The sequence below is a fragment of the Nitrospira sp. Kam-Ns4a genome (assembly GCF_965152595.1).
Window position 1 is genome coordinate 795,098 of record NZ_OZ224218.1, and the last position, 226,388, is coordinate 1,021,485.

209 protein-coding genes, 4 tRNA genes and 2 pseudogenes (2 of these 215 running past the window's edge) are annotated in these 226,388 nt (G+C 65.9%); 102 read left to right on the top strand and 113 right to left on the bottom strand.

The genetic code is table 11. The features are described 5' to 3' along the window. The 4 genes from soxC to ACWHYQ_RS03965 form a co-directional block, all read left to right on the top strand. Positions 1-1,137, top strand: partial view of a sulfite dehydrogenase gene (soxC, locus tag ACWHYQ_RS03950; protein ID WP_447974446.1) — the 3' portion only. 150 nt of this gene lie to the left of the window's left edge; 1,137 of the gene's 1,287 nt are visible here — the last part of the coding sequence; the start codon falls outside the window, past its left edge; its stop codon occupies positions 1,135-1,137. Next, entirely contained in the window at positions 1,109-1,687 is a 579-nt protein-coding gene (locus tag ACWHYQ_RS03955; RefSeq protein WP_447974447.1) for a c-type cytochrome, read from the top strand. Before soxC ends, ACWHYQ_RS03955 begins: the two co-directional genes overlap by 29 nt. 95 nt (positions 1,688-1,782) lie before the next feature. Next, a complete protein-coding gene (locus ACWHYQ_RS03960; RefSeq protein WP_447974448.1) occupies positions 1,783-2,115 on the top strand; it encodes a PilZ domain-containing protein in 333 nt (110 codons plus the stop codon). Between the two features lie 7 nt (positions 2,116-2,122). Next, the gene (locus tag ACWHYQ_RS03965) at positions 2,123-2,905 is read left to right on the top strand and encodes a carbon-nitrogen hydrolase family protein (protein WP_447974449.1); all 783 of its coding nucleotides are present in this window, start codon (positions 2,123-2,125) and stop codon (positions 2,903-2,905) included. A 240-nt stretch (positions 2,906-3,145) separates the two neighbouring features. Here the strand turns inward: ACWHYQ_RS03965 and ACWHYQ_RS03970 are convergent, their stop codons facing one another. Then, on the bottom strand, positions 3,146-4,096 hold the full coding sequence (locus tag ACWHYQ_RS03970; RefSeq protein WP_447974450.1) for an NmrA/HSCARG family protein: 951 nt from the start codon (positions 4,094-4,096) through the stop codon (positions 3,146-3,148). 1,342 nt (positions 4,097-5,438) lie between these two features. Between ACWHYQ_RS03970 and ACWHYQ_RS03975 the strand changes: the two genes are divergently transcribed. Next, positions 5,439-5,738, top strand: coding sequence for a hypothetical protein (locus ACWHYQ_RS03975; RefSeq protein WP_447974451.1), 300 nt, complete (start codon positions 5,439-5,441; stop codon positions 5,736-5,738). A gap of 23 nt (positions 5,739-5,761) precedes the next feature. Here the strand turns inward: ACWHYQ_RS03975 and ACWHYQ_RS03980 are convergent, their stop codons facing one another. From ACWHYQ_RS03980 to ACWHYQ_RS03995, 4 genes are all read right to left on the bottom strand, one after another. Further along, positions 5,762-6,193 (bottom strand): type II toxin-antitoxin system VapC family toxin, encoded by a 432-nt coding sequence (locus ACWHYQ_RS03980; protein WP_447974452.1) that lies wholly within the window; start codon positions 6,191-6,193, stop codon positions 5,762-5,764. Continuing rightward, positions 6,190-6,423 carry a FitA-like ribbon-helix-helix domain-containing protein gene (locus ACWHYQ_RS03985; protein WP_447974453.1) on the bottom strand — a complete coding sequence of 78 codons (234 nt, stop codon included), beginning with the start codon at positions 6,421-6,423 and terminating at the stop codon, positions 6,190-6,192. The genes ACWHYQ_RS03980 and ACWHYQ_RS03985 overlap by 4 nt, the downstream gene beginning before the upstream one ends. A 224-nt stretch (positions 6,424-6,647) precedes the next feature. Beyond that, complete coding sequence (locus ACWHYQ_RS03990; protein ID WP_447974454.1) at positions 6,648-6,956, bottom strand: PIN domain-containing protein; 309 nt, start codon at positions 6,954-6,956, stop codon at positions 6,648-6,650. Between the two features lie 236 nt (positions 6,957-7,192). Next, on the bottom strand, positions 7,193-8,758 hold the full coding sequence (locus ACWHYQ_RS03995; RefSeq protein ID WP_447974455.1) for an ATP-dependent DNA ligase: 1,566 nt from the start codon (positions 8,756-8,758) through the stop codon (positions 7,193-7,195). A gap of 33 nt (positions 8,759-8,791) precedes the next feature. Here ACWHYQ_RS03995 and ACWHYQ_RS04000 point away from each other — a divergent pair, with 33 nt between their 5' ends. The 6 genes from ACWHYQ_RS04000 to ACWHYQ_RS04025 all read left to right on the top strand — a co-directional run bounded on the left by ACWHYQ_RS04000 (position 8,792) and on the right by ACWHYQ_RS04025 (position 12,510). Continuing rightward, positions 8,792-9,103 carry a TetR/AcrR family transcriptional regulator gene (locus ACWHYQ_RS04000; RefSeq protein WP_447974456.1) on the top strand — a complete coding sequence of 104 codons (312 nt, stop codon included), beginning with the start codon at positions 8,792-8,794 and terminating at the stop codon, positions 9,101-9,103. Further along, positions 9,060-9,659, top strand: a complete 600-nt coding sequence (locus ACWHYQ_RS04005; RefSeq protein WP_447974457.1) for a TetR family transcriptional regulator C-terminal domain-containing protein — start codon at positions 9,060-9,062, stop codon at positions 9,657-9,659. Before ACWHYQ_RS04000 ends, ACWHYQ_RS04005 begins: the two co-directional genes overlap by 44 nt. A gap of 124 nt (positions 9,660-9,783) precedes the next feature. Then, positions 9,784-10,893: a glycosyl hydrolase gene (locus tag ACWHYQ_RS04010; protein ID WP_447975517.1), complete on the top strand. Its 1,110-nt coding sequence runs from the start codon at positions 9,784-9,786 to the stop codon at positions 10,891-10,893. Next, entirely contained in the window at positions 10,890-11,150 is a 261-nt protein-coding gene (locus ACWHYQ_RS04015; RefSeq protein ID WP_447974458.1) for a MoaD/ThiS family protein, read from the top strand. The genes ACWHYQ_RS04010 and ACWHYQ_RS04015 overlap by 4 nt, the downstream gene beginning before the upstream one ends. A 308-nt stretch (positions 11,151-11,458) precedes the next feature. Continuing rightward, positions 11,459-12,040 carry a DUF488 domain-containing protein gene (locus ACWHYQ_RS04020; protein ID WP_447975518.1) on the top strand — a complete coding sequence of 194 codons (582 nt, stop codon included), beginning with the start codon at positions 11,459-11,461 and terminating at the stop codon, positions 12,038-12,040. Between the two features lie 32 nt (positions 12,041-12,072). Further along, entirely contained in the window at positions 12,073-12,510 is a 438-nt protein-coding gene (locus ACWHYQ_RS04025) for a hypothetical protein (protein WP_447974459.1), read from the top strand. Positions 12,511-12,545: 35 nt separating this feature from the next. Here the strand turns inward: ACWHYQ_RS04025 and ACWHYQ_RS04030 are convergent, their stop codons facing one another. From ACWHYQ_RS04030 to ACWHYQ_RS04040, 3 genes are all read right to left on the bottom strand, one after another. Beyond that, positions 12,546-13,394, bottom strand: a complete 849-nt coding sequence (locus tag ACWHYQ_RS04030; protein WP_447974460.1) for an SPFH domain-containing protein — start codon at positions 13,392-13,394, stop codon at positions 12,546-12,548. 91 nt (positions 13,395-13,485) lie between these two features. Continuing rightward, positions 13,486-14,556, bottom strand: coding sequence for a HEAT repeat domain-containing protein (locus ACWHYQ_RS04035; protein WP_447974461.1), 1,071 nt, complete (start codon positions 14,554-14,556; stop codon positions 13,486-13,488). Between the two features lie 665 nt (positions 14,557-15,221). Further along, positions 15,222-16,472: an IS256 family transposase gene (locus ACWHYQ_RS04040; protein ID WP_447974462.1), complete on the bottom strand. Its 1,251-nt coding sequence runs from the start codon at positions 16,470-16,472 to the stop codon at positions 15,222-15,224. Between the two features lie 49 nt (positions 16,473-16,521). Here ACWHYQ_RS04040 and ACWHYQ_RS04045 point away from each other — a divergent pair. Continuing rightward, positions 16,522-17,648 (top strand): IS3 family transposase gene (locus ACWHYQ_RS04045; RefSeq protein ID WP_447974463.1). Its coding sequence is split into 2 segments (ribosomal slippage): positions 16,522-16,816 and positions 16,816-17,648, totalling 1,128 coding nucleotides; the frame shifts between segments, so codons are not numbered across the junction. Between the two features lie 319 nt (positions 17,649-17,967). Here the strand turns inward: ACWHYQ_RS04045 and ACWHYQ_RS04050 are convergent. From ACWHYQ_RS04050 to merF, 13 genes are all read right to left on the bottom strand, one after another. Then, a complete protein-coding gene (locus ACWHYQ_RS04050) occupies positions 17,968-18,213 on the bottom strand; it encodes a heavy-metal-associated domain-containing protein (protein WP_447974464.1) in 246 nt (81 codons plus the stop codon). Beyond that, positions 18,206-20,701 (bottom strand): heavy metal translocating P-type ATPase, encoded by a 2,496-nt coding sequence (locus ACWHYQ_RS04055; protein WP_447974465.1) that lies wholly within the window; start codon positions 20,699-20,701, stop codon positions 18,206-18,208. The genes ACWHYQ_RS04050 and ACWHYQ_RS04055 overlap by 8 nt, the downstream gene beginning before the upstream one ends. 12 nt (positions 20,702-20,713) lie before the next feature. Continuing rightward, positions 20,714-21,400, bottom strand: a complete 687-nt coding sequence (locus tag ACWHYQ_RS04060; RefSeq protein ID WP_447974466.1) for a cytochrome c biogenesis CcdA family protein — start codon at positions 21,398-21,400, stop codon at positions 20,714-20,716. Between the two features lie 36 nt (positions 21,401-21,436). Continuing rightward, the gene (locus tag ACWHYQ_RS04065; protein ID WP_447974467.1) at positions 21,437-21,739 is read right to left on the bottom strand and encodes a metal-sensitive transcriptional regulator; all 303 of its coding nucleotides are present in this window, start codon (positions 21,737-21,739) and stop codon (positions 21,437-21,439) included. A gap of 145 nt (positions 21,740-21,884) precedes the next feature. Next, positions 21,885-22,316 (bottom strand): hypothetical protein, encoded by a 432-nt coding sequence (locus ACWHYQ_RS04070; protein WP_447974468.1) that lies wholly within the window; start codon positions 22,314-22,316, stop codon positions 21,885-21,887. A 140-nt stretch (positions 22,317-22,456) separates the two neighbouring features. Beyond that, a complete protein-coding gene (gene merA, locus ACWHYQ_RS04075; RefSeq protein WP_447974469.1) occupies positions 22,457-24,121 on the bottom strand; it encodes a mercury(II) reductase in 1,665 nt (554 codons plus the stop codon). A 58-nt stretch (positions 24,122-24,179) separates the two neighbouring features. Then, complete coding sequence (locus ACWHYQ_RS04080) at positions 24,180-25,829, bottom strand: tetratricopeptide repeat protein (protein WP_447974470.1); 1,650 nt, start codon at positions 25,827-25,829, stop codon at positions 24,180-24,182. Between the two features lie 70 nt (positions 25,830-25,899). Then, the gene (locus tag ACWHYQ_RS04085; protein WP_447973870.1) at positions 25,900-26,277 is read right to left on the bottom strand and encodes a carboxymuconolactone decarboxylase family protein; all 378 of its coding nucleotides are present in this window, start codon (positions 26,275-26,277) and stop codon (positions 25,900-25,902) included. Positions 26,278-26,296: 19 nt separating this feature from the next. Continuing rightward, a complete protein-coding gene (locus tag ACWHYQ_RS04090; protein WP_447973871.1) occupies positions 26,297-26,863 on the bottom strand; it encodes a cupredoxin domain-containing protein in 567 nt (188 codons plus the stop codon). Further along, on the bottom strand, positions 26,833-27,243 hold the full coding sequence (locus ACWHYQ_RS04095) for a heavy-metal-associated domain-containing protein (protein WP_447973872.1): 411 nt from the start codon (positions 27,241-27,243) through the stop codon (positions 26,833-26,835). The genes ACWHYQ_RS04090 and ACWHYQ_RS04095 overlap by 31 nt, the downstream gene beginning before the upstream one ends. 40 nt (positions 27,244-27,283) lie before the next feature. Next, a complete protein-coding gene (locus tag ACWHYQ_RS04100) occupies positions 27,284-28,432 on the bottom strand; it encodes a mercuric transporter MerT family protein (protein ID WP_447974471.1) in 1,149 nt (382 codons plus the stop codon). A gap of 22 nt (positions 28,433-28,454) precedes the next feature. Further along, entirely contained in the window at positions 28,455-28,958 is a 504-nt protein-coding gene (locus ACWHYQ_RS04105; protein ID WP_447974472.1) for a putative iron-sulfur cluster-binding metallochaperone, read from the bottom strand. Positions 28,959-28,979: 21 nt separating this feature from the next. Further along, complete coding sequence (gene merF / locus ACWHYQ_RS04110; protein WP_447973874.1) at positions 28,980-29,240, bottom strand: mercury resistance system transport protein MerF; 261 nt, start codon at positions 29,238-29,240, stop codon at positions 28,980-28,982. Between the two features lie 245 nt (positions 29,241-29,485). Between merF and ACWHYQ_RS04115 the strand changes: the two genes are divergently transcribed. After that, positions 29,486-29,665, top strand: coding sequence for a hypothetical protein (locus tag ACWHYQ_RS04115; protein WP_447973875.1), 180 nt, complete (start codon positions 29,486-29,488; stop codon positions 29,663-29,665). 101 nt (positions 29,666-29,766) lie between these two features. Here the strand turns inward: ACWHYQ_RS04115 and ACWHYQ_RS04120 are convergent, their stop codons facing one another. Then, positions 29,767-30,207: a heavy metal-responsive transcriptional regulator gene (locus ACWHYQ_RS04120; RefSeq protein WP_447974473.1), complete on the bottom strand. Its 441-nt coding sequence runs from the start codon at positions 30,205-30,207 to the stop codon at positions 29,767-29,769. A 706-nt stretch (positions 30,208-30,913) separates the two neighbouring features. Here ACWHYQ_RS04120 and ACWHYQ_RS04125 point away from each other — a divergent pair. The 12 genes from ACWHYQ_RS04125 to ACWHYQ_RS04180 all read left to right on the top strand — a co-directional run bounded on the left by ACWHYQ_RS04125 (position 30,914) and on the right by ACWHYQ_RS04180 (position 46,040). After that, positions 30,914-32,191: a TolC family protein gene (locus ACWHYQ_RS04125; RefSeq protein ID WP_447974474.1), complete on the top strand. Its 1,278-nt coding sequence runs from the start codon at positions 30,914-30,916 to the stop codon at positions 32,189-32,191. A 14-nt stretch (positions 32,192-32,205) separates the two neighbouring features. Beyond that, on the top strand, positions 32,206-33,540 hold the full coding sequence (locus tag ACWHYQ_RS04130) for an efflux RND transporter periplasmic adaptor subunit (protein ID WP_447974475.1): 1,335 nt from the start codon (positions 32,206-32,208) through the stop codon (positions 33,538-33,540). Next, positions 33,537-36,674 carry an efflux RND transporter permease subunit gene (locus ACWHYQ_RS04135; RefSeq protein ID WP_447974476.1) on the top strand — a complete coding sequence of 1,046 codons (3,138 nt, stop codon included), beginning with the start codon at positions 33,537-33,539 and terminating at the stop codon, positions 36,672-36,674. Before ACWHYQ_RS04130 ends, ACWHYQ_RS04135 begins: the two co-directional genes overlap by 4 nt. Positions 36,675-36,875: 201 nt before the next feature. Continuing rightward, positions 36,876-37,442, top strand: a complete 567-nt coding sequence (locus ACWHYQ_RS04140; protein ID WP_447974477.1) for an FKBP-type peptidyl-prolyl cis-trans isomerase — start codon at positions 36,876-36,878, stop codon at positions 37,440-37,442. Positions 37,443-37,588: 146 nt separating this feature from the next. Next, positions 37,589-37,900, top strand: a complete 312-nt coding sequence (locus ACWHYQ_RS04145; RefSeq protein ID WP_447974478.1) for a hypothetical protein — start codon at positions 37,589-37,591, stop codon at positions 37,898-37,900. A gap of 160 nt (positions 37,901-38,060) precedes the next feature. Next, on the top strand, positions 38,061-39,428 hold the full coding sequence (locus ACWHYQ_RS04150) for a hypothetical protein (RefSeq protein ID WP_447974479.1): 1,368 nt from the start codon (positions 38,061-38,063) through the stop codon (positions 39,426-39,428). Between the two features lie 44 nt (positions 39,429-39,472). Next, positions 39,473-39,748, top strand: a complete 276-nt coding sequence (locus ACWHYQ_RS04155) for a hypothetical protein (RefSeq protein WP_447974480.1) — start codon at positions 39,473-39,475, stop codon at positions 39,746-39,748. Positions 39,749-39,768: 20 nt separating this feature from the next. Next, complete coding sequence (locus ACWHYQ_RS04160) at positions 39,769-40,695, top strand: DUF3179 domain-containing protein (RefSeq protein WP_447975519.1); 927 nt, start codon at positions 39,769-39,771, stop codon at positions 40,693-40,695. Positions 40,696-40,713: 18 nt separating this feature from the next. Continuing rightward, entirely contained in the window at positions 40,714-42,063 is a 1,350-nt protein-coding gene (locus tag ACWHYQ_RS04165; RefSeq protein ID WP_447974481.1) for an HD-GYP domain-containing protein, read from the top strand. A 687-nt stretch (positions 42,064-42,750) separates the two neighbouring features. Continuing rightward, positions 42,751-43,980, top strand: a complete 1,230-nt coding sequence (locus ACWHYQ_RS04170) for an IS110 family transposase (protein WP_447974482.1) — start codon at positions 42,751-42,753, stop codon at positions 43,978-43,980. 517 nt (positions 43,981-44,497) lie between these two features. Beyond that, the gene (locus tag ACWHYQ_RS04175; protein WP_447974483.1) at positions 44,498-45,379 is read left to right on the top strand and encodes a VTT domain-containing protein; all 882 of its coding nucleotides are present in this window, start codon (positions 44,498-44,500) and stop codon (positions 45,377-45,379) included. Positions 45,380-45,443: 64 nt separating this feature from the next. Beyond that, positions 45,444-46,040: a carboxymuconolactone decarboxylase family protein gene (locus ACWHYQ_RS04180; protein WP_447974484.1), complete on the top strand. Its 597-nt coding sequence runs from the start codon at positions 45,444-45,446 to the stop codon at positions 46,038-46,040. Here the strand turns inward: ACWHYQ_RS04180 and ACWHYQ_RS04185 are convergent. The 3 genes from ACWHYQ_RS04185 to ACWHYQ_RS04195 all read right to left on the bottom strand — a co-directional run bounded on the left by ACWHYQ_RS04185 (position 46,030) and on the right by ACWHYQ_RS04195 (position 48,132). Further along, positions 46,030-46,731, bottom strand: coding sequence for a Crp/Fnr family transcriptional regulator (locus tag ACWHYQ_RS04185; protein ID WP_447974485.1), 702 nt, complete (start codon positions 46,729-46,731; stop codon positions 46,030-46,032). The two genes, ACWHYQ_RS04180 and ACWHYQ_RS04185, sit on opposite strands and share 11 nt — an antisense overlap. Positions 46,732-47,049: 318 nt before the next feature. Next, positions 47,050-47,439, bottom strand: coding sequence for a hypothetical protein (locus ACWHYQ_RS04190; protein ID WP_447974486.1), 390 nt, complete (start codon positions 47,437-47,439; stop codon positions 47,050-47,052). A 297-nt stretch (positions 47,440-47,736) separates the two neighbouring features. Beyond that, positions 47,737-48,132 (bottom strand): hypothetical protein, encoded by a 396-nt coding sequence (locus tag ACWHYQ_RS04195; RefSeq protein ID WP_447974487.1) that lies wholly within the window; start codon positions 48,130-48,132, stop codon positions 47,737-47,739. 111 nt (positions 48,133-48,243) lie between these two features. On the opposite strand from ACWHYQ_RS04195, the gene ACWHYQ_RS04200 reads away from it, so the two are divergent. Continuing rightward, a complete protein-coding gene (locus ACWHYQ_RS04200; RefSeq protein WP_447974488.1) occupies positions 48,244-48,681 on the top strand; it encodes a POTRA domain-containing protein in 438 nt (145 codons plus the stop codon). Here the strand turns inward: ACWHYQ_RS04200 and ACWHYQ_RS04205 are convergent. The 6 genes from ACWHYQ_RS04205 to ACWHYQ_RS04230 all read right to left on the bottom strand — a co-directional run bounded on the left by ACWHYQ_RS04205 (position 48,630) and on the right by ACWHYQ_RS04230 (position 53,497). Next, positions 48,630-49,136, bottom strand: coding sequence for a DoxX family protein (locus ACWHYQ_RS04205; protein WP_447974489.1), 507 nt, complete (start codon positions 49,134-49,136; stop codon positions 48,630-48,632). The genes ACWHYQ_RS04200 and ACWHYQ_RS04205 overlap by 52 nt on opposite strands. Beyond that, positions 49,133-49,915, bottom strand: coding sequence for an HvfC/BufC N-terminal domain-containing protein (locus ACWHYQ_RS04210; RefSeq protein ID WP_447974490.1), 783 nt, complete (start codon positions 49,913-49,915; stop codon positions 49,133-49,135). Before ACWHYQ_RS04210 ends, ACWHYQ_RS04205 begins: the two co-directional genes overlap by 4 nt. Beyond that, positions 49,890-50,735, bottom strand: coding sequence for an MNIO family bufferin maturase (gene bufB / locus ACWHYQ_RS04215; protein WP_447974491.1), 846 nt, complete (start codon positions 50,733-50,735; stop codon positions 49,890-49,892). Before bufB ends, ACWHYQ_RS04210 begins: the two co-directional genes overlap by 26 nt. Positions 50,736-50,926: 191 nt before the next feature. After that, positions 50,927-52,357 carry an IS1182 family transposase gene (locus tag ACWHYQ_RS04220; protein WP_447973018.1) on the bottom strand — a complete coding sequence of 477 codons (1,431 nt, stop codon included), beginning with the start codon at positions 52,355-52,357 and terminating at the stop codon, positions 50,927-50,929. 57 nt (positions 52,358-52,414) lie between these two features. Beyond that, on the bottom strand, positions 52,415-52,708 hold the full coding sequence (gene bufA1, locus ACWHYQ_RS04225) for a BufA1 family periplasmic bufferin-type metallophore (protein WP_447974492.1): 294 nt from the start codon (positions 52,706-52,708) through the stop codon (positions 52,415-52,417). 324 nt (positions 52,709-53,032) lie between these two features. Continuing rightward, positions 53,033-53,497, bottom strand: a complete 465-nt coding sequence (locus ACWHYQ_RS04230) for a CBS domain-containing protein (protein ID WP_447974493.1) — start codon at positions 53,495-53,497, stop codon at positions 53,033-53,035. A 556-nt stretch (positions 53,498-54,053) separates the two neighbouring features. Between ACWHYQ_RS04230 and ACWHYQ_RS04235 the strand changes: the two genes are divergently transcribed. Continuing rightward, on the top strand, positions 54,054-54,410 hold the full coding sequence (locus tag ACWHYQ_RS04235) for a DsrE family protein (protein ID WP_447974494.1): 357 nt from the start codon (positions 54,054-54,056) through the stop codon (positions 54,408-54,410). Positions 54,411-54,532: 122 nt separating this feature from the next. Here the strand turns inward: ACWHYQ_RS04235 and ACWHYQ_RS04240 are convergent. Together ACWHYQ_RS04240 and ACWHYQ_RS04245 are read right to left on the bottom strand one after the other, a co-directional pair. Beyond that, positions 54,533-55,749 (bottom strand): transposase gene (locus tag ACWHYQ_RS04240; protein WP_447974495.1). Its coding sequence is split into 2 segments (ribosomal slippage): positions 54,533-55,504 and positions 55,507-55,749, totalling 1,215 coding nucleotides; the frame shifts between segments, so codons are not numbered across the junction. Positions 55,750-55,818: 69 nt separating this feature from the next. Then, positions 55,819-56,928: an ISL3 family transposase gene (locus ACWHYQ_RS04245; protein WP_447975520.1), complete on the bottom strand. Its 1,110-nt coding sequence runs from the start codon at positions 56,926-56,928 to the stop codon at positions 55,819-55,821. A 312-nt stretch (positions 56,929-57,240) separates the two neighbouring features. On the opposite strand from ACWHYQ_RS04245, the gene ACWHYQ_RS04250 reads away from it, so the two are divergent. The 9 genes from ACWHYQ_RS04250 (at position 57,241) to hflC (ending at position 65,526) form a co-directional block, all read left to right on the top strand. Further along, on the top strand, positions 57,241-58,428 hold the full coding sequence (locus tag ACWHYQ_RS04250) for a methyltransferase domain-containing protein (RefSeq protein ID WP_447974496.1): 1,188 nt from the start codon (positions 57,241-57,243) through the stop codon (positions 58,426-58,428). 12 nt (positions 58,429-58,440) lie between these two features. Next, positions 58,441-58,833, top strand: coding sequence for an ArsR/SmtB family transcription factor (locus ACWHYQ_RS04255; RefSeq protein WP_447974497.1), 393 nt, complete (start codon positions 58,441-58,443; stop codon positions 58,831-58,833). Further along, positions 58,824-59,864: an arsenosugar biosynthesis radical SAM (seleno)protein ArsS gene (gene arsS, locus ACWHYQ_RS04260; protein ID WP_447974498.1), complete on the top strand. Its 1,041-nt coding sequence runs from the start codon at positions 58,824-58,826 to the stop codon at positions 59,862-59,864. The genes ACWHYQ_RS04255 and arsS overlap by 10 nt, the downstream gene beginning before the upstream one ends. A 12-nt stretch (positions 59,865-59,876) precedes the next feature. Next, positions 59,877-61,010, top strand: a complete 1,134-nt coding sequence (locus ACWHYQ_RS04265) for an anion permease (protein WP_447974499.1) — start codon at positions 59,877-59,879, stop codon at positions 61,008-61,010. Further along, the gene (locus tag ACWHYQ_RS04270; protein WP_447974500.1) at positions 61,007-62,089 is read left to right on the top strand and encodes a hypothetical protein; all 1,083 of its coding nucleotides are present in this window, start codon (positions 61,007-61,009) and stop codon (positions 62,087-62,089) included. Before ACWHYQ_RS04265 ends, ACWHYQ_RS04270 begins: the two co-directional genes overlap by 4 nt. A 608-nt stretch (positions 62,090-62,697) precedes the next feature. Next, positions 62,698-62,886 (top strand): hypothetical protein, encoded by a 189-nt coding sequence (locus tag ACWHYQ_RS04275; protein WP_447974501.1) that lies wholly within the window; start codon positions 62,698-62,700, stop codon positions 62,884-62,886. An 81-nt stretch (positions 62,887-62,967) separates the two neighbouring features. Next, positions 62,968-63,576 (top strand): VOC family protein, encoded by a 609-nt coding sequence (locus ACWHYQ_RS04280; protein ID WP_447974502.1) that lies wholly within the window; start codon positions 62,968-62,970, stop codon positions 63,574-63,576. Positions 63,577-63,625: 49 nt separating this feature from the next. Next, entirely contained in the window at positions 63,626-64,669 is a 1,044-nt protein-coding gene (hflK, locus tag ACWHYQ_RS04285; protein ID WP_447974503.1) for an FtsH protease activity modulator HflK, read from the top strand. After that, complete coding sequence (gene hflC, locus ACWHYQ_RS04290) at positions 64,666-65,526, top strand: protease modulator HflC (RefSeq protein ID WP_447974504.1); 861 nt, start codon at positions 64,666-64,668, stop codon at positions 65,524-65,526. Before hflK ends, hflC begins: the two co-directional genes overlap by 4 nt. Before the next feature lie 71 nt (positions 65,527-65,597). Here hflC and ACWHYQ_RS04295 read toward each other — a convergent pair whose 3' ends face one another. The 3 genes from ACWHYQ_RS04295 to cutA form a co-directional block, all read right to left on the bottom strand. After that, the gene (locus ACWHYQ_RS04295; RefSeq protein ID WP_447974505.1) at positions 65,598-67,283 is read right to left on the bottom strand and encodes a formate--tetrahydrofolate ligase; all 1,686 of its coding nucleotides are present in this window, start codon (positions 67,281-67,283) and stop codon (positions 65,598-65,600) included. A gap of 69 nt (positions 67,284-67,352) precedes the next feature. Then, a complete protein-coding gene (locus ACWHYQ_RS04300) occupies positions 67,353-68,351 on the bottom strand; it encodes a M23 family metallopeptidase (RefSeq protein WP_447974506.1) in 999 nt (332 codons plus the stop codon). A gap of 108 nt (positions 68,352-68,459) precedes the next feature. After that, positions 68,460-68,798 carry a divalent-cation tolerance protein CutA gene (gene cutA / locus ACWHYQ_RS04305; protein ID WP_447974507.1) on the bottom strand — a complete coding sequence of 113 codons (339 nt, stop codon included), beginning with the start codon at positions 68,796-68,798 and terminating at the stop codon, positions 68,460-68,462. Positions 68,799-69,121: 323 nt separating this feature from the next. On the opposite strand from cutA, the gene ACWHYQ_RS04310 reads away from it, so the two are divergent. Further along, positions 69,122-69,445, top strand: coding sequence for a rhodanese-like domain-containing protein (locus ACWHYQ_RS04310; protein ID WP_447974508.1), 324 nt, complete (start codon positions 69,122-69,124; stop codon positions 69,443-69,445). A 43-nt stretch (positions 69,446-69,488) separates the two neighbouring features. On the opposite strand, the gene ACWHYQ_RS04315 is transcribed toward ACWHYQ_RS04310, so the two are convergent. From ACWHYQ_RS04315 to ACWHYQ_RS04355, 9 genes are all read right to left on the bottom strand, one after another. After that, a complete protein-coding gene (locus ACWHYQ_RS04315) occupies positions 69,489-70,412 on the bottom strand; it encodes an NAD-dependent epimerase/dehydratase family protein (RefSeq protein ID WP_447974509.1) in 924 nt (307 codons plus the stop codon). 66 nt (positions 70,413-70,478) lie between these two features. Then, positions 70,479-71,243, bottom strand: a complete 765-nt coding sequence (locus ACWHYQ_RS04320; protein WP_447974510.1) for a TlyA family RNA methyltransferase — start codon at positions 71,241-71,243, stop codon at positions 70,479-70,481. A 70-nt stretch (positions 71,244-71,313) separates the two neighbouring features. Further along, positions 71,314-71,619, bottom strand: a complete 306-nt coding sequence (gene xseB / locus ACWHYQ_RS04325) for an exodeoxyribonuclease VII small subunit (protein ID WP_447974511.1) — start codon at positions 71,617-71,619, stop codon at positions 71,314-71,316. 49 nt (positions 71,620-71,668) lie between these two features. Continuing rightward, positions 71,669-73,021 (bottom strand): exodeoxyribonuclease VII large subunit, encoded by a 1,353-nt coding sequence (gene xseA / locus ACWHYQ_RS04330; RefSeq protein ID WP_447974512.1) that lies wholly within the window; start codon positions 73,019-73,021, stop codon positions 71,669-71,671. 60 nt (positions 73,022-73,081) lie between these two features. Beyond that, positions 73,082-73,861, bottom strand: coding sequence for a TIGR00282 family metallophosphoesterase (locus tag ACWHYQ_RS04335; RefSeq protein WP_447974513.1), 780 nt, complete (start codon positions 73,859-73,861; stop codon positions 73,082-73,084). A gap of 3 nt (positions 73,862-73,864) precedes the next feature. Then, positions 73,865-75,442: a ribonuclease Y gene (gene rny / locus ACWHYQ_RS04340; RefSeq protein WP_447974514.1), complete on the bottom strand. Its 1,578-nt coding sequence runs from the start codon at positions 75,440-75,442 to the stop codon at positions 73,865-73,867. Positions 75,443-75,999: 557 nt separating this feature from the next. Beyond that, positions 76,000-76,296, bottom strand: a complete 297-nt coding sequence (locus tag ACWHYQ_RS04345; protein WP_447974515.1) for a cell division protein ZapA — start codon at positions 76,294-76,296, stop codon at positions 76,000-76,002. After that, the gene (zapB, locus tag ACWHYQ_RS04350; RefSeq protein WP_447974516.1) at positions 76,289-76,543 is read right to left on the bottom strand and encodes a cell division protein ZapB; all 255 of its coding nucleotides are present in this window, start codon (positions 76,541-76,543) and stop codon (positions 76,289-76,291) included. Before zapB ends, ACWHYQ_RS04345 begins: the two co-directional genes overlap by 8 nt. Positions 76,544-76,615: 72 nt before the next feature. Beyond that, a complete protein-coding gene (locus ACWHYQ_RS04355; RefSeq protein ID WP_447975521.1) occupies positions 76,616-78,793 on the bottom strand; it encodes a lytic transglycosylase domain-containing protein in 2,178 nt (725 codons plus the stop codon). A gap of 149 nt (positions 78,794-78,942) precedes the next feature. On the opposite strand from ACWHYQ_RS04355, the gene rlmN reads away from it, so the two are divergent. The 4 genes from rlmN to larE all read left to right on the top strand — a co-directional run bounded on the left by rlmN (position 78,943) and on the right by larE (position 83,813). Continuing rightward, entirely contained in the window at positions 78,943-80,046 is a 1,104-nt protein-coding gene (gene rlmN, locus ACWHYQ_RS04360) for a 23S rRNA (adenine(2503)-C(2))-methyltransferase RlmN (RefSeq protein ID WP_447974517.1), read from the top strand. Between the two features lie 148 nt (positions 80,047-80,194). Further along, positions 80,195-81,571, top strand: a complete 1,377-nt coding sequence (locus tag ACWHYQ_RS04365; RefSeq protein ID WP_447974518.1) for a M16 family metallopeptidase — start codon at positions 80,195-80,197, stop codon at positions 81,569-81,571. Further along, complete coding sequence (locus tag ACWHYQ_RS04370) at positions 81,568-82,920, top strand: M16 family metallopeptidase (RefSeq protein ID WP_447974519.1); 1,353 nt, start codon at positions 81,568-81,570, stop codon at positions 82,918-82,920. Before ACWHYQ_RS04365 ends, ACWHYQ_RS04370 begins: the two co-directional genes overlap by 4 nt. Positions 82,921-83,018: 98 nt before the next feature. Beyond that, the gene (gene larE / locus ACWHYQ_RS04375) at positions 83,019-83,813 is read left to right on the top strand and encodes an ATP-dependent sacrificial sulfur transferase LarE (protein ID WP_447974520.1); all 795 of its coding nucleotides are present in this window, start codon (positions 83,019-83,021) and stop codon (positions 83,811-83,813) included. A 26-nt stretch (positions 83,814-83,839) separates the two neighbouring features. Here larE and atpF read toward each other — a convergent pair whose 3' ends face one another. Genes atpF through ACWHYQ_RS04390 form a run of 3 tightly spaced genes read right to left on the bottom strand, consistent with a single transcriptional unit; the run spans position 83,840 to position 85,364 of the window. After that, entirely contained in the window at positions 83,840-84,364 is a 525-nt protein-coding gene (atpF, locus tag ACWHYQ_RS04380; protein ID WP_447974521.1) for a F0F1 ATP synthase subunit B, read from the bottom strand. A 7-nt stretch (positions 84,365-84,371) separates the two neighbouring features. Further along, a complete protein-coding gene (locus ACWHYQ_RS04385; protein ID WP_447974522.1) occupies positions 84,372-85,121 on the bottom strand; it encodes a F0F1 ATP synthase subunit A in 750 nt (249 codons plus the stop codon). A gap of 21 nt (positions 85,122-85,142) precedes the next feature. Next, positions 85,143-85,364 carry an AtpZ/AtpI family protein gene (locus tag ACWHYQ_RS04390; protein ID WP_447974523.1) on the bottom strand — a complete coding sequence of 74 codons (222 nt, stop codon included), beginning with the start codon at positions 85,362-85,364 and terminating at the stop codon, positions 85,143-85,145. A gap of 392 nt (positions 85,365-85,756) precedes the next feature. Here ACWHYQ_RS04390 and pabB point away from each other — a divergent pair, with 392 nt between their 5' ends. The 3 genes from pabB to ACWHYQ_RS04405 all read left to right on the top strand — a co-directional run bounded on the left by pabB (position 85,757) and on the right by ACWHYQ_RS04405 (position 88,910). Further along, positions 85,757-87,229: an aminodeoxychorismate synthase, component I gene (gene pabB / locus ACWHYQ_RS04395; protein WP_447974524.1), complete on the top strand. Its 1,473-nt coding sequence runs from the start codon at positions 85,757-85,759 to the stop codon at positions 87,227-87,229. 76 nt (positions 87,230-87,305) lie between these two features. Further along, complete coding sequence (locus ACWHYQ_RS04400; RefSeq protein WP_447974525.1) at positions 87,306-88,178, top strand: aminotransferase class IV; 873 nt, start codon at positions 87,306-87,308, stop codon at positions 88,176-88,178. A 42-nt stretch (positions 88,179-88,220) separates the two neighbouring features. Next, positions 88,221-88,910 carry a lytic transglycosylase domain-containing protein gene (locus tag ACWHYQ_RS04405; protein WP_447974526.1) on the top strand — a complete coding sequence of 230 codons (690 nt, stop codon included), beginning with the start codon at positions 88,221-88,223 and terminating at the stop codon, positions 88,908-88,910. Here ACWHYQ_RS04405 and nadB read toward each other — a convergent pair. Beyond that, entirely contained in the window at positions 88,879-90,519 is a 1,641-nt protein-coding gene (gene nadB / locus ACWHYQ_RS04410; RefSeq protein ID WP_447974527.1) for an L-aspartate oxidase, read from the bottom strand. The genes ACWHYQ_RS04405 and nadB overlap by 32 nt on opposite strands. Positions 90,520-90,528: 9 nt before the next feature. Then, on the bottom strand, positions 90,529-91,122 hold the full coding sequence (locus ACWHYQ_RS04415; protein ID WP_447974528.1) for a hypothetical protein: 594 nt from the start codon (positions 91,120-91,122) through the stop codon (positions 90,529-90,531). Positions 91,123-91,210: 88 nt separating this feature from the next. Here ACWHYQ_RS04415 and ACWHYQ_RS04420 point away from each other — a divergent pair, with 88 nt between their 5' ends. Genes ACWHYQ_RS04420 through ACWHYQ_RS04430 form a run of 3 tightly spaced genes read left to right on the top strand, consistent with a single transcriptional unit; the run spans position 91,211 to position 93,328 of the window. After that, on the top strand, positions 91,211-91,306 hold the full coding sequence (locus tag ACWHYQ_RS04420; RefSeq protein ID WP_447974529.1) for an AURKAIP1/COX24 domain-containing protein: 96 nt from the start codon (positions 91,211-91,213) through the stop codon (positions 91,304-91,306). Positions 91,307-91,342: 36 nt separating this feature from the next. Beyond that, complete coding sequence (locus ACWHYQ_RS04425) at positions 91,343-91,561, top strand: DUF6812 domain-containing protein (RefSeq protein WP_447974530.1); 219 nt, start codon at positions 91,343-91,345, stop codon at positions 91,559-91,561. A gap of 27 nt (positions 91,562-91,588) precedes the next feature. Further along, positions 91,589-93,328: an ABC transporter ATP-binding protein gene (locus ACWHYQ_RS04430; RefSeq protein WP_447974531.1), complete on the top strand. Its 1,740-nt coding sequence runs from the start codon at positions 91,589-91,591 to the stop codon at positions 93,326-93,328. A gap of 60 nt (positions 93,329-93,388) precedes the next feature. On the opposite strand, the gene ACWHYQ_RS04435 is transcribed toward ACWHYQ_RS04430, so the two are convergent. The 4 genes from ACWHYQ_RS04435 to ACWHYQ_RS04450 all read right to left on the bottom strand — a co-directional run bounded on the left by ACWHYQ_RS04435 (position 93,389) and on the right by ACWHYQ_RS04450 (position 97,511). After that, complete coding sequence (locus ACWHYQ_RS04435; protein ID WP_447974532.1) at positions 93,389-94,084, bottom strand: hypothetical protein; 696 nt, start codon at positions 94,082-94,084, stop codon at positions 93,389-93,391. A gap of 101 nt (positions 94,085-94,185) precedes the next feature. Next, entirely contained in the window at positions 94,186-94,815 is a 630-nt protein-coding gene (locus tag ACWHYQ_RS04440; protein ID WP_447974533.1) for a Maf family protein, read from the bottom strand. Positions 94,816-94,818: 3 nt separating this feature from the next. Further along, positions 94,819-96,030 carry a tRNA dihydrouridine synthase gene (locus tag ACWHYQ_RS04445; RefSeq protein ID WP_447974534.1) on the bottom strand — a complete coding sequence of 404 codons (1,212 nt, stop codon included), beginning with the start codon at positions 96,028-96,030 and terminating at the stop codon, positions 94,819-94,821. 26 nt (positions 96,031-96,056) lie between these two features. Beyond that, entirely contained in the window at positions 96,057-97,511 is a 1,455-nt protein-coding gene (locus tag ACWHYQ_RS04450) for a multinuclear nonheme iron-dependent oxidase (protein ID WP_447974535.1), read from the bottom strand. 221 nt (positions 97,512-97,732) lie between these two features. Here ACWHYQ_RS04450 and ACWHYQ_RS04455 point away from each other — a divergent pair, with 221 nt between their 5' ends. The 4 genes from ACWHYQ_RS04455 to ACWHYQ_RS04470 all read left to right on the top strand — a co-directional run bounded on the left by ACWHYQ_RS04455 (position 97,733) and on the right by ACWHYQ_RS04470 (position 101,965). Next, positions 97,733-98,773 (top strand): LOG family protein, encoded by a 1,041-nt coding sequence (locus ACWHYQ_RS04455; RefSeq protein WP_447974536.1) that lies wholly within the window; start codon positions 97,733-97,735, stop codon positions 98,771-98,773. 99 nt (positions 98,774-98,872) lie between these two features. Continuing rightward, a complete protein-coding gene (locus tag ACWHYQ_RS04460; RefSeq protein ID WP_447974537.1) occupies positions 98,873-99,730 on the top strand; it encodes a phosphoesterase in 858 nt (285 codons plus the stop codon). Positions 99,731-99,812: 82 nt separating this feature from the next. Next, on the top strand, positions 99,813-100,532 hold the full coding sequence (locus tag ACWHYQ_RS04465; protein WP_447974538.1) for a rhomboid family intramembrane serine protease: 720 nt from the start codon (positions 99,813-99,815) through the stop codon (positions 100,530-100,532). Between the two features lie 668 nt (positions 100,533-101,200). Beyond that, entirely contained in the window at positions 101,201-101,965 is a 765-nt protein-coding gene (locus ACWHYQ_RS04470) for a hypothetical protein (protein ID WP_447974539.1), read from the top strand. 137 nt (positions 101,966-102,102) lie between these two features. On the opposite strand, the gene ACWHYQ_RS04475 is transcribed toward ACWHYQ_RS04470, so the two are convergent. The 14 genes from ACWHYQ_RS04475 to ACWHYQ_RS04540 form a co-directional block, all read right to left on the bottom strand. Continuing rightward, positions 102,103-103,263 (bottom strand): 5-(carboxyamino)imidazole ribonucleotide synthase, encoded by a 1,161-nt coding sequence (locus ACWHYQ_RS04475; protein WP_447974540.1) that lies wholly within the window; start codon positions 103,261-103,263, stop codon positions 102,103-102,105. 2 nt (positions 103,264-103,265) lie between these two features. Further along, on the bottom strand, positions 103,266-103,847 hold the full coding sequence (gene purE / locus ACWHYQ_RS04480) for a 5-(carboxyamino)imidazole ribonucleotide mutase (protein ID WP_447974541.1): 582 nt from the start codon (positions 103,845-103,847) through the stop codon (positions 103,266-103,268). A 113-nt stretch (positions 103,848-103,960) separates the two neighbouring features. Beyond that, a complete protein-coding gene (locus ACWHYQ_RS04485; RefSeq protein ID WP_447974542.1) occupies positions 103,961-105,307 on the bottom strand; it encodes a sodium:proton antiporter in 1,347 nt (448 codons plus the stop codon). Positions 105,308-105,324: 17 nt separating this feature from the next. Continuing rightward, positions 105,325-105,627: a P-II family nitrogen regulator gene (locus ACWHYQ_RS04490; RefSeq protein ID WP_447974543.1), complete on the bottom strand. Its 303-nt coding sequence runs from the start codon at positions 105,625-105,627 to the stop codon at positions 105,325-105,327. A 20-nt stretch (positions 105,628-105,647) separates the two neighbouring features. After that, positions 105,648-107,129, bottom strand: a complete 1,482-nt coding sequence (locus ACWHYQ_RS04495; RefSeq protein ID WP_447974544.1) for a complex I subunit 4 family protein — start codon at positions 107,127-107,129, stop codon at positions 105,648-105,650. Beyond that, the gene (locus tag ACWHYQ_RS04500) at positions 107,129-109,318 is read right to left on the bottom strand and encodes an NADH-quinone oxidoreductase subunit 5 family protein (RefSeq protein WP_447974545.1); all 2,190 of its coding nucleotides are present in this window, start codon (positions 109,316-109,318) and stop codon (positions 107,129-107,131) included. Before ACWHYQ_RS04500 ends, ACWHYQ_RS04495 begins: the two co-directional genes overlap by 1 nt. After that, on the bottom strand, positions 109,315-110,784 hold the full coding sequence (locus ACWHYQ_RS04505) for a complex I subunit 5 family protein (protein ID WP_447974546.1): 1,470 nt from the start codon (positions 110,782-110,784) through the stop codon (positions 109,315-109,317). The genes ACWHYQ_RS04500 and ACWHYQ_RS04505 overlap by 4 nt, the downstream gene beginning before the upstream one ends. After that, positions 110,781-111,152, bottom strand: coding sequence for a sodium:proton antiporter (locus ACWHYQ_RS04510; protein WP_447974547.1), 372 nt, complete (start codon positions 111,150-111,152; stop codon positions 110,781-110,783). The genes ACWHYQ_RS04505 and ACWHYQ_RS04510 overlap by 4 nt, the downstream gene beginning before the upstream one ends. Further along, positions 111,145-111,594, bottom strand: coding sequence for an MnhB domain-containing protein (locus ACWHYQ_RS04515; protein WP_447974548.1), 450 nt, complete (start codon positions 111,592-111,594; stop codon positions 111,145-111,147). The genes ACWHYQ_RS04510 and ACWHYQ_RS04515 overlap by 8 nt, the downstream gene beginning before the upstream one ends. Further along, positions 111,578-112,117 (bottom strand): DUF4040 domain-containing protein, encoded by a 540-nt coding sequence (locus ACWHYQ_RS04520; protein WP_447974549.1) that lies wholly within the window; start codon positions 112,115-112,117, stop codon positions 111,578-111,580. Before ACWHYQ_RS04520 ends, ACWHYQ_RS04515 begins: the two co-directional genes overlap by 17 nt. A gap of 4 nt (positions 112,118-112,121) precedes the next feature. Beyond that, complete coding sequence (mnhG, locus tag ACWHYQ_RS04525; RefSeq protein WP_447974550.1) at positions 112,122-112,421, bottom strand: monovalent cation/H(+) antiporter subunit G; 300 nt, start codon at positions 112,419-112,421, stop codon at positions 112,122-112,124. Next, positions 112,418-112,723 carry a monovalent cation/H+ antiporter complex subunit F gene (locus tag ACWHYQ_RS04530; protein WP_447974551.1) on the bottom strand — a complete coding sequence of 102 codons (306 nt, stop codon included), beginning with the start codon at positions 112,721-112,723 and terminating at the stop codon, positions 112,418-112,420. Before ACWHYQ_RS04530 ends, mnhG begins: the two co-directional genes overlap by 4 nt. 5 nt (positions 112,724-112,728) lie before the next feature. Then, positions 112,729-113,199, bottom strand: coding sequence for a Na+/H+ antiporter subunit E (locus ACWHYQ_RS04535; protein WP_447974552.1), 471 nt, complete (start codon positions 113,197-113,199; stop codon positions 112,729-112,731). Next, positions 113,196-116,042, bottom strand: coding sequence for a DUF2309 domain-containing protein (locus ACWHYQ_RS04540; RefSeq protein WP_447974553.1), 2,847 nt, complete (start codon positions 116,040-116,042; stop codon positions 113,196-113,198). The genes ACWHYQ_RS04535 and ACWHYQ_RS04540 overlap by 4 nt, the downstream gene beginning before the upstream one ends. A gap of 429 nt (positions 116,043-116,471) precedes the next feature. Here ACWHYQ_RS04540 and ACWHYQ_RS04545 point away from each other — a divergent pair, with 429 nt between their 5' ends. The 5 genes from ACWHYQ_RS04545 to ACWHYQ_RS04565 all read left to right on the top strand — a co-directional run bounded on the left by ACWHYQ_RS04545 (position 116,472) and on the right by ACWHYQ_RS04565 (position 124,017). Continuing rightward, complete coding sequence (locus ACWHYQ_RS04545) at positions 116,472-117,908, top strand: HlyD family secretion protein (protein ID WP_447974554.1); 1,437 nt, start codon at positions 116,472-116,474, stop codon at positions 117,906-117,908. A gap of 105 nt (positions 117,909-118,013) precedes the next feature. Next, on the top strand, positions 118,014-119,513 hold the full coding sequence (locus ACWHYQ_RS04550; protein ID WP_447974555.1) for a TolC family protein: 1,500 nt from the start codon (positions 118,014-118,016) through the stop codon (positions 119,511-119,513). A gap of 120 nt (positions 119,514-119,633) precedes the next feature. Continuing rightward, positions 119,634-121,307: an ATP-binding cassette domain-containing protein gene (locus ACWHYQ_RS04555; RefSeq protein ID WP_447974556.1), complete on the top strand. Its 1,674-nt coding sequence runs from the start codon at positions 119,634-119,636 to the stop codon at positions 121,305-121,307. Positions 121,308-121,500: 193 nt separating this feature from the next. Further along, positions 121,501-123,177: an ATP-binding cassette domain-containing protein gene (locus ACWHYQ_RS04560; RefSeq protein WP_447974557.1), complete on the top strand. Its 1,677-nt coding sequence runs from the start codon at positions 121,501-121,503 to the stop codon at positions 123,175-123,177. A 51-nt stretch (positions 123,178-123,228) separates the two neighbouring features. Next, a complete protein-coding gene (locus ACWHYQ_RS04565) occupies positions 123,229-124,017 on the top strand; it encodes an MCP four helix bundle domain-containing protein (RefSeq protein ID WP_447974558.1) in 789 nt (262 codons plus the stop codon). On the opposite strand, the gene speB is transcribed toward ACWHYQ_RS04565, so the two are convergent. The 8 genes from speB to ACWHYQ_RS04605 all read right to left on the bottom strand — a co-directional run bounded on the left by speB (position 124,014) and on the right by ACWHYQ_RS04605 (position 130,499). Then, a complete protein-coding gene (gene speB, locus ACWHYQ_RS04570; protein WP_447974559.1) occupies positions 124,014-125,027 on the bottom strand; it encodes an agmatinase in 1,014 nt (337 codons plus the stop codon). The genes ACWHYQ_RS04565 and speB overlap by 4 nt on opposite strands. Positions 125,028-125,030: 3 nt before the next feature. Next, positions 125,031-125,606, bottom strand: coding sequence for a pyruvoyl-dependent arginine decarboxylase (locus ACWHYQ_RS04575; protein ID WP_447974560.1), 576 nt, complete (start codon positions 125,604-125,606; stop codon positions 125,031-125,033). A gap of 248 nt (positions 125,607-125,854) precedes the next feature. Then, the gene (locus ACWHYQ_RS04580) at positions 125,855-127,294 is read right to left on the bottom strand and encodes an aldehyde dehydrogenase family protein (RefSeq protein WP_447974561.1); all 1,440 of its coding nucleotides are present in this window, start codon (positions 127,292-127,294) and stop codon (positions 125,855-125,857) included. A 12-nt stretch (positions 127,295-127,306) separates the two neighbouring features. Further along, a complete protein-coding gene (locus tag ACWHYQ_RS04585; protein ID WP_447974562.1) occupies positions 127,307-127,603 on the bottom strand; it encodes a hypothetical protein in 297 nt (98 codons plus the stop codon). 69 nt (positions 127,604-127,672) lie between these two features. Continuing rightward, a complete protein-coding gene (locus tag ACWHYQ_RS04590; protein ID WP_447974563.1) occupies positions 127,673-128,314 on the bottom strand; it encodes a DsbA family protein in 642 nt (213 codons plus the stop codon). Between the two features lie 102 nt (positions 128,315-128,416). Beyond that, positions 128,417-128,791, bottom strand: coding sequence for a peptide chain release factor-like protein (locus tag ACWHYQ_RS04595; RefSeq protein ID WP_447974564.1), 375 nt, complete (start codon positions 128,789-128,791; stop codon positions 128,417-128,419). A gap of 32 nt (positions 128,792-128,823) precedes the next feature. Further along, entirely contained in the window at positions 128,824-129,939 is a 1,116-nt protein-coding gene (locus ACWHYQ_RS04600; RefSeq protein WP_447974565.1) for a deoxyhypusine synthase family protein, read from the bottom strand. A 212-nt stretch (positions 129,940-130,151) separates the two neighbouring features. Continuing rightward, positions 130,152-130,499, bottom strand: coding sequence for a PilZ domain-containing protein (locus tag ACWHYQ_RS04605; RefSeq protein WP_447974566.1), 348 nt, complete (start codon positions 130,497-130,499; stop codon positions 130,152-130,154). A gap of 276 nt (positions 130,500-130,775) precedes the next feature. Between ACWHYQ_RS04605 and ACWHYQ_RS04610 the strand changes: the two genes are divergently transcribed. The 11 genes and pseudogenes from ACWHYQ_RS04610 to ACWHYQ_RS04660 form a co-directional block, all read left to right on the top strand. Next, positions 130,776-133,301 (top strand): PAS domain S-box protein, encoded by a 2,526-nt coding sequence (locus tag ACWHYQ_RS04610; protein WP_447974567.1) that lies wholly within the window; start codon positions 130,776-130,778, stop codon positions 133,299-133,301. Positions 133,302-134,331: 1,030 nt separating this feature from the next. Next, entirely contained in the window at positions 134,332-134,559 is a 228-nt protein-coding gene (locus tag ACWHYQ_RS04615; protein WP_447974568.1) for a helix-turn-helix domain-containing protein, read from the top strand. 331 nt (positions 134,560-134,890) lie between these two features. Beyond that, positions 134,891-138,127 carry a helicase-related protein gene (locus tag ACWHYQ_RS04620; RefSeq protein ID WP_447975522.1) on the top strand — a complete coding sequence of 1,079 codons (3,237 nt, stop codon included), beginning with the start codon at positions 134,891-134,893 and terminating at the stop codon, positions 138,125-138,127. After that, positions 138,124-139,485 carry an ATP-binding protein gene (locus ACWHYQ_RS04625; protein ID WP_447974569.1) on the top strand — a complete coding sequence of 454 codons (1,362 nt, stop codon included), beginning with the start codon at positions 138,124-138,126 and terminating at the stop codon, positions 139,483-139,485. Before ACWHYQ_RS04620 ends, ACWHYQ_RS04625 begins: the two co-directional genes overlap by 4 nt. Beyond that, positions 139,478-139,759 (top strand): hypothetical protein, encoded by a 282-nt coding sequence (locus ACWHYQ_RS04630; RefSeq protein ID WP_447974570.1) that lies wholly within the window; start codon positions 139,478-139,480, stop codon positions 139,757-139,759. Before ACWHYQ_RS04625 ends, ACWHYQ_RS04630 begins: the two co-directional genes overlap by 8 nt. After that, complete coding sequence (locus ACWHYQ_RS04635; RefSeq protein ID WP_447974571.1) at positions 139,756-141,681, top strand: ATP-dependent nuclease; 1,926 nt, start codon at positions 139,756-139,758, stop codon at positions 141,679-141,681. The genes ACWHYQ_RS04630 and ACWHYQ_RS04635 overlap by 4 nt, the downstream gene beginning before the upstream one ends. Continuing rightward, on the top strand, positions 141,674-143,695 hold the full coding sequence (locus ACWHYQ_RS04640) for a DUF1156 domain-containing protein (RefSeq protein ID WP_447974572.1): 2,022 nt from the start codon (positions 141,674-141,676) through the stop codon (positions 143,693-143,695). The genes ACWHYQ_RS04635 and ACWHYQ_RS04640 overlap by 8 nt, the downstream gene beginning before the upstream one ends. Further along, a complete protein-coding gene (locus tag ACWHYQ_RS04645; protein WP_447974573.1) occupies positions 143,689-144,621 on the top strand; it encodes a hypothetical protein in 933 nt (310 codons plus the stop codon). Before ACWHYQ_RS04640 ends, ACWHYQ_RS04645 begins: the two co-directional genes overlap by 7 nt. A 41-nt stretch (positions 144,622-144,662) precedes the next feature. Then, positions 144,663-145,040, top strand: a complete 378-nt coding sequence (locus ACWHYQ_RS04650) for a four helix bundle protein (RefSeq protein ID WP_447974574.1) — start codon at positions 144,663-144,665, stop codon at positions 145,038-145,040. After that, a complete protein-coding gene (locus ACWHYQ_RS04655; protein ID WP_447974575.1) occupies positions 145,037-147,874 on the top strand; it encodes an ATP-binding protein in 2,838 nt (945 codons plus the stop codon). The genes ACWHYQ_RS04650 and ACWHYQ_RS04655 overlap by 4 nt, the downstream gene beginning before the upstream one ends. 979 nt (positions 147,875-148,853) lie before the next feature. Further along, positions 148,854-149,798, top strand: a pseudogene (locus ACWHYQ_RS04660) (recombinase family protein); the annotation flags it as partial. A gap of 495 nt (positions 149,799-150,293) precedes the next feature. On the opposite strand, the gene ACWHYQ_RS04665 reads toward ACWHYQ_RS04660, so the two are convergent. Next, positions 150,294-150,371 (bottom strand) — tRNA-Glu (locus tag ACWHYQ_RS04665). A gap of 224 nt (positions 150,372-150,595) precedes the next feature. Between ACWHYQ_RS04665 and ACWHYQ_RS04670 the strand changes: the two genes are divergently transcribed. Beyond that, complete coding sequence (locus ACWHYQ_RS04670) at positions 150,596-150,991, top strand: hypothetical protein (RefSeq protein ID WP_447974576.1); 396 nt, start codon at positions 150,596-150,598, stop codon at positions 150,989-150,991. Positions 150,992-151,043: 52 nt separating this feature from the next. Here the strand turns inward: ACWHYQ_RS04670 and ACWHYQ_RS04675 are convergent. Both ACWHYQ_RS04675 and gltX read right to left on the bottom strand, forming a co-directional pair. Continuing rightward, positions 151,044-151,117 (bottom strand) — tRNA-Gln (locus tag ACWHYQ_RS04675). Between the two features lie 37 nt (positions 151,118-151,154). Beyond that, complete coding sequence (gene gltX, locus ACWHYQ_RS04680) at positions 151,155-152,576, bottom strand: glutamate--tRNA ligase (RefSeq protein WP_447974577.1); 1,422 nt, start codon at positions 152,574-152,576, stop codon at positions 151,155-151,157. Between the two features lie 182 nt (positions 152,577-152,758). Here gltX and ACWHYQ_RS04685 point away from each other — a divergent pair, with 182 nt between their 5' ends. Then, on the top strand, positions 152,759-153,466 hold the full coding sequence (locus ACWHYQ_RS04685) for a ferredoxin--NADP reductase (RefSeq protein WP_447974578.1): 708 nt from the start codon (positions 152,759-152,761) through the stop codon (positions 153,464-153,466). Between the two features lie 81 nt (positions 153,467-153,547). Here the strand turns inward: ACWHYQ_RS04685 and ACWHYQ_RS04690 are convergent, their stop codons facing one another. Continuing rightward, positions 153,548-153,964: a 2Fe-2S iron-sulfur cluster-binding protein gene (locus tag ACWHYQ_RS04690; RefSeq protein WP_447974579.1), complete on the bottom strand. Its 417-nt coding sequence runs from the start codon at positions 153,962-153,964 to the stop codon at positions 153,548-153,550. A 217-nt stretch (positions 153,965-154,181) separates the two neighbouring features. Between ACWHYQ_RS04690 and ACWHYQ_RS04695 the strand changes: the two genes are divergently transcribed. The 7 genes from ACWHYQ_RS04695 (at position 154,182) to iscX (ending at position 159,669) form a co-directional block, all read left to right on the top strand. Next, positions 154,182-154,655: an RrF2 family transcriptional regulator gene (locus ACWHYQ_RS04695; protein WP_447974580.1), complete on the top strand. Its 474-nt coding sequence runs from the start codon at positions 154,182-154,184 to the stop codon at positions 154,653-154,655. Then, a complete protein-coding gene (locus ACWHYQ_RS04700; protein WP_447974581.1) occupies positions 154,655-155,872 on the top strand; it encodes an IscS subfamily cysteine desulfurase in 1,218 nt (405 codons plus the stop codon). Before ACWHYQ_RS04695 ends, ACWHYQ_RS04700 begins: the two co-directional genes overlap by 1 nt. A gap of 46 nt (positions 155,873-155,918) precedes the next feature. Next, positions 155,919-156,323, top strand: a complete 405-nt coding sequence (iscU, locus tag ACWHYQ_RS04705; RefSeq protein ID WP_447974582.1) for a Fe-S cluster assembly scaffold IscU — start codon at positions 155,919-155,921, stop codon at positions 156,321-156,323. A 38-nt stretch (positions 156,324-156,361) separates the two neighbouring features. Further along, the gene (locus tag ACWHYQ_RS04710; protein ID WP_447974583.1) at positions 156,362-156,715 is read left to right on the top strand and encodes a HesB/IscA family protein; all 354 of its coding nucleotides are present in this window, start codon (positions 156,362-156,364) and stop codon (positions 156,713-156,715) included. Between the two features lie 103 nt (positions 156,716-156,818). Further along, a complete protein-coding gene (gene hscB / locus ACWHYQ_RS04715; RefSeq protein WP_447974584.1) occupies positions 156,819-157,532 on the top strand; it encodes a Fe-S protein assembly co-chaperone HscB in 714 nt (237 codons plus the stop codon). Between the two features lie 22 nt (positions 157,533-157,554). Next, positions 157,555-159,375 (top strand): molecular chaperone DnaK, encoded by a 1,821-nt coding sequence (gene dnaK, locus ACWHYQ_RS04720; RefSeq protein ID WP_447974585.1) that lies wholly within the window; start codon positions 157,555-157,557, stop codon positions 159,373-159,375. A gap of 81 nt (positions 159,376-159,456) precedes the next feature. Continuing rightward, positions 159,457-159,669: a Fe-S cluster assembly protein IscX gene (gene iscX / locus ACWHYQ_RS04725; RefSeq protein ID WP_447974586.1), complete on the top strand. Its 213-nt coding sequence runs from the start codon at positions 159,457-159,459 to the stop codon at positions 159,667-159,669. 15 nt (positions 159,670-159,684) lie between these two features. Here the strand turns inward: iscX and ACWHYQ_RS04730 are convergent, their stop codons facing one another. Further along, entirely contained in the window at positions 159,685-162,090 is a 2,406-nt protein-coding gene (locus ACWHYQ_RS04730) for a penicillin-binding protein 1A (RefSeq protein WP_447974587.1), read from the bottom strand. A 206-nt stretch (positions 162,091-162,296) separates the two neighbouring features. On the opposite strand from ACWHYQ_RS04730, the gene typA reads away from it, so the two are divergent. The 4 genes from typA (at position 162,297) to ACWHYQ_RS04750 (ending at position 166,043) form a co-directional block, all read left to right on the top strand. Continuing rightward, positions 162,297-164,183, top strand: a complete 1,887-nt coding sequence (gene typA, locus ACWHYQ_RS04735) for a translational GTPase TypA (protein ID WP_447974588.1) — start codon at positions 162,297-162,299, stop codon at positions 164,181-164,183. Between the two features lie 41 nt (positions 164,184-164,224). Beyond that, positions 164,225-165,010 (top strand): hypothetical protein, encoded by a 786-nt coding sequence (locus tag ACWHYQ_RS04740; protein ID WP_447974589.1) that lies wholly within the window; start codon positions 164,225-164,227, stop codon positions 165,008-165,010. Positions 165,011-165,163: 153 nt separating this feature from the next. Beyond that, positions 165,164-165,637, top strand: a complete 474-nt coding sequence (locus tag ACWHYQ_RS04745; RefSeq protein ID WP_447974590.1) for a peroxiredoxin — start codon at positions 165,164-165,166, stop codon at positions 165,635-165,637. 70 nt (positions 165,638-165,707) lie between these two features. Further along, a complete protein-coding gene (locus ACWHYQ_RS04750) occupies positions 165,708-166,043 on the top strand; it encodes a thioredoxin family protein (protein WP_447974591.1) in 336 nt (111 codons plus the stop codon). On the opposite strand, the gene ACWHYQ_RS04755 is transcribed toward ACWHYQ_RS04750, so the two are convergent. The 7 genes from ACWHYQ_RS04755 to rfbC form a co-directional block, all read right to left on the bottom strand. After that, entirely contained in the window at positions 166,018-166,902 is an 885-nt protein-coding gene (locus ACWHYQ_RS04755; RefSeq protein WP_447974592.1) for a 6-carboxytetrahydropterin synthase, read from the bottom strand. The genes ACWHYQ_RS04750 and ACWHYQ_RS04755 overlap by 26 nt on opposite strands. A gap of 170 nt (positions 166,903-167,072) precedes the next feature. After that, positions 167,073-167,393 (bottom strand): iron-sulfur cluster insertion protein ErpA, encoded by a 321-nt coding sequence (gene erpA / locus ACWHYQ_RS04760; RefSeq protein ID WP_447974593.1) that lies wholly within the window; start codon positions 167,391-167,393, stop codon positions 167,073-167,075. A gap of 83 nt (positions 167,394-167,476) precedes the next feature. Beyond that, positions 167,477-168,082 (bottom strand): DUF3501 family protein, encoded by a 606-nt coding sequence (locus tag ACWHYQ_RS04765; protein WP_447974594.1) that lies wholly within the window; start codon positions 168,080-168,082, stop codon positions 167,477-167,479. Beyond that, positions 168,079-169,353, bottom strand: a complete 1,275-nt coding sequence (locus tag ACWHYQ_RS04770; RefSeq protein ID WP_447974595.1) for a heterodisulfide reductase-related iron-sulfur binding cluster — start codon at positions 169,351-169,353, stop codon at positions 168,079-168,081. Before ACWHYQ_RS04770 ends, ACWHYQ_RS04765 begins: the two co-directional genes overlap by 4 nt. 79 nt (positions 169,354-169,432) lie before the next feature. After that, positions 169,433-169,861, bottom strand: coding sequence for a rubrerythrin family protein (locus tag ACWHYQ_RS04775; protein WP_447974596.1), 429 nt, complete (start codon positions 169,859-169,861; stop codon positions 169,433-169,435). Between the two features lie 20 nt (positions 169,862-169,881). Then, positions 169,882-170,346: a Fur family transcriptional regulator gene (locus ACWHYQ_RS04780; RefSeq protein WP_447974597.1), complete on the bottom strand. Its 465-nt coding sequence runs from the start codon at positions 170,344-170,346 to the stop codon at positions 169,882-169,884. Between the two features lie 69 nt (positions 170,347-170,415). Further along, positions 170,416-170,970 (bottom strand): dTDP-4-dehydrorhamnose 3,5-epimerase, encoded by a 555-nt coding sequence (gene rfbC / locus ACWHYQ_RS04785; protein WP_447974598.1) that lies wholly within the window; start codon positions 170,968-170,970, stop codon positions 170,416-170,418. A 149-nt stretch (positions 170,971-171,119) separates the two neighbouring features. On the opposite strand from rfbC, the gene ACWHYQ_RS04790 reads away from it, so the two are divergent. Beyond that, entirely contained in the window at positions 171,120-171,911 is a 792-nt protein-coding gene (locus tag ACWHYQ_RS04790; RefSeq protein WP_447974599.1) for a cyclase family protein, read from the top strand. Positions 171,912-171,993: 82 nt separating this feature from the next. Then, the gene (locus tag ACWHYQ_RS04795; RefSeq protein ID WP_447974600.1) at positions 171,994-172,260 is read left to right on the top strand and encodes a hypothetical protein; all 267 of its coding nucleotides are present in this window, start codon (positions 171,994-171,996) and stop codon (positions 172,258-172,260) included. A gap of 32 nt (positions 172,261-172,292) precedes the next feature. On the opposite strand, the gene ACWHYQ_RS04800 is transcribed toward ACWHYQ_RS04795, so the two are convergent. Then, entirely contained in the window at positions 172,293-172,703 is a 411-nt protein-coding gene (locus ACWHYQ_RS04800; protein ID WP_447974601.1) for a hypothetical protein, read from the bottom strand. Positions 172,704-172,821: 118 nt separating this feature from the next. Between ACWHYQ_RS04800 and ACWHYQ_RS04805 the strand changes: the two genes are divergently transcribed. Beyond that, a complete protein-coding gene (locus ACWHYQ_RS04805) occupies positions 172,822-173,097 on the top strand; it encodes a MoaD/ThiS family protein (RefSeq protein WP_447974602.1) in 276 nt (91 codons plus the stop codon). 155 nt (positions 173,098-173,252) lie between these two features. Here the strand turns inward: ACWHYQ_RS04805 and ACWHYQ_RS04810 are convergent, their stop codons facing one another. Beyond that, complete coding sequence (locus ACWHYQ_RS04810) at positions 173,253-173,540, bottom strand: HU family DNA-binding protein (protein WP_447974603.1); 288 nt, start codon at positions 173,538-173,540, stop codon at positions 173,253-173,255. Between the two features lie 274 nt (positions 173,541-173,814). Here ACWHYQ_RS04810 and ACWHYQ_RS04815 point away from each other — a divergent pair, with 274 nt between their 5' ends. The 4 genes from ACWHYQ_RS04815 (at position 173,815) to ACWHYQ_RS04830 (ending at position 175,370) form a co-directional block, all read left to right on the top strand. Continuing rightward, on the top strand, positions 173,815-174,387 hold the full coding sequence (locus ACWHYQ_RS04815; RefSeq protein ID WP_447974604.1) for a hypothetical protein: 573 nt from the start codon (positions 173,815-173,817) through the stop codon (positions 174,385-174,387). Positions 174,388-174,401: 14 nt separating this feature from the next. After that, the gene (locus ACWHYQ_RS04820; protein WP_447974605.1) at positions 174,402-175,025 is read left to right on the top strand and encodes a YkgJ family cysteine cluster protein; all 624 of its coding nucleotides are present in this window, start codon (positions 174,402-174,404) and stop codon (positions 175,023-175,025) included. A gap of 81 nt (positions 175,026-175,106) precedes the next feature. After that, positions 175,107-175,182: transfer RNA gene (locus tag ACWHYQ_RS04825), tRNA-Arg, on the top strand. 112 nt (positions 175,183-175,294) lie between these two features. Beyond that, positions 175,295-175,370 (top strand) — tRNA-Lys (locus ACWHYQ_RS04830). A gap of 12 nt (positions 175,371-175,382) precedes the next feature. Here ACWHYQ_RS04830 and ACWHYQ_RS04835 read toward each other — a convergent pair. The 3 genes from ACWHYQ_RS04835 to ACWHYQ_RS04845 all read right to left on the bottom strand — a co-directional run bounded on the left by ACWHYQ_RS04835 (position 175,383) and on the right by ACWHYQ_RS04845 (position 177,615). Continuing rightward, positions 175,383-175,757 (bottom strand): hypothetical protein, encoded by a 375-nt coding sequence (locus ACWHYQ_RS04835; protein ID WP_447974606.1) that lies wholly within the window; start codon positions 175,755-175,757, stop codon positions 175,383-175,385. A 125-nt stretch (positions 175,758-175,882) separates the two neighbouring features. Next, a complete protein-coding gene (locus ACWHYQ_RS04840; RefSeq protein ID WP_447974607.1) occupies positions 175,883-176,218 on the bottom strand; it encodes a hypothetical protein in 336 nt (111 codons plus the stop codon). A gap of 455 nt (positions 176,219-176,673) precedes the next feature. Continuing rightward, complete coding sequence (locus ACWHYQ_RS04845) at positions 176,674-177,615, bottom strand: ArdC family protein (RefSeq protein ID WP_447974608.1); 942 nt, start codon at positions 177,613-177,615, stop codon at positions 176,674-176,676. 959 nt (positions 177,616-178,574) lie between these two features. Here ACWHYQ_RS04845 and ACWHYQ_RS04850 point away from each other — a divergent pair. The 9 genes and pseudogenes from ACWHYQ_RS04850 to ACWHYQ_RS04890 all read left to right on the top strand — a co-directional run bounded on the left by ACWHYQ_RS04850 (position 178,575) and on the right by ACWHYQ_RS04890 (position 196,768). After that, positions 178,575-182,084, top strand: a complete 3,510-nt coding sequence (locus ACWHYQ_RS04850; protein ID WP_447974609.1) for a helicase-related protein — start codon at positions 178,575-178,577, stop codon at positions 182,082-182,084. Beyond that, positions 182,081-183,724 (top strand): ATP-binding protein, encoded by a 1,644-nt coding sequence (locus tag ACWHYQ_RS04855; protein ID WP_447974610.1) that lies wholly within the window; start codon positions 182,081-182,083, stop codon positions 183,722-183,724. Before ACWHYQ_RS04850 ends, ACWHYQ_RS04855 begins: the two co-directional genes overlap by 4 nt. Positions 183,725-184,199: 475 nt before the next feature. Then, entirely contained in the window at positions 184,200-184,487 is a 288-nt protein-coding gene (locus ACWHYQ_RS04860) for a DUF3883 domain-containing protein (protein WP_447974611.1), read from the top strand. Then, on the top strand, positions 184,484-186,358 hold the full coding sequence (locus tag ACWHYQ_RS04865; RefSeq protein ID WP_447974612.1) for an ATP-dependent nuclease: 1,875 nt from the start codon (positions 184,484-184,486) through the stop codon (positions 186,356-186,358). Before ACWHYQ_RS04860 ends, ACWHYQ_RS04865 begins: the two co-directional genes overlap by 4 nt. Beyond that, complete coding sequence (locus ACWHYQ_RS04870; protein ID WP_447974613.1) at positions 186,358-189,264, top strand: DUF1156 domain-containing protein; 2,907 nt, start codon at positions 186,358-186,360, stop codon at positions 189,262-189,264. Before ACWHYQ_RS04865 ends, ACWHYQ_RS04870 begins: the two co-directional genes overlap by 1 nt. After that, a pseudogene (locus ACWHYQ_RS04875) lies at positions 189,261-189,623 on the top strand (four helix bundle protein); the annotation flags it as partial. The gene ACWHYQ_RS04870 and the pseudogene ACWHYQ_RS04875, both read left to right, overlap by 4 nt. 109 nt (positions 189,624-189,732) lie before the next feature. After that, complete coding sequence (locus tag ACWHYQ_RS04880) at positions 189,733-193,041, top strand: Swt1 family HEPN domain-containing protein (RefSeq protein WP_447974614.1); 3,309 nt, start codon at positions 189,733-189,735, stop codon at positions 193,039-193,041. Positions 193,042-193,185: 144 nt separating this feature from the next. After that, positions 193,186-194,163: an AAA family ATPase gene (locus ACWHYQ_RS04885; protein WP_447974615.1), complete on the top strand. Its 978-nt coding sequence runs from the start codon at positions 193,186-193,188 to the stop codon at positions 194,161-194,163. 220 nt (positions 194,164-194,383) lie between these two features. Continuing rightward, entirely contained in the window at positions 194,384-196,768 is a 2,385-nt protein-coding gene (locus ACWHYQ_RS04890; protein WP_447974616.1) for a S8 family peptidase, read from the top strand. A 9-nt stretch (positions 196,769-196,777) separates the two neighbouring features. Here the strand turns inward: ACWHYQ_RS04890 and ACWHYQ_RS04895 are convergent, their stop codons facing one another. The 6 genes from ACWHYQ_RS04895 to ACWHYQ_RS04920 all read right to left on the bottom strand — a co-directional run bounded on the left by ACWHYQ_RS04895 (position 196,778) and on the right by ACWHYQ_RS04920 (position 203,760). Then, positions 196,778-197,017 carry a hypothetical protein gene (locus ACWHYQ_RS04895; protein ID WP_447974617.1) on the bottom strand — a complete coding sequence of 80 codons (240 nt, stop codon included), beginning with the start codon at positions 197,015-197,017 and terminating at the stop codon, positions 196,778-196,780. 227 nt (positions 197,018-197,244) lie between these two features. Beyond that, the gene (locus ACWHYQ_RS04900) at positions 197,245-198,786 is read right to left on the bottom strand and encodes a type IV secretion system DNA-binding domain-containing protein (RefSeq protein WP_447974618.1); all 1,542 of its coding nucleotides are present in this window, start codon (positions 198,784-198,786) and stop codon (positions 197,245-197,247) included. Positions 198,787-199,311: 525 nt separating this feature from the next. Then, on the bottom strand, positions 199,312-199,758 hold the full coding sequence (locus tag ACWHYQ_RS04905; protein WP_447974619.1) for a hypothetical protein: 447 nt from the start codon (positions 199,756-199,758) through the stop codon (positions 199,312-199,314). Between the two features lie 608 nt (positions 199,759-200,366). Next, positions 200,367-201,440 carry a ParM/StbA family protein gene (locus tag ACWHYQ_RS04910; RefSeq protein ID WP_447974620.1) on the bottom strand — a complete coding sequence of 358 codons (1,074 nt, stop codon included), beginning with the start codon at positions 201,438-201,440 and terminating at the stop codon, positions 200,367-200,369. A 321-nt stretch (positions 201,441-201,761) separates the two neighbouring features. Further along, positions 201,762-202,001 (bottom strand): hypothetical protein, encoded by a 240-nt coding sequence (locus ACWHYQ_RS04915; protein ID WP_447974621.1) that lies wholly within the window; start codon positions 201,999-202,001, stop codon positions 201,762-201,764. Positions 202,002-202,020: 19 nt separating this feature from the next. After that, positions 202,021-203,760 (bottom strand): ATP-dependent DNA helicase, encoded by a 1,740-nt coding sequence (locus ACWHYQ_RS04920; RefSeq protein ID WP_447974622.1) that lies wholly within the window; start codon positions 203,758-203,760, stop codon positions 202,021-202,023. Positions 203,761-203,963: 203 nt separating this feature from the next. Here ACWHYQ_RS04920 and ACWHYQ_RS04925 point away from each other — a divergent pair, with 203 nt between their 5' ends. Then, the gene (locus tag ACWHYQ_RS04925) at positions 203,964-205,004 is read left to right on the top strand and encodes an IS630 family transposase (protein WP_447972380.1); all 1,041 of its coding nucleotides are present in this window, start codon (positions 203,964-203,966) and stop codon (positions 205,002-205,004) included. Between the two features lie 6 nt (positions 205,005-205,010). Here ACWHYQ_RS04925 and mobF read toward each other — a convergent pair whose 3' ends face one another. From mobF to ACWHYQ_RS04945, 4 genes are all read right to left on the bottom strand, one after another. Further along, entirely contained in the window at positions 205,011-206,297 is a 1,287-nt protein-coding gene (mobF, locus tag ACWHYQ_RS04930) for a MobF family relaxase (protein WP_447974623.1), read from the bottom strand. A 186-nt stretch (positions 206,298-206,483) separates the two neighbouring features. Next, positions 206,484-206,690 (bottom strand): helix-turn-helix transcriptional regulator, encoded by a 207-nt coding sequence (locus tag ACWHYQ_RS04935; protein WP_447974624.1) that lies wholly within the window; start codon positions 206,688-206,690, stop codon positions 206,484-206,486. 645 nt (positions 206,691-207,335) lie between these two features. Continuing rightward, positions 207,336-207,686 (bottom strand): DUF2442 domain-containing protein, encoded by a 351-nt coding sequence (locus ACWHYQ_RS04940; protein ID WP_447974625.1) that lies wholly within the window; start codon positions 207,684-207,686, stop codon positions 207,336-207,338. Further along, on the bottom strand, positions 207,661-207,903 hold the full coding sequence (locus ACWHYQ_RS04945) for a DUF4160 domain-containing protein (RefSeq protein ID WP_447974626.1): 243 nt from the start codon (positions 207,901-207,903) through the stop codon (positions 207,661-207,663). The genes ACWHYQ_RS04940 and ACWHYQ_RS04945 overlap by 26 nt, the downstream gene beginning before the upstream one ends. Positions 207,904-208,043: 140 nt before the next feature. On the opposite strand from ACWHYQ_RS04945, the gene ACWHYQ_RS04950 reads away from it, so the two are divergent. Then, a complete protein-coding gene (locus tag ACWHYQ_RS04950) occupies positions 208,044-209,294 on the top strand; it encodes an IS256 family transposase (RefSeq protein ID WP_447974627.1) in 1,251 nt (416 codons plus the stop codon). 33 nt (positions 209,295-209,327) lie between these two features. Here ACWHYQ_RS04950 and ACWHYQ_RS04955 read toward each other — a convergent pair whose 3' ends face one another. Next, complete coding sequence (locus ACWHYQ_RS04955) at positions 209,328-210,542, bottom strand: tyrosine-type recombinase/integrase (RefSeq protein ID WP_447974628.1); 1,215 nt, start codon at positions 210,540-210,542, stop codon at positions 209,328-209,330. 345 nt (positions 210,543-210,887) lie between these two features. After that, positions 210,888-211,931, bottom strand: a complete 1,044-nt coding sequence (locus ACWHYQ_RS04960) for an NAD(P)-dependent alcohol dehydrogenase (RefSeq protein WP_447974629.1) — start codon at positions 211,929-211,931, stop codon at positions 210,888-210,890. A 267-nt stretch (positions 211,932-212,198) separates the two neighbouring features. Between ACWHYQ_RS04960 and ACWHYQ_RS04965 the strand changes: the two genes are divergently transcribed. Both ACWHYQ_RS04965 and ACWHYQ_RS04970 read left to right on the top strand, forming a co-directional pair. Next, entirely contained in the window at positions 212,199-212,639 is a 441-nt protein-coding gene (locus ACWHYQ_RS04965; protein WP_447974630.1) for a hypothetical protein, read from the top strand. Positions 212,640-212,808: 169 nt separating this feature from the next. Further along, positions 212,809-213,318: a hypothetical protein gene (locus tag ACWHYQ_RS04970; RefSeq protein ID WP_447974631.1), complete on the top strand. Its 510-nt coding sequence runs from the start codon at positions 212,809-212,811 to the stop codon at positions 213,316-213,318. Positions 213,319-213,604: 286 nt separating this feature from the next. On the opposite strand, the gene ACWHYQ_RS04975 is transcribed toward ACWHYQ_RS04970, so the two are convergent. After that, positions 213,605-215,035, bottom strand: a complete 1,431-nt coding sequence (locus ACWHYQ_RS04975; RefSeq protein ID WP_447973018.1) for an IS1182 family transposase — start codon at positions 215,033-215,035, stop codon at positions 213,605-213,607. A 267-nt stretch (positions 215,036-215,302) separates the two neighbouring features. On the opposite strand from ACWHYQ_RS04975, the gene ACWHYQ_RS04980 reads away from it, so the two are divergent. Further along, positions 215,303-216,619, top strand: a complete 1,317-nt coding sequence (locus ACWHYQ_RS04980) for a c-type heme family protein (RefSeq protein WP_447974632.1) — start codon at positions 215,303-215,305, stop codon at positions 216,617-216,619. Then, positions 216,619-217,470, top strand: a complete 852-nt coding sequence (locus tag ACWHYQ_RS04985; RefSeq protein ID WP_447974633.1) for a S1/P1 nuclease — start codon at positions 216,619-216,621, stop codon at positions 217,468-217,470. Before ACWHYQ_RS04980 ends, ACWHYQ_RS04985 begins: the two co-directional genes overlap by 1 nt. 40 nt (positions 217,471-217,510) lie before the next feature. On the opposite strand, the gene ACWHYQ_RS04990 is transcribed toward ACWHYQ_RS04985, so the two are convergent. The 7 genes from ACWHYQ_RS04990 to pfkB form a co-directional block, all read right to left on the bottom strand. Continuing rightward, positions 217,511-219,421 carry a sigma-54-dependent Fis family transcriptional regulator gene (locus tag ACWHYQ_RS04990; RefSeq protein ID WP_447974634.1) on the bottom strand — a complete coding sequence of 637 codons (1,911 nt, stop codon included), beginning with the start codon at positions 219,419-219,421 and terminating at the stop codon, positions 217,511-217,513. A gap of 130 nt (positions 219,422-219,551) precedes the next feature. Then, positions 219,552-220,061 (bottom strand): hypothetical protein, encoded by a 510-nt coding sequence (locus ACWHYQ_RS04995; protein ID WP_447974635.1) that lies wholly within the window; start codon positions 220,059-220,061, stop codon positions 219,552-219,554. Positions 220,062-220,146: 85 nt separating this feature from the next. Next, positions 220,147-222,858 (bottom strand): cation-translocating P-type ATPase, encoded by a 2,712-nt coding sequence (locus ACWHYQ_RS05000; protein WP_447974636.1) that lies wholly within the window; start codon positions 222,856-222,858, stop codon positions 220,147-220,149. A 102-nt stretch (positions 222,859-222,960) separates the two neighbouring features. Beyond that, positions 222,961-223,968, bottom strand: coding sequence for a sodium:calcium antiporter (locus ACWHYQ_RS05005; RefSeq protein ID WP_447974637.1), 1,008 nt, complete (start codon positions 223,966-223,968; stop codon positions 222,961-222,963). 138 nt (positions 223,969-224,106) lie between these two features. After that, positions 224,107-224,451: a hypothetical protein gene (locus ACWHYQ_RS05010; RefSeq protein WP_447974638.1), complete on the bottom strand. Its 345-nt coding sequence runs from the start codon at positions 224,449-224,451 to the stop codon at positions 224,107-224,109. A gap of 77 nt (positions 224,452-224,528) precedes the next feature. Continuing rightward, positions 224,529-225,389, bottom strand: a complete 861-nt coding sequence (locus ACWHYQ_RS05015; protein WP_447974639.1) for a universal stress protein — start codon at positions 225,387-225,389, stop codon at positions 224,529-224,531. A 106-nt stretch (positions 225,390-225,495) separates the two neighbouring features. Beyond that, positions 225,496-226,388: the 3' portion of a 1-phosphofructokinase gene (pfkB, locus tag ACWHYQ_RS05020; protein WP_447974640.1), read on the bottom strand. Its footprint extends 97 nt past the window's final position; 893 of the gene's 990 nt are visible here — the last part of the coding sequence; the start codon falls outside the window, past its right edge; its stop codon occupies positions 225,496-225,498.

Here is a 226,388-nt window from a genome sequence, read left to right on the forward strand (position 1 = left end):
GTGGTCCCGCGCGCTCGGGCCGACGAGCCGCCGGTCCCCGAGGACCCGACGCGCGTCCCCGGCTCGCTTCCCACCGAATACGGACGCCGGGCCCGGTTCGAGCGGGCCCAGCGGCTCACAAGCTTCAGCCACTCGCTCACGCCGCTGGAGGCCCTTGACGGAATCGTGACCCCGTCCGGCCTGCACTTCGAACGGCACCACAACGGCGTCCCGCTCATTGATCCCGCCCGGCACCGGCTGCTGGTCCACGGGCTCGTGGCGCGGCCGCTCATCTTCACGATGGACGACCTGCGGCGCTTCCCCTCGGTGTCCCGGCTCGCCTTCATCGAATGCTCGGGCAACAGCGCGAGCGAATGGGGCGAGCCGGGCGCCCGCACGGTGCAGCAGTCCCACGGGCTCATGAGCACCAGCGAATGGACCGGGGTACCCCTGGCCGTGCTCCTGCGCGAGGTCGGCGTCAAGCCCGAGGCGACCTGGATGCTGGCAGAAGGTGCGGACGCCGCCGCGATGACCCGGAGCATCCCCCTGGCCCCGATCCTGGACGAAGCGCTGCTCTGCTACGCGCAGAACGGCGAGGCGCTCCGCCCGGAGCAAGGCTATCCCCTGCGGCTGCTCCTACCCGGGTGGGAAGGGAACGCCTGCATCAAGTGGCTGCGCCGGTTGAAGCTGGGCACCGCCCCCTGGATGACGCGGGAGGAGACCTCGCACTACACGGACCTGATGCCAGACGGCACGGCCCGGCAGTTCACGTTTGTGATGGAGGCCAAGTCCGTGATCACGAGCCCCTCCGGCGGCCAGCGCCTGTCCAAGGGGTTCGTCGAGATCCGAGGCCTGGCCTGGAGCGGCCGCGGCCGCATCGCCTCGGTGGAGGTCAGCACGGACGGCGGGCGCACCTGGCAGCCAGCGGCGCTGCAGGAGCCGGTCCTCCCCAAATGCCACACACGCTTCCGGTTGCCCTGGCGCTGGCACGGCCAGGAGGCGATCCTACAGTCCCGGTGCACCGACGAGACGGGCTACGTGCAGCCGACACGCGCGGCGTTGCTCGCGGTGCGCGGCCAGCACTCGATCTATCACTTCAACGGCATCCACTCTTGGAGGGTCGCCCGCGATGGGACGGTGGAGAACATCCACGTGTAGGTCACCGCTGACAGGGCTTGCCGGGCTGGCGCTGCTGGCCCTGTGGGAATGGACCGCCGCGGCGCCGCCGGAGGCCCAGCCCCCGCTCGGGCTGGGCCGGCCGGCGACCGGCGCGGAGGTCCGGGCCTGGGACATTGACATCGCGCCGACGGGCGAGGGCCTGCCGCCGGGGCGCGGGACGGTCCACGCGGGCGCACGGATCTTCGCGGCGCGCTGCGCCGCCTGCCACGGCCCCACGGGAACCGAGGGCCCGCGGGACCGCCTCGTTGGCGGGCAGGGCACCCTGGCCTCCGAAGCGCCGCTCAAGACCATCGGGAGCTACTGGCCCTACGCGACGACCCTGTTCGACTACATCCGCCGCGCGATGCCCTACAATGCCCCACAGTCGCTGACGCCCGACGAGGTCTATGCGCTCGTCGCCTGGATCCTCCACCGCAACGGCATCATCCCCGAGGACGCCGTCATGGATCCCACAACGCTCCCCGCCGTCCGCATGCCCAACCGGGACGGCTTCGTCCCGGACCCGAGACCGGATGTCCATCCCCGCTAGCAGGACTTCCGATCGCGGGCGCGGCAGTTGCCTTGCATGACGGTACTGGAGTACAGTGCGGGCCACCCTGCTGCCTCTCCTCCATGAAGAGCGACATGGATCGGCGCGAGACTCCACGGACTGCGGTCGAGCTGACCGTGCTCTTTGCCACGCCGGAGGGCCGTGGCATTGGCTTGAAAACCGGCAAGCTGTTCAACCTGTCGGTCAGCGGCTGCGCCATGTCGAGCGCTACCCCGCTGGGGCTCGGCACCGACCTCGCCCTCTTCATCAAGCTGCCGAACGAGGTCAACACGATCAAGGTGGACCACGCCGCGGTGCGGTGGGTGCGCGAGGGCGACACCGGGCTGGCGTTCGGCCTGGAGTTTGTCCGCCACCGTCATGAGGAGCGGCAGCGGCTCCTGGACCTCGTGGCCCGGGCAGGCGGGTGAAACAGCCATGGCGCCAGCGGCCTTGCGCATCGCCTTGCTCCACCTCGCGCCGCGGCCCGGCGACCTTGCGCACAACCGGCGGCTCATCGAGCGGGCGATCACCACAGCGGCCCGGCTGAAGGCGGTCTGGATCGTGACGCACGAGCTCTGCGTCTCCGGGTACGCCTTTGCCGATCAGATCAGGACGGACTGGATCCTGCCGCAACCCGATCCGTGGATGGCGGTGGTCGCCCGGCTGGCCGCCCGGTTGCGGGTTACCCTGTTCCTCTCTCATCCGGAGCGGGATCCGCGCTCCCAGAAGCTGTACAACAGCCTGTTCGTGATCGGGCCGACCGGCGCCATCGCCGGCAGGCATCGGAAAATCAACGCGCTGCGCGCCGCGTCGGAGGCCTGGTCCACTCCCGGCGACCGAGTCGCGCCCATCTTCGTGAATCCCGTCGGCTGGATCGGGCTCCTGATCTGCGCGGATGCCCATTCGCCGGGGATCTGTCGAAGTCTCCAAGCCCAGGGCGCGCAGATGCTGATCTCGGCGGCCGCCTGGGCGCCAGGGCTGCACGGCCCGAACGGCCAATGGGAACGCTGCACGCGGGACACCGGAGCCCCGCTCCTGGTCTGCAACCGGACGGGGCCGGACCGGACCCTCACCTTCACCGCCGCCGAGAGCGTGGTGGCCAAGGACGGGACTAGGCTCCTGTCCCTGCGGTCCGACCGCTCGGCGATCTTTACCGTGGACTGGAATCTCCAGGCCGGCACCCTGGCGACAACAGACTACCAGCAGATCCTGCTGTAGCACACCTCCTCGCCGCTTGCCCGACCCAATCCCTCCAAAGTGCCGGGAAGCACGGCAGCCGTCGTGGTGCGAGGCACACGTGGGATCTGTCCGTGCACATGCCATTCACTAACACGAAGGAGTGATGCTGGAACGGCCAGAGCTCGGGCCAGGGTGAGCGTAGGAGCCACCCGGGACACGCTAAGCGCCCCGTGGCCGGCGAACCGATACGGGATCCCCGACGGGCCGGCGTCGCCTCTCTTACTCGATGGGGATGCGAGCCTTGTTGCGCGCCAGCCACTGCTCGAACGTCTGAAGCGAGGGGTTAAGACTGCGGGCGACCGCGGGGTCGCGCGCCCCGCAGAAAATCTCATTGAAGTCGCGCTTGAACTGGAACATGTTGCCGAGGTCCTCGGCGCCAGGAAACCCGAAGCTGCGGTACACCTCCGGGGGCACGGCGTTGTAGCGCACCGTCCGCCCTAACGCCCGGCTGAGCTTGGCGGCCATCTCCGCCCCTGTCAGATGCTCGCCGGCGACGCCGACGATCCTGCCGATCAGCTCGCGCCCCTTCTTGAAGATGCCGAGGGCACACCGGCCGATGTCTTCAACCGCGATCCCCGGCAGTTTCTTGTCGTCCATGGGCAGCGTGATCGCGAGCGTGCCGTCCGGGCCCTTCTTCGGCCCCATACCGAAATGAATGAAGTTCTCCCAGTAGAACGACGTGAGCAGGAACGTCGTTGGCACGCCGAGGTCGGTGAACAGGCGGTCGGCCTCCCCCTTGGCGTCGAAGTGCGGGACCTTGTACTTGCCCATGAGCGTCGGCATCCGCTCGTCTGAGAGCGGGACCCAGCGGCGCGTATCCTCCAGCGTGGACCAGACGACGTGCTGGAGGCCGGCCTCCTTCGCCGCCCGCGCCATGTTGTTGGCCTGAGCAAATTCCTTCTCCGGCGAGCAATGCTCCCAAAAGTTGGTCAGGCAGAAGGTGCCATAGGCCCCCGCAAAGGCTCGCGTGAGACTGGCGGCATCGTCCAGATCGGCAACGACCACCTCCGCGCCGAGCCTGGCCAGCTCCCGCGCCTTGTCCGAGTTCACGTTGCGCGTGAGCGCCCGCGCAACGAAGCCGCTCACCTTGTCCTCCAAGATGGCGCGCACCAGACCGCCGCCCTGCATCCCGGTCGCGCCCACCACCGCGATGACCTGCTTGTCCGCCATGGCGTGTCCCTCCCCTGGTCCCCACAGACCTTCGGCCCGCGTCTCGCTCGACCACTGTAGCCACGGCCGAGGCACGGCCGCAAGGGGAAAACCCTCCAACCGGTGGAGGAATGCGGCCGCACGGGAGCACGGCGCGGCGTCGCAGCGCGTGCCCCCGCTTGCCCCGCCGAGGCTGACGAGCTGTGCCCTGCGGGACAGGTTGGGCTTGAGCCTTCAACTCCGCCGTGATCCTGGGTGCAGGCGCGAACGCCGCCGAGAAATCCGGCCACCCTGCAGCGGCCTCGGCTCGATCGCGATCAAGGCTTGTCTACATCTTGAAGGTGATGCGTGACAGAAGGCTCCCCATTGGGGTAGGCTGAAGCCGGAACCCCCGGGGTGACAGCCATGACGGACCGAAAATACCGCCAGCAGGGGTATCGGGAATCCGAACGTGCGGGACAGGGAAGACCCGAGGGCCCGTCGGCCCCGAGGAAGCCGGCGATGGTTCCCAGTCGAACCGTCTCCCGCTGCGCAGACTGCGGGACGCTCCTCCCGCCGATGACCGATGGGTCCGGCCAGTGTCCCAAGTGTCGCGCAGAGCTACACGCCTGCCAGCAGTGCACTCACTTCGCGCCGGGCCAACGGTTCGAGTGCACCCAGCCGGTCCCGGAGCGTATCCCCGACAAGCGCGCGCGCAACGCATGCACGTTCTTCGCGCTGCGCGTCACCGTGGAGCGCGTAGCCTCCTCGGCATCGGGGTCCCCCCAAGACCCTCGGCGCGCCTTCCACGATCTGTTCAAGAAATAGCTGCCGAGATGGAGTGGCCGCCGTTCGTCAGGCACGGTTAAGCGTTGATTTTGTCAGGCAAGCTGATGAGGGGGATACTGACGCGCGCTTTCCCGATTTTTCCTCCAGCCACTACCGGTCCATCAGCTCAAGTACGGCGGGCTTCAAGAACGTTTCACCGCACTGACTACAGACCTCGGCCCTGGCCCCAGAGAAGGCCTGCTCGATTTCGCCGATGGTAATCTGGTCCGCATCACGTTCCTGTTCCGCGTGCAGAGTGAGTCGGTATCGGCGCGCTTTGATGAGCGCACGCAATCGCTCAAGCACGTGCCGAGATTATTGAAACGCGTCAGGAAGTGCAACCATCAGCAGCCTCACGCCGCTTTATGGCGGCCCGGCCCTTCCCACATCTTCAACCGCAATGATCCCATGCCCATGAACCCTGGGACCAGCCAGATTGACAAGATCCTGGACGAATTGACAGTCGCCTCAACCGGGAGGCCGCCATGGCGATCTCACCAAAGACATCGTTCCGCTCTCCAAAGCCCGCGCCGCCCTCACGGAGATGTGCGACGGAGTGGCCACGAAGGGTCAGGAGGAAATCATCACGAAGAACGGCGAAAGCTGCGTCGCCTTGATCGACGCGAAACGACTCGACCACCACCATCGCTTGGAGCGGGAACACATCCATCTCACCCTTCTGGAGGAAACCGTTCGCGGCCGCGACGACCTAAAGGCCGGCAAGACCCTGACGCTGGCCCGGCTGAAATCGAGCATGGCCGGTAACAGGAACCCTAGCCCGCGCCCGGAGCAAGGGCACGGCACGCGTCCGCTCCCCTCCCCTCACTCCTGCCTCGTCAGCCGCGGCAGTGTTTGAGGAGGCTCGACATGCGGGCCTGGTCATGTCCCCGATGGTATATCCTCGACCCAGAGGAGCCGCCGCCCCTGTTCCTCCTTCGTCACGGCCGAGTAAAACTTTCGGTCCGCGGTCACCAGGCTGCCGTCCAGGGCTTCTGCCAGGGCAAGGTAGAGGCAATCGTAGAGGCTGCGTCGAGTTTGAAGCGCGAGCGCGTAGGCCGGGCGCAAGAGTCGCTCATCGGCGTGGCGCTGAAGCGGCAGATGGCGGAGCTCCTTCAGGATGTAGTCGCCTTCTTCACGGGCGAGCTCGCCCCGGCGGATTTTTTTGACCAGCACATTCCCGATTTCCAGCCAAAAGAAGGCCGGCACCGACAACCGAAGACCCGGCTGACGCAGTCGCTGGGCGGCCTCAGAGAATCGCTCAGGAATGAACCATTTGATCGCGACGCTCGCATCGACCACGAACCGGATCACCGGTCACGATCCTCACGGATCAGTTCGGCGCTGTCGGTGAACCGGCGACCGGGCGCCTTCAGCCGCTTCTGAAAGCGTTCAATCCGCTTCCAGGCTGCCTCATAGTCCGGTGCGGCCTCTTCGAGAATCGCCTTGACCTCGGACTGCAAGGAGCGGCCATGCTCCTTGGCCCTGCGCTTCAACCGCTCCACCACCTTGTCGTCAAGCTGCCGAACCAGAACTTGGGCCATGCCGCACCCTCCCGCCTGAGTTGATAGCAAAATGCTATCATCAGCCGGAGCTGGCGTCAACCTGTCGCGCAGGAAAGCCGCCGGGCACGCAGGGGTATTCTGCGGCCCGACGCGTTCTCATTCTCCCTACTCCCGTTGCTTCTGGAACAGCGCCGTGATGGTCCGTGCGGTGGAAACGGCCCGGGGCCAGATCTTGAATTTGATAAGTTGGGCCTGCTTCCTGTCTATCGCTCCTCGTTGGCCGCGTAACGCCAGAAGTCTCCTGGAGCGATGATGTCAACGGTTTTGTACCGCTTGAGCGCCAGTACCTCTTTGTCTCCGGTGACCAGACAGCGGCAGCCGCCCGCCAAGGCAGTGCCCACAATCTTGTCGTCGTCAGGACCCGAACAAGCAGGGCTATCGAGTGGCTGAGGAGTGACCAGGACGAGTTGTGGTCGCAGGAGGGCGACGACTTCGTTCGCTTCCTGCCGGCTGTAGCCGAATTTTCTGGTCAGGACTCGGTGGAGTTCCTCGAAGAGGAAGGATGAAGCCACAAGCTCGTGCTCATCACGCACGCCTCCAGGATCTCATGGCACGTGCCGTGGGCGATCAAGGCGGCTACCAGGACGTTGGTGTCGAGCACCACCCTCATGAAACGTGCTCGAACACATCCTCGTCCTTAATACTCCCCTGGGCTTCCGCTTTCACCCGAAGCCGTGCCCTGAGCCGCCGGAAGTTGCGCACGAAGAGAAAGTCCCGCCCCGACCGCATCCTTCGCCAGCCGCACTTCCTACTCCCGCTGCTTTTGGAACAGAGCCAGAACCGTCTGGATCGTGTCGGCTTCGCCGACGGGCTTGTCGGGCCGGTAGCGTTTCACGCGCGCGAAGCGCAATGCCAGCCCAGCGGGGTAGCGGGGCGATTCCTGGATCTCGCTGAACGCGATCTCGGCCACCAACTCGGGCCGCACATAGACCGTATTGGCGTCCCGCTCCAGCTCCAGCGACAGGAGCTTGTCGGTCTGCCATTTGAGCATCTCGTCCGTCAGCCCCTTGAAGGTCTTCCCCAGCATGACGAACTGCCCGCTCTCGGGATCGCGCGCGCCCAGATGCAGGTTGGAGAGCCACCCTTCCCGCCGGCCGTTGCCCCACTCCGCGGCCAGAATGACGAGATCGAGCGTTTTCGCCGCCTTGAGCTTAAGCCAGTGGGAGCCGCGCTGGCCGGCCACGTAGGGGACGTCGAGCGCCTTGGCCATGAGGCCCTCGTGGCCCGCCTCGAAGGCGCGCGCGAGGAACCGCTCCGCCTCGCCGGGATCGCGCGTCACGATCCGCGGCATGACGGAAGCCGCGGGAAGCGTCCCAGTCAGTCGCTCCACCCGCTCCCGGTACGGCCGCGCGAGCAACGGCCCTTCGCCTTCGAGGTAGAGACAGTCGAAAAAGAAGGACGTTAGGGGGATCTCCCGCCGGACCGCCTCCACGTCTTTGGTCCGGCCCAGCCGGCGCATCGTCACCTGGAAGGGCTGGGGCCTCCCGTCCGCCCGGAGCGCGATGGCCTCCCCTTCCAGGATCAGCTCGCGCGCGGGCAGGCTGCGTGCCCAGTCCACCACTTCCGGCAGACGTTCCGTGACGTCCTGAAGCTGCCTGGTGAAAATCCTGATCTGGTCGCCCGCCCGGTGGAGCTGGATGCGCGCCCCGTCCAGCTTGAACTCGAAGGCCGCCTCACCGAGCCGCTCCAGCGCCTCTCCGACGTCCTCTGCGCTGTTCGCCAACATCGGCGCGATCGGCGTCAGGAGCCGCGGGGCGAACCGAGCCAGGCCGGCCGCCCCCTCCAGCAATGCTACCCGGGCGACTTCGCCCAGATTCCCCGAGAACATCATCGCCTGGCGCACATCCGATGCGGGGAGGCCAGCGGCCTTGGCGATCGCGTCGAGCAGCAGCCCTTCGAGCGCGCCCTGCCGCACCTCTCCGATCAGCAACTGGACGAGAAAGCGGCGCTCTTCGGCGTCGGCCCGCGCGAGGAGGCGCCGCAACGCATCGACCCGCCGCTCTTGCGACCCGGAGCCCTGGTCCGCAACGATCCGCTCAAACGTCTCGTCCAGCTCCGCGAGCGTCAGCGGGTCCCCGTCCGCCCGCCCGTCGGGCATGGCCGCCTCGATCAGCCGCCACCCGACGCCGATCTTTCCCTGACGGAGCACCCCGGTGAGATAGAGGGCAGCCAGCTCCATCTCCCGACCCTCGGCCTGCCCTGAGCCAGGCCGAAGGGTCCGCCGGAGCCCCTCCGCCAATAGGGCCGTCTTTTCCGTCTTCTTGGTTGCCGCCCGGACCCGGGCGACCAGCTTAACGAGCTCCGCCAGCCGCATGGCCGTATTATACGCAGCGGCACCCACCGCAGGGTGGCGAACTGGAGGCGCTTAACCGGGCCGTTGGATTCGTTTATACGCATACCAACCGGTCGGTATCTTACGGCGGCATGCGCTATCCCCAGAAGGATTCTCCCGCGAAAGAGAAACTGCTCGCGGCAGCCGAGCGGCTCATGCTGGCCAAGGGGGTTCGTCGCCACCACCGTGGACGAGATCTGCGAGACGGCGGGCTTGACCAAAGGCAGCTTCTTCCACTACTTCGCGAGCAAGGAAGATCTAGCCAGGGTGGCGCTGGATCGGTTTGTCCAGGGCAAGGCGAAGCTCTTCCAGCAAGGACCTTTGTAAAAGAGCGCGATCCGCTGCGGCGCGTCTACGGCTATCTGGACTTCATGATTCAGATGTCGCAACCTCCGAACCTTTCTGCGGCTGCCTGTTGGGGAGCTTCGCGCAGGAGCTGTCAGACAGCTACCCGAAGATCCGGTCACAGTGCGCCGCCCATTTCGCCCAATGGACGGCGACGTTCAAGCGGGACCTCGATGCAGCAAAAGCGAAGTATGTGCCCCGCGCTGCCTTTGACACGCAGAGCCTGGCGGAGCACTTCATCGCCGTGTTCGAGGGGGCCTTGATCCTCGCCAAGGCGAAGCAGGACCGGCAACCGGTTGAGGTGCATCTCCGGCATTTCAGGCGGTACGTGCAAAGCCTGTTCGAGGGCGCCCGCGCACGGAGGCCACGGCGGCACAGTAGGCTGCTACGGGACGAACCAGAAGGGGGAAGCGATGGCATCACCGGTCAAGCCCATTCCCACAGGCTATCAGGCTATCACCCCGATGTTGACGGTTCGGGAGGTGAAGAAAGCCTTCAACCGGGCCATCTCGGCCGGCGCCGTGGTGCTGGCCGGTAGCCGACATGTTCTGGGGCAATCGCTGCGGGCAAGTGCTCGATCCGCTCTTGACGGCACGACCCGTCGTCCGACGAGGAACCCGTTCACCCCTGCCCCCAGACCGGCCACGGGCCCCGTGCTCGTCATGATCGGCACCCGCAAAGGGGCGTTTCTCCTGCAGTCCGATCGGGCCCGCCAAATCTGGAAACTCTCAGAGCCGATCTTCCTCGGCCATATCGTCCACCACCTGGTCCTTGACCCGCGGGATGGGCGCACGATGCTGATGGCCGCCCGCACCGGTCACCTGGGCCCGACCGTGTTTCGCTCGACCGATCTCGGGAGGACCTGGAAGGAAGCCAGGAAGCTGCCGGCGTTTCCCAAAGCCCCCGAGGGGCAACAGGGGCGGGTCGTGGACCACGTCTTCTGGTTGACGCCGGGCCACGCCAGCGAGCCGAACACCTGGTACGCAGGCACCTCCCCGCAGGGGCTCTTCCGGTCCGACGACGGCGGCGCCACCTGGGAGCCGTTTTCCTCCATCAACGACGATCCGCGATACCGCGAGTGGATGGGCACCGTGCAGGACGGGACGCCGGACGGGCCGAAGCTCCACTCCATCATCGTGGACCCGCGCGACCCCAGGCACCTGTACTTCGCGATGTCCGGCGGCGGCGTGCACGAGTCCGTGGACGGCGGGAAGACGTTCACGCCTCTTCTAGGGCTCGAGGTGGTCGAGGGGTTCGACCCGGCCGTCCCGACCTTCCACGACCCCCATTGTGTCCGCCTCTGTCCCGGCAACCCGGACCGGCTCTATCAGCAGAACCACTGCGGCATTTACCGGATTGACCGGCCGTCGAACCGATGGGTGCGCGTCGGGAAGGCCATGCCGAAGGCCGTCGGCGACATCGGGTTTCCCATGGTGGTCCACCCGCGCGACCCCGAGACCGTCTGGGTGTCCCCGATGGACGGCTCGACCGTGTGGCCGCGCGTGAGCCCCGGGGGGAAACCGGCGGCGTATGTCACCAGAAACGGCGGGAAGACCTGGATGAGACTAGACCAGGGCTTCCCCGGGTCGCAGGCCTGGTGGACGGTGAAGCGCCAGGCCATGACGGCGGATGCCCACGAGCCGGTCGGCCTCTATCTCGGCACGACCAGCGGCGAGGTGTGGGCGAGCCGCACCGCCGGCGCGAGCTGGACCTGCGTGGCGCGGCACCTGCCGGAAATCTATTCCGTGGAAGCAGCCAGCGTGACCCGATGACTGTCTTCATCCCGAGCTCGCTGCGCTCCTATACCGGACGGCGGAGCCACGTCGCGATTGAGGGCGCCACGCTCGCGGAGGCCCTGTCAGCGCTCGACCGGCAGTTCCCGGGCCTCCGCTTTCGCATCATCACGGAGCAGGACACGATTCGGGAGCATATCCGGATCTTCGTCAACGAGCGGCAGACCCAGGACCTGACGACACCGCTGCAGCCGACGGATCAAGTCCACATCGTCTGCGCGCTGAGCGGCGGCTAGCAGAATGAGGACGCCGATGAAAGCCGACGGCGTTAGGGATTTTGTTCTGGACCGATTGATGGGCGGGCTCCGCGGTATGACCTACCGAGCCATGTTCGGCGGGCACGGGCTGTGCGGCATGACGCCGTTCCGGCCAAATCCCCGCCAGCCCCTCAGAACCCACGAGGAAGTCCCGGTTGACATTTTCGAAGATCGGGAGCAGCGTACAGCCTGGGCGGGGCGGGCCGTCCGCGGCCGCTCCCCATCCGTCCTGGGACCAGCGCCCGGACGGATCGGCGAACGATCCGGGAACATTGGTGCAGGCTGCCATGCCCAGCGACCAGATTCGGACCCTCTGGACGATCGGCCACTCGACGCGCACGAGCGAGGAGTTCCTTGCACTCCTGAAATCGCACGGCATCCAGCGGCTCGTGGACGTGCGAACCGTGCCCTCCTCGCGGCGCAATCCTCAGTTCAACACCACCACGCTCGCGCGGACCCTAGCGGAGGCGGGCCTCGAGTACCGGCATCTCCCGCAGCTCGGCGGACGACGGCCGGCGCGCCCCGACTCCGTGAATCGCGGCTGGCGAAACGCCGGGTTCCGGGGGTATGCTGACTATATGCAGACCGCGTTGTTTGGGGAAGGGTTGGTGAGCTTGTTGCGGCTCGCCGAGGAAGTCCCGACGGCCATCCTGTGCGCGGAGGCGGTGCCCTGGCGCTGCCACCGGGCGCTGATCGCGGACGCGGCGGTAAGCCGCGGCTGGGCTGTGCGGCACATCGTGTCGCCGCAAGAGGCTCAGCCGCATCACCTGACCATCTTCGCCCGCGTGGAAGACGGGAGGCTCGTCTATCCGGAGCCGCCCGAAGCGCGGAAGCCAGGCGAGCTGGACCCGGCGCCGTGCCTCTTCTAGCCGGCAAGCTTCGGCGCTCAGGAGGATCCGTCATGACAAGGAGCAGAGCCGTCGGCGTCGCGCTCACCTTGCTCGTAGGGTTTGTCCCAAGCGGTTGCGCCAGCCTCTGGTCCTTCGAGCAGGCGAAGAAGGAGGCCGAGGCCGCGCGGCAGGCCTACGAGCAGGAGGTGCGGCGGTCTGAAGAGCTGACCGTGCAGACCAGGAAGCTCAAGGAGGAGCTGGACCTCTTGGAGCTCAAGCTGAAGGCCGCGCAGGCCGATGCCGCACGGCGGACCCGGGAGTACCAGGAAGTCCGCGAGGCGCTGGCGCAGTTCAAGGGCTTCCTGGAGGGGCGGGGGCAGCCGGGCCCTGCCGGGCCGGCCGCGGCTCCGACTCAGCCCGCGAAGCCGGCGCAGGCGCCGCCCCTCGAGGAGACGAAGGCCCGCCTCCGAGACCTCCTACGGGAGCTGCAAACGATCCTGGAGCGGTAACGGGACCCCGGAGCCCGACCGGGCCGGGCGGCGGGTTACGGCTCGGTCGTAGTGCTCACCGGCGGCTTGTGAATCCCGACCTTCTCCATCCCCATGATGATATTGAGCTGATCGGGGGCGTGCTCGACCATTTCCTTCTGCACCTCGATCCGGCGCAGATCCACGAACTCGGCGGCGGACAGGCCCAGGTGCTCGCGGTAGGCCCGGTCGGCGATCCCCCGTTGGCGCTCGGCCTTCTCCCGGGCCTCTTCGGCTTCCCGGGCTTTCTCCATCGTGATGCGGCGTTGCTGCTGGATGATTGTCTGCGCCGTCTGGTCGAGCACGCCTTTCGGCGGCATGATGCTGCCGACGACGACGCGGATCACCTTGACGGGGATGCGGCTCGCCTCAATCAGCTTGGTCTGGACCTCCCGCTCGATCGCGGCTTCGAGCTTCGGCCGCGTTCCGGGGTCGGTCGTCAGCTCGAACAGCTTGTATTTCTGGACCTCCTCGCGCACGAAAGTGCGGAAGGCTTCCTTGACGTTGTTGACGTACCAGTTGGGCCCGAATCGTTTGATCAGCTCGGGGGAGCGCCCCGGGATGACCTGCGTGATCAGAAACGCGTTGAACGAGACCGGCGCATTCTCCGCCGAGATGATGTCGAAATGCTCCGAGTACTGGACCGGTCTGATGTCCACCGGGATCAGCTCGGTGGTCAGCGCGACCGTCACGCGGCCGGTCGTCACGGGCTCGGGGTCCACGCCACCGTGCCCGAAGAAGAACGGCTTTTCCACCAGCACCCCTTCGTGCCCCGCGTCAATGGCCGGCATGATGCAGCCGGCCGGAAGCCACGCGAGGGTGAGCACCCACCCCATCACAACCAGCCGATCCAGCAGGCCCCCCATGACATGATTCTCCTTCCACCGGAACCGTGACGGCGTCCGACTGACCGATGGGCTATTATCCCATAAATCACCCCGGCAGGGCACCGGTCGTTCAGTTCGGCTCCTCCAGAGCGGCAAGCTGCTTAAAGCTCCAGGCCACCGCCTCCCGCAGCCGCCGCAGCTTCGGGTCATCCGAGCGCATGTCCTGCAAGGATTTGGACAAGGCGGCCAGCGGCTCGTAGGCCCGTCTGTCCGGGACCTTCCCGAGGGCCCAGGCCGCTTCCGCCTGCAGCACGGGATCCTGCGACTGCAGCGCCTCGATGAGCGCCGGGACGACCGAGGACTCCCCGTGCAGCGCCGCCACCTTGCCCAGCCCCTTCGCCGCAGCGGCACGGACTTCCAGTCGGCCGGCGGTGAGCACCTCAAGCAAGACCGGGATGCTCTCCTTCCGGCCAATCGTCCCGATCGCCACTGCAGCCGCGCCAGCGATCCCGACATCCGGATCCTTGAGGGCGGTCACCAGCCGAGGCAACGCCTCTTCGGCAGACATCTCCCCCAGCAGCGACACGATCTTGACCTTCCGCGCCGGGGCCGTCTTGGGGTCGTCCAGCAGGCGGAGGAGCCGCCTGGCCTGCCCCCATTCCGCCGCGACCAGGATCGGAAAATCGTAGTCCTCCAGCCGCTCCCGGAGCTTGGCCATCGCATAGGCCCCCGGATCGCCGGCTTTCGCGACCTCGGCCGCCGCCTTCGCATCCTGGAAGTCGGTGCGCACCTCTTTGATCCAGCCGGTCCGCTTGCCCTCGATCTGGTACGTGAGCAGGCAAGCCGGCCCCTTCCAGGAGCGGGACGGCGAGTCGGGAAGATCCGCGTCTCCACCGGACGCGGTCGCCGTCACCGTTAGCTTCCGCTGCTCGCAGGTCACGCTGAACACGACGTCGTGCGGCTGGGCCCGATCGGTGACCGTCGAGTAGCCGACCTCTTGCAGCTTGCGGACCACGACCTCGGTCAGCGGGCCGGGCTCAATCGGGCCTTTGTCGGTGAGCGCACTGACATCCACGAACACGTGCTCGCCCTTTTCAAGCTTGGCCTTCAGCTCCGAAGGCAGCAGATCCAGGCGGGCGGCGCTGTGCGTCCCTCCGAGAACGAGGAGCACCAACAGGCAAAGTACAACCATCGGCTTCATCGGAGCCTCCTTGGGCGGGAGGATGGCCGAGATGTCGTTGGGAACCTTGCACCGCTCTCACGAAGGGCCTTCCTGCAGACTCAGGTCCGGGGTGGGTCGAATCGGCCCGGAGACGCTTTCAGCCTACCCGGGTTGCGGGTCGGCTTGCAACCGGACGGAGTGGGACACCCTCCGCTGGAGGAGTTCGACCGGCACCCGAGCTTCAGACGACTCGTGGCCGGCGGCTATCAGGGCATCACGTTCTGAGAAAAAGGGCGCCGTGGTAACCCTCGATGCCCCAACGCCCCCCTCCTTCAAAAGCTCCAGAGAGTGGTTCGCGGCCCTCCCATGGGTTGGCATCATTGACTTGAACCTGAATCCTGCGCCGAGATTGGCATCGGACACGTTTTAGGCCACAGCTACTGCGTGTGTGTGGCATCTTGACGTGACGGAATGAATGCTACCTATAGGTAGGGTTCATTCCGATGCCAAAAGGGCCCCGAAGACTGGCAATCGCCTTTGGCTATGTGAAGTTACCCCCTTTTTTGGGACAGGTCGTGAAGCCAAGATTGTGGTAGAACGACGGTCGAAAAAACGGGGAGAGGTCCATGGCGCAGAAACGGAAGACGCATGCGGAGGAATTCAAAGCCCGGGTGGAGGTCTTGTCAAGAGGTGTGTAAATGGAATCAGGCGGCGACCTCCTGTTGGGTCACTCTGGTTGATGCCTTCACGCCATCGACAAACTGGACGCCCGCGTAGACCAGGGGCAGCAGCTCCGGGGCATTCAGGCGCCGGAAGTGGCCCTCCGCCACCTGGAGCACCTTCCAGATCAGCGCCGTGGCGGAGTCGATCCGCTTGTAGCGCTTGCCCGCCGTGGTCCGCAGCCGCACGGCGGCGAACGGGGACTCGATCATGTTCGTGGTCCGCAAGTGGCGCCAATGCTCACGAGGAAACCGATAGAACGTGACCAGGCGCTCCCAGTCAGCGTGTAAGCGCTCGACGGCCTTCGGGGCTAGCCCTCGATACCGGCGGCTGAACTGGTCCCGGAGGCGCTCGCACTCGGCCTGCGTCTCGGCATACGGCATCGCCTTCAGCAAGGCCTTCGCTTCAGCCTGGTGCGTCTTCGGCATGGCGTCCAGCACGTTGAGAATCTTATGGTTCCAGCACCGCTGCTCGGCGGCCGTCGGCTGCTGCTCGGCCAACGCCGCCCAGATCCCGAGGTGGCCATCGGCCACCGTGCAGCGCCAAGGCTTCAGCCCCCGCGCCCCCAGATCCCGCAGCACCGCCCCCCAGGACTCCTTGGATTCGCGTTGGCCGCTCTCCACCGCCAGGACGACCTTGCGGCCATCTGTGAGTGCCCCCACCAGCACGAGCAGCGCCGCCTTGCTGTCCTCGAGGCCGGCCTTCACGTATAGCCCGTCCGCCCAGACATACACGACTTCCAGGTCGTCGAGGCGCCGCCGTTTCCAGGCCTCGTACTCCTGCTGCCACTGGGCCTTCAGCCGTTGGAGGGAGGCCGCTGACAGCGGCGCCCCCTCACCCAGCAGGCCTCGCAGGGCCAGCTCGAAGTCCCCGTGCGCGAGGCCATGCAAGTACAAGCGGGGCAGGAGCTCGCCCACCTCCTTCGTCCGCCGCTGGAACAGCGGCAGGATCCGACTGACGAAGCGCTCGGCCAGCCCGCGCACCCGCGGCCGCCGCACCGTGATCGTCCCGCAGCTCAAGGCCAGCCGCCGGGGCTTGCCATACCCATTGCGGTACCCCTCTGGAGCATCGACGGCGGCCCGGCGCTCCGATTTCTTCCGCCCCAACCGCGCGGTGACTTCCTCCTCCAACAGCGCCTGCAACCACTGCTGGATGTGGCCCCGCGCCCATTCCTCCAGATGGTCCCACCACTCCTGGCTTGACGACGACGTGGCTCCTGTGTTCTGCTCCTGCATGGCGGTGCCTCCTTTCATGTCATGGCCGGACTCGCTCCGGCCGGGTTGCATGACCCGAAAGGTTGCCACCGCCTTGTTCCTATTTCCACACCTTTTGATCATACCTCCCCGGGTGGCGCTCGAGGCGATCAAGGGCGTACGGACGCTGAGTGAGCTGAGCGCCGCCCACGGCGTCCATCCGACGGTCATTGCCCATTGGAAGCGGCAGTTGCTGGAGGGGGCGCCGGAGGTGTTCCGGCGGGGCCCTGTGGGCGGGGGACGCAGCGAGGAGGCGGTGACCGCCCCGCTGTACCAGGAGATCGGCCGGCTGAAGATGGAGCTCGAGTGGCTTAAAAAAAAGCTCTGAGCGTGCCCCGGGAAACCCGATGTGGATGGATCCAGGCCGAGCCCCACGGAGTGTCGATCGTGCAGCAGTGTGCCTTGGTGGGCCTGGCGCGCTCGACCTACTACGACGAGCCGGTGCCGGAGCGCGAGGAGAATCTGGCGTTGATGCGGCTGATCGACGAACTGTACCTGCAGCGGCCGTTTTATGGGGTGCCGCGGATGACCGACTGGCTCCAGACCTTGGGGCACGCGGTGAACCACAAGCGGGTCGCCCGCTTGATGGGCCTGATGGGCCTCCAGGCGGTCCTGCCGGGCCCGCACACGAGCCGCCGGCAGCCCGCGCATCCGACATATCCCTATCTGCTGCAGGATCTGGCGGTGGCGCGACCAAACCACGTGTGGTGTGCGGACATCACGTACGTCCCGATGCGGCGCGGGTTCCTGTACCTGGTCGCGGTGCTGGACTGGTACAGCCGCTACGTGCTGGCCTGGGCCTTGTCCAACACGCTGGACGCGCTGTTCTGCCTGGAGGCCTTGGAGGACGCGTTGGGGAACGGGCAGCCGGAGATCTTCAACACGGATCAAGGGGCGCAGTTTACGAGCGACGAGTTCACGGGACGGCTGGAGGGCGCGGGGATCCGCATCAGTATGGACGGCCGCGGCCGGGCGCTGGACAACATCTTCATCGAGCGGCTGTGGCGGAGCGTGAAATACGAGGAGATTTACCTGCGGGACTATGCCGACGGGGCGGAAGCCTGGAGCGGGTTGCAGCGGTATTTTACGTTCTACAACACCGAACGCCGGCACCAGAGCCTGGGCCGACGGACCCCGGCTGAGGTGCATTTCGGGTGAAACGGGGGGGCTACTCAGGTATGGACCAGCTGGCGATCGCCCCGTATAACCGATCCTGGCGCGAAGTTGTGAGGTGCCCCCGAGCCCACACCATGTACCCTGGCACCCAGGCGGCTTCGGAGGAGGAAACCCGCAGCAGGAGAATCCCGAACGAAAGGAGGAGACTGGACAAAGATCCATTAGCTTATTGTCGGTTAAATCCTGTCCAAACAATGGGGGGAAGCTCAATGCCCACCAGTGGCCCCAGGGAGGTCGCCTGGAAATACGCTCTGCAGAAGATCGAGAGAATCAAGCCCTGAGTACACTTTTCACGCCGGATTTAGGTTGAACCTGACGTTGAGCTGGCGACCCTGGTCTGGTACCCGGCCGCACCTAAGCGTGCGGCGATCGCGTGGGCCCCCAGCAAGGCCGCGTCATACAGCACCTCGATCTGTTGGCTGCGCGCCTGCGCGCGAATCTGCCGCACTCCCTCCAGCGTTTTGAGGAGACGCTCGACGCGCTGTTCGCACCCCTCGCAGGTGAGCCGCTGATTCCCGACGACTTCGAATGTGATGGACTTAAGCAAACGTAACCCCTCTCTTTGATGCCTGCGCTCTGGACGGGATCTCTGACGCACGCCCGACCGTCTTGATCGCCTCGAAGAAATAGGCGCCACGACCCCACAGGGAATTGATGAAAATGGCGGTCACGCTCGCCGCCATGGCCACCATCCCCCAGATTGGATAGACCAATCCCGTCGCCGCCGCCGGAATGCCCAACCCGTTGAACGTGAATGCCAAGATGACGTTTTGCACCATCTTTCGATAGCTGTACCGGCTGATCGCGTAGGCGTCGAGCACGGCGGCCACCCGCTTGTTGAGGATGATGACATCGGCGGACTCGATTGCGATATCCGCTCCGCTGCCGAAGGCGATGCCGACCTCGGCTTGCATCAGCGCCGGTGCGTCGTTGATGCCGTCGCCGACCATGGCCACACGCGCGCGCCCCTGGAGCTTGCGGATTATCGCGGCTTTCTCGGCTGGCAAAACGCGCGCATGGACTTCTTCGATTCCGGCGGCACGGGCGACATGCAGCGCCGCTCGCTCGGAATCGCCGGTGATCAGGCTCGTGCGGATGCCGAGCGCGTGCAGTCGGCGAACCGTCTCCGCCGCGTCGGGCCGAAGTGCATCGCCAAGCGCCAGCCACCCGAGCAGCTCGCCGTCTCGTGTAGCCGCGATGACCGTCAGGCCCTGCGCTTCGAGTTCATTGATTCGTGCGTGCTGAGGCGCGAGGTTCACACCCGCGCTCACGAGAAACGACGGGCTGCCGACCATCAACCTGATCCCGCCGAGACGCGCGGTGACGCCTCTGCCCGGGATGGCCTCGAATCCCTGGACCTCCGGCAGCGCGATGTTGCGCTTGAACGCCTCTTCGACCACGGCACGCGCGAGCGGATGCTCGGACCCAGCCTCGACGGCCGCTGTGAGCGCGAGCAGTTCGTGTTCGGAGGCTGCGACCGGAACGATGTGGCGCACCGCGGGACGGCCCTCGGTCAGCGCGCCGGTCTTGTCGAAGACGACGCGCTGTACGCACCTGAGCGCCTGAAAGGCCTCGCCGGTACGCATCAGCACTCCGCGTTCGGCCGCTTCGCCCGCCCCACGAACAATCGACAGCGGCGCGGAGATCCCCACTGCACAGGGATACCCCATCACCAGCACGCTCAGACCGGCGAACATCGCACGCTGTAGATCGGATGTGGCGCCGACCAACAGCGGACCGAGCAGCCAGAAGAGGGTCGAGCCGGCCGCGGTGAGCAGCACGACCGGTGTGTACACGCGCAGCACGCGGTCCACCAGGTGCAACAGGCCCGGTTTCAGGGCTCGGGCGTCTTCGACGCTTCGGATGACTTGTCGGAGGAAGCTCTCTTCGCCGACCACAGTCACGCGCACGAGGAGTGTGCCGTGACCGTTTAAGGCACCGCTCAGCGTCCGGTCTCCCGGGCGCTTCTCGACGGGGATCGGCTCGCCGGTAATGAGCGATTCATCAACGTCCGACTCTCCCGCTTCAACCAGGCCGTCTACCGCGACCCGCTCACCAGGACGGATGCGCACCAAGTCGCCGACGCGCACGTCTTCAAGCGGCACATCAACTTCGTTGCCATCCCTGACAACATGCGCCACGTCCGGTTGCAGATCGAGAAGCTTTTTCACCGCCTGCGAACTGCGAGTCTTGACGATGAGCGACAGCCATTCGGAAAAAATGTGATAGGTCAGCACCATCACGCCCACCGAGAAAAACGCGGTTGTGGGATAATCTGGCGGGTCAAATGCCAGGCCGATGATCCCGCCGGCTAGCCCCGCGAAAGCCCCGACCTCAACCAGCACGTGCTGGTTGAGGATGCCCCGCCGCAGGGCTGCTGCTGCCATGTGAAGAATGTGCCTGCCCACGCCGAAGATGAGGGACACGGCGAGGCCCCCGGCCAACCAGGGCGTCGTGGCGCCGAACGCACCGCTTAATTGCAGCGCGTAGATGCTGGTCCCCGACGCGCCGAGCAAGGCCGAGCCGGCCAACGCCCGACCCACACCAGAGCCGCGCAACACGACGAAGGAGAAGACGACGAGGCTCGCGATGGAAAACACGCACAGCCAAAACCAGCCGCTGCTGATCGGGTATCCGGCTAACCCCATCGCAGCAATGCTCATGGTCAGTGCCGTCAGGAACCGGCCACGCTCACGCACCAGGGCACGTTCTTCTTCCTCAAACGGACGCACCTTGCGCGGATCGGAGACGGTGTAGCCGATGTCCTTGAGCGTTTGCAGCAGCTCCTCGGCCCGCGTCACGCCCGGGTCGTACTCGATCAGCGCCTGTTCATGGGTCAAGCTCACCGCCACCTTGTCGACGCCGGGGCGACGGCCCAGCGCCTGTTCAATCGTGCCAGTGCACAACGAGCAATGGAGCCCCCCGATACGGGCACGGATGCGGCACCGCCCCGGCCGGTTGGACGGTTCTTCGCTCCAGAAGCGTGGAGAAGATTCAACGGTCGTCTTCGATGGTTGCGATCGGATGTTGCCCATAAGAGCCTCCGTTTAGCTTAGTTTGATAAAGATCCAGAGGTAATAGCCCGTGATCACCAGCAAAAGGCTGCCGGTGGTAACTCGAATCGCGCGGGACCACGAAGGCCGACAGCGCAGCCGCGTCGCCACGCCGGAACACAGCCCAAGCAGCAGAAAGGGCAGGCCTCGCCCCACGCCATACCCCAACGCCAACAGCGCGCCATAGGCCGGTCGGTGCTTGGCGGCAGCAACGGTCAGCACGAGGAGCAAAGAGGTGGCCGGCGTGCCGAGACTGAACACAAGCCCATAGAGGAAGGCCCCGAGGACTCCTGGCCGTCGTAACGCTATGACATCGGGTAGCCTAAGGGACGGCCCTGAGAGCACCGCCAGCGCGGCAAAGAAGGCCAATCCCGCCATGATGAGCATCCACCACTGGCCAACCACCTGGCTGGCGACGAGGCCCAAGGCTCCCGCGACTGCGCCGAGCACGGTCAGACTGAGGACGAGGCCGGCAAAAAAGGCCACAGCGATCGGGAAGCCAGTACCACGGTCTCGACTCTCCGCGGTGCCGACGACTCCGGCCACGCCGAGGCCCACGGGCAGTGTGAAGGGGCAAATGGCGCTGCTGAGCAGGCCAGCCACCAAGGCGATGCCGAGGACCAGCCAAGAGCCATGAAAGAGTAGGTCGGCATTGGCTCGGAGGAATTCTTCGACGATCATCTGACGCTTCGCGATGCCCTGGGTTCAACAATGGGCTTATCGGGCAAGCTTAAAGATGACATCCATCAGCTCGTCATAGATTTCGTCACTCGCCTTGGAGCGAATCGCCTCGGTCGCGCAGTTCTCCAGATAGTTGCGCATCATCAATTTCGTGAGCCCTCGAAGCGCTTCTTGGGTCGAGGCCAACTGCGTCAGAATCTCCACACACGGCCGACCTTCCGCAACCATCCTCTTGAGGCCTTTGATCTGCCCCTCGATGCGATTCAAACGGACCGTCGCGGCGGCCTTTCGTTCCTCACTTATGATCTGTGTCTTCTCTCCAAGGAATGGGACCTTCATCGGAGCCCTCCTTTCAGGGACATCGGGCATGCTGGCATTATAGGGGTAGGGGGTATACCAGTCAAGGGGGATTGAGGGGTTTTGCGGGACCAGAAGGGCGAGAGGGCCGGGGCGCGCCCCAGCCCTGCGAGCGCCTGCGGCTGGCTCAGTACACAATAATCCGGTCGGCTGACGCGAACAGGTCCACCATCTTGGCCAGCGGGATCGGCGTCACGGCGGAGGCGACCCGGGCCGGATCAATCTTATAGAGCAGCATCATCGTCCGGTTGCCGTAGATCTCCACCCCCAGCGTCTTGAGGAAGTCGAGGTACTCGCCGTAGTTGTGCGGAATCTGCTCCAACGGCACCCCCATTTGCTCCGACAGGCTCTGTCGCTCGCGCTCTGGCAAGGCCGCGCGATCCAGGGCTGTGGTGTCGGACCCAAGCAGGCGCCTGACCCAGCCGAAGCCCTTCGTCACCGAGGTGACCGCACTGGCGTCCACCAGAATCGTCACCTGGTGCCCAGCCTTCACCGCGGCCCAGGCGACGTTGGGGACGGCGCAGATTTGTGCGTCGTCTTCCGCCAACGAGGTCTTCATATGGATCAAAATCCGCGACGCGGCCGCTTGCTCCGCGCGCGCTTCAGCGGGCCAAAGGTGTACTCCCGCAACGATGCACGCCATAAAGAACCAACAGAGTGTCTTCATCACCTGCACTCCTTTCGATTCATCACCATGAATCAGGCCGCGCAGCACGAGAGCTTGCTGACATCCTTCTTGAACGTGAGGGCCGCCAGCTTGAGGCCCTCCACCATGGTCAGGTAGGGATGGAAGGTCTCGGTCAGATCCTGGACGGTGAGCCCGAAGCGAATGGCGAGTGTCGCTTCCTGGATCACTTCGCCGGCTTCGGCAGCGAGCACGTGTGCGCCGAGCAATCGGCCGGTGCCTTCCTCCGCCACGAGTTTGATGAGACCCTTGGTATTTCGGGCGGCCAAGGCGCGCGGGACGTGATCGAGCGTGAGGACTGCGGTTCGCACGCGTAGTCCCTGTTGTGTGGCTTTCTCCTCCGTCAGTCCGACGCTCGCGATCTGCGGGTCGGTGAACGTGACGTGCGGCAAGGCCGTGAGATCAAAGACCCGGCCCGCCCCGGTCACCGCATTCTCGGCCGCCAGGCCGCCAGCATACGCGGCCACATAGACGTACATGGGATCGCCGAGGCAGTCGCCGGCCGCATAGATATCCGGGTTGGTGGTCCGCAGGTGTTCGTTCACCACGATTTCACCTCTTGATCCCAATCTCACCCCGGCCGCCTCCAGCCCGAACCCGCTCGTGTTGGGCCGCCGGCCTGTGGCAACCAGCAATTGCTGCGCTCGGCAGATCTCCGGTTTCCCGTTTGTCTCAGTGTGCACGAAGTAGTCGCCGTCCCGGCGTTCAACCCGGCTGATGGTGACGTTGGTACAGATCCGGACTCTCTCGTCCTCCAGGTAGCGGACGAGCGCTTGGCCGATCTCCGGTTCCTCCGCTCTCGCCACGTGCGGCCCGCTTTCGAGCACCATCACCTGGACCCCAAATCGCGTGAAGAGCTGCGCAAACTCCAAACCGATGCTCCCGCCGCCGATGATGATCAGCGACACCGGAAGCGCCTCCAAGCTGAGCGCTTGCTCACTGTCGAGAAAACCCGCTTCGTGAAGGCCCGGGATGGGAGGAGCCCAGGGCCGGGAGCCGGTGGCGACCACGATCTTGTCCGGCTCATACGTCGTCCCGTTCACGCGCACCAGGCGCCCGCCTAACAGGTGGGCCTCTCCCTTGAGGATCGTGAGGGTGGGATACACCGACGCCACGTCCACATACTTTCCCTGGCGCAACGCGGCAACCAGCTCATCCTTCTGTTGCACCACCCGCTGCCAATCCGATGGAGGCGGGCAGGCCGTCAGGCCTTCGAATTGCGGGTAGGCCGAGTGATAGCAAAGCTCCGCCGCTTTGATCAGCGTCTTCGATGGCACGCACCCGATGTTCACGCAGGTCCCGCCAATCGTGCCCTTCTCGACGATGGCCACCCTGGCGCCCAGTTCGGCGGCTTTGATGGCCGCGGCAAACGCGGCCGAGCCACCGCCAATCGTCATCAAGTCGTAGTCCCTCCCTCCAGAGGCAGGGACTTTGCGAGACGGTACCAGGTTGCGACGTTCAGCCAGGACGGCGTGGTAGCCTGCCCTACGGATCGCGTCCAGCAGGGCTGTGGTGTCCACCTCGATGCTCGCGACCACCGTCGCCTGTCCCGCCCGCCATGAGCCGACTTGTGCCTCCTCCACTCCAGGGACCGATTGCAACGCTTCAACGACATGGCGGGCGCAGCCCTCACAGGTCATTCCCTCTATCCGCAACGTCAGAGCGACTCGGTCGTTCATGCGGGGACTCCTTCCGCGCCTCGCTGGGGCCTCGCGCGGGATTTCTGTAATGTGCGGCCTATCGTGGACGAGGATCCGCGACGATCCGGAATCGCAGATCCGCGATGTGCGTATAGGCGGAGACCTGCGGCCCTAGATACAGGTCGACGCGATAGAGGCCGGGGGACCAGCCACCTTGGGGCCGGACTAACCGGAAATACCCGGATCGCTCGTTCAGGCCCAGCAGAATCGTGTCGGTGCCAACCAGGGTGCCCGGCGCCAGCCCTCTCACCTGTTCGGCGACCCACCGGCTGGTGACCTTGACCTCGAGGTCCTCTTGGTTGCTCGTCAGGGTAAAGACCAGGTAGACCTCCGGGTCCTGCTGCTGAAAGGTATCCGTCGGGTTGACGGGGATGAACTCATGGAGCCCGGTTTGAACATCGTCCTGGATCACCGTGCGCGCCGTGATGAGCTGCCGGAACGCGCCATGCACCGTGTCCGTGCCGATCGGGGTGAGTTCGTCCAGGGTCGGCAACGGCTCGACATATTTGTGACCGTTGCGCAACGGGGGCAGCGGATATTCATAGGGCTCGGGTCCCAAGCGCTCACCCTGGACCACCACCTCAGACGCCTCATGGGTGCCGAGATCAGCCTGGATATGGAGGCGCGCTTCCTCAAGCGCCGCCTGCACCTTCGCCAGGTCCGGAAAATTCAGGGCATAGAAGTCCTCGTGCCGCCAATCCCGGATTGCCAGAACCCGCTCATACCGTGCGATGGCCTCGCGCCAGCGGCCCAGCTTCGCCAAGCACCGGCCGATTTGAAACACGGAATCCGGATAGAACTCCGCAAACTTCGTCAGCTTGATCCCCGTTTCGAACGCCTCGATGGCCGCCTCATAGCGACCCAGTTCCATGCGGGTGAGGCCAAGGTCGTACCACGCCCGATGGTCTTCGGGGTTCAGCGTCAGCGCCTTTTGGAGGACGGGTTCGGCCTCGCGGTAGCGACCTTGCTCGATCAGCCGCCACGCCTGGCCCCGGGTCAACACTGCCTCCTTCAGATTTCGCGAAGAGTACCACGGGAGCTTGCGGAGGGTCTGCGATTGATCCCACCGCCGGCCCCTGTCATAGCTTTCCCCTCGCAGGAGAGCAAGCAAGTCCTGCGCCGCGGCCCACTCGGGCTCGCCTTGGCGGGTGCGGGTCAACACCCTGTCCACCTCGCGACGACTCCCCGGATAATCCAGGATGTCAAACAGCGCGCGGGCCAACTGCAACCGCAGCGCGGGATGATCCGGCTCAAGCTCAACGGCGCGCCGATAGCTCAGGGCGGCGTCTTCCAGGCGATCCGCTTGGCTGAGCGCTCTGGCCAGCCGGAGATGCGCTAAGGGATTGTCGGGATCCAGCCTCACAATTTCCTGCAGGCTTTCGATGGCCTGGCGCTGCGCCCCCATGCGATCCAGCAGCGCCCACAGGGCCCACTGCACGTCCAGCGCATCCGGCGCGCGGGCCGCGGCTTCACGGTAGGCCGCCACCGCCTCCTCATTGCGCCGGAAGGACATCAGCACATCGCCCCGTACCTTATAGAGTCGGTAATCACCCGGGGCGAGCCGTGCGGCCTCTCGCAGCCGCTCGAGCGCCAGGTACAAGGTGCCCTGGTGAAGAAAGGCTTCGGCCTCCGCAAGGATTGGGCCGATCCCCTCATCCGCTGCCGGATCGAGAGGCCCCCCTAACACACTCGCCAGCAGGACTGGCAGAAGAACGCGGCGTCCACGGACGCGCCGGCGCCCCAGGGTCAGACCAGGCTCAGTGGCCACAACAGTCCTCTCGCTGCACCGGCCCGGTGCCGGCAAGGCATTCCTTGTACGCTGCCCACGCCTTGCCCGCCCACTCCTCCCCCGGGCACCCTTGCATGGTCATCGCGACCTCGAGAAACTCGATGAACTCCTCTCGTGTGATCCCTTTGTCGCAGGCCATCTGCACATAGGCCCGGATACAGGGTTCGCAGCGGATGGCCACCGAGATCGCCATGGCCGTAAGCAGCTTGTATTTCGCGGCTACCGTCGCATCGCGATAGGCCTCCTGCCGCATGCGCAGTAAGCCTCCGGTGACTTTCGGACTGAGTCGGCGAAGCTCTTCAAACTCCGTGACCCGTCCGGTCGGGACCGCCGTATGATCTGGCATTCCTCTCCCTCCTCTCCTGTTATCGTTGTCCCTGAGCCTGGGGGGCCGCTTCCACGACGGCGCGGGGCCCGGCTGGCTGCTGCTCCACCACGATCTTCCCGACCATTTGGTGCCCTGGCAAATCGCAGCGATACTCAAACGTGCCGACCGCGGTCGGCACAAACTGAATCTCTTCCCGCCCGCCCGACGGAATGAGCACCCGTTCCAACCCTTTCTCCCCAAACTGCGTCGCGCCGTTGCCGTCCACATGAAGCGGCACCCCCTCCAGCAAGCGCTTCGGCACAACCGCGTGCAGCTCGGCATCCTGGTTGTGGAAGACCAGCTCCACCCGTCGCCCCACCGGCACCGTGACCGGAGAAGGCCGGAATTCCCTCGCCTTGATGGTAATGAGCAGGCGAACCACCTGGCCGGGCAGTTCAGGCTCTCCTGCCTGAACCTGCCCCCAGCCAGCGTGCAGCCCCGCCGCCAGCATGGACAGCGCGACAAACGCGCTCCCGAGAGACCGGCCCCCACACACGACGGCCCTCCGCACCTGTGCATTGGTCCGCAGAACGATTACTTGAAGCGGTCCCAGACCCAGCTCCATGGCCCCTCCTGCTCGGCAGACCGGGCCATCAGCGTTCCGTTCGGCACCACGCTGGCCCGATAGGAAGACAGGATCGTGCCGGCGCTCGCGACCGCCTGGATCAATTGCTCGTGGCTGACGCGACCGGGGGCGACTTCGACGACAGCCCCACCGCGCGCGTAGCTCACGTCGGCGCGCTTGACGCCCGGCACCGCGAGCAGCGCCCGCCGAATCCCCTTTTCGCAGCTCGCGCAAGTCCAGCCGTCAATCTTGAGCGTGATGATCTCGTCAGCCGGGCCAGCCAGCGGGGCATCCTGTGACGGAGCGGCGTCCACCACGGCTTGCCCCCAGAACATCACTCCGGCGACGATCCACAGAACTCCAAGCAAGGCCCTTCTCATTCGGATGCACCTCCTTCCAGCTCGACAAGGCTTTGATTGCTCAGGAGCCCGTCACCCATTCCAACCAATATGGCGCCAGGATCAAGACGACCGCCAGGATAGCCATCAGCCAAAGCACCGTCCGATTCACACGAGATGCCGCACAGGGAACGCACACAGCCTCAGGAACACACACGGCTCTCGGCTTCCGATAGGCCAGATACAAGCTGACGCCCAGCAAGACCGCGGTCAGCCCCATGAACAGCGGGCGATAGGGCACCAGCGCCTTGAGGAACCCAGCCGTGCTCGCGAGGAACCCCGTCGCTCCCACGCCCACGCCGAGGGCGGCAAACACCACCGACCCGATGCAGCACACCGACGCCAGAAAGGCGGTGACGAGACTCCCGATCGAGCTGGCGGCGATCGCCGTGTTTCCCCTTCCAGGCGGAGAGACTGCTGTGATGTTGGACGACGATAGGTCAGGTTGCCGTTTGAGCAGATCCACAAAAATCTCTCTGCTCAGATAGAGGGCCTCCCCTAAGCTCAGCACGTACCCCGACTCGTGCGGCCGCGCTTGCCACCAGGCTGTGGCGTGTGCCGACGAACAGAAGAAATCGATCGTTGGGCAGACCGACGTGCAGGCGCGGCCCGAGTATGCGGTTTCCATCCACACCACCGTCTCGATCGGGGTGTGACTCGCGATTCTCCCGTCTCGCACGTCGATCGCGATGGGCATCCCGCAGGTGCCGCATGCGGACCGGAGCGAAAGATCGCGGTTCAGCAGAAAGGTGATGCCCAGCGCATCGACGGCACAGGGAGCATAGACCGGCTTCGCCGCAGCCCAGTCGCAGAATTGCACGCGATGCTTGGTCGGGACCGTGGAAAAGGGATAGGCGAGCCGGATCTCACCGGACCCCGGGTCCAGATCAAGCAGGTCCAGCGCATGCAATCGCTCAAGCGTCGCCCGCACGCGATCCGGCTCGTCAAGACCCAGCGCAGCCGCCATCTCCTGGCAAGTGGGCGCACGGCCCAGCAACGGGTACTGCGTGAGCACATACCGCCGGACCGCTTCCTCTCGCGGTTCAAGCCCGGCCTGTCTGCGCCTCCATCCCAGCATGGATTCAACTAGGCCGAGCAGCCGTCTGGCTGTCTCGGTCGCAAGCGGCTCGATCGGCGCGACTCGACCCAGGGTCTCTACAGGTGGGCGCACATTCGCCCCCCTCTCCCCTCTCTTACGGATGCACGAAGGCTGCATCCCTCCCGCTGCGCTCACTCGCTGCCCGCTTCTCCGCCCGGATGACCTCCCCCAAGCAGCACCGCCCTGACGGATTCTCCACCTCGCATCGGCAGTTCCCTGCTTTGACCGCGGCCCGAATGCGGGCGGACGCCGTAGATCGCCCCCTCCGTTCAATCTCCTCGCGGATCATACGCTCTGTCACCTTCAAGCAATAACAGACCGGGACCGGATCCTGTTTCTCCTTTAGCCCGACCCGCACCCGAATCTGATCCTTGCTGAACTGGGTCCCATCCCCACCGTAGTACACCACAGGACAGTCCTGGGTCTCGCAAAATAGGTACTGGTCCCCGGTCACCGCGCCTCGCGCCTCGGGCTTGAGGAGCGCTTGAATTGTGATCCTGTCAACCGGGCGGCCTTCTTGGCCGCATTGATGACACAGGGGGAGAGCTCCCCGTCCCTTGCTCGTGCCGCTCGCAGGCATCTGGCAACAGTCAGTCATTCGTCTCTCCGTGCATTTCCTTCATCGCTTCGGACTATCGCTTTCATGAGCGGCGCAACATGCGGCTCCCGTTGCCTGTCGGTTTCGCGCCACTGCATAAACGGTGATCGCCAAAAACACGGCGAGAGCCGGAAGGAGGACAGCGTCCAGGTACCCTGTGACGGCTCCTAGTCCGATGACGCCCAAGAGAACGGCCAGAGCGGGCGTGAAGCAGCACAGCGCGACAATCCCTGAGCCGACCAGCCCTGTCCATAGCAACGCCTTCGTCGTTTTGGCTTTCATCGTCTCCCTCCCACGAAGGCTGACCAGCCCAGGCCCTTCTCGACCGATCGGTCGTGGTCGGCGCGTGCCGACAGCCGTCCAGCGGCCCAGATCTTCCTATGCCGACGGGACGGCAATAACCTTACACCTTTGATCTAGGTATAGAGTCAAGCAGTTTCGTGGGACACGGAAAGCTGCCCGGGGCTGTTGGCCAGAAAAGTCTGAACGGTCTTGGTCTCTGCTAAGGTCGGTCGGTGGGGGAGTGGATGGCTGAGTCGGTCCGGGCAGAGGACGCGCCAGCGGCGCACAGCCCGGCTGAGCGGAGCTGCGCCACAGGGATCGGTTGGTGCCGCGACCAATCCAGCCGCGTCCCGTTCACCACGATGGCCGGAACGCGGTTGACGCCGTACCGGCTTGCCTTGGCCAACCAGTCGGCCCGGTTCTAGCCGGTGCGCAGGTCATAGAGTGCGAGGCGCACGCGGTGGTCGAGCGCGGCGCGGATCTGGTCAACAGCCTCTTGGCAGATGGGACAGCCTCGGTGAAGACTTCAACAGCCGGTCGGTTGAACGGCACGGGAGCCCCTCCTTTCCTGTTCCAGGCTCTTGAGGATCGGGCAGCGGGCGGTCGGCAGGCCGGCCTCGCAGGTGCGCGCGAGGTCGCGAAGCGCCCGGGCGAGCGCCTGCAGATCGCGAATCTTGGTCTCCACCTCGGCCAGCTTGGCCAGCGCCTTCCGCTGCACGTCCCCGCAACGCGCCTTGGAGCTCACCTGGAGGTTGAGCAACTCGGTGATCTCCCGGAGGGTGAAGCCCATGCGCTGCCCGTTCTTGATGAAGCGGAGCCGCCGGACTTCCTCGTCTCCGTAGAGGCGGTAGCCGGACGGCTTGCGGGTCGCGGGCGCCAGCAACCGCCGCCGTTCGTAATACCGGACGGTCTGGATGTTCACGCCGACCGCCTTGGCAAGTTGCCCGATCGTGAGCGCCGCAGCCATGTCCCCACCCCCCGCGCGCCGTGCAAGATGCTACAACTTACACTATCGTACTGGGTCAAAGTCTGGAACTGATTGTGCCGCAAACTCACTCGCAGGCATACCCTAAAAATGAAGGAGGGGCAGCCCCCACCCAGAAATTGACAGAGGCGGAGGTCTGGGGGTATGGTGCTGAGCCACGAGGTCGGTTCGATGGAGCGGATGCCCCCTGTGCTTGCGTGGACCCTGGTCCTGCTTTTCCTAGGCCTGAGCTTCAACGCTTACGCCTGCCTCGTTCCTCTGTTCACCGCCTCGGCCGGCCCGATGGAAGCAGGCTGCCCCGCGCCTGAAGAGCAGCCTACCCGGCAATTTTGCGACGCCTTCACGACTCTTGGCGTTCAGGGCGCTTCGGAGTCCCCTCTGCAGAAGGACGCCCCATTCACCGTTCCGTATGGACTGACCGCGTCCCTGCCGGCTGCTCCCCTCCCCGCCTTGGACAGCACCCCGTGCGACCGACCGCTCGCCTGCCACGCCCGCGATTGCCTCCTAAAGACCACCGTGCTTCGCCTCTGATCCTCTCGCCCCCGCGTTTTCGTCATCCATTCTCAGGGTCCTCGCTCCCGCTCGTCTCCTGAGCATCGGCCGCTGCCCGTCTCTTGGCCGATTCAGGGGCGACAAGCCAGACAGACCGGCAGCCCGGGGACCGACTCTCTTTAAGGAGGCGATTGTCATGAGACGGCACAGAAGACTCTCCCACCTTACCGTGGTGGCGGCGATGTTGGCGCTCTCAAGCGGTCCGCCACAACATGCCTGCGGGGCCGAGCCGTCCCCGCAGGAGACGTTAGCCCTGTCCGAGCTGATCCAGGAGGCCTTAGCGAAGAATCCCGAGATCCAGGCCTTGAGACAACAGTGGGAGGCAGCGACGCATCGGGTGGTCCAAGCCAGTTCGCTAGATGCCCCCACGGTGCAGGTGCAGCTCTGGAACGTCCCCCAGAGTTTTAACGTGACCCAGACGCAGAACAGCATCTTCGGTGTCTCGCAGACCTTTCCATTCCCCGGCAAGCTGGCCCTCAGAGGAGAGGTGGCCAGCCGGTCAGCAGACATGACCGAGCAGGCGCTTCGGGCCAAGGAGCGAGACCTGATCGCTAGGGTCAAGCAGGCTTACTACGACCTGTTCCTGGCCCATAAGGCGATCGAGATCCACCATGAGCAGGTGGCGCTGCTGCAACAGTTCGTGGAGAGCGCGATCGCCCGGTTCCGGACCGGAAAAGGCAGCCAGGTGGACGTGCTCAAAGCCCAGGTCGAGCTGTCCACGCTCTATCAGCAGCTCCCCGGGCTGGAGCAGCGCCGGGACACTGCCCAGGCCAAGGTGAACACGCTGCTTGATCGAGACCCTCGGGTTCCCTTGGCGTCCCCGCAGGCGCCGCGGGACCAGCGGTTCGACCGGGACCTTGAAGAGCTCTTCCAGATCGCGGTCGAGGCCAGACCCGAGCTCAAGGCCGGCAAGCTAGCCATCCAGCGGAACGAACGCGCCCGCGCGCTCGCGCAACGCCAGTACTACCCGGACCTGCAACTGGCTTTCCAGCGCTTCCAGAACTTCAATGCGCCCGACGGGTTCGGCGCCGTGGCGTCCATCACGGTACCGCTCGCGTTCTGGACCAAGCCGAAATACGACGCGGCCGTCCGGGAGGCGACGGCGGCCGTCGCCGCCGCCCGGGCAGAGCTCCATATCCTGGAAAACCTGACGCGGTTCCAGATTCGGGACCTCCTCGCCAAGGTCCGTGCCAGTTGGGAGATGGCGGTGCTGTATCGAACGACCCTGCTGCCCCAGGCCGAGCAGAGCGTGGAGGCGGCCCGGGCCGGCTATCGGACCGGCAAGACGTCCCTTCTGGAGCTGATCGAGGCCGACCGGGGCTTCCGGGAGGCCCGGCTCGCCTACTACCGGACGCTTGTGGACCGGGAAGCCAGCCTGGCCGAGTTGGAGCAGGTGGTGGGCGCAGACTTGTAAGGAGGAAGGGGCCGATGGAGACGCGTGCAATCGTTCGAGGGCGAGCCTTGCGGCTCGCGATCGGAGCCGGGGTCGTCCTGCTGGCGCTCGGCCTCTGGCTCCTGGCAGACCGAGAGGGACCGCACCGCGCGGCGCCGACCCAACCGACGGCCGGGACAGCCGTCCCGGCAGGTCCGGAAAGGCTCGGGCCCCAGGCGAGCCCGTCGGCTCCCGCCCAAGCCAGTGGTCCGGGGCAGGCCTTCGCTATGCTGTCGCCCTGGCAACAGCAGTTGATCGGGGTGAAGACCATGGTGGTGGAGCGACGTCCACTGGAGACCCTCGTGCGAGCGGTCGGCAGAGTGGACTACGACGAGCAGCGCGTGGCCCACGTCAACCTGCGGCTCTCTGGTTGGGTCGAGGACCTGTTCGTGGACTACACCGGACAGGTAGTCCACGAGGGGCACCCCCTGTTGACCTTGTACAGCCCGGATCTCGTGGCGACCCAGGAGGAGTTCCTACTGGCCCTGGGGGCACAGGCCAAGGTGAAAGACAGTCCGATTCCGGAAGTGCGGCAGCAGGCTGATGAGTTGGTGGAAGCCGCCCGGGACCGGCTGCGGCTGTGGACTCTCACCGACGCCCAGATCAACGACCTGGCCCAGCGCGGCAAGCCGCTCACGTACGTCCCGATTTATTCGCCGATCCGGGGACACGTGGTCGCCAAGAACGTGTTCAAGGGCATGTTCGTCCGGCCGGAGATGACCCTCTACACGATCGCGGACCTCGCCACGGTCTGGGTCAACGCCGAGATCTACGAGCACGAGGCGTCGTTCGTGAAAACGGGACAGCCGGCGACGGTGACGTTCGCCGCTTACCCGGGGGAAACGTTCCACGGCCACGTGTCGTACATCTACCCCTACCTGAACCGGGAGACCAGGACCGTCAAGGTCCGGCTGGAATTCTCCAATCCCGACCTGCGACTCAAGCCGGACATGTACGGGGATGTGGTCATCCCGGTGAACCGGGGGAGCAAAGTGGCGATTCCAGAGCAGGCCGTGCTCGATTCCGGCACGCGGACCCTTGTCTTTGTCGCACGGGGAGAAGGGATGTTCGAGCCGCGTACGGTTACGCTCGGCCCAAAGGTCGGCGCCTACTACGAAGTCCGGGAGGGGATCGTGGAGGGCGAGCGAGTGGTCACCTCGGGCAATTTCCTGATTGACTCGGAGAGCAAGCTGATGGCCGCCACGAACCTGATGGGTGCCCTGGGCATGGGCGGGATCCGGATGGAGCAGGCCCAGATGGGCAAGATGGAGATGGGTGGCATGCGCATGGGCGGCGGGACAGCGCCGCCTTCCGAGAGCGAGTCGCGATGATCTCGCGCGTGATTGACTGGAGCGCCCGGAATGCCTTCCTGGTGGTCCTGGCGACACTCTTGTTGACGGGCTGGGGATTCTGGGCGGTCGTACATATTCCGCTGGATGCGATCCCCGATCTCTCGGATGTCCAGGTCATTGTCTTCACCGAATGGCCGGGGCGCAGCCCGGACCTGGTCGAGGATCAGATCACCTATCCCATTGTGACCTCTATGCTGGGCGCGCCGCGGATCAAGTCCGTCCGCGGGCAGTCCTTCCTGGGCCTCTCGTTTGTCTACATCATCTTCGAGGACGGCACCGATCTGTACTGGGCCAGGAGCCGGGTGGTGGAGTACCTGCAGGGAATCACCGGCAAGCTGCCCGACGGCGTCTCGCCCACCTTGGGTCCCGATGCGACCGGGGTCGGCTGGGTCTTCCAGTACGCATTGGTGGACCCATCCGGCCAGCACGACCTCGCCGAGCTGCGAAGCTTTCAAGATTGGCACTTGCGTTACTGGCTCCAGAGCGTCCCAGGAGTCGCCGAGGTGGCTTCGATCGGCGGCATCGTCAAGCAATACCAGGTGCAGGTGGACCCGACCAAGCTCCTGGGTTATCACATCCCGCTGAAGACCGTGATCGAGGCCATCCGGCGCAGCAACAACGACGTCGGGGGGCGGGTGATTGAGGCCAGCGAGCGGGAATACATGGTGCGGGGGAGGGGCTATATCCGGTCACTGGACGATATCCGACACGTTCCGTTGGGGACCGACCGGCAGGGCACCCCGATCATGGTCCAGAATGTGGCCCAGGTCACGGTCGGGCCGGACATGCGTCGTGGCCTCGCCGAGCTGGACGGTCAAGGGGAGACGGTCGGCGGTATCGTGGTCATGCGCTATGGCGAGAATGCGCTCGCGGTGATCGACCGCGTAAAGGACAAACTCCAGGAGATCGCACCGTCTCTGCCGAAAGGAATTCAGATCGTCCCGGTGTACGACCGCTCCGAACTGATCCTCCGCGCCATCGCCACGCTGAAAGAGAAGCTGATTGAAATCAGCCTCGTAGTGAGTGTCATCAGCCTGGTGTTTCTGTTTCATTTTCGCTCCGCTCTGGTCGCCATCCTGACGCTGCCAATCGCGATCCTGCTCTCGTTTCTCGCGATGTACTACCTGGGCATCACCTCGAACATCATGTCGCTGGCCGGCATCGCCATCGCCATCGGAGCCATGGTCGACGCGGTCATCGTGATGGTCGAGAACGCCCATAAGCGCTTGGAACAATGGGAGAGCGCCGGACGCCCCGGTTCCCGCACCGACGTGATTATCCGGGCGGCCCAGGAGGTGGGCAAGCCGCTCTTCTTTTCACTGCTCATCATCACGGTCTCATTTCTACCGGTCCTGACGTTGGAAGCCCAAGAAGGGCGGCTGTTCCGGCCCTTGGCCTTGACCAAAACCGCCGCGATGTTCTTTGCCGCGCTGGTCTCGATCACCCTGGCGCCGCTCCTCATGGTCTGGCTGATTAGAGGACGGATCGCGCCGGAGGAGCGAAACCCGATCAACCGAGCCTTGATCGGGCTCTACCGGCCGCTGGTGTCCGGGGCCCTGCGGGCGCGCTGGCTGGTCGTCGCTCTGGCCATCCTGGCGGTGGCGGCTTCGGTTCCTCTGTACGGGACGCTCGGATCCGAGTTCATGCCGCCGCTGAACGAAGGCACGATCCTGTACATGCCGACGGCCTTGCCTGGCATCTCGATCACCGAGGCCGGCCGGCTGCTGCAGCGGCAAGACCAGTTGCTCAAGCAATTTCCTGAAGTGGAGCATGTCTTCGGCAAAATCGGCCGCGCGAGGACGCCGACCGATCCGGCCCATTTGAGCATGGCGGAGACTGTGGTGACGCTCAAACCGGACGAGCAGTGGCGGCCAGGGATGACCTGGGACTCGCTGATTGCGGAGATGGACCGGGTCGTGAGATTCCCCGGAATGCCGAACATCTGGTGGATGCCCATTCAGACCAGAACGGAGATGCTGGCGACCGGGATCCGCAGCAATCTGGGCATCAAGATCCTCGGCCCGGACCTGGCGGAGATCGAGCGGATCGGTCTGGCGATCGAAGGGCTTCTGCAAGGCGTTCCAGGCACTCGCAGCGCCTACGCGGAACGCATCACCGGTGGCTATTACCTCGACGTTCACGTCAACCGGGAGGAGGCCGCCCGGTATGGGTTGACCGTGGAGGATGTCGAAGACACCATCGAAACGGCCATCGGCGGGAAGACCATCACCCAGACGGTCGAGGGTCGGGAACGGTACCCCATCAACGTTCGCTACCTGCGCGAGTTGCGGGACAATCCGGAGGCGCTGCGACGGGTGCTGGTCGCGACGCCGACCGGGGCCCAGATCCCGATCGCCCAGCTCGCTCGAATCACCATGACGAGCGGCCCCCCGGCGATTCGGGATGAGAACGGCTCGCTGGCCGGGATCGTGTTCGTGGACGTCGCGGGGCGCGATCTGGGCGGGTATGTCGCGGAGGTGCAACGCCTGGTCCACGAGCGAGTGCCCCTGCCTCCCGGCTACTCGCTCGCCTGGGGCGGGCAATTCCACTATCTGGAACGGGCGCAGGCCCGGCTCACGATTGTGGTGCCGGTGACGCTCGTCCTGATTTTCGTGCTGCTCTATGTGAATTTCCGATCGGTGGTCCGGAGCCTGATCGTGCTGCTGTCCGTGCCGTTCGCCGTCGTGGGCGCGGTCGTGTTCCTCCACCTCCTCCAGTATCATCTGAGCGTGGCGGTGTGGGTCGGCATCATCGCCCTAGCCGGCGTCGCGGCCGAAACGGGCGTCATCATGATCCTCTTTCTGGACGAGGCCTATGAGCGCTGGCAGCAGGAGGGGCGTTTGCGCTCGCCGGCTGATCTTCGAGAGGCGATCATCGAGGGAGCGGTCCAGCGAGTCAGGCCGAAGATGATGACCGCCTCGGCGATCCTGATCGGGCTCCTGCCGATCATGTGGAGCCATGGGACCGGCGCCGACGTGATGAAGCGCATCGCGGCGCCGATGATCGGCGGGGTGGTCACCTCCACGCTCCTCACCCTCCTGGTCATCCCGACCCTCTATTTCATCTGGAGGCGCAGATATGGGGGACCCTCGGCGCCGGGGTGGTCACGTTGAACCTCTGGATTTACTGGCAGGTCGGGCGGCCGCAAGTCCGATGAGGCGGCGGTAGCGCGAGGAGCCCGAACCGTGTTAGCATAATCGTCGAGCTTTCACCCATAGTCTGGAACTGATCGCCCTTCCCGCGGCCCAGCGCGCGACCCGCGAGCTCTTCCAGCCTATCGTTCCTGTTTACCCTTCACCCGGAGGTCCATCACAATGACGTCGTTTCAGGTCACAGAGAGGCTCACGGCCGCCTTCGTCCTCTCCGTGTCGCTCGGCGCCGCCGGGGCGCAAGCTGAGCCCCTGAAAGGAGACAAGATGACGGTCTCATCAGGGAAAGAAATCTCCATCGAGTACACACTGCGGCTGGAGGACAAGTCCGTTCTCGACACCAATGTCGGCAAGGAACCTCTCACCTATACCCAGGGGGCGCACCAGATCATCCCGGGGCTTGAGAAGGCGCTGGAGGGCATGAAGAAGGGCGAGAGCAAACACGTGACCGTCGCGCCGAAGGACGGGTACGGCGAGCACGACCCGAAAGCCTTCCAGGAGGTGAGCAAGGAGATGATCCCGCCCGACGCCCTGAAGGTGGGGACCAAGCTGACCGGTCGGCGCCCCGACGGCCGGACCGTCGTGGTCGAGGTCAAAGAAGTTAAGGACAAGACGGTCGTGCTGGACTTCAACCATCCGCTGGCCGGGAAGACCCTCTATTTCGACGTGAAGATCCTCGACATCAAGGACGGACAGCCCAAGGACGCGCCGGCGCCGGGCCCGAAGAAATAACCGAGGCCGCCCGTTGCAGGATCCCCCACCGGTCCTGCAACGGGAGCGTTCCGGCCGGCCCCGGCAGCCTACGACGGACGCAGCCAGCCTCTTTCCCGAGCCCCTCCGATTGACAGAACCTCTCTCCGAGCGTAGGGTAGCACCCTATGAGCGCGACTCGACACGCGCCGTTCCGCATCCTGTCCTGGACCATGAGCCTGGCCTACCTGTCGCTCGCGGTCTGGATGCATCTCTGGGCGCTGGAAGCCGGCCTGCCCCAGCCCGGCGAATCCGCTTCCCCTCATCATCAGGTCTGCACCTGGATCGGCACCAGCGGCGAAGCGGGCCTCGCCGACGGCCTGTTACACCCGGTCCCTCGACCGGGCGTCTCGCGCTGTCAGCCGGCGCCACTTCTGCTCCCGGTCCTGTCCGTTTCCCCTTCTTCGATCCTGGCCCGCGCCCCTCCCCGGTCCTTCTAACCCCGCATCAGTTGACGCTCCCTGGATATTGCTGCTGAGGACGCAACTGTCTCCGCATGAGGGGTCTCCTCGGCCCGCGCCCGGTCTTGCCGTGCGCCTGCTTGAGGTGTGTGTGACCTTTCCGGCGACGCATCTGCCTTCTGAGAGGGAGGGCTTGACTATGGCGCCCACTGTCCTGAAACGCTCGTCATTGTTCATTGCGGTCCTGCTGGGGTTCGCTGCACTCATCTTCCTGGGAAGCATCTTGTGGTTCGATGTGCGCTACGACGACGCGCCAGAGCAAACCGTCGTCCTGACCGCCTTCAGTAACGCGGAGTACCCGGAGGACCCCGAAGACCGGAGCCTTGCCTTCGGGAACTATCCGCACCGGTCGTTGCGAATCCAGTGGCTCGGCGAGACCCGGTTTCGGTTTCTGATCGAGCCGGGATCGGACCATGCCACGACGATCGAGCTTCCCGAGGTGGACCTAGCCCACTTCGTAGCCGCCGTGCCGCCGTGGGTCCAGACCGATCCAGACCTGACCCGGGTCGGGCTCATTGATCGCGAATGGAACCGCCAGCAGGTGCGCTTCCCGCGGGAGTCGCCCTTCGTGCGGGTCCGCGAGGGGGGTGACGGCTTCGAGCAGCACCAGCTGAGCCGCGTGGACCTCGCCCGGAACTGCCTGAACGCAGGACTCTGGGAAGTCCTGCTCTTCACCGTCGAGGACGGACAGGAGCGCGTGTACGAGCATCTCTGGTTCACGTTTCCACTGGGACTCTACAAGGCGCTGTTCGAGCAGGTGACCGGCCTGTCCTACTGGGACTACTGGTGGTCGCTCGAGCATTGGGTGGACCCCACCGGGACGCCGATCCGGCTAGACCGGTTGCGGACGGTCGAGCGGGAATGGACCGTTGAGGCCGACCCACGCTGGGAGGAAGCCCCGCTCTGGCGGGGCGAGCAACGGGCGAAACGGCGGAATATTCTGACCCCGCCGGTCTACGCCTATCGGGACTGGTACAGCCAGCCGGTCCAGTTCGCGAGTTTCATCCCGCCCGGCCGCTATTCAGTCGCGCACCCCCGCGACACCCAACTCGCATACCTGGCCGACTTCATGGGCGCCACGCTCCGGCAGGTTCGGACGCCGGCCGGGCCCGACCCGCTGTTCGAGCTGGAGCTGGCGTTCCGGCACAGCCGGACAGCGGAACCGACCCGGCTGATTGTCGGCGGTCTCGATCTTCGCTCGCTCCCCGTCGTGTCCCCGGAAGAGGCATGGCGCGGGTGGCAGGCTCCCCTGGGGATCGGCAATCCCGGCTTTTTCGAATCCTACGAGGAGGTGTTGGCCAAGCCACCGCTCCGGCGTCCGTTTTACGGGGTTCATTTGGATGCGCAGGACCGCTGGATCGACCACCACGCGGTGGGCGTGGACGGCCCTCTCCTCCATCGGGATGCCCACGATCCGTCCAAGGTCCACTTGTACCTGCTGTCCTACGAGCGCCACGCGCTGTTGAACCACTTTATCCTGACTTGTCCGGCCGAGGTCTATCTGTAAGGCGGCTCACAGACCTTTTACCAGAGAGACCGTAGGATAGCGACATGCCACTGGTCGAAGTCTTTGTCCATGCCGGGTGCAAGTCCGAACGCACAGCTTTGGCCTTGGCGGACGAGATTCGTCGGGAATTTCCTTCCTGGCAGGTCCTCATCCGTGACTGCGAGGAGGACCGGGCACGGGTGTTGGGGATTCTGATCGCCCCGTCCTTCGTCTTAAACGGCGAGCTCATCGCCGTGGGCATACCTCGCAAGGAGTGGTTGATCCGTGCCCTGTGTGAGGCCAGGACGGCGCAGAACCCTATGGTAAGGAAGCTGCCGTGAAGCCACTTCGGCCTTCATTCGTGATGGGGCTCACAGGAACCTCTCTGCTGGCCCTGGCCTGGTGGAGCTTGGCCGTGCCACCTTCAGACCAATTCGATCTCTCACGGCACAGTGTCCCCCTGGACCAGATTGTGTCCGGCGGGCCCGGGAAGGACGGGATCCCGGCAATCCTCAAGCCTCTCTTCGTGCGGGCCCCACAAGCGACCTTTCTCGCTGACGAGGACCGTGTCCTCGGACTTACCCGAGGTCTCGAAGCGAAAGCCTATCCGGTCAAGATCCTCAACTGGCACGAGATCGTCAACGACACAAGCGGCGACCAGCCGGTCGTGATCACCTACTGCCCGCTCTGCGGGACCGGCATCGGGTTCGAGGCGGTCATTCAAGGCCAACCGCACACCTTCGGCGTCTCCGGGCTTCTGTACCAGAGCGATCTCCTGATGTACGACCACCAGACCGAAAGCCTCTGGTCCCAGATCGCGATGGTGGCGGTGGCGGGGCCCATGACGGGCACGAAGCTCACCCCGTTGTTCTTGGAGCATACAACCTGGGGGGAATGGCAGCGGAGCCATCCGGACACGTTGGTTCTCTCTACGAAGACCGGGCATCTCCGGGACTACGACCGGGATCCCTATCTCGGCTATGCCCAGCGCCCCGACTTGATGTTCGCCGTCACCCACACGGACCGACGGTATCACCCCAAAGCATGGGTGCTCGGCGTCGAGGTGAACGGCCTCTTCAAAGCCTACCCGTTCACCGAGTTGAAGAAGGCAAACAGCCCCCTGCAGGACCGGGTCAACGGACGCCCGATTCGGATCCATTTCAACCCGCGCGCCCTGAGCGTCTCGGTCACCGACTCGGACGGTCGGCCGTTGCCGTCAGTGATGGCGTTCTGGTTTGCCTGGACGGCGTTCCATCCGGACACGCTCGTGTTCACCGCTGCCAAGTGACGCCGTACGAGAGGGCCGATGCCCAGGTGGGTGAGAAAAATCCGGCAGCGGTTTGAGGAAGGTCGGCGCTGCACAATGGCGGCCAACCAGATCCAACTGCTGACCGACTACAGCGAGCGGCTGCTCCGCCAAACCGACTCGGCTCAGTGTGCTCCGGAGACCGCGACCCATGAATTGCTGCGAACGCTCTTGAAGGCTCCCGGACAGTGGTCACGAGGGCCTTCACACGCGTTTGTGGGACACGAAGAGGGGGAGTGGATCTCAGGCTTTCTCTACCGAGCAAGCATGGGCGACCTGATCAGGGATGAGGAGCTGCTTCAGATCAGCAGTCGCTCCCACTACGCGGTCACCAGGGGGAGGGAGCACGCAGTGTACGCCAACGCGCCTTCCGATCCCAACGGCCTCGACCGATTCCAGCAGCAGTTTCACCCGTCTGTCCGAGCCCAGATCGGGTGTATCCGCAACTATGCCACCTACCGCTTTGGGCCCCTCGCGCTGATCCTGTTCAATTATCCAGGGAGAGCGGATGCCTATGATGCCCAAGTGCTCAAGGTCCTGACTTCCTACGCTTCCACCCTTCAAACCATCATGGTCCAGCGGGATGAGATTGATCACGCATTCCGCTACACCGTCACGGCGCTGGCTAGGGCCAGCGAAGTAAATGACGAGGATACCGGCAACCACATTTTGCGGGTGGGGCGGTATGCGGAATGCTTAGCGGCGGTGCTGGGCCAACCGGAGACTTTCGTCCAGACCATCGGCTATTCGGCCCAGTTGCACGACGTCGGAAAGATCCACCTGGACCGGCACGTCCTGCAGAAGACGGGCCCCCTGACGAAGGAGGAACTGGCCCAGATGAGAGAGCATCCAATCGCCGGCGCCCTCATTATCGGTGAGGCTCCGCGGCTCGCCATGGCTCGGGAGATCGCGCTCAGCCATCATGAGCGCTGGGATGGCTCAGGATATCCACTCCGGCTCGAAGGGGAGCAGATCCCGCTGTCCGGACGGATCACCGCCCTGGCCGATGTGTATGATGCCCTGCGCAACCCTCGGTGCTACAAACCTGCCTTCTCACACCGGCACGCGATGCAGATCATCCTGGAGGGGGATGGCCGGGTCCAGCCGTGTCATTTTGACCCGCGTGTCCTGGAAGCGTTCCGGACCACAGCCGAGAAGTTTGAAGCGATCTACGAGAGCCTCCTGGATGAACCAGATCGGAAGACTTCCGGCTGGAGATTGCGACATAAGGCCGCACTTCAAAGCACTCTTGGCCCGCCTCCGACACCGGAGCCCAATCAAAGCAATTCCCCAACCAAAGGGAGGCGGGAGCTAAAGCGCCGCTCCTCATCGCCTGACTCGCGGCGTTGAACCTACAGAGACGTTAAGCGGATCATCGCCACCTGTAAGCTACCTTACGGCACGCACACACAAACTCTGTGACAATGACGTTGACTGCTGTCCCGAGTGATCGCGACTAGGCTACCAGAGCTCTCAAAGGTGGAATCACTCCGACGGACTGGTGCTGAAGCGATTGTTGGCAGTCCCGGTGTCCTAGGAGCGCCCACGAAGGAATGGTGAGCGGCCACTGGAAGGTACCGGGAGGAGGACCTCAACTAGGGTAGGGCTTGGCTGGGCGCCTTGGTGCCGGGCGATGCTGGTTGTGTTTCGCCCATCACGGCGCTGGATCTCCAGCGCCGCCGCTACTGGGGCCCAGTGGCCAGTTGGCAGACCGAAGCCATCTTTCGACTCGTGAAGACAGTGTGTCCGGCACCTGCCCTGGAGATTTCGATTTGACGCGGCCAATGGAAAGCCTCTCCAGGAACTGCTTGATAGTCCTCATGAGCGATGCGCTCACCCTGCACCAGAAAAATGCGCTATCGTAGAGGGGGCCGTGGCCCGGCCAACGTCGGGTCACCTTGGTACCCGCGAGTCCGAGAGCGATAGTCTGACGTGGGAGCGTTCGGTACCCCGCACTGTTGCCAGGAGCACGCGAAACAGAGTCGTCCACGAGAAGGCTCCTTCGGGCCCCGGCCCCCTCAGCGGAAGGAGGTCGCCATGGAGGCCTTGATTGAGCGTTGCGCCGGATTGGATGTCCACAAGAAGACCGTGGCCGTGTGTGCGCGACTGCCAGGGCCCGCCGGGGGCCGCCTGCAGCACATCCGCACGTTTGGCACGATGACCGCGGACCTGTTGGCTCTGCAGGAGTGGCTGCAGACGCACCAGGTCACGCCTGTGGCCATGGAGAGCACAGGCGTCTACTGGAAGCCGGTCTCTGACGTGCTCGAAGAGGCGTTCACCTGCCTGCTGGTCAATGCCTCGCACATGCAGAACGTCCCGGGACGGAAGACGGATGTCCAGGACTGTGTCTGGATCGCGCAATGGCTGGAGTGCGGGCTCTTGCGGGGGAGCTTCGTGCCGCCGGCGCCGATCCGGGCCTTGCGCGACCTGGTCCGCTACCGCAAAGTCCTCACCCAGGAGCGCACCCGCGAAGCGCAGCGGTTGCACAAGGTGCTGGAAGATACGGGCGTGAAGCTGGCCTCGGTCGCCACGGACATTCTCGGCGTGTCCGGCCGCGCAATGCTGGGGGCCTTGGTGCAGGGCACCACCGATCCCGACGTGCTGGCCGAACTGGCCCGAGGCCGCCTGCGCGCCAAGTTGCCGGCATTGCGGCAGGCCCTGGTCGGACGCTTCCGGCGGCACCATACGTTGCTGGTCAGTGAACGGTTGGCGCATCTGGACTCCTTGGAGGAGGCCATCGAGCGACTCAGCGAGGCGATCGCCGAACCGCTGCGCCCTTTCGCCCCGAGGCTGACGCCCCTGGATGCGATCCCGGGCGTGAACCAGCGGACGATTGAAGGGATCGTGGCGGAAATCGGCTTGGACCTGAGCCCCTTTCCGTCGGATCGCCATGTGGTCAGTTGGGCCGGCCTCTGTCCGGGGCATCATGAGAGTGCGGGCAAGCACCAACGCGGCACGCCCCGCAAGGGCAATCGCTGGCTGCGCGCCACCTTGACGGAGGCCGCGCTGGCGGCCATTCGCGTCAAAGACAGTCGGCTCGCCGCCCGCTATCGGCGCATCATGCGCCATCGGGGGCATAAGAAGGCCGTGGTCGCTGTGGCCCACACCATCCTCGTGATTGTCTCTCACATGCTGAAGCCCCAGATCCCGTACCAAGAACTCGGCGCCACTTACCTCGACCAGCGCGAGCGAGACCAGGCCATCCGCCGAGCCGTCAAGCGCCTGGAACGATTGGGCCATCGTGTGATCCTTGAGCCAGTCGCATAACAGAGAGACAGTGGGGGCATTTTCGAAACAGTTGACCAGATTGACATGCTCTTGGCCCACATCTGTCCGGGCTGCCTCGGGGTCTTCGATGGACCCGGGGTCTGTGATACCCGCGGACTGGCCTTGACGGACAACGTCATCAAAGTGTCGCACCTGCACAACGAGGAACCTGAGCAACGTGGGCGAACGCTTCCTCACCAATGGAGCAGTGAGGGGCGACATGACACCAGAACAAGCAGCCGCCGACCGAATTGTTGAAGCGGTGCGTCGTTCTCCAGGTTGCCTGCTTGAGGAATTGGTGATGGCATGCCCGGACCTCACCTGGAACCAGGTGCTCCTGGCTGTAGATCACCTAAGTCGGGCTGGACATCTGCGGTTGACGTTGGAAGGTGCGGGGAAATATTCCCTTCGACTTCCCGGCCAATGAATGTGCGCCCATTCCTCCGAGCCTGCGAAACAGCCGGCGCAATCCTGCATTAGGCTGCCGCCCCTACGTGGCGGAGTGGTCGGTCACCATGTGGCTGACCAAGAAGAGAGACGCGACGATGGCTCCGGCGTGTCCGTTGTAATGTTGCCCCTTATGATGACGAGCCGAATCCTCGTGAACGCGGCTATGGGGGCAAAACGGGTCACCAAGGGACACCTGCTCAAGGCGGGCACCCTCCTCTTCCTGGTCTTCGGAACCTACTTTCTCGTGCAATGGCTTGAGGTTGAGGAATTCCTGAATACGGAACAGCTCGTCGCTCATCTCCAGGCCGCCGGTCCACTGGCACCGGTGATGTTCATCCTGCTGATGGCCCTGGCGGTCGTGATCAGTCCGATCCCAAGCCTTCCCCTCGATCTTGCCGCCGGGGCTGCCTTCGGGGTAGCGGCGGGGACTGCCTATGCGGTGATTGGCGCAGAGATCGGAGCCATCATCAGCTTTCTCATCGGGAGAGCCCTGGGACGGGAGGCCATTCGGCGGCTCTTTCGGACCGAGATCAGGTTTTGCGAGCGCTGCTCGGATCGGCACCTGACGATGTTCGTCTTCCTCGCACGGCTGGTACCAATCTTCTCGTTCGATCTCATCAGCTACGGGGCTGGCTTAACCAATATGTCTCTTCGGGCCTTCGCAGTGGCGACCTTGCTTGGGATGCTTGCTCCAACCTTCGCATTGACCTATGCGGGGCACAGCGTGATCTCTGGCGAGTGGCTGTTGATCCTTCTCGGTCTGATCACGGTCATGTTGTTTCTTCTGATCCCCAGACTTGTCGTTCAGTATCCGTCCGCTTGGTGGGTCCGTCTTCTTCGAGGAGACATGCCTGTCGCCGCGACTGCGCCAGTCACACAGACAAGCCCGAACCCCGCCACTGACGAACCCCAGCCGCCATGCACCTCCTGTGGCATACCTCTGGATTAAACACGCGATGCCTCCACCACTTCAGAGTGGTTCTGGCTCGTTCGGTTTCGAACCTAACGGAGGGATGAACAATGGCCTACGACTGCTCCATGCCCAACGCGTCGTTGATGGACACATTTTGTGCACACCCGAATTCGCGAGACCGCTGCATGAGTTCGCCCAGCGGCGCAGGCGCGGGCCGTCTCCGCTCACCGAACAGGAACGGGAGCTGATCGCGGCCTATGTGTCTGCTTTCAACAGCTGCGGCTCCTGCCAGGCCTCTCACACCGAGGTCTGCGGGCATTACGGGACGCCCAGCCTTCTGGCGGATCAGCTCCTCGTCGATGTGGATACCGCTCCGATCACCCCACGGCTCAAGCCGGTGTTCCGGTATGTGCGAACGCTGATTGTGACGCCGGCGCACGTGACCCTGGCGGACGGGGAGGCTTTGTATGAAGCGGGCGGGGACGAAACCGCGGTTACGCATGCGGCCCTGATCTGCACGTACTTCTGCTTCATGAACCGCTGGGTGGAGGGATTGGGCATCGAGGCCGATCCAGCCGCGGTGAAAAGAGCCGGTGCGATACTGTACCGAAAGGGCTATGCAGTGGTCACCGAGGTGCTCGATCAGATACCAGCAAACAGTCCCCAGCCCATAGCGGTAAGGCTGCTTATCGCATGAGTTCGGACAGCCCGGTCTCGTTGCGAATGGTGATCGTGCGACCGTCCATCCGGATGAGTCCTTGGTCCCGGAAGTGTCCCAGGGTCGTGCTGACCGTTTCACGGCTACAGCCGATCAGGTTGGCCATCTCCTGATGGGTCAGCCTGGCTCGGAGTCGCATCCCTCCAGCTTCCGGGACGCCCTCGCTCCTGCTCAGCTCCAACAACAGATGAGCGAGCCGGGCCGGCACGTCTCGAAAGACCAAATCCGCCACGCGGCTCTGGATCTTGCGTAGTCGCAATCCGATCAGCTTCGTGAGCTTCACGGTCACATTGGGATGCATGGCCAGATACCGCTCGAAGTCCTCACGCCGAATGACGCAAATCAACGTGTCGTCAACTGCCTCAGCCACAGTCTCCCGCGGCACATCCTGCAGCACCTCAAGCTCGCCGAAAATCTCACCGGGTTCAAGAAGTTCGAACGTGACTTCCTTGCCGCTGGGCGCGGTGCTCGCAATCTTCACGAGTCCCTGCTTCAGGAGGTAGACGTTGCTGCTGGGGTCGCCGGGCAGATAGAGCGGCTGCCGCTTCTTGACCTCCTGCATGCGGGTAATGCGCTCCATTTCCTGCATTTCCTCTGGAGTCAGGCCATCGAAGAGACGAATGTGCTTGAGATACCAGAGCTTGTTGGATGAGGTGGAACGCGGGGTCATGGCCGCCCTCATGGATCGATACGGAGGCCATTGTACTCGGTCCCAACAGGCCGCGCAAACCATGACAGCCTGCCACAGAACGTGTCGGGACGAGTCCTCAGGACCAGCCATTCTCCGTCGCAGCCTGGCAGGAAGACCACATCCAACGTGAGCTGGCTCACAGACCCGGCGGCGGAGCGTCTTGGCGCGCTGAAGGAGGCTCCACCCCAGGGCCTGACGCTGGTAGAGCACCAGGAGGTTGAAGGCCAGGACCTTCAGCTCCAGGGCGGCGGCGTTCGGGAGCAACTGGCCCGTCGAGACCCGGTCGCTCCCGAAGTCCTACTTGAGCTCGTGGATCGCCTGCTCCACGTCGGCGCGCTTGCCGTAGAAGCGGGCGATGTCCTCCGGGGCCCAGTCCAGATCTGTCCCGGAGGCGGCGTCGTTGTAGCCGAGGGCATCCCAGAAGTGTCCCGGCGGGGTCTCGGAGTCCCGCCGCCGCGTGAGGAGGACGCGCCGCGAGCGGCTCCAGCCTTGGCGCTGGAACTCGATGGTGGCCACCTCGAGGAGCGTCTCGTCCCCGGTCTCGATTCGGCGCCCGCGGCCCTCCGGCGCGTGCGTCCAGATCCGGCTGGCCAGATCCGGCGTGACCCGGAGCTTGACCACGTAATGCCAGCCCCGCCCGCTCACAACGGACGTAGAGCGCCTCGTGGTCGAAGCCGCGATCCGCACGAAGGAGGATCGTGCGCCGGGGCTTCCAGGCAGCCAGGCCACGCTCTGGCAGAGAACGCGCTCGGCCCCGGTCGCCGGGCCGCAGGCGGCTGTTCACGACGAACCCGCTCTTCCGCTCGCGGCAGAGGAGCGGATGATACGAAGGGCGCCCCCGCTTGTGGGGGTCGGCCCCAGGCGAGCGCCCTCTTGCTCCCCATACAGGGTCTCCACGGGGGAGTCGCAGTCCAGCACGTACCAGCGCTGCCGTGCCAGCGTCCGGCGAAGGAGCTGCTCGCCGACCCACCGCAGGCGCCCCAGCTACTCTGGGGTATCGATCCGCGCCAGCTCCCGGCAGAGGAGCGTGAAGTCCGGCAGCCGCTTGTGCCCCCGCTTCACCAAGAGCAGGGGCTCCTGCTCCAGCTCCTCGAAGTGCCAGATCCGCTCCAGGCCGAGCAGGTACCCGTCCAGGATGTGGCGCAGGCTCTCGGGCAGCGAGTACGTCGCCCACGGCGCCTTGTCCCGGCCGAAGGCCCCCGCGAAGGCCCGGTCGATCCCCTGGGCTCGGACGAAGTCGCTCAGCAGGTTGCCCCCCGTAGCGGGTCGCCCGCCGAAGGGTGAAGGTCTCCCGAATGGTTCTGTCGGCGAGCGCGGTCGATGCGTGCGAAGATGGACTCCCTTTCCAAGCGGCTCCTTTCGCTGGTGGAAGTCGGACATGTCCACTTCCCTGTTACCACGAGAGGAGCCGTTTTTATGCGGGAAATCACGCGCTCACCCGCTCAACACGCGTGCGCAATGCCTTCGGCCCCCTGCGAAATCGAGGATGAAATGGGGTTCTTCGAAGACGTCCAGGTCGAGACCGAGCCGGCGCCCGGCGGCGTCGCCGTGACCTTCGTCATCCGCGAGAAGCTTTTCATCACCGAGATCGTGTTCGACGGCAACGAAGAGCTCAGCGACGACAAGCTGAAGGAAAAGATCACCATCCGCAGCCAGTCGTTCCTGGATCAGCAGCAGGCGAAGGAGAGCGCCGAGAAGATCCGGCTGCAATATCAGGAAGACGGGTACTACAACGCCCAGGTGATCCCGATCATCCAAGCCTTGGACCAGGACCGGAAGCGGCTGACCTTCTATATCTCGGTGCACTGTAAACGGCGTGCCGAATTCGCTGTCCCAATGAGGTTGGCACGGCGGCCCCGGCGCAACCTCAAGAACGTTCACCCGTCTTCACCCCCGACGCGCGCGGCTCGCCTTCGCCGGGCCAGATGACGCAGGAGGGCATCGGCCGAAAGGAGTCCCGGTCCATGCAGGATGAAATAGAGGAAGAGAATCCCCCAATAGAACGTTTCTTGTAGCGCGGCCTCCGAAAGCTGTCCATAGGAGATCGTTGCGACGATGTTCAGCCCCAATAGCGAGAGGGCCGCCCATCGTCCCACCAGACCGATCGCCAGGAGAAACGACCCGCCCAATTCGATGGCGGTCGCCAGATATGCAGCGACTTCGGTGGGCAGATAGGGCACATCGTAGACCATGGTGAAGAGCATCACGGTCGACATCCAACTGGAGAGTTTGACCATGCCCCCCTTCCAGAAGATGTGAGCCAGGTACAACCGGACGGTGAGGTCATAAATCGGGATCAGCCCTTCCAACACTCGAACAAGGCGACCGTAGGCGGAGAAGGCAAGGGACACGCTGCGCTTTAGATGTCCCAGGCCGGAGGTCATGGGCTCTCCACCACCGAGAAATCCCTGATCACGCGCAGATTCAGAGCCTCTGCAAAAAACCCGGCCAAATCGAACTTCGGTTGACACGCGATTGCCATCCGCACAATCGCGGTCAGGCTCTGTCCGCTCGCCATGGCCTCAAGCAAGATGAAGTCGAGTATGGCGAGAGGCGTCACCCGGACGTGGCCGTCTCGCCTCGTCACGACGACGCCGGTGGCTTCCTCTTCAAGCGGGAGGTTGGCGGCGCTTTCCGGCACGTCAGGCTGCAGAGCGAGCCAGATTCGATGTACCGGAAACCGAAAGCGGAGGAGTCGCACGGCTGCATGCAGTCGGACGATCACATGCGACGGATCCTGTGACGCCATCGCCAGGAGCTGCGCCGCGGAAAGCAGCGGGGCATCAGCGGCCTGATGTACCTCATGGCAGGCCCATTCCAGGCGCGCCAACTCCACCAACTGAGGGGTGGCCTGCAATTCTTTGAGAAATGTTGGAAAATGGAGCCCATAGGGAAACAGATCTCCGCTGGTCGAAGGGTGAACCTTGAAATAGCCCCGCGCTAAGATTCCAAAATATCGTTCGCCTACAAGCCGACACAGCACCGGGTAGGTGACCTTCAGGACCTGTGTGTAGTTGTCACGAATCAGGCGGCGATAGAGCGCTATGCTCCGCAGGGCCGACCTGCCCGGCGCGATGCCCCCTGTGACAGCATGATACGCTCCACGGACGACCGCGTCGTAAAAGGCTTGCTGGACCTCAGGAAGCCGCGGCATGGTAACCATTGAGAAGAGTGTCCGCCTGTTTCGCCTGGTCCACCAGGACAGAAAGAGGCGGCAGATTGGTATCCCACTCAACCAGGGTCGGACGCGGGCCGATGCGCTCGATCGTCCACTGGTACAGCTTCCAGACCTCTGGATGCACCACTTGACCATGGGTGTCTATCAGCCATATACCGAAGCGATCGAAGCCTGCCAGGTGAATCTCCCATACGGCGTCGCCGGGAAACGCGCTCAGGCAATCGAGTGGATCCAGGCGGAAGTTGATCGCGTTGACGTAGACGTTGTTGAGATCGAGCAAAATCCCGCAGCCGGTTCTCCGGGCTACCTCGGCCATGAACGCTCCCTCCGGAATAGTGGAGTCCCTCCATGTGAGATAGCGCGTGACATTCTCGATGACCAGGGGCCGCCGCAATGCCTCCTGAACCACTTGGATCCGTGCACAGATGTGATCCAGGCTTTCGGGGGTGTAGGGAAGCGGCAGAAGTTCGTTCAGGAACCGACCGCCTATGGAGCTCCAGGAGAGGTGCTCCGACACAAAGGCCGGTTCGAAGCGGTCGGCCAAGACCTTCAGCTTGAGCAGATGGGCACGGTCGATCGGATCGGCCGAGCCTAACGAAAGTCCGACTCCGTGAAAGCTCAGTGAGTAGCGGGTCCTGATGCGCTCAAGAATGCGAAGCGGCGCTCCCCCATCCCCGAAATAGTTCTCCGGATGGGTTTCCACCCAGACAACCGGCGGGGCAGTCTCCAGGATCGTGCGAAAATGTTGCGAGCGCAGCCCGATCCCGGCGCGAGCCGGGATCGGGCCAGGGACTTGCCCAGGCATCGAGATGGCGTCCTACCTTTTCTTCATTTTCGCCTTCATCTCTTCGAAATCCTGCTTCGTAATCGACAACACCTTAGAGCCTGTTGCTCAAACTCATGATCGAGCCCTCTGGTCACCAGACATTGATTCGCTTCGCTCCCATGTGGGCTTCTCGCTGCCGAGACCGCGAGGGAGCGTGGCCTTTGAGAGAGTCATCCCCTTGTCTTCTTTCCGCTTCCCCGGCCAAGCCGTCGCGGTTCGCTGCCCCTGCGCCGACCGGTCCAGGCCGCCTTCCCACTCCGCCAGAGCTTCAACAAGTTATGCGTGGCGCAGAGCAGCTTCCACTCGCCGTCACAGGCTTGGCGGCCACGGCGCATGAAGCGATCACAGCCACGGGTGCTCTTGATCTGGCCGAATACCGGCTCCACCGTCTGGCCGCGCTGCGTGTACAGACGACGTCCGCGCTGCGTCAGCAGCGTGCGCTCCATGCGGTCGCGGGCCGTCAGCCCCTTCGGACAGCGGCCTCGTGGCGGTGGCTGCTCCCGCAGCGCCTTGCGCTGTTTCCAATCTTGGTTCGGCGCGATCAGCAACTCAGGTCCGGCGGGATCGGCCTCCGTCAGGTTGGCCTCGCTGCAATAGCCGGCATCTGCCAGGGCGGTCTTGATGGCCTGCGGGTGCTCGATGGCCTGCAGATTCTCCTGCGCCTGCGTCAGCATCGGATGCAGTTGCCGGACATCGTTCGCCTCCTGCGTGACGGCGGCCGCCACGATGATCTGCGCCTCCGTCACGACCGCTTGGGCATTGTAGCCTTGCACGTACCCGGCCTGGGTCTTCATGATGCGACTGTCCGGGTCTGTCACGTTCGCCTTGGCCGTGGCATCCGCTGCCGCTTCGGCCGCCTTCGGCTTGCGGCCCCGCTTCTTCTGCCCGGTGGCGGCTTCCTCGGCCTGGCGGGCCTCAAGCTTGGCCTGCTGCTGCGCGGTCGCCTCGGCCGCCGCCTGCGTCAACCGTGCCTGGCACGCCTTCAACCGGGCCAGTCGGCTCCGCCGATCCCGCAACGCCTCCGGCAGTTCGTCGCCCCGCTGCTCCGGTCCGTACAGCCGATCCTCGGCGGCATCGGTGGCCTGAGCCTCGGTCAGCATCCGCGTCACCTCCGCCGCAATCGTCTCGGCGGTCCGATTCGCTGCCAGCGCCGCGTCGGCCTTGATCTTCGTGCCATCCAGGGCCACCACCCCGACCTTCACCAACCCCGCCGCCGCACACAGCGTCAGCACCTGCGTAAACAGGGCGGCCAACGCGGCCTCATGGGTCTGCCGGAATCGGGCGATCGTGGTGTGATCGGGCCGCTGATTGGCCGCGAGCACCCGAAAGGCCACATCCCGCTCGCACAGCCGTTCGATCCGGCGGCTGGAGCGCTCCCCCAGGCAGTACGCATACAGCAGCAGCGCCACCATCATGGCCGGCTCGTAGGCCGCTTGGCCCCAGCCATCGGCTCGGTACGTCCGCTCGATCTTCGTCAGATCCATCTGGGCCACCGCATCCAGGATGAACCAGGCCAGATCGCCCTCCGGCAGCCAATCCTGCAACGCCGGCGGCATCAGATACAGTTGCTCGCGCTCACACGGCAGAAAGTTGTAGCCCATCGCATCCTCCCTTCGGTCATGACTCGGGAAGACAGTATACATATAATTGCCTAGGTGTCAAGGGGTTTGTGCAACAGGCTCCTTACCGTTGACGATCTTCGCGCACAGGCCTTTCGGCAGGAACACATAGGAATCCGACTCCCCGTCCTTCTTGGCCATGCCGACACAGGAATGCAGGCTGGTCTTGACCGCGCAGTCGTTCATCCCGGCCCTGGCCACGCCCCCGCAAGCCTCCCAACCCGAGGGCATTTCTGGCATCTTGGGCGGGGCGGCAAAGGCCTGGGTTCCCGCCAAACTCAGTGCGGCCAGCAATGCCGAGTAGACGACGTTCTGCTTCGTTTTGACGTCCATGTGAACCTCCTTTCAGATTGGTTGTGTTCCCAAACGAGACCCTTGCTGTCATCAGTCGCAGGACTCGGGATTCATGGCTCCCACATAAACGTCCTTCCTTTCCTCGGCAAAGGTTGTGTCCTGTCCTCCGCGAAAGAGCGCATTTCAACTATCAAGGCACCTTATCATCCGCATGCCCCGGCCGCAGTAAACCGGCTTACGAGGACATGCGTCACCCTTCCTGTGATCCTGTCTTCCCGAGCAGAACCATCCACTGACCGCCCGTACGACCGTCGGCGTAAGCCTGTGTGCTTGAGCGGATATCCGGAGGCTGCCACCTACGTCTCATACTGATTCATGCCCGCACCCGCCCCTGGCGAAGAACAGTCCTCGGTGAATGTCCCCAATGCTGACGATGCCGACGAGTCTCCCCTTGTCCACTACTGGGATGCGGCGGAGATTCTTCAGCCCCATATATGAAGCGGCCTCGAGTATGGGCGTGGTCGGCAACACCGTCAGGGGATTGTGAGTCATGACTTCCTCGACCTTTTTAGCCAGCACGTCGGGATAGCCTTGTTCCATTTCCAGGAAATCGCGGCTGTGCACGCCGTCGTGAATGTAATCCCCATAATTCGGGTAAAGCGGCATCATCACATCCCGCAAGGTAACGACACCGATGAGTCGATCCCCATCTTCCACCACCGGGATGGCCCCGCAGCGCCGCGTCAGCATCTTGACCACCACGGAGTGCACCGTATCCGTCTTCCTGGCCATCACCACCCGGGTTGACATCACGTCCTGGACTCGCACCTGCGCCTCCTGAGCTCGTGACCCTGAGCATTGTCTTTCTTCATGCCGAGGTAGATGTGGGACGTGGAAGGCGCGCCCGCACTCACCTGGTCGAGCCGGGAGAGTCAGCAGCCCGCCTCCGGTTGTTGAGAATCACTGTGTCCACTATTTCGCCGCACTGGAGGCACCGATAGGTGTCAATGCAGACGCTCCTGCTGAGATCGTCCACGTCGCAGTATTGTTCCTTCGTCATCAGCCCGTGACACCGGTGACACGTCACGACCCGCCTCTCTATGTGGGCAATGCCTCCATCCCGCACGCAATCGTACTGACTCGCTTGACGCGCTTCTGTAAGCCACCCCACAGGACCGAATAGAAAGAACGCTCCATTGTGTAAGCCAGCCCACAGATGGCGCCTTCTGCGCCGACGTATGCTAGGGGTCCGGAGCACCCCTTCCAGGGTAAGTTCCCAAAGCCCGCGCTATCCGCCTCACAAGGGGATGGAGAGCAAAGGCTACAGAAGCTGGGAATTGCTCCAGAGGCCTAGGTAACGGGTAATCACACACAAGGAGGAGCCATGGCCAAGGTCGCGATCGTTGTGCTAGCGGATACGGAGACGCACGAGGGACTCGGGCGTCTGGTGAACGCCCTCGAAGCGGTCAAGGAATTCAAGGAAGCGAAAGACGACGTCAAGCTGATCTTTGACGGCGCCGGAACCAAGTGGGTCGGTGAACTGTCGAAGGCGGATCACAAGGTGAAAGGCCTGTTCGACGCCGTGAGGGATCGCATCGCAGGCGCCTGCCGGTTCTGTGCGGGTGCGTTCGGAGCGACGGAATCCGTCACGGCTTGTGGAGTATCCCTCTTGGGCGAGTACGAAGGCCACCCCAGTTTCAAACGGCTTATCGACCAGAACTACCAGGTTCTCACGTTCTAATCCGCTGGCGGGAGCCAGGCAGGGACGCGGTTGCTCGCCCCCCGAGACCGCGATCTCCTCCATTGTGGAGGATCGGGATCGCTGTACCGCCCCCGGTTTCTTGGACACGCGGTTGAGGGTATTCACGCCGCCTCCTGAGCGGCCAGGAGCTCGCGGCGCACCTGGGCCGGCAAGCGACAGCCATGGCGCTCGACCAGCCACGGCTCGTTGTACGTGACCAGCCAGGCCTGGAGCGTCTGGCGGAGTTCTTCGACCGTGCGGAACGTCTGCACCCACAGGAGCTGTTCCTTGAGCGTCCGGATGAAGCGTTCCGCGACCCCGTTGCCTTCGGGCGCTCGCACGAAGGCTGGGCTGGACGCAATCCCCAGGAACCGGAGTTCGGCCTGAACGTCATCGCTCATGTACTGGCTGCCATGATCATGCCGGACCTGCAACCCCGTCGCGATTCCGGCCGTGACGGCCCCGAATTGCCGCCGATCCCCTTGGCGGATGGGCTCCAGGGCCTCGAAGCGGGTGGCGGTCTTCGCCGCATGGATGCCGACGCCTTCCAGCGTGCAATGGTCCACGCCCACGAACACCGTCACGAGGCCGTCCTCCACGGTCACCGTGCTGGTGACATCGGTGCCCCACCTCTGAGTGGGCCGCTCGGTCGTGATGGTCCCGTCGTGGGCCTGCGGCCCCAAGACCCGCCGGGCTCGACTCGGGGCCAAGAGGCCCGCCTGCCACATCAGCCGGAGGACCCGGAGCTTCGAGGTGCGAATCCCCTGGACGCGGAGGCGCGCCCAGCCCTGGCGGTGCCCTTCGCCCAGAAACGGCGATGCCGCCAGCACGTGGCGGATGTGGGCTGTGAGCGCCTCGTCCGTATACGCCGTCTTCGGCCCCCGCTTGGCCGGCTCATGCGCCTGCGGCGCGGCGCGGTCCTGCTGATGATAAAACGTCGCCCGGCTCATGCCCCACTCCTGGCAGACTCGGACCACCCCAGAGCGGCGCTGCTGGGAAGGCGACGGGGCGTGGCTCATCGCGTCGGCCGCCCGGTGACCAACGGAAGGCCACCTCACAGACGCTGGACGGCCTCCCGCGAGCGTTCGAGGCGCCCCGTCAGATCCCCGACCAGGGCCTTCAACCGGGCCAGCTCCTCGTCCCGCCCATCAGCCGCCCGACTCTTCAGCCCAGCCTGGCTGCTGGCGAGGAACTGGTCCCGCCAGGCGGAGAGTGTGGCTGCCGTAAGCCCCAGTTCGCGGGAGACCAAGTCCAGATCCTCGCCGCACAGCACCCGCAGCACGGCCTCCACCTTCTTGTGCGAGGAGAAGCGGCCTCGCTCCGCTTTCGATTTCGCCATGGACACCTCCCATGAATAGGGCCTCTGTCAACAGGGAATACGAGGCCCTGACGTTAAAAAAGAGGCTCTTCAGGCTTTCGTGTGGGTTGGATAGAGATCCAATCCTCCACAATGGAAGGAGATCGCGGTCTTGAAGTGCTCGACGTTGCGGAAGCCGCGAGCGGGTTTCTTGACCCATTGGATCGTCGCGTTAACGGCTTCCCTCCCCGCGTTGGTGATGCCAGGCTGCCGAGAGGTGAGCACGTTGGGGAGGTGGCGCCGGATCAGGTGGGCCACCGCCGCGATCGGCCGGAGCCGGCTATGGGTCGCGCGCCAGAACCAGCGGGCGAAGCACTGCTGGGCCGCGCCACCGTACGTGTAGTCCCAGAACTGGCGGAAGCGCTCCTTGAGAGTCCAGGCCCGTGCCACCTTGAGGTCCATGCGCGGCCAGAGGCGGAACGTGGCCCGCTGCTCGGCCGTCATGTCCTTGGGGCGCATGAGCCAGCGGGACGTGGTCCCCGTCAGCCGGTCATCGCCTGTCTGCTTCAGGGCCCGCTGCGCCGTGCGGCGGATCCGGTCCACGGCCTCATGGAGATGTTTGGCCACATGGAACTTGTCGAAGACGATTGTGGCCTCTGCCCCATCGAGGTGAGTATGGGTCGACTGGAGGGAGGGCTCCCACCTATCCATGGCGATCGCCTCAATCCCCTCGCGCTGAGCGGGCGTCAGCGTCGCCCAGAACCCGTCCAGACTCTCTTGCTTGCGATCCTCGGCCAGGTAGAGCACGCGGCTGCGCTCCAGGTCGGCGACGATTGTGCGGGAGCGGTGCCGCTTGGCGATGGCTTTCTCATCGACGCCCAGGTGCGGGATGATAGCCTGGGTCCGGCGGCTCAACCCCCGGGCGACCGCCTGGGCCTTGATCCCCCAGGCCTCGTCCCACGTGATGCGCAGCAGCCCGGCGGCCCCCTTCACCGAACACTCCCGGAGCAAGTCAATGGCCCACCGCTCGAACCAAGCCGTGCATTGGCTCCCCGGCTCGGCCCAGGGCACCGCGATCTGCTTGACCCCATGGGTCGGACCGCTCACGCGGGGGAGGTCCGCCTGGATCCACGTCGTGAACTGGCAGGGACTCCAGATGACGCCACCGGCGGCGCTTGCGATCAGAGCCCGGGACGGGCTCCCGACACTCGGGGCAGGGATACGGCTCCGGTCCGGCCTCGACGGTCACCGTCACCTGCTTCCCCTTCACATCCAGCTCCACGTTGACCACGGTCCAGGCAGTCTGCAGCCCCAGCACAGCTTGATAGAGTTCGAAGTCGCGCATCGCTCGGGTCCTCCTTTTGAGGGCCCGAGCATAGCGCAAGCCGAGTCAGTTACCCACACGATTTCCTGAAGAGCCCGAAATAGAATGTGGTCTGTGAGCTAGCTCACAGACTCCGAGGAGTTGACGCCTTATGGTGCAACCTGTTATATGGAAACATTTCCATATGTCTACCGAGCTGAAGGTAGTCTATGACGGATAAGACGATCACCCAGGCCGTCAGTGAACGCTATGCGAGGGCGGCGGCGACCGGGGAGCCGATGTGCTGCCCGACCGGCTACGACTTCGACGAGCTGCGCGCGTTCATCCCGGAGGAGGTACTCAGAATCTCCTACGGCTGTGGCACCCCGGTCGGGCTCGAGACCGTGCGCCCGGGCGAGACCGTGCTGGATATCGGGTCCGGCGGCGGGATTGACTGTTTCGACGCCGCCCGGCGCGTCGGGCCCAGCGGTCGGGTCATCGGGATCGACATGACCGACGAGATGTTGGCGATCGCCCGCCGGCATGCGCCGGCCGTCGCGGCCAACCTCGGGTACGCGGCGCCCAACGTCGAATTTCGCAAGGGCCAGGCGGAGGCTATGCCGGTCGAAGATGCCTGCGTGGACCTGATCATCTCGAACTGCGTGATCAACCTGTCCCCGGACAAGCCCGCAGTCTTCCGCGAGATGTACCGGGTGCTCAAGCCCGGAGGCCGGTTCACGATCTCGGATATCGTGGCGGACCAGCCCGTGCCAAACTATCTGCTGTATGACAGGGACAAGTGGGGCGACTGCCTCTCCGGTGCGCTCCAGGTCGGCGACTACCTCGAGGGGTTGTGCCGGGCTGGCTTCCTGGGCGTCCACCAGGTCAAGGTCATGCCCTGGCAGGTCATTGACGGCATTCATTTCCTCTCACTGACCCTGACCGGGTACAAGCTGCCAGAGACCGTGGCGCCCAACGGGGTCCGCTTCGCCACGCTGCGCGGGCCATTCAGCCGCGTCGTGGATGAGCTGGGCCAGACCTACGAGCGGGGCGTCCCGGTCGCCGTGCACGCGCGCACCGCGGCGGTGCTGAAGACGCCAGCCTTCGCGGGGCTCTTCGAGCTGTCGGAGCGGCCAACGCCGCTCGAGCCGGCCGATCCCCGCTGGCTGGCGATCCTGCCCGAACCGGCACCCTGCGTCTGGCGGGGGCACTTTGCATTGCTGACCGGGCCCTTCACCGAGGCCGACGACGACGATCAGCATCGCTTCCGGCGCGGGCGGCCGTTGGAGATCTGCTCGAAGACCCTGGCGGTGCTAGAGGCAACGCCCTACCGCCCACACTTCGCGATCATCAACCGGACCGGGCAGGCGGTGTCGGGCGCCGCCGGGTCCTGTGGACCCGGCCCAGCCTGCTGCTGAGCGGAGGCGCTGGTGCGACAGCCGTCCCTTACCACGCCCCAGTGCGCGGCGGTGTTGCGGGCGCTGGGCGACGAGACGCGCCTGCGGATCCTCGAATCCCTGCTCCTACAGGACAAGTGCGTGAGCGACCTGGTGCGGGAGATGCGGCGGGGACAGCCGCACGTGTCGCATCACCTCCGGATCCTCAGAGAAGCCGGGCTGATCGAGGGCCTGCGCGCGGGGCGGCGGGTCTGCTACCGCGTGGCGCCGAGGCTCCGCCGGGTCTTCAGGGACCGCGACGAGCGGGGTCTGGATTTCGGCTGCTGCCAGATCCGGTTCCCGGAGGACCGGCTGGCCGATCGAGTCGGCCGGCGCGCCCCTAGGCAGGCGCGGACGAGAAGGCGCACGGAGGGGCAATGGGACTGACCCTACTGGCACGCCGAAGCCCGCTCGCACCCGCGGCTGAACAGCGCCGGCTGCTGGCCGCCGCCGCCTGCCCGTCGTTCGAGTCTCGCCTCCATCCGCTCGGCCTCGAGCCGCTCCGCGCGACCGGCATCACAGTGTTCCAGATCAATGTTGGCAAACTCTGCAATCAGACCTGCCGGCACTGCCACGTGGACGCGGGTCCCGACCGCGTGGAGAGCATGACCCGCGAGACAGCCGAGCTGTGCCTGCGCGCGCTGGCGCGGACGGACATCCCGACCGTGGACATCACCGGCGGCGCGCCCGAGCTGAACCCCAACTTCCGGTGGCTCGTTGCGGAGGCGCGGGCCCTGGGCCGGCACGTCATAGACCGGTGCAACCTCAGCGTCCTGCTGCTACCGTCCCAGGCCGACCTCGGGGAGTTCCTCGCCGCCCACCGCGTCGAAGTCATCGCGTCGCTTCCGTACTTCCGCCCGTCCCAGACCGATGCGCAGCGGGGCGAGGGCGTCTTCGAGAAGTCCATCCGGGCGCTTCAGCTCTTGAACCGGCTGGGCTACGGCGTCGAGGGCAGCGGGTTGATCCTGAACCTGGTGCACAACCCGGTCGGCGCCTTCCTCCCGCCCAAGCAGGAGGCGATCGAGGCCCAGTTCCGGCGCGAGCTGCAACGGGCCTACGGCATCGTCTTCACCCGGCTCTACACGATCACGAACATGCCGATCAGCCGATTTCTCGAGTTTCTCGTCCAGAGCGGGAATTACGAGGGCTACATGGAGCGGCTCGCCAACGCGTTCAACCCCGCTGCGGCCGCGGGCGTCATGTGCCGCTACACGCTCTCGGTCGGCTGGGACGGGACGCTCTACGACTGCGACTTCAACCAGATGCTCGACCTTCCAGTGCGCGAGGACGCACCGCGCCACATCCGGGACTTCGATCCCGCCCGCCTCCACACCCGCCAGATCGTGACCGGCAACCACTGCTACGGCTGCACGGCCGGCGCCGGCTCCTCCTGCGGCGGGGCGGTGGTCTCGCGCTAGCCGTTGCTCGCCATGGACCTCCCCCATTTCGCGTTTCTCCTCGTCCTGGCCTTGGCCTTCGCCAACGGCACGAACGACGTGGCCAAGGCCATCGCGACCCTGGTGGGCAGCGGGGTGACCACCTACCGGACAGCAATCCTCTGGGGAACGGTCTGGACCATGGTCGGAGCAGGGCTCTCCGGACTGATCGCCACGGCGATGGTGAAGACGTTCAGCAGCGGGGTGCTCGCCCCCGCCATCACGGCCCCACCCGAGCTGGCCATGGCGGTCCTGGCCGGGGCCATGGCCTGGGTCCTCCTCGCCTCCCGGACCGGGCTTCCCGTCTCCACGACCCACGCGCTGACCGGCGCCATCGTGGGCGCCGGGTGGGTCGCTGTGGGGCGTGACGGCCTGCTCTGGTCGGCCATCCTCGGCAAGATCGCGCTGCCGCTCTTCCTGAGCCCGGTGCTGGCCTTCTCCCTTTCGGGCCTGCTACACCCGGGCATCCGGGCGCTAGCCAGCCGCTGGGAGGGAGCCTGCCTGTGTCTGCTGCCGAGCGCGCGAGCGTTGGTGACCATAGACACCCAAGGCACAACTCGCACCCTGTTGCAAGCCACGGCTTTTGGCCAGCCGGTCGCCGCGATCCCGTCCCATTGCGACCGGGCCGGCCTCAAGGGCCTGACCATGGGACTGGATACCATCCACTGGATCTCCAGCGGGCTCGCCGCGTTAGCCCGCGGCGCCAACGACGCCCCCAAGATCGCGGCCATGCTCCTGCTGGGCGGCACGCTGGCATCTTGGCCCGGTGCTACCCTCCAGACGCTCGGCCTTGCCGGCGTGGCCCTCTCCATGGGACTCGGCAGCTACCTTGGGGGAGCGCGCGTGACGGAGGTCCTGGCTGAGAAAGTCGTCAGGATGGACCACACGGAGGGCCTGTCAGCGAACCTGACCACGTCATCCCTGGTGCTGGTCTCGGCCACGATGGGCTTGCCCGTCTCCACCACCCATGTCAGCGGCTCGGCGATCATCGGTATCGGCCTGCTGAAAGGCCCGGCCGCCGTGCGGTGGGACACCGTGCGCGACATGGTGCTGGCTTGGATCGTGACCCTGCCCGCTTCCGGCCTCCTCGCCGGCCTCGCCTATCTGGCCTTCACAAGGCTCTCGTGAAGCGACGCGCGGGGGCCGTTTCGCGGCGCCTGCCGCGCTGGCGCCGCGCCGGATGTGCGTCAGTCTTCCTGCTGGCCACTGCCATGGCCTGGTCGCCGGCGAGCGGGCTCCTCGCCTTCGACTGGGTCCCATCGGAGGAGGAGATCCTCAAGTATCGGAAGAGTTGGAATCCCTTCTCGCACGGGCCAATCCTCAACACCGGCGTGGACATCCAGCCCAAGGGACAGTTCCTGGTTCAGCCCTTCGCCTTCATGGAGTTCGGACACCAACAGTTTCCGAACAGGCTGACCACCAGCGCGAACGATTCACCCTTTCACCTGCAAGCGATCGCGCCGACGCTGATCTTCGCATACGGCCTCACGGACCATCTGGAGTTCAACGCCGCGCCGTCCGTGGTCTGGTTCCAGTCCAGCCGAGCCAATGCGACGGGGAGCCGCGACATCCAAACCGAAACCGGCATCGGCGACACGACCCTTTATCTCAAATACCGGCCGGTCGTGCAGGACCCGGACTCCTGGCGCCCTTCGATCACCCTTTACAACGGCCTCACCCTCCCCAGCAGCCAGTGGTTCGGCACCAAGAGCATTCCTGGCGGGTTCTCCCCACTGGGCCGGCTGCCGGGCACGAAGTTCGGCGGGTTGTCGTTCACGGAGGGCGTCCTGTTCCGGAAGAACCTGCAGCCGCTCCGGCTCAACGGCGGCCTGTACTATTCCTATACCGCGCCCGGCAGCACAGGCGGGATGAATACCTACAACGGCGACATCGTGAATACGCGCTTCATCGTGGAATACCTGGTGGACGACCGGCGGGGGTTCGGGGTCAACCTGGAATTCGTCACGTTGCACGGGCTGCCCTTCCGCCTGGATGGGCACGCCCTGAACCTCGCCCCGACCAGCTTCAGCCTCCTCGGCGTGGAGCCTGCGATCCAATACAAGTTCTTCCACGACGACAACGGCGCGCTCGTGGGCGCCGCCGGCGTCCTGTTTTCCATCGCCGGGCAGAACAACATCAACGCGATCTACCCGAACGTCTCGCTGTACTACTACTGGTCGAAGAAGGGCGCGCCTGTGATGCGCTAACTCGGCCGACCCTCACTGCGCCAGTCGAAATCCGCTGGCGCATCGGCCGGTTGAACCGGCTGCCGGGAGTAGGCAGGCTCCTGCGTCGCGACCGGATCGAGGACCGGATCGCCATCCCGCGCCGGCTGCTGGTCGGAAGCCTTGCCCGAACCCCTGTCCCGATGAGTGACAAGCCTCGGCATAGGACATCTCTCCCTCCGTGTCCTCAACCGCTCCTTATCTTCAGTGACTTTGACCAGCCTGACGATTCGTTCCTAGTCGTCTATCTCGAAGCTCACCCGATCGCCTTTCTTCAGGCCCGCCAGCAAGTCCGCGCGGGCCACCGGCAGCGTCCACACGTCGCCGGTGACGGCGCGCACGGTGAGCGGGCGCCAGTCTGATCCACCTTAGATGAACGTTGGCGACTGGTTGTGCTGCCTCTCCCGGCTTTTAGGGCGTTTGTGCATCGTGCATGCCCGTCCCGGGCCGCCCCCAAAAGGTGTAGAGCCAGGAAGCTCCAGGCACGGAACCCGTTGTCAGGGTCGGCGAGAACGGCCGTGCCGCCTCGGTGACGCGGCACAAGAGCGATTTTGAAGGCACCATCCGTACGCTCGCCTCCAGGCGGCGGGGTGGCGCACGAACTCGTGGCTCCCCTGTCGGTGATCGACGGGAAGGCGCAGCGTCTCTTGCGGGCATTCGACGACCTGGGACAAGCTTCCGGGCACGCCCCCGCAGCCTTCATCGTACAGCAACTCCTGGGGATCGGCCGGCGCACCCTCTATTGCCGGTTGGGGGAGAGCGAGACTGCAGAGGAATAACTGGCCCGTGCGGCGATCTTGTAATTTCGGCCGGATCAGGCTAGGCTGAGACTTACGCGTCCCTGAGACTCCGGAGGGTGCGTGGTGTCGTCCCCCCGCGAGCTGGATCAGCTCCTCGCCGCTTACGTCGCCGACTTCGTCGCTCGCAACGCGGCCGCCCGCCTCCTCAAGGAGCGCCTGGACGACGTCGGCGTCGGGTTCCTGCCCGTGGCCGATCACCTGACCTTCCGCACCAACGACATTGACTGCCGGGCCGAGGAGTTCCTGCGGCTCGGCTACGCCTTCGCCGAAACGCTCGAGTACGACGACTGGTTCGCCAAAGTCTATCGCAAGCCGGGCTACCCGGCCCTGTTCATCGACCAGGCCTATCCCGGCGAACGCGGCCGGACGAGCATCATTCCGGCCTGGGTGGCCCGCTTCGGCGACCGGACGCTCCACCACGTCGCCGTGCGGGTCGAGGACATCGAGCGGGCCATAGCCCAGCTCGGCCGCGCGGGCGTCCGGTTCGCGGGGCAGATCGTGGGCGCCCGCGGGGGCCCCCTGCGCCAGATCTTCACCGCGCCCGAAGAGGTGGACGGGGCCCCCTTCTCCGTGCTCGAGCTGACGGAGCGGCGCGAAGGCTACCTGGGCTTCTCGCCGCCTCAGGCGGACGGCCTGATGAAGTCCACGGTGAAGTCGTCCGGGACCTAAGCGCTCCTTGGGTTGTTCCGCGTCTCCAACTCTGCTAAGGTGGGGGCCTATGGTCTGGGCTCCCAAAGATCCCTGGAGCCGGCCCAGCGATCCCCTGGAGGACCTGCTGAGCCGCGCCAAGGGCCAGCTCCGCCAGTGGCTCCCCGGCCGGGGGCTCCGGAGCCTGATCCTGATCCTGGCCGCGGTCATCCTCGTGTGGCAGGGCACGTTCATCGTCGCTCCAGACGAGGAGGGCGTGGTCAAGCGGTTCGGGGACGTGACGCGCATCGTCGGCCCCGGCCCCCACCTCAAGATCCCCTTCATCGAGACCGTACTCCAACCCAAGGTCGCCAAGCTGCATCGGATCGAGGTGGGCTTTCGCACCGACCGGCAGGGCCGCCAGCAGATGCTCCCACGCGAGGCGCAGATGCTCACTGGGGACGAGAACATTGTCGCCGTCCAGTTCATCGTCCAGTACAAGATCAAGACCGCGCGCGAGTACCTTTTCAACGTGGCCGAGATCGAGGAGACCATCGAGAAGGCCGCCGAGGCCGCCATCCGCGAGGTGGTCGGGCGGAGCAAGATCGATGAAGTGCTCACCACGGGCAAGGCGCAGATCCAGGACGACACGCACCAGCTCCTCCAGGGCATCCTGGACCAGTACGCGGCCGGGGTGCAGGTCGCGGCGGTGCAGCTCCAGGACGTGAACCCGCCCGAGGCGGTCGCCGCCGCCTTCAAGGACGTCGCCAGCGCCAAGGAAGACCGGGAAAAGATGATCAACCAGGCGCAGAGCTACCGGAACGACATCATTCCCAAGGCCAAGGGCGAGGCGGCCGAGTTGGTCAATCAGGCCAAGGGGTACGCCCAGGCCCGAGTCACCCGGGCGGAGGGCGAGGCGAACCGGTTCCTCAAGGCGCTCAAGGAATACAACCAGGCAAAGGACGTCATCAGCAAGCGCATCTATATCGAGACCATGGAAGAGATCTTCCCGCACGTCGAGAAGATCATCATTGACGGCAAGGCTGCGGACCGGATGCTGCCGTACCTGCCGCTCGAGCGGCTCAAGAAGGGCGCGGCGCCCCAGGCCGCGGATGAGAAGAGGCCCGCTCCATGAGGACGCAGAACCTGCTCGTCGGCCTCATCGCGGCGGTCATGCTCCTGTTCGTGCTCGGGGCCTCGCCCTTCTTCATCGTGGACATCACCGAGACGGCGATCGTCGTCCAGCTCGGCCTGCCCGTTCGGAACCTCACCGAGCCGGGGCTCTACCTCAAGATCCCCTTCATCCAGCAGGTCACGTACTTCGACAAGCGGCTCCTGGACTACGACTCCGACGCGCAGGAGGTGATCACCCAGGACAAGAAGACGATCCTCATTGACAACTATGCCAAGTGGCGCATCACGGACCCCCTGAAGGTCTACCAGGCCTTCCAGACCCAGCGCGGCGCCCTCCAGCGACTCCACGACATCATCTATTCGGAGCTGCGGGTCGAGCTGGGACGGCATGACCTGTCCGAGATCGTATCGAAGACCCGGGCGCAGATCATGCAGGTCGTGACCCAGCGCGCGAAGGAGAAGGCTGCGGCCTACGGGCTCGAGGTGCAGGACGTGCGGATCAAGCGGGCGGACCTGCCCGAGCAGAACGAGAAGGCTGTGTTCGCCCGCATGCAGGCGGAGCGGGAGCGGCAGGCCAAGCAGTACCGCGCCGAGGGCGCCGAGGAGGCGCAGAAAATCCGTTCGGAGGCCGACAAGGACCGGGAGATCATCCTCGCCGAGGCGTACAAGGCCGCGCAGGAGCTGCGCGGGGAGGGGGACGCGAAGGCCTTCCGCATCTATGCCTCCGCGTACAAGCAGGACCCGAAGTTCTTCGAGTTCACCCGCTCGATGGAAGCTTACAAGAAGGCCTTCAACGGCAGCGCGACCGTGGTCATGAGCCCGGATTCCGAGTTCTTCAAGTACCTCAAACAGCGCTGACTATGCTCGGGCGTGGTCCGGAGTCTGTGGACTGCCCCCTGACCACCGACCACCTCCTGGCCGCCCCCCATTCACGACAGTCCGACGATCTCCCCTGTCTCCGGGTCCAGATCAAGCCGCTCGCCAGCCGGGCGCTTGGGAAGCCCCGGCATCAATTGAATCCCGGAGCAGACCGCTGTGAGGAAGCCCGCGCCAGCCAGAATCCGTAGCTCGCGGATCGGCAGGGTGAAGCCCGACGGCCGCCCCTTCAGCGCCGGATCGTGGGACAGTGAAAGCGGAGTCTTGGCCATGCAGACGGGAAGCTGCCCGAAGCCCAGCCGCTCCGCCTCCGCGATCTGGGCGTTCGCCTGCTCCTCGTAGGCCACACCAGCCGCGCCGTAGAGGCGCATCGCGATCGTCTCGATCTTCTTCTTAATGGGGTCCGTCTCGGCGTAGAGCGGAGCATAGGCCGACGGGCGCGCGCAGGCCGCGATCACCGCGCGGGCGAGTTCCTCCGCGCCCTTGCCGCCCTCGGCCCAATGTCGCGAGACGGCAGCAGTGGCACCGGCGGCCACGGCTCGTGCTGCGACATAGTCCAGCTCCTCCGGCGGATCGTCCTGAAAGGCGTTGATCGCCACGACCGCCGGGACGCCGAACGCGCGCACGTTAGCGAGGTGCTGCTCCAGGTTGGCGCAGCCCCGGACCAAGGCCTCCCGGTTCGGCCCGGTGAGGCCCGCGGGCAAAGGCTGCCCGACCCGAACCGTGCCGCCGCCGCCGTGCAGCTTGAGCGCGCGCAGCGTGGCCACGACGACTGCAGCCGCCGGCCGGAACCCCGAGACCCGGCACTTGATGTGGAAGAACTTCTCCGCGCCCAACTCGCTTCCGAACCCCGCCTCGGTGACGACGTAGTCGGCCACGCGCAGCGCGATGGCGTCCGCCAGAATCGAACAGTTGCCGTGGGCGATGTTCCCGAACGGCCCGGTGTGAACGAAGGCAGGCGTCCCCTCCAGCGTCTGGACGAGGTTCGGGAGCAGCGCGTCCTTGAGGAGCACGGCCATCGCGCCGGCGCACTTGAGGTCCTCAGCCGTGACGGGCCGGCCGGCCCGGGTCACGCCTACCAGGATGCGGCCCAGCCGGCGGCGCAGGTCCCCGGGTCCGGTCGCCAGCGCCAGCACGGCCATGACCTCGGAGGCTTCGGTGATAACGAACGACGCGTCGCGGCCGGTCGAGCCGTCGGCCCCCGCGAGGCGGACCTGCCGCAGCGCCCGGTCGCTGATCCCCATGGCCCGCGGCCAGGCGATCCGGGCAGGATCGAGGTCCAGCTCGTTGCCATGCGCGAGGTGGTTGTCCAGGAATGCGGCGAGTAGGTTGTGGGCGGCACCCACGGCGTGCGCGTCGCCGGTGAGGTGCAGGTTGATCTCGTCCATCGGGATCACCTGAGCACGGCCGCCCCCAGTCCCGCCGCCCTTGACCCCGAACACCGGCCCTAGGGACGGCTGGCGCAAGGTGACGACCGCCCGGTGGCCCAACCGCCGGAGGGCCATGGCCAAGCCGATCGCGGTAGTCGTCTTGCCCTCGCCCAGCGGCGTCGGATTGATTGCGGTCACGAGCACGTAGCGGCCGAGCGGCCGGTCGGCCAGCCGTTCCAGGACACTCAAGGCCACCTTGGCCTTCAAAGCTCCGTAAGGGATCAGCTCATGGGGCCGGAAGCCGAGGTCCTCTCCGACTTCCAGGATCGGACGCGGGGTTGCGGAGCGGGCGATGTCCAGATCGGTCATGCCGGGACTTTACCGGAATCTGCTGTCAGAGGCGAGGGGGAGGCACGGCGGGACATAGCCGCAGGGAGCCTAATCCAAAATGTATCGCTGGGGATTGACCGGTCGGCCGTTGACCTTGACCATGTAGTGCAGGTGGGGCCCGGTCGAAAGCCCGGTGCTGCCGACGAGCCCAATCCGGTCGCCGCGCTTGACCTTCTGGCCTTGCTTGACCAGGATCTTGGCCAGGTGCCCGTACTGGGTCTGAATCCCATAGCCATGGTCAATGTTGATCACGTAGCCCATCCTGAGATCGAACCCGGCCGCGGTCACCTGGCCGGCCGCGGGCGCCAGCACATCGGCGTTCGGAGGGGCCCCGATGTCCAGCCCGTCATGCATCGCCGGCCGGCCCGTAAAGGGTGACACCCTGGGGCCGAACCCGGAGGTAATCCAGCCCTTGACTGGCCAGATGGACGGCGTCGAGGCCCATTGGGTCCAGCGCTCTTTCGCGACCTCGCTCAGCTCCTCGAGGCTACGCTCCTGAAACACCACCTCGTTCCGCAGCCATTCGATCTCCTGCTGGACCTGCAGAGCCACAGCCCCGGGCGAGGCCTCCTTCTCGCGATCGGCTGCCGGCTGGGCGGCCGCAGACTTGTCCTCGGAGACCTCCGGAGCCAGGAACCCGGCCTGGCCTTCGGGGATCGGCGTCTCCTCCGGACTGATCGGCGTCTCGCTGCCACCCTGGCCGTTCAGGTAGTCCTCCGGCCTGAGCGAATCCAGCCCGAGCATCACCCGCAACCGCTGGTTGACCTCCTTCATCGCCAGGAACCGGCGCTTCAGATCCTCGACCGCACTGGAGAAGGCGTTGGTCTGCTCTCGGGCGGTCATCAACTCGGCCCGGATCTCCTGCAACTCCCAGACTTGGCCGGTTTTGATAACGTATTGAGACAGCAAGAGGACTTCCCCGAGCGCGAGGACAAGACCGAGGATCGCGAGGCGACGGACCAGTCGCCGGGGGAGGCTGAACCGAAGCGGGGTCGCGGTCGGCCCTCTGAAGATCACGATCGTGTAGGCATCGTCAGGTCGGTTCATGGAACATACTCCGGACTCAAAGGCTCCTCTGTCGCCCACTTCTCCAATAAGGCCCCCAGTCTAATGAAAACCCGTTTCGCCGGTCAAGAAATTAATGAAAATGACAAGTCATTTCTGCGGCTTACGTGTGACTTCGTGGATCCAGCGCAGATAGTCCGGCCATCCACGCTGGATGGGAACCGCGATAATCTCCGGCACGCTGTAGCTGTGCAGGTCTTTGATCGCTGCCGCCAACTCGTCAAAGAGCGCCGCCCGGGACTTCAGGATCATCAAGCATTCGTGCTCCTCCGATACCTTCCCCTCCCATCGGAAGACCGACCGGATTGCCGGCAGCACGTTGGCACAGGCCGCCAGTTCCTGTTCAACGACCGCCCGAGCGATCCGGAGCGCCTCAGTCTCGGAAGTCGTGGTTACAAACACTACGATTTCATTGTCTAAATCGGCCACCTGGGGCCTCCTTCTTAACCCAGTCGGGGGCCGACCTGCCCCCTAAGGGGAAGCAAGATACGCACCCCCGCGCGATGATTTTCCGCTCAAGGGCCCTAATTCCTTGACAACGTGCGGGGTTTGGAGCCAGGCTCCTTTGTTGGGTCGCGACCCGTGCAGCAGCCAGCCGTGCAATTTCTGCCCCATTGTGCACCAATTTCCGGCGGCGACTCAGCCGCAGCCATGAGGTTGGCCCCGTTCCGTTCAGGGCGCCTCGGTCGTCCGTTGACAGCCTCGGAGACCGCAGCATACTATAGCCTCTCCGAAAAGATGGAGGTCGGACCATGGGTTATACGATCACTCCGCGCGAGCTGAAGGAGCGCCTGGACAAGGGGGACAAGATCTTTCTCCTCGATGTGAGGGAGCCCTGGGAATACTCACTCGCCAAGATCGAAGGGTCGGTCCTGATTCCCCTCGGAACGTTGCCGCAATCGCTCGACAAGCTGAACAAGGACGATGAGATTGTGGTGACCTGCCATCGCGGGATGCGCAGCGCCGACGCCACGAGCTTTCTGCTCCAGCAGGGATTCAAGAGCGTGAAGAACCTGATCGGGGGGATTGACGCCTGGTCGGTTCAGGTGGATCCATCGGTCCCGCGCTATCAATAACAACGAGGGGACCCCGTCCGCGTCCCCGTCGGGTCCGGAAGCCTCAGGCGCGGGCTGCCCGGAAATATTCCACAGTCCGCGCCAGCCCCTCCTTCAGCGAGACCCGGGGCTCCCACCCCAATTCCCGGCGGAGCTTGGCGCTGTCAATGGCGCTGCGGGCCTGCTCACCCTTCTTGGCCGGGCCGTGGAGCGCCTTGCTGCCCGGCTGGATGAGATCGGCCAGCATCTGAAACAGCTCGTTGACGGAGGTCTCGACCCCCGTGCCGACGTTGTAGGTGCCCCGTGCGTCCTTTCCCATCGCGGCCAGATTGGCCTCGACCACGTCCTCGACGAAAATAAAGTCCCGGGTCTGCCGGCCGTTCCCGTTGATCACCGGCTGCTCGCCGTGCAACAGCTTCTGCGTGAAGATGGCGACCACGCCGGCCTCCCCTTCCGGGTCCTGCCGGGGTCCGTAGACGTTGGCGTAGCGGAGGCTCACGTACTGCAGCCCGCTAACCTGCTCGTAGTAGGCGAGATAGTGCTCGCCTGTGAGTTTGCTGATTCCATAGGGCGAGGCGGGCCGCGTCGAGTGGGTCTCCGCCGCGGGGAACACCTCCTGCTCGCCGTAGATCGCACCGCCCGAGGAGGCGAAGATCACCTTGCGCGTCCCATGCGCAACGGCCTGCTGTAAGACGTTGAGCGTGCCCAGGATGTTCACCTGAGCGTCATAGACGGGATCCTCGACTGACCGCCGGACGTCCATCTGCGCCGCCAGGTGCACGACCAGGAGCGGCCGCTCTCTTCGGAAGACCCGCTCGAGGGCGCTGCTCTGGATGTCCATCTTGTAGAACCGGGCCGCGCGGTTGATGTTCCGACGCTTGCCGGTCGAGAGGTTGTCCACGACCGCGACTTCGTGCCCCTCCAGCACCAGGCGATCCACAAGGTGGGACCCGATAAAGCCGGCCCCGCCGGTCACCACGATTCGCATAGCGCTCCTTCCCGGCCACGCTGATCCTGCCCGCGCTGCGGCGCCCTGCGGAAGCCCGCGTCCGGCTCAGCCCCCGCCGCGCACTCGCCGCAGGCCGACCAGCACCTCGCGATTGCCCTTCTGCCCCGCCACCGGCGAATCCAGCACGCCGAGCCGGGAGAGCCCCAGCCCGGCCGCACAGGCCAGCACCTTCTCCGTCACCGCCCGCCGCTGCTCCTCGTTGCGCACGATCCCCCCGCGGCCGACCTGCCCGCGGCCGACTTCGAACTGCGGCTTCACCAAGGCGACCACGGTCGCCTCGGGAGCGAGAAACTTCGTCACGCACGGGAGCACGAGCGTGAGCGAGATAAACGACACGTCCACCACCGCCAGGTCCACCGGCTCGGGCACAGCCTCGGGGGCCAGATACCGGATGTTCGCGCGCTCGAGCACGACGACCCGGGGATCGCGGCGCAACCGCCAGTCCAACTGCCCGTACCCGACGTCCACCGCGTAGACGCGCCGCGCCCCCCGCCGGAGGAGGCAGTCGGTAAACCCGCCGGTGGAGGCGCCCACATCCATCGCGACGAGCCCGGTGACGATGACGCCGAAGGCGTCGAGCGCGGCCGCCAGCTTCGCACCGGCTCGACTGACGAACTCGTCCCCCCGCCGGGCGACTTCGATCGCCGCGTCGGTCGGCACGAGCCGGGCCTGCTTGTCCACCAGAACCCCGTCCACGGTCACTGCGCCGGCCAGAATCAGGCGCCCGGCTTGCTCCCGGCTCTCGGCCAAGCCGCGGGCCACCAACACGCGATCCAACCGCTCTCGACTCGCCGAGACCCTGTCGGCCATCGTGCTGCTCTGTCGGGGGGAACCGGGAGAAGACACCGGCGAGGCCGCCGACGCCGGGCGCGGAGGCGGGCTAGTCCGACTCCGGCGACTCCTCCGCCGCCGCGTCGTCGAGGCTGTAGGCGCGGAGCCGCCGTTTCCCGTCCTTGTCCTGAACCAGGATCTCCACCTTGCGTTCGGCGTCGTCCAGCATCTTGAGGCAGGTCTTGGACAGCTTGATCCCCTCTTCGAAGATCTTGAGCGATTCATCGAGCGGAAGGTCTCCCCGTTCCAGCTCCGACACGATCGTCTCAAGCCGGGCCATCGCCTCTTCAAACTTCAACGCCGCCACGGGACCTCCGTCTTCCTCGATCCGCTCTGTCCTGACCGCACCGTGCACAGGAGCCCTCGCCGCGTATTATAGCGCGGCGACGAACGTCATGGTCAAGCTAGTCGGCGTTGGGCCATCCCTCACGGACGTCGCAGAGGAGCCGTCCCTTCGCCAGCCTGACGCGGACCGCGTCGCCGATCGTGACCTCGCGCGCATCCCGAACGATGCGGTCGTCGCGCGCCCGCTGGACCAAGCTGTAGCCGCGGCTGAGCACGGCGAGCGGGCTCAGGCTGTCCAGCCTGGAGACGAGCGCACGGATCGCCTGCCGCTTCAACGTCAGCGTTGCCAGCGCGGCCTGCTCCGCCCGCTTGCAGAGCTGTGGGAGCACGCTCAACGCCCGCCGGACGCGCGCCAGGGGACTGTGGACATGGAGCGCGTGCCGGGCGCTCACCAATCTCGTGCGCGCCGCCTGCAGCGCCTCGCCGACCGACCCGGCCAGCCGGCCGATGGCGTCGTCCAGTCGTTGCGCCTCGCGCTCAACCCGGACCCGGAGCGCCCCTTCCAGCTCCTCGGCAGCCGGTACTTGATGGCGGACGAGCGCCAGCCGGTTCCGCGTTGCTCGAGCCTGCCGCTCCACCAGATCACGGACTTGGCGGACCAGATCTTCCAGAACCGGGGCGACGGCCTCGGCCGCCGCGGAGGGCGTGGGCGCGCGGTAATCGGCCGCAAAGTCGGCCAGCGTGACGTCGATCTCGTGGCCCACAGCCGAGACGACCGGGACCGGCGAGGTCGCGATGGCCCGGACGACGACCTCCTCGTTGAAGCACCACAGGTCTTCGAGCGACCCGCCGCCACGGCCCACGATCATCACATCCACCGCACCCGACTCGCCAAGCGCCCGGATCGCCTCGGCGATCTGCGGCGCGGCGCCGTCACCTTGCACGGGCACCGGGCAGATCAGCACGCTCAGGATCGGGCAGCGACGCCCCAGGACCGTCAACATGTCGCGGATCGCCGCGCCCGAGAGCGACGTCACGATGCCGACTCGGCGCGGGAGGAACGGGAGCGGGCGCTTTCGGGCCGGATCGAAGAGCCCCTCCCGTGCCAGCTTCTCCTTGAGCTGCTCGAAGGCGAGCTGGAGCGCCCCAACCCCCTTCGGCTCCAGATACTCAATGATGAGCTGGTATTCCCCCCGCGCCTCGTACAAACCCAGCCGCCCGCGCGCGATCACCTGGAGTCCCTCCTTGAGCGCGAACCGGAGGCGCTGCGCGCCGGAGCGGAACAGCACCGCGCGAATCTGAGCGAAGGGGTCCTTCAGCGTGAAATAGAGGTGGCCGGAGGCGGGGGCGCGCAGGTTGGACAGCTCGCCCTCGATCCAGACGTCTGGGAACGCCGTCGCGAGGTGCTCCCGGACCAGCGCCGTGAGCTCGCTGACGGTGAGGACGCGTCTGGAAGGGATGCCCTCGGGCATGCCGGGTGTTGACCGCTGGTCAGTCTGCCGTCCTGGCCGACGACGGCCAGGCGCCGCCGGTCATTCAGGAATCCGCAGGCGCTGGATGCGCACCGCCTTCCCCAGCGCCCCGTCCAGCTCCACCAGCACGGCGCATAACAGCGCCGGCCCGGACGCGACCTCGAACCGCCGGGGCATCTGGGTCAGGAACTTCTCGATCGCGAGCTCTTTCTTGATGCCGATCACAGAATGGATCGGCCCGGTCATGCCGATGTCGGTGAGATAGGCCGTGCCCTTGGGCAGGATCTGCTCGTCGGCGGTCTGGACGTGGGTGTGCGTGCCGACCACGGCCGAGACCTCCCCGTCCAAGAAGTAGCCCATGGCCATCTTCTCCGACGTGGTCTCCGCGTGCATGTCCACGATGATGGCCCGGGTCTCCTCCTTGAGCCTCGCCACCTCGCGGCGCGCCACCTGGAACGGGCAGTCCAGCGTCGGCATGTAGGCCCGCCCCATGAGCTGAAGGACACCCAGCCGCTCGCCGCCCGGCGTCTCCACGACGATGCTGCCATTGCCGGGCACGCCCTCGGGGTAGTTCGCGGGACGGAGCAGGCGGGGCTCCTGCTTGAAGAAGGCCAGGATCTCCTTCTTATCCCAGGCGTGGTTGCCGGTCGTGATCACGGCAAGGCCCATGTCGAACAGCTCGTGCGCCAGCTCCGGCGTGATCCCGAAGCCACCCGCGACGTTCTCGCCGTTACCAATCACGAGGTCCACCGCGTGCTGGCCGACGACCTTGTGCAGCGTCCGGCTGATCGCCCGGCGCCCCGGCTCGCCCATGATGTCGCCGATGAACAGGACTTTCATGGTTTACTTCGCCACGTCCACGAACCGGCTCTCGCGGATGACAGTCACCTTGATCTGGCCAGGATAGGTCAGCTCCTGCTCGATCTTGCGGGCGAGATCCCGCGAGAGCAGGGAGGATTCGGCGTCGCTGACCTCCTCGTGGCGCACGATGACGCGGATCTCCCGGCCCGCCTGGATCGCATAGGCTTTCTGGACGCCCTTGAAGGCCGTGGCCAGGGACTCGAGCTTCTCCAGCCGCTTGACGTAGGATTCGAGCGCTTCGCGCCGGGCCCCGGGACGGGCCGCCGACAAGGCCTCTGCCGCGGCCACCAGCACCGTCTCCGGACAGATCGGCTCCACCTGCTCGTGATGGGCGGCTATCGCGTTCACGACCTTCGGCGACTCACCATACCGCTTGGCAAGATCGGCGCCGAGCAGCGCGTGGGGCCCCTCCTCCTCCTGGCTGACCGCCTTGCCAATGTCGTGGAGCAACGCCCCGCGCTTGGCGAGCTTGACGTCGAGCCCCAACTCCGCCGCCATGATGCCGCAGATGAAGGCGGCCTCCCGCGCGTGGTAGAGGTTGTTCTGCCCGTAGCTCGTCCGGTACTTGAGCCGGCCCAGGATCTTGATCAGGTCCGGATGAAAGTCCGAGAGTCCGACCTCGTAGATGACCTTTTCGGCCTCCTCGATCATCAGCTTGTCGAGGTCCGACTTGACCTTCTCAACGATCTCCTCGATCCGCGTCGGATGGATCCGGCCGTCCTGCATGAGCCGCTCGAGCGAGACCTTGGCGATCTCCCGCCGCAGGGGATCGAATCCGGAGATGATCACCGCCTCGGGCGTCTCGTCAATGATCAGGTCAATGCCGGTCGCGGCCTCGATGGCGCGGATGTTCCGCCCCTCCCGGCCGATGATCCGGCCCTTCATCGCATCGTTGGGGATCGGCACCACCGAGATGGTGGCCTCCGAGACATAGTCCCGGGTGACGCGCTGGATGGACCGGGCGATGATCTCCCGCGCCTCCCGCTCCGCGTTCTCCCGGGCCTCGTCAATGATCCGCTTGGCGACGCCGGCCGCCTCCAAGCGCGCCTCGCTCTCGATCTCGCTCAGGAGCTGGCGCTTGGCCTCGTCCACGGTCATGCCCGCCACCCGCTCGAGCGCCTGGCGGTGCTCCCGCATGAGCTGCTCGCAGGCGGCTTCCTTGGCGGCTAGGGCTTCCTCCCGCCGATCCAGCATCTGGTCGCGTCTCTGGCACTCGGTCTCCCGCTTCTCCAGCGCGCCCGCCTTGCGGTCCAGGTTCTCTTCCTTTTGAAGCAAGCGCTTTTCCTGGGCGCCCAGCTCGAGCCGCTTCTCCTTCTGCTCCTTCTCCAGCTCAGCGCGCGCCTGGAAGAGGAGGTCCTTGGCCTCCAGCCTAGCCTCTTTGACCAGCGTGTCCGCCTCCCGCGCCGCTCCCTGAACGAGCTGGCGGGCCTGCTCCTGAGCCTGGAGTGTGGCGGCCTGGAGCGCCTTCCGGCGGAGTGCCATGTGCAAGCCGACGCCGGCCAGCGCGCCCAGAATCGCCACGACCACGTATGTCGCGATGCTCGTCAGAATGGTCTCCACCCCCCTTTCAGCCGGACTCGGTCTGATCCGAACAAGCGAGTCGGGACGGAGGGCAACCGGAAGGCGACGGACGCGGATTCGGGAATAACCCCGAACGAGGTGAAGGAAAAGACGGGACGTGCGTCTTGCGGCTGATGACCCGTTACCGAACGCCAATCCGCAGAGGACTCGGAGGCCAGCCCCCGCCCGGCACCCATTGCCGATGCAACGGGACCATCCTGCGCCCCCGTTCGCTCGCTCGAAGGCGCAGCGGGATGGGCTCGCGCTCCCACCGTGTGAGCAGCCACCCGCGACAGGGAGTCCCGACGCCCCGAGGGGCGACCGTGAGCACGACCTCCTTCAACACCCTGCAGACCGGAAAGAACCTCTTGGCGAACACCCGCATGTTTTCACGTTCAAGGAACGCTGACCAGCCTGTGGAAAACTCGACGTGTCCTGCTTCCCCCACACCGGAGCCGATTGCCTAACCGTCCCACAACACCCCACCCTGTTGGGGAGGGCACCGAGGTAGGGTACCAGATACACCGGACCATTGCAAGACGTTCTTGGGGCCTGGGCTACCGGTGGCGGGAGGCGGCAAGCTGCTGCTCGATCGAGGCCAACAGCGTCGCGGCTCGGTGCTCGATGTCCGCTTCTTCCTCCCGCAGCCGCGCTTCGGCCTGAAAGAACTGGTGGGCGATATTGATGGCGGCGAGCACCGCGAGCTTGGCGGGGGTGGAGCTTTTCATCCCCTTGGCCACCCGCTGCATCTGGTCGTTCACATAGGCCGCGAGTTTCTTGATATAGGCCGCGTCCCCCTCGCCCTTGACCGTGTAGCGTTGCCCGTAGATCTCGACCTCGACGGCCTTAGTCAAGCGCCACCTCCTTCGGCCCCTCCACACCGTCCAGGCAGTCCAGTTCGTGCAAGACCTTCTCGATGCGCACCTTGATGTCGCTGCGCTCCTCTTCCCAGCGGCGGTTCAGCTCCTCCTGCCGCAGCAAACGGTCCCGCATCGCCTGCAACTCCTTCTGCAGTTTCTCGTTCACTCGCCTGAGATCCTGGATTAGCTCGATCAACCCCCGAACGCGCTCTTCCAACGCCTCTAATTTTTCCAGCGGCATCGTTCCCCCGTCGTGACGCGCTCAGCGCTCATCGGGCTGGCTGTTGATCGCCGACGGCTCCTTATAGGAACTTCAACAGACCTTGTCAAGCGACGCGGCGCAGGAATTGCTTCCGGCCAGGCGATGATACTCGCGGTAGCTCCGCAGCACGCGCTTGACGTACTGCCTGGTCTCTTGGAAGGGGATCAGCTCGACGAATTCGTCCGGGTCCCGGGTCCCGTACTTGGCGATCCAGGCAGACACAGCGGCAGGGCCCGCATTGTACGCGGCGACCGCGTGCACCACGTTACCCGAGAATTGGCGCAGGAGCCCGCCCAGGTAGGCGACACCGAGCCGAATGTTCGTTTCCTCGTCGAACAGATCCTCGCGCAGCACGTCGGCGCCCCCGAGCTGCTTGGCGACCGTCTGCGCGGTCTGCAGCATGAGCTGCATGAGTCCGAGCGCGCCGACGCGCGAGACCGCCTGCGTGTCGTACTGGCTCTCTTCGCGGATCAGCGCGGCGACCAGGAACGGATCCACCGACCCGCCGGCGTGCGCCCGGATCGTCGCCAGGTGCCCGGTGGGGTACGCGACGTGCCACAGGCCAGGGGGCACGCCGTCCCCGCCCTTCTCCAGGTGGTCGCGGAAGTGCAGGCGCGCGATCCGGAGCGCCTGGCCGTACGCGCCGGCCTCGCTGAGCCGCTGGGTGAGGGCAAGGAGCAGCCGGCGATTGCCCGCAAACCGCTCGAGGACCGCCCCGACCTCCCGGGCCGCTTCGGCCTCCAGCCCCAGGAGCTTCAGCTCCACCGCCCGCCGGTAGTGGGCATCCCCTACAATGGCCTCGTCGCCGCCGGCGACCGACTGGGCCGCCGGCCCCTCGGCCGCCACCGCCACGCCCACCTCGGTGCGAATCCGAGCGAGCTGGCAATAATAGGTGAAGGGGTACTGGCGGCATACCTGCCGGTAGCGGTCTGCGGCGCCCTTGTCGCCGAGCCGTTCCAGCGAGCGAGCCGTCCAATAAAGGGCCTGGGCGGGCGGCACCGTCTCGTCCTTTCCGGCAAGCACCTTCTCGAAGGTCTCCGCAGCCTGCCGGTACTGGCCGGTCCTGTAACGAATCCAGCCGATCCGCCAGAAGGCTTCCGCCCGCTGGCCGCCGCCGAGCCGGGCGGCATCCTGGTACGCGGCCAAGGCCAGCTCATCCTGCCCCTGGTCCTCGTGCCAGGTGCCGACGATCATGAGCACGGAGGCCCGCTGCTCGGCCGTGAGCACCCACTTGGAGAGGGCCTGGCGGAGGGCCAGCAGACGCTCGCCATCGCCCAACCGGAGGTGAGCCCGCGCCAGCCAGACGACCGCCTCTCCTTGCGACGGGCCGGGTTCCGCGGCGAGCGCCTGAAAGACCGGGCGCGCCTGCTCGTAGCGCCGCAACCGGGCCAGCGACGTGCCGAGCCGCAACAACGCGGCCTCCCGCTGCGGATGCGCCGGGGCGGCCGCTAGAAACTTCTGCAGCTCGTCGACCGCCTCGGCGTGGAGCGCCAAGTTGGCGAAGGAAAGCGCTCGCTCGAAGAGATCCTCGGGCGTCGGCGTCCAGTCGCCGTTCCCCACACTGCGCCGGAGGCGCGCTTCCGCTTCGCGCGCTTCGGGCGTCTGGGGATAGCGGACCCAGAGCTGCCGGAGGGCGGCGAGACTGTCTGCGGGCCGGCTCTCCTTGGCCTGGCAATCCGCCAGCAGCAGGAGCGAGGGCGCCGCGGTCGGCTCTTGGGGGCCCAGCGCGACCGCCTTCGTCAGCCAGGCGCTCGCCCGGCCGCACTGGTCGAGCCGGGCCCAGGCCTGTCCCAGCCGGGCTGCCACGCGGGTCTGCAACAGGGTATCCGGCGCCGCTTCGGGGACGGACTCCAGCCAGGCAACGGCGTGGGCCGGCTCGCCCTCGTTCAGGAGCGCCTCCCCCATCCACAGGCGAACGTAATCGTCCAGCATGGGGAAGTCCCGCTGCGCCGCCCGGAGAAAGCGCACCGCCTCCGCTGGTTCCTGCTGGAGCAGGAGCACGCCCCGCAGGAGGCCCGCGCGCCGCGCCCAGACGGTGCCGGGATGTCGCTCCTGCACCAGGCGCAGCCGCTCGACCTGGGCCTGGAGCTGATCCCCGCGCAGCCGCGCCGCGGGTCGCGCTGCCAGCACCGCGCGGTAGCAGGACTCCGCGGTCTCGCAGGCAAGCTCGGGAAGAGTGCCGGAGGGAGCCGAAGACACGGACGACAGCGGGACGGCGACAAGCAGCATCACGGCCGTCGCCGTGCGCCGGCAGAGAGTCCCCGTGAGGAGCGGTACCTGGCGCCCAGATAGCAGCACCAAGCCGGATTATACCAGAGCGATCCAGAGACGGTCCACGCGCCTTGTTCCGCTCGTTCGGCCTGTGCTAGGCTCGCCGCATGGCCGTACGCTCTGCTGCGCCCAGCGCTGCCTCGCACACGAACCTGCTCAGCCTGGACCTGGCATCAGCCGAGCGCCTCGTGAAGGAGTTGGGCTGGCCCCGGTACCGGGCCAAACAGATCCTTCGCTGGCTGTACCGGAAGCGGGTCCGGGACATCGGGCACATGACCGACCTCTCCCAGACCGAGCGGGCCTGTCTGGCTGCGATCGCCTGGATCGGCCGATTCGCGGAGGCCCGCGTGCTCGCGTCCGCGGACGGGACGCGGAAGTTCCTTTTCCCGCTGGAGGACGGCCTCCAGGTTGAGAGCGTGCTGATCCCCGACGAGGACCGGCTCACTCTCTGCCTCTCCACCCAGGTCGGCTGCGCGCTGGACTGCCGCTTCTGCCTGACCGGGACCATGGGCCTGAAACGCAACCTCAAGGCACACGAGATCGTGGACCAGGTCCTGAGCGTCCAGGACCGCCTGGAGCCCGGGGAGCGGCTGACGAACCTCGTCCTCATGGGGATGGGCGAGCCGCTCGCCAACCTGGCGGAGGTCTCCGAGGCCATCGCGCGCCTGACCAACGACGACTGGGGGGTCGGCCTGCCGCCACGCCGGATCACCCTCTCCACCGCCGGCCTCGCCTCGCGCCTCCAGGACGTAGCGGCGCTCGGCGTCAACCTGGCCGTGTCGCTCAACGCGACGACCGAGGTCCAGCGGAACCGGCTCATGCCGGCCGTGAACAAGCGCTACCCCCTGCGGGCACTACTCGACGCCTGCCGCGCCCTGTACCCGTTGCATTGGGAAGGCCACCGGAGGCCCTCCCCCCGGCAGAAGCTGACGTTCGAGTACGTCCTGCTGGCGGGCGAGAACGACAGCGAGCAGGACGCGAAGCGGCTCGTCCGGCTGGTCAGCGGCATCCGCTGCAAGGTGAACCTGATTCCCTTCAATCCCTTCCAGGGCAGCCCCTACCGCCGGCCAGACGACGCAACGGTCCTGCGCTTCCAATCCGTTCTGCGTCAGGCCGGCTTGGATGTCTTCATCCGCAAGAGCAAGGGCCGCGACATCCTGGGAGCCTGCGGGCAACTGGGCCAGCTTCCTGGATGGTCGGCTTCAACCTAGCCCTTTCCGTATCCATGTCTCCTGAAACTGTTCACCGCGCCCGCACAGGATCGCGGCCGCGGCGGGCGTATCTCGCCGTGAGGCGCCCCTTGACACCCCTTCCTGCCGATTGTTAGAAGTACAACCGCCGACCGCGGAGCGCTGAATCATGAATCCATGCCGGAACCGCCTTGTCCCCGCCGCTCTCCTGCTCGCCCTTCTTCTCCTGCTCGCCCGGCCTGGGGCCCCGCTCGCGGGCGCGGTCCACGAGTCCATCCTCGCCAACGGGATGAAAGTCCTCTTGGTCGAGGAGCCGAAGGCCCCGGTCGCTACCGTTCAGATCTGGTACAAGGTCGGCTCCCGGAACGAGGTGTCGGGGCGCGCCGGGCTGTCCCACATGCTCGAGCACATGATGTTCAAGGGCACCGCCCGGTATCCCAAAGGCGTCTTCTCGCGCACGATCCGCAAGAACGGCGGGAACGATAACGCCTTCACGAGTCAGGACTTCACCGCCTACTTCGAAAACCTGGCCGCCGACCGGGTCCAGCTCGCCCTGGAGCTGGAGGCGGACCGGCTGGGGGGGCTGCTCCTCGACGACAAGGAGTTCCAGCTCGAGCGGGAGGTGGTCAAGGAGGAGCGCCGGCTCCGCACGGAGGACGATCCCCAGGCCTTCCTGGTTGAAACGCTCTTCGCCCAGGCCTTCATGATGCATCCCTACCACTGGCCGATCATCGGCTGGTTCCCCGATTTGAACGCGATGACCCGGGAGGACCTCAAGCGCCACTACGACACCTACTACGTCCCGAACAACGCGACCCTGGTCGTCGTCGGCGACATCAAGGCGGAGGCGCTGCTGCCGACGATCAAGCGGCTCTTCGAGCCGATCCCTCAGAAGCCGGTCCCACCGCCCCCGTCGGTGGAGGAGCCGGAGCAGCGGGGCGAGCGCCGGGTGATCGTCAAGCGGGAGGCGCAGGTGCCCTTCATCATGGCCGGTTACCGCGTGCCGAACTTCCGCAGCGAGGACTCCTACCCGCTCACGGTGCTGGAGACCATTCTGGCCGGCGGCAAGAGCTCCCGGCTGTACCAGAGCCTGGTCTACGAGCAGAAGCTCGCGCTCGCCGCCGGCGCCGAGTACAGCCGGCTGCAGGCCGACCCCGAGCTGTTCTACTGCTATATCGTGCTCAAGCCCGATCAGAAGCCGGAGGAGGCCGAGCGCGCGCTCTACCGCGAGATCGAGCGGCTCCAGGAGGCCCCGCCGACCGAGCAGGAGCTGCAGCGCGCCAAGAACCAGGTGGAAGCCGCGTACATTTTCGGGCAGGACTCCAACTTCCGGCAGGCCATGTTGCTCGGGCAGGCCGAAACCGTCGGGGCGGGCTGGCGCGACATCCAACACTTCGTCGAGCGACTCCGGGGCGTGACGGCCGCGGATGTCCAGCGGGTCGCCCGCCGGTACTTCGTCGCCGACCGGCGCACGGTCGGCATCCTGATCCCGACGCCCTCGGCTCGGGAAGCCAGCCCGGGCGAAACTGCGAGGGCCGCGCGGTGAGGCGGACTCCGCACAGGCCGGCTCTCACGGTCGGCACCCTGGTCGCCCTGCTCAGCCTGCCGGTCGGCCCGGGATGGGCCCCAGCGGCGGAGCTGAAGCCAGTCCGCTTCACGACTCCCAACGGGCTGACGGTGCTGGTCCTGGAGCAACACTCGCTCCCGATCGTCCAGCTCCAGGCCCTGGTCAAGGCGGGCTCGGCGCACGATCCGGAGGGCAAGGCCGGTCTCGCGAACCTCGTCGCCGCCCTGCTCGACGAGGGCACGGCCACCCGCTCGGCCAAGCAGATCGCCGAGCAGATCGAGTTCGTCGGCGGCACGCTGGCGGTCAAGGCTGGCGAGGACTTCACCACAGCCGCGGCGCGGGTGCTGCACAAGGATGCGGAGCTGGGCTTCGAGCTGCTTGCCGACATCCTCCTGCACCCGACCTTTCCCGAGGCCGAGCTGGAGCGGGTCCGCAGCCAGATCCTGGGCGAGATCCTGAGCGAGCAGGACGACCCCGGGGCGGTCGCCTCCAAGGCTTTCAACCAGCTCGTCTTCGACGGCCATCCCTACCGGTGGCCCGCGAACGGGACCGAGCAGACCGTGCCCACGCTGACCCGCGTGGACGTGCAGGCCTTCTACGCCCGCGAGTACCTGCCCAACCAGACCATCCTGACGATCGTCGGGGACCTCACGGTCGAGCGGGCCCGCACATTGGTGGACAAGTACTTCGGCGAGTGGAAGCGGGGGGAACCGCCGGCCCGTCCCATCGCCCAGCCTGCGCCGATCGAGAAGCCGATCGTCAAGCTGATCCCCAAGGATCTCACGCAGGCGACGATCGTCGTCGGGCACCTCGGCGTCAGCCGGACCAACCCGGACTACTATCCGATCGTCGTCATGAACTACATCCTGGGCGGCGGGGGATTCTCCTCACGGCTCATGGACTCGATCCGCGACAACCAGGGACTCGCCTACGCCGTCGGCAGCCACTTCGACGCCAACCTCATGCCGGGCGCGTTCCTGGTCAGCCTCCAGACCCGGAACGAGATGGCCAACCAGGCAATCGCCGGGGTGCTCGCCGAGATCAGGGGGATGCAGGAGCGGCCCGTCACCGACGAGGAGCTGGCGGACGCCAAGGCCTATCTGGTGGGCAGCTTCCCGCTGCGGCTGGACACGACGGCGAAGCTGGCCGACGTCATGAGCCAGGTGGAATTCTACGGCTTGGGCCTGAACTACTTCACCGACTACCCCCAGTGGATCGAGCGCGTGACCAAGGCGGACGTCATGCGGGTCGCCCGGCAGTACCTGCACCCGGACCGCTACGCGCTCGTCCTGGTCGGCAACCTCGAGAAGGCCAAGGTCAAGCAATAGGAACGCGTGACGGGCGACGAGGGGCACGCGAGGCGTGTCGCGCTCCTCGTCGTCGCCTAGCACTTGATCGCTCATCACTGGTCACGGACGTTATGACGATGCCGCTCGGCAAACTGGAACGAATGCGACGCCTCATGGAGGACCTCGGCTCGGTCATCGTCGCCTATTCCGGCGGCGTAGACAGCTCGCTCGTCCTCAAAGTCGCCCACGACCAGCTCGGCGACCTGGCGGTCGGCGTGACGGCGGTCTCCCCGACATTCCCCGAGCTCGAGCTGGAGACCGCCCGCCGCGTCGCGGCCGAGGTGGGCGCGCGCCACGTCGTGATCGAGACCGACCAGTTGGCCATCCCGGACTTCGTCCGGAACGAGGCGGATCGCTGCTTCCATTGTAAGAGCGATCTGTACGAGGCGCTGGGGAAGCTCCGCGACGACTGGCGGATCAACGCGATCGTGGACGGCACCAACCTGGACGACCTCAGCGACGACCGGCCTGGCATCCAGGCAGCCCGGCAACTCGGCGTCCGCAGTCCCCTCGTGGAAGCGGAGCTGTCGAAGGAAGACATCCGGAGCCTGGCCCGGGAGCTGGGCCTCTCCAACTGGGACAAGCCAGCGGCCGCCTGCCTCTCCTCCCGCATCCCGCGCGGGGCTCCCATCACGCGCGAGCGGCTGAGCCGGGTCGAGCAGGCCGAGGCGGTCCTGGCTCAGGAGGGGTTCCGGCAGGTCCGCGTGCGGGATCACGGCGACCTCGCCCGGATCGAGCTAGCGAGCGACGAGGTGGGGCGGATGCTGGAGAAGCCCAGACGCGCGCGCATCGCCGCACGCCTGAAGGCACTGGGGTTCCGCTTCGTCACGCTCGATCTGGAAGGCTACAAGCAGGGCGGCGCGAACTGGTGAAGGGCGAGGGGTGAGAGGCCAGTGAGCTACCTGCTCACTTCTCCCCCCTTACAGGAGAAATCCGCTACCGCCTCGAGGGCTTCGTCTGCCAGGCGGCGCGCGTCGGCCTCCGACAGGCTCCGCTCGATCACCTTTTCGGCGACCAGCAGCGCGAGGTCCGCCGTCTCCCGCCGGATGTCCTGCACCGCCTTGCGCCGCTGGTGCTCGATCTCGCGCAGGGCCTCTGCCTTGATCCGCTCGGCGTCGGCCAGCAGCCGCTGCTCATTTTCCTCCTGCACGCGCTGGGCGCGCTCCTTGGCCTGGGCCAGGAGCGCCTCGGCCTCGCGCGACGCCGCGTTCAGCTTTGCCTCGTACTCCCGGAGCTTGCGCTCCGCCTCCGCGCGGTGCCGCTCGGCTTGCTCCAGACTCTCGCGGATCTTCCGCTCCCGGGTCTCCAGGGCCTCGAGAAGGGGCGGGAAGGCGAACTTGTACAGCACCCAGAGGAGGACGCCGAACGAGACGACCTCCCAGAAAATCAGCGACGAGAAGAACTCGGTCTCAAATTGCGGCATGGGTCACCTAATGCGCGTGGGCGTCGCCGTGTCCGTGCAAGGTGATCGCATCGCCGAGGTACACGCACGACAGAATCGTGAAGATGTAGGCCTGGATGAACGCGATGCCGACCTCCAGCGCGTTCATGGCGATCGTGAACGCGAAGGGCAGCCAGCCGATGAGGAGGCCACCCGTGATCACAAGCCCGAACAGCACGCCCAGGATCGTGTGCCCGGCCGTCATGTTCGCGAACAGCCGCACGGCCAGCGAGATCGGCCGCGCGAGCTGGCTGATCAGCTCGATCGGCACCATGAGCGGGAGCAGCCACCCCGGCGTGCCCGGCGGCACCAGGATGCCGAGGAACTTCACGCCGTGCAGGACGAACCCCAGCAGGATGCTGAGCGTGTACACGGCGAGCGCGAAGGCTGCTGTGACCACGATCTGGCTGGTCACCGTATAGGTGCCGGGCACGAGCCCGAGCAGGTTACAGAACAGGATGAAGACGAACAGCGTGGCGATGAGCGGAAAGAACCGCATGCCGTTCTTCCCCATCGTGTCCGTGATCATCCCGCGGATGAACTCCACGAACAGCTCGGCCAGGCTCTGGAGCTTCGTGGGCACGAGCCGGCGCGAGCCAGCGGCGACCAGGAAAAGCGTCGCCGTCAGCCCCACGACCACCCACATCATGATCACGGCCTGGTTGATGGACACGTCGAGGCCGAAGAGCGAGAGGTGCACGATCTGGTGCAGCTCAAAGGGATGGAGCGGGTTGTCCAAGGACTGTCCTCTCTGTCGGGCTTATGACTGAGACCACCGCTGGGCGGCGCGGTACACGTTCCGAATCCCCGCGATCGTGCCGAGGACCAACCCCGCGACCAGGCCCCAGGGCCCCGAAGCGAACAGGTAGGTGTCGAGCAGCCAGCCCAGGCCGCCCCCGACGATCAGCGCGGCGAGCAATTCGGTGCCCAGCCGAACGGCCTGCCCCAGGCCCGCGTAGAACGGATCCGTCGAGGGCGGCATGGTCTCCGACGTGGCGCCGCGCGGGCCGACGCCCCGCGGCCGATCAAGACGCCGCATTCAAGCAAACTCAAGGGGAAAAAGTCAAGCCGATGCCCGCCCCGGACGCGCCGGCCGGCGCCGCGGGGCAGGCGTGACGATCAACGGCACAAGGTACAGCGTCCCGAACGTCATGGGCTCGGCCTCCAGCGGTGGTCCTCGAGCGGGAGCAGACAGCCATGAGCCACCACGATAGCCGATCCCGGGTCACCACTTGCCACTCCGGCATTCGGAATCCATCCTCGGGGACGCCGCGCCGAGCGAAGGAGACGAGCGACCTCCCAATCGGCCAGGCGGTTGTGTTACAAGTCTCTCCATGATCGGAACGGGATCCGCACAGGTTGAGGGGTGACCCCATGATCCGTCCCTCGCGGGCCCGGTTTCTCCTGGAGGCGCAGCCCGAGCCGCTCATGGCGACCGTGCCGCTCCCGGGCGCGGACCCCTTTGAGCTGGCCCGCCGACTCGCCCAGCCGGACCGCCCCTTCTTCCTCCTGGAGAGCGGGAACGGCGGCCCTGTCACCGCCCGCTACTCCGTGCTGGGCGGCGACCCCTACCTCCTGCTCGTCGGCAAGGGCGACGCGTACGAGCTGTGCTCAGACGAGGGCACGGTCCGGATGCAGGGCGATCCCTTCGAGGCGCTCGCCGCGCGGCTTCGCGCGTCGCGGAGGCCCCGGCCGGAGGGCTTCCCGCCCTTTTTCGGCGGGGCTGTCGGATTCTTGAGCTACGACCTCGGGCGCCGCTTCGAGCGGCTGCCGGCGCTGGCCGTCGACGACCTCGGGCTGCCCGACCTCGCCTTCGCCTTCGTGGACCTGGTCGCCGTGGCGGACCATCTGACCGGCGAGCTGTACCTGATCTTCGCGCCCCCGCTCGATCGCCTGCTGGGGGAGTCTCGGGACAAGCTCTACCGGGAGGGGTGCGACCGGCTCGCCGCGCTTGAAGCCCGGCTGTCAGCGCCCGCCGCCCCGCTCGTTCCCCTGCCAGCCGAGCCGCTCGCGCTCCATGCGGATCAGCCCAGGTCCGCCTACATGGAGGGGGTCGAGCGGGTGAAGGAGTTCATCCGGGCCGGCGACATCTACCAGGCGAACCTGTCCCAACGGTTTACGATCGAGCTGCCCGCCGGCACCAAGCCCGGCGCGCTCGCGGCAACCCTGTACGGGCGGCTGCGGCGGGTGAACCCTTCGCCCTTCGCCGCGCTGCTGGCCCTGGACGAGGTCTGTCTCGTCAGCTCCTCGCCCGAGCGGCTCGTCCGCCTCCAGGGGCGCCGCGCGGACACCCGCCCGATCGCCGGCACCCGCCCCCGCGGCCGATCCCTGCCGGAGGACCGCCGGCTGGCCAAGGAATTGTTGACCAACGACAAGGAACGGGCGGAGCATTTGATGCTCGTGGACTTGGAGCGCAACGACCTCGGGCGCGTCTGCCGCTACGGCTCGGTGCGGGTGGATGAGCTGATGGTCGTCGAGCGCTACTCCCACGTCAGCCACATCGTCTCCAACGTGACGGGCGAGTTGTGGGAGGGGCTGGATGGCTTCGACCTGATCCGGGCGATGTTCCCGGGTGGCACGATCACAGGCGTGCCGAAGATCCGCTGCATGGAGATCCTGGAGGCCCTGGAGCCAGTCCGCCGCGGCCCCTACACCGGCTCGCTCGGGTACCTGAGCTGGAGCGGGGACCTGGACTTCAACATCCTCATCCGGACGCTGGTCCTCGCGGGAGGCCGCGGCTACGTCCAGGTCGGCGCCGGGATCGTGGCCGACTCCGACCCTGCCCGGGAATACGACGAGACGCTCTACAAAGCTCAGGCGCTCTTCAGGGCACTAGGCCCGTTGTAACCTCGTGAAGCGTCTCTCGTTGCTCGTCTCTCGCAAACGAGGACGAACAACGAGTCGCGAACGGCGCGAAAAGTCAATGTGGATTTTCTTCAACGACCGGTTCGTTCCGCGCGAGCAGGCGCGGGTCTCCGTCTTCGACCATGGGTTCCTCTACGGGGACGGCGTGTACGAGACGCTCCGCGCCTACGACGGCCGGATCTTCATGCTGCCGAAGCACCTGGCGCGCCTGGCGCGGTCAGCCCGCGCGATCGGCCTGGAGCTGCCGATCCCGGAGAAGGACTGGGGGCCGCTGCTCGGCGAGGCGCTGAGGCGCAACGGACTTGCGGACGCATACCTGCGGATCACGGTTTCCCGGGGCGAAGGCGAGATCGGGCTGGACCCGGCGCTCTGCCCGCGCCCCACTGTGGTAATCATCGCCAAGCCGCTGCCCGTGTACCCGCCGGCATGGTTCGAGCAGGGTGTCCGGCTCGCGATCGTCCCGGTGCGCCGCAACCTCGCGGCGGCGCTCCCGCCGCAGATCAAGTCGCTCAATTGCCTGAACAACATCCTGGCCAAGCGGCAGGCGGTCCGCGCGGGAGCCTTCGACGGGCTCATGCTGAACGCGGACGGGTACCTCGCGGAATGCACGGCCAGCAACCTCTTTTTCATCCTGGCGGAGCGGCTCTGCACACCAGCCCTGGACTGCGGGATCCTCGACGGGATCACCCGTGAGGTAGTCCTGCTGCTGGCGCGGGAGGCCGGCCTGCCGGTCGAGGAGGGCCGTTACCGGCCCGAGGACCTGCGGCAGGCCGAGGAGTGCTTCCTCACGAATACCACGATGGAGCTGATGCCGGTGACCGAGGTGGACGGCGCGCCGGTCGGCTCCGGCCGGCCCGGCTCGCTGACGCTCCGCCTTCGGAGCCTCTTTCGCGCGGGCGTCCCGCGCTTTCTCTTCGATCCGCGCGGGTGATCGCGCGCGAAACCCCGAAAGCTTTGACAGGCTCGCCCCCCGGTGCTAGCCTCTGTCTCCATGCACGCCTCGCCGCACTTCGCGCCTCGCCCCCGGGCCGCACGCCTCGCCCGGCTGGCCATGCTCGCGTTGCTCGCGTCGAGTCCGGCCTCGGCCGAGATCTACTACCTTGTCCAACCGGACGGCAGCGTCTCGTTTACGGACACGCCGACCGATCCCCGCTACCGGATCTGGCGCGAGCCCGACCGACCCGGCTCGCTCCGGCCCCGGCTGCACGGGCCGGGCCTCGATCGTGCGATCGTGCGTCACGCGAGGGCGCATCGACTCGATCCAAACCTGGTGCGGGCGGTGATCAAGGCCGAGTCAGACTTCGACCCGACAGCGGTCTCGAAGGCCGGCGCTCTCGGCTTGATGCAGCTCATGCCGGAGACGGCCCGGCGGCTGGCGGTGAGCGATGCCTTCGATCCGGAGGAAAACATCGGCGCCGGCGTCCGCCACCTGCGGGCCCTGCTGGACCGGTTCGGGGGAGACCTTGCGTTGGCGCTGGCCGCCTACCACGCGGGCGCGCGGCGCGTGGAAGAGGGGTGGCGCGTGCCGCCGCTCGACGAGACCCGCCGCTACGTCGAGAAGGTCCTGCGCTTCTACCGGACCTTCTCGCGGACCTCCTCGACCGCCACGCGCGGCGACCGGGAGCCCGCAGTCAGCGTCTCGCTGCCGCCGCGCCGCGAGTGACCTGGCGCCGCCGCGCCGGCTCCGCCGCTTGCTCCCCCCGCACCAGCCGGCTGTGCACCAGGGAGGCTCGCCCCTTCGCGTCGGGGAAGTCGGCCCGGTAATGGGCGCCGACGCTGTTCTCCCGCCAGAGCGCCGCCTCCGCGATGCAGCGCGCCACCTGGACCATGTTCCGTACCTCGAGGTCGCGGCGCGTCGCGAAGGGCCCGGCCACAAGCCGCTCCCACCGCGAGAGCTGCGCGAGCGCCGCGGCGAGCGAATCGCCCGTCCGGACCAGCCCGACCTTGCCCCACATGAGGCGGCGGAGCGAGCTGCGGAGCTTGTCCGCATCCTCCAACGTCCCCGGTGGCCGGCTGTCCAGCTCCTCCAGCGACGGGCAAGCCGGCCGCGCGTGCGCCGGGACAGTCACGGCGGCGCGCGCCGCCCGGGCCCCGAACACCAAGCCCTCCAGGAGCGAGTTGCTAGCGAGCCGGTTCGCGCCGTGCACCCCGCTGCAGGCGACCTCGCCGGCCGCGAACAGCCCCGGCAGGCTCGTCGCTCCGTCGAGGTCGGTCCGGACGCCCCCCATCATGTAGTGGGCGCTGGGCGAGACCGGGATCCACTCCTCCGTGATGTCAATGTCGTAGCGCAGGCAGGTCGCGTAGATCGTCGGGAACCGCCGGCGGATGAAGCTTGCGCTCAAGTGGGTCACGTCGAGGTACACGTGGCGGGCCCGCGTCGCGGCCATCTCCGACCAGATCGCGCGCGCCACGATGTCGCGCGGCGCCAGCTCCCCGGCCGGATGGTAGCGGTGCATAAACAACTCGCCCTTGACGTTCCGGAGCCGGCCGCCTTCGCCGCGGATGGCCTCCGAGAGCAGGAAGGGCGGGCTGGAAGGCAGGTACAGCGCCGTCGGGTGGAACTGGACGAATTCCATGTCCTCGAGCACGGCCCCGGCGCGCCACGCCATCGCCATCCCGTCGCCGGTCGCGCTGGGCGGATTGGTCGTCCGGGCATAGACCTGCCCGGCCCCGCCGGTCGCCAGCAGGACCGCGGCAGCCGGCACGACCGCTCGCGCCCCGCTCTCCTCTTCCAGCACCACCGCGCCCCGGCAGACGCCGTCCACCACCACGAGGTCCACCGTGAAGTGGTGGTCCAGCCAGGCGATGCGGGGCTGCTGCCGGGCCTGCCCCATGAGCACGCGGACGATCTCGTTGCCGGTCGCGTCGCCCCGCGCGCGCAGGATGCGGCTGCGGCTGTGCGCGGCCTCACGCGCGAAGGCGAACTTCTCTCCGACTTTGTCGAACCGCGCGCCCCAGCCGATCAGCTCCTGAATCCGGTCCGGCCCTTCCTCGACCAGCACCCGGACGGCCTCGCGCCGGCAGAGGCCGTGGCCCGCCTTGATCGTGTCGGTCAGGTGGATCGCGACATCGTCCTCCTCGCTGAGCGCGACGGCGACGCCGCCTTGCGCGTAGATCGAGCTGCTCTCGAGCGGATGCCCTTTAGTGAGGATGAGGACGCGCCCGTGTCGGCTCAGCTCGATCGCGGCCCGCAGCCCCGCGACCCCGCTCCCGATCACGAGGAAATCCGTCTCGGGCAACCCCGCCTGGCCCGTTACGCTCGCCCGTCGCATCGCGCGCTCTTACCCGTCCGGCTTAGCCTCGCTCGCAGGATGCCGCGTGGCCATCCCGAAGAAGAGGTCGCCGTCAACGCCCTTGAGCAGGATGGACTGGACCCCGACCCAGCGCAGGACGCCGTGCCCGCGCTCGCGGATGCCGGGATCGGTCGCCTTCCGCTTCCAGTTTCCTTGCCAGTGGACGAACACCTGGATCGTCTCGCCCTCGATGACGATCCGCTCGATGGAGAGGTCCAGGCTGATCTCCTCGAACTGCTCGAAGTCCCGCTCGATGTCCACCCCCGTCCGGTCGAGCGCCTCCACCGGCAGGATCAGGCGGTGCAGGGCGCTCCGGTCCTTCTCGACGTAGGCCTTGCGGAGGGCCTCCACCGCGGCGTCAATCCGCTGGTAGCGGGCGTGGTCGGCGGGATAGCGGATCTCTTTCTGGGAGCAGGCCGTCACGGCGCCGAGCGCGCCCAGCAGCGCACAGAGGACGGCGGCCACGGCCACGGGGCGATCCGACATCATGCGGGAGTATAGGAAGGCCGCGCGGGGAGCGTCAAGCCGCGCCCGCTCCGTGCGGTTCTTGACACCCTGCGCGCCGTTGTGATACGTAAGCACGGCCTCGCGGGGGCGCGCGGCAAGACGCCGGTTTGCTTGCAATTACGCGAAGAACCCTCTACACTTCTCCCATCGTAGGAGCCTGCGCATGTCCAGCGTGTTGAAGAAGCGCCGCAAGAAAATGCGGAAGCATAAGCACAAGAAACTACGCAGACGCATGAAGTTCCTGCGGCGCCGGACCTAGGCTCCGATAGCGCGGCCCCGGGGAGGGAGGAGCGGCGTGCCCGAAGGCAAAAAGGCTCGGATTCGAGTCCGAACGCTGAACAACACCTACGTCGGCGACTTCGTCATCCCACCAATGCGGAACCGCGTCTCCGACGTGCTGAACGAAGAGCAACGTCTGTTCATCAACCTGACCGACGTGACCGTCAACGACAAGGAGCACGCCGATTTCGTGTCGGTCAACAAGAACCTGATCGAATCCATCACGCAACTGTAAGCGAGTCAGTTCCACCGACTCGGACTCGTGTCGTACTACTCGCGCTTCGCTCCCTTCCTGAAACCCTACCTGCCGCAGATGGCCGGCGCCGCGCTGCTCGTCGCCGGCGTCGCCGTCGTCAATCTCGCGCTCCTGCGCCTGGCGGGCCGTCTCTGGGATGTGATCACCGTCCAGCACGACCAGGCGGGCATGACCGCGGCGCTCGGCCTGTTCCTCGCACTGGTCCTCCTGCAGGGCCTCCTCTCGATGGGCCACAGCTACCTGACCGCGCGGGTCTCGCAGCGGATCCTGGCGGACTTCCGGACGCACCTGTTCGCCCACCTGCAGCGGCTCTCGTTGAGCTTCTTCGCCCGGCGTCGGACCGGGGAGCTCCTCTCCCGGCTGATGAACGACGTGGGCATCATCCAGTCCACGCTGACCGAGACCCCGATCGACTCGGCCAAGCAGCTCGTCACCTTCGTAGGCGGCGTGGCCTTCCTGTTCGTGATGAACTGGCGGTTGTGCCTCCTGATCCTGCTGCTGCTCCCGCTCCTCGTGCTCGTCGCGCGGCTGTTCGGCCGGCGGCTCCGCGCCCTCTCGACCACCATCCAGGACCAGCAGGCGGCGCTGACGACGCTGGCTGAGGAGGTGCTGTCCGGGATCCGAGTCGTCAAGTCCTTCGTCCAGACCCGCCGGGAAGTGGCCCGGTTCGCTGGCCAGGTCGAGCGCGCGCTCGCGATCACGCTCCGGCGGGCCGCCGTCCTGGCCCTCTTCATCCCGACGATCACGCTCCTGACCTTCGCCGCCGCGGGCGCCGTCGTGTGGTACGGCGGCACGCAGGTGATCGAGGGCACGGTCTCGCCGGGGGACCTCTTCGCCTTCGTCCTCTTCGCGGGCATCCTGATCGGCCCCTTCGGCTCCGCCGCCCGGGTCTTCGCCCAGCTCAAGGAAGCGCAGGGCGCCATGGCGCGCGTCTTCGAGATCCTCGACACCGAGCCAGAGATCGGCGACCGCCCGGACGCGATCGAGCTGCCGCCCCTCGCGGGTCATGTCCGGGTCGAGGACGTCAGTTTCGCCTATGACCCGCGCCAGCCGGTGCTCGCCGGGGTCTCCTTCGAGGCCAAGCCCGGCGAGGTCGTGGCGATCGTCGGGCCGACCGGCGCCGGGAAGACCACCCTGATCAACCTGCTGCACCGGTTCTACGATCCGACCGCAGGCCGGATCACCCTGGACGGCTACGACCTGCGGGCAGTCCGGATCGAGAGCCTCTACCGCCAGATCGCGCTCGTGCCGCAGGAGACGGTCCTGTTCGGCGGCACGATCCTCGACAATATCCGCTACGGGCGGGAAGACGCCGCAGAAGAGGAGATCGTCGCCGCCAGCCGGGCGGCCAACGCACACGAGTTCATCACGGCGCTCCCGGACGGGTATCGGACCGTCGTGGGCGAGAAGGGCGTGAACCTCTCGGGCGGCCAGCGCCAGCGGCTCGCGATCGCGCGCGCGGTGCTCAAGAACCCGCGGCTGCTGATCCTGGACGAGGCGACCTCGGCGCTGGACTCGGAGTCGGAGCGGCTGGTCCAGGAGGCGCTGGACCGGCTGATGGCGGGCCGGACCACCTTCGTCGTCGCGCACCGGCTCACGACCGTGCAAGGGGCCAACCGGATCCTGGTGCTGAACAAGGGGCGGATCGTCGAGGAAGGCACGCACGCCGCGCTCATGGAGCGGCGCGGCCTCTACCACTATCTCTACACGCTGCGTTTGCGAGAGCAAGAAGCGAACGGCTCATAGCAAACAGCGGCGGGACGCGCCGGAGCGCGCGCTAGGAGCTACCCGCTGCTCGCTGTTCGCTTATTTGACCTTCGAGAAGTCCGCCTCGAACTCCTCCTGTTTGCCGTCCGGGAAGAAGATCACGACCTTGGTCTTGGCGTTGGGATCGAAACTGTCGTAGGCGAACCGAGCCGTGAACCGCGACCGGTAGGCGGGCCCCTGCCCCTCGTTCTTGCGGCCGCGCTCGGCCTGGCTCACGTCCACCGGCCGGATGGTCTTGCTCCCCTGCTGGAGGGCGACCTGGACGCCATCGGCGAAATACTCATCGTCCCCGCAGAGTTGGATCTCCATCTCCAGGTTGGGCATCTCCAGGTACTTCTGGATCTTGTCGTCCGGCATCCGCACTTCGCGCTTCTGCTTTTCCGACTCCATGGCCTCGCGGCGGCCGAACGCTTCCAGCCAGTACCGCTTGGTGCGGAGGACCGCGCTGGCGCCGCAGGGATTCTTTTCTGGGTCGGCGCCGATCCGCGTGGTCAGGGCGGCCTGTTGCAGGACCTTCTTGACTTCCTTCTCCCGCTCTGGCGACTTGTAGGCAGCCTCCAGCGGCTCGCGGCCGGCCGCGAGGGCCTTCTTGGCCTCCTCCATGGTCAGGTTCACGTCAATCGCGGCGGCGGGCCCGCCTCCGGCCGCCCAGAGCGCGATCGCGCCGAGGACGACCGCTCCGGGCCCTGCGTGACTGGTGCTCGCTCGCTTCCCTGCCCTCGCCGCTTCCCGCATGCCTCCCTCCTCCTGGCTCACCGCCGCGCCGCCGACTCGTCAGGCCGGCGCCATTGTAAGAAAAACGGCTGGACCATTGCAAACCCGCCCGCCGTTCCCCGTCACGCGAACCGGACCCAGTTCGGGTAGGGACGCTCCCAGTAGAGCCGGTCCACATCGGCTGGCACCCGGCATCCGTGGCGCTCGAGCAGCGCCGCGAGCCGCCCTAACGGGAGGCCGACCGCCGCCGGGTAATCGCCCGCGATCCGCTCAATCAACCGTCCCCCCTCGCCCTGGATCGAGTAGGCCCCCGCCTTCCCCAGACTTTCCCCCGTTTGGAGGTAGGCCTCCAGCTCCTCTTCGCTGAACGCACGCATCCAGACCCGCACCGTCTCGACCGCCCCATCGGCGAGGCCGTCGCTCGCCCGTCGGAGCGCCACCGCCGTATGGATCAGATGCGCCCGGCCCCGGAGCCGGCGCAACATGCCCCGAGCGTCGGCGAGGTCCTCCGGCTTGCCGAGCACCGTGCCGTCCAGCTCGATCAGGGTGTCGCTGCCGACGACCAGCGCGTCCGGGAATCGGGCGGCGCACGACTCGGCCTTGCCCTCGGCGAACCGTAGAGCTAGGTCCGGCGGGCTGGTCCCGCGGCCGAGCACCTCGGCGAACGTCGGCGCCGCCATCTCGAAGGGAACCTGGAGAAGCGCGAGGAGATCCTTGCGTCGAGGCGAGGTGGAAGCGAGCACCAACCGCATCGGCTACGCGCAGGCGAAGGGGACCGCCACGGCCGACTCCAGCGGCCCGGACGCGGAGTCTGCCGCGCGAGGAGCGGCGCCGACGAACTCGGCGACGATCCGCTCGACGTCGGCGCTCGAGGAAGCCCGCACCATCGCGGCCCGCATGGCGGCGGCGTAGGGGAACCCCTTGCAGTACCAGCCGAGATGCTTCCGCATGCGGGGGAAAGGCTGCACGCCGAACAGGGCCTCGAACTGGCGGGCGTGGTCGAGCATCACGCGGAACCGCTCGGCAGGTTCCACGGGTGGCTCGTCCAGCATCGCGAGCGCGGTCTCGTCGGGCCGCGCGGCCCGCGCGAGCGCGCGGGCCGCCTCCTTCCCGCGGAAGAACCAGGGGCAGCCCAGCGCGCCGCGCCCGACCAGCACCCCATCCACGCCGCTGGCCTGCACGCGGCACACCACGTCGCGCAGCGACTGGAGGTCGCCGTTGCCGAGCAGCAGCGTGCCCGTGCCACGGACGAGCCGGGCCGCCCGCGCGATCGCCGACCAGTCCGCCTCCCCGCGATACATCTGCGCGAGCGTGCGCCCGTGGACCGAGATCACGGCCGGCCGCTCCTCCAGCAGATGCGCGACCCAGTCCTCGACGACGACCTGATCGTAGCCGAGTCGGGTCTTGACCGAGAGCGGGATGACGCGCCGCTCGACCGGGCGGCCGCCCCGCGCCTCGTTCATCGCGCGCAGCCGCGCCGCCCGCGCCGGCCTGAGCCCGGCGGCTTCCAAGGACTGCCCCGCCGCCCAGTCCAGAATCCCCTGGCGGGCCGCCCGCAGGATAGCGTGGGCACGGTCCGGGGTGCGGATGAGCCCCGCGCCGGAACCCGAGGAGACCACGTTGCGCGACGGGCAGCCCATGTTGATGTCGAGCCCGTCGAAGCCCAGCGCACAGACCGCATGGGCGGCTTGATAGAACAGGTCGGGGTCCTTCCCATAGAGCTGCGCGACGACCGGCCGCTCCAGCTCGCTGTACAGGAGCGACGCCAGGAGCGCGTCGGGCCCGCGGCAGACGTCCAACACGCTCGTGAACTCGGTGAACGTGACGTCCGGCGGTCCCTGCTGCGCGACGACCAGCCGGAACGCCGCGTCCGTGACGCCATCCATCGGCGCCAACCCCATGATGGGGCGGGGAATGTCGTGCCAAAAAGAGCCGTGAGGGGTGAGGGGTAAGGGGCGATCGGTCATGCTGATTCCTGATCCCGCCTGACTCGTTAGGCGCTGCCCGCCACTGCCTCGCACGCCATTCGATAGGCGGCGCACAGCTCCGCCGCTTCGCGCCGCGCGATCGCCGCGCTGGCCGGGAGGACCTCCTCGATAAACTCGACGAAGCGACGCACCTTCAACAGGAAAAAATCGTAGGGCTCATTCGTGACTCTCGGCGCCTGGAACCAGAAAGTCACGAAACGCTCGACGGCGAGACCGGCGCGCTTGAGCTGGCGGCAGGTCTCCGGAAACATGTCCTGCAGCGCCCCACCCCAGGCCAGGATCTCGTGCGGCAGGTACACCCGGCGATAGAGGTCCAGGCCCTCCGGATCGGGTGCGGGGCCGGGAAGCCCCCTTGAGGCGGCACCCGTGACGATCCGGGCATACCGCTCGTACTGGCCCGTCAGCTCTGCTTCCTCAGACCGGGGGCCGTCCACCTCCGGAGGCTCCCGCGGGCCGTCGCGTGCGGCCAGCACCGCTCCGGCGGCGGGCCGTTGCGTGGCCGCGGCCACGCGGGCTCCGAACTCCTCCCGAAGGCGCCCGAACTCCCGCACGATCTGCGGGATCGCCTTCGTGTCCACCTCCAACGCGACGCCCTTCAGGTTCGCGAGCCCCGGGTGCGCGAGCGTTTGGGCGAGCATGTCGTACAGTGCCTCGGGCACCGGCGCCGCGTGCGCGTCAAGCCAGCGGGGCGGGACCGCCGCCTGCCCCTGAGGATCCCGTTCGTGCGCTGCGAGCCCGGCTAGATGGATCTGGATGACTCGTTCGAGGGGAAACTCATCGAGGAAGTCAGCCACGTAATCGCGGAGCGCGGACCGTCGCCACGCGCCCGAGTAGCGGTACTGAGTCCAGACGTGCCCGAGATCGAGCACAAGCCCGCAGGGTGCCAGCTCCGCCACTCGGCGGAAAAAGGCGGCCGGACGCAGATCCCCCCATCCGAGGTAGGGGAGCGGCGGGATCTCGAGCAGGACGAGCGGCGCGGCCCGTCCCGGTGCCGCGGAGGCGAGCCGGTCGAGCTGTGCCTGGAGCCGCCGCACGTGCCGCGCCGTCACCGCGGCGCTCGCCCGGGTGAACAACGGCGGCAGATAGGTTCCGAACGCGTAGCCTGCCATCTGCTTGGCCGCGCACTCATGGGTCAGCCACGCGCTGCCGAGCAGACGCAGGTGGGCGGCGGCGGCGGTGACCTCCGCTTCCCACGGATAGGCTGTCTCCCAGTCCGGCTGCGTCAGCCAGAGCCCTTCGGCGTGATACTCGATCGGCAGCGCCGGGAGTCGGCGTCGGACCGCCTCCAGGATCGGCGCCGGCGCCTTGAACAGCTCCAGGTAGTCGGCGCAGAGCCCTTCCCGATCCAGCGCCTCGAGCAGCTCCCAGAGGTCCGGCTGGTAGACGTCCACGGACAGGCCGAGGCCGTGGCGCGCGAGACGCGCCGCGCGGGCGACGAAACTGTGGTCCGGGGCAGCCATGTCCAGTTCCGGGGGGCGGGGGCGGCCAACGGCCTGTAGTCTAGTCGTCCGCCCTCCTCCTTGACAAGGGGCGGGGACGGCCGCAGCCACACGGATCGCGCCTCCCTTTTGACCGAAGGCGAGCGACCTGGTAAGATTCAACTCCGATCTCCTGAGAGGCACGCGCCGGGTTGCGCAGGGCAGAGCGGCCGGGGGCGGAGATCGGGGCCGGCCGAGCTACCATGACGGATCAGGAGATTCTTCGACAGGTCCAGGCGCTGCTGGACGAACCGGACGACAGCCTCCGGAAGGTGCTGCAGAAGCACATGCTGGAGGCGGTCCTCAAGCTGCGGGACAGCCCCCTCGACAACCTCGACCTCAAGATTCTCCACCGGACGTTGAAGGAGCTGCGCTACGCGCTCAAGGTCTTCGCGCCCTACCGTCACCGTCCGAAGGTCAGCGTCTTCGGCTCGGCGCGCACCCAGCCCGATGACCCCAACTATCAGCTCGCGGTCCGCTTCGGCCGGCGCCTCGTCGAGCGCGGCTACATGGTGATCACGGGCGGCGCGGACGGGATCATGCGCGCCTGCCAGGAAGGCGCCGGCCGGGAGCACAGCTTCGGCGTCAACATCATGCTGCCGTTCGAGCAAGGCGCGAACTCCGTGATCGCCGACGACCCCAAGCTGGTGACGTTCAAGTATTTCTTCACCCGCAAGCTGATGTTCGTCAAGGAGTGCTGCGCCGCCGCGATGTTCCCCGGCGGGTTCGGCACGCACGACGAGGGGTTCGAGGTGCTGACCCTCGCCCAGACCGGGAAAAGCGCGCCCCAACCCTATGTGTGCCTGCAGGCCCCCGGCTGCGACTACTGGGACCACTGGCGCCGGTTCCTGACCGACCAGCTCCTGGCCCGCCAGCTCATCAACGAAGAGGATCTGTGCCTGTTCAAGATCTTCGACTCGGCGGAGGACGCGGTCGAGGAGATCGAGGCCTTCTACCGCAACTACCATTCGATCCGGTTCGTGCACCGGCACCTCGTCGTCCGGATGAAGCACCCTCTGCCCGAGGCCTCGCTTGCTCGGATCAACGAGGAGTTCGCCGACCTCCTCGCAGATGGCCGGTTCGAGCAGGGCGGCCCGCTCCCCGGCGAGCACGACGAGCCGGAGCTGCAGCACCTCCCTCGGCTGGTCTTCCACTACAACCGGAAGAGCGCCGGCCGGTTGCGGCAGCTCATTGACCGCCTGAACACCGTGCCGCAACCCGCCGTGGTCGGCAACTCCGCGTAGGACACGCCGCGGCAGCCCGGACAGCCGGCCGCGTCCCTGAGCCGCCGGACGGGGTGTTGGTCACAGCCGGCAATCATGGTATCCTGTGCCCCTTGAGGTATGAGCTGGCCTTCGCGTCACCCGGAACCCTCGCCCGCCCCCGAGGTGGTCTTGTACCATGCGGACTGCGCCGATGGGTTCGGTGCCGCCTGGGCCCTGTGGAAGCGGTTTCCCGCCGCGCAGTACGTTGCCGTCAAGCACGGGTTCCCCCCGCCGCCCGGGCTGGCCGGGCGCCACGTCGTGATCGTAGATTTCAGCTATCCGCGGGAGACGCTCGAGGCCCTGGCCCAGGCGGCGGCGAGCCTGCTCGTGCTGGACCACCACGTGACGGCCCAGCAGGCGCTCGCCGGCCTGCCCTACGCGCGCTTCGAGGAGAAGAAATCCGGCGCCGTGATGGCCTGGGAATGGGCGCATCGGGAGCCGGTCCCCTGGTTGCTCCAGTACGTGCAGGACAAGGACCTGTGGGAGTGGGCGCTGCCCGCTAGCCGGGAGATCAACGCCGCGCTCGCCTCCTACCCCTACGACTTCGAGGTCTGGGACAGGCTGCGCCAGGACCGGCTGGAGGCCGATGGGCAGGCAATCCTGCGCTACGAGCGGGAACTGGTCGGCAAGATCGCCGCCGGGGCGGTGCTGGTCTCCTTCCACGGGACGACCGTCCCCGCGGTGTGCAGCGCCGTGCTGACGAGCCAGCTCGGGGAACGCCTCTCCCCGGGCTATCCGTTCTGCATCATCTGGCACGACCGGGACCACCGGCGCTACTATAGCCTGCGGTCCCAGCCGGACGGCGCGGACGTCGGCGCGATCGCCGCCGCTTACGGCGGTGGTGGCCACCGGCACGCGGCGGGCTTCTCGGTGCCCTTGGGACCGGACGCGCCCGAACCGCTGGGCCCCTTGACAGGAAAAGCCCGTGACAAGTGACGTGGGACGGGCGAAGGGGTGAAATGGTGCCCCCAACCGCTTCCAGTTCGTCACCTGTCGCGCATCACCCATCACCGCCTTTATGATTCCCCTCCACGACGACAACCCCACGACGCTCACGCCAGTGGTGACCATCACGCTGATCGCCGCCTGCGTGCTCGTCTTCTTCTACGAAGTCTCCCTCCCGGAGGACGTAGCCGAGCTGTTCGTGTACCGGTACGGGGCGATCCCGGCCCTGTTCCTCGGGCACGCCGCAAGCGCCCCCGAGTGGGCAGGCCTCCCGGCTTACGCGAGCCTCCTCACCAGCATGTTCCTCCACGGCGGCTGGATGCACCTGATCGGCAACATGCTGTACCTCTGGATCTTCGGCAACAACGTCGAGGACGTAATGGGGCATGCGCGGTTCGTGGTCTTCTACCTGACCTGCGGCATCCTGGCGGCGCTCAGCCACGGGCTGATCGACCCGACCTCCACCGTCCCTATGGTCGGCGCGAGCGGAGCCATCTCCGGCGTCCTCGGCGCCTACCTGCTCCTCTTCCCGCACGCCCGCGTGCTCGTGCTGGTGCCGCTCGGGTTTTTCTCCCGGATCATGTACGTGCCGGCCGCCCTCGTGCTCGGCCTCTGGTTCGTCATGCAGGTGCTGAGCGGCGGGATGTCACTCGGGCGCGGGGGCGGCGGGATCGCGTTCTTCGCGCACATCGGCGGGTTCGTGGCGGGCATGGCCCTGATCGGCCTCTTCAAGCGCCCGGAGGTGCGCTTCTTCACCCCGCGGCGCCATCGCCGCTGGGAGTCTGACTGGTAATCGAAACGTCCATGGACAGCATCTCAACGAAAGCGAGTCATCCCTGATGGTGTCACGACCGCGGACAAGACTGTGCGTGACCGGATTCATCCTGCTGATGGTGATCCAGTTATCCGGTGTGACGTGTCTCGATGAGTGGGCCAGCGTCTCGTCTCACGCATCGCCGACCGGGCGGAGCCAGTCAGTGACGCGGACTGTGGACATGGGCCAGACAGGCGACGATGGCTGTCCTTGCCACCTCGCCTTTGTGTCGGTACCCCACGCGGCCCCTGCAACTTGCTGCCCTATCCAGTTGAGGGCCATCGAGGCTCCAACGACGGCCCTGCCGGGTCCCGTCACTCTGCCATTTCATCCTCCTCTCGCTGCGTAACGCTCCTCTGCAGCAAGCCTTTCTGTCGCTCAGTGCCAAGCCGTGACTGTTGGCCGCTCACGCGGAGCGCGGGGCTCGCCACACGAGGTGTGCGCGATCCCTGTTCGCCCAGTCACGGATGGCGGATCCCCATCGAGAGGAGATGACGATGCCTGGCACCTGGCTGACAACCTCTCAGACCGCGTCTGTACTTGGAAGGCTCATCCTCTGTGGAGTGCTCGTGAGCTGCAGCATGCTGGAAGGACAACCGCCGGCCTCACCAGTACCGCCCTTGCGCATTGTCGTGGGGCCGATCATCTTGGAGGCGCCGATCACCACGAGCGCGCAGATCTACTCGTTCGAGGAAGCGCCGGCGGCGGAGACGGACTCTGTCTTGTTAGCCCAGTTGAAGCAGGAGATCGAGGTCAAGGCCCAGCGCTTCCTGACAGCGCATCTGGCGAAGCAACCGGGAGTGACTGTCGTCCCCTTCGAGGATGCCCGGCGCCTCCTTGCGGATATTGGGCGCCCAGGAGCACCGCTGACCGACGCGCAAATCCGAGCGCTCGGCGAGGAGACAGGAGCGGATATCGTGGTCACCGGGCTCGTGCACGACTACGGGAAGGTCCGCTGGCAATACTGGCTAACCGGCTGGCTGCTGCACGTGTCGGCGTGGACAGTCGCAATAGGCGCAGCCACGGCCTGGAATCCTGCGGCTGTCGGTGCGTTTCTCGCCGTCGACGCCACCACCGACGTTCCACTCTGGTATGGGGGCGCGGAGATGTTCGGCTGGGCGTTTCGGCCTGTCCGGGTACACCTGGATGCCGTGCAAATAAGAGACTGCCAGGGGCTTATCTGGACCGACGATGCGCTCAGGATCAGGGTGCCGGGCAAAGCGTTGGCTGGCCATCGGCCCGAGCAGCAACAGCGGAAGGACGTGCAATTGGAAGCAAACCTGGAGCAGGCGCTGGCCGACCTTGCCGAGGCGGCGGGGAAGAAATTGGCGGTTCAAGCCTGCACAGAAGGCAGAACACCGGACACGATCCACGGCTTCTCGTTTTCATCTCTCTTCGACGTTGTCCTCTAAGCCGTGCGCCTCGAGGCATCCACAGGACGGCACCCAGCCAGGGGCACAAGCGTTTCGCCGGCGCCGCGCCAAGGCCGTCTCGCCATCTTCGCGGAGGCTTCTCCTCAGTTCCGCGATCCGGTTGAATTTCAAACCAGTCAATGGCCCAGCCACCGCCGGAAGGCCGTCGCCGCCTCCCAGGCCTCCTCGCCCTTCTCGGCCAGGAACGTCACGTGGCCCATCTTGCGGCCGGGGCGGATGGGCGTTTTGCCGTAGACGTGGAGCGCGGCGCCGGGCCGGCCCAGCAGCGCGGCGAGTCCCTCGCCGACAGTCGCCCGGGTGAGGTCGTCGCCCAGCAGGTTCACCATCGCCGCCGGCGAGAGCAGCCGGACCTCCCCGAGCGGGAGGCCGCAGAGCGCCCGCACCTGCTGCTCGAACTGCGAGACCGTACAGGCGTCCAGCGTGTAGTGGCCCGAGTTGTGCGGGCGAGGGGCCACCTCGTTGACGAACAGGCCGCCGTCCGGCATCAGGAACTGCTCCACGCAAAAGACCCCCACGCCCTCGAGGGCCTCCACGACCGCGCCCGCCAGCTCCTGCGCCCGCCGGGCCGTAGCCTCGTCCACGGACGCCGGCACGCGGGTGAGCCGCAGGACGCCCCCTTCATGGAGGTTCTGCACCACGGGATAGGTGCGGCGCTCCCCGTCCGCCCCGCGCACGACGAGCACCGACAGCTCCTGTTCGAACGCGAGGAACCGCTCGAGGATCCAGCGGGCCGGCCCCTCGCCTGGCGGCTGCGTGAACAGCCGGGCGGCGAGCGCTTCCGCCTCGGCCGGGCCGGCCAGCCGCCACTGGCCCTTGCCGTCGTAGCCCGAGGTGGCTGTTTTACAGAGGCAGGGGAAGCCGAGCCGCTCGGCCGCGCGCAGGTCGGCCGGCTCGCGGACCGCACAGAAGGGGGCGACCGGAATCCCGTGCCCAGCCAGGAAGGTCTTCTGCTCCAGCCGGTTCTGAAGGAGCTGCAGGATGCGGGCAGAGGGACGGAGCGGCAGGCGGCGTTCCAGCTCCGCCGCGGTCGCGACCGGGATGTTCTCCCACTCGTAGGTCGCGGCGCGGGCCGCGCCGGCCAGCTCGTGCACGGGTCCGGGGTCGGTGAACGGCGCGCAGAGCGGCCGGTCGGCCCCCTTGAGGGCCGGCGCCTCGGGGTCGGGATCCCAGACCGCCACGCGGTAGCCGAGCCGCCGGGCCGCCACGGCGAACATGGCCCCGAGCTGCCCCCCGCCCAGGACCGCCACCATCGCGCCGGGTTCGATCCGGTCCGCCATCGCTAGCGCCTCTGCCGCCTCCTGCCGGCCGGGCGCGCCGGCTGCATCTCGGGGGACGAGGCAACAGCCGCCTGTGTCTGGGCGCGGCGATACTCGATGAGCCGCTCCCGCACGTCCTTGTGGTGCCCCGCGAGGATCTGGGCCGCGAGCAGGCCGGCGTTCTCGCCGCCTCCGATCGCGACGGTCGCCACCGGCACGCCGCGCGGCATCTGGACGATCGAGAGCAATGAGTCGAGGCCGCGCAGAGGCTCCGTCGGAATCGGCACGCCGATCACCGGCAGATGCGTCTTGGCCGCCAGCATGCCGGGCAGGTGGGCCGCGCCGCCCGCCCCGGCGATGATGACCTCGATCCCCCGCTCGTGGGCGTGCGCGGCGTAGTCGAACAGCCGGTCCGGGGTGCGGTGCGCGGAGACGACCCGCAGCTCACTGGGCACGCCGAGCTGAGTCAGCACCGCCACCGCCTGTTCCAGGACCGGGAAGTCGCTCCTGCTCCCTCCGAGGACGCCGACCAGCGGGGCGTCCTCCCCTGGCCCCTCTCCATCCGCAGCTCCCTGCGGCCCCCGTCTCTTGGGCTGACCTCTCATGCGCGCCTCCTCTCCGGACCGGGCTCATCCCGCCTAGCCCCTGACACCTTAGCGTCCCGTGTCGCGCGGGTCAAGGTGAAGCTGCCGCGGCTCGAGCGGACCCCGCGCCGCGATCAGAGGTACCGGAGCCAGAGATACCCCATGCTGATCCCCACCTGGAGCAGCATGATCGGAAACGCCACTTTCATGAACGAGAAGAACCGGAAGGGAATCCCGTTCCGTTCCGCGATCCCGGCCACGACCAGGTTGGCCGAGGCTCCGATCAACGTGCCGTTGCCGCCCAAGCATGCCCCGGCCGAGAGGGCCCACCAGAGGCCGGTCAGACGGTCGGCCGGGATCCCGGCCTCCTGAAACGCGGGGAGCATGTCCTTGATCATCGGGATCATGGTCGCCACAAACGGAATGTTGTCGATGAAGGCGGAGAGGAACGCGGAGACCCACAAAACCGCGAGCGCGGTGAGGGTGAAGTCGTTTCTTGTGAAGTCCAACGTCCACCGAGCGAGCACCTTGAGGAGCCCCGCGTGCTCCACACCCGCCACGATCACGAAGAGACCGCAGAAGAAGAAGATCGTCACCCATTCGACCTGGCTGAAGATCTCGTGGAGCTTCTGCGCCGCTTGCTCCCGCCCCAGGCCGAGGGTCACGAGCAAGAGCAGGACCCCCGCGCCGGCGAGCGCGATGGTGGCCGGCTCCAGGTGGAGGAGGCGCGCGAGCACGAAGGCCGCCAGCACACACCCGAAGACGACCAGCGACCGCCAGAGCAAGGGCCAGTCGGTAAGAGCCTTGTACTCGTCGAAGGCCAGCAGCCGCGTCCGAGCGTCCTCTGCGACGGTGAGATGGCGGCCGTAGACCAGCCAAAGAGGCCCGAGGGTGGCGAGGAACACCACGATGATGAGCGGGGTCAGGTGGAGGACGAAGTCATTGAAGCTCAAGCCCGCGGCCGAGCCAATCATGATGTTGGGTGGATCGCCGATGAGCGTCGCGGTGCCCCCGGAATTGGAAGCGTTCACCTCGGCAAACAGCAGGGGGTACGGATCGAGGCGCAGCTCGTTCGCGATATGCAGGGTCACCGGCGCCACCAGCAGCACCGTGGTGACGTTGTCGAGAAACGCGGAGAGCACGGCGGTGACGGTCGCCAACATCGCCAAAATGCCCCAGGGATGCCCGCGGGCCGCCTTGGCCGCCTTGACGGCCAGAAACTGGAAGACGCCCGTCTCTTTCATGATCGCCACCAGGATCATCATGCCCACGAGCAGGCCGATGGTGTTGAAATCAATCCCCCGGAAGGCCTGGTCCTGGTCAAGGACCCTGGAGGCGATGACCAGGCTGGCGCCTAGCAACGCCACGACGGCGCGATTGAGCCGGTCCGCCACGATCAGGGCGTACGTGGCCACTAGAATGGCCGTGGCCACGACGGGCGCCGGCCAACCGAAGAGCACCTGGGGAGGCACATCCGGCATCGGGTGAGAATCGCCCTCTACTTCTGAAAGTATCCGGGACGGACCACGGTAACGTCGGAAATGAACATGACACCCGGATGCTTCTCGAAGAGGGGCAGGACCCCGGCGACAATCGCGTCGACCAGCTCCTCGGGCACCACGGTCATGATCAGATCCTGACTGTGCACCTCGTTAAAGAGGTGCCCGCTCTCGTGCACCCCGTGATGCCCCTTGCCCGCGACGTTGGGAATCACGGTATAGCCCGTGACCTTGAGCCGGTCCAGCAGATCCTCGACATGCCGGAGCAGGTCTCCTTCCACGATGAGTTCGATTTTTTTCATGGTGCCCTGCCGCTCGCTCGCTAGCCGCTGCTCGCCACCGGGAGATGCTCCACCAGGAGGGTGATGCTGGCCTCCATCAACCCCAACACCGGCCGCGGGTAGAGCCCGACCCAGAAGACCAGGACGATCAAGGGGAGCAAGATGGCCATCTCGCGCCGGTCCAGATCGGGCAGCGGGCCGTGACCAACCTGGTGGGCCGGCCCCATCGCCACGCGCTGGACCATCCAGAGCATATACGCCGCCGCCAGCAGGATCCCCACGACAGCCAGGATCACCATGGGATAGCTGCGCGTGGCCGTGCCCACGAGGACCAGAAACTCCCCGATGAAATTGTTCGTGCCCGGCAGACCGAAGGAGGCCACGGCAAACACGAACAGGAACACCGTGAAGCGGGGCATGAGCCGCAACAATCCGCCGTAGTCCGCAATCATCCGGCTGTGGGTGCGCTCGTAGACCTGCCCCACCGCCAGGAACAGCGCCCCGGTCGTGACCCCATGGTTGACCATCTGGAGCAACGCGCCTTGCAGCCCCTGCGTATTCGCGACAAAGATGCCCAGCGTGACGAAGCCCATGTGGGAGATCGAGGAGTAGGCGACCAGCCGCTTCAGGTCGGCTTGCGCGAGGGCCATGTACGCGCCGTACAGGATGCCGAGCACCGACAGCCAGAGGACCAGCGGCGTGACGGCGGCGGTGGCCGCGGGCAACACCGGCAGGCAAATCCGCATAAAGCCATAGCCGCCCATCTTCAAGAACACGCCGGCCAGGAGCACGCTGCCGGCCGTCGGCGCCTCGGTGTGCGCGTCGGGCAGCCAGGCGTGGAACGGCACCATCGGAGTCTTGATCGCGAACGCGATGAAGAGCGCGGCGAAGATCCACCGCTGGACCTCGACGCCGACGTGCGGCGCCGCCAGCTCTTGCAGGTCGAAGGTGTGGCCGCCCTCCAGATACAAGGCCAGGATGCCAACGAGGAGCAACAGGCTGCCGGTGAGGCTGTACAGGGCGAACTTGATGGCGGACTGGATCCGCTGGCGGCCCCCCCACAGACCGATGATGAAGTACATGGGAATGGTCGTGGTCTCCCAGAGCATGAAGAAGAGGAACAGGTCCATAGCGGCGAAGACCAGGATCATCGAGGCTTCGACCAGCAGGATCAGCATCAGGAACGCCTTGAGGTGCGTGGTAATTTCCCGCCAGGAGCAGAGGACGCAGAGCGGGGAGAGCAACGAGGTCAAGAGCAGCAGCGGCAGGCTGATGCCGTCCACCCCGACGGCGTATTGGACATGGAAGGTCGGCATCCAGAGCACCCGGTCCACGAACTGGGGGGCCGGATTCGACGGATCGAACCCGTGCCACAGCACCAGCGAGAGCAGGACGTCCAGGAGCGTGAAGGCCAGGGCCACGCGCCGGAGGGCCTGCGGATGCTCGAGGAACGCCAGCAGCACCACGCCCGCGAGCGGGAGGACCGCCATCCACGTGACGAGATGATCCGCCAGCCAGGCCATCAGTGCACCATCCAGAGCACCAGCCCCATCACCACGACGAGCGAGCCGATGAGCAAGAGCACGTGGTACTGGAGCAGGCGCGGCTCGACGCGCCGCAACAACAGACCGGACCGGGCCACGCCGCGCCCGACCGCCTCGCTCGTCCGGTCGAGGCCCCCCACATCCACCGTTTCCCACAGCCAGCAGGCCGCCGCTTCATGCTGCCGGGCGAGGCGGTCCACCGTCCGATCGATTCCCCCCACATCCACCGTGCGCCAGAGCCAATGCGCAGCCTCCACGTTCCGAGAGGCCAGCCCGTCAATACTCCGATTGACCCCGCCCACATCCACACGCCGCCACAGCCAAGACGCCAGGGAGACCTGGAGCTCCGCAAACTGAGCCACGCCCCGGTCGAAGACCCGGGCTTCCAGAAGGGTCCACAGCCGATGGGCCCAACGCAGACAGGGCCGCACGACCCACCGGTCATAGGCCTCGTCCAGATAGCCGGCGTTCAGGGCGTGGACATACAGGCGGCGCTTCCACTCGGCCAGCCGGGCGGCGACACCCGGACGGACGCCGACGCGCCTCAATCTGACCGCGCCGACCGCCCCGGCCGCCCAGCCGGCGAGCGCCGCGGCGGCTCCCGCGGCCAGCCCCTTGAACGCGCCCACCGCTAGACCGGCCTCGGCCCGACCGGGCAGCAGCGCGGGCGCCAGGAGCGCGGTGGAGGCGGAACAGAACCAAGCGAATCCCCCGAAGAGCAGGCCGGCGCCGAGCGCGCCGGCTCCCAGCACGCGCGGAGAAAACAGCCACTGGCGATCCTCGTAGACCCCGCGCACTGGTTCCCATCCTGAGGGGATCGGTTGGTCATGGGCGCGGACCAGCCAGCCGACGCAGGCCCGCGCGGTCAGGAAGACGGCCACCAGACTGACCGCCCAGAATACAGGCCGGGCGAACGATCCGGTCGCCGCCGTCCACAGATGCCGGTACGGCGTCGCATAGAGGAACAGCGGGGGCAGCAGGGCCAGGAGCAAGGCGAGCACCAGCAGGCCGGGGTTCACCCTGACGGGGAGCGACTCCGGCGCACGCGCCGCGGGCGCATGCGCGGCCGGGAGGTGCCCCACGACGCTTCCTGCCGCGAGAAACGAGAACGCCTTGTACAGGCCGTGCGCCACGAGATGAAAGATCGCGGCCAGCGGCGCGCCCACCCCGGCCGCGAGCATCATGAAGCCTAGGTGGCTGATTGTCGAGTAGGCCAGGATGCGCTTGATGTCGCTCTGCGTAAGGACTACGACCGCGGCGAAGAGCGCGGTGATCGCCCCGACGACCGCGACCAGGACCATGGCCGCCGGGGCCTGCTGGTACAGCGGCCCCAGCCGCACCACCAGATAGACGCCCGCATTGACCATCGTCGCGGCATGGATCAACGCCGACACGGGCGTCGGCGCCTCCATCGCATAGGGCAGCCAGACATGCAGGGGGACTTGCGCCGACTTCCCCATCGCCCCGCAGAAGAAGAGGATGCCGATCAGCACGAGGGTTGGGGTAGGCCCGTGTAGTCCCGCCCAACCCAGCAGGTCAACGGTCTGGCTGGCCTTGCCCGGCGCCGCCTCCAGGATGGCGGGCAGGTCGAGCGTGCCGAATGTCCGGTAGGCCAGGACAATGCCCAGGGCCAGGCCCAAGTCCGCCACCCCGTTCACGAGAAAGGCCTTCGTGGCAGCCTGCGCTGCCGCCGGCCGCTCTCCCGCATGGGCGATCAACAGGTACGAGCAGAGGCCCATGATCTCCCAGACCATGTACACCTGGAGGAGATTGGTGCTCAGCACCAGGACCAGCATCGAGCCGGTGAAGAGCGCGAGCACGGCAAAGAACAGGTCATAGCGGGGATCTCCCTCCATGTACCGGCAGGCGAAGACGTGCACCAGGCCGCTCACGCCGGTCACGAGCACCAGCAGCACGACGGACAAGCCATCGAACTGCCACGCGGCCGCCACGACCAGGGCCCCCGATTTTAGCCAGGTGCCCAGCGGCACGACGAAGGGGCCGACGGCGGCCACGCGGAGGAGCGCCGCCACCGACAGGGTAAAGGACGCGCCGACGGCGGCGATGGCCACGCGGTGGCTCGGCCCGGCAAGGCGGTGCATTCTCAGCGCGATGGCGGCACACGCGAGCAGCGGGAGGAACGGGAGCCATGCGTAGTGCGCGGTCATACGCCCTTTGGGACGACCAGGTCGCCGAGGAATCCGATGATCGCGTCGCTGAAGAGCCCTAACCCCAAAATCCCCGCGATCACGATCCCCATGCTCAGGCGCATGGGCCAGGGCACCTCCGCCGCAGGCTGAGCCTCCGCCGGGGCCGGCTCGAGAAACACGCGCGCAAACACCTTGGCGAAATACGCGAGCGTCACCAACGTGACGACCAGGATCACCATCACCGCGGCGTAGTTTCGGGCCTCGAGGGCGCCGAGGACCAGGTACCACTTGCCGAAGAATCCGCCGGTCGGGGGGAACCCCACCATCGAGACGCCGGTGAGCACGAGGAGGGTCCGGGTCCAGGCCATGCCCCCCCGCATCCGGGCGAGCGCATCGAGCTCGGAGGCGCCGCATTGCCGGATCGCCGCCCCGGCGAAGAAAAACAGCCCCGCTTGCATGACCGCATCAACGATGAGATAGAAGACGCCGCCGGCCAGGCCGGTGGGCGTACCCTGGCTGATCCCGAGCACGACCAGCCCCAGATGGGAGACGCCGGCGTAGGCGAACATCCGCTTGAGATTCTGCTGGGCCAAGGCCAGCAACGCTCCGACCAGCGTCGCGACCGCACCGAGCCAGCCCCAATACGCCAGCAGCGGCAAGTGGTCGCGCACGAGGTCGACGCCGGCCACCCAGTACAGAATCCGGACCGTAGCGTAGAGGGCCACCTTCGTCACCAGCGGGGCGATGAGCGGGCTGACGGCATCCGGGGCATGGGTATAGGCGTCCGGGAGCCAGCCATGCAAGGGCACCAGCGCCATCTTGATGCTCAAGCCGACCATCATCAGCACCAGTCCCCAGAGCACCGCCTGAGACTCCAGGAGCCCTGGCAGCCGCTGCGCGAGATCGGCCATGTTCAGCGTCCCCGTCGCCGCGTAACAATAGGCTACCCCGAGCAGATAGAGCGACGCTCCCAGCGTCCCCAGGATCAGATACCGCAGAGCCGCCATCAGCGCCGCCGCGCCCGCCATACCGACCAGGGCGTACGCGCACAGGGACGTCACCTCGACGAACACGAAGATGTTGAACAAATCGGCCGCGAGCACGATCCCCGTCAGGCCGGCGACTAGCAGCAGGAGGAGCGTGTGGAACGGCATGGTCTTTTCGGCCAGATCCTGGCTCAGCGTGGGCCCTCCGTACCAGACCGCCGCGAAGGCGATCCCGCTGATCGGCAGCAGCACCACGGCGCTCAAGCCGTCGAGGACCCATTCGATCCCGAGCGGAGGGGCCCAGCCACCGAACGCGTAGTGCACCGGGCCCGCCTGGGCCACGACCGAGACGCCGACGCCGGCGACCCCGCACATCACCGCGAGCGCCCCCAGGGCCAGCGGGCGGCACCAGGTCGGCCGCACCAATGCCACGGCCGGCATGGCGACCCCGGTGGAGAAGGGGGTCAAGAACAGCAGAACGGGAAGGTGCCTCGTCATTCCTGCATCCGTTGATAGACTTCCGCCTCATCGAGCGTGCCGTACCGACGATAGATCCGGATGACGAGCGCAAGGGAGACTCCCAACGTCGCCACACCGACGACGATCGCCGTGAGCATGAGCGCAGGCGGCAAGGGGTTCGCGTAATCTTCAGGGCGAACCGGTCCGGCGGTCGGGAGCAACACGGCCACCGTGCCGCCGACCTTGGCGGAGAGGGTGAGAAAAAAGAGCATCACGCTGGTCTGCACCAGGTACATCCCGATCAGCTTCTTCACGAGATGATGGTGCGTGAGCATGATGGACAGCCCCCAGAGGAACAGGAACACAAAGACGAGAAAGTTGGTGCGACCGAGCCAGTCGTCAATCATGCGTCGGGTCCTCCGAAGCCGGCGACGACAAGCTGAAGAAGATCGAGATGCCCACCACCGCCACGTCCACCGCCACACCCACCATGGTGAGGAGGATCCCCAGGTATCGGCGCGTGGGCACATCCATCCCCAAGACGGGGAGACTGGCATAGTTCAGGTACTCGCCTAGGCCGATGAAGCATGCCCCTCCGACCACCGCAAAGAAGAGCAGGCCCACCCCTTCGCCACAGGCTGCCATCTGCCGGATGTACCGCTCGTCGCGTCCGTTCCCGAAGACCAGCAGCACGAGGAGCAACGTCGCGCCGAAGGCCACGCCGCCGACAAAGCCGCCTCCCGGGCTGACCTGTCCGTGGAACAGCACATAGGCAGCGTAGAGTTGAATGACCGGCGCGAGCGCGCGGGCCACCATCTGCACGATCAGGCTGTCATGGGGACGGTCCATGGTCTCTCCGGAGGAGCAGCAACCCAGCGATCCCGGCCGCAAAGATCACGGTGGTCTCGATCAGCGTATCGAACCCGCGATAGTCCATAATGACGGAGGTGATCACGCTCGGCGTGCGCGTCTCCTCCAGGCTTCGCTGCAGGTAGGCCGGGGAGACATGGACGTTGGGCGGCGAGAGCGGATCGCCGATGCGGGGCAGATCGCGCGCCCCGAGGACCAGCAGGCCTCCCAGGGCCACCAGCCCGGCCACGGCCAGCCAGGGGTGCCGCGGGCGCGGCTGGCGCACTTCGACGGGCGAGGTGGCAAACAGGGTGAGCAGAAAAAACACCGTTGAGAGCCCGGCGCCGACCACGCACTCGGTAAACGCCACGTCCGCCGCCCCCAGGGCGGCCCAGATGAGGGCCAGGACGAAGCTGTAGCAGGCCAGGATCAAGACCGCACCGATCAAATCGCGCATGAGGATCGCCCCGCCGGCCGTCAGCACGAGGAGCACGAGCAATGAGTTGTTGACCCAGAGATTCATCGCGTCATCGCTCCTGGCGCGTCCAGGGCCGCAGCCCGCACCGCAAGGCGGCCCGCGCGGTCACGTGCGAGATCACGGGATTGACCAGCAAGAGAAACCCCACGATCAGGAGCAGCTTCAGCGCGGTGAGCGTGAGGCCCTCGTAGCACGCCAGCCCCACGATGAGGAGGGTCAGCCCGAGCGTATCGCTGATCCCGACCGCATGCGACCGGCTGTACACATCGGGAAACCGCAGCAGGCCAACCGCCGCGACCGTCGCGAAGCCAAGCCCGACCAGGACCAACAGCAAGCCGACGAGCTTCATCGGCTCACCTCCCGGGACGCCCGTGCCGGCGCCTCCGCCGGTACCCCCTTCAGCTCGAGGTACTTGGTGACCGCCACCGCGCCGATCAGGTTGAGCAGCGCGTAGCCGACCGAGATGTCGGCGAACATGTCCAGGCGCTCGTAGAGCGTCCCGATGACCAGCATCAGCACGGTCACCTTGCCAGACAGGCCGTTGAGCCCGAGCAGCCGGTCGAAGAGGGTCGGCCCCCGGACCATCCGGTAGAGGTAGACGACCATCAACACGACCAGCGCCACAAACACGCCGAGCAGCAGGCTGTGCATCCAACTCATCCTGTGCGCGCGAAGACCCAGGCGACCTTCTGCTCGAGCAAGCCCGTCTCCAGATCCGAGGCCGAGGCCTCGTCCAGCGCGTGGACCACGAGTTCGTCGCCGTCCAGCTCAGCCGTGATGGTGCCCGGCGTCAAGGTGATGGAATTGGCCAACAGCACTCTGGCCGCGGGCTCCGCGAGCGCGGTCCGATACCGAATGAGCCGCGGCGCGATGGGCAGGCGGGGGTCCAAGGCCAGCGCGGCGACATGCAGGTTGCTCAGCACGATGCGCGCGAACAGCCAGGGGAGGTACACCAGCAAGCGCCTCCAGGGGAACGGCCCGGGTTCGCCGCCCCGGCCGTGCGCGGCGAGCCACGCCACAGCCAACGCGCTCAGCAGGCCTGCCCCCAGATGAAACAGGTCGCTCTGCCCGGAGAGCACGAACCAGAGCAGGAAGAGCAGGGCGGCCCGCGTCAGGAGGTCCTTCATGCCGCCTCCGACCGCACCGGGCAGGGCATCCAGCGACCGCCAGGCCGATAGAGCCAACTCTCGCCCGTCACCGGATCAACGGTCACGAGCCGGGCCCATTGGTTGTCGAACATCTCGCGCAGCTCCCGATGCCGCCCGATGATGGCTTCGACGACGCCCGTCCGCGCTTCGATGATCGCGAGCAACCGCAGGGGCTCATGCACGCGGGCCGACCCGTCTGTCAGCGATTGGAGGGCCAACCCCGTCTGGAGATCGCTTTCCCGCCCCAGCATGACACCCACGCCGCCGACCACGTTGTGCAGCACCTTGCTGCCGCTCCCGTAGGTCCAGGGGTCCACGGCGGAAAAGTAATACTGGAGATTGATCATCTTCATGACGAGCAACGGGGCGGTCATCAGAAACTCCAGGTACGTGCCGTGCTCGTCCTGTGCGGGATCGTAGGAATGCAGAAACACCCGCCCCTCCAGATTCAGCCCGCGGGTCAGCCCCCGTCTCCCGATCACGCAGGCGGCGTTGCCCGAGAGGCCCCACTCGGGACGGACCTGCGCCCAATCGGCGCTGCGCCGGCGCACGTGCCGAGCGGCCTCCTGGAGCGTGGAGACCCGGCGCCCTCCAGGCAGCCGCTGGCAACGCTCGCGGGCTGCAGCCAGCCCCGCTCGTTCTAGAGCGACGCGCAGGTCCGCGAGCGCCCTCCGGTGACTCTCCGGCACGTCTTCCGAATCGTAGAGCGTCACCCGATCCAGGGTCGTATCGTGCCGGCCCGCGACGAACCACGTGTCGTCCGGGATCGCGATGCCACGCTCGCGCAGCAGCCGCCGGACCGCCGGATGGTTGGCCATGCCCGCGAGCACGCGGGCGTTCGGGCCCCCTGGATTGCCGCCACAAGCCCCGCAATCCAGCGCGGCGGCCAACGGGTTGTTCTCCGACGTGCTCCCGTGGCCGCAGAACACCACCAGAGGCGCGAACCGTTGGGTGAGGCCCATCAGGCGCAGGGCGGTCTCGACGAAGGCGGCCTGCTCCGACGGAGACAACCCCGCAGCTTTCGCCTCCCGTTGGCCCGCTTGCGGGGCAACCGCAATGGCCGTGGCCACTGGGGGGAGCATCCACTGTCCTCCCATCTCGCGGAGCCAGCGAGTCACCGACCGAAGCAGCGTCTTGCCGAGGAGACCCAGTCCATAGACGAGCCCGACGAGGTCTACCACGAGGTACGAGGCGAGCGGGTGGGCCTTGAGGGCGTGCACCAGATGGCGCAACCCGCCCGCCCAGCGCGATCCTCCCAGATAGCGCCGCAGCCGCTCATCCTGTCCCGGTTTAGGAATCTCGACTCCCGTGTGCTTAGGCGAGATGAGCACCGGGCACAACAGTTGCTCCCCCTCCTGATCGAAGGGACGGAACCTCAGCGCCACGCCGAAGAACCCAGCAAAGCCTAGCGTTTCATACGCCCCTTGCGCTTCGAGATGCCGACGAAATACTTCCGAGCGGACATCGATGCAGAAGACTGCCTGGGCGGTTGGCCGGGCAGGAGGGGAGGAGAGCCGCGGGACCGCGCGTGCGGCTTGCGCGACTTGCGCGAGCAGCGCGCGACGGTACGTCCCCTCGTACGCCTCCTGCCAGATCGGCTCGTGCTGCTCGGGTGGCACGGCATCGAGGACGGAGAGCAAGGCCTGACATTCCTCCACCGAGGCCCGGCGGAGCGCCGGCCCGGAGATCCCCAGCCCTTGCGCCAGGTGAAACAGGAGCCGGGCTCTGGACAGGTGACCTCCCTCGTCGGGGTCAACCCGGGTCTCCCGGGCGGTAGGACGGGGGCCTTCGCTGGCTCCCTCGGTTCCGCTCAGCGCGTCCACCAAGGCCACCTCGTAGACCAGCCGGACGGCCACATAGTCCGTGGGGTCGATCGGGCAGCCGCGCTGCATCGGATAGCCCGGCTGGAGGGACCGCCACCGAATGAACCCCGCCCAGCCCGGCAATTGCACGAAGTGGCGCAGCAGGTACTGGAGCCAGGCCGATTCCGGGACCTTCAAGTTGCGGAGGCACCAGGCGATGCAGTCTTCAGGTTTCGCCGCAATGGCCTGGATGAGCAGCGGCCAGGTCCGGACTCCATGAAAGACCATGGAGCGATCATGGGCCGCAAGGCTGCGCCAGGCGCGGAAGAAGCCCTGCTGCCGGTTCGGCATGGGCCAGGCGGCCAGACCTTCATCCAGGAAGGCCCGGCACCATTTCATGGCCTGTTGGTTCACCAGCTCGTTGAGCTGGACGCCGGCGCGCCCCCGCAACAGCTCGCTGCGACATGTCAGCTCGTCCGGGTCGGGCGTCGCGCGGGTCGGCCGAGGCTCTGTCGGATCCCGCGACAGCCTAGCCGCTTGCGCCAGCGCAGCCTCCCACAGGTCCGTCTCGAACGCCGCTCCCGGCGACGGACCGGACAGGGACGGCCCCGCTGGGGCGGGAGCCTCCACCCCATGGACGAGGGACAGGAACGCGACCTCAAGCGGCTCAAAGCGATGCGGGCCGATGCCCACAGGCGATGGGATCTCTGCGAGGGGTGACCAGTCTCGCAGCGCCTGGAGAAGATCCTCTCGCGCGATTCGGCCTTGGCGGTAGAGCGTCCGATACTCGTCGGTCGTCAGGTAGCCGCGCCCTCCGAACAGTTCCAGGCCGTGCCGCACCGCCCGGTCGAACGGCAGATGCTCGTACCCCTCCAGCGGGTTCCGAGCAATGATCGTGCGGACAGGCCAGTTCCGGGCAACGGCCTCGCTCGCCTGCGTGACCAAGGCCCGGAGATGGGCTCGCTCCGCGGCCGTCAGCAGCTCAGGTCCGCCCGCAGCCTCCTCCGCCCATTCGGCCATACAGGCTCCAGCCCCAAAAAAAAAGCCAGCCTCCGTTCCGGCCTGAACCGGAACCGATGAGCTGGCTTGCACTGTCACCGACCTTCTCGTTGGAGAACGCCGGCGACCCTACCGCCGTGTGCTTTTTCGAGAAACTTGACCCCAGGAGGGTCCGCCCGCCGATGTGCAGCCTGGACAGGCGGCCCAAGGCCTCCCTAGCGCACGAGGCCGTATCCTAGCCAGGTTGCGCGGGACTTTCAAGCAACCTTTCGCCTCATTCGATAGGGCTTTGGGCGCACCTCGCCCGACACCTTTGGATTATGCCGAGCGCGGACCGCGGGCCCATTCCGCCCGTTCCCGGTCCCGGCGCGGAGCCGGGGGCCGGATTTGACCGGCCCGAGCGAATCCTCTATGATGAGGCCGCCAGCGTCGCCCGGCGCGAGGTCGGAGATGGCCCGGTTTCAGGATAGCCTCACAGGCAAGCTCAAGTCGCTGGTCACCCATCCCACTGGGATCGAGGACATTGCCATAGACGATTTCGCCACCTCGGCGCAGCTCCAGGCCTGGGAGCTGGTGCGCATCCCTGACTACCTGCGCCGCTACGGCCGGATGGCCGTCAAGGTCCTTATCTTCTTCTTCCTGCTGATCGCGTTCGTCCCCTGGACCCAGACGATCACCGCGACCGGCTCACTGTCGGCCTACTCGCCCTACGAGCGCCCCCAGGACATCGAAGCCCAGATCACCGGCCGCATCAAGAAGTGGCACGTGTTCGAGGGCGCCCGGGTCAAGCAGGGGGACCTGATCCTGGAGCTCGACGACGTGGACCCCCTCTACATGGCCCCGGACCTGCTCGTCCAGCTCGAGCAGCGGAAGGTCGCGCTCGAGCAGACCCGGAAGGCAGCCCTGGAGCGCGCCAACCAACTGGAAAAGCGGATCGCGGAGATGCAGAACCTCGTCAAGGCCGCCGTGCCGTCCGCCAGCGCGCGGGTGGTCGAGGCCGAGAACAAGGTCCGGGAAGCGCAACAGAAGGTGGCTGCCGCCAAGATCGCGGTGGACACGGCGGAGCTGAACGTGGACCGGCATCGGCTCCTGGCGGAGCAGGGGCTCGTCTCCCAGCGGGAGCTGGAGCTTTCGATCCAGGCCGCCATCGGCACCAAGGCCGACCTGCAGGCCGCAGAGGCGAACCTGAAGGCCGCCCAACAGGCCATGCGGGCCCTCAGCTTCGGCCGCGACCAGGTGCAGGCAGAGGTTCTCCAGCGCCTACTCGACGCCGAAGCGGCCCGCGCCGGCGCCTTCGCGGAAGCCGCGCGGGCGGCGGACCAGCTCGCAGACGTGGCGCTGCGCCTGTCGAACGCGACGCAGCGCCGGATCGCCAGCCGCGTGATCGCCCCGATTGACGGCACCGTCGTCCGGATGGCGCAAGTCGGCGCCGGAGAGACGGTCCGGCAGGGCGACCGGCTCGTCCGGATCTCCCCCGCCAGCGCGGACAAGGCGGTCGAGCTGTTCGCGGACGGCCTGGACGCGCCGCTGCTGAACCCTGGCCGCAAGGTCCGGCTGCTGTTCTACGGCATTCCCGCGATTCCCCTGCCGGCCTGGCCCGAGCTGATGGCCGGGACCTTCGGCGGCGTCATCAAGGTCGTGGACCAGGTGGACGACGGCAAGGGCAACTTCCGGTTCTGGGTCGTGCCGGACCCGAACGACCGGCCCTGGCCCGACCAGTCCCATGTCCGTCAAGGCACCAAGGTGATGGGCTGGGTCATCCTCAACCGGGTCCCCCTGTGGTATGAGCTCTGGCGCCGCTTCAATCTCTTCCCACCCGATTATCAAGAGGGCCCGCCTAGCCTCCTCGACACGCTGCTGCCTAGGGCCGGCCGCAGTGCGAAGTGAGCCAGAGTCTCGCGGAACCCCCACGATCCGCTGCGTGCGCCGGTCCTGTCGTCGCGTGGCTCGCTGCCTACTCAGCGATGTGGGCTTGACGAAAGGAGTATCCCCATGACCCGGATGCTAACGTACGCCTCGCTGTGGGCTCTGATGGCCTGGTGGTGTCTCGGCGCCGTCGCGCCGGCACGAGCCGGAGATCGCCCCGGTCCTCCGGCGCTGCCCCCCATTCCCCTCACGCTTGAGGAAGTCCTGGGGTGGATTGACCGCTCCCACCCGTTGCTCCAGGGCTCCGGGACCGAGAAGATTGTTGCCAAGGGCAAGCTGCTCAAGGCCCTGGGTGCCTTCGAGCCGGTCCTGGTCAACGATTTCGAGCTGGAACGGTTCATTCCTTCTTCCGAAGCGCTCAAAGGCATCCGGAACGACCGCATCGGCGGCTTCAACGACACCTTCGTCGAGATGAGACACCCGTCAGGCATCAGGGGGCTGGCAGGGGTCCGGCAGGGGATCAACCCCATTTTGAATCCGGACCTGACCTTCGCCGACGGGCGGAATCAGGGGCTCTTCGCCGGAACGATTCCCTTACTCCGGGGCCTGCTGGTGAACCCGGAGAACGCCGAACTCAGACGGTCCGAGCTGGCCGATCCGAAGGCCGAGGTGCAGATTGCGCAGACCCGGCAGGATCTCTTCCTCGCCGGCGCCAGTCAGTATTGGGACTGGGTCGCCGCGGTCAAGCTCGCGGATGTGCAGCGGCGGGCGCTCAAGGTCGCCGAAGATCGCTTCAAGCAGATCGAGCAGCGCGCCAAGGCCGGCGCGGTCGCCCCCCTGGACGTTGTGGAGGCCAATCAGGAGGTGCAGCGGCGCAAGGAGGTCCTGATCGCCGCCACGCGGCTGGTCGAACAGGAGCAATTCAAGCTCTCGCTATTTCTGTGGAGCGGCGGGGAGCCCACTCGGCCGCCCGTCGAGCGGGCCCCGGACTTCCCCAAGGAGGGCGAGCCCCCGCCCGCCGACGTTGTGGCGGCGGACAAGGTCACGGCCCGCACCGTCCGGCCGGAGATCAAGGAGGTGGCCATCGAGGCGCAGCTCAACAACATTGACCTGGAGCTGGCCAAGAACAACCTGCTTCCCAGCCTCGATGCCTTGGCCGAGCCTCCGCGAACGCCGGAGAAGTTCGTCCTCGGACTCGGCTACAAGTTCGGCGTCGAGCTGCGCGTGCCGATCTTCCAGCGGCGGTCGCGCGGCGAGGTGCTGGAAGCGCAGGGGAAGGCGGACCGGCTGGTCCTGCTCCAGCGATATCGGGAGCAACAGGCGATCGTGGACGTGGACAACGCGCTCTCGGCCATCGAGCGGGCGAAGCAGCGGATCGCGGCCGCGGCCGACTCGCTCCGTATGGCCAAGACGCTGGAAGAGGGCGAGCGGTTCCGGTTCAACCTCGGCGCGACGAGCGTTCTCTTTGTGAACCTGCGCGAGCGGAACGCCGTGGACTCCGAGAACCAGCTCATCCGGGCGCGGGCGGACTACCAGAAGGCCCTGGCCCTCTACCAGTGGGCCATCGGGGCCTGGGCGAAGACTCCCGCCACGGTCATCCCGGTGCAGTACAAGCAGCGGCCGTGAGCGGCGAGCGCCCCGGGCCCGGCTGGCGTCGGCCGAGCGCGGTTTCGGACGCCCCCGGCGGCGCGCCGGCGCGAGACTGGCGCGCAGGTCCAGCGGTCGCCCCTGCGAGCGAGCATCGGCATGCACGCGCATAGCCCCCGGCCAGCGTCTCCGGTCGGCCTGACCCTGGACACGATCCGCCGCCTCGGGCTGCTCCTGCGGCTCGAGAAGAAGATCCTCGCCCTGATCGCTTCCTACGCCCTGGCGATCGGCCTCTTCTCCCTCGTCGTGCCGTTGACGGTGCAGGAGCTCGTCAACACCTTCGCCTTTGCCATCCAGCCGATCATGGTCATCACGCTGGTCGGCATCATGGCGACGACCCTGATCTTCATCGGAGCCCTGAAGATCCTCCAGAGCCGCTCGGCGGAGATTTTGAACCAGCGGCTGTACACGCGCATCGCGCTGGCCCTGGCGAAGGCGCTCCCGCGCTTCAAGGACGAAACCTTCTCCCCGACCTATGTCAACTACTTTAACGAGTCCGAATTCCTCCTCCGGGCCCTCGTGGCCATGCTGGTGGACTTGATCAACGTGACCATCGGCGGGATCGTCGGGATGACGATACTCGTCTTCTATCACCCGTACTTCCTGGCCTTTAACGCGGTCCTGCTCGCCGGCTTTCTGACCGGGGTCACCGTTTTGAGCCAGGGCGGCCTGCGGATCACGATGGTGGTCAACGATCTTCACTACCGGACGCTCACCTGGTTCCAGGCCATCGGGCACAACCTGCTCCATTTCAAGGCGACCCCGAGCACCCCGCTGCTGCTGAGAAAAACCGACGAGCTGGTGCACGCCTACATCGCCGCGAGGAAATCGCGCTCCGATATTCTTCACCGGCAGCTCAAGGGCTCGTTCGCCTGGCAAGCGCTGGGCCACAGCGGGCTCATCGGCGTGGCGGGCTGGCTGCTCTCCACGGGCGAGATCACCCTCGGCCAATTCGTCGCGGCGGAGGTGATCGTGGGCACCCTGCTGGTGAACTTCGAGACCGTGGCGCGGCGGGTGTACGCTCTGTTCCACGTGTTCACCTCGCTGGCTGAGCTATCCGCCCTGCTCGCGCTCCCGAAAGACTCGGCGGCCGCCACGCTGCCCGTGCCCCTGCTGGACCCGCCGGCGCACGGGCTCCACCTGAGCGCCAAAGCGGTCTCGTTCGCTTACCCGAACTCGCCGCCGATCTTTGAGCGGTTCAACCTGGAGGTCGCCCCCGGGGAAAAGGTCGCCCTGGTGGTCCGCACCAGCAGGGGCAAGACGACGCTGGCTCTGACGCTAGCTGGGCTCTATACGCCGACCTCCGGAGTCATCAAATACAACGGCGTGGACCTTCGCGACCTGAGCCTCGACTCCCTCAACGCCTGCCGTGGGCTCGTGCTGAGCACGCACCTGTCATTGTTCAAGGGGACGTTGGAGGAGAATATCGCGCTCGACCGTGCGTCCATTGCTTACGAGGACCTGCAATGGGCCCTGCGCTTCGTCGAGCTTGAAGACGACACCGAGGCCTTGCCCGTGGGCCTGCAGACGCCGGTCGGCCCAGGCCTGCACCGGTTCACCACAAGCCAGATCCTCCGGATCCTTCTGGCGCGCGCCATCGTCACGCGCCCCCGCCTGCTGATCCTGGACGGCACCCTCCAGACCCTGGCGCCCGACATGCGGGAGCGGATCCTACGCCGCCTCTGCTCGAAGGAGGAGCCCTGGTCGCTGATTGTCGTCACCAACGACCAGGCCTCCATCGCCCAGGTGGACCGCCGCGTGGAACTCGACTGATCGGGCTGCCTCGCCCAGGCGGCCCCGCAGGCGCTCCGCCCTCCCCCCACCGAAAGGCATGGAATTTCCCCATATCCTCTGCTAGGCTACCGTTATTGGCGGAGCAACACCTGAACCCGGCTCCGTTTGGGGACAACCCGAGTGCAGCCTGTCGCCAAGCCCGAGGGAAGGCGGATCTGCACGCCAAGGCCCCATGGTCACGGAGAAGCCCGACAACAAGATCGCCCCGGGCGATCTGACGAGGGCCATGATCGCCCGCCTCGGCCTGCTCCTGCGGCTCGAGCGGCGCGCCCTGACGCTGATCCTGGCCTACGCGCTGGCCATCGGGCTCTTCTCGCTCATCGTCCCCTTGACCGTCCAGGAGCTGGTCAACACCTTCGCCTTCGCCATCCAGCCGATCATGATCATGACCCTCGTGAGCATCATGGTCGCGATCCTGCTGTTCGTCGGCGGGTTCCGGGCGCTACAGTTCTGCGCGGTCGAAATGCTGGAGCGGCGGCTGTTCGCCCGTGTCGCCTTCGGCCTGACGCGGGCGTTCCCGCGGTTCCGCGACGAGAGCTTCCTCCCCCAATACGCCAACTACTTCTTCGAGACGATCTTCATGCAGCGGGCCCTGTCCGCTACCTTAGTGGACAGCGTCAACGTGATCGTCGGCGGCGCGGTCGGCATGACCATCCTGGTCTTCTACCACCCCTACTTTCTGTTCTTTAACGCCGTGCTGCTGGCCGGCTTCGCGATCGTGGTCGGCGTCCTGAGCCACGGGGGGTTGCGCGCCACGCTGGCGATGTCACACGCGAAGTATGAGACCGTGAACTGGCTCCAGGAGATGGCGCACAACCTCCTGCACTTCAAGGCGACGGCCAGCGGCCCTTTCCTGCTGAAGAAAACCGACGAGCTGGTGCAGGCCTACTTGGAAGCGAGGCGGAAGCGCTTCACGATCCTCATCCGACAGTACCTGGGGTCCGTGGGCTGGCAGGCCCTCGGGCACAGTGGCCTGCTCGGCACCGCGGGCTGGCTGCTGTCCATCGGACAGCTCACCCTCGGCCAGTTGGTCGCGGCGGAGGTCATTGTCGGGGGGCTTCTCCTGAACTTTGACTCGGCTGTCAAACGCATGTATGCGGTGTTCTATTTCTTCACCGCGCTCACGGAGCTGGATCTGCTCTTCTCGCTCCCCAAGGAAACCGCGCCAGCGGGCCGGGCGGTCCTGCTGCCGGATCCGGCCGTGCACGGCCTCCACGTGCTCTGCAAGGACCTCGGCTTTGCGTACCCGGGCTCGCCGCCGATCTTCCAGAACTTTAACCTCGAGGTCTCGCCGGGCGAGAAGGTGGCGATCTTCTCCACGACCAGCACGGGCAAGACGACGCTGGCGCGGGTGCTGGCTGGCCTGTACGTGCCGACAGCCGGCGTCATCCGCTACAACGGCGTGGACCGCCGCGACCTGGATCTCGACGTGCTCAACGCGCACCGTGGCCTCGTGCTGGATTCCCAGCTCTCGCTGTTCGACGGCACGATCGAGGAGAACATCTCCTTGGCCCGGCCCGGCGTCACCTACGAGGACGTCCTCTGGGCCCTCCGCTTCGTCGAGCTGGAGGAGGTCGTGGACGCGTTTCCGCTCGGGTTGCGCACCCCGGTCAAGGCCCGGGGCAAAACCTTTACGACCAGCCAGATCTTGCGGATCCTGGTGGCACGGGCCATCGTCACGCGCCCGCAGTTGTTGATCCTGGACGGGACCCTGCACAGCATGCCGCAGACGACGCGCGAGACGATCCTGCGGCGGATCTGCTCGAAGGAGGAGCCCTGGTCGGTGATCTTTGTCTCGAACGACCCGACGTTGAAAGCCCATGTGGACCGCCGCCTGTCGCTGGATTGAACGAAGCCCGGCCCGGCCCGCCCGCTGCCAGGGCGCCTGGAGAACCCACGCATGCGTTTGCGCCTGAACATCACCCTGCCGCGCCCGACCCTGGGTCAGTTCGTGATGAGCGCCTTCATCCTGGGATTGGGAATGACGGGCGCCCGGGCCCTGAGCGCGGTGGATCAGGACCTCCGCATCATGTACACGGAGTATACGCTGGCCGCGGCGGACCTCGCCCACATCTCGGCGGACGTCATCCGCTACCGGACGACCATCATCCGCGCGCTGGAGGCGCCGACCAAGAAGGAGTTCGAGCGGATCACGGCGCCGCTCCCGGACCAGCACGCGCGCATCCAGCACGCCGTGGACCGGTACGCCGCCGCCAGCCTCCGCGTGTCGCGGAGCGGCCGGAGCGAGCCGGAAGACCTGCGCGCCGTCCGGGAGAGCCTGGACGCCTACTTCTCGGCCGCCAGCCGGACGATCACGCTGCTGGTCCAGGCCTGGAACGCGCGGTCGCCGGCGGAGGCGGCAGCGCTGCGCCATCAGGCGGAGCTGCACGCGGCCGACAATGCGGGCCCCAAGCTCATTCAGGTCAGCCTCGCCCTGGATCGGTTGCTGGAGACGGTGGCGGAGGTCGCCAAGGACATGCGAGACGAGGGCACCCGATCCATCCAGGAGACGAGCCGGGCGCTCATCATCGGCAGCATCCTGATCGGAGTCCTGAACCTGCTGGTCCGGCGGCCAAGGCCCTCGCCGGAGCCAGACCGGAGCGGTCGAGACCAGGAGGCCCCGCGCGCGCTCCCGCCCGATCTCCCCTTGTCGGTGGACGCACCGGATCCCACCGGGCAGCACGACTAGCCCGGGCGACCCAATCCCCAGCGCCGCCCACGGCCCCTCGTACGCCCACCGCCCCGCATCGTCGTCACCCGTCCCGCGTCCCAGCCTCTCCGGCCGGCCCACACCCGACCCAGGATCCGGTAGAGCAGGCGTGCGACCGTGAACTGCGGGGCCACGAAGCCTTCGATTGGCGCGATCTCGCTCACGTCCATGCCGAGGATGCCCGGCCCGTTCGCCAGGGCACTCACGAGCGCTAACGTGTCGTACCAGCCGAGCCCGCCCGGCTCCGGCGTGCCCAGCGCCGGCACGAGCGAAGGGTCGAGCCCGTCGCAGTCGAAGGTGAGGTAGACCGGTCCGGTGCAGGCCTTGACGACGTCCGGCACCCAACTCGCCGCCAGCCCGCCGTAGGGGCCGGACGGGTCCAGAAGCTTGGCGGCGAAGAAGGTCGAGATCGCCTTGGTCTGCCGGATCAGGTCCATTTCTTCGGGACAGACGGAGCGGATGCCGACCTGGACGAGCGGGAGGCCGTCTTCCACGACCCGGGCCATCACGCTCGCATGACTGTACGGATTGCCCTGATAGGCCCGGCGCAGGTCGCCGTGCGCGTCAAGTTGGACGACGCAGAGGCCCGGGTACCGACGGGCGTGGGCCCGGATCGCCCCGAGGGCGCCGGTATGCTCCCCGGTGAGCGTCAGCACGAACCGGTCCGGACGCACGTGGGGCTGGACGAACGCCTCGATCGCCTCCACCGCTTCTCGGTCCACGCGGCCGCCCAGGTCCAGCGGCGCGGCCGTCGCAATGCCGCCCCATTCGCGGTAGGGCTCGACGCCCAGGGTCTCATCGTACAGCTCGACCTGGTGAGAGGCCTCGAGGATGGCCGACGGCCCGCGGTCGGATCCCGGCACGTAGCTGGAGGTGTGCTCGTAGGGGGCCGGCAGGACGACGACACCGGCCCGGTCGGGGCAGCACCAAGGCTCATCGAGGCCCAGGAAGTTGCGATCCGCGCCGAGCCAGCCTTCCGGCAGCGCCACGCCCTACCTCTTCGTGCGGACCTTCTTCGGGAGGTTCTCCGGGGGGATGAACACCGCGAGCGCCACGACCGTGGTCCAGCGGTTCGCCTTCCCGATCGCGGATTGCGTAATGTTCATCGTGCGGACGATTTTGCCGCCCATCTTGAAGACCTGTTCGCGTTCCTTCCAGGCCGAGTTGGCGTCGAACTCGATGCCCAGCGTGGTCGCCAGCATCTGGGCGGCCAGGTCCTCGGTGTACTCCCCCGACTCCTCGTCCGTCTCGCCGTAGGCGTGGTGCTCCGAGAGGTAGCCGTACGTGCGCCGGTCCGTCGGAATGGCGAGACCGATGGACGCGGAGATCAGACGGTTGCGCTCGTTCGTCTCGGTCCGGGCCATGACACAATAGGTGATTTCACCTGGCTTCAGAAGGCTCTCGCCGCGCTTCCGTGGCAGGATCTTGCAGGCCGGCGGGAGGATTGACGACACGCTGACCAGGTTACAGTACGCAACCCCGGCGCTGCGCAGCGCCTGCTCGAACGACGCCAGCTTCTCCTTGTGGACCCCGACGCCTCTGGTGAGAAACATATGAGTCGGAACCATCTTTCCTCCCTTGGCCACGAGCCCGTGCTCGCCGCGCACCGGTCGCATCTGCCCTTTCGCGGGGTCGCGGACGAGAGAGACCGACGCCTGGCCCGTGTCGTTCATCCGCCCGCGAGGGGCGTGCGCCCTTCGCCCGAGGGTCGCATTTGTACCAAGTTGGAGGGGGTTTCGCAATATCGCGGGCAAGAATTTTTCTGGCGGGTCCCAGCGCCGGCGGAGGGGTAGCCGGCCCTGGACCGGCGGGCGCGTCACGCCTGATCCAGGTCCTTGAGGTTCAGGACCAGCAGCTTCAGCTCGGTCATCTCCTCGATGGCATAGCGGACGCCCTCCCGGCCCAGCCCGGAGTCCTTCACGCCACCGTACGGCATGTGATCGGCGCGAAAGGTCGGGATCTCGTTGGCCAGCACCGTGCCGACCTGCAGGTCCCGAAAGGCGCGGAACAGCCGGGCCACGTCCCGGGTGAAGACGCCGGCCTGGAGCCCGTAGTCCGAGTCGTTCAGCGCCGCGAGCGCGTCGGCGAACCGGGCGTAGCGGGAGACCGTCACCACCGGGCCGAACACCTCGCGACAGGAGACCTTCATCGTCGGCGTCACGTCGGCGAGCACCGTCGGCTCGACGAGCGAGCCCGAGCGCCTCCCACCGGCTAGCACCCGCGCGCCCTGCGCCGCCGCCTCAGCGATCCAGTCCTCCACCCGCCGCGCCGCCGCCTCGTCGATCAAAGGCCCCACCACCGTCGCCTCGTCGGCAGGGTCGCCGACCTTGAGCTGCGCGACCCGATCGAGCAGCAGGCCGACGAACCGGTCATACACGGCCTCCTGCACGAAGATCCGCTGGACCGAGATGCAGGTCTGCCCCGCGTAGCTGAACCCGCCCGTGGCGCAGCGCTGCGCGGCCAGCCCGAGGTCGGCATCCGCCTCGACGATCACGCCGGCGTTGCCCCCCAGCTCCAGCGCCACCCGCTTTTTGCCGCACTTAGCCTTGAGCATCCATCCCACCGCAGCGCTGCCCGTGAAGCTGAGCATCGCGAACCGCGGGTCCGTGACCATCCGTTCGGCCACGGCGTTGTCGCAGGGGAGGACGCTGAACGCCCCGGGCGGCAGCCCCGTCTCGAGGACGATCTCCCCGAGGAGCAGAGCGGTGAGCGGGGTCTGGGGCGCGGGCTTGAGCACGAGCGGGTTGCCGCAGGCGAGGGCCGGCGAGACCTTGTGGGCGACGAGGTTGAGGGGGAAATTGAACGGGGTGATCCCGAGGACCGGCCCGACGGGAAAGCGGCGCGCAAGGCCTGTATAGGACTCGAACCCCGGCGCGAGATCCATCGGGATCAGCTCCCCGGGGATTCGCTTGGCCTCCTCGGCGCCAGCGGTGAAGGTCCGGATCGCGCGCTCGACCTCGCGGCGAGCGTCGGCGATCGGCTTACCGGCCTCGGCGGTGATGGTCCGCGCCAGCTCCTCCCGGCGCGCCGCCAGCCCGGCGGCGATCTTCGCCAGCGCCTCGGCCCGGCGCCAGGCCGGCAGCCGCTTGGTGTCGGCGAACGCCGCGACGGCGGCCCGGACGGCCTCCTCCGCCTCAGCGGGCCCAGCCCGACAGACCTCCGCGATGGTCTTTCCCGTGAAGGGATCGGTCACCGGTGCGCGGTCGGCGGTCCGCCGCCACTGGTCGCCGATCAAAAAGGGACGGGCTTCTCCCACGGAGCACGCTCGCTACGGCCGATCGGCCGACTCCGACCACTCGTCCACAGCTCCGTCAGCGGACGGCCCGGGGGGCGCCGCCACGGGCTCCTGCTGCGCCGCGACGGCCTTGGCGATCAGGTCCTCGGTGCCCCAGTCCCGGATCGACTCCAGGGTGAACGCCTCATAGGTCGAGACGCCATGGCATGTGGGACAGTCGGGCATCGGCACTTTCCGGCGGAAGACCTCGCTCAGGCAGGACATGCAGACGAGCAGGTCAGGCTCGCCCTCCTCGCACTCGACGGGCCAAAACGTCTGTGACTGTGCCATGGGACTCCCTGATGCTCCCCTCTGCCACGCTAGAACTCCCTCCAGCATAGGGAGTCCCGCGTGGAAATTTCAACTCTTCTGTCTGGCCAGGCTGTCCCGGAGCAACCGCTCGATCTGCTCCTGGAACACCTCGTACGGAAAGGCCCCGGGAATGGCGACGATCTTGTGGCGCCCGTCCGCGCCGGTCCGGATCAAGAGAAACCCCGGCGTGCCCCGGAACCCCACATCCACCCCCTCCTCCCGGTCCTGGAAGATCGCCTCGACGTACCGCCGTTCCTCAAGACAGCGGGTGAACGCCGCCAGGTTCAGGCGGACAGCTTTGGCGTAGCGCAGGAGATCCGCCGGGCCGACCCGCGCCCCGTTGCCGAAGAGCTGGTCGTGCATGGACCAGTACTGACCCTGGTCGCCGGCGCAGCGGGCGGCGAGGGCTGCCTCCACCGCCGGCCCCTGGGCAGCCCGCGGGTAATCGCGATAGATGAACCGCACCCGCCCGGTTTCAATGTAGGTGGCCAGGAGCTTGGGCCACGTCTCCCGGAAAAACTTCAGACAGAACCCGCAGGTGAAGTCCGAATACTCGATGATCGTCACCGGGGCCTGCGGGTTCCCCCGGCTCCGCCCATCGTCGCGGACCAGCCCTTCCAGCTCCGCTCCGCCGGCCAGCGCCGGCAACAGGAGGGCACAGGCGAGGACTGGGAGACTTCGGCCGATCATCGCAGGCCCCCACCGGAGGGGGACCCGCCCCCGGGCAGACGCCCACCCGCCTGCATCGGTCCGGCTGCTGTCCGCCCACGTCCCACTCGGCCTCCGTTGCGATCAGCGCTCCAGATCGCGCACGCGCCCCCGGCGCTGCTTCACGCGCTGGCGCCACCTCTTGTCCGCCAGGCGCCGTTCAACCGCCGCCTCGGGCATCCGCGTCGGCCGGCGGGGCGGCCGCCGCCGGTTGAGCGCCTCGAGCCGGCGGATCAGCCGCTCGAAGACAACTTCTCGGTTCCGATGCTGCGAGCGCGAGTCCGCCGCCGTCACCGTGACGCCTGACGGCGGGTGATGCAGTCGCACCGCAGAGTCCGTGACGTTGCGATGCTGGCCGCCCGGCCCGCCCGCGCGGTAGGTGTGCACCACGACCTCGCGCTCCAAAGTCGCGCGATCCGTGCTGAAGCGCAGTGTACCAGACCCGGGCGCAGGTTTCATATGGCCCGTCAGGGCGCCGACGCACTTGGCGATCAGGTAGGTTTCTTGTCGGTCGGGCGGACCCGTTCCAGGAGTCCCATCATGAGGAGGGGCCAGACCAGCGTCGCGTCGCTGAGCACCTCGGCGAACCGCCCGCCCTCCTCCGGCGGGACGAACTTCCCCCAGGAGACTCCCTCCTCGTAGGTGCAGCCACTGAGGCCGCCCCAATGCTCCGGCTCCGGACAGATGCGGACCCCGTACTGGAAGCGGGGCGGCCTGACGTTGAGCCCCAGCCGCATGTTGCCGATCTCCACGTAGGGCGCGACCTGCTGGGCCCAGTTGCGCGGCACCCCGCCACCGATCGTGAAGATCCCCAGCCGCTTCGCCGACAGCACCCGGTCCGTGTAGCTGTTTAGGTCCAGGTAAGGGTTGAAGGACGGGCAGATCCGATGGAGCGCCCGCAGGACGCCAAGGTCGCCCGGCTCCCCCTGCGCCTGCGCTCGCGCACGGGCCTGGTCGAGATTCTGGGACATGGCCCACGTGGCCACGTCGAGACCCATCTCCGAATCAGTAAAGGCTGGGATGTACACCGGCACCTGGCGCAGGTAGGCGCTCTTGAGCACGCCGGCCCCGTCGTGCTCCTCGACCAGGGTGCGCCCTAACTCGCGCGTCAGGGTCTCCGACGACAGCGCTTCCTCCGGATTAATCCGCTTGAGCGTCTTGGAGACGATGAACTCGACATAGTTCAGGTTCGCCTCCATCTCCAGCGTGTCGTAGACCCGGTTGTACCCCTTCTGGAACAGCTCGGTGTCGCTCATGGTCGGCGGCCGCCGATAGTGGACCTTGCCGACCGACTCGCTCAACCCATGCGCGATCAAGGCGCCCGTGGATACGACCGCCTGCACCATGCCGCGGTCGATCATCGTGCTGATGATCTTGCCCATCTTGGCAATCGTCATGGCCCCGGACAGCGTCATCACGACGAAGCAGTCGGGATCCTCGATCATGGCCGAGAGGACCTCGAAGGCTTCGCCTAAACGGCGCCCGCCGAACGCCGTCTTGCGCATCGCCACCAGGAGATCCGAGAAGGACCGGATTCGTTCCGGATCCAACGGCTCGAGCGGCTCCAGTCCGTCCTGCGCCCCGTCGCGAAATTCGCGGTGCTGCATAGTGGTCTCCCTCAGAGCCTGACCTCAAACGGTTGCGTTACTTATACACAACCATCGAGTGGGCGTCAATTCTGCACAGGGGCTGGCAGGGAGTGCCCTCAGGTCGGCAGGGGTAGAACACACGGCGGGACGTGACCCGTGGGCGCGGACGGAAGGTCCCCTCGCCTGGCTACGGCTCGTGGTGAGCCCCTTCAGGCGACCAGCGAGCGCGGCTAGCTTCTGCCGCGCTTCGGGTCGAACTGGTGGTTGAGAAACCGCTCCAATTCCCGCTGGTCCTGCTGGCTCAGGGCGAGAAACTGCACCCCGACCCCGTCCCCGACCCAGCGGACCACCGCCTGCTCGATCGTGACGAGAAAATAGGGGGCGGGGAGGCGGAGGCGCAGGGTGAGGATCGTGCCGGGCGGGAGCTGGCCGACGCCCTTCAGAAAGCACCCGTCGCCGCAGAGGTCCGTCAGCACCGCTTCTCCGGTCATCTGCTCCGTCGAGAAGAGGACCGGAAGGCGGATGGAGAACCGAGGCTGTCGGCGGCGCTCCTGTCCGTCTGCAGCGTTGGGTCCCATGGCTCCCCCGGCCACCCTCCCGCGGCGCGTCCGGACGTTCCGACTGAGCCTTTTTCGGCAGGTTTGCCGTCCGCCTTTACTGGCAACCTTATACCTTAGAGTATCCTGCGGCTTGGAATCCGTCAAACGCCAGGAATCCCTGTTGACCTCTCCTGCCACTTCCGCTAGCATGGGTCCCCCATACGTCTTTTCGCTCAAGCACCTTCCCCGCTGCAGGGGACAGCATTCGATGAGGGCTGCAGACGTTCCGATATACCCCCAGTGAGAACGGGGGCAATGCGACTTCCCTCTCCGCTGCCAGGTTCATGGCTGGTCCATTACGGGCTTGCCCTCCTTGCCGTGCTCCTCGGAACCGGCGCCCGCATGTTGCTCGATCCCGTCCTCGCTGACCGGGACCCCTTCGTCACCTTTGTCATCGCGGTCCTCGTCGTCATCCTCTACACGAACCGGGGCGCGTCGCTCTTCGCGCTGGGGCTTGCGCTCGCCGCCGCCAAATACCTGTTTATCGCGCCTCGGTATTCCCTGGCGGTCACGCAGCCGGCCGATCTGCTCGATCTCGGGCTCTACGCCGTGATCGGTCTCCTCGCCGTGGGCCTGATCCACGGGCAGCGCCGCGCCCGCCACGCGGCGGAAGTGAGCGCGGCGGACGCACTCGCCAAGCAGACCGCGCTCGAGGCGGAGATTCGCGAGCGCCGGCGCGCCGAGGAGGCCCTCCGCACCAGCGAACAGCAATTCAGCCGCGCGTTCGAACATGCGGCGATCGGCATGGCGCTCGTCGCCCCCGACGGCCGCTGGCTGAAAGTGAACCGCTCCCTATGCGACCTGACTGGCTATGCGGCAGAAGAACTGCGCACCAAGACCTTCCAGGACATCACGCACCCTGACGACCTCGAGCGCGACCTCGCCTACGTCCGCCAGATGCTCTCGGGCGAGATCCAGACGTATCAGATGGAAAAGCGCTACATCCACAAGCAGGGGCACGTGGTCTGGATTCTGTTGAGCGTGTCCCTCGTTCGGGATGCCGAGGGGCGTCCGGCGCACTTCATTGCCCAGATTCAGGACATCACCGAGCGCAAGCGGGCGGAGGCAGCGCTTCGCACCCAGACGGGCCAATTGGAGCTTATCGCCGAGACCATGACGAAGTTCCTGGAGAACGGGGATTGGCGGGAGGCCAGCGCCGCCCTCCTCCGCGGGGCGCTCCGGCAGACGGAGAGCGAGTACGGGTTCATCGGCGTGGTCGCGGAGGGCCCGGCCCTCCGCATTCTCGCGCACGAAGGGCTGGAGTGGCATCCGGCGGTGAACCGGGAGTTCTATGAGCAGGCGGTCCGCACCTACGAAGCGCAGGGCTACCTGGAGTTCACGAACCTGGACACGCTCTTCGGTCGCGTCATCACCAGCGGCGCGACCGTGATCGCCAACGATCCGGCCACCGATCCCCGCTCGGGCGGGCTGCCGCCCGGCCATCCGCCCCTGCGGCACTTCATGGGGGTCCCGGTGGTGGGGGGCGCAGGCATCGTGGGCATGATCGGCGTCGCGAATCGGCCGGGGGGCTACACGGACGCGGAGCAGGCCAAGATCGAGCTCCTCGCACACGCGGTCGGCGTGCTCTACGACGGGTACCTCCGCCGGGAGCGCGAGGCGAATTTGGAAGCGCAGCTTCGCCAGATGCAGAAGATGGAAGCGGTCGGGCAGCTCGCGGGCGGGATTGCCCATGACTTCAACAATCTGCTCATGGTGATCAACGGGTACAGCAAGCTCCTCCTCGATCGGTACGGGACAAGCGAGTCGCCAGGAAGCGAGCTGCGGCAGATTAGGGAGGCTGGGGACCGCGCCGCGGCGCTGGTCCAGCAACTTCTGGCCTTCAGCCGGAAGCAGGTCCTCGTGCCCGTCGTCGTTGATCTCAACGGCGTGGTCGCAGGGATCCACATCATGCTCCAGGGGCTCCTGGGCGAAGGCATTGACCTCGCCCTCGACCTGGATCGCGCCATCGGGCGCGTGAAAGCCGACGTCGGTCAGCTCGAGCAGGTCCTCATCAATCTCGTGCTCAATGCCCGCGACGCGATGCCGCAAGGCGGCAAGCTCACGATCGAGACCCGGAACCGGGACATCACCGAGTCCAACCGGCACAGGCAGATCGTCCGGCCCGGACGCTATGTGACGCTCTCGGTCAGCGACACCGGCTGCGGCATGGACCGGGAGACCCAGGCCCGGATCTTCGAGCCTTTCTTCACGACCAAGGAACGGGGCAAGGGGACCGGATTGGGGTTGTCCACCGTCTACGGAATCGTCAAGCAGAGCGGGGGCTACGTCTTCGTCTACAGCGAACCCGGCCAGGGCTCCACCTTCCGGATCTACCTCCCGCGGGTGGATGAGGCCGTCGCGGCGATCGCCCGGCCGCCCGGCGACCACATGCCGGCGACCGGCACGGAGCGGATTCTCCTGGTGGAAGACGACCCGGCGGTCCGGACATTGCTCCGGGACGTCTTGCTGGGCCACGGGTATACGGTCCTGGAAGCGCGGCACGGCGTGGAAGCGCTGCTGGTGGCCAACCGTGACCCTGCCCCCATTCACTTGCTCCTGACCGATGTGGTCATGCCCCAGATGAGTGGGCGGGAGCTGGCCGAGCGCCTGCGGCAGGATCGCCCGGACCTCAAAGTGCTCTATATCTCCGGGTACTCGGAAGCTGCGGTGGTTCACCACGGCGTCCTCGATCCGGGCACCGTGCTCCTCCAGAAGCCGTTCGACACCTCCGTCCTCCTCCGCAGCGTGCGGGAGGTCTTGGAAACGCCCCGGCCCTCCTAACCCGCCTTACCGTCCGAGCGGCCGCGCGGCGCGGCCTGGGGCCTGGCGCGCGTACGTGCCGGGTCGTACGCCACTTCTTCACGCTGTGCCAGGGACGAGCCCGGGGCCAGCCGGGCTTGGGGAGGGCGGGCAGGCCCTATCGAAAGAGAGAGGCGCCTGCTAACGGCGGATAGGGCGGGAGGACGAGCGGCCCGAATGAGTAGGAACTCAGGAAGCGCGCTGGCGGTCTGGCTCCGCCGCGCTCGCGCCCCATTGCAGGGACAAGCAAAGGGTGCCCCGGCGCGCCCAACTGTGGGCGCGCCGGCCCAGGTAAGCGTGGTGGACCCTCTTGCAGCGCGTTCGAACCTTCTTCGAGTCTCAAGGTCCCTGATCCTCGCACTCCCACCGCTTGAGCGCCTGTCACGCCCCTTGCGTGCGCCCATTTGGATTGGATTTGCGGTGGCAAGGGGGCGTGCCAGGCGCGCTCTGCCTCGGTCACTCGCCCTGCAGAGGCTCTGAGGGTCTCTGTCCTCGGGCTCCAGCCCAAATAGTCTTCCGCTGCCTGCGGCCAGAGCCCCTCTGGAGCCGCAAGGCTCGCGCCCTCAGTTTTCGGATTGCACAGAACTTTTCGGACTCTGAGCCACGCCAGCGGGCGCCGCCCATGCTTCAGCCCCGCCCAAGAGAATCGGGCAAACAAGATCGACCCCCGAAGAGTTCGCGGGAGACTGCCTGCGGCAGACTCCCGCTCGCGGGCTTATAAAGGTGTGGCTTCGTGGCCGCTGCCACCAAGCCAATCAATCTTTCATCTACAGTCCCCCACCCGCCCGGCTGTCTCAGTCGGGCGGCTTCATCCGCCTCCGCCAAGGCTATGGCGGATTCCGCATGCGCCCTCGGTGAGCCAGCCCCCCAAAGATAGCGACTCACGACAAGGCACTGGTTCCGCCGCTATTCCTCCTCGCGTTCCTGCGCACTTGCCAAGGGTCGCTATGTAGCATAACATGGTGCCCTCAATGGGGGTCCGCACGCGACTCAACGGCTTCGGACTATCGAGATGAGGAACAACCACGACATCCCATCCCTCGTCAAGGAACTTCGCTCGCGGCTCGATCTTACCCAGGAGCAGTTCGCCCAAAGGGTCGGCGTCACCTACAGCACCGTGAACCATTGGGAGAACGGCAAGCGGGTGCCGCTCCCATTCCTCGTGAAGCGACTGGTCGAGATGAAAGAGGAACTGGATTCCCGGGACACGAAGCCGCCGGGGAAGAGAACGTCCAGATGAGTGAGAAGGACCCCACGGTGACGACGAAGGACGACAGCAACCTGGCCCCGGGCGACGTGGTCTCGGGGTTGGAGTCCTCCGAGCTCGTCGAGATCCAGCGCGTCGCTCCCTTCGGTGGCAAGACGCTCGTTGAGGGAGTAGGGCTTCAGTCCCGCCGCTTGGTAAAGCGTCCACTGGCCGCCGAGGAGCTCGGGGCCCTCGTCAAGGTTCGCGGCCAGCAGCATACGTTCGATCGTTCGATGGCGATGCCAGGCTTTTCCTCCTCGGCGCCGAGGCAGAGCGCATCCGCATCGCTCACCAGTTCGATCCCCTCTTCGCGGTCAACTCCAGCATCGTCGACCCGCTTCCGCACCAGGTCGAGGCGGTCTATCGGTATCTCCTCCCCTTGCCACGCATCCGCTTCCTGCTCGCCGATGACACCGGGGCGGGCAAGACGATCATGACCGAATTGCTGATCAAGGAGCTGCTCTTCCGTGGAGTACTCCAGAAGGTCCTCATCATCACACCTGGCGGCCTGACGAAGCAGTGGAAGGAGGAGGAGCTCCAGGAGAAGTTCGGACTCTACGCGCGGCTCGTGAATCGTGCGTCCTTCGACGCCGAGCCAGGCCAGTTTTCCCGCTACGAGGAGGGCATCTTCGTCACGTCCATCGATTTCCTCGCCCGGAATGAGGGCTGTCTCAAGGCCGCCTCCGAGACCCAGTGGGACCTCGTGGTCGTCGACGAGGCCCACAAACTCTCGGCCTACGAGTACGGCACGAAGCTGGAAGAGAGCGAACGGTACAAAGCAGTGAAGGCGCTCGCCCACAAGGCCGACCACCTGCTTTTCCTCACGGCGACTCCGCATCGAGGAAGAAAGGACACGTTCCGCCGACTGCTCCTGCTGCTCGATGAGGACCTCTTCCAGAAGGATGAACATGTCGCCGACCGGGTTCGCGAGCAGGCAGCGCCCTACGGAACATCCGGGGAAGAGGACTTCGAGGACGAGCGTCCGATCAGCAAGGCACGGAATCGCTTCTTCCTTCGTCGCCTGAAGGAGGAGATGGTCGATTGGGACAACCACGCCCTCTTCAAAGATCGCCATACGAAGACGACCGGCTACGACCTCACCCCCGAGGAGAAGACCCTCTATGACGAGGTCACGAGCTACGTCCGCTCGAAGCGCAAGGAGGCCAAGGCGAAAAGGAACCGGAACGTCGAACTGACCCTCATGGTCATGCAGCGCCGCCTCGCCAGCAGCCTCTACGCGATCACTCGGACCCTCGAGAACCGTCTCCGTGCGCTCAACGAGGTGCTCTCCATCCTTCGAGATCCGAGCCGGTCCGAGGCGGAGAAGAAGCGGTTGTTCCGGGGAACCCCCGATCCCAGCGATCCGCGCGACATCACGGAATACGAGGACCTGACCGAGGAGGAACGCGAGCGGATCGACCAGAGGATCTTCCGTCAGGTGCTGACCGATGACCCGGACAAGGTCGAGGAAGAGCGGGACGAAGTGGAACGGCTCTTCCGTCTGGCCGACAGCCTGAAACACCACAAGGAAGCGAAGTTCGCCGAACTCCTCGCCGTTCTCGATTCCTCCGACGTCATCCGCGCGGAGGACGAGAAGCTCCTGATCTTCACCGAGCACAAGGACACGCTGAACAGTCTCGCCAAGCGGCTCGAGGAGAAGGGGTATACGGTCGCCACGATCCATGGCGGCATGGACGTGGACTCCCGCAAGCAGGCCCAGCGACAGTTCAGGACGCGCGCCAAGATCATGGTCGCCACCGACGCCGCGGGCGAAGGCATCAACCTTCAGTTCTGCCGCTACCTCATCAACTGGGACATCCCGTGGAACCCGAACAGGCTCGAACAGCGCATGGGGCGCATCCACCGGTACGGCCAGGCCGACGATGTTTGGGTTTACAACCTGGTTGCTCAGAACACCCGGGAGGGATCGGTCCTCCAAAAGGTCCTTTCGAAGATGGACGTCATGCGTGAGCAGATGGGGTCCGACCGCGTCTACGACGTGATCGACGAGTGGCTCGAGGACGTGCCGCTGGTCCGGCTGATCGAGAGCGCGATCGACAGCGACGATGAGTCCGCAAGCGCCCGGGAAACCGACGCCGCCCTCACGACGGCATCGAACGAGAGGGCCGAGCGGCTCATGGCGCTCCAGAAGAAATCTTCCCTTGCTTCACGCCTTGATTTGAGGTCCGCGCGCGAGTTGCGGGATGCATCGGACGAGCGCCGGCTTCAGCCCCTTTTCATCCAGCGGTTCTTCGAGCGCGCCTGGACGGCTTGCGGTGGGACCATCCGCACGGACGACCACTTCCCGGTGTGGCACATTGGCTCGACGCCGACCGCCCTCCTCGAACTCGCCCGCGAGCGCCGGCAGCCTCTGTCGGACAAGTACGACACGCCCTTCGTCTTCGACAAACAGCTCGTCAGCGTCGCAAGCAAGGTGCGTGTCCCCGAGCGCACGAAGCTCATGGGGCCCGGGCATCCGCTCTTCGACACCCTGATCGAGTGGGCGATTCGCGAGGCACGCCAGGCCTTCGCCAAAGGGGCGACCCTCGTGGACCCGAACATCGCCAAGCCCCAGCGGGTCTGGCTCGTCCGCTCGACCATCGAGGACGGACGTCGGCAATGGCGGCAGGACCGCCGCAAGCCGCCGGCGCACGAGCGGCTGGCCGTAGTCGTTCAAGACCACATGGGCCTTCGCACGACCTCGCCGTCGTATCTGCTCAACTGCGTCGCTCCCGAAACGGCGGTGCCGGTTCCCGACGTGGAATCGAGGACTACCGACGAGATTCAGGCCTGGGCCTACGAGCAGATCACCGAGCGGCAGCTCGATCAGGTGAAGGCCATTCGATCCGAGGAGTGCGATCTGCGCCGGGAGTACCTGAACACAGCCTTCACGGACCTCATCCTCGAGCTGCAGGGTGAACTGAACGACTTGCAGCAGGCTCAGCTCTTCGGCGAGGACAACCGCGACGAAGTGGAGCAGCTTCGGAGCTGGATCGAGGAACTGAAGGCGCGGAAGGCGGATCGGCTGAAAGAGCTGGAGCTCATGATGAAGCTGACCGCCAACCTCCCGGACATTCTGACGGAGGCCGTGATCGCCCCCGTCCCCGTAGCCACCGTCGAGACCGATGAAGAAGGGCCGTCGAAGGGCGTTCCGATGCGTCGCGATGACGAGGTCGAGGCCATCGCCATGGACGTGACCATGCGCTACGAGCGCAGCCGCGGGTGGACGCCGACGGACGTCAGCCGCGACGGAGAGCACTACGACGTCCGGTCCGAGGGGCCGGGCGGAGAGAAGCGATTCATCGAGGTCAAGGGCCGCGCCCAATCGGGGGCCATCGTCCTGACCGGTCCCGAGGTGGACAAACTCCGCCAGCTTGGGCCGCGGGCCTGGCTGTACGTGGTCACCTTCTGCAAGGGCGAGCGTCCTCGGCTGCGCATCATCCAGGACCCCATCTCAAGGCTGAACCCGGAGATGCTGTACCGGCAGATCCAGTTCCTCGTCGAAGAAGGGGACTGGGCGCAGCAGGGTGAGGAAGTCCTCTCTCTGGGAGGGGAAGCATGATTGAGTCGTTCCTCGCCCGCGACGAAGGCAAGACGCTGGAGTTCAAAGAAAACTGCCGGCCGATCACCAGCATCGTGCGCACTGCCGTCGCCTTCGCCAACACTGCGGGCGGACACATCGTCATCGGCGTGAAGGACAAGACAAAAGAGGTGGTCGGCGTCGCCGATCCGCTTGCAGAAGAAGAGCGGCTGGCCAACGCCTTCGCGGACGGCATCCGGCCGCTGCTGGTCCCCGACATCCAGATCCACGCCTGGCGGAAGCTCCATCTGATCGTTGTCGCAGTTCCGCACGCCGTCGGACCGTTCTATGTCCGATCCGAGGGGCCCGAAGGCGGCGTGTATGTCCGACTTGGCTCGACCAATCGCCCGGCGGGGCCGGAGCTGCTCGCGGAACTCCAGCGCCTCGCTCGGAACACGTTCTTCGACGAACAACCCTGCGCCGACGCGAGCTCGGAAGACATCGACTTCGGAGCTGCTTCCGAGCTTTTCGCGGCGGTGTCCAGGCCTCTGACACCTGCGAAGCAGCGCTCCCTCGGCCTCGTCGTCGCACAGGGCGAACGCGCGATCCCCAGCATTGGAGCTGTGCTGCTCTTCGGGAAGAACCGAGGACGCCTATTCCCATCGGCCACGATCCGCTGCGCTCGGTTCCTCGGGACGGACACGGCCAGGTTTCTGGATCAAACCGAAATCGACGAACATCTGCCGAAGGCCGTGGAGAGCGTCGTCGTCTTCATCGAGCGACACACGCGGCAGGGCATCGAGATCGGGCGTGTCCGGAGGCGTGAGGTGCCGGAGTACCCGGTCGAGGCAGTGCGCGAGGCGGTGATCAACGCCGTCGTTCACGCTGACTACAGCATCGGCGGAGCGGGAACCAAGGTCGCGATCTTCGACGGCCGCATCGAGATCACAAATCCTGGACTTCTTCCGTTCGGCTTGACGCTGGAGGCGGCCCTGGCTGGCGTTTCGCGGCTCCGCAATCGGGTGATCGGCCGCGCCTTCCGTGAGCTGGGACTGATTGAGCAATGGGGTTCGGGCCTCGGGCGCATGACCGCCGCTTGCGACAAGGCCGGCTTGCAGCCTCCGCGATTCGAAGAGCTGGGGACCAACTTCCGGGTCACCTTGTTCGGCGAGCGCGTGAAGGCTCCGGAAAGGCCGGAGTGGCAGTCCGCGCTCCTGGCGCATCTCGCTAGGAAAGGCCCCATCACGACGCAGGAGGCCGCCAAGCTCTGGAAAACATCGGCGCGGACAGCGCGCAGCCGGTTGCTCGGCATGGTGAGGAACGGGCTGCTCGTCGAGGTGGGGCGTGGTCCTAATGACCCCTATCGCGTATACGTCCTGAAGGAAAGAAAGAATGGCTAAGATGGCCCGTTCCAATTCGAATGCGGCTTCGCCGTGGGCGACGGGAATTGCTCTGCAACGAGCTCTGAAGACTTTGCCTTCAGAGCTGCTTCAGAGCTCGCCGCACCCAGAGGCCGTACAGCCTCATCGCACCTGCGCCCGCCCAGGCATCATCCAGGACCCGATTTCAAGGCTGAACCCGGAGATGCTGTACCGGCAGATCCAGTTCGTCGTCGCGGAGGGCGACTGGGCGCAGCAGGGCGAGGAAGTATCAGTTGGGGGAGAGTTCGGATGAAGATCAAGTCAGTGCGGATCCGCAACTTTCGCTCGATCAAAGATCAGACGGTGGAGCTTGACGATTACACGTGCTTCGTCGGTGCCAATGGTTCGGGAAAGTCGAATGTGCTCCATGCCCTCAACGTCTTCTTCGGCGAATCGGAGATACCGGGCCTCAACACTCATCTGCTTGGCGAGGAGGACTTTCATAGCAAGAACAAAGACCAGCCTATCGAGATAACTGTCACTTTTTCAGACCTTTCGCCGGAAGCCAAAGACGAACTCGGCCATTATGTGCGCCACGATCAATTGGTTGTGTCAGTAGAAGCGCGATTTGATGCTGGTACGGGCACGGCCGAAGTCAAGCAGTATGGTCGCCGGATGGTCATCAAGGACTTTGCACCGTTCTTCGAAGCCGAAAAGGGCGGGGAGAAGGTCGCGAAGCTCAAAGAAGAGTACAACAAAGCGCGAGAGAAGTACCCTGATCTTCCGAGTCCCGGCACAAAGGACGCGATGATGCAGGCTCTTCGTGACTATGAGGAAAGGCATCCGGAAAAGTGCGAGGAGCTCCCCAGTGGCGACGAGTTCTACGGCATCTCAAAGGGGAAGAACCTCCTCGAGAGATACATCCAGTGGGTGTACGTGCCCGCGGTCAAGGATGCTGCGAGCGAGCAGACAGAGTCCAAGAACACAGCTCTCGGGAAGCTCTTGGCCCGCACCGTTCGCTCCAAGGTCAACTTCAAGGACCCGCTTGATGATATTCGCAGAGAAATGCAGGAGAAGTACGGAAAGCTCCTCGCTGATAGCCAGGAGCAACTTGCGGAAATATCTCAAGCACTGAGAGATCGCCTTGTAGCGTGGGCACACCAGGACGCGACGCTTCGATTGAAATGGCACCAGGATCCTGAAAAGGCGGTACGTGTCGATGAGCCTTTCGCTCAGGCCATTCTCGGTGAGGCAGGATTCGAAGGCGAGCTTACGCGCTTCGGCCATGGGCTTCAACGCTCCTTTCTCCTGGCGCTTCTGCAGGAACTTGCTGCTAGCGACGTCGCGGCAGGTCCGCGGCTGATTCTTGCATGTGAGGAGCCAGAACTGTACCAACATCCTCCACAGGCACGTCACCTTTACAACGTCCTGCTCAGGCTGAGCGAACAGAACTGCCAGATTTTGGTGGCGACCCATAGTCCGTACTTCGTGTCCGGAGAAGGTTTCGAGAGCGTAAGGATGGTTCGCAAGCCTGACGGGGTAACTTCGATCACCAGGACGACGCACGATAAAGTCGCAAAAGCAGTCGCGGAGGCGCGAGGAGAGAGCCCCGTAAAGCCCACCGGTCAATTGGCCAAGATTCATCAGGCGCTTCAACCTGGACTCAGCGAGATGTTTTTCGCTTCCAGGATCGTCTTCGTCGAGGGACTTGAGGACGCTGCCTATCTGACTACATACCTTCACGTTCTGGGTTTGTGGGATGAATACAGGAGACTCGGGTGTCATCTAATCCCGACCGATGGAAAGAGCGAAATGCTCCAGCCCCTGGCGGTCGCAAAATCCCTCAAGATCCCGGTTTTCGTAGTCTTCGATTCGGACGGAGATAAGCCTGATAAGAGCGGCAGCAAGGAGAAACACCGCAAAGACAACCTTGCAATCTTGAAGTTGTGTGGCGTAGCCGAGCCCGAGGCGTTCCCGTCCGAAACGTTCTGGGGAGACACCGTGGTCATGTGGCCCTCTGACATCGGGCAAGTGATTGAACAAGAGATTGGAAAAGGGGACTGGGATAAGTATCGATCTGAGGCTGATACCAAATACGGCCATGTCGGGAATTTGCGGAAGAATACGCTGCACATTGCATCGAGCCTCCAGATAGCCTGGGAAGCCGGCAAGAAATCGGAGTCTCTCGAGAAGCTGTGCAGGAATATCATGGAGTTTGCAAAGGCCAATGGATAACGGCGGCGCTAATAACCCCTGCCCCCGCCTGATCGAGGTGGCACTGCCGATCCGGGAGATCTCGGCGGAGAGCGTGCGGGACAAGAGTCTGCGGCATGGGCATATCTCGACGCTGCACCTGTGGTGGGCGCGGCGGCCGCTGGCGGCGTCGCGCGCGGTCGTGTTCGCCTCGCTCGTGCCCGATCCCGATGACCCGCGCTGCCCGAAGGAGTTCCGCGCGGCGGTGGAGCGGCACCTCAAGACACATGTGCCGGCAGAGCTCAAGTACTACTACCGCGGGCGGGAGGTTCATCGGGATGAGGATCCGTACCGGCCCTACGAAGGCATGCCGGACACGCTGCGGAACCGCCTGCTCATGTTCATCGCCAAGTGGTCGCCGGAATATCTCGCCTTCGAGGGGGGCAAGGCGAAGAAGGAGCCCGACCCCAAGTACCTGCTCGACGACCGCTCTCTTGTCAAGTGGGAGACGTCCGATCCCGAGGACCCGCAGGGCCGGGAGGTTCTCCGGATTGCCCGGGAACTGGTGAAGATCGCTCACGGCGGCGAGGTCCCGACCGTGCTCGATCCCTTCGCCGGCGGCGGGGCGATTCCGCTCGAAGCCGGACGGCTCGGCTGCCAGGCCATCGCCAACGACTACAACCCGGTGGCCTATCTCATCCTGCGCGCGACCTGCGAGTTCCCGCAGAAGTACGGCAAGCCAGGGCGGCGCAAGGTTGTCATGGAGGAGTTCGGCAAGACGGTCGAGCGAGAGATCGAAGTCCCGAACGTCCTGGTCCACGACGTGGAGAAGTGGGCGAACTGGATTCTCGAGCGGGCGCGGGAGCGGATCGGGCATGTCTATCCCCCCGGCAAAGACGGCCGGCCGGTGGTCGGCTACCTCTGGGCGCGCACCGCGCCCTGCTCCAATCCCTCCTGCCGGGGCGAGATCCCGCTCCTGCGGAGCCTGCTCGTCTGCAACAAGCCGGACAAGAAGGTCGCGCTCACAATGGAGGTGGACAAGGCGCGCAAGACGGTTCGCTTCGGGATCGCGGAGGGCAGGGCCATCAAGGCAACCGCTGGCACCATGCAGAACCGCGGGAACACCCGATGCCCCTACTGCGAGCAAGTCACTCCCGTGGCCGACCTGCGCACCGCCGGACTTGCGGGCCGTATGGGCGAGCAAATGGTCGCTGTGATTGCGGAGGACAAAGGCGGCAAGCAATACCGCCCGGTCGAAGACACCGATCTGAAGGCGTTCCAGCAAGCGTCCGAAATCCCTGCCGAACGCCCGCCGGAGTTGATCCTGCCCGAAGTGAACGCCGACGACGCGGACGACGACGTGTCGAACTCCACCGGCATCAGAGTTCATCTCTACGGCATGAAGACCTGGGGCTCGCTCTTCAACCCGCGCCAGCTCGTGGCGATGCAGACGTTTGTCGCCTGCCTGCACGAGGCGCTGGCGGAGATGAAGAAGGAGATCGAGGACGACGAGTACCGCAAGGCGGTGGGGGTGTATCTGGGGTTGTGGCTGAGCCGGATCGCGCAGCGCAGCTCGAACGTAGGCATTTGGGACACGAGCCGTGAGACGCTGCAGCACCCGTTCGGCCGCCAGGCCATCCCCATGACTTGGGATTATCCCGAAGCGAACCCGTTCTCCGAAGCAACTGGCGGAGCAGAAGGCGGCCTCGACTGGATGAAGCGCGTGATCCTGCACGAGTCGGGATACCCGCAATCGGCCACGGTGATGCGCGGAGATGGTGCGGCGCTTGCCATAGAAGACAATGCCGCGGATGTCGTCGTCACGGATCCGCCCTACTTCGACGCCATCGCCTACGGCGACCTCTCCGACTACTTCTACGTCTGGCTCAAGCGCGGCCTCGGCGACGTGATTCCCGAAGCGCTTGTTACGCCGCTCACGCCCAAGGGCGACGAGGCAACCGCACTCAGCACCGTCATCAAGGCGATGCGGAGAAGGCGGACGCGCACTTCAAGTCGAAGCTCGCCGGCGTGCTCGCGGAAGGGCATCGCGTGCTGAAACCCGACGGCGTCGTTTCCATCATGTTCGCGCACCAGTCCACCAAGGCATGGACGGCCCTGGTCCATGCGATCTTCGAGGCGGGGCTCACGGTGGACGCCACGTGGCCGATCGACACGGAACTGGTCACGGCGCTCAAGGCGAGCATGTCCGCGCTGTCTTCCTCCGTGACCGTCACCTGCCGCCCCCGCGTCGCGGGCTCCGCCGCAGCCTTCAAGGACGTGCGCAAGGAGATCGAGAAAGTCGTCGCGGAGAGCGTGAAGCGCTTCTGGTCTTACGGCTTCCGCGGCGCAGACCTCATCGTCGCCTGCTACGGGCCGGCTGTCGGCGTGTTCGGCAAGTACGAGGGGGTGGAAAAGGCCGACGGCACGCCTGTGGGGATTCCCGAACTGCTGGACCTCGCCAAGCAGGCGGCGCGGGACGCCATCGCCGGCGAGTTCCGCGGCGACAACCTCTCGACGCTCTACTACGTCTGGGCGAACCTCTACGGCGCGGCGGAACAGGCGTGGGACGATGCCCGGTTGGTCGTGCAGATCGGTGGAGACGAGGACAACGCCATGGAGGTAGCCCGCGGGCACGGGATCTTCGTCGTGGACGGTGCCAAGTGCCGCCTCGCCGTTCTTGCGGACCGCGCCGGTCGTCGCGGACTCGGAATCGATCAGAACCCGCCGTTCATCGACGCGCTCCATCGCAGCATGCTCCTCTGGAAGCAGGAGAAGCGCAGGGACCTGATCGGGTATCTCGGCGAGCGCGACCTCTTGGAGGACGGCCCCTTCTGGAAGCTGGCGCAGGCCCTCTTCGAGGTTCTCCCCCGCGACCTGGAGGATTGGAAGCTGGTGAACGCCTTGCTGGGCGAGCGCCAGACACTGCGAACGGAGGGCAAGAGCACGGCGTACAGGGACGCGCAGAAGGAAATGTTTGATTGACGATTTGCGATTGCCGATTTCAGAATTGACGGGAAGAATGCATGAATACTGATGAACTTCGGCAAAGGACAAAGCAGTTCGGACTGGGCATCATGAAGTTGGTTGCCGCATTGCCTAACAACAACGTGGGTCGAGCAATTGGGAGTCAGCTTGTTCGCTCAGGAACGGCCGTTGGAGCGAACTATCGAGCAGCCTGTCGAGGTCGATCCAAGGCCGAGTTCATAGCCAAGCTGGGTATCGTCGAAGAGGAAGCGGATGAAAGCAGTTATTGGCTCGAGTTGATCATCGAAGGCGGCCTCATGCCGAAGGACCGGGTGACGCCGCTCCTACAAGAAGCGGACGAGCTGGTTGCGATCATGGTCGCATCGAAGAGAACGGCCAAAGACAATCGGCGATCGGAAATCGGAGATCGAAAATGAGCGAAGCGTTGAAACCCTGGTACGCCGTTGCGACCCCTCACGAGGACATCCGCGAGGGACGTCTCGCCGAGGCCGTCTTCGCCGCGAATGTCTGGGCCGTGGTCCAGGGTACGGCGCCCGAGGTCTACCTCGACCCCGAGGAGTTCTTCCGCAAGACCTACCTGACGAGCGGACTGTCCACGGTGCTGAGCCGGGTCGCGGGCGCGCTCCGACGCGGCGGCGAGAGCGGGGACCGTATCATCAGTCTGCAGACCGCCTTCGGCGGCGGCAAGACGCACACGCTCGTGGCCCTGTGGCACCTGGCGAAGCACGCGGATCGGTTGAAGGGGTCGCCTCACGCGGAGGGACTTCGGAAGGCCGTCGGCGGGCGACTGCCGGAGAAGGTGAAAGGCGTCGCGGTCTTCACGAACCAGACTTGCGACGCGACCCAGGGCCGCCAGGTCGGAGGCGGCGTTCACCTGCGCACGCTGTGGGGTGAGTTGGCCTACCAACTCGGTGGGAAGGCCCTCTACGAGCGCGTGCGGGCGAACGACGAGAGCCAGCGGGTGCCGCAGGGGATCTTCTTCGAGATTCTGCAAGCCGCATCGCCGTGTCTGATTCTTCTGGACGAGCTGGCCGACTACTGCGTCGGCGCGGCGGCGGTGCCGGTCGGCGATACGAGCCTCGCCGATCAGACCGTCTCCTTCATTCAGCAGTTGACCGAGTCCGTGCAGCAGGTCCCGGGCGCGGTGGTGGTCGCCACGCTCCCGGCGAGCAAGTACGAGGTCGCCCAGAGCGAGAAGGGGCAGGAGGCGTTCGTCACGCTGGAAAAGCGCTTCCAGCGCCTTGGGGCCGATGTGAAGCCGGTCGCGGACGAGGAGATCTACGAGGTCGTGCGGGCCCGCCTGTTCGAGTCCATCGCACCGGACAGCGACCCCGACTATCCCAAGAAGGTCGCGCAGGTCTATCAGGCGATGTACGCGGCCCACGCGGGCGAGGTGCCGTCGGAGGCCGCGAAGAACACCTACCGCGAGCAAATCGAGCGTGCCTATCCCTTCCATCCGCTCCTCATCGACGCCCTCTACACCCGATGGGGCAGCCACCCGGATTTCCAGCGGACACGGGGCGTGCTGCGGCTACTCGCCAGCATCGTGGGCGACCTCTGGAAGCGCCGACAGGGGAACACCGAGATCCAGCACCTGATCCAGCCGTGCCACATCCGATGGTCCGTCGATGCCCTGCAGGCTGCTTTGACGCGACTCTGGGGGCCCCCGTACCAGTCAGTTGCCGCCGCCGACGTGATCGGTGACCGGTCCAACGCCGGCGCCTTCGACGAGGAGCGCGGCGGCGACTACCGGAGCGAGGCCATCGGGCAGGGGCTGGCGTCCGCCATCCTTCTCGGCTCGTTCGGCGGCCAAGGCGGCCGGAGCGGGTTCAGCTCGAAGGACCTGAAGCTCGCGTGCTCCCGGCATGGCCTGAACTGGAACTACGTAGACGGGGCTTTGTTAGAACTGGAGAACCGCTGCTTCTACCTCCACGCGACGACGGCCGGGAGCCTCGGTAAGCGCTACTGGTTCGGAACGAAGCCCACGCTCAACAAGCTCGTCGTCCAGTACCGCCAGCAGATGGCGAAGGAGAACTTTGACGAGGCGATCCTCGAGGACCTCCGGACCGAATCGCAGAAGGGCGCGCTCGCCGGTGCGACGTGGCGCGTGATCGTCAACCCCGCGGAGGACCTGCCGGAGCAGAAGTCGCTCACCTTGCTGGTCCTTCCACCGGCACTCGCTTGGGACGAGAACGGCGGGGCGAAGGACGCGATCCAGGAGCGTGTAAAGGCGATCAGCACGCGGTGCGGTGGAAAGGACCGCCTCTACCGCAACACGCTGCTCTTCCTGGTGGGAACCGCTCGGGGTTTGAGCAAACTGCGGCAGGCACACCGGGAGCGGGCGGCTCTGGAGGGCGTGCGCGCGGACTACTGGGATCAGCTCGACGAGGAGCAGCAGGAGGATCTCAAGAAGCGCCTGGACGCGGCGCGCAAAGCCGCTCTGGAGGCGCTGGGCCCCGCCTACACCGTTGCCCTTCGGATGCGCGGGCAAGAGGTCGAGCCGTGCGCGCTCTCGGACGCGCGCCGGACCTTCCAGGAACACCTCGGTTACGTGTGGACGACGCTCGTCGAGGACGAGGAGTGGATTCTTCGGCGCGTCGGCTCGGTGACGCTCGAGAGCACGGGCTTGATCCCGAAGGAAGGCGGACTGCGCCTGAAGGATGCCGTCGAGGCCTTCCTGCGGTTCACGGACAAGCCCATGGTCGCGGCCAAGGAGGCGGTGACCGCAGGACTCGCCCAAGCCTGCGCTGACGGCCTGGTAGGCGTTGGTCGAGGCGGAAGCCTCTCGACACTGCAGACCCGGTACTGCAAGCAGTCGGTGTCCCTCGATCCGAGCGAGGAAGGCGTGTGGATCATTCCGCCGTTCACGCCGGAGCCGGCGAAGGTTCCGGGGGGCCAAGAGACTGCTGGAGCCGGTGTCGGTGGAGGAGAATCGAGGGTCGGAGGCGGAACAGGCCCCGGCGTGACTACCGGGGAAACCTCGGGAACCGCCGTCGCGGCGAAGCCTGGGGTCAAAGGCACGGTTCGCCGGTTCGTCGTCCGCGGCGACGTTCCGGTCGAGAACTGGGGCGACCTCTTCCGCTGCTTCGTGGGACCTGCTGCGCGGATGAACCTGAAGAGGCTCGGTCTTGGCGTGCAGTTCGAGATGGTTCTGCCCGAAGACCGGCCCTTGAGCGAGAACGACCCCGCGCTCAAGGCGATGAAGGAGGCCGCGCGGCAGTTGGGGCTGACGTTTGAGATACAGGGCTGACACGCAATGAGACCATTTGGAATGGCAAGCCATACCACACCCTCCTTAAGCTGAGAATGAGGAGAAATTTATACAGGAGTCATTTCTGGCTCTTAAACCGCTGCTGTCGGCGTGCTCGGGGCTCAACTGGTCGACAGACTCACGGTTTCCCTGTCTGCCGACAGGCAGGCGCCTGCCTGCGCGCGCCGACACCGGAATTTCAAGACGAGAGGCGGAAGCATGGGCGGCGCTCGCTGGCGTGGGTTCAGGGTCCGAAAAGTTCTGTGCGACCCGGAAGCCGAGGGCACGAGCCTTGCGGCTCCAGAGGGGCTCTACCCGCAGGGAGCGGAAGACGCTTCACGGCTGGAGCCCGAGGACAGAGACCCTCAGAGCCTGTGCAAGGCGAGTGACCGACCTGCCTGCCGCAGGCAGGGGCAGAGCGCGCCTGGCACGCCCCCTTGCTACCTCACGTCCAATTCACAATTGGGGGGACGCAAGGGGCGTGACAGGCGCTCAAGCGGTGGGAGTGCGAGGATCAGGGACCTTGAGACTCGAAGAAGGTTCGAACGCGCTGCAAGAGGGTCCACCAATCGTCAGTTCGCCGCCTGGCGGCCACGAGCCGCCAGGCGTTTTCATAATCGAGCCGCACGGTTCGGCCCGCCAGCCGAAGGAGGCCGTTGCTTCGCAACAGCCATCAGCCAATCCGGAGCCCACTCCGTTGAGCGAATCCAGATTCACGACGCGACTACGCCCGCATTATCCATGAACGCTTCTGCTGCAATCGTGGATTCGCTGCTACGACAAGCCTGCACGCGCCTTGCACGGCGTGCAGGCGGGCGGGCTCGCCGCTCAGTCCCTCGACGTACTGTTTCAAGTACGCTTCAGTCCTTCGCAGCTCCACGCGCCCGTCTCGCAACGCGACTGCGCGATTTCGCCACGAACCGCCATGAATATTGCGGGCTGAGCACTGCCCAAACGCGATTGAGGAGGTGAAGCCGCTATGAACCCGCCGAAATACTTCCTCTATGCCCGGAAGTCCACCGACGAGGACGACCGGCAGATCCTGTCCATTGAGAGCCAGCTCACGGAGCTCCGCGAGTTTGCCCAGAAGGAGCGGCTCACGATTGTCCAGGAGTTCACCGAATCCATGTCGGCCAAGGTGCCGGGCCGTCCCATCTTCAACCGGATGATCGAACTGGCCGAGCGCGAAGGCCCCACGGGCCTCCTCGCGTGGCACCCGGACCGCTTGGCCCGGAACTCGGTGGACGGTGGGCGGATCGTGTATCTGTTAGATACGGGCACACTCTCGTCGCTCAAGTTCCCGACGTTCTGGTTTGAGAACACGCCGCAGGGGAAGTTCATGCTGACGATCGCGTTTGGGCAGTCGAAGTACTACGTGGACAATCTCATCGAGAACATCTGGCGAGGGCTTCGCCAGAAGCTCCGCCGGGGCGAGTTCCCCGGCAAGCCGCCGGTCGGCTATCTGAATGAGCCCCGGCTCCGCACGATTGTCGTGGACCCGGCCACCGCGCCGCTCGCCCGCCAGATGTTCGAGGCCTACGCCTCAGGCCGCTACACGCTCCAACAGATCAGAGCCCTTGTCGTGTCGTCGGGCCTGGTGAGCCGCGCGGGGAAGCCCCCGGTGCTCGCGAGCGTGAAACGGCTCCTCATGAACCCGTTCTACGTTGGCCTCTTCAAGTACAACGGTGAGCTGTACGAGGGCTCCCATGAGCCACTGATTCCCCGGGAGGTGTTTGAACGGGTCCAGCAGGTGATGGCGCGGCGTGGCAAGGCGCACGAAAAGCGCACGCACCTGTTCCCGTTCATCGGCCTGCTTCGCTGTGGGGAATGCGGCGGCGCCATCACCGCTGAGCGGCAGAAGGGCCACCACTACTACCGCTGCTCCAAGAAGAAGGGGCCGTGCTCGCAACCCTACGTGCGCGAGGAGGCCCTTGCCGCTCAGCTTCGGCTGGCCGTTCAAACCGCTTCCCTGCCCGACGCCTGGGCGGAGCAGATGCTCACGCAGATCGAGGAGTGGAAGCACACAGAAGCCCAGGCGTCGGGCGCTGCCGCTCAACCGCTGAAAGACACGCTCGCCGCGCTGGACGCTAAGTTGGAGCGTCTACTCGACGCGCACCTGGACGGGCTGATCTCACGGGAAGAGTACGCGGGACGAAAAGAAAAGCTCTTGCTGGAAAAATCGGCTCTTGCAGCGCGGCTCGCGGCGGTTAAGCGGCAGGGGAATCATTGGCTCGAACCGCTGGCGCGGTTCGTCCGCGCGGCTCACCAGGCCCATGCCGTGGCTTCCGCGGACAATCTGGACTCGCTCAAGGAGTGGACGATCCGGATTGGCTCGAACCTTCGGCTGGCGGGCCGAACCGTGCAGCTCACCTACGAAAACCCCTGGCGGCTCGTGGCCGCCAGGCGGCGAACTGACGATTGGTGGTCCCAACGGGATTCGAACCCGTGTTTGGGCCTTGAGAGGGCCCCGTCCTAGGCCAGGCTAGACGATGGGACCACCCGGTCGTTGCATCACGGAAAGCTGTGTTGTCGGCGTCTCCGGGAGTCCGGCGACGGGCCGGCTCCGGCGACTGCGGCAAGAGGCAGCACCCTACCATAAGCCTCCCGGACATTGCAATCGCCGTGGGACATTCCCAGCCGTCTGTGCTATGCTCCTGCCGCGCGCGGCGCGCCTGGGTCGTGAACGACGTGCCGATACAAACGATATCACTGGAGTGCCCAGTGAAGAGAGTCGCATGGCCGTGGGTGCTGCTCGGCGGCCTGCTTTTGACGAGTTGCGAAACCGAGCACGACCGGGTGATGGCCGAGAAGTTTGCCGCCTTCCCGCCCAACGTGCGGCACGCCATCGCCCGCGGCTATGTGATGCACGGGATGACCCAGGAGCAGGTGTGGCTGGCGCGGGGCGAGCCGATGTGCAAGAAGACGATTACGCATAAGGGCCGACCGGTGGAGGTGTGGCTGTACCCCCCCGGAGGACCGGATCCTTGCCAGACGGCTCAGTACCGGGTGTACTTCGAAAACGGCGTGGTCTCAGGCTGGAAGAACTTAGACGAAGTCCCGATCAGGCATCTGCCGAGACCTGATGAGGAGGGAGGTTCCTATAACCAGGGGCAATGAACCCCTTGCGTGGCTTCCTCAGACGGATGGATGCTACGTTAAAGGAAGGGGTTGGCTGGGGGACTAGGATTCGAACCTAGGTAGTCAGATCCAGAGTCTGACGTCCTACCACTAGACGATCCCCCAACCGAATGTGAAGCCTAATATAACCGGCCTTGGCGAGTCAAGGCCGCGGCGTGCCGATCCGCTCCACCGCCTGGCGCAGCCGGGCCACGGTCCGCTCCCGCCCGAGCAGGTCCATCACCTCAAAGATGCCCGGGCTCGCCGCCCGTCCGGTGAGGGCGACCCGGACCGGCTGCGCAAGCTGGCCCAGCTTCATCCCCCGCTCCTCGATCAGGGTCTTGAAGGTCTCCTCCAGCAGCGACTTCGAAAACTCGGGCAAGCCGTCCAAACGATCCGCCAGTGCCGCGAGGACTGGCATGATGGACGGCGTCAGATACTGCTCGACCGCTTCAGGCTCCATGGGCGGACTGTCGGCTACGTAGGGCACCGCGGCCTCGGCCATTTCGTCCAGCGTCTTGGCGCGCTCCTGCAACGCGGAGACCAGCTTCGCCATCCACTCGTCCGACGATGCCCGGGCAGCCGCTTCGTACCCACGCCGCTCCAGAAACGGCCGCAGAAGCCCAGCGAGCCGCTTGGGATCGCCCTGTTTGATGTAGTGGGCGTTCATCCAAAGGAGCTTTTTAGGATCAAAGACCGCGGAGGACTTCTGCACGTGTTCGAACGAGAACTTCTCGACCAGCTCGGCCACCGAGAAGATTTCCTGGTCGCCGTACGACCAGCCCAGCCGCGCCAGGTAGTTCACCATGGCCTCCGGCAGGTAGCCCTCGTCGCGATAGGCAAGGATCGAGGTCGCCCCATACCGCTTGGACAGCCTGGTCTTGTCCTTGCCAAGGATCATCGGCAGGTGGCCGAAGCGGGGAACCGGAAAGCCGAGCGCCTGGAAGATCGGCACCTGTCTCGGCGTGTTGGTGAGGTGATCGTCCCCGCGAATGACGTGCGTGATTCGCATCAGCGCGTCGTCCACGACCACCGAGAAGTTGTACGTGGGATAGCCGTTGGAGCGCAGGATGATCAGATCGTCCAGCACCTCGTTATCGAAGACGACAGTGCCCTTGACGAGGTCCTCAACGACGGTCTGCCCTTCCTGCGGCGCCTTGAAGCGAAGGGCCGCCTCCCCGGCGGGGCTCGTAATCCCCCGCGCGCGGCAGCGGCCATCGTACTTCTGCGGCAGGCCTTTGGCCAGCGCTTCCCTGCGCCGGGCCTCCAGATCCTCAGCCGTGCAGACGCACCAGTAGGCCCAGCCCTCTTCGAAGAGCTTCATCGCGTGCTGCCGGTAGAGATCCATCCGCTCGGTCTGCCGGTAGGGCCCTTCATCCCAGTCCAAGCCGACCCACCGCATGCCATCGAGGATCGCCTGGATGGCCTCGTCCGTGGATCGTTCCTGGTCCGTGTCTTCGATGCGGAGGATGAAGGTGCCTTTCTCCCGCCGTGCGAAGAGCCAGTTGAACAGCGCCGTACGGACGCCGCCGATGTGGAGGTACCCGGTCGGGCTGGGTGCAAATCGGACTCGAATGTCGCTCATGCCTGGATGCCGTTCTCCTTGATCAGGGGAAGCGCAAGGTCAGGAAACACAGGAGACCGGGTAGGAGTCGTATCTATACCACGCCCCACGACCGCTGTAAAGCTGCAGCCGACGCGAGCTCGGCCGCCCTTTCATCCGCTCCCCCGTCTCTGCTATGAAGTGAGGCGAGACCGGACATCCACATGGGCGAGCCGATCCAAGACACACAGGTCCTGGCCGTCCGCGACCTCACTCCCACGGTTCGCGAGCTCGTGCTGCAGCCGCTCGAACGACCGCTCCCGTTCAAGCCGGGCCAGTGGGTGTCCCTCCGATTGCCCGTGGGCCCGCGGCCTCCGCTCGTCCGGGCCTATTCCATGGCGGAACCGGAATCGCCTTCAGGCCGCCTGGTCCTGGTGTTCGATCGAGTCCCGAACGGATTGGGCTCCGGCTATCTCTTCACGCTGAAAGAAGGGGATCGTGTCCCGGCGGCGGGGCCGTTCGGTCACTTCATCCTCCCCGACCCGCCCCCGAAGCCGCCGCTGTTTGTCGCGCGCTACACCGGCATTGTGCCGGTCCGCTGCATGATTCGCGCGCTCGTCGCGCAGGGCCGCCTCGGCCCCATGACCTTGGTCTACAGCGTCCCCAGCCACCGCGAACTCATCTACGACGACGAGTTCCAGACCCTTGCATTGAGCCAGATAGCCTTCCGCTACGTCCGTCTCATCGAGGAGGACGCGCCGCAGGAGGAGCCCCACCGTAGAGTCAGCAATATCCTTACGGCGCTGCTCGCGGACGGAGCCGAGGTCTTGCCGCTGGTCTGCGGGGTCAAGGCGTTCGTCAAGCCGCTGCGGGCCTATTTCGCCGAGCGAGGGATTGATCGGCGGGACATCCGGCACGAAACCTATGACTAAAAGCCAGGACTGGTGACAAGGGACCAGCGCCCCCTGGATCGGCTTCCGTTGTTTCCGTCACCCTTCACACATCACGGCCTTTCAGTGTCCTTCCTTCACCAGATTCTTGTTCACCGGCGGGATCTCGACGACCAGATCGGCAGTGCCATTGGGAACGCATTGGCAGCCCAGGCGCGACTGGAGCGTGATTCCTGGGGCCTCCTCGAGCTGATCGAACTCGTCGTCGGTCCCCTCGTTGCAGGACTGCAGCCCTTGACGGATGATGACGTGACAGGTTGAGCAGGCGCAGACCCCGCCGCAGGCATGCTCGAGATCAATTCCCGCCCCCAAGGCGATGTCGAGGATGCTCCCGGGAAGGCCCGTTGGTCCATAGGGGATTTTGCTGGGGTCCACCTGGACCTTGGTTTCAGTCTTATCGGGCGCAATGAACGTGATGGTATAGGGCTTGGTGGGGAGTTCCACCTCGGCCCGCTCGATGTAGGGATTGCTACCGCCCATGAACACCCCTTCCTTTGGACCAACCAGTTCAACCTGACTCTACCACGGGGACTAAGCCAGTGCACGCCAGAATAATTAGTTACAAGGCATTGAAAACATTAATAGATCTTTCGATTGACATCAGGCGGATCCGATGGTAAAGTTAGTCCGACTTTTTTGATCGGCGATCGTTCTAATCGCCGACCATTTTAATCGGAAATCTCCGAAGGGTCAACCCGTGCTGCGCTTATCCAAGAAGGCGGATTACGCACTGATGGCCGTGCAGTATATGGCGTCCTTGCAGTCATCCTTCGGGACGAGTCCGCGCATCGTGAACACCAAGGAAATCGCGGAGGAATATAACATCCCGCTGGAACTTCTGGCAAAAGTTCTCCAGACTCTGGCACGGCACGGCATCGTGGAAAGCCAGAACGGGCCCAAGGGCGGATATCTCCTCGCCCGTGAAGCCAAGACCATTACGATCGCGGAGGTCCTCGAGGCGATTGAGGGCCCCTTGGCCATTACGGATTGCTACCATGAAAAGGAGGGCACCTCCTGTCTCCAGCACGGGCACTGCAACATCAGGACCCCGTTGCTCAGGGTCCAGGACAGCATTCATCAGTTGCTGAACAGCATGACGATCGAGGATATGCTGGGCGGTCCTCCATTGATTACGGTTCAGTCCATCACGGCAGCACAAGGAGTCGAGTGATGAAGTTTCCGATTTATCTGGACAACCATTCCACAACCCCCACGGACCCACGCGTCCTGGAGGCCATGCTTCCCTATTTCACCGAGAAGTTCGGGAACGCGGCGAGCCGCAACCACGCCTTCGGGTGGGAAGCCGAGGAGGCGGTCGAGAACGCGCGCAAACAGATCGCCAAACTCATCAACGCGGACCCGAAAGAACTCATTTTTACCAGTGGGGCGACGGAGTCTGACAATCTGGCGCTCAAGGGCGTGGTGGAGATGTATCGCGAAAAGGGCGATCATATCATCACCTGCCAGACCGAGCATCGTGCCGTGTTGGACACGGCCAAGGCCCTAGAGACCAAGCGCGGCATTAAGGTCACGTACCTGCCCGTGGACAAGCACGGGATGGTCAGCCCCGACGACGTGAAGAACGCGATCACGGATCACACCATCCTGATCTCGATCATGCTGGCCAACAACGAGATCGGGACCATCCACCCGGTGAAGGAGATCGGCAAGATCGCCAAGGAGCGGGGAGTCCTGTTCCACTGCGACGCGACCCAGGGGGTCGGCAAGATTCCAGTGGACGTCCAGGCGATGGGCATTGATCTCATGTCGTTCAGTGCACACAAGATTTACGGACCCAAAGGGGTGGGGGCGCTGTACGTCCGGAAGAAAGGGCCGCGGGTCCGCCTGGCGCCAATCATTGATGGCGGCGGTCACGAGCGGGGCATGCGGTCCGGCACGCTCCCCGTGCCGCTGATCGTGGGGTTCGGCAAGGCCTGCGAGCTGTGCGGGCAGGAGATGGGTGCCGAGTCCGTTCGGCTGGCCGCCCTGCGCGACAAGCTGAGGGACGGCATCCTGAAGGCGCTCGACGAGGTCTATCTCAACGGGCATCCGACCGAGCGGCTGCCGCACAACCTGAACCTCTCCTTCGCCTATGTGGAGGGCGAGTCGCTGTTGATGGGCGTCAAGGAGATCGCCTTGTCCTCCGGATCGGCCTGCACCTCAGCCACGCTGGAGCCCTCGTACGTCCTGCGTGCGCTGGGCGTGGGGTCAGACCTTGCGCACTCCTCGATCCGGTTCGGCCTCGGCCGGTTCAATACGGAAGAGGAAATTGACTACACCATTACGCGCATCATCCAGACGGTCAACAGGCTGCGGGATATGTCCCCGCTGTACGAGATGGCGAAGGAAGGCATTGACCTCAAGTCCGTCCAATGGGCGGCGCATTAATCGTGCACTCACTGAGTCCCGAGCAGGCGTGAAGGAGGAGCGGACCATGGCTTACAGCGAGAAAGTCGTTGACCACTTCAACAACCCGCGCAACATGGGCAGCTTCAAGAAGGACGAAGAGGGCGTGGGCACCGGGATCGTCGGCGCGCCGGAGTGCGGCGATGTGATGAAGCTCCAGATCAAGGTCCAGGGCGACCGGATCGTGGACGCCAAGTTCAAGACCTTCGGCTGCGGCTCGGCCATCGCGAGCTCGAGCCTGGCGACCGAATGGCTGAAGGGTAAGACGATCGAGGAAGCTTACAAGATCAAGAACACGGACATCGTCCAGGAGCTGAACCTCCCGCCGGTGAAAATCCACTGCTCGGTGCTGGCGGAGGATGCGATCAAGGCAGCCCTCAACGATTACAAGAAGAAGGCGGAGCAGGCGCAGGCGGCCAAGGCCGCGGAGTGAGGTCACGCGCGACCGCTCCAACGAACAGAGGAGCAGCGATGAGCACAGAGACGACACCGATCACCCCGATTGTGACGCTCAGCGAGAGCGCCGTGAAGGAAGTCAAGCGGCTCATGAACGTCCAGGGCATCACGGAAGGCGGCCTGCGGCTTGGCGTCAAGGGCGGTGGTTGCTCGGGGCTCAGCTACACGATCAACTTCGACGACAAGATCGGGCAGTTCGACACGGTGTACGAGATCGACGGGATCAAAGTCATCGTGGACGCCAAGAGCGCCATTTATCTCCAGGGCACCCAATTGGATTTCCACAAGGACCTGATGGGCGGCGCGTTCAAGTTCGTCAACCCGAACGCGCAGAAGACCTGCGGGTGCGGGGAATCGTTCTCGGCCTGATCCCTAGGCCATCTCCCTTTCCAGTTCTCGCGCGCGACCACGGGCCCGGCGCCGAGGGGGCCGGGCCCGTGGTCTGAGCGGATCACGCGAGGAAGGCGCCACCATGGAACGGACGCAGAAATCGGTTACGGGCCGCACCGAGCTGACGATGGCCCGGAGCATGTGTTGGCACTGCCAGTCTGAGGTCCACGGGGAATACCTGTGTGAGCGGTGCGTGAAGGTCCAGCCGCTCTCCAAGGAGCTGGACTATTTCACCTGCCTGGGGCTGCCCCGGCGCCTGATGATTGACCCGGCTGCGCTGGAGGCCCGGTTCTACCAACTCAGCCGGACCTTCCATCCGGATTTCTTCCATGGCAAGAGCGAGACCGAGCAGGCGATCGCGCTCGGCAACTCCGCCCTGCTCAACACCGCCTACCGGACGCTCAAGGACCCGATCAAGCGGGCGGAATACCTGCTGAGCCTGGAAGCTGGCGCGTGCAAGGACATCCGGACGGCGCCGCCCGCCGATCTCTTCGAGCAGATCCTCGCCCTGCAGGAGGACCTGGAGGAATTCCGCTCCGCCTCCGCCGGCGAGGCTTGCGAGGGAGTGACGGAGCTGCACGCGCGGCTCCAGAAGGACCGGGAGGATCTGGAGCGGCGCCAGCAGGAAATGGAGCGCCGCCTGTTCGAGCTGTTTGCGGCCTGGGATGCGCTCCAGGACCGGCCGACGGCCCCCGAGGCGGAGAAGACCGCCATCCTTCACGAGATGCGCGAACTCCTCTCCAACCGGACGTATCTCCGGAACATCGTGGACGACTTGGTCAGCACCCTCGGCTGAGCGGAAAGGACGCGAATCGGCTATGGCGCGCATCGTCGGCATTGACCTCGGCACCACCAACTCGCTGGTCGCTTACATGGACGGCCAGCAGCCCAAGGTTATCCCGGGCCGGAACGGCCGGACCCTGGTGCCGTCGGTGGTCGCACTGACCGACAATGGCCTGATCGTCGGCGACGCGGCCAAGGAGTACCTGGTGCGCGACCCCGCCCGCACCGTCTACTCGGTCAAGCGTTTCATGGGCAAGGGCCTGGCCGACGTCGCCGAGGAGTTGCGGTATTTCCCGTACCGGCTCCACGAGCAGGGCGGGGTGATCCGCATCCAGATCGGCGACAAGGCCTATTCCCCGCCCCAGATCTCCGCCATGATCCTGAAGGAGCTGAAGAGCCGGGCGGAGGCTTACTTGGGCGAGGAAATCACCAAGGCCGTCATCACCGTGCCGGCCTACTTCAACGATAGCCAGCGCCAGGCCACGAAAGACGCGGGGCTGATCGCAGGACTGGAGGTGGTGCGGATCATCAACGAGCCGACGGCCGCTTCGCTCGCCTACGGGCTCCAGAAGCGCACGCAGGGCCTCATCGCCGTCTACGACCTCGGCGGCGGCACCTTCGACATCTCTATCCTCAAGCTGAAGGACGGCATCTTCGAGGTGCTCGCGACCAACGGAAACACCCATCTCGGCGGCGACGACTTCGACCGGCGGATCGCGGACCTTCTCGTCCGGGAGGTGCGCGAGCAGCACGGCCTCGACCTCGAGCGCTTCCCCGACACGATGCAGACGGTTCGGCTGGAGGCCGAACGGGCGAAAATCCGGCTCTCGGACGAGCTGAAGACGCAGGTGGCGATCGAACTGCCGGAGGGCAAGGGCACGCTCCGGCGCGACCTGACCCGCGACGAACTGGAGCGGCTGGTCCTGGATCTGGTCGAGCGGACGCTCGGTCCCTGCCGCCTGGCCCTGAAGGACGCGGGGCTTCAGCCCGCCCAGGTGGATGAGGTCGTCCTCGTCGGCGGCGCGACGCGCATGCCGCTGGTGCGGCGGCGCGTGGAAGAGCTGTTTGGCAGGCAGCCGCACAGCGAGCTGAACCCCGATGAGGTGGTGGCCTTGGGCGCGGCGGTCCAGGCGGACATCCTGAGCGGCGGCACGCAGGACATGTTGCTGCTAGACGTGACCCCGCTCTCCCTGGGGATCGAGACCATGGGCGGGGTCATGAGCACGCTCATCCGCCGTAACACGACGATCCCAGCGAGCGCGAAGGAGATGTTCACGACCTACGTGGACGGGCAGACCTCGGTGGACATCCACATCCTGCAGGGCGAGCGCGAGCTAGCCAAGGACAACCGCAGCCTGGCCCGGTTCCAGCTCAAGGTGCCCCCGCTCCCGGCCGGGGTTCCGCGCGTGGAGGTGACCTTCCTGATCGACGCGAATGGCATCCTGAACGTGACGGCACGGGATGTCCGGACCGGCCAGAGCCAGTCCATTGCGGTGAAGCCGTCCTACGGGCTGACGGACGAGGAAGTGGAGCGGATGATCACGGACTCGTTCAAGTTCGCCGCGGAGGACTTGAAGGCGCGCCAGCTCATCGAGGCGCGGACGGAGGCCGACGCCATCCTCCGGGCGACCGAGAAGGCCTTGGGGCAGGGGGGCCACCTGATCGGGGGCGAGGAAGTGGCGGCCATCAAGGCCGCGGCGGCGGCGCTGGAAACGGCGAGGGCGCAGGAGGACCACAAAGCCATTCGGGCCCGGATCGCCGATCTCGAGCAGGCGACGCACCACCTGGCCGAAGTGCTGATGGATACGACGCTGAAGGAGGCGCTGCAGAACAGGAAGCTGTCGGATCTGCCATAACGGCGAGTGGCTCATAGCGACCCGTTCCCGAGCTCGCAGCTATGAGCTCCTTGCTATTCGCTATCAGCTTGAGGAGCAACGATGGACTTGAAATGGCAGGACAGTGAAGAGATCGCGATTCGTCTGCTGGAGACCCACCCGGATGTGGACCCTCTGACCGTCCGGTTCACCGACATGCACGCGTGGATCTGCGCGCTGCCGGAGTTCAAGGACGATCCCAAGAAGTCGAACGAGAAGATCCTCGAGGCCATCCAGATGGCCTGGCACCAGGAATATCGGGACTCCCGTTCCTGACCTCCCGTCCCATCGTCACCGCGCCTCCGCTCCGTCCGGCCCGCTCCCGCCAGTCGGCAGCTCCTGATCGAGCCGGTAGAAGTCCGCTGGCGCGATTCGCGGCGGCGCCGTCTCCGTGGGTTCCGTGCCCTTGGCGAACAGCTCCACCTGGCCGGCCCCGCCCTGCTCCGCAGGAAGCAAGCCGCTCGCGGGATCCACCTTCACGAACAGAATGTCCTCCGGGATCTCGAAGGGCATCTCCGGTAGCCCCTTCAGCGCCTCGGTCATGAATTCGACCCAGATCGGCAGCGCCGCGTGCGCGCCCGACTCCGTCTCCCCGAGCGTCCGCAGGTCGTCGAAGCCCACCCAGACGCCTGCCGCCAGGTTCGGCGTGTAGCCGATGAACCAGGCATCCGTGTAATCGTTGGTCGTGCCGGTCTTGCCCGCGATCGGCCGCTCGATCGTCTTGGCGAGCTGGCCAGTCCCGCGCTGGATCACGTCCTTGAGCATGTCGGTGAGCAGGTAGGCGGTCTCCTTGGCGATCACCTGCTTGGGTTCGAAGAGCGTCTGCTCGAGGACCTCGCCGGCGGCGTCCTGCACCCGCACGATCGCGTAGGGCTCCAGGCGCAGCCCCTGGTTCGCAAAGACCCCGTAGGCGGAGGTCAGCTCTAGCAACGTGACGCTGGAGGAGCCCAGGGCGAGTGAGAGGTCGTAGTTGAGCGGGCTTGTGATCCCGATCGTCTGGGCGAACTCGATGACTTTGCGCACCCCCACGCGCTCCAACAACCGCACCGTCGCCAGGTTGCGGGAATGGATCAGCGCCTCGCGGAGGCTGACCGGGCCGAAGAACTTCTTCTCGTAGTTCTCCGGCTTCCAGGTCTTCTCGGGATCCTCGTGCTCGTAGACCACCGGCGCGTCCACCACGATCGTGGCCGGGCTCAACCCTTCGGCGAGCGCGGTCGCGTAGATGATCGGCTTGAACGCGGAGCCCGGCTGGCGACGCGCGTGCACGGCGCGATTGTATTCGCTTCGCGTGAAGTCGTACCCGCCGACCATCGCGCGGATCGCGCCGGTGCGGGGATCGAGGGCGACGAGCCCGCCATCGACGACTGGCGTCTGGTCGAGCTGGAGGTGGACCGTGTCGCCCTCCACCTTCTTGACGGAGACCTCGATCACATCCCCCGGCTTGACGAGCTGCTTCACGTTCGCGACCACCGTCACGTCCTTGACCGGATCGCGGCCCTTGAGCCGCCGGCGCGCCCAGGCCATGTCGTCGAAGGCCAGACGGCCCACCATCGGGCCGACCTGCACGAGGACGTGGTCCCGCGCGACCTTCGTGACGACCCCCTGGAGGAGGGCGCCCAGCTTGGGCGCGGGCACCGGCGCCGAGGCCGGCGTCGCCACGGCCGCGAGCTGCGCGGGGTCCTGGCGCCCGAGCGGGCCGCGCCAGCCCTGGCGCTTGTCGAGGAGGTGGAGGTGCCTGCGCAAGGCAGCTTCGGCGGCCTGCTGCATCGGGACGTTCAGCGTGGTGAACACCTCGAGCCCGCCCTTGTACACCATCGCCTCGCCATACTTGGCGACGAGGTACTGCCGGACGTACTCGATGAAATAGGGCGCGATCTGTTCGGACCCCGGATGCCGGAAGGAGAGCGGCGCGGCCGCGGCCGCCTGGCGTTGCTCCGGCGTGATGAAGCGGGCGTCCTCCATGCGGGCCAGCACGTGCTCTTGACGCCGCTTGGCCCGCTCTAGGTTCTTGTACGGCGAATAGTTGTTGGGCGACTTCGGCAGGCCGGCGAGGAAGGCGCACTCCGGCAGCGTCAGCTCGGCAAGGCTCTTGCCGAAGTAGGTCTGGGCGGCCGCCGCGACCCCGTAGGCCCCCTGACCGAAGTAGATCTGGTTCAGGTACATCTCCAGGATCTGCTCCTTGGTCAGGATCAGCTCCATCTTGTAAGCGAGGATCAGTTCGCGCAGCTTCCGCCCGTAGGTCCGCTCGGGCGAGAGGAACAGCGAGCGGGCGAGCTGTTGCGTAATCGTGCTCGCGCCCTCGACCTTGCCGCCGTGGCGCAGGTTTGTCCAGACGGCGCGGAGGATGCCGATCACGTCGAGCCCCGGATGCTCGAAGAACCGGGCGTCCTCGACCGCGATCACAGCCTGGACCAGGTCCTGGGGGATGTCGGCTAGCGGCGTGAGGATGCGCCGCTCGACGTAGAACTGCCCGATGACCTGCCGGTCGTCGGAATAGACGCGGCTGACCAGGCTGGGCTGGTATTCCTGGAGGGTATCGAGCGGGGGCAGGTCGAGCGAGACGTACCACAGCAGGCCCGCCGCCGCCCCGCCCACCAGCATGAGGAGGAGGACGACCGCCAGCACGAGCCGGCGGCCCCAGCGGCGCGGGCCGCGGCGGCGACGCTCCGGAAGACGGTCTCTGAAATGGGACGACATAGGTGCAGGGCTCCACGGGGACCGGGGCGCGGCAGGCGTCGTTGTACCTTACAATGCGCCCCCTCGAAACTCAAGTTTCGCCGGCTGTCGCAGTAGGCCCCACGGGCGGCGCCGCGCGCTTGTCTTCGGGCAGAGCCTTCTGCTAGACTCCGCCGGGCGCCGCGATCCCGCGGCGTCTTTTTTTGTCCGGAGGAGCGCACGACCCGATGGATCCCAAGACCACGGATCTGGAAGAGCCGGCGTCCCGCTCGGCGACGGGGTGCCGCGCTGACATCCGCAACATCGCTATCATCGCCCACGTGGACCACGGCAAGACGACGCTCGTGGACGCGATGCTCCGCTACACGCACGCCCACCGCAAGATTCAGGAGATGGGCGAGCGCATCCTAGACTCGATGGACCAGGAGCGCGAGCGCGGGATCACGATCCGCGCGAAGAACGCGAGCGTGTTCTACCGAGGCGTCAAGATCAACCTCGTGGACACCCCGGGCCATGCAGACTTCGGCGGCGAGGTCGAGCGCACCCTCCGCATGGTGGACGGCGTGCTGCTCCTCGTGGACGCCAAGGAGGGCCCGATGCCCCAGACCACCTTCGTGCTCCGCAAGGCGCTCGCCCTGGGCCACCGGGCTATCGTGGTTATCAACAAGATCGACCGGCCGGACGCCGTCGCGGACGACGTGCTGAACCGGACCTTCGACCTGTTCGTTCACCTCGGGGCGACCAACGACCAGCTCGATTTCGCGACGGTCTACACCTCGGCCCTCAACGGCACGGCCACGCTGGATGTCACCAAGCCCGGGACCGACGTCGCGCCCCTGCTCGACACGATCGTCGCGCACCTCCCCGCCCCGACCATCAACGCGGCGGCCCCGCTCCAGATCCTCGTGCTCGCGCTCGCCCATGACCCCTATAAGGGCAGGATGGGCATCGGGAAGATCCAATCTGGTGCGATTGCCAAGCGCCAGAGCGTCGTCCGGATTACGCGCGCCGGGGACATTATCCCTGGCAAGGTGACGGCTCTCACGGTCTTCGCGGGCTTGGAGCGGGTCGAGGTGGAGCGGGCGGAGGCGGGCGAGATCGTCGCGGTGGCGGGCCTGCCGGAGATCGGCATCGGCGAGACCATCGCCGACGCAGCGCGGCCAGCCGCGCTGCCGCCAGTCTTCGTGGACGAACCAACCGTCCAGATGACCTTCGGGGTGAACACGAGCCCCTTTGCGGGCCGGGAGGGGCGATTCCTCACCTCCCGCCACCTGCGAGAGCGCCTGTTCAAGGAGCTGGAGACCAACGTCTCGCTGCGGGTGCAGGAGACGGACAGTTCCGACCGGTTCCTGGTCGCCGGCCGCGGCGAGTTGCACCTGGGCGTGCTGATCGAGCAGATGCGCCGGGAGGGCTATGAGCTGCAGGTCTCGCAACCCGAGGTCATCCTCCGCGAGGAACACGGTGTCCTCCTCGAACCCTACGAGGAGCTGACCGTGGACGTGCCCGCCGAGTATCAGGGGGCCGTCATCGAAGAGGTCGGCCGACGCCGCGGCCGGCTGCGGCACATGAAGCTCGTGCACGGCGAGGGGCAGGCCAGCGACATGCACCTGGAGTACGTGATTCCCACCCGCGGCGTCATCGGGCTCAAGCACGTCCTGGTCGCCAAGACCCGCGGCACGGTCGTCCTGCACCATGTCTTCGCAGGGTACGAGCCCGTCGAGGACCGCGCGCCGCTCGTCGCCCCGCACGGCTCGCTCGTCGCCTGTGAGGATGGGGTCAGCAACGCCTACGGCCTCTTCATAATCCAGGAGCGGGGCAGCTTGTTCATCGGGCCCGGCGAGGAGGTCTACCAGGGGATGGTGGTCGGCCAGCACAGCCGGGACGAGGACCTCGACGTGAACGTATGCAAGACGAAACACCTCACGAACATGCGCGCCTCCGGATCGGACGAGGCCTTGACCCTCACGCCGCCCCGGCAGGTGACCCTGGACTTCGCCCTCGAGTACATCGGCCCGGATGAGCTGGTCGAGGCGACGCCCAGCCGCATCCGCATCCGGAAACGCCTGCTCAACCCCGAGGAGCGCCGCAAGGCACGCAAGGACCGCAAGGCCTGACCGCCGCAGGCGGAGGCCCTTGCCCTCCGGACGGCACCATCATGAAGATCCGCCGCAAGCCCCCCAAGCCGGAGCGGGCCGCGCGTCCGCAGTACGTGATCGGCTTTTCGTCCGCGCCGCCCGCCCTGGCCGACCTCGTCCAGTGGTTCAACGTCAACTACGGCGGGCCGCTGACGCTGAGCGCCGACCAGCGCACCGCCGGCACCGGTGACGCACGATCGACAACGGTCCGGGCGACCCATGGTCCGTGGACGACGAGCCTCCGCCTGCCCGTGCCGGCGGCCGAGGCGGAGAGCTGGCGCGCGGCGCTGGGCTGGCGCCATCCGCACGCCGCAGTCGTCTTCCGGCCCGCCCTGCTACCCGCCCAAGCGGCCAACCTGGCCCTGCACGCGGCTCGATTGGCGCGCGGGCTGACCCTGCTGACCGAGGGCACGGCCTTCGACGGCCTCACCATGGCTTACCTGAATCCTTCCGACTGGCAGGCTCGGCCGCTCAACCACTTCCGCCTCCGCGACCATGTCGGGGTCGAGCAGGGAGAGGACGCCGGTCGCCAGTGGATCTACACGCAGGGGCTGGCGAAGCTCGGCCTCGACGAGCTGGAAACCTTCCGGCCCGCCGGCCTGCCGGTCGGCCCGGTGGCCGAGCGCCTGCTAGAGATCGCCGAGGAGCTGACGCGGCTCGGCCAGATGCCTCAGGTGGGTGCCGCGGTGTCCCTCTCCCTGCTCGGCTTGACGGTCCGGGTCGTTGGCTACCGGACCGCGGCCCCGTCCGGCCGGACCCTCCAGCTCCGCGCGGTCGAATGGACGCCGCTGGGCAGCGGCGGCTGAACTCTCGGAACAGGCTGGAAACTTGCGGAGTCTCACGATGCGAGGAGTCCGGCTTAGGCCTTTTGGGCAATTGACAAACTTTCGAGGGGCGTGCTACCACCTCTCGTCTGAGGCCAGACGGGCTCCTAACTAACCCTGCGAAGGAGGTTCGACATGGCGACAGACGTGGCTCCCGAAATCAAAGTGGGGGACATCGCCCCCGATTTTACGCTGAAGGACCAGGACCAGAAGGACGTCAAGCTCAGCGACTTTCGCGGGAAGAAGAACGTCGTCCTTGCCTTCTATCCGCTCGACTGGAGCCCGGTCTGCACGAACGAGAACAAGTGCCTGACGGACGACTTCCCGAAGTTCGAGGGCCTGAACGCCGTGGTCCTGGGCATCAGCACCGACAGCTTCTTCAGCCACAAGGCCTGGGCCGACGCGCTGGGACTCAAGCACACGCTGCTGTCCGACTATAACCGCGAGGTCGTCAAGAAGTACGGCCTGTACTTCGAGCCGCTGAACTGCGGGAAGCGCGCGACCGTCATCGTGGACAAGAACGGCAAGGTGGCCTACGTGAAGGTCCAGGAGATCAAGACCGCGCGGGACGACAAGGAGATCCTCGAAGCCCTCAAGAAGCTGAACTAATCGCGGCGGCGGGCGGAGGGTTCCGCCGAGGGCCCTCCGCCCGTCGCTCCCGCACGGAGGGACGGGCGCGGTGGCCGGCACGGTCGAGGATGTCAGCGACGCGAACTACGAGGAGTTCGTCCAGGCGCCCGCCGCCGTCGTCGCCTACGGGATCGCCTCGTGCGAGCCCTGCGCCCTCTACGATCCGATCCTGGAGCAGACCGCCGCGAAGTTCCCGTCGGTCCGCATCGGCAAGGCCAAGATGCACATCCCCGGCCGGTGCCGGGAGATCAAAAAACGGCACCAGTTCGAGACATACCCCACCACCCACCTCTTCGCGAAGGGCACGCTCGTGATGACTCGAGAGGGGAAGCTCGATGCGGACGAGCTGGCGGCGCTGATCAACGATTATCTCTTGCGCGGCTGAGACGTGGCTCGCGGCTCGCCGGCCCTGCGTACTCGTACCGGACCTCCGGGGACTCCTCCAACTCGATCCGCGCCAGCCGGCCGGGCGCGAGGGCCCGCTCCAGGAGCCCCCAGACAAGCCGAACCAGCCCCGCGCCCGTGGGGGGACGCTCCGCGAACTCGGGATCCCGATTCAGATCCCGGTGGTCCAGCCGCGCCAGCACCCGTTCGCGCACCAGCCGGTCCAAGGCGCCGAGCTCTACCACCATCCCGGTTTCGGGCGCGATCGGGCCGTGGACCGTCACGGCCAGCACGTAGTTGTGCCCATGCGGGTCGGCGCTGAAACAGCGGCCGAACCGCCGCCGCTGCTCGGCTTCGGAGAGGCCAGGCAGAGCCAGCCGGTGCGCGGCCGCGAAGGCGTACCGTCGGGTCACCGCGGCCCGCTTCTCGTCCGAGCCTCCGACCGCCCGGTCCCCCCGCGTCACGTCCACGAACAGATCCTCGTCCTCGTACAGCCGGACCCGCTCTAGCGTGCCGATCTCGGGGCGCGCATCGAGCAAGCCCCACAGGACGTGGGCGAGGTTCTCGCTGGTGGGGATGTCGCGTGCAAAGTAGGGCGTGTCGAGGTTCAGGTGCTTGTGATCGAATGCCTCTAGGACGTCCTTGAGCACCTGCTTCAGATCGTAGAGGTTCACCACCATCCCGTGGACGGGGTCCACTGGCCCCGCTACCGTGACTTCCAGGAGATAGTTGTGGCCGTGGCCGGGCGCGTTATGGCAGGCCCCGAAGGTGGCACGGTTCCGGGCGTCGTCCCACTCGTCGCGATGGTACCGATGGGCCGCCGCGAACTCGATGCGTTTGGTCAGCCGGACCTGGCTCATGAGACGCTCGTGCCGCCGCAGCGCTTTCAGCGATCAGCGTCCGGCCGGGAAGGGCAAACGAGAAGGGCCGGAGTTGCAGGCAACCCGGCCCTCTTCTCTCGCCTCCTGCCCGGCTGAAGGCCGGGGACCCGTTGCTCCCCGAGCACAACGGGGGATGCTGACAGCTTCCGCTACGCGCTGAAGGAGCTGCCGCACCCGCAGGTCGTCTTGGCCTGGGGATTCTTGATCGAGAAGCCCGACCCCTGCAGGCTGTCCACGTAGTCCACCTCAGCCCCCTGCAGCAACGGCGCACTCTGCGAGTCCAAAATCACCTTCACGCCGCCCTTCTCGAGCACCGTATCGTCATCGGACAGCTTGCTCTCGAAAGCCATCCCGTACTGGTAGCCATGACAGCCGCCGCCGCGCACGTAGATGCGCAGCCCGACGACGTCCTGCTCCTCCTTCATCAGCTCGAGAATCTTCTCTTCCGCCTTTGGCGTAATCGTCAACATGTTCGGCCTCCCTGTGAACCCCGTCACGCTTGGCTCCCATCATAAAGATCCGGCCGAGCGTCTGTCAACGCTGGCGTGCCTGGTCATTGGGCCCAGCCCGGGACCGGCTGGCCGAGATCGGCCAGCCACTGGCCCCGGATCGCGTCTGGGACCGGGCTCTCCGCCTGATACCGCGGATGCTGGACCAGCGCGACGACGGGGCTCTCTCGGGTCGCCAGGGCCTTTACAAAGGTCTCGGACGGCCGGAACCGGACGAAATGGACGGCGCTCAGCTTGTCCTCCTTGCTCCGCCCGCCTTCGAACTCCGCGAAGACCGTCTCCGGGCCCGCGCGGAGCGCCACAGTGCCGGTCTGGTCAATGCCCTGGAAGGCGTCCAGCTCCTCCTTGATGCGTGCCTGCTCCGTGATCTCGATGAACAGCGTCGCGCTCAGCTCGCCCGCCCCCGGCAGGAGCGCGTTGTACACGTCCAGTTCCTCCTGGACCTTCGCGGGGTCGAAGATCCGCTCCGTCCGGATCATCTCCAGGACCTGAAACCGGACGGTCGCGCGGTTCTCGAACACGAGCGTGACCCGGTCGCCGATCGCCAACCGGCGCCGGCGCTTCAGGGCGATGATCTCTCGCCGGAAGCCGTCCCGGACCCGCTCGTACTCGGCGTAGGGCAGCAGGTCATCCTGGGTCAAGGGTTTCATGAGGATAACCCGTAGGCGTCCCGCACGATCTGGATGGGGTGCCGCGTGCGCCGGCCGCCGGCATGCGTCGCAGCCCCCGCCTGGTCCAACTGGAGGCCCGCCAGCGGGCAATCCGAGGCGACGAGGTCGGCGGGCGCCTGCTCGATCTCCCGGACCGCCCGGCGGGCGAGCTTCATCGAGAGGTCGAAGAACTCGGCCTTAGCGCCCCATGTCCCGTCGTGCCCCGAGCAGCGCTCGATGACCTCGACGGTCGCCCCGGCCGCTTCCAGCAGCTCCTTGGACTTGAACCCGATGTTCTGGTCCCGCAGGTGGCAGGGGATCTGATAGGCCACGCGCCCGGGCGGCCGGACGAAGTCCGTCGCTAGGGTGCCCGCCCGCTTGAGCCGCATCAGGTATTCGCAGATGTCGAAGGTACGCTCGGCCAGGCGCGCCGCGTCCTCGCCGGGCACCAGCACCGGGTATTCGCGCTTGAGCATGAGGCTGCAGCTCGGGACCGGTGCCACCACGTCATAGCCCGCCTCGAACCAAGGCCGAAGCGTCTCGATGGTTCCCCGGGCCGCCCGGACCAGGGCCTCTGTGTCGCCGATGTCGAAGGACGGCATCCCGCAGCAGCGCGCCTCCGGCAGCACGACCTCGATGCCATTCTTCTCGAGCACTTGCACGGCCGCCTTGCCGACATCCGTGGCCTGATAGGTCACGAGGCAGCCGGCGAAGAGCGCGACCTTCCCGTTGGGCCGCGGCCCGGGTGCGGGTGCCCGGCGGCGCCACCAGCGCGGGAGGGGCTCCCGCTGGAAGGCGAGCACCTGGCGGTCCCGATGCACGCCGGCGAGCCACTCCAGGAGCCGTCGGAGCCACGGCATCCGCATCACCCGATTCACCACTGGCGCGAGCCGGCTCCCCACCGTCCCGATCAGATCCGTCCGGATAAGCAGGCGGTCCCGCCAGCGCACGCCGTGTTCGGCCGCAAGCCGCTTCTTCCAGGCGACCATCAGGCGTGGGAAGTCAATCGCGTACTGGTGCGGCGGCGTATACGGACAATGGTTGTAGCAGAGCTTGCAATAGAAGCACTCGCGGGCGATCCGCTCGAAGTCCGCTCCGACCAGCTTGGTCAGGTCGCTCTCGCCGGCGTCAATCCGATCAAAGAGCGTATTGAACGACGGGCAGAGGTTGAAGCAGCGCCGGCAGCCGTCGCAGACCTCGTAGATCCGGAGCGTCTCCTGCGTCAGCTCCGCCCGCCCCCACTGGTTGCTGATCAGCTCCAGGCCCTTCACGCCATCCTCCCGATCTAGCCGAGCGACCGGCGACTGCGCGCCGGGCGGGAGCGGGCATCGCCCGCTCCCGCGCGCCTGCTCAGCCCTGCTTGAGGCTCTCGAGTCCCTTGGTGAACCGATTGGCGTGCGAGCGCTCCGCCTTCGCGAGCGTCTCGAACCATTCGGCCAGTTCCTCGAACCCCTCCTCGCGCGCCGTCTTCGCCATGCCCGGATACATCTGCGTGTACTCGTAGGTCTCGCCCTCGATAGCCGACTTGAGGTTCGCCTCGGTGTTGCCGATCGGCACCCCAGTCGCCGGATCGCCGACCTCCTTCAGGAAGTCCAGGTGGCCGAACGCATGCCCGGTCTCCGCCTCGGAGGTGTCCCGGAACAGGCCGCCGATGTCCGGGTAGCCCTCGATATCGGCCCGGCGCGCGAAATAGAGGTAGCGGCGGTTCGCCTGCGACTCGCCGGCGAAGGCCATTTTCAGGTTCTCATGGCTCTTGGTCCCCTTAAGACTCTTGCCCATGTCATCCTCCTTCCTGCGGGTTAACGATGAGGTCGGCGCGCGGCCGCTGCCCGGCTGGTCGCCCGCCGGCGGCACGCCGCGCAGTAGCCGTGGAACTCCACCCGGTGCCCGATCACGTTGAACTGGCCCCGGACGCGGCGCGGCACGGCCAAGCGGTCGAGGGCCACGTCCGTGAGGTCCTGGATCTTCCGGCAGCCCAGGCAGATGAGATGGTGGTGCAGGGCGATGTTCGCGTCGAACCGCGACCGGTCGTGCCAGTAGTTCACCTCCTGGACGAGCCCCGCCTCGCGCAGGGCGCCCAGGGTGTAGTAGACCGTGTTCGGCGAGATCATCGGGTGCTCGCGCTGGACCTGCCGGAGCAGATCCTCGGCGGTCGGATGCGCCGTGCTGGCGGCGAGCGCCCGGTAGATGGCCATGCGCTGCGGCGTGACCTTCAGGCCCCGCTCCCGGAATCGCCGCCGGATCTCCTCGGGCGTCAGTTGCATCTCATTCCTTGCTAGGAATCATTCCTATATACCACGGCTGGATACGCCAGGTCAATGCGCGGGTCGCAGTCAGCTCCTGTATTCGAAGAGATCGCCCATCATATCGGCCAGGCGCTTATAGCCTGCATCCTTCGCCGAGAGGAGGGGGGCGGTGATCGGCCAGGCGATGCCGATGTCGGGGTCGTTCCAGATGATGCCGCGCTCGCCCTGTGGGTTGTAGAAGTCGGTGCACTTGTACACCATGCCGGCGGTGTCGCTGAGCACGCAGAAGCCGTGGGCGAACCCGACGGGGACGTAGAGTTGGCGTTTATTGGTGGCCGACAGCTCCACGCCGATCCACCGGCCGAAAGTCGGGGACCCCTGCCGGATGTCCACCGCCACGTCGAAGACCGCGCCCTCGAAGACACACACGAGCTTCCCCTGCGGGTTGACGAGTTGGTAGTGGAGGCCCCGGAGCGTGCCGCGGACCGATAACGAGTAATTGTCCTGAACGAACGGGCCGGGAATGCCGCCCTCGGCGTACTTCTTGGCGTGGTAGGTCTCCATGAAAAACCCGCGGGGGTCCTCGTGGACGTCCGGCTCCACCAGAATGACCCCCTTGAGCGCCGTCTCGATGAACTTCATAGCCCCCTCATCCCTCCCTCCAGGACCGATTGAGGGGCGTATCTTAGCCGATCAGGAAGCGAGAGGGGAAGCCGGGCTGTTGCGTCCCCGTAGGCAATCCTGGTAGGGTTGGCGCCCACAGAGGACCGAAGTCGAGGGAGGACGAGACCATGAGGCGGACCGGATCCCGCACGCGAATGCCGCTTGTCGCGATGGTCGCCCTCTCCAGCCTGGCCGGCTGCGCCCCGCCGGCCTCGCAGACCCTGGTGGATCTCACCTACCCCTTCGACGAGCATACGATCTACTGGCCGACGCAGAAGCCGTTCCACAGGGAAAAAACGGCCTGGGGCACGACCCCGGGCGGATTCTGGTACGCCTCCGCCGACTTCGCCGCCTCCGAGCACGGCGGCACCCACATTGACGCCCCGATCCATTTCGGCGCGGGGCGGCAGAGCGTGGACGAAATCCCGCTCGAGCGGCTGGTCGGCCCGGCCGTGGTGATTGACGTCGCCGCGAAATGCGAGGCGAACCCCGATTACGAGCTGACCGTGGCGGACATCACGGCCTGGGAGGCGCGCCACGGCCGCATCGAGCCGGGCGCCTTGGTCCTGGTGTACACCGGCTGGGGGCGGCGCTGGCCGGACCCGCAACGGTACCTGGGCACGGCCACACCGGGCGACGCGCACAGCCTGCATTTTCCCGGGGTGGGCCGCGAGGCGGCGGCGTTCCTGGTCGTGCAACGCAGTGTCCGCGGCGTTGGCATTGACACGGCCAGCATTGACCCCGGCCGGTCGCACGATTTTCAGACGCACCGGGTGTTGAACGAGGCCAACGTGTACGCGCTCGAAAACGTGGCGGCGCTCGACCGCCTGCCGCCCCGGGGCGCGATGGTCTATGCGCTCCCGATCAAGATCAAGGGTGGCACCGGCGGGCCGGTTCGTATCCTGGCGGTGCTGCCGTGAGGACTCGCGCCTTTCGGCCGGCCCCGTTCTCCGGGTACAATACCGACGAGGCGACCGGAGCCTTGCAGCGCGAGCCACGCCGATGAGCCAGGGAAAGCGACGAAGAAGCCGGGGGCCAGGCCGGAGGCCGCACCTGACGCTGGTCAGGGACCAGTACACGCTCTGTTATGGTCTGCGACTGGACAAGGGGACCGCGCCCGAGCGGCTGCACCCGCACGTTCCGGTCCTGTTGCCGGACGGGTCGGTCGGCAGCATGGCCCTGCATGTGATCAACGGCACCCCGGAGGAGATCAAGGCGCAGTTGCTGGCGAGCGTGGACGCGTTTTTCGAGATTTACGCCAAGCCTTGAGCGGACCCCGAAGCACCAGCCGTCGGGTGTCTTCACGACCGGTCCGGCTCGGAGCCCGGATCCGTCACATCGGGTGGATGCGGGTAGAGCTGCTGCAGTCGCTCGATGAGGGGGAGCGCCTGAGGGCTGCTGGGCCGCGTCGGCTCGGCGGGAGGCTGATCCCAGGTCAGGACGGAGATGCCCGCCTCAGTGAAGGTCTCCCGAATCGTCGCCACCATCGCCTCGAGGGTCAGCTCGGTGCCGCCGCGGAGGTCCAACACCCGTGCCTCCGGGCTGCTCGGAGGCGGGTCGTCGTGGAGCAGCGCCCAACAGCGGTCGAAAACCGTTGCGCGCACCGTCTCCGGCACGTTCAGGGACGGCAGCCCCGAGGTGCAAAGGGCGGCGACGAACAGGACGAACTGCAGGTCCGGCATGCCTGGCCGGTGGAGATCCAGCGACTGCATGGCCCGTGCTTAGCAGACTGGGCCGATCCAGTCAATCGGATATAGGCGCACGGGCGGACTGGCCAGGAGCCGAACCCGCGGCGCGGAGCAGGAGGGGCATAAGGAGTACGATGGGACCATGGTGACCATCACGCTGATGGGACAGCTTCAGACCGCCGACGGCGAGCGGGACTTTGCCTGCCGGATCACCGAGCCGCTCACGGTGCGCCAGCTTATCCAGCGCCAGGGCGATGCCCTCCGGGACGTTCTCCAGCTCATGCGGGAGAAGAAAGTGCTCGTCACCGTCAACAAGCGGATTGCCAGCGAAGACACGAAGGTCTACGATGGCGACGCGATCAAGCTGGTCGCGCACGACGGGATGGGCGGCACCGGGTTGGCCCCCAGTCATGCCTGACGCGCCGGGAGGCCGAGGGGGGACAGCCACGAGCCTTAACACAAGGGCCGGCCCTCCACAGCGGAGGCCGGCCCTTGGCTCCAACCCGAAACTCGCTGGGTGATGAGCGTTAGAAAAGCAGTACCGCGCCTCTCACGGGAGGGAATGCGCTCGGGTCACTTCTTGCCGAGGATGGCGTCCTTGGCCGCTTTCGCCACGCGGAACTTGACAACCCGCTTCGCGGGAATCTTGATCGCCTCCCCGGTCTGCGGATTGCGACCCATGCGCGCCTTGCGGTTCGCCAGCACCAGCTTGCCGATCCCCGGGACCACGAAGGTGTTCTTGGCTTCCTTGTAGGCCAGCGCGGAGAGATCGTCCAGGATCTGCGTGGCCGTCTTCTTCGCGATGCCCGCGCGATCGGCCAAATGAGCAGCAATCTGCGACTTAGTCATCGGTTTACCCATACGGACCTCCTTCAAAGGGTGAACTGCCGTGGCACTCTCTTGAACCGGGAAAAGCGTGAGATGAGCGCGACGAGAGCCTGCTATTATCAGCTCGGAAACCCGGGACGCAACCCAGGACGGCCGGGAGTGTAACGAAAGTCCCCTACCCTGTCAACCACAAAAAGCAAGCCTGACGCGCGGGCGAGCCGCCTCGCCCGCTCCGAGCCTTGCAGGACGCCTCCGGAACGAGTAGAGTGAGGGGGCACGGGTACTGCCGCCGAACCAGAGGAGTCCCATGGGCAAGGAACTGCCGATCGTCTCATCCCCCGGGCAACCAGAGCCGGGCGCACCGAAGCAAGAACTCGCCTACTGCCGGGTCTTCTGCGCGCGGGAGAACTCGCCGCCGCTGCGCCTCCTGCTAGACTTTCTCAAATCCCGCGGGCAGATCCCGCTGATTCCCAAGATGGACCCCGCCGCGCTCGACGACTGGTCGTGGGTGCGGATCTCGCTCGGCTACCACCGGGAGCGCAAGCCGCTCCAGCTCTTCTGCCTGCGCGACCGCGGCACCTACAAAGACGCCTTCGAGCAGGAGCGCGCCCAGTTCCTCGACCGGCTGTCAGTCTACGACGACATCGAAGCCCAGTTGGTCCGGGAGCACGTGACCCGGGCCCGGTTCATCGCCACCACCCAGTTCGACAAGAAAGACATCACGGAAGATGGGTACGACTTCAACGGGTGGATCTTGGAGTTTTTCCAAGAGAACTGCAACGGTATCGTCCAGATGGACGGTCAGGGGTTTTTCTCCCCGAAAGGCGAGCTGATCGTCGAGTTCCAAGACGAGATCTCATCCGAAATCGACATGGTGTAGCGGGCCTGCCACCTATGGCCGCCGTCTCCCACGCCGAGCTACTGGACCGGGCCGAGCGATGGTTCGAGCGCGCCCGAGCGGCCTTGCTGGGGGAAATCCCTTGCCGGCCTGGCTGCTGTCGGTGCTGCATCGGCCCTTTCGCCATCACCCGGCTGGACGCCGGCACCCTGCAGCGCGGCCTGGCCTTCCTCCCGGCGCCCGAGCGGCAGGCCATCCACGCCCGGGCGTGCGAGCAGGCCGCAAGGATCGAGGCGGCCTTTCCGCAGTTGCGCGAGTCGCCTCTGCTGGACCGGTGGACCGACGAAGAGACGGATGCTGTGGCCGCCCGGTTCGCCGACCTGCCTTGTCCCGCCCTTGATGCCGAAGGCCGGTGCCGGGTGTACGCGTTCCGGCCGATGACCTGTCGACTGATGGGCATTCCGGTCGAGGCCGAGGGGACGGTTCACGGCGCCTGCGCCGTCCAGACCGCCGTGCCGATCGTGCGTCTCTCCCGTGCGCTCCACGAGGAGGAAGACCGGCTGGCCGAGCGGGAGGCGACGGCGCTCGCGGCGGCGCCCGGTCCAGGGGAGGAGCTGCTGATCACCTACGGTTTTCTCCCCGAGCGGCTGCTGCCGGGCGGGTCGAATCGGCGCGGCTGAGGGGCGCGCCCAGCCGGCTAGGTGCCTGGACAGGACCTCCGGCAGTGTGATAAGGTGTCGCTCTCGTTCACTGACATGGATGCGCCTGTAGCTCAGTGGATAGAGCACTAGCCTCCGGAGCTAGGGGCCACAGGTTCAAATCCTGTCAGGCGCGCCACCACGAAACCGTCAGACGCGAGACGTGAAAGGAACGGTCGGCGGAGCCCCGGTTGCCTTCCCTCCTCGCGTCTGGCGTCTCACGTGTCGCCCGTTCACTTCTTCAGACCGGTGGGCCGTTAGCTCAGCTGGTAGAGCAGCTGACTCTTAATCAGCGGGCCGCAGGTTCGATCCCTGCACGGCCCACCAAATTTCAACAAGTTACAAATATCTCCAGCCAGTCACGAACATCTTGTAGACACCGTGTAGACAGTCGGCGCCATAGCCGGCGCGATCACCGGCCCGTCCCCCTCCCACGTAATGCCAGCTCATATCCGGCCGCGAATCCCCTCGCTCAGCCACCTCCTGCCGCGCCGCGCCCGGTCCACATCGGGCGCGATGGTACTCGGTTCGCCCCCACTTCACGGGAGCCGCAATCCCCGCGTGCTCGGGATAGACCTCTTGCAATCGCTCGTGTCGTGAGCTGTAGCCGTGATTCAAACGTCGCGCGCGATGCCGCAGCGTCACCCCATAGTGCTGCCACTCCTGCGCCAGGTAGCGGTCGGGAATCACTGACAAGGTGCGATCTGCGACCATCGCTTTTGCGCGTTCCAAGACGTCCCGCTGCACCACCGTGGTGGTTCGAACACCGCAATCCCGACCGCCTGAATCGGGATCGGACCCGTGATCAAAATCGCCACCAGGTGTTCTACCAATTATGGTTATAATACGTAGTATCCAGCGCGATAGAGGAGGACGACGGCCACAGCATCCGAGCGATATCCGCAAAGATCGCCACCGCGATGGTGAGGAACAATCACGCTCTCCACTGGCGGGTGCCAAAGCGACGATTCATCTCCTCCAAACCGCTGGTTCATTTCGGCGCGCGAGTGAGCTTGGCCTTCTTCCAGCTTGGGAAGTCGCTCGATGATCTCCCGATCTGAGATGCGAGGGAGGATCTCAATAACAAAGCCGGAAGTGGTGAAGGCCAGCCAGCCGAGCCCGCTGACGAGGCAAGCAATTCGTGCAACAGCCCTGTTGTCTTTTCCATGGTTCACAGCTCAGTCGAACAGCTCCGCGGTGGCTAGCGATAACACCGGGAGCAGCAGGGACGTGAGCGCGTCGCCGTGCGCCCGGCGAGCTCTAGGAGGCGAACGTGCCGATCAGGGTCGAATCGCAGCACAGTGACGGTCTCGAGGACCGGACGGGAGGGTGCCTGGAGGGAGGGGAGCAGGGAGGGCGTGCCGGTTGCTCTTGAGCCCCGGCGCACCACATGAAGGGGTTTCCAGCGAGGCGTGAGAACAGAGGAGAGGGCAATGGCTTCAAGCGGAAAGGGCCTGGATCGTCAGGGCTCGAGGCGCGCTTGACGATCAACGAGGTGGGGCGAGCGTGACAGGAAACTCGTTCCACCTTCCTGGCGCAGAATGATCCTCTCTTTCCGAGCTGAGCATCGCGTCCGGTTGAGGAAACCGGGCGGACAAAGGCAACTCTGCCCGCCCGGACAGGCCGGGCCTTACCCGGCTCGGGGACTTGCCAGCTCGGAAGCCCGTCCCGCAGGCTGAAGACCATGGAGATACCCCACCGCCTTCTCAGCCTGCGCGGCGGCGCGGAAGATCGCCCGCGGATCGTTCTTCAACACGCGAAGCCAGTCCGCGAGGTAGGCCGCGTGATCCGGGCGCGGCTCGAGGGTCAAGCCCAGATCGGCGCACAGATACGCCGCGCCCACTTCCGCGATCAGTTCCTCCCCGGCATAGCTCTCATCGCCAACGTGATGGCTGAGCGGACGGTTGAGCCGGGACGGGTGCGCGGTCCAGTGGACGTGTTCGTGCGCCAGCGTGCTGTAGTAGGAGTCAGGCGCATGGAAGGCCGTGAAGTCCGGCATGCGGATGTGATCGGCTGCCGGGCAGTAGCAGGCGTGGCTGCCGCCGTGGATGACCTCCGCGCCGCACGCGGCAAAAAACTGCTCGGCGCGGTCGCTCTTGTGCTCCGGCGACAGGAGCACCGGCGCCTCGTTACGATAGCGCTCGGGCAAGTTGGCGATCTGATCGGCGTTGAAGACCACGTACGCGCGCAAGAACCACATGTCGCGTTGAAGGTCTTCGCCGGTCTCGTCGTCCCGCTCGGTGCGCGTGATGGAGCCGGCGTAGACCACGTGCGCGCCGTGCTCGCCTCGGCGAACATGACCGCCCAACTCCCGCGCCTGGCGGTACGTCAACCAGTATGGGGAGCGATAGCCGCGAGCCATGGTTGCAGCCCAGAGGACGAGCGTGTTGATACCGCGATACGGCGTCCCGCAGGCCCGCAGCGGGCGGGTGATCGGCAGACCAGCGGTCCAGGGCTGGGTCCACGGGCGGACGCCGCGCTCCAGGTGCTCGACGATCTGGGCCGTGATGCGGGCGTACAGGTCGGGCCGGTCGCTGTCGTTGGTGTGTGTGGGGTTGGGCCAGTCGTTCATCGTGATCCTCCTTGGTGAAAGGGTGGTTGCGCTTTCACCCGGCTTGTGGAGCGCAACCGCCCGCCACGGAGGGGCACACCAAGGAGGATCACCAGGGCTCTCGGCCCGCGACCCGGCGGGACCGGAAAGCACGGGGAAGACCGTGACGGGAGCGAGGCGGATGGCGCGGCCCGTGCGGGACCGGCGGAGCAGTCGCTGGGACGGGAGCCATGGAAACGCGACTGGCCCCACCCCACCGCGGGGGACGCTCAGCCTGACTGAAGGCCGGACCCGGGCCGATTCGTTCCCGAGGCGCTGGCAAGTCCTCCGGTCTCGTGGGTGAGGGAAACACAGGGAGGACATCAGCCAAGCGGTGGACAAAGGGAAAGCGACGACGTGACGGGTCGATTGCCCTTCTGTGAAGACCGACTTGTCTGCCGTGCCGGGTACGGCACAGGCAGGCAAGGGCGTCTGCGTTATGGTCAAGGGTTAGCCGGAGATCAGGGAGTTGATCCCCTCGCCATCGAGACGCTGATCAACCAGGCTGCCTACGCTTACACCAACAAGCACGTCGGCCCGCAGGATCTGATCTTATCCCTTCTGCAACCGGAGCCCGTCCTGGCCCTGGGCCTCGTTGGGACGGTCTCAACATGCCACGGTGTCGGACCTTTCTCTCTCGGAACGGCCGCGGCTGCCCTTCGGAATTGTATGGTGATTTTTGCTTTGACGAAGCCGGCCGATTTTCCATACTCTGTTGAGAACTCATGGTCAGGAATGGACGCTCTTTGTCTCGGCGAGGTGACTGCGGGAATGGCTCCTGACGAAGGCTGGGTCAGGTCTGGGTTCAAGCTCTCGGAGGTGGACGAGTAGGTGCTGGCGCGAGGCGGAGACGATTCCGGCAGCCCGGCACCCACCGAGGAAACAGGCCCGAAAGCACCTCGTCGGGAATCGTCCATGAAGAAGAGGATAGAGATAGCCCGATGGCCCGACTGGAAGACCTGACACGAGGCGCGACGGTCAAGGGCATCCTGCCCGACCGCCTCGTGACCATCGTGGACGTCAAGTGGCATGGCTCGACCGTGGTAGAGGTGATCTACAGGGACGCGTCCGGTCGCTTGGGGAGCGATCTCCTCTACCGGGACCGCGAGCTCACCCTTGAGATCGTCACGCAAGGGACGCTGTTCAGCTTCGACGGCGATGGCGCGCAGTTTCGGCTCGCCTCCGAGGCCCGTCGCCTCAGCCTGGCCTATCTGTTCGACCCGCTCTTGGCTGTCCACACCTCGATCATCGAGCCCCTGCCGCACCAGATCACCGCGGTGTACGGCGAAATGCTGCCCCGCCAGCCGCTGCGCTTCCTGCTGGCCGACGATCCGGGCGCCGGAAAGACCATCATGGCGGGCCTGCTCATCAAGGAATTGATGATTCGCGGGGATTTGCATCGCTGCCTGATCTGCTGCCCCGGCAACCTCGCCGAGCAGTGGCAGGACGAGCTCGATGCCAAGTTCCACCTGCCGTTCGACATCGTCGGCCGAGAGGCCATCGAAGCCTCCCGCACGGGGAACCCTTACCTCGACAAGAACCTCGTCATCAGCCGCCTCGACCTGATGAGCCGCAACGAAGATGTCCTGGCGAAGCTGGAACAGTCCGAATGGGACCTCGTCGTGGTGGACGAGGCGCACAAACTCCACGCGTCGTTCTTCGGTGGCGAGGTCAAGGAGACGAAGCGCTACAAGCTGGGCAAGGTGCTGGGCCGCCTCACCCGGCATCTGTTGCTGATGACGGCCACACCCCACAACGGCAAGGAGGAGGACTTCCAGCTCTTCATGGCACTCCTGGATGCCGACCGCTTCGAGGGGCGGTTCCGCGACGGCGTCCACGTGGCGAACGTCGGCGACCTCATGCACCGCTGCACGAAGGAGACGCTCGTCCGGTTCAACGGGACCCCGCTCTTCCCGGAGCGCTGGGCCTACACCGTCACCTACACGCTCTCCGATGCAGAGGCCCGGCTCTATGCCGAGGTCACCAACTACGTCCGCGAGGAGTTCAACCGGGCCGACGCGTTGGAGGAGGGTCGTCGGGGGACGGTCGGCTTCGCCCTGACCATCCTGCAGCGACGGCTGGCGTCGTCCCCGGAGGCGATCTACCAGTCCCTCAAGCGCCGCCGCGAGCGGCTGGAGAAGCGCCTCCGGGAGGAAAGACTCCTCAAGCGCGGGGCCGAGGTTCCCGTGGACGTGGCTCCACAACTGCCGATGCTGACGCAGGAGGATATCGAAGACCTCGATGACGCCCCCGGCGCCGAGGTCGAAGAGACCGAGGAGAAGGTCGTTGACCAGGCGTCGGCCGCCCGGACCATTGCCGAGTTGGAGGCGGAGATCGCCACGCTGCGGCGCCTGGAGGAGCTGGCCCTCAAGGTGCGCCAGAGCCGCACGGACAAGAAGTGGGAGAAGCTGTCCGAGGTCCTCCAGAACACGCCCGAGATGTTCCATCCCGATGGCCACCGGCGGAAATTGGTGGTCTTCACCGAGCACCGGGACACGCTCAACTACCTGGCCGACCGACTGCGCACCCTGCTGGGGCGACCCGAAGCGGTGGTGATGATCCACGGCGGCCTGGGCCGGGAGGAGCGCCGCAAGGCCCAGGAGTCCTTCACCCAGGACAAGGAGACCCAGATCCTGGTCGCCACGGACGCCGCGGGCGAGGGCATCAACCTCCAGCGGGCCCACCTCATGGTGAACTACGACCTCCCTTGGAACCCAAACCGGCTCGAACAGCGCTTCGGCCGCATCCACCGCATCGGCCAGACCGAGGTCTGCCACCTCTGGAACCTCGTCGCCCACGAGACCCGCGAAGGCGAGGTCTTCGAGCTCCTGCTGGAGAAGATCGGCGAGCAGCGCAAGGCGCTCGGCGGGCGCGTCTTCGACGTCCTCGGGAAGGTGTTCCAGGAGAAGCCTCTCCGCGACCTTCTCATCGAGGCGATCCGCTACGGGGAGAAGCCCGAAGTCCGCGATCGGCTCCGCCAGGTGGTGGATGCCGCCCTGGACCGTGGCCACCTCCAACAACTCCTCGAGGAACGCGCCCTCACCCATGAGGCCCTGGACGCGGCGACCATCCGGCGCATCAAGGAGGACATGGATCGCGCCGAAGCCAGGCGGCTTCAGCCCCATTTCGTCGCCTCCTTCTTCCTCGAGGCCTTCCGGCTCCTGGGAGGGACCGTGCGCGAGCGCGAGCCCCGCCGTTACGAGATCACCCACGTACCGGCCGTTGTTCGGAATCGGGACCGGCTGATCGGCACCGGGGCTCCGGTCCTCTCCAAGTACGAACGGATCACTTTCCACAAAGATCTGATCAGCGTCCCGGGGAAGCCGCTGGCAGCGTTCGTCTGCCCGGGGCACCCGCTCCTGGATGCGACGATTGACTTGGTCCTCGAACGCTACCGAGACCTCCTCAAACGCGGGGCCGTACTCGTGGACCCGCGCGAGGAGGGCGGCGAGGAGATCCGCGTCCTCTTCTACCTGGAGCACTCGATCCAGGATGCCCGCACCGACCGCCAGGGGAACCGCCGGATCGTCTCGCGGCAGATGCAGTTCGTGGAGATGGACAAGGCGGGCGGCGTCCGCATGGCGGGTTACGCCCCCTACCTGGATTATCGCCCGATCACCGAAGAGGAACGCAAGCTCATCGAAGGGGAGCTCGGCGCCGAGTGGCTGAAGGGCGACCTGGAGAGCAAGGCGCTCTCGCATGACATCGAGCATCTCGTTCCGCGTCATTTCGACGAGGTCAAGAAGTTCAAGGAGGAGATGGTCGTCCGCACGATGGCCGCAGTGAAGGATCGCCTGACCAAGGAGATCAACTACTGGGACCGCCGGGCCGAGGAGCTCAAGGAACAGGAACTGGCCGGCAGGCCCAATGCCCGGATCAACTCCGGCCGGGCGCGCGAGCGCGCCAACGAGCTTGAGGCGCGCCTGCGCCGCCGCATGGAGGAGCTGGAACAGGAACGGCGCCTCTCACCCCTGCCGCCCGTGGTGACGGGCGGGGCCCTGGTCGTCCCCGTCAATCTGATCCGGCGTCTCAAGGGCGAGCGGACGGATGAACCTGAACACTTCGCCCGTGAAACCCGGCGGGTCGAACGGCTGGCGATGGAGGCCGTCATGGCTCTGGAGCGGCAGATGGGCCGGGAGCCCCGTGATGTCAGCTCCGAGAACCTGGGCTACGACGTGGAGTCGAAGGTCCCCGAGGGTGGCAGGCTCCTCTTCATCGAGGTCAAGGGCCGGGCCGCTGGCGCCACCACGGTCACGATCACCAAGAACGAGATTCTGACGGCCCTCAACAAGCCGGACGACTTCATCCTGGCCGTCGTGGAAGTGGATGGCGACGCGGCGCGAAAGCCGGTCTACATCCGCCGGCCGTTCCAGAAGGAACCGGATTTCGGCGTCACCAGCGTGAACTACAACCTCGCGGAGCTCCTCTCGCGCGCCGAGGTGCCGAGGTGACCACGCCCGAAGCATTCCGTACGCTCCTGGAGAGTCCAGAGGGGAGCGGTGTCGAGTTCAAAGCAGCCTCGGGCGGCTTTCACTTCGATGAGCTCGTCAAATACTGCGTCGCCCTCGCCAACGAAGGGGGCGGACGCATGGTGCTCGGTGTCACGGACAAGCGCCCCCGCCGCGTGGTTGGAACCAAGGCATTCGACGAGCCGGGGCGCACCGAGGCGGGTTTGTATGACCGGCTTGGACATCGAGTCTCGATCGAGGAGTACCGTGACGGAGGACGGCGCGTTTTGATCGTCCACGTGCCATCGCGGCTGCCTGGTACCGCCTGGCATGACCGGGGCACCTACTGGATGCGGGCCGGCGAGAGCCTTGTGCCCATGTCCGACGAACAGCTACGGCGGATCCATAACGAAACCGGCCCCGACTTTTCGGCAGAGATCTGCCCTGGCGCGCGCCTATCGGACCTGGACCCTGAAGCCATCGAGCTCTTGCGCAACCTCTGGGAACGCAAGACGCCGGGCCAAGGAATCACGACGCGACCCGTCGAGCGTCTCCTGGTGGATACCGAACTGATCGTCGGAGGGCAGCTCACGTATGCGGCGCTCATTCTGCTCGGTACGCGGGAAGCCCTGGGCCGGATCCTCGGCCAAGCCGAAGTGATCTTCGAGTACCGGCCGAACGACGCGCCGGGTCCGGCCGCCGATCGCCGGGAGTTCCGGCGGGGCTTCCTCCCCGTGCTCGACGAAGTGTGGCAGGCCGTCAACTTGCGCAACGACCTTCAGCACTTTCAGCAGGGCCTTTTCGTCTGGGATGTCCCCACTTTCGATGAACGCGCCGTGCGGGAGGCCTTGCTCAACGCTGTAAGTCATCGCGACTATCGCCTCGGCGGCTCGGTCTTCGTGCGCCAGTATCCGCGACGGATCGAGATCGTGAGCCCGGGCGGCTTCCCCCCGGGGATCAACGAAAAGAACATCCTGTGGGAACAGAACCCGCGCAACCGCCGCATCGCCGACGTGCTCGGCAAGTGCGGGTTGGTCGAGCGCGCCGGCCAGGGCTTCGACCTCATCTACCGGACCTGCATCCAGCAGAGCAAGCCGCTTCCGGATTTCTCCCGCACGAGCGAACATTCCGTCTGGGTCACCTTGCACGGCCAGATCCAGGACCCCGAGTTTCTCCGCTTCCTCGAAGAGATCGGCCGCGAGCGCCTGGCTTCGTTTGCCACAGAAGATTTTCTGGTTCTGGATCTCGTGCACCGGGAGCAGCCGGTGCCCGATCACCTGAAACCGCGGATCGAGGCGCTGCTCGACCAAGGCGTCATCGAGCGGGTCGGCCGCGGCCGGGGCGTCCGCTACCTGCTCTCGCGCCGGTTCTATCGGTTTCTCGGCAAGCCAGGTGTTTACACACGCAGGCGGGGCCTCGACCGGGAAACCAACAAAGCTCTGTTGCTGCGGCACCTTCAGGATGCCTTTCCCAAAGGATGCGCCATGGCCGAGATCGAGCAGGTCGTGCCGCATCTATCACGGGCGATGATCAAGCGGCTCCTGGACGAACTACGCCGCGAAGGGAAAGCCCATCTCGAAGGCGCGCGTCGGTGGGCACGCTGGTTTGCAGCGGAGACGCATGACCCCGGGCAAGCATGGTAGTGCTATGGCTCAGGAACGAAGCAACGAGCCATAGATGAGCCATAGAGAGAGCCATAGAGTGTGAAAATCAAGGGATCTACAGCATGAGGATACGTTGCCTTGAACCAAAGATGAGCCATATGGCCGTTTGCGAAGGAGAGGCTTTCATAATGCACCGCCGGATTGCACGCGGGTGCAATTCAGGTGCAATTGGCGGTGGGCAATCGCCTTCCTGGTCGAAACTCGGGTCGTCGCCTACCCGTTCCATAGCGCTCGCCAGTGGACCCCGCTGGTTTCCGGCGAGCCTAAAACGCAATTCGACGCAATGAAGACGCAATTCCGACGCAATTCTCCTGCTAAGTGCTTGCCAGGCAAAGAGTTGGCCAGCGGGGCTAAAACCCAATTCGGCGCGTCCAACGTGCAATTCCACCCTAATTCCACAGCGCCGTCAGGGCTCCCGATGCCTCTGCCGTCCGGGTCTGCGTTCCTGAGGTGCGTGATCGCCCGGCAACCGGGACGCGACCCGCGCATTAGCCACTTGCGCCTCATCGAGGTCAAGGGCCGGGCCGCCGGTGCCACCACGGTCACGATCACCAAGAACGAGATCCTGACGGCCCTCAACAAGCCGGACGACTTCATCTTGGCCGTCGTGGAAGTGGACGGTGACGCGGCGCGAAAGCTGGTCTACATCCGCCGGCCGTTCCAGAGGGAACCCGACTTGGGCGTGACCAGCGTGAGTTATGAACTGCGGGAACTGCTGCGTCGCGGGGAGGCACCGTCATGAGAATACGGCATTTAACAATCCACAACTACCGCAGCATCAAGCACGTGGATATCGAAGTGCCCAACATGCTGGTTCTGCTGGGGCCAAACAATCACGGCAAGTCAAACATCCTCGGTGCTCTTGAGTTCGGGCTTTCCACATCCGCCAAGCCAGTCCGAGATGACCTGTGCGCTTTCCGGGAACCGGACGAGCAATGCCTCTGGGTGGAGATGACGTTCGCGGAGCTGACGCCCCAAGAGCAGAAGACTTTCCAAAAGTACCTACGAACCGACAAGACGATTCGCATCCGTAAGACGGCATCGTTCGATGATGCCGGAAACGTGACTGTCGGCTACCGTGCTTACGTTCAGGAACCTGAGCAGTGGTGGCTGAAAGAATCAGCCTACGAGAGGCTCAAGACGAAGGAGATGGTAGAGGCGGAGGCGAAGAAAGTGCCTGCGCTCCTTAAGATTCTTGAAGGTGGCAGCAGGATCACCAAGCAGCGAATCCAGGCATTCCAGGAGACCTTCATTCAGGAGCACAGGAACGAACTAAGCTTCTCAGAAGTCCTCGAAGAGGGCCCGCTTCTTGGTGCGAAGAACGTTGGTGGCGGTATACTGCCAGAGTTCTACTTGGTCCCAGCAGTCCGCGACCTGAGCGACGAGACCAAGATACGCGGAACGGCCTTCTTCGGCAGGCTTCTCCAGCGGGCCGTTCAGGAGATGACCGAGCGCGATCCACGCTTTGTGGACCTGCATAACAGGATGCAGCAATTAATCAGCGAGTTGAATGATCGCACTCAGAGGCCGGGGGAACAGCCCTCGCAACTAGCCCAACTTGAGTCCCTCCTATCCGGCGAGCTGATTACTTGGGGGGTCGGTGTTTCCATCCAGGTGAGGCCGCCTCAGATTGAGAAGATTCTCGAACTTGGGACCGAACTCCACCTTGATGATGGACTGCGGACGTTGGCCGAAAGGAAGGGGCATGGTCTTCAGCGGGCCGTGATATTTGCCTTGCTTCGAGCATGGGCCAAGGTTCTGAGGTTGACGGTTGCCACAGCGGCCGAGGCCGCGGAGACCGCGCGCAAAGCATCCGAATCGTCCTATTTCGCCATCGAGGAGCCCGAACTTTTCCTTCATCCGCACGCCCAGCGCCAGTTGGCCGCGGCCCTCGTAGACCTATCATCGGCAGCCGAACACCAGGTATTCGTGTGCACGCATTCCACGCACTTCGTGGACCTCGACCGCTACCGGTGCATTGCCATCTGCCGTAAGCCCGGCGCGAGCGCTGGGACGGAAATCCGCCAGTGCAAGCAAGACCTCTTCGAAGGCCAAGACGCGGAGGACCGAAAACGCCGCCTCCACATGGCAATGTGGATCAATCCCGACCGCGGCGAGCTCTTCTTTGCCAAGAAGGTCATTCTGGTTGAGGGAGAGACAGAAAAGGTGATCCTGCCCTACTTGGCCAAGCAGCTCGGTTGCCTGGACTCGGACGTCTCAGTAATCGACTGCGGAAGCAAGTACAACCTCAGGCTCTACATCGCGATCCTGAACGCGTTTCACATCCCGTACTGCGTCGTGCATGACGAGGATCCCCTGCCAGACGCGGTGCCGGCCGAGTGGACCAATGAAAAGGTTGAACAATGCCGTCGCCTGTTTGACGAAAACGCCCGTATCCAAGCCAAGGTAGACACGTCCCTCGGCTCCGTCGAAGTCCTAAAGCCAGACTTCGAGGGCGTCGCCGGCGTATCTCGCGCGCAGGGCGAGAAGAAGGGCAAGGCTATCGCGGCACTGGAACACTTCGCCGCGATGGAGCCGGAAGAATTCCCCAAGCCGCTGTGCGACGCAGTGCGGAAGGCATACTTGGCGAACATTCCGGAGGTTGTAGGCTGATGCAATATCCCAAAAAGCTCATCGAGGTGGCGCTGCCGTTGCCGGAGATCAACGACGCCTCGGCCTACGACAAGATGCCCGGCATCGGGCCGCATCCCAAGGGCATCCACCACTGGTGGGCGCGGCTGCCGCTGCCGACCGCCCGGGCGGTGCTCTTCGCCTCGGTCGTGGATGACCCGTCCTCGCATCCGGAGCGCTTTCCCACCGAGGAGATGCAGAACGCCGAACGCGAGCGCCTCTTCGAGATCCTGCGCCGGTTGATGCAGAACAAAATGCACGAGCATCCCGAGAGCTACGCCGAGGCGAGGGCCGAGATGCTCAAGCACTGTGGCGGGAAGCTGCCGCCGGTGCTCGACCCCTTTGCCGGCGGCGGCTCGATTCCGCTGGAAGCGGCCCGGCTCGGGCTCGAGGCGCATGCCGCCGACCTCAACCCCGTCGCGGTCCTGCTCAACAAGTGCAACCTGGAACTTGTCCCGCGCTGGATGGACCAGCCGCCGGTGAATCCAGAAGACAGAAGTCAGGAGACAGGAGGAAGAAGGCTTACGGCGGCTGGCTGGCGCGGGGCGAGCGGCCTGGCCGAGGATGTGCGCTACTACGGGCGCGTCATCCGCGAGCGGGCCATCGCGAAGATCGGCCACCTGTATCCCAAGGTCCGCATTGTCCAGGAGAAGGACGGCACCTGGCGGCACGCAACCGATGAGGAGATCCGTTCCGGTAAGAAGAGCGTCCGCGAAGCCAACGTCATCGCGTGGCTCTGGGCAAGGACGGTGGCGAGCCCCAACCCGGCGGCACGCGGGGCGCATGTGCCGCTCATGAGCACCTTTTGGCTTTCGAGCAAGAAGGGGAGCGAGGCGTGGCTGGAGCCGGTGGTGGACCGAAGTGCCGGAACGTGGACATTTCCGGTGCGCACGGGCGAGCCGAGGGAGAGGGCAGCAATCAAGGCGGGAACCAAGACGCATCCCAAGCGATGGCGGTTCCGCTGCTTGCTTACCGGAGAGCCCATTGTGGAGCGTCACGTCATCGCCCAAGGTCAACGCGGGCACATGATGGTGAGGTTGGTAGCGATTGTGGCGGACTCGGGTCGTGGGCGAGTGTATCTCCCAGCTCTGCAGAAACATGAAGACGTTGCACGGCAACCAGTGCCGAGCTGGAAACCCGACCAACAGATGCCTGACAATCCACGATGGTTCTCGCCGCCAGCGGTAGGGCTTGAGAGCTATGGTGACCTATTCACCCCCCGGCAGCTCACGGCGATGGTGACGCTGTCGGACCTGGTCAAGGCGGTCCGGGCGGACGTCGTGCGGGATGCGTCGGACGCGGGCCTCGCCAAGCGAGAAGCCGAAGCCTACGCCGCCACGGTGGTGACGTTTCTGGCGCTGGCGCTGGATAGGTGCGCGGATTTCAACAATTCGCTTTGCAGGTGGAAGCCGAGCGGACAGCAGTCGCTCCAGCTTTTCGCTAGACAAGCGATCCCCATGGTATGGGATTTTTGCGAACCCAATATTATGGGTGAAAAAGCAGTGTGTTGGCACACCGCAGTGAATATATGTGCCGATGCTATAGAGACAGTACCGACGGCGCGGATGTGTTTCGGCATCCCGCGCCAGATCGACGCAGCGAGTTCCTGGGACGAACTCAAAGGCGTCCTCGTCTCGACCGACCCGCCCTACTACGACAACATCGGCTACGCGGCGCTCTCGGACTTCTTCTACGTCTGGCTGCGCCGCACCATCGGCGACCTCTACCCGGATCTGTTCAAGACCATCCTCGTACCCAAGGAGCCGGAGCTCGTCGCCGCGCCGGAGCGGTTCGACGGCGACAAGGAGAAGGCCAAGGAGCACTTCGAGGCCGGCTTCCGCAAGGCGTTCAGTGCCCTGCGAGAAAAGATGGACGCCCGCTTCCCGCTCACGGTGTACTACGCCTTCAAGCAGGAGGACGAGGAAGCGGGAACGGATGAGGCTGAAAACGACGAATCGGACAAGCCCTCCAACGGCGTGGACCGGACGACCGGATGGGAGACGCTGCTGGAGGCGCTCCTGGGAAGCGGCTTCCAGATCACGGCCACCTGGCCGGTCCGGGCGTCGCAGAAGTGGCGCATGGTCGCCATGGGCACGAATGCCCTGGCCTCCTACATCGTACTGGCCTGCCGGCCTCGTCCGGCCGATGCACCCCAGTGCAGCCGGCGGGAGTTCATCGCCGAACTCAAGCGCGAGCTGCCGCAGGCGCTCAAGCATCTCCAGCAGGGGAACATCGCCCCCGTGGACCTCGCGCAGGCCTCCATCGGCCCCGGCATGGCCGTCTTCTCCCGGTACGCCCGCGTCATGGAGGCGAGCGGCAATCCCATGACGGTGCGCACAGCCCTCGCGCTCATCAACCAGACGCTGGACGAGGTGCTCGCCGAACAGGAGGCCGAGTTCGACGCCGATACCCGCTGGGCGCTGGCGTGGTTCGAGCAGTACGGGACGGGCGAAGGACAGTTCGGCGACGCCGAAACCCTCTCGAAGGCCAAGAACACCGCGGTGAACGGCCTCGTGGAGGCGGGCATCATCTCGGCGCGCGGCGGGAAGGTCCGGCTCGTCGGACGGGAGGAGTTGCCGGCGGACTGGGACCCGGCCAAGGACAAGCGACTGACCGTCTGGGAAGGGACCCAGCATCTGATCCGAACCCTCGAACAGGGGGGCGAAAGCGCGGCGGCGGAGCTGCTCCGGCGACTCGGAAGCGCCACAGGCGAGGTGGCGCGGGAACTCTCCTATCGGCTTTACAAGATCTGCGAGCGCAAGGGCTGGTCGAAGGAGGCCCTGTCCTACAACGGCCTCGTCGTCGCCTGGCCCGAAATCGTGAGGCTGGCCAGTAGTCAGAAGGAAGAAGGAAGAAGTCAGAAGGAACTCTTTGAGGAGGGAGGATGATGCCGCCAGCGCAGTCGTTTCAGGACTTGGTGGTCTGGCAGAAGGCCCATGGCTTTGTGCTGGCGGTCTACCGCATGACGGCAGCGTTTCCGAAACATGAACTTTACGGTTTGACCAGCCAGCTTCGCCGCGCGGCGGTGTCGGTGCCCGCCAACATCGCCGAAGGATTCCGTAAGCGCGGCAAAGGGGACAAGGCCCGTTTCCTGAACACGGCGGAGGGGTCGCTCGAAGAGTGCAGATACTATCTCATATTGGCGCAGGACTTGGGATACGCCAGGACGGAAGATTTGCGTGAGGCAGCCGATGAAGTCGGGCGGCTTCTCGGCGGATATGCCCGTGCCATTCTAACTTCTTCCTCCTATTCAGGAGGCAGAACGCAGGAGGTAGGAAACAGGACGCAGAAGGTAGAAGGTAGAAGCCGGTGCCATTCTGACTTCTTCCTCCTGACTTCTTTCTACTGGAGGCAACATGGCCAAGACCAACCGTGACCGCGTCGGCGAAGCCCTCGAGCTGCTGAACAAGGGGCTTCGCCCCTTCGTGGAGCGGGAGCTGAAAGCCGTGTACAAGGACCAATGGATGGAGACGGCCGCGCAATCCTTCGGCGGCAAGAAGATCAATTGGTCCGATCCGCAGACGACCTTGGTGGTCATGTGGGATCAGTGGAACACGGTCTTCAAGAATGTGCTGGGGCACGCCGAGCGGAGCCTCGTGAGCGAGCTGCGGGACATCCGCAACCGCTGGGCCCACATGGAGAGCTTCAGCACCGACGACGTCTACCGCGCCCTGGACAGCGCCGGGAGGCTGCTCACGGCGGTCTCCGCGCCCGAGGCGGGCGAGCTCGAGAAACAGAAGATGGAGCTCTTGCGCCTGCGCTTCGAGGAGCAGCGGAGGTCCGAGGCCCGCAAGGCCGCCGTCGCGCCCGTGGAAGGCAAACCCGCGGGGAACCTCAAGCCCTGGCGCGAGATCGTGACGCCGCATCCCGATGTGGCCTCCGGGCGCTACCAGCAGGCCGAGTTCGCGGCCGACCTCTGGCAGGTCTACCTTGGAGAAGGATCGGACGAGTACAAGGATCCTGCCGAGTTCTTCCGCCGGACGTTCCTCACGGAAGGCCTCAAGCAGCTTCTCACCCGGGCCGTCGAGCGCCTGGCCAGTCACGGCGGCGACCCTGTGGTCGAACTGCAGACCAACTTCGGCGGGGGCAAGACGCACTCGATGCTCGCGCTGTATCACCTCTTCTCCGGCGCGAGCGCTTCGAGCTTGCCGGGGGTGGAAGACCTCTTGCGGGAAAGCGGACTCACGCTGCCCAAGGGGGTCCGGCGGGCGGTGGTGGTCGGGACCAAGATCTCCCCTGGGCAGGCACACAGGAAACCCGACGGAACGGTCATCCGCACACTCTGGGGCGAGATCGCCTGGCAACTGGGCGGCAAGGAAGGCTACAAGCTCGTCAAGGAGGCCGACGAGACCGCGACGAATCCCGGCGACGCCTTGCGGGCGCTCTTCAACCGCTACGCGCCCTGCCTGATTCTGATTGACGAATGGGTCGCCTACGCGCGCCAGCTTCACGACAACGGAGGCTTGGCGGGGGGCACCTTCGATACCCAGTTCACCTTTGCCCAGGCGCTGACCGAGGCCGCGAAGGCGGCGACGAAGACGCTCCTGGTGGTCAGCATCCCCGCCTCCGAGAGTCCCAGCCCGCAGGAAGGGCGCGAGCGGATTTCCGACATCGAAGTGGGGGGCGAGCGGGGCCGGGCGGCGCTTGTGCGCTTGAAGAACGCCATCGGTCGCGTGGAGGCCTCCTGGCGGCCGGCCAGCCCCGACGAAGGGTTCGAGATTGTCCGCCGGCGCCTGTTCCAGCCGATCACCGATCCGAAGCTCTTTGTCGAGCGCGACCAGGTGGCCAGGGCTTTCGTGGAGATGTATGGCACGCAGCCGCAGGACTTCCCCGGCGAGTGCCGCGAGGCGAGCTACGAGCGGCGGATCAAATCCGCGTATCCCATCCATCCGGAGTTGTTCGACCGTCTCTACAACGACTGGTCGACGCTGGAGAAGTTCCAGCGCACACGCGGCGTGTTGCGTCTGATGGCAGCCGTCATTCACTCCCTCTGGGAGCGGCAGGACGGCAACTTGCTCATCATGCCCGCGAACGTGCCCGTGGACGACCCGCGGGTACAGTTCGAACTGACCCGCTATCTGGAAGACCAGTGGGTCCCGGTGATCGAAAAGGATGTGGACGGCCCCAATTCCCTGCCGCTTGCGCTCGACCGCGAGAACCCGAACCTCGGCCGCTATTCCGCCTGCCGGCGGGTGGCGCGGACGATTTACCTCGGCTCGGCGCCGACCCAGCGGGCCGCGAACCGCGGGATCGACGACCGGCAGGTGCGGCTGGGTTGCGTCCAGCCGGGTGAGACCGCCGCCATTTTCGGTGACGCGCTTCGCCGTCTCACGGATCGCGCCACGTACCTCTATGTGGACGGCAGGCGATACTGGTTCTCCACCCAGCCGACGGTCACGCGCCTGGCCGATGACCGGGCCGCTCAGCTCCGCGAGGAAGACGTCCTCGAAGAAATCAAGCGCCGGCTTCGCCTTCAGGCACGAACGCGCGGAGAATTCGCCAAGGTCCACGCCTGCGCGTCCGCCGGGGATGTGACGGACGAGCGCGAGGCCCGGCTCGTGATCCTCGCGCCGGAGTATCCCCACACCGGCCGAGACCCCTCGAGCCCCGCCCGCAGGGAAGCTGCCGCCCTGCTCGATTCCCGAGGCACGAGTCCTAGAACCTACAAGAACACGTTGGTCTTCTTGGCGGGCGACGGCGGGCGGCTGAAGGACTTGGAACAGGCGACGCGACAGTACCTGGCGTGGAAATCCATCTGGGAAGAGCGCGAGTCCCTGAACCTCGATGCCTTCCAGTCTCGCCAGGCCGAAACCAAGTGCAGGACCGCCGACGAGACCGTCGAGGCCCGCATCCCGGAAGCCTACCAGTGGTTACTGGTTCCCACCCAGCCCGACCCGAAAGGGCCGGTCGAATGGCAGGAGATCCGGCAGCAGGGCCAGGAGGCGCTCGCGGTTCGCGCCTCGAAGAAGCTCAAGAACGAGGAGCTGTTGCTGGTCCAGCTCGGCGGCCCGCGCTTGAGGCACGAACTCGACCGCGTTCCGCTCTGGCGCGGTGACCATGTGGGCACGAAACAGTTGGCCGAGGATTTCGCCACCTATCTCTATCTCCCCCGGTTGTCCGACGACGCCGTGCTGGCGGACGCCATCCGGGACGGCCTGTCCCGCCTGACGTGGCAGTCAGAAACCTTCGCCTACGCCGACCACTGGGACGAACAGAAGAGAAAGTACGTCGGGTTGCAGACGGGGCCGGGCGTCCGGGTCACGCTCGACGAGCGCAGCCTCCTCGTGAAGCCAGAGGCCGCCCTCGCCCAGATGCAGGCGGAAAGGGAACGCCAAGCGGAGACGCCGTCGCAGCCCGCTGGTGAATCCGGCGCCGCGACAAAGGTCCAAGAGCCGGGTGAAGGGCCACCCACCCCTCCGGTCGCCGCTCCTCCTCGTCGGTTCCACGCCACCGTGCTGTTGGACCCCACACGCATCGGGCGGGACGCGGGCCGCGTCGCGGAGGAAGTGGTCCAGCACTTGGCCGGGCTCGTGGGTTCCCACGTCGAAGTGACGTTGGAGATTCGGGCGGATGTGCCCGACGGCGTGCCCGAGCCGATCGTGAGGATCGTCACGGAGAACTGTCGGGCCTTGAAGTTCAAGACCCATGGGTTCGAGAAAGAATGAGTACGTGCGTGCCGCGATGAATAGAAGACGCGACTTCGGACAGAGTCTGGTCGGTGGGGTGTCCCCTCTAATCCCCCTTCATGGCCTTTACCTGGGGGGGCGCGTAGAGCCATGCACATCGTTCAAGGAGGAGGTGAGGCTGTAATGGCGCGGGCTGACCTCCTTCTCAACCTGGTGAAGGCCGGGGGTAGCGGCGACCGAGCGCTGTTCCGCAAGGCCCTGGAAGCGCTTATCGCTGACGAAAGGGGCAAGCAGCACAACGTGCTCGCCGATCGCCTCGCTGCCTATCTCAACAGCGCTCCACCTTCAAACAATGTGAGCAAAACCCCTCTTGACGCTGCCTCTTTGCTCTATGAGGTCCACCCGCAACGCAGGCTTGAGTCGCTCATCCTGCCAGATTCCGTTGTTGCAGCATGCAAGGAGCTGATCGAGGAGCAGCACCGAGCCGACCTTCTTAGGTCACACAATCTGGAGCCCCGCCATCGCGTGCTTCTTGCAGGCCCCCCCGGCAATGGCAAAACCTCCCTCGCTGAAGTCATAGCGACCGAACTCATGGTGCCGCTTCTCGTGGTGCGCTACGAAGCGGTCATAGCCAGCTACCTGGGGGAGACGGCGGTGCGGTTGGCGCGTCTGTTTGACTACGTGCGCACGTGCCGAGCGGTCTTGTTCTTCGACGAGTTCGACGTTGTCGGGAAGGAACGAGGTGACGAGCACGAGACGGGTGAGATCAAACGAGTCGTTAGCTCTCTTCTTCTCCAGGTGGACGCTCTCCCTAGCCACGTGGTCGTCGTCGTCGCTACGAATCACCCGGAGCTCTTGGATCGGGCCGTATGGCGTCGCTTCCAGCTTCGGCTGCATCTTCCTGCGCCCGACCTCTCGCAGGTAGAAGAGTGGTGCCGCCGATTTGAAGAGCACCTTGGCACCAAGCTCGGCAGCTCACCCCGCGCACTTGCGGGAAAGCTCAAAGGACTGAACTTCAGCGAGCTAGAAGAGTTTAGGATGGATGTCCAGCGCCGCTACACCTTGGCACTGCCTGACGCAGATAGGCGCCGGATCGTAGAAGACCGCGTCAAGCAGTGGGAGCAGCGATTCACCTTGGGCAGGTCGGACAAGGGGGAGTGAAGCCATGCCGGAACGGCCGCTGCTGATCCTTCCGTCTCCGGGCGAACCCGAACGACGGAAGCAGAAGAGCGGAGGGGGAGGCCGGCCTCACCTTCCGACTCGCGAGCGACAGGCAGAACGTCTGGTCCCTCGTTTTTCGCTTCTCCAACAGGCACTCGAGGCTCGGCGAGCCCGTCTGCAGACAGAGGCGGCTGGAATCGTTCCCGAAGAAGTTGTCGTCTTGGAAACGGTCGGGCCTGTCGAGGACTTCATCGTCGCTGTGCGGAATATCGATGGGCTGGAGTGGCTAGGAGAGATCGAGGAAGAAGATATTCCCCCGGATGACGACTTCTTCGTGGCGGATCGACAGGGGGCTCCGCGCCAAGGAAAGATGCTGCGTGGGCGCGCGTTTCTGATCTTCACGAACCAGCAGGCCCTCCAGCAACTGCTATCGCTTTGGGACACGTGGAAAGCCGGGAACGCTCTCCCTCGTGGCTTGGGAAAGTGGGCTGATGTTTTCGCCCAATTGCGCGATGTTCGGCCATGGGGCGTAGAGGATCGTTTGATAGAGACGGGCATACTGGATGATTGGCGCGAACGCGTTGCGCACAACGATGAAGTCATCCCATTGGAGATCGAACTCTGGTTCCGCAACGACCCTCGACGTCGGAGAGCGGCACGAGACCGAGTGGTCGGTCTTGTGGAGGGGCTCGAAGGCCGGATTGTTCAAGAAGCGATCATAGAGGAGATTGCCTATCACGCGGTGCTTGTGCGTCTTCCCATCGCTGCGGTCCAGCCTCTACTTGAAGAAGGGGGGCGTGACACGGCACTCGTTCAGTGCGAGCAGATCCAGTTCTTCAGGGCCTCTGGTCAGATGGCTGGCGTTATCGTCGAAGACGCACGAACAGCGGGCCCCCCCGTTGAACCCCCGCGCGAGCCACTTGGTGAACCGGTCGTGGCCCTCTTCGATGGACTTCCGCTACAAAACCATCAGCGCCTCGCAGGCCGTCTCGTAGTCGATGACCCTGATGGCTATGAGGCCCAGTATCCGGCGAGAGAGCGTCGGCATGGAACAGCGATGGCCTCACTTGTCCTTCACGGGGATCTTGACGCGGGGCAAGCTGGGATCACGCGCCGCCTCTACGTGCGCCCAATTCTCCGTCCCGACCCACGTGACTGGAGACAGCCGCGACCAGAGGTGGTTTCTGAAGACACGCTCGTGGTCGACCTCCTTCATCGCGCAGTCCGCCGGCTCTTCGAGGGGGATGGAAACCAGCCTCCTGTCGCACCTCAGGTTTGTGTCATCAACCTGTCCATCGGGATTCGAGATAGGGTGTTCGATGGCGCTTTGAGCCCGTTGGCAAGGCTACTCGACTGGCTCGCTTGGAAGTACCGCCTCCTCTTCCTGGTAAGTGCCGGAAACCATGCCCATGATATTGACCTTCCGGGTCCTCGTGGTCGAACGACAACCATGACCCCCGAAGAATTCCAGGCCGAAGTAATACGCGTGGTGGCGGGCGACGCTCGCAGTCGCCGACTGCTGTCGCCTGCAGAGGCCGTCAACGCCCTTACGGTCGGCTCCATCCACAGGGACGCATCAACTGATCAGCCTCCTGCCAACACGCGCGATCCGTTCGTCAATCACGATCTCCCCAGCCTGATTAATGCCCAGGGGATGGGATACAGGCGGGCAATCAAGCCGGAGATCCTGCTGCCTGGTGGGCGTCTGGTTCTGCGCGAGAGCCTGGAACAAACGCCGAGTGACCGTTTCGAAGTGCTTGTGCAATCTCATGCCCCTGGACAGCGAGTGGCTGCACCTGGGCCAAACCCCGGAGATTTGGCGTACACGTGGCACACACGTGGAACCAGTAACGCAACTGCCTTGACCAGCCGCGCTGCTGCGCAGCTCTATGACGTCCTTGACGAGCTTCGCTCGTTACCCGGTGGGGAACTTGTCGACAGCCTCCCTCGCTCTGTCTGGCTGAAAGCTCTCCTTGTGCATGGGGCGAGCTGGGGCCCTGCCGGCGATCTTCTTCACCAGATCCTGCGGACTCCGAATAATAGCAGGCAGTTCAAGGAGTACCTGACGCGGCTTGTCGGCTACGGTGCCCTCGACGTGACACGCGTTCGAGAATGCACGGAGTATCGGGTGACGGCGTTGAGCGGTGGCTTGCTCCAAGCCGAGCAGGCGCATGTCCACCGCTTCCCCCTTCCACCTTCGTTGAGCGGTCAGGCTGGACGTCGTCGTGTAACCATAACCCTGGCGTGGCTCACGCCCGTCAACACCGTCCACCAAGGCTGGCGTCGCGCTGACCTATGGTTCACACCGCCGCCGGCCCCTCTTCAGGTGAATCGGCTCGAGGCTGACTGGCGAGCCGTGCAGAGGGGAACCGTTCAGCATGAGATTCTGGAGGGTGAGCGTGCCGCCGCATTCGTAGATGGAGACAACCTTGAGATTCTAGTAAGCTGCCGGGCCGACGCCGGAGCGCTTGAGGACGCGGTTCCCTATGCGCTGGCCACGACGTTGGAGGTGGCACCGGATGTTGGCGTGACGGTGTACGAAGAGGTGCGCGAGAGAGTGCAGGCACTGGTACGGGCACGAGTAAGGGTTGCGCCACGGCCATAAAGAGTTGGCCTACGCATTCGAGGCAGAGCCATGGCCGAGCACTGTCGAGAAGGCGGCCAGTTGTTGCTTGTGATTCTCGATGTGCGCGATGGGCCGCAGTGCCCGCTCGGTGATCGCCGGCCGGCGGACCATGTCGGGGAGCGACAGGACGTGCTGCTGGATCTCGGGCTCAGGTGATGCCATCCCAGGACGCCATTCCTGAATGGCGTGCCCTGAGACGTCCTCCGCGACAGCATCGTTCAAGTGCATCGAGCCGTTATCCTCGGAGAATTTCCCCCGGATATCCTCAGCCCTCCTACGGTGTTCGTGCTTTCGTCTCGGTCTGGCTGGTCGACGCCAACTCGGCAGCGACCTGGACAATCGTGACCGTGAGGGTGCGAGCGACCGGTTCATTGGGGATACTGGAACATCCCTCCCATTCGCGAGCGCTGAGGCCGAGGGGGTAGGTACGCCAAGAGCTGGTGACCGGTGATCAGTCAGATCGTTGAGGACATTCCCATATGCGGCAGCACGAGTTGCGGCAATGGCTTGAACGCATCCATTCTGGTGGGACGCGGACGGTAGGCGAGCGTCGTGCGCGCCCAGACCCCGTTGCTGCTGCTTGTGCGGATGAGGCAGGTGAGGTCCGGGAGCGCTTGCAGCTCACTGGGCAGCAGCAGCGGCGCGGTCTTCGTTTGTCGCCGGAGGCTGAAGCTGCCGTGCTTATCGCCGGCGACGCTGTGATAGAGGTCGGGATCCTCATACTCCTCTTCTCCGATCAGCTGGCTGACGTACCGTTGGGTCTCCGGGTCCGCAAGCGCAAAGACGATTGTGTTCCCGCATGCGTTGATGATCGTCTGACGTACGTCGCGGTGATACACCTTGTCGATTTGCCCGATGTCCTGGACCCCCAACCAGACGCTCCCCCCTTTGCTCCGGCTCAGCGTGAGCAGGTCAGCAATGGTGCTTAGCCGCTGGAGGGTGCCGAATTCGTCAATGATAAAGTAGACACGACGCTGCAAGTCGTCAGGCATGGAGAGCAACGTCCGGCCGAGCAGGTCGATGCAGAGGGATAGGACTGGCTTGAGCGTGTCTTTTACCCGCGGCGTGTTACTGACGTACAGCGCGCTGGGGCCCGGTGCGCTGATCCAGCTCCGGACGCTCCATCCTCCAGGCCAGTACGCCATGTACTCGAATGGTTTGGCGTAGAGCATCAGCGTCGCCATGACGCCGAGCGCCTGTTTGCTACTGGCATCCTCAATCGCTTTCCACCCCCGTTGCCCCTCGGGAATGGACGCGAGGGCCGCGGCCAGGTCCTTGGTTGGGCGCGTGACCCACTCCCAAATCGCTGCATTGGTCCGCGTGCCAGCCCGCCAACAGTAATGCAGAATCCCGCTTAACACAGCCCGTGCCGAATCGACCCAGAATTTTTCTTCGTCGCGGGATTCGGGGATGAGGCTCTGGCAGACCGCGTCAATGTCCATGACGTCTTCGAGATCGTCGAAGATGTTCCTGGAGACCGATCGCGCATCCATGGGATTGAACAGCAGATCGCCCGGTCGGGCGAACCGGGAGAAATAATCTCCCTTGAAATCGTAGATCAGCAGCTTGGCATCCTCGTGCCGCACGAGCAACTGCTCGAGTGCCGCATGAAAGAGCACGGTCTTTCCCACCCCGGGCCGTCCGATGGTCAAGACGTGGCGGATCTCATCGCGTCGGCTGAGCCAGACACTCCCCAGCGTAAGCCCTTGGGTGGGAGAGCAATACGCGGGGAGCGTGGGCGCGACGTCGATCCGGCTGCCCCGGAGATACGTGCGCGAGCGGAGGGCCTCGGCTGTCCTGGCAGCTGTCATCCAGAGCACGGGGAGCAGCGCCCAGACGGGCAAGGTCTTGGCCCATGCCTCCCTGTAAGTGTGACTCGCAAACTGGAGAAACTCGACAACCGCCTGCAACGCCGGAATCCGATGAGCATCGAGCTCGCGCGCCACATAGGCCCAGAACTCCCGGACACTGGCGGAGTGCCAAAACCACCATAGCACTCCGGCCGCTACCAGATGCAGGATTCCGACGAAGACGACACCTTGCAGGACAGCCTCGACATGGAGCCTGGCCCGGAGGACCCAATTATGCCAGCCGAGCCAGGTGCCACGCGGAAGTTTAGGCCTCGATCCCAAGGGCATATCAGGTCCCTGGCGAGGGCTGAGCGTCCCCAGGCTCGAGGAGAGCCTGAGCCAGGCGCGCGAGAAACACCGCTACAAGCGTTGACCCCGAGTGGGCGAGTATGCGTGCTCCACGCGTGAACTCCAATTCCGCCCCAAAGGGCATGGGATCGTTGCCAGCCATTGGGTTGGCTACATAGCTGGCGGCAGCGGTGAGGGCAGCGAGGATCTCGGTTCGGGTTCGGCCAGCCAGGCGGTCATCGTACCGAATTGCCGCTGCGACGGCCTCAAGGATTGCTTTGGTTGCCTGGTCGAGATGGTCCGAGTAGGAATCGCTGTTCATGCTGGGCACCTCCGTGGTTGGTTTGTCTCATCTCCTGTCGGTCTTGGCTGTCCCGTCCTCCTCTACGAAGCCCGTATCCGCTTCACAAATTCCTCGCTGTGCTGGGTAATCTCCTCCGACTCGCGACGGTATGCCTCGCGGATATCGGTCATGTGTCTCAACTGGGCCAGTCCGAGCGCGTGGATCCGCGCTGCCGCCACGTAGGCGTGCTTGGCCGCGGCCTCAGCGAGGCGAATGGAGATGTCCATCCGCTCGGCCAACGACCCGATGGCAGCGCAGAGTTGATCCAGCTTCCCGGCCAGCCCCTCGGCGACGGCCTCGACCTTGGCGAGATCGCGGCGGAGCTCCTCGCGTACCTTGTCCTCCTCCAGCTGACGGACAGCCCGTGCGAGCATGTCCCGCACGGCTGCCGACAGGCCCCGGTGACCTGCGAGACGCTCAAGCACCTGGCGTTCCTCTCGCGTCACACGAATCCCGATGCGCTCGTTGCTGCGGTTCGGTGTCGCCATGCCTGCCCTACGGCGATGGACGTACCTGGATCGCATTTGGCAATGGTCCAGTGGTGGCACCGTGTCCGGCCAACCATCTCATGCCTGCCGTCGAACAGCACAACCGCGTGACGCTACGGCGAAACACGGCAGCCGAAAACCGGGCGTATCGAACAACCCTGAACGGCCTACTTCGTGGGCTCATATAACTACGTAATTGCCAGGTTCGACGCGCCAGGACCCGCCTCTGTCGAGACGCACACCGTGTTTGTGACCATCGGCCTGTTCGACAATGGCGTTGTCATCCTCGAACACAGAACTGCCGGATATCCGAGCCCGCCTCGCCCGAGGACTCCACCTCGTGTTCGACAGCCCATGGCTTTCACCGAAAGCGATGGGTGTGAGCAAAAAAAGAGTCCGAGGGTGGGGCTGGCTCGTGGGCCGACGCGGCTCGTCAGAGTGCGCCGAGCCGGCCACCAAACAGGGCCCCATCGGGGCCGCGACCAGGTCTCTCACGAGGCCCGAGAGAGACCCAGCGCCTCCGTCGCATCGTAGGGGAGACATGGAGCGCTGAGCGATCTCGAGGATGTCTCGGCCGCGCCCGGTGTGAGCCCCAGCGGTTGCGCCACTCATGCCTGTCCTGTCTCCCAGCGGCTCCCTGCGGCGGCATCCGCAGCGTGCTTCTCCTGCGTGGCCTCGTCCAGGGAGGGCCAGCGCGGGGGCAATCCGAGCCGAACGCGGCCATACAAAAAACAGCCCATGGCGTTGGCCCATTCCGGTTCCGGCAACACCACGAGGTCCGGCCGCCACGCCTTCAGGCTATCGGCCAGATAATGGGCCCCACCCCCGGCGAGGAGGACGGTCTCCGGAAACTCGGGCGGCCAGACCCGCTCGATCTCCGCAATGAGGTCGTGAGCGATCGCGTTGGCCGCCGCCTGCACCTCGGTGAGGAGAGATTCGATGGGGAACATGCGCCCCCGTGTCCGCAAGGGCCGCCTCTGCCGCACGGCCAAGGCGACTTCCCGAGGATCGACTGTCCGATGCAGCTCCTCCCCAGCCTGGCGGGCGACGGTCTCCCAGACCCGCGACAGCCCAAAGAGGAGGCCCGTCGTCTTGGGAAAGACGGGTCGCCGTCCGTCTAGGCCAATGACTTCGGTGGTCCGGCTTCCTACGTCGATGATGCCGGTCGTCTCGCCGCTCTGGGGCTCGCGGCCGGTCCGAAGGAAGTGCCCGATCGCGGCGGCCGTCCCTTGGGCGATCACGTCCACGGTCTGCGCATCCAGCACGCTCTGCACGATCCGGCGGACGCGCGTGACGGCATCGGAGGAAAACGCGCGGGCCGGAATGCAGACGACCACGTGGCCGGACCGCGGAAGAGCGGCCTGGGTCCTGGCGAGCAAGGCTCGGTAGGCCTCAGATTCCCACCATTCATCGATCCCCTCGTGATCCTTGAGGCGTTGTCCGTGGCTCAAGACCCCATCGCCCACGAGATACCGTGTCCCATTGATGGTCACAATGTCCGAGTCGTCCTCGGCGACCTGGGCCCGACTGTCGATCGGCGCAATGAGACTCGCGTAGGAGACCCGCTCAACGGGGGTCACGAGCTTGACATCGCCATAGCCGACGTCGAGTCCGATCGCGGCCGGCGCAGATTTGTCCTGCCGTGCCACAGGCACGATCCGATGTGACGTCGAACGTTTCATGACTCATCCTCCTTTGGTGGTGTCGCTGCGTCATCCCACGGCGTGGAATGCAACGCGACTTGGTTCGGTTGCTGGCGAAGGGACCGGGATCTCCGCTCCCGTGGCTGGCGCACATCGGGATGCTCCAGACCGCGAAACTTCTCCGGTCCCTCTCCGGCCATCCGCTGAGCGGTCACCTGGCCCTCCTGGGTGCGCATCCAGTACGCCGCGGCCAACGCCAGCCAAGTCGCCCGCCGCCGTGGTGGCATAGATGCGAGGAAAGCCTGGACGGTCGGGTCCCAGAACGTGACTTTGATTTGCATGCCGCGACTCCGACCTCAGTCAGCCGCCGCGCGCACGCTCGCGCCGGGCAGCCTCCGCCTCGAGAGCGTGGGCCTGGCCCTCGAAGTACTGTAGCAGCGTGGTGACCTCGTCCACTTGCTCCTTGGGAGGATGAGGATGAAAATACGCCCCCTCACGGAGCAGGTCGCGCAGAATCGCAACCTGCTCGCGCAGGTGCGCGGCGAGATCGAGCAGCGCCGCAGGAGTGTGCTGATCCGTCAGTCGGATAGTGTTGTCCATGATGTCCTCCTTCTCAGATTCACTCGCGTTCATGCTGAGCGTGCGCGGCCTTCTCTTCCAGGACCCTGGCCTGAGCGTGCGTCGAGTTGATGTCCGCGGCGCGGTCCGCGGTGCCGGCTGGGTTGCCGGCAGAGCCGGCTTCCTCGCGCTGCCTCTCTGCCTGTCCGCGATGGCCGTCCACCCGGGGTTGCGGGACGCAGGCCGTCTCGGGCCCAACCTGATCGCGATCGAGCGAACTCGTTTTCCGCACTTCCATGCTCGCGTGCCGCCGGAGCTCGGCCACATCCGGGGTATAAACCTGCACATCCTCCCGGCCCCGCGTCACCGCGACATAGAAGCTCTGATAGTTGCCGCGGGTTGGGGCCAAGTGGCCTTCCGCGTTTAAATGCGGTTGCTGCCCGGCGTCGGCGTGAACAAGGACCGTCTGCGTAGTGGTCCCCTGGCTCTTGTAGTCTGTGACCGCGTAGCCGTGCGCCAGGTAGTTGTATTCTGTTGCCCCAAAACTCGTAATCCGCCCGTCGCTCAACTTGACGGTCATATGCGCTGCACTCACCTCCAGGACCTGTCCGCGTTGGCCGTTACGGACATCAATCTGCCGGTCGTTTTTTAAGAAGACCACGGTGTCCCCTTGGCTCAATGGGAGCTGCCGCGTCTCATACCCGGCGAAGCAGTCGGCTTGCTGCCGACCGTCCGGGCCGACGTTCGCGGTTAGGTGGATCCGGCGGATCTCTGCTGATCCGTGCTTGTTGGCGATCTCGACGGTCAACGCATTCGTGGAGGTCTCCACAGCCCGTACCGTCGCAACGGTTCCCGGTTTCCAGCCGTGGCCCTCCTGGTCCCGGTGAGGCACGAGACACACAAGCGTGTCACCGACCTGATAAGACGCGGCAAACCCTCGCTCCGTGGGCCCAATGTTCTTGGACTCGCGTATTTGCCAAGTGTGGTTCTCAGTGCCGACGAGCCCACGCCGTTGGAGTTCGATTCGAATCGCCGCATTCAGTTGGCGGGCGTCCTCTCGATAGGGCGACACGGCCAGCACGTCTTGGCCCGCCTGGACGCGGTCGGCATAGGCGATCGCGATGGCCTGGTGGACATCGGCCTTCGCCTGGTCGCGCGCGGCCCTGTCCTGGGCGTGTCGCGCATACTCATGGAGACGGCCATCCTGGGAGAGTCGTGTGATGGCCGCGTCAAGGTGCTTGGCGGCCATCGCTTCCACCGCCTCTTTGTAGCTGGGCTCGACCTGGCGTTTGATCTGGGTCAGAGAATAGGTCTGCGCCACTCCGCGTTCCTGAAGTTCCGAAAATAAACGCCCGGATCCAATCGCGGCGAGCTGCTTGGTGTCCCCGACCAGGATGAGCTTGGCCTGACGCGCTTCGGCTCGCTCGATGAGCTCCTTCATCTGCCTTGACCCGAGCATGCTGTTTTCATCGACGATCCAAAGCTCCTTCCCGGGCGAGCGATCGGGCGATGACTGATCGCCAACCTGGGCGAGAAACTTGTGGGCTGTGTCAGCATCGATGCCGGCGTGCTCTCGGAGCTCCCTGGCCGCCTGGCCGGTGTAGGCGAGTCCGCGGACCGTCCATCCGGCCGCCTCAGCCGCCTCGCGCACGTGGCGGAGCATGGTCGTCTTCCCCGTGCCCGCGTCCCCTTGGACAAGCACGAGCCGATCTTGGCTCGTGAGAATCCCCAAGGCCGCATCTCGTTGATCGTGAGACAGGTGGCGGCTGTTTAGCAGGGCCTCGGCCTGCTGAGGGCTCATCACGGCTACCTGTTGGCCGCGCCCGGCCCGTGCGTACGCAATGACGTCGCGCTCGGCCTTGTAAATGTCATGTGTGGTGTAGAGTGGCTCTCCGTCCTCGCGGATGCGAAGAAACGGTATTTCCGCCCGGTCTCGTCGTCCTCGACTTATTAATCGGAGCATGAAATACTTGACATTTGACGGGCGATGGTTATCACGTGGCCATGCGTGCTCGAACCCGGGATGCGCGGCACCTGTCGCCCGAAGCTCAAGAAGTCTTGCGCGAGAAGGCCGTGGCCGCTGTCAAGCAGCAGGGGCGCTCCAAGGCCGAAGTCTGTCGGCTCTTGGGCATCAGTCGGCAAGCCCTGTACACCTGGTTGAAGCGCCATGCGCGGGGGGGCCGGCACCCGCTGAAAGCGCGACCCCGGGGCCGACCGCGCGGCGGCCAGCTCAAGGGCTGGCAAGCGGCCCAGGTCGTCCGCACCTTGACCCACTGCTGTCCGGAGCAGATGCACTTGCCGTTCTACTTGTGGACCCGCGAAGCGGTCGGCGAGCTGATCGCGCGCCGGTACGGGCTTCGGCTGTCGGTCTGGACCGTCGGTCGCTACCTGCGGGCCTGGGGCTTCACCCCGCAGAAGCCGCTGCGACGGGCCTACGAGCGGGACCCGAAGGCGGTGCGACGCTGGCTGGAGGTCGAGTACCCCCGAATTCGGGCAGCGGCCAAGCGCGCGGGGGCCCAGATCTACTGGGGTGATGAGATGGGGCTGCGCTCGGATCATCAGGCGGGGACCAGTTGGGGCAAGCGCGGCCAGACCCCGGTGATCCGTGGCCCCGGTCGGCGCTTTCGCTGCAACATGATCTCGGCCATCACCAATCGCGGCCGGTTGTACTTTATGGTGTTCCGGCATCGCTTCACCGCACGAGTCTTCCTCCGATTCTGCCACCGCTTGCTCCGGCACGTGAGGCATCCGGTCTTTCTGATTGTGGATGGGCATCCCGTGCATACCGCGGCTGTCACCCAGCGGTGGCTCCACCGTCACCGCGATCGGCTGCGTCTGTTCTTCCTGCCACCCTACAGCCCGGAACTGAATCCCGACGAATATCTGAACCAAGACGTCAAGACCAACGCGCTGGGCCGTCGGCCGCCCCAGGACGCAGATGAGCTGGCGGTCAACGTCCGTCGCTATCTTCGCAGCACCCAGCGCATGCCGGCCGTGGTGCAATCCTTCTTCCATCACCCTGCGGTCCGCTATGCGGCTGAGTGAAAGGCGTCAAGTATTTTGCGCTCCCGGTAATAGTTCATCCATGGCTCGGTCGAGGTCTGCGGTCGTGGCTTTCCCGCCGGCAAGCTGGCTGGCGGTCTGCATCCACTGTTGGCGAGTGAACACGCTCTCGGATTCGGTGAGCCGCTGAGCCGCGAGCCGCGCGATGTCACGGGCGTCCAGCCAGGTCACGTCAGGGCTAGGTGCGTGCACACGGTCGGGCGAATGGGAGCCGTCTTCGCCCCGTCCCGACTCAGCAGCCCCGCTCCGGCGCCTGGCCTCTACGATGAGCGTCTGCACCTCTTGCCCATGGACGAGTGCTGCGCGCTCCTGCCAGGCCTGACGAAGCGTATCCTGATCGATCCCCGTCTGCTTCGCCTGGCGCGAGCCAAGCGCGGCCCACTCTCTCAGTTTGGACGCGTCGACGCCAGGATAGTGGCTGCGAAGGTCCTCGACCACGAGCTGAATCTGCTCACGACGGCGGGAGAAGGCCTCGATCATGACCTGGCTGACGCCGTGGATCTCCCACAACCCCTTCTCCCCCCAATCCATGCGGTAGCCGAGCTGCTGCACGCGGGCGGCCAGCTCATTCCGATAAATGGCCCCCAGCTCCATTTTGGCGGACAACAATTTCTCTCCCGTGATCGCCCGCCATTGCCCGTCCTCTCTCTGGGTGACGTTCAAGACGATACAATGTGAATGTAGTTGTGGGTCGAGCTCTCGTGACGTACTGTGCTGAAACGTGGCGATCGTCCAATTGCCGGTCTGCACTCGCCGCTGGGTGCCATCGATGTACTGCCGGCTCTCGGCGTACCGGCTCTCAGCGTAGCTCAAGGTTGCCTTGACCGCCTCGTCGTGGGCGCGAATCAGGCGCTCGTCGCCACCGACGAGTGACACGATACTCACCGACTTTGGGGCTGAAAATGTGAGGTCGTATCCGGCTCGATGCGCCCCGTCATTGGCCGGGCTCCCAGCGACAAGCTCGTCGGAGCCGTCGGGCGTACGACCGTTGAGTAACTGAGCGAACGTCTCCGCACTCACGGGACCCCGCAAGCCAAGCCGCGCCGCCCCCTGCCCTTGCCATTGCGAGGGGGCGGTCTCGCGCTCGGAATAGTACCCGTCCGTCTGGGAGTAATATGCACTCGCCCGGTCGGCGGCGATGGAGGTAATGGACAGCATAATCGGTCTATGGCTGTCGGTCGTCGTGATAGAGCTGCGAAAAAATAATTTCTCCTGGCTTCGGCAAGCGGCCGTGACGGCGGCGAAATTCGCGAATCCGCACCAACATCCACTCATGGGTCTGCTGCCCCGCTCGCATGCGATGCGCGTAGGCGTCGCGGTCCGCCTGGGGGCCGGAGGCGAGGCGATCGGCAGATGCGACCGCATCGCGACCATTGAGTCATCAGAGACCTCCGTGGAGTGAGTCAGTATGGTGAATCCGCCATCTGGGGCGGGCCGCCACGCGGCAGCCCGTGCATCTGGTCACTTCACCGGGCACAGCTGCGCCCTCGGCTGTGCGGATGTGGTCAGCCATTGGAGCACTTCTGTCTCGCGGTACCGCACCATCCGGGATCCAATTTTTACGTACGGCGGGCCGCCGCCGCGCAGGCGCCACGCCTGGAGCGTCCGGCGCGAGATGCGCAGCATCTCCGCGACCTGTTGTTCATCGAGGTACATTTCTGTAATCATGGTTCCCCCCACCAGAAAATAGATGGATGCCTCTCTCGCGCTCAGCGCGGGGAGGTACGATCGGTGTCGAGATCCTATCTAGGCGAGAGTGGGAGGTGCGCGGAGGAAACGACAAATAGGGAGTAGGAGCCGCAGTGCGGGCCGCGTGGTGAGCGGAGGGAGCCGGCGGACGGTCGTCGGCACAGGCAGCGTCGCAGCCAGGAGATCCTCCAGGCAGGTCAGGAGCGCCACCCAGCCGTGCGTTATCCAATCATGGACCCGCGCCATGGCGCGCAGGACCCCGCGATACGCTGGCGACCAGAGGAGGGCGGCAGGCATAGCGACCGTCGCCCCGAGGTACCACGTCGCGCCGAGCGCCGCGCTGGCGCCGAGCAAGATCGCCGTCATCACAAGCCAGCGCCGTGCGCGCTTAGCTATAGGTATATGATCGCGGCTCATCGCCGTCATTTTCCAGCACATATCATGCCACGTATGTTATCGTAATGGATCGTATTTGATGGTTTTCCAGCGTAGGGTGTGCGTTGGCATCTTTGCCACACTGTGTGTCATTTTGCCTCATGCGGATTCGGGAGCTGCCGGTACACCTTGCCGACGACCAGGCTGGCCGGATTGCTCTCGACGTACTCCGTCATCGTCTCACCCGTGTCATTTTGCCATCCTTCCGCCCGATCCCGTCCGCTTCATCCCCGTGAGATTCTGCGGTCGCTGGCGCTTGGTACGGCTGGTTCGGGACCGCCCGACCCGCGCCGGCGCTGGCGCCCCACGCAGTAAGCCCTCCGTGCTGAGATCCTCGTCCAGATCCGGCCAGTGAATGCCGTACCCACCTGCGCACACCTTCCAATTGGCCAGCTGCTTCGCCGTGCCACCCAGCAGCCTCGGGTACCAGACCAAGGGAACGGCAATCGTCCGACCGTCCATTAAATCGACGGTCAACGTGTCTGCCGAGACGCGCACATCCCGCACTCGCTCGTCAGCGCTCAGGGCCAAAATGCCCATGCCATGCCTCCAGGCGTTGTTCTCGATGCGCTTCAATCAGGGCTCTGACTCGCCGCAACTCTCGCGGCAAAAACCCGGCATTCCGCGCGAGTGCTACCGGCCGAAGCCAAAATTTCGCCGAACGATCATCGCGATCCACGTGGACGTGCGGAGGTTCGTTCGGTTCGTGGCTAAAAAAGTACACGCGGTACGGACCGCTCCGTAAGATCGTTGGCACCGCGAGAGTCTGCCACAAGCGTTGTGCGTCGCCTACTGGAGGTATAGTCAAAAAGTGTGGAAATAGGAAAAAGGCGGTGGCATCCTTCCGGGTGGCAAAACCCACCGGGCCGAGGCCCGGCCAAGAAAGGAGGCACCGCCATGCAGGAGCAGAACACAGGAAATGGGTCGCCGTCAAGCCAGGAGTGGTGGGAGCATCTGGAAGACTTTGTCCGGGGGCATATCCAGCGGTTCATCCAATCGCTGGTGGAGGATGAAGTGACGGAGCGGTTGGGGCGGAAGAAGTCGGCGCGCCGAGCGGCAGTGGACGCCCCGGAGGGGTACCGCAATGGGTACGGCAAGCCCCGGAAGCTGACCCTGACGTGCGGCACGATCACCGTGCGGCGGCCGCGGGTGCGGGGCTTGGCCGAGCGCTTCGTCAGCCGCATCCTGCCGCTGTTCAAGCGCCGGACGAAGCAGGTCGGCGAGCTCCTGCCCCAGCTGTACCTGCACGGGCTCGCGCTCGGGGATTTCGAGCTGGCGCTGCGGGGGCTGTTGGGCGAGGGCGCGCCCTTGTCGCCCGCCTCGCTCCAGCGGCTCAAGGCGCACTGGCAGGTGGAATACGACGCCTGGAAACAGCGGCGGTTGGAGGACCTGGAGGTCGTGTACGCCTGGGCGGACGGGCTGTCCGGGAAAGCCGGTCTGGAAGACAGCCAGGCGGCGCTGCTGGTCCTGATCGGCGCGCTGACTGATGGCCGCAAGGTCGTCCTCGCAGTGGAGAGCGGCCAACGCGAGTCCAAGGAGTCCTGGGGGGCCGTGCTGCGCGATCTCCGGGCACGAGGGCTGAAGCCCTGGCGTGGCCCGGTGGCCGATGGGCACCTCGGGATCTGGGCCGCCTTAGCCGAGCAACAGCCCACGGCGGCCGAGCAGCGGTGCTGGAACCATAAGATTCTCAACGCGCTGGACGCCATGCCCAAGAAGCACCAAGCTGAGGCGAAGGCCTTGCTGACGGCGATGCCGTATGCCGAGACGCAGGCCGAGTGCGAGCGCCTCCGGGATCAGTTCAGCCGCCGGTATCGGGCGCTGGCCCCGAAGGCGGTCGAGCGCTTACAGGCGGACTGGGCACGGCTGGTCACGTTCTATCAGTTCCCGAGAGCGCATTGGCAGCATCTGCGGACGACCCACGGGGTCGAGTCCCCGTTCGCCGCCGTGCGGCTGCGGACGACAGCCGGGAAGCGCTACAAGCGGGTCGAGTCCGCCACGGCGCTGATTTGGAAAGTCCTCCAGGTCGCCGAGCAGACGTTCCGGCGCCTGAACGCGCCGGAGTTGCTCCCGGCCGTCTATGCCGGGGTCCAGTTTGTCGACGGCGTGAAGCAGTCAACCATGGTCACCCGACAGGAGGCCGCCGCCTGATTCCATTTACACACCTATTGACAAGACCTCCGCCTACTGCGCATTCGTCGCAACGGCTTCGACCGGCACCTCTGCGCTGTCCAGCACCTCACCAGGAGCTTCGCCCGGCCGCGCCGCACCGATCACGGCCAGCATCTTTGCCGCATTCAACTCAAGCGCCTCGCGCACTGAGTCCAATTGCAGCCGCGCGTAGATCGCCGTCGTACTCGGCTGGGAATGATTGAGCGCTTTGCCAATGAGCGGGAGGCTGGCCCCGCTCGCTGCCAGCCAGCTTCCTAGCGTTCGGCGCAGATCGTGGATGCGTACGTCCTCCAGCTTGGCCTTCCTGCGAATTTCTTGCCAGGGCTTCGACACCTTCACCAGATGCCCGCGCCCATAACGCCCCGGAAAGACATATGGGTTGCCAGACAGCCGGGGGAGCTTTTTCAACTCCTCCAGTACAGGACGAGGGAGCGGCACATAGTGTGGCCGATTGGCCTTCGTTTGTGGAATCCGCCAGACGCTTTGTTCGAAGTCCAGCTCCTCCCATTTCATGGCGAGCACCTCGCCGCGACGCGCACCCGTCAGCAGGCACAGGAAGAATGCGGCGCGCACAAACACATTCGGTTCCTCCTGTATCGCCCGCCAAAGCCTAGGCAGCTCGGCCGGCGTGACGAATCGGTCCCGTTTCTCTTCCGGAAACGGCGGAATGCCTTTACACGGGTTAGGCCCTGGATAGAGCCCCCACACCTCGGCCAGATTGAACATCTTGCGGACCAGCGCCAGTAGGCGATTCGCTTGATAGGGACGCGTTTTGCCGATGCTGGCATGCATCGCCGCCACCTCGGCTCGCGTGATCGCGGCTAACGGCTTCGTCCGCCAGCCTGCCAACTTATTGTCGAGCAGCGATTTGTCGTTGCGCGCGCTCCGCTTCCGCGGGAGCCACTCCGTCCGGTAGCGGTCCTCTAAGTCCTGCCAGGTCGGAGCAGCGCGCGCTGCTCGCCGCGCCGCTGCGGGATCGCCCCCGGTCACAATCTCCGCCGCTTTCTTGATCGCTTCCGCCCGCGCCTGCTCAACCGTCAGCACGCCATAGCGGCCTAGTGTGATGCGCCGGACCCGTCCTCGTACCCGCTTTTCCAGCACGAACGTTTTCGCCGAGGGCGTGAGTCGCACCGCAAAGCCCTTGAGCTCCGTGTCCCGGAGAAAGATTTGCCCAGTCGCCGGACACAGGGTCTGCTCAATCACCCGTTTTGTGAGTTTCCTCGCCATGTTTCCCCTTCAGTCTACATGCTGTCTACACGGGTTCCCGACTCTCTCGCTTCGTCAGCACCGGAATCAGCGGATCTGGAATGTAGACATTTTGTAGACGGGAGAGATAGCAATCCCTAGTGGTCTGTGTCAATCGCACAATAGGATCTATTCTATAAGCCATTGAAATATCGCAATTATGCGTACTCGCTGCCTTTCTGTCGTTGTGGTCGAAAATGACTCTTAATCAGCGGGCCGCAGGTTCGATCCCTGCACGGCCCACCACACTTCGCGAGCGTGGCCGCCGCGCTGGGGTACCCATTGTCTTTCTTCCTGCAATGGGTCGAGGGCGCAACCGGGCCGCCCTTAAAGCGAACCCAGGTCTATGACGAAGCGGTATCGGACGTCTCCCCGAAGCATCCGCTCGTAAGCCTCATTGACCTGCTGGATGGGGATCACCTCCACGTCCGCGGGAATCTGGTGCTGGGCGCAGAATTCGAGCATCTCTTGGGTCTCGCGGATGCCGCCGATGAGCGAGCCCACGAGCCGCCGGCGGCGGAGCAGCAGGGAAAAGGCGCCCAGCGGGATCCGCTCGGCCGGCGCCCCGACCAGGATCATCGTCCCGTCTGTCTTGAGCACATTGAGATACGCGTTGATGTCGTGGGGAGCTGACACCGTGTCAATGATGAAGTCAAACCGCCGGCCGAGCCGGCTGAGGCCGCCAGGATCCGCGGACAGGATGAAGTCGGCTGCGCCAAGACGCTTGGCGTCGAGTCGCTTCGTCTCGGAGTGACTCAACACCGTCACCTCCGCGCCCAAGGCCGCGCCGATCTTGACGGCCATGTGTCCTAGCCCGCCGAGCCCGACGACCGCCAGTTGGTGTCCGTTCCCCACGCCCCAGTGCCGGAGCGGAGAATACGTGGTGATCCCCGCGCAGAGCAGCGGCGCCGCCCGCTCAGGCGGGAGCTCGCGGGGGACCCGCAGGACATAGCGCTCATCCACCACGATCTGGCTCGAGTAGCCGCCGTAGGTCGGCGTGTGCCCGTCTTTCTCGGTGCCGTTATAGGTCAACACTAGGTGGCCTTCGCAATATTGCTCGATGCCGTTCTGGCACTGCGGACATTCCCGACAGGAATCCACGAAGCAGCCAACTCCGGCGGTATCGCCCACTGTGAAGGCCGTCACCGCCGACCCGACCTCACTGACCGTCCCGACGATCTCGTGGCCGGGCACCATGGGGAACAGCGACCCGCCCCATTCATCCCTCGCCTGATGAATGTCGGAATGACAGATCCCGCAATAGCGGATCTGAATCAGGACATCATATGGCCCCACGTCGCGCCTGAAAAACGTGAAGGGCGCCAAGGGCGCGCCGGCCGTCATGGCCGCATAACCGCGTGTCTCTCGCATAGGTGCCTCCCGTTCGTTGCCTGCGCCGTCTATTCTGAGCGCAGGTCATCCGCTCAGGCAAGACCTGCCTTCCCCCCGATTTTCCGCCAGCCCGGCGGGCAAACGCCCCGCTCCGCGTGCCAGTGCTTACTAACCGACAGGAACCGCCACCTGCCGACGAGGCGACCGGACCGCCAGTCAAGTCCGTGTCGGAGTTGTCCGACACGGAGGCATCCATCAACCTTAGCCAGGTCGCGGGAAGGAACCCGCGGCTAGAAGGAGGGTGTCATGCAACGCGCGATCGGAATGGTAGCGGTGTTGGCGGTTCTAGGCCTCGTCGGCGGGGCGGTTCTTTCGCTCGCCGATTCGCCGGAACCCATTTGGTCAACGGACACGGCTCCGCCGAGCCCGCCTGTGTCGAAGGCGGCCCCGTGCCCGAAGGCAAAGCCGTACGACAGCCCCATCTGGTCAACGGACACGGTGCCACCGGCGACCTGCGAGCAGATGTCGGCCCCTTCGCCTCCGAAGGAAACGGACAAGGACGACGACATGATCAAAGAGGCACCCAAGAAATCCTTGCTTCCGTGCTCCCAGGTAAAGCCCTACACCGGGGAGATCTGGTCAACGGATACGGTTGAAGTCACGCCCTGCCGGAAGGAAGCCGTGGCTGCCTCTGTTCCCAAGGTGAAGCCCTACGACGGACCCGTCTGGTCAACGGACTCCCGGTAAGCCGGACGGCACAGGTGCCCGGCGCGAACCCTCTTTCCCCCACGACCCCCGCGGAGCGGAGCTCTCCGGGGGTCGTGGCGCGAGAGCACGGCCCCGGCGGGATTCCGTCAAAGGCATGACGGCGAGAGACCTTCCTGCTACAATGTGCGCCACGACCTCTGCGGCCCCCATGAAAGGCGACACGGTCTCACCTCTCCGCAAATTCCCGCCGTGGCTGGTCCCGGTCATCCTTGGGACGACCATCACGGTCTTTCTCCTCGATGCGCTGACCCCGAGCGGGGTGGACGTGGCGACGCTCTTGGTAATCCCGGCGTATCTCGCTGGCTGGCTTCCGCACCGGTGGGCCTCGCCGCTGGCGGCGATCAGCGCGACCGGATTGGTGCTGATCGGCGCGTGGCTCTCTCCCCCAGGCGGCGTGCCCTGGATCATTTGGACGAACCGCCTCCTCACCGTGATCGCGATCTGGCTCGCCGTCGCGGTCAACGTGGTCCAGCGCCGGCTGACCGCCGAGCTCAAGATGCTGCGAGGGCTGCTGCCCATCTGCGCCTCCTGCAAGAAGATCCGCGACGAGCAGGGGAACTGGTACCATCTGGAGCAGTACATCCTCGACCACTCGGAGGCGGAGTTCACGCACAGCCTGAGCCCCGCTTGCCTTGAGGCGTACAAACAGCCGCCTTGAGCCGATCACGCGGCTCCGGCACGCAGGCGAGCCGCTGCTATGCCCATGCGCGAGCCATGGAGCGCCCGGACTCACCCGCTGCCTTGACAGTCCACGCCCAAATTCTGCCCCCGCTACGCGGTCGGAATCCGTAAAAATAATTGCCTAGAGATGTATTTTGGGCTAGGTTAGGAGCCTGTTGCTCAAACTCATGATCGAGCCCTCTGGTCACCAGACATTGATTCGCTTCGCTCCCATGTGGGCTTCTCGCTGCCGAGACCGCGAGGGAGCGTGGCCTTTGAGAGAGTCATCCCCTTGTCTTCTTTCCGCTTCCCCGGCCAAGCCGTCGCGGTTCGCTGCCCCTGCGCCGACCGGTCCAGGCCGCCTTCCCACTCCGCCAGAGCTTCAACAAGTTATGCGTGGCGCAGAGCAGCTTCCACTCGCCGTCACAGGCTTGGCGGCCACGGCGCATGAAGCGATCACAGCCACGGGTGCTCTTGATCTGGCCGAATACCGGCTCCACCGTCTGGCCGCGCTGCGTGTACAGACGACGTCCGCGCTGCGTCAGCAGCGTGCGCTCCATGCGGTCGCGGGCCGTCAGCCCCTTCGGACAGCGGCCTCGTGGCGGTGGCTGCTCCCGCAGCGCCTTGCGCTGTTTCCAATCTTGGTTCGGCGCGATCAGCAACTCAGGTCCGGCGGGATCGGCCTCCGTCAGGTTGGCCTCGCTGCAATAGCCGGCATCTGCCAGGGCGGTCTTGATGGCCTGCGGGTGCTCGATGGCCTGCAGATTCTCCTGCGCCTGCGTCAGCATCGGATGCAGTTGCCGGACATCGTTCGCCTCCTGCGTGACGGCGGCCGCCACGATGATCTGCGCCTCCGTCACGACCGCTTGGGCATTGTAGCCTTGCACGTACCCGGCCTGGGTCTTCATGATGCGACTGTCCGGGTCTGTCACGTTCGCCTTGGCCGTGGCATCCGCTGCCGCTTCGGCCGCCTTCGGCTTGCGGCCCCGCTTCTTCTGCCCGGTGGCGGCTTCCTCGGCCTGGCGGGCCTCAAGCTTGGCCTGCTGCTGCGCGGTCGCCTCGGCCGCCGCCTGCGTCAACCGTGCCTGGCACGCCTTCAACCGGGCCAGTCGGCTCCGCCGATCCCGCAACGCCTCCGGCAGTTCGTCGCCCCGCTGCTCCGGTCCGTACAGCCGATCCTCGGCGGCATCGGTGGCCTGAGCCTCGGTCAGCATCCGCGTCACCTCCGCCGCAATCGTCTCGGCGGTCCGATTCGCTGCCAGCGCCGCGTCGGCCTTGATCTTCGTGCCATCCAGGGCCACCACCCCGACCTTCACCAACCCCGCCGCCGCACACAGCGTCAGCACCTGCGTAAACAGGGCGGCCAACGCGGCCTCATGGGTCTGCCGGAATCGGGCGATCGTGGTGTGATCGGGCCGCTGATTGGCCGCGAGCACCCGAAAGGCCACATCCCGCTCGCACAGCCGTTCGATCCGGCGGCTGGAGCGCTCCCCCAGGCAGTACGCATACAGCAGCAGCGCCACCATCATGGCCGGCTCGTAGGCCGCTTGGCCCCAGCCATCGGCTCGGTACGTCCGCTCGATCTTCGTCAGATCCATCTGGGCCACCGCATCCAGGATGAACCAGGCCAGATCGCCCTCCGGCAGCCAATCCTGCAACGCCGGCGGCATCAGATACAGTTGCTCGCGCTCACACGGCAGAAAGTTGTAGCCCATCGCATCCTCCCTTCGGTCATGACTCGGGAAGACAGTATACATATAATTGCCTAGGTGTCAAGGGGTTTGTGCAACAGGCTCTTAGGAGGGGTGCCTCGTGAGGGGGGCCATTGAGCCGAAGTGATCCGCCTGCCCAGGCGGTGACGGAGTGCCATATAAGGTCCATGTCCTTGCGGCCGTCTATGATTTCCATTACAGTAAGCTGTCAGCCGACGTCTTCCCCCGCCGCACTCAGACATCGCTCCGCGATTCCCGGCTAGGGACGCTATGTCCGCGGTTCATCACTGGCGCATCCGATCCAAGCTCCTGCTCAGCATCACCCCGCTCATCGTCGTGATGACGGGAGTCGCTGCGTACGCCCTCCACCTCCGGAACGCGGCTGACCTCGAGCGGCTGCTCACGAAGCGGGCCGAGGCGATCTCGCTCCAGATCCTCGCGGACCGGCAGTACTACGCGTCGGTCATCGTCCCACGCCTGCTGGAGATCGGCGGGACCGTGGACGTGGACTATCAGCGGGCCCACGGGCGCTTTCCGCTGCCCGCGACGTTCCTGCGCGAGGTCTCGGAATACACGGCCGCGCACAAGGGCGGCTTCCAGGCCAACCTGATCAGCCAGTGGCCCATCAACCCCGACAAGGGGGTCACCGACCAGTTCGAGCGGGAGGCTTTTGCCTACCTGAGCAGCTTTCCGAACGGCAAATTCTACCGGATCGAGAAAATCCAGAGCAAGACCGTCATGCGGTTCATGACCGCCGACCGCGCTGTCGCCCAGTCCTGCGTGGATTGCCACAACGCCCATCCCCGCAGCCCCAAGCACGATTTCAAGCTGAACGACGTGATGGGCGGCCTGGAGATCGCCATCCCCGTGGACGAGTACATCGAGCAGGCGCGCCGGGAGCTGCTCGCGACGGTGAGCGGCGGGGTTGTGTTCCTGGTGCTCTTCATCGGGATCGTGGACTGGGCCACGCGGCGGACCGTGACGCGGCCGTTGAGCAACCTGGTCACCCGGATGGAAACGCGGCTCAAGATCCGGGACGACCACTCCGGCCTCGATCTCTCGGACGCTCCGGGCAACGAGATGGAGCGCTTCGAAGAGGCCTTCAAGCGGGTGGAGGAAATCCTGGCTGCGCAGCAGGCCCAGCTCAAGAAGCAGCAGGGCGAGCTGCAGGTAGCCAATCTGCGCCTCGAGCAGCAGCTCTGGGACAACGCCAAGGCGCTCCAGGACAGCGAGCGGCGATTCCGGTACATCCTCGACCTCATCCCCGAGCCGCTGATCTACGTGAACCCCAGGGGGGTCATTCAGGCGGTCAACCGCCGGGCGGAAGACATCTCCGGCCGGATGACGATGGACCTGGTGAGTCTGCCCCTGGCCACCATCCTCTCGCCCGAGTCCGCCGCTTATGTCACGGAGCTGTTCGAGGCGATCGCGCGCGGTGAGGGGCCGCCCTACGAGGTGACGCTCGACGTGCTCCGGCCGACGGGCGGGGTGGCCCGCCTGGCGATCAGCTTCGCGGCGCTCAAGGACGACGAGGCGACGCTCGGCTATCTCCTCGTGGCCCGGGAGACGGCCTCGCGGGCTCGCTAGTGACCTGTCCTGGTCGGATAACATGCGCCCGGGTCCTCGCCGTCGCGGCGGCGTTCGTCGGAGCGGCCGCCTGCTTCTCCCCTTCGGCCTCCGCCTGGGGCCCCGAAGGCCATCGCCTCGTCGCGGCCCTCGCCGAGACCCGGCTCACGCCGGACGCCCGCCGGGCGGTCGGCGCCCTCGTGGGCGAGGGCGGCCTGGTCAGCATCGCCGCCTGGGCCGACGACATCCGGAAAGAGCGCCGCGAGACCGCCCCCTGGCACTACGTCAACATCCCCGGAGACCGGCACGACTACGACCCCGCCCGCGACTGCGCCGCCCCGCGGCAGGGCGATTGCGTCGTGGCCGCCATCGAGCACTTCCGGGCGGTTCTTGCCGATCCAACGCGGGGACGCGACGAACGGGCCGAGGCGTTGAAGTTCCTCACCCACCTCGTCGCCGACGTGCACCAGCCCCTCCACTGCCTCAAGGACGAGGAGGGGGGCAACCGGATTCTCGTGCGGTTCTTCGGGGAAGAGCAGCACCCGATCTCGCTCCAGCCGTGGAACCTCCACGCGGTCTGGGACTCCGGACTCCTGGAGCGCGCCGGGCTGGGCGAACGGGACCTTTTCGAGAGGCTGCGCACCTCGCTCGAAAGCCGGCCCCAATCCGAGCTGGACAGCGCAGCACCCGCCGCCTGGGCCCTGGAATCCCACGGGGTCGCGCTGCTGATCATCCTGGACCTGCCGCCGAACCGGAACCTGGACGACCGGTACCTGCGCCAGAGCCTCCCGATCGTGGAGGCGCGTCTGGCCCTGGCCAGTGCCCGGCTGGCCTCGCTCCTGAACGAGGCGCTGGCCACTCCCCGCCCGTGACGACCTGCTGAGGGCCAGACGGCGGTGGGCTGATCGGGATCTAAGGAATCCCCAACTGTCGGCACAGGCGGGAGAGATAGTTGGGATGCAGCTTGAGCGCGAGCGCGGCCTTGCTCTTGCTGCCGGCCTTGACGATCGCGTGCTGGATCAAGGTGCGCTTGTGCGCCTCGATGGACTCGCGGAAGGGAAGGTCGAGCAGAGACTCGGCCGGCGGCGCCTCGACTGCCGCGACGCCAAGGGCGATGTCCACGGGCTCGATCACGTCGTCGGAGGACAGCACGACGGCCCGCTCGATCACGTTCGCCAGCTCCCGGACGTTGCCCGGCCAGTCGTGGCCCTCCAGCATCGCCGCCGCCGCGGGCGTCAACGACATGGGCGCGCGCCCCATGTCCCGGCAGAAGCGCTCGATGAAGCATCGGGCGAGCGGCAGGACATCCTCGCGGCGCTCGCGGAGCGGCGGCAGGGTGATGGTCACGACGTTGAGCCGGTAGTACAGGTCCTTCCTGAACTTGCCGGCCCGCACGGCGGCGGGCAGATCCTGGTTGGTCGCCGCGATGACGCGGATGTCCACCTTGATCGGCTGCGTGCTGCCTACCCGCTCGAACTCGTGGTCCTGCAATACCCGCAGCAGCTTGGCCTGCAGCTCGGGCTTCATGTCGCCGATCTCATCGAGGAACAACGTCCCGCCGTGCGCGACCTCGAGCAGGCCCTTCTTCTGCTGGTGCGCCCCCGTGAACGCGCCCTTCTCGTGCCCGAACAGCTCGCTCTCGAGCAGGTGGTCGGAGAGCGCCACGCAGTTGACGGCCACGAACGGCTTGGCGGCGCGCGGGCTCCAGGCATGGATGGACCGGGCCAGGATCTCCTTGCCGACGCCGCTCTCGCCGAGGAGGAGCACCGTCGTGTGGGCCTTCGCCACCCGGCGGGCCACCGCGACGGGCTCCCGCATCGCCGGGCTCTCGGCGACCAGGCTCCGGTATCGGTCCTGCAGGACGCCCTGCAGATAGCGGTTCTCCTCCTTGATGTTCGTGACAAGCTGCGCGTTCCGCAACGCGACCGAGGCGTGCGCCGCGAAGGCCGAGAGCAGGTCCAGGTCGGCCGGCTCGAAGCGCTTTTCCTTGGTCGTGTTCAGGACCTCGATCACGCCGAGGATGCGACCCCGGTCCTGGAGCGGGACGGCCAGGATCGAGGTGGTCTGGAACCCGGTGACGCTGTCCACGCGGCCGTCGAAGCGCGGGTCCTTAGCGACGTCGTTCACAAGCACCGGCCGGCGCGCCCGGACCACCCAGCCCGCGATCCCCTGGCCGGGCTTGAGCCGGATCTCCTTCAGCCGCTCGCTCGCCGGGCCCAGCGGGACTTTGAAGACCAGCTCGTCGGTCGCGGGATCCACGACCAACAGGCTCGAGGTGTTCGTGCACATCAGCCGGTTCGCCGTGATCAGGATGAGCTGGAGGAGGTGGTCCAGGTCCACCGCGGAGGTGAGCAGGTGGCTCAGCTCGAGCAGCGAGGCGAGCTGGTCCAGCGACGGATTGGACGGGACCGGATGCTGACCCAGAAGCTGCTCGATCGTCTGACGGATCTCCGGCGCGTCCGCGAATTCAATCCCGATATAGAAGGTTTCGTGCGCCTCATCGCCACGGGTTGGAGCCGGCGAGGCGACCCAGATGCTCCGTCCCCACAGCCAGTGGTTCTGGCTTTCTTCGCCCGCGACCTGGCAGTCAATCCGGAGGGAGGCGCGGCGGAATTCGGCGGACGGGCAAGGCAGCGGGCCGAGGGTGTGCAGGCGCATCCCGCGGCAACAGAGATCATAAGCCCAGGCGCTCCCAGAGCCGAGCGCCTCGGAGGTCTTCCCGCTCGCGAGGTGCGATAGGCGATAGTGCACGAGGAAGGAGCGGCTCAGCCGCGGGGCCTGTCGTCGTTCGGGGCCGCGGTACGGCTCAGGCGCCTCGCTCACAGGGCCCTCATTGCTTAGGGGAAGACACCAGGCCTGCCGCGCGGGCATTCTAGCAAGACCGGTCGAACAACACAACCGACCTCGGGCCTTCCAGCGACGCCGTGCTCGTGTGCCATCCGCCCCGTCCGGGTCACCGGCCGGCGGCCCGCCGGGCCTGCTCGAGCAGGCGCCGAAAGCCGCCGGCGTCGCCATACTCCGCGAACCGCTCGTGGTGCGGCGGCGGGTGGAACCCCTCGGTCGCCTGATGCTTGCTGGGGCAGAAGTAGGCCTCGGTCTCGCCGGCGATCCGGGCCGCGTACTGGAGCAGGCCGTTCGCGTACCCGCAATAGGCGCAGGCGAGCTTTTGCACAGCCGAAAGATAGGGCAGCCGGTGCCGGTCGATCCGGATGTAGTCGCGCCGGCGCACGAACGGGATCCCGAGCAGCCGGAACACTGCCCGGTGATACAACTCCAGGGACAGATCCAGCATCACCAGCGGGACGATCATGGCGTAGAGGAGCGGAGCGGCTAGCACGGTCCTCCAGGAAGGCAGTGCGAGACGATGGAGCGAGGCCTCATCCGGACTGAAGGCCGGCCGGGCGCCGCGCCGCGCCGAGACTGTCGTCAGGAAGGCTTTGAGTTCTGCCATGCTGCGAACCATGGTCCCCTCCCCGGCAGCAACCTGCCGTCATCGGCACAACAAATCCTACCACGACTCACGGGCGCCCTGCACGACGTGACGAGTCTCAGGAATCCCGCCTCCACCGGATCGCCTTCCACAATTCCATCGCCAGCAGCGGCACCAGGCCGACCGCCATGACCAACATCCAGTGCTTCGGATCGAACGGGCTGACCTTGAAGACCTCGCGCGCCGCCGGCAGCGCGACGATCAGGACCTGCAGGGCGGCCGAGCCCCCCACTGCCCAGATCAACGACCGGTTCGAGAAGACGCCGATCGAGAAGACGGACCGCCGGTCGCTCCGGCAGTTGAACGCGTGGAACAACTGCGCCAGGACCATCACGGTGAAAGTCACCGTGCGCGCCCGTTCGAGGCTTTGGTCCATGGCGAACAGGCAGTACGCGAAGACGAGCATCGTGCTCGCGGCGATGAGCGTGCCTTGGCCGAGCAGGAGCAGAAGCCGGCGGCGGGACAGGAACCGTGCCTTCGGGTCGCGCGGCGGGCGATGCATGATGTCGGGATCCTTCGGATCGGCGGCCAAGGCCAGCGCCGGGAATCCGTCGGTCACCAGATTGATCCAGAGAATCTGGACCGGCAACAGAGGCAGGGGTAGCCCCGACAGGGTCGCCAGGAGCATGAGCAACACTTCGCTGAGGTTGCACGACAGCAGATAGTGGACGGATTTGCGGATGTTGTCGTAGATCGCGCGGCCCTCCTCGACGGCGGCGGCAATCGAGGCGAAATTGTCGTCGGTGATCACCATATCCGAGGCTTCCTTGGTCACATCGGTGCCGCTCAGCCCCATCGCGACTCCGATGTCCGCCGCCTTGATCGCTGGCGCGTCATTGACGCCGTCGCCCGTCATCGCCACCACCGCACCCCGCGCCTTCCAGGCCCTGACGATCCGGAGCTTATGCTCGGCCGACACGCGCGCATAGACGACCACCTGTTCCACGCGATCCGTCAGGGCCTGGTCGGACAGGGCGTCCAACTCGGTTCCCGCGAGCGCCGACGCTCGCCCGTTCACCAGGCCCAAGTCTTTCGCGATCGCGACCGCCGTTTCCTTATGGTCGCCTGTTATCATGACGGTGCGGATCCCCGCCTGTCGGCACTGTCGCACGGCGATCACGGCCTCCGGCCGCAGCGGGTCTTTCATGGCGATGAGCCCGAGAAACACCAGCGCCTGTTCGATCTCCGCGGCTCGCAGATCGGCCGGCTTGTCCTCCAGTTGCCGGCGGGCGACTCCCAACACCCGCAACGCCTCGTGGGCAAATCCCCGGTTGGCCTCGAGAATGTCCCGCCTCGCCGACTCATCGAGCGGCTCGACGGCGCCATCAACCGTCACCATCCAGGTGCATCGTTCGATCAGCACATCCGGCGCGCCCTTCACGAATGCGGTGATCCCGCCCGGGGCATGACGGATCACAGTCATCATCTTGCGTTCCGGATCGAAGGGAATCTCCCCGACGACGGGCGACTGCGTTCCGAGTGATTCCTTCCACAGCCCGAGCTTCGCCGCCGCCACCAGCAGCGCGCCCTCGGTCGGATCGCCGAGCACCTGCCAGACCCCGTCCACCTGGCGGAGCGTCGCTCCGTTGCACAAGACCGCCGCGGTCAGGAGCTCGCGTAGCCCGTTCCCCGCAGGGGACAAGCTCGGGGCGAGGGGGCGAATCTCGCCCTCCGGCGCATACCCTTCGCCGGTCACCTCGAACGCGCGGCCGTCGACGAAGAGACGCGTCACCGTCATCTCGTTCTTGGTTAAGGTGCCGGTCTTGTCGGTGCAGATGACGGTCGTGGAGCCCAACGTTTCGACCGCGGGGAGTCGGCGGATGAGCGCGTGGCGCGCGACCATCCTGGTCACGCCCAGCGCCAGCGTGATCGTGACGATCGCGGGAAGTCCCTCGGGAATGGCCGCGACGGCCAGACTCACCGACGTCAGGAACATGCCGACCAGCGGCTCTCCCCGCCACAGCCCCAGCGCGAAGACCACCGCCACGACACCCAGCGACACATAGAGCAGGAGATGTCCGAGCTGTTCGAGCCGGCGCTGCAGCGGCGTGGCCTCCGGCTCGGCCGTCTGGAGCATGGTCGCAATCCGACCCAGCTCGGTGTTCAACCCGGTCGCGACGACCAGCGCGCGCCCTTTCCCGGCCGCGACGACCGTGCTCATGAACACCATGTTCCGTCGTTCGGCGACCGGGAGATCGTCGCCGGCCAGGACAGCCGGCGCCTTGTCCACTGGCGTGGATTCCCCGGTGAGCGCCGCTTCCTGCGTCCGGAGGGCGGCCGCATAGCTGAGCCGCGCGTCGGCGGGCACATAATCGCCCGCTTCGATCAGGATGACGTCGCCCGGCACCAATTCCTGGGCGGGAATCGCTCGGGCGGTCCCGTCCCGCACAACCCGCGCCGTCGCGACCGAGAGCCTTTTCAACGCGGCCAGCGAGCGTTCGGCCTTGAACTCCTGCACGAATCCCAGGATCGCATTCAAAAGGACGATCGCGAGGATGGCCCCCGCATCGATCCATTCTTGGAGCAGCCCGGAGACGACCGCTGCGCCGATCAAGACCCAGACGATGAGGCTGGAAAACTGAGCAAGGAACAGAGACCACGGTGACGCCGGCGGGGCCTCCGGCAATTCGTTCGGTCCGTGCACGGCGAGTCGGCGCGCGGCCTCCTGCTCGCTCAGTCCTCGATCCAGGTCGGAGGCCAGCTCGCGAACCACCGCGTCGGGCGGCATCGTGTGCCAGGAGACGGGTTTCAGAGAGGGCGCATGGATCATTGATCGGTATCCGCTTAGAACATCGCGAGTCGCGAGCAGCCAATAGCACTGAGCTCTTCGCTGCTCGCTGTTGACTGTATTGTTAGAAGGCCCATGAGCCTGCTACAGAAACAACAGCCACAGTCCCAGGAAATAGCCAACGATGATCACCATGCTGTCCGGCTCGATCAGAAGGTAGCGCTGTTCCACCCGATACATGATCCCCATCAGGCCGACGTTCATCAGCACGATGCTCCACAAGGCCGTCAGCGCGTGCGCGGGAGCGACCGCGCTCAGCAGCGGTCCATCGACAAACGCCACATCGGCGAAAAAGAAGGCCGCCATGTTGAAGGCGTTGCTGCCGAAGAGATTGCCGACGGCCAGATCGAACGCGCCCAGGCGCACGGCCGCCAGTGATGTGACCAGCTCGGGCATGGAGGTCGTGATCGCCACCAGCGACGTGCCGATGAACGTCGCGCTGACGCCGGTCTCCTCGGCGATGGTCTTGGCCGAGCCGGCCAGGAACGGCGCCCCGACCAACAACGCCAGCGCCGCGACGGCGAACCCCGCCGACGCCCGCCGGAGCGCCGCGCGCTTGGCGACCGGGACGTCCGCAGCGAACGCGGCCGCTTCCGCGACCGCTTCCCGGTCCCGCTGACGGCGTTTCACGTCTTCCTGCCGGAAGACGACCCGCATTCCCAACACATACAGGATCAGCAGCACCACACTGCCCACGCCGACGCCCGCATGCTCCACGTCGGCCCGCCGCAGCACGAACACAGCGGCCAACCCGGTCAAGACCATTGCGAGGGAAGCCACGAGCGTGTGCTCGAAGGCGGCCTGCTGCCAGACCCGTTTTTTCCGGTGAAGCAAATCGATCAGCCCCAGCGTCAGCATGTTGCTCATGCCGGCGCCAAAAAGATCGCCGGCGGCCAGGTCCGGCGCGTGCATAAAGCTCGCGCTCATGGTCGTGAAGATCTCCGGCAAGGACGTGGCGGCAGCCATCAGCAGCACGCCGATCCACAGCCGGCCCAACCCCGTCAGTTCAGCGATCCGGTCCCCGTACTGCGAGAGCTTGGTGCCGGTCAGGACGACCACCGTCGCACTCAGCAAAAACAAGCCCCAGACCAAGGTTTCACGTCTCCCCCCTGATGACCGGCTGCTCGAGCGAGCCGGCCACCAAGCATTCAGGCCATTTGAAGCGCGACCCGGGTGTGCCGGAGCGCGGCCAGGATGTACAGCGTCCCGGCCTGCGGGAGGACATCCCGGTTAATTGACCACCCCGTGCGGGCGCATCGCCCGGTGATCCCGCGCCAGCGCCTCGGCTTCGTCGGCGGCCTTTGCGTAGCTCTGGGCAATCGCCCGGCAATGGGCCGCGTGCTGTTCCACCTCGAGCGTGCCGTGCGGCGGCCGATGGCGCTCGTACGACTCCGCCCAGGCCTCCCAGACGCGGGCCTTCTCGCGCAGCGCCTTCGCCTCGTACTCGTAGTATTTCGCGAGGCCGACGTGGTCGTCACGCGCAATCATGTCGGGCGGCCACATCCCGATGCAGCCCTGCAGGAGCAGCCCGAGCCCCACCCCCCAGCATCTCAACGCGAGTCGCCATGTTCGCATGGTTCCGGTCCTCGTGTGCGAAATGTAGAAGACTGCGGGCAGCGCTGTGCCGACCGCGCGGGAGCAAGGCGGAACGCCTACCGCACGATGAGCACCGAGCAGGGGCTGTGGTGAACTAGCTTCATCGAGACGCTGCCGAGGAAGAACCGCGCGACCGCACCATGCCCCTTGGCGCCCGCGACGATCAGGTCGGCCTTCCGCCGCTCCGCGAGCCGGATGATCTCCTCCGCCGCGTGGCCGACCTTCAACACCTCCACGACCCGATACCCGGCCTTCGCGAGCGGCTCCGCGCACCGGTGGACGAGGGCCCGGCCCGCCTCCTTCAGCTCCGGGTAGCGGAGGAACGGCATCACGTGGATCACCGCGACCTCCACGTCCACCGGCACGTCGCTCGGCAGCACCAGCCGCGGCTTGAGCCGACGCAGCAGGAACTGGACCGCCTTCCGGGAGGACTTCGAGCCGTCCGTCGCGAGGACGATCGTCCGGAGCGGTCGGGGTGCGTCCTTCACGACGAGCACCGAGCCGCCCGCGTGCGTCGCGACCTGGCTCGACACGCTGCCGAGCAGGAAGCGGTCCATCGCGCCGAGCCCGCGGTGGCCCAGGACCGCGAGGCTCCCGCGGCCCGCATGCCGCAGGAGCGCGGCGGCGACCGCTCCGCGCTCGAGCAGCACCTTCCCCGCGAGCCCGAGGGCAGCCATGTGCGCCTTGGCGTCCGCCGCCACCCGCGTGCCGTGGGCTTGGGTGCGCCGGATCTCCTCTTGAATGTATTTTTCCGTGCCGATCACAACCGGCTGGATCATGACGGGGGCCCGGAGCGAGGCCAGATCCATCACGTGCACCGCTGCCACCTTCGCCGGATCGGTGAAGGGCATGCGCGCCGCCCACTCCATCGCCCACCACCCGAACTTCGACCCGTCCACCCCAACTAGCACCCTCATCGCCTCGCTCCTTTCGTGGCCCGATCCCTCCGCTCCGTCGCTCACCAAACGTGTGCGCGTTCGCGACGGGTGACGCGTGGCCGGTGACGTTGGGAAGGCATGGCTCTCATCTATGAAGCAAGTTTGCTACCTGTTCCGCGTCACCGTCCCGCGTCACGGTTCTGAGCCTGACCCGCGGCGCGAGCCGCTGCACATCCGCCAACCGGCAGAGCTGGTTGCCGGGCGCGAGCGTCGCCGCGGTGCCGGCCGCGGTCGCGGCCCGCACGCAGTCCTCGAGCGGCTTGCCGCCCGCAAACGCGACGAGGAACCCGGCCACCGTGGAGTCGCCGGCCCCGACCCGGCTGCGGACCCGCACCGCCGGCGGGATCGCCCGAATCGTCGTCTGCAGGCGGCGCGGCCCGCCGGCCACCACCACCAGGCCGCGCCGCCCCAACGACACGATGACGACGGCGACGCCCGAGCGGTTCAACCCGTTCGCCGCAGTGAGGATCTCCGCCTCAGTCTCCAGCCGCCGGCCCGTCGCTCGCCGGAGCTCGTGCAGGTTCGGCTTGATCGCAAACGGCTTCGCCCGCAGGCCAGCCTTCAGGCAGGGACCGTCCGCATCCAGGACGGCCCGGGCGCCGCGGCCCTGCACGAGCGACACGAGCTCCCGATAGGCGTCGGCGGGGATGCCGCGCGGCAGGCTTCCGCCGAGGACGACGAAGGCGTCGCGCAAATCGAGCAGGCGCAAGTGCCCCAGGAACCCCCGCCATTCCTCCGCCGTGACCGTCGGACCCCTGGTGTGCAACAGGGTCTGGGTCCCATGCCGGCTCGCACTGATGATGACGTTCCGCCTGGTCTCGCCCGCAATCGGGGTGAAATAGGGGGTGATGCCCTCGTGCTTGAGCAGGTCCACCAGGATCTGCCCGTTGTGGCCGCCGATAAAGCCCAGCGCCAGGCTGTCCCCGCCCAAGCGCCGGATCGCCCGCGACACGTCGATACCCTTGCCACCGGCGTAGA

Excerpts from the sequence above, each read along its gene's own strand:
- ACWHYQ_RS03955 (WP_447974447.1), top strand. The coding sequence starts at position 1,109 with ATGGGACGGTGGAGAACATCCACGTGTAGGTCACCGCTGACAGGGCTT.
- ACWHYQ_RS03960 (WP_447974448.1), top strand. The coding sequence starts at position 1,783 with ATGGATCGGCGCGAGACTCCACGGACTGCGGTCGAGCTGACCGTGCTC.
- ACWHYQ_RS03965 (WP_447974449.1), top strand. The coding sequence starts at position 2,123 with ATGGCGCCAGCGGCCTTGCGCATCGCCTTGCTCCACCTCGCGCCGCGG.
- ACWHYQ_RS03970 (WP_447974450.1), bottom strand. The coding sequence starts at position 4,096 with ATGGCGGACAAGCAGGTCATCGCGGTGGTGGGCGCGACCGGGATGCAG.
- ACWHYQ_RS03985 (WP_447974453.1), bottom strand. The coding sequence starts at position 6,423 with ATGGCCCAAGTTCTGGTTCGGCAGCTTGACGACAAGGTGGTGGAGCGG.
- ACWHYQ_RS03995 (WP_447974455.1), bottom strand. The coding sequence starts at position 8,758 with ATGCGGCTGGCGGAGCTCGTTAAGCTGGTCGCCCGGGTCCGGGCGGCA.
- ACWHYQ_RS04010 (WP_447975517.1), top strand. The coding sequence starts at position 9,784 with ATGATCGGCACCCGCAAAGGGGCGTTTCTCCTGCAGTCCGATCGGGCC.
- ACWHYQ_RS04015 (WP_447974458.1), top strand. The coding sequence starts at position 10,890 with ATGACTGTCTTCATCCCGAGCTCGCTGCGCTCCTATACCGGACGGCGG.
- ACWHYQ_RS04020 (WP_447975518.1), top strand. The coding sequence starts at position 11,459 with ATGCCCAGCGACCAGATTCGGACCCTCTGGACGATCGGCCACTCGACG.
- ACWHYQ_RS04025 (WP_447974459.1), top strand. The coding sequence starts at position 12,073 with ATGACAAGGAGCAGAGCCGTCGGCGTCGCGCTCACCTTGCTCGTAGGG.
- ACWHYQ_RS04030 (WP_447974460.1), bottom strand. The coding sequence starts at position 13,394 with ATGGGGGGCCTGCTGGATCGGCTGGTTGTGATGGGGTGGGTGCTCACC.
- ACWHYQ_RS04035 (WP_447974461.1), bottom strand. The coding sequence starts at position 14,556 with ATGAAGCCGATGGTTGTACTTTGCCTGTTGGTGCTCCTCGTTCTCGGA.
- ACWHYQ_RS04040 (WP_447974462.1), bottom strand. The coding sequence starts at position 16,472 with ATGCAGGAGCAGAACACAGGAGCCACGTCGTCGTCAAGCCAGGAGTGG.
- ACWHYQ_RS04055 (WP_447974465.1), bottom strand. The coding sequence starts at position 20,701 with ATGGGCAACATCCGATCGCAACCATCGAAGACGACCGTTGAATCTTCT.
- ACWHYQ_RS04060 (WP_447974466.1), bottom strand. The coding sequence starts at position 21,400 with ATGATCGTCGAAGAATTCCTCCGAGCCAATGCCGACCTACTCTTTCAT.
- ACWHYQ_RS04065 (WP_447974467.1), bottom strand. The coding sequence starts at position 21,739 with ATGAAGGTCCCATTCCTTGGAGAGAAGACACAGATCATAAGTGAGGAA.
- ACWHYQ_RS04070 (WP_447974468.1), bottom strand. The coding sequence starts at position 22,316 with ATGAAGACCTCGTTGGCGGAAGACGACGCACAAATCTGCGCCGTCCCC.
- merA (WP_447974469.1), bottom strand. The coding sequence starts at position 24,121 with ATGAACGACCGAGTCGCTCTGACGTTGCGGATAGAGGGAATGACCTGT.
- ACWHYQ_RS04085 (WP_447973870.1), bottom strand. The coding sequence starts at position 26,277 with ATGCCAGATCATACGGCGGTCCCGACCGGACGGGTCACGGAGTTTGAA.
- ACWHYQ_RS04090 (WP_447973871.1), bottom strand. The coding sequence starts at position 26,863 with ATGGAGCTGGGTCTGGGACCGCTTCAAGTAATCGTTCTGCGGACCAAT.
- ACWHYQ_RS04095 (WP_447973872.1), bottom strand. The coding sequence starts at position 27,243 with ATGAGAAGGGCCTTGCTTGGAGTTCTGTGGATCGTCGCCGGAGTGATG.
- ACWHYQ_RS04105 (WP_447974472.1), bottom strand. The coding sequence starts at position 28,958 with ATGACTGACTGTTGCCAGATGCCTGCGAGCGGCACGAGCAAGGGACGG.
- merF (WP_447973874.1), bottom strand. The coding sequence starts at position 29,240 with ATGAAAGCCAAAACGACGAAGGCGTTGCTATGGACAGGGCTGGTCGGC.
- ACWHYQ_RS04115 (WP_447973875.1), top strand. The coding sequence starts at position 29,486 with ATGGCTGAGTCGGTCCGGGCAGAGGACGCGCCAGCGGCGCACAGCCCG.
- ACWHYQ_RS04120 (WP_447974473.1), bottom strand. The coding sequence starts at position 30,207 with ATGGCTGCGGCGCTCACGATCGGGCAACTTGCCAAGGCGGTCGGCGTG.
- ACWHYQ_RS04125 (WP_447974474.1), top strand. The coding sequence starts at position 30,914 with ATGAGACGGCACAGAAGACTCTCCCACCTTACCGTGGTGGCGGCGATG.
- ACWHYQ_RS04130 (WP_447974475.1), top strand. The coding sequence starts at position 32,206 with ATGGAGACGCGTGCAATCGTTCGAGGGCGAGCCTTGCGGCTCGCGATC.
- ACWHYQ_RS04135 (WP_447974476.1), top strand. The coding sequence starts at position 33,537 with ATGATCTCGCGCGTGATTGACTGGAGCGCCCGGAATGCCTTCCTGGTG.
- ACWHYQ_RS04140 (WP_447974477.1), top strand. The coding sequence starts at position 36,876 with ATGACGTCGTTTCAGGTCACAGAGAGGCTCACGGCCGCCTTCGTCCTC.
- ACWHYQ_RS04145 (WP_447974478.1), top strand. The coding sequence starts at position 37,589 with ATGAGCGCGACTCGACACGCGCCGTTCCGCATCCTGTCCTGGACCATG.
- ACWHYQ_RS04150 (WP_447974479.1), top strand. The coding sequence starts at position 38,061 with ATGGCGCCCACTGTCCTGAAACGCTCGTCATTGTTCATTGCGGTCCTG.
- ACWHYQ_RS04155 (WP_447974480.1), top strand. The coding sequence starts at position 39,473 with ATGCCACTGGTCGAAGTCTTTGTCCATGCCGGGTGCAAGTCCGAACGC.
- ACWHYQ_RS04165 (WP_447974481.1), top strand. The coding sequence starts at position 40,714 with ATGCCCAGGTGGGTGAGAAAAATCCGGCAGCGGTTTGAGGAAGGTCGG.
- ACWHYQ_RS04170 (WP_447974482.1), top strand. The coding sequence starts at position 42,751 with ATGGAGGCCTTGATTGAGCGTTGCGCCGGATTGGATGTCCACAAGAAG.
- ACWHYQ_RS04180 (WP_447974484.1), top strand. The coding sequence starts at position 45,444 with ATGAACAATGGCCTACGACTGCTCCATGCCCAACGCGTCGTTGATGGA.
- ACWHYQ_RS04185 (WP_447974485.1), bottom strand. The coding sequence starts at position 46,731 with ATGACCCCGCGTTCCACCTCATCCAACAAGCTCTGGTATCTCAAGCAC.
- ACWHYQ_RS04195 (WP_447974487.1), bottom strand. The coding sequence starts at position 48,132 with ATGTCCGACTTCCACCAGCGAAAGGAGCCGCTTGGAAAGGGAGTCCAT.
- ACWHYQ_RS04200 (WP_447974488.1), top strand. The coding sequence starts at position 48,244 with ATGGGGTTCTTCGAAGACGTCCAGGTCGAGACCGAGCCGGCGCCCGGC.
- ACWHYQ_RS04205 (WP_447974489.1), bottom strand. The coding sequence starts at position 49,136 with ATGACCTCCGGCCTGGGACATCTAAAGCGCAGCGTGTCCCTTGCCTTC.
- ACWHYQ_RS04210 (WP_447974490.1), bottom strand. The coding sequence starts at position 49,915 with ATGGTTACCATGCCGCGGCTTCCTGAGGTCCAGCAAGCCTTTTACGAC.
- bufB (WP_447974491.1), bottom strand. The coding sequence starts at position 50,735 with ATGCCTGGGCAAGTCCCTGGCCCGATCCCGGCTCGCGCCGGGATCGGG.
- ACWHYQ_RS04220 (WP_447973018.1), bottom strand. The coding sequence starts at position 52,357 with ATGGGCTACAACTTTCTGCCGTGTGAGCGCGAGCAACTGTATCTGATG.
- bufA1 (WP_447974492.1), bottom strand. The coding sequence starts at position 52,708 with ATGGACGTCAAAACGAAGCAGAACGTCGTCTACTCGGCATTGCTGGCC.
- ACWHYQ_RS04235 (WP_447974494.1), top strand. The coding sequence starts at position 54,054 with ATGGCCAAGGTCGCGATCGTTGTGCTAGCGGATACGGAGACGCACGAG.
- ACWHYQ_RS04250 (WP_447974496.1), top strand. The coding sequence starts at position 57,241 with ATGACGGATAAGACGATCACCCAGGCCGTCAGTGAACGCTATGCGAGG.
- arsS (WP_447974498.1), top strand. The coding sequence starts at position 58,824 with ATGGGACTGACCCTACTGGCACGCCGAAGCCCGCTCGCACCCGCGGCT.
- ACWHYQ_RS04265 (WP_447974499.1), top strand. The coding sequence starts at position 59,877 with ATGGACCTCCCCCATTTCGCGTTTCTCCTCGTCCTGGCCTTGGCCTTC.
- hflK (WP_447974503.1), top strand. The coding sequence starts at position 63,626 with ATGGTCTGGGCTCCCAAAGATCCCTGGAGCCGGCCCAGCGATCCCCTG.
- hflC (WP_447974504.1), top strand. The coding sequence starts at position 64,666 with ATGAGGACGCAGAACCTGCTCGTCGGCCTCATCGCGGCGGTCATGCTC.
- ACWHYQ_RS04295 (WP_447974505.1), bottom strand. The coding sequence starts at position 67,283 with ATGACCGATCTGGACATCGCCCGCTCCGCAACCCCGCGTCCGATCCTG.
- ACWHYQ_RS04300 (WP_447974506.1), bottom strand. The coding sequence starts at position 68,351 with ATGAACCGACCTGACGATGCCTACACGATCGTGATCTTCAGAGGGCCG.
- ACWHYQ_RS04310 (WP_447974508.1), top strand. The coding sequence starts at position 69,122 with ATGGGTTATACGATCACTCCGCGCGAGCTGAAGGAGCGCCTGGACAAG.
- ACWHYQ_RS04315 (WP_447974509.1), bottom strand. The coding sequence starts at position 70,412 with ATGCGAATCGTGGTGACCGGCGGGGCCGGCTTTATCGGGTCCCACCTT.
- ACWHYQ_RS04320 (WP_447974510.1), bottom strand. The coding sequence starts at position 71,243 with ATGGCCGACAGGGTCTCGGCGAGTCGAGAGCGGTTGGATCGCGTGTTG.
- xseA (WP_447974512.1), bottom strand. The coding sequence starts at position 73,021 with ATGCCCGAGGGCATCCCTTCCAGACGCGTCCTCACCGTCAGCGAGCTC.
- ACWHYQ_RS04335 (WP_447974513.1), bottom strand. The coding sequence starts at position 73,861 with ATGAAAGTCCTGTTCATCGGCGACATCATGGGCGAGCCGGGGCGCCGG.
- zapB (WP_447974516.1), bottom strand. The coding sequence starts at position 76,543 with ATGCCGCTGGAAAAATTAGAGGCGTTGGAAGAGCGCGTTCGGGGGTTG.
- ACWHYQ_RS04355 (WP_447975521.1), bottom strand. The coding sequence starts at position 78,793 with ATGCTGCTTGTCGCCGTCCCGCTGTCGTCCGTGTCTTCGGCTCCCTCC.
- rlmN (WP_447974517.1), top strand. The coding sequence starts at position 78,943 with ATGGCCGTACGCTCTGCTGCGCCCAGCGCTGCCTCGCACACGAACCTG.
- ACWHYQ_RS04365 (WP_447974518.1), top strand. The coding sequence starts at position 80,195 with ATGAATCCATGCCGGAACCGCCTTGTCCCCGCCGCTCTCCTGCTCGCC.
- larE (WP_447974520.1), top strand. The coding sequence starts at position 83,019 with ATGCCGCTCGGCAAACTGGAACGAATGCGACGCCTCATGGAGGACCTC.
- atpF (WP_447974521.1), bottom strand. The coding sequence starts at position 84,364 with ATGCCGCAATTTGAGACCGAGTTCTTCTCGTCGCTGATTTTCTGGGAG.
- ACWHYQ_RS04390 (WP_447974523.1), bottom strand. The coding sequence starts at position 85,364 with ATGCCGCCCTCGACGGATCCGTTCTACGCGGGCCTGGGGCAGGCCGTT.
- pabB (WP_447974524.1), top strand. The coding sequence starts at position 85,757 with ATGATCCGTCCCTCGCGGGCCCGGTTTCTCCTGGAGGCGCAGCCCGAG.
- ACWHYQ_RS04400 (WP_447974525.1), top strand. The coding sequence starts at position 87,306 with ATGTGGATTTTCTTCAACGACCGGTTCGTTCCGCGCGAGCAGGCGCGG.
- nadB (WP_447974527.1), bottom strand. The coding sequence starts at position 90,519 with ATGCGACGGGCGAGCGTAACGGGCCAGGCGGGGTTGCCCGAGACGGAT.
- ACWHYQ_RS04420 (WP_447974529.1), top strand. The coding sequence starts at position 91,211 with ATGTCCAGCGTGTTGAAGAAGCGCCGCAAGAAAATGCGGAAGCATAAG.
- ACWHYQ_RS04435 (WP_447974532.1), bottom strand. The coding sequence starts at position 94,084 with ATGCGGGAAGCGGCGAGGGCAGGGAAGCGAGCGAGCACCAGTCACGCA.
- ACWHYQ_RS04440 (WP_447974533.1), bottom strand. The coding sequence starts at position 94,815 with ATGCGGTTGGTGCTCGCTTCCACCTCGCCTCGACGCAAGGATCTCCTC.
- ACWHYQ_RS04445 (WP_447974534.1), bottom strand. The coding sequence starts at position 96,030 with ATGACCGATCGCCCCTTACCCCTCACCCCTCACGGCTCTTTTTGGCAC.
- ACWHYQ_RS04450 (WP_447974535.1), bottom strand. The coding sequence starts at position 97,511 with ATGGCTGCCCCGGACCACAGTTTCGTCGCCCGCGCGGCGCGTCTCGCG.
- ACWHYQ_RS04455 (WP_447974536.1), top strand. The coding sequence starts at position 97,733 with ATGACGGATCAGGAGATTCTTCGACAGGTCCAGGCGCTGCTGGACGAA.
- ACWHYQ_RS04460 (WP_447974537.1), top strand. The coding sequence starts at position 98,873 with ATGAGCTGGCCTTCGCGTCACCCGGAACCCTCGCCCGCCCCCGAGGTG.
- ACWHYQ_RS04465 (WP_447974538.1), top strand. The coding sequence starts at position 99,813 with ATGATTCCCCTCCACGACGACAACCCCACGACGCTCACGCCAGTGGTG.
- ACWHYQ_RS04475 (WP_447974540.1), bottom strand. The coding sequence starts at position 103,263 with ATGGCGGACCGGATCGAACCCGGCGCGATGGTGGCGGTCCTGGGCGGG.
- purE (WP_447974541.1), bottom strand. The coding sequence starts at position 103,847 with ATGAGAGGTCAGCCCAAGAGACGGGGGCCGCAGGGAGCTGCGGATGGA.
- ACWHYQ_RS04485 (WP_447974542.1), bottom strand. The coding sequence starts at position 105,307 with ATGCCGGATGTGCCTCCCCAGGTGCTCTTCGGTTGGCCGGCGCCCGTC.
- ACWHYQ_RS04490 (WP_447974543.1), bottom strand. The coding sequence starts at position 105,627 with ATGAAAAAAATCGAACTCATCGTGGAAGGAGACCTGCTCCGGCATGTC.
- ACWHYQ_RS04495 (WP_447974544.1), bottom strand. The coding sequence starts at position 107,129 with ATGGCCTGGCTGGCGGATCATCTCGTCACGTGGATGGCGGTCCTCCCG.
- ACWHYQ_RS04500 (WP_447974545.1), bottom strand. The coding sequence starts at position 109,318 with ATGACCGCGCACTACGCATGGCTCCCGTTCCTCCCGCTGCTCGCGTGT.
- ACWHYQ_RS04505 (WP_447974546.1), bottom strand. The coding sequence starts at position 110,784 with ATGACGAGGCACCTTCCCGTTCTGCTGTTCTTGACCCCCTTCTCCACC.
- ACWHYQ_RS04510 (WP_447974547.1), bottom strand. The coding sequence starts at position 111,152 with ATGATTGACGACTGGCTCGGTCGCACCAACTTTCTCGTCTTTGTGTTC.
- ACWHYQ_RS04515 (WP_447974548.1), bottom strand. The coding sequence starts at position 111,594 with ATGGACCGTCCCCATGACAGCCTGATCGTGCAGATGGTGGCCCGCGCG.
- ACWHYQ_RS04520 (WP_447974549.1), bottom strand. The coding sequence starts at position 112,117 with ATGAATCTCTGGGTCAACAACTCATTGCTCGTGCTCCTCGTGCTGACG.
- mnhG (WP_447974550.1), bottom strand. The coding sequence starts at position 112,421 with ATGAAGCTCGTCGGCTTGCTGTTGGTCCTGGTCGGGCTTGGCTTCGCG.
- ACWHYQ_RS04530 (WP_447974551.1), bottom strand. The coding sequence starts at position 112,723 with ATGCACAGCCTGCTGCTCGGCGTGTTTGTGGCGCTGGTCGTGTTGATG.
- ACWHYQ_RS04535 (WP_447974552.1), bottom strand. The coding sequence starts at position 113,199 with ATGAAGGACCTCCTGACGCGGGCCGCCCTGCTCTTCCTGCTCTGGTTC.
- ACWHYQ_RS04540 (WP_447974553.1), bottom strand. The coding sequence starts at position 116,042 with ATGGCCGAATGGGCGGAGGAGGCTGCGGGCGGACCTGAGCTGCTGACG.
- ACWHYQ_RS04545 (WP_447974554.1), top strand. The coding sequence starts at position 116,472 with ATGGCCCGGTTTCAGGATAGCCTCACAGGCAAGCTCAAGTCGCTGGTC.
- ACWHYQ_RS04550 (WP_447974555.1), top strand. The coding sequence starts at position 118,014 with ATGACCCGGATGCTAACGTACGCCTCGCTGTGGGCTCTGATGGCCTGG.
- ACWHYQ_RS04555 (WP_447974556.1), top strand. The coding sequence starts at position 119,634 with ATGCACGCGCATAGCCCCCGGCCAGCGTCTCCGGTCGGCCTGACCCTG.
- ACWHYQ_RS04560 (WP_447974557.1), top strand. The coding sequence starts at position 121,501 with ATGGTCACGGAGAAGCCCGACAACAAGATCGCCCCGGGCGATCTGACG.
- ACWHYQ_RS04565 (WP_447974558.1), top strand. The coding sequence starts at position 123,229 with ATGCGTTTGCGCCTGAACATCACCCTGCCGCGCCCGACCCTGGGTCAG.
- ACWHYQ_RS04575 (WP_447974560.1), bottom strand. The coding sequence starts at position 125,606 with ATGGTTCCGACTCATATGTTTCTCACCAGAGGCGTCGGGGTCCACAAG.
- ACWHYQ_RS04585 (WP_447974562.1), bottom strand. The coding sequence starts at position 127,603 with ATGGCACAGTCACAGACGTTTTGGCCCGTCGAGTGCGAGGAGGGCGAG.
- ACWHYQ_RS04590 (WP_447974563.1), bottom strand. The coding sequence starts at position 128,314 with ATGATCGGCCGAAGTCTCCCAGTCCTCGCCTGTGCCCTCCTGTTGCCG.
- ACWHYQ_RS04595 (WP_447974564.1), bottom strand. The coding sequence starts at position 128,791 with ATGAAACCTGCGCCCGGGTCTGGTACACTGCGCTTCAGCACGGATCGC.
- ACWHYQ_RS04600 (WP_447974565.1), bottom strand. The coding sequence starts at position 129,939 with ATGCAGCACCGCGAATTTCGCGACGGGGCGCAGGACGGACTGGAGCCG.
- ACWHYQ_RS04605 (WP_447974566.1), bottom strand. The coding sequence starts at position 130,499 with ATGGGACCCAACGCTGCAGACGGACAGGAGCGCCGCCGACAGCCTCGG.
- ACWHYQ_RS04610 (WP_447974567.1), top strand. The coding sequence starts at position 130,776 with ATGCGACTTCCCTCTCCGCTGCCAGGTTCATGGCTGGTCCATTACGGG.
- ACWHYQ_RS04615 (WP_447974568.1), top strand. The coding sequence starts at position 134,332 with ATGAGGAACAACCACGACATCCCATCCCTCGTCAAGGAACTTCGCTCG.
- ACWHYQ_RS04625 (WP_447974569.1), top strand. The coding sequence starts at position 138,124 with ATGATTGAGTCGTTCCTCGCCCGCGACGAAGGCAAGACGCTGGAGTTC.
- ACWHYQ_RS04630 (WP_447974570.1), top strand. The coding sequence starts at position 139,478 with ATGGCTAAGATGGCCCGTTCCAATTCGAATGCGGCTTCGCCGTGGGCG.
- ACWHYQ_RS04635 (WP_447974571.1), top strand. The coding sequence starts at position 139,756 with ATGAAGATCAAGTCAGTGCGGATCCGCAACTTTCGCTCGATCAAAGAT.
- ACWHYQ_RS04640 (WP_447974572.1), top strand. The coding sequence starts at position 141,674 with ATGGATAACGGCGGCGCTAATAACCCCTGCCCCCGCCTGATCGAGGTG.
- ACWHYQ_RS04650 (WP_447974574.1), top strand. The coding sequence starts at position 144,663 with ATGAATACTGATGAACTTCGGCAAAGGACAAAGCAGTTCGGACTGGGC.
- ACWHYQ_RS04655 (WP_447974575.1), top strand. The coding sequence starts at position 145,037 with ATGAGCGAAGCGTTGAAACCCTGGTACGCCGTTGCGACCCCTCACGAG.
- gltX (WP_447974577.1), bottom strand. The coding sequence starts at position 152,576 with ATGAGCGACATTCGAGTCCGATTTGCACCCAGCCCGACCGGGTACCTC.
- ACWHYQ_RS04685 (WP_447974578.1), top strand. The coding sequence starts at position 152,759 with ATGGGCGAGCCGATCCAAGACACACAGGTCCTGGCCGTCCGCGACCTC.
- ACWHYQ_RS04690 (WP_447974579.1), bottom strand. The coding sequence starts at position 153,964 with ATGGGCGGTAGCAATCCCTACATCGAGCGGGCCGAGGTGGAACTCCCC.
- ACWHYQ_RS04700 (WP_447974581.1), top strand. The coding sequence starts at position 154,655 with ATGAAGTTTCCGATTTATCTGGACAACCATTCCACAACCCCCACGGAC.
- iscU (WP_447974582.1), top strand. The coding sequence starts at position 155,919 with ATGGCTTACAGCGAGAAAGTCGTTGACCACTTCAACAACCCGCGCAAC.
- ACWHYQ_RS04710 (WP_447974583.1), top strand. The coding sequence starts at position 156,362 with ATGAGCACAGAGACGACACCGATCACCCCGATTGTGACGCTCAGCGAG.
- hscB (WP_447974584.1), top strand. The coding sequence starts at position 156,819 with ATGGAACGGACGCAGAAATCGGTTACGGGCCGCACCGAGCTGACGATG.
- dnaK (WP_447974585.1), top strand. The coding sequence starts at position 157,555 with ATGGCGCGCATCGTCGGCATTGACCTCGGCACCACCAACTCGCTGGTC.
- iscX (WP_447974586.1), top strand. The coding sequence starts at position 159,457 with ATGGACTTGAAATGGCAGGACAGTGAAGAGATCGCGATTCGTCTGCTG.
- ACWHYQ_RS04730 (WP_447974587.1), bottom strand. The coding sequence starts at position 162,090 with ATGTCGTCCCATTTCAGAGACCGTCTTCCGGAGCGTCGCCGCCGCGGC.
- typA (WP_447974588.1), top strand. The coding sequence starts at position 162,297 with ATGGATCCCAAGACCACGGATCTGGAAGAGCCGGCGTCCCGCTCGGCG.
- ACWHYQ_RS04740 (WP_447974589.1), top strand. The coding sequence starts at position 164,225 with ATGAAGATCCGCCGCAAGCCCCCCAAGCCGGAGCGGGCCGCGCGTCCG.
- ACWHYQ_RS04745 (WP_447974590.1), top strand. The coding sequence starts at position 165,164 with ATGGCGACAGACGTGGCTCCCGAAATCAAAGTGGGGGACATCGCCCCC.
- ACWHYQ_RS04755 (WP_447974592.1), bottom strand. The coding sequence starts at position 166,902 with ATGAGCCAGGTCCGGCTGACCAAACGCATCGAGTTCGCGGCGGCCCAT.
- erpA (WP_447974593.1), bottom strand. The coding sequence starts at position 167,393 with ATGTTGACGATTACGCCAAAGGCGGAAGAGAAGATTCTCGAGCTGATG.
- ACWHYQ_RS04765 (WP_447974594.1), bottom strand. The coding sequence starts at position 168,082 with ATGAAACCCTTGACCCAGGATGACCTGCTGCCCTACGCCGAGTACGAG.
- ACWHYQ_RS04775 (WP_447974596.1), bottom strand. The coding sequence starts at position 169,861 with ATGGGCAAGAGTCTTAAGGGGACCAAGAGCCATGAGAACCTGAAAATG.
- ACWHYQ_RS04780 (WP_447974597.1), bottom strand. The coding sequence starts at position 170,346 with ATGCAACTGACGCCCGAGGAGATCCGGCGGCGATTCCGGGAGCGGGGC.
- rfbC (WP_447974598.1), bottom strand. The coding sequence starts at position 170,970 with ATGAAGTTCATCGAGACGGCGCTCAAGGGGGTCATTCTGGTGGAGCCG.
- ACWHYQ_RS04790 (WP_447974599.1), top strand. The coding sequence starts at position 171,120 with ATGAGGCGGACCGGATCCCGCACGCGAATGCCGCTTGTCGCGATGGTC.
- ACWHYQ_RS04795 (WP_447974600.1), top strand. The coding sequence starts at position 171,994 with ATGAGCCAGGGAAAGCGACGAAGAAGCCGGGGGCCAGGCCGGAGGCCG.
- ACWHYQ_RS04800 (WP_447974601.1), bottom strand. The coding sequence starts at position 172,703 with ATGCAGTCGCTGGATCTCCACCGGCCAGGCATGCCGGACCTGCAGTTC.
- ACWHYQ_RS04805 (WP_447974602.1), top strand. The coding sequence starts at position 172,822 with ATGGTGACCATCACGCTGATGGGACAGCTTCAGACCGCCGACGGCGAG.
- ACWHYQ_RS04810 (WP_447974603.1), bottom strand. The coding sequence starts at position 173,540 with ATGGGTAAACCGATGACTAAGTCGCAGATTGCTGCTCATTTGGCCGAT.
- ACWHYQ_RS04815 (WP_447974604.1), top strand. The coding sequence starts at position 173,815 with ATGGGCAAGGAACTGCCGATCGTCTCATCCCCCGGGCAACCAGAGCCG.
- ACWHYQ_RS04820 (WP_447974605.1), top strand. The coding sequence starts at position 174,402 with ATGGCCGCCGTCTCCCACGCCGAGCTACTGGACCGGGCCGAGCGATGG.
- ACWHYQ_RS04835 (WP_447974606.1), bottom strand. The coding sequence starts at position 175,757 with ATGGTCGCAGATCGCACCTTGTCAGTGATTCCCGACCGCTACCTGGCG.
- ACWHYQ_RS04845 (WP_447974608.1), bottom strand. The coding sequence starts at position 177,615 with ATGAACGACTGGCCCAACCCCACACACACCAACGACAGCGACCGGCCC.
- ACWHYQ_RS04850 (WP_447974609.1), top strand. The coding sequence starts at position 178,575 with ATGGCCCGACTGGAAGACCTGACACGAGGCGCGACGGTCAAGGGCATC.
- ACWHYQ_RS04865 (WP_447974612.1), top strand. The coding sequence starts at position 184,484 with ATGAGAATACGGCATTTAACAATCCACAACTACCGCAGCATCAAGCAC.
- ACWHYQ_RS04870 (WP_447974613.1), top strand. The coding sequence starts at position 186,358 with ATGCAATATCCCAAAAAGCTCATCGAGGTGGCGCTGCCGTTGCCGGAG.
- ACWHYQ_RS04880 (WP_447974614.1), top strand. The coding sequence starts at position 189,733 with ATGGCCAAGACCAACCGTGACCGCGTCGGCGAAGCCCTCGAGCTGCTG.
- ACWHYQ_RS04885 (WP_447974615.1), top strand. The coding sequence starts at position 193,186 with ATGGCGCGGGCTGACCTCCTTCTCAACCTGGTGAAGGCCGGGGGTAGC.
- ACWHYQ_RS04895 (WP_447974617.1), bottom strand. The coding sequence starts at position 197,017 with ATGCACTTGAACGATGCTGTCGCGGAGGACGTCTCAGGGCACGCCATT.
- ACWHYQ_RS04905 (WP_447974619.1), bottom strand. The coding sequence starts at position 199,758 with ATGGCGACACCGAACCGCAGCAACGAGCGCATCGGGATTCGTGTGACG.
- ACWHYQ_RS04910 (WP_447974620.1), bottom strand. The coding sequence starts at position 201,440 with ATGAAACGTTCGACGTCACATCGGATCGTGCCTGTGGCACGGCAGGAC.
- ACWHYQ_RS04915 (WP_447974621.1), bottom strand. The coding sequence starts at position 202,001 with ATGGACAACACTATCCGACTGACGGATCAGCACACTCCTGCGGCGCTG.
- ACWHYQ_RS04920 (WP_447974622.1), bottom strand. The coding sequence starts at position 203,760 with ATGAGCCCTCAGCAGGCCGAGGCCCTGCTAAACAGCCGCCACCTGTCT.
- ACWHYQ_RS04925 (WP_447972380.1), top strand. The coding sequence starts at position 203,964 with ATGCGTGCTCGAACCCGGGATGCGCGGCACCTGTCGCCCGAAGCTCAA.
- mobF (WP_447974623.1), bottom strand. The coding sequence starts at position 206,297 with ATGAGTGGATGTTGGTGCGGATTCGCGAATTTCGCCGCCGTCACGGCC.
- ACWHYQ_RS04935 (WP_447974624.1), bottom strand. The coding sequence starts at position 206,690 with ATGATTACAGAAATGTACCTCGATGAACAACAGGTCGCGGAGATGCTG.
- ACWHYQ_RS04940 (WP_447974625.1), bottom strand. The coding sequence starts at position 207,686 with ATGGGCATTTTGGCCCTGAGCGCTGACGAGCGAGTGCGGGATGTGCGC.
- ACWHYQ_RS04950 (WP_447974627.1), top strand. The coding sequence starts at position 208,044 with ATGCAGGAGCAGAACACAGGAAATGGGTCGCCGTCAAGCCAGGAGTGG.
- ACWHYQ_RS04955 (WP_447974628.1), bottom strand. The coding sequence starts at position 210,542 with ATGGCGAGGAAACTCACAAAACGGGTGATTGAGCAGACCCTGTGTCCG.
- ACWHYQ_RS04960 (WP_447974629.1), bottom strand. The coding sequence starts at position 211,931 with ATGCGAGAGACACGCGGTTATGCGGCCATGACGGCCGGCGCGCCCTTG.
- ACWHYQ_RS04965 (WP_447974630.1), top strand. The coding sequence starts at position 212,199 with ATGCAACGCGCGATCGGAATGGTAGCGGTGTTGGCGGTTCTAGGCCTC.
- ACWHYQ_RS04970 (WP_447974631.1), top strand. The coding sequence starts at position 212,809 with ATGAAAGGCGACACGGTCTCACCTCTCCGCAAATTCCCGCCGTGGCTG.
- ACWHYQ_RS04975 (WP_447973018.1), bottom strand. The coding sequence starts at position 215,035 with ATGGGCTACAACTTTCTGCCGTGTGAGCGCGAGCAACTGTATCTGATG.
- ACWHYQ_RS04980 (WP_447974632.1), top strand. The coding sequence starts at position 215,303 with ATGTCCGCGGTTCATCACTGGCGCATCCGATCCAAGCTCCTGCTCAGC.
- ACWHYQ_RS04995 (WP_447974635.1), bottom strand. The coding sequence starts at position 220,061 with ATGGTTCGCAGCATGGCAGAACTCAAAGCCTTCCTGACGACAGTCTCG.
- ACWHYQ_RS05000 (WP_447974636.1), bottom strand. The coding sequence starts at position 222,858 with ATGATCCATGCGCCCTCTCTGAAACCCGTCTCCTGGCACACGATGCCG.
- ACWHYQ_RS05010 (WP_447974638.1), bottom strand. The coding sequence starts at position 224,451 with ATGCGAACATGGCGACTCGCGTTGAGATGCTGGGGGGTGGGGCTCGGG.
- ACWHYQ_RS05015 (WP_447974639.1), bottom strand. The coding sequence starts at position 225,389 with ATGAGGGTGCTAGTTGGGGTGGACGGGTCGAAGTTCGGGTGGTGGGCG.